The following is a 230686-nucleotide window of genomic DNA, read 5'->3' as shown; positions in this document are numbered from 1 at the left end:
TCAATTGAGAGGCTTTTTCGTATCTGTCACCTAGATAACTACACCGACACGCAGTTAACAAAAAAGCGGAACAGTTGCCTGCTCCGCTTTTCTATAATCTCGCTTTCTAACAGCGACTGCCGTTAATCAAGTAGCTTGCGCGCCGCTTCCACAACCACGCGAATAGAACGAGTCTCTGCTTGTTTCAACGTATCGTGATCCGGTGTCTCTTTTTGCGTACGGTTGATGATAACGCCCGCAACACAGCCAGCTCGTAGACCAGAACTTGCACACATGGTTAGTAGCGTGGCAGATTCCATTTCAAAGTTAAGCACACCCATTTGTTGCCACTCTTCCATAGAACCTTGGAAACGACGTACTACACGACCCGAGAACGTATCGTAGCGCTCTTGACCTGGGTAGAAAGTATCGCTCGATGCTGTCACGCCAGTATGTACAGTTGAACCCGCTTCAATAGCCGCTTCTTTCATTGCCGTTGCTACATCGAAGTCTGCGACCGCTGGGAACTCCATTGGCGCGAAGTGTAGGCTTGCACCATCAAGGCGAACCGAGCCTGTGGTCACAATCATATCGCCCACATTCACATGTGATTGAATCGCACCTGTAGTACCAACGCGCAAGAAGGTGCGCACACCAAGTTGTGCCAGCTCTTCTACCGCGATAGACGTTGATGGACCACCGATACCAGTCGAACAAACCACCACTGGCTTGCCGTCTAGTTTTGCACGGTACACAGTGTACTCACGTTGGCTTGCCAAAAACTCTGGCTCATCCATCAACTCAGCGATCTTCTGAACTCGAGCTGGGTCACCTGGAATAATGGCAATTGTCGCGCCTTGTAGATCTTCTTTATTTACTCCGAGATGGAAAACAGCTTGGGACATGGGGGACTCCTTTTGTCTCTTGGGTATGGGTTTAAGCTTATAAGATAGCGAGAGCAATAAACGTACTCAGATCACACTTTATTAATGCAACAAAATCTAACTTTCAAATAAAAACGGTTTGCATCACACTTTTCTGTCGGATCAGCGGTGTTTTTGCACAGATTTAGTTTTTACGCTCACAAAAAAGCCGCCCTTCGCAGTTTATGCACAAGAGCGGCTTTGTTCACATCAATGCTTGTTTAATCTAGTGAAGATTTGTGGCGTAATAATCTAAGCGCATTCAAGGTTACTATCGCGGTCGCGCCACTGTCAGCGAGCACTGCAACCCAAAGCCCGGTGATACCCAGTAAACTTGTCACCAAGAATACCCCTTTCAGTCCAAGGGCAAGGGCGACGTTCTGCTTAATATTGTTAAGCGTCGCGCGTGACAGCTCTATCATCGCAGGCAACTCGGTTAGGCGATTGTGCGTTAGCGCGGCATCCGCTGTTTCCAACGCCACATCCGTGCCTCCACCCATTGCAACGCCAATGTTCGCCGCTTTCATAGCAGGCGCGTCATTAATGCCATCTCCGACCATCGCCACTCGATGTTGACTTGCTAACTCATTAACAAAGGTTACCTTGTCGGCTGGCAATAAGCGCGCTTTGTAATCCATACCCAACAGGACCGCGATAGAAGCCGCGCTGCGCTCATTATCCCCCGTTAGCATGATGGTGCGAACGCCGAGTTTAGATAGCTTAGCAACCGCTTCAGCAGTATCGGGACGCATTTCATCTTGCCATGCAATCAAGCCTTCCAGCTTTAGACCATCATTCGACGCGCGCAATGCAACGACGACCGTTTTGCCTTGACTCTCGAGTAACTCAATCTGCTTACTTACTTCAGCTGGGATTGCCATGTCTAATTTAGACGGTGCTGACAGTACCCATTTTACGTCACCAATTAGCCCTTCAACACCAACGCCCACAAGTGCTCTCTGCTCGTCAGCACACGGGATAGTAAGCCCTAAGCGTTCAACATGACGCACTAGAGAGGTCGCAAGCGGATGATTAGAGCCTTGTTCAATCGAGGCGGTGGCAGCTAACAGCTCTTGCTCCGTTAAAGCACCAGATACAATCACGTCGGTAACCTGAGGCTTACCTAATGTGAGTGTCCCTGTTTTATCAAAGGCCACTGACTCTATATTGCCAAGTTGTTCTAGTGCAGCACCACCCTTAATCAGTGCTCCGCGTCGGGTAGCCGCCGCGAGTCCCGATGTAATCGCAGCAGGAGTGGAAATAACCAAAGCGCAAGGACAGGCAATCAACAACAGTGCAAGTCCGCGATAGACCCAGGTTTCCCATGGCTGAGCAAACAGCAGTGGTGGTGTGATAATCACTAACAGCGATACCACCATCATTAGTGGCGTGTACCAGCGGCTGAACTTATCGAGAAAACGTTCAATTGGCGCTTTGCGAGATTCGGCTTCTTCGATCAGATGCAAAATTCGATCAATCGCGTTCTCACCTTGCTTCGACGTGACTTTTAAGCGCACGACTTTATCCGCCAATACCGCTCCCGCCATAACCGTATCGCCTACCATACGTTCAACTGGGACGGACTCACCCGTTAAAGCACTTTCATCAAAACTGGCATTCGAGCTGACTAACTCACCATCTGCAGGCATTCGATCACCTGGAGCGACTTCGATGATGTCACCTGGTACCAGTGCCGATGCACTTTTGGATTGGCGTTCATTGTTAACAATCACAGTGGCTTCTTCAGGTACCAAAGACATTAATGCCTGTACCCCACTTCTTGCTCGAGAGGCAGCAAAGGCTTCTAAACGCTCACCAATCAAGAACAGCAACAACACCATTGCGGCTTCGACGGTTTCACCGAGATACAGTGCACCAATAGCGGCGACACTCATCAGTGTTTCAATCGCAAATGGAGTACCCGATTTGGCTAACTTAATAGCTTTAGTACCAATAGGGATAAGACCGAGAACACAGGTCAGGGTGAATAGCCATTCACTCATCGCAGGGTAAGAGCCTTTAAAAGCAGCGGCGATAGCCATACCAGTGGATATCGCTAGGATATGAAAGTTGTCTTTAAAGGTCTTTTGCCAGCCGGATGACTGAGCTTGTTCGTTAGTATTATTCGAGCTGCCATCGAGGGCATGGACGGTAAAGCCTGCATCGATAACCGCCGCTTCGACTTGTGAAAACAACGCGGGTTCATCAACTCGCACGACGAGTTTCTCCGTCGCGAACATCACTTTCGAGCTCACCACACCGCTAATTCGATTGGTCGCTGCCTCCACCTTGCGTGCACAAGCTGGGCAATCCATACCGACGACTTTCCAAGATTTGAGCAAACCAGTATCGTTTGGGGTTAAAGCTTCTGGTCTTAACCCACTGGAAGCCGAGGGTTCTTCAGGCTCAGCACTACAGCAATCGCTGCCTGACGAACATCCTTCAGATGCTGCTTGTGATGAAACCGTTGTCATTTTTGCAATTTTTGGTGCATCGCATGCTTCCCCCACAGGGCGGATGACATTGATTTTTTGCGAGCTGCAACCTGTATGCTTAGTACACATGGGACTCTCCTTTTCATAACCTACGCCCCAAGTGTAAACCTTGGAGTTACCTCCAAGGTCAAGAAAAAGTTAGCCAGAAAGTGTCGGCGACTCCAACTGTTTATCTATCTTCGACACCTCTTCAATCATTACAGGGTCATGGGTACAAAACGGCTGTGAGTTGACGCTAACAATACTTGGGTCTTCTGCTTGCGTACATTCTCCAGTTTTGTGCAAATCAGCAATGTGAAAACGCAACACAATGTAACCTAAGACGCCAAATACGATGTTCCCGACCGCTTGGCCATACAAAACCCCTAGCGCGCCAAACCAAAGAGACCCAAAGTAAACAAACGGAAGCGTACCTGCTGTTGCCTTACCAAGATTTAGGACTGTTGAGTACAAAGGCTTGCCGAGATTATTAAACGAGGTATTGGCAACGAACAAGACGCCATTGAAGACAAAGGTGATTGCCACATAGGTTGCAAACGCCGCGACAATAAGCGAGGCATCACCGGTTAGTGAAAATACTGCAATGAGCTGGTCTTGCACCAAATAGAGTAAGAGACATACCACCACTGTGTAGAGCGTTGTTACGATTAGCGAGTTTTTGAGTGTCTCCTCCACCCTATCTATTTTTGCCGCACCAAAGTTCTGCCCAATTATCGGTCCCACCGCCCCAGAGAGTGCAAAAATAAACGCAAAACAAACCGGGGTAATTCGACCAATGACCGCAAAGCCAGCCACAAAATCTTCGCCGTATTGCGCTATTGCTGTTGTTACAATGGCATTGCCAATCGGTGTGGCGGTATTGGTAATAATGGCGGGAATCGCAATGGCTAACATGACTTTAGTATCGCGACGAACGCTATCAATACTGGGTCTTGAAAGCAGTTTGTGTACTTTAACTAAAGGAACGAACGAGAAATAGAACACGGCAAATCTCGCCACGACAGACGCCGCTGCCGCTCCCTCGACGTTCCAGTTAAAACCAAAAATAAACAAAGGGTCGAGTATGGCGTTAACGATACCACCAGCTAACGTCGCCCACATTGAGCGCTTGGCATCACCCGCAGCTCGAAGGCCTGCACCACTCGCCATCCCAAGCGCAATAAGTGGCGTGCTCGGCAGTAAGATCCACAGATAGGCTTCAGCACGCTCATGCGCTTTGCCTTCTGCGCCAATCGCGGTGAGAAGTTCGGGTATATACGCGCACATCACGGCGGTTACGATGGCGCTGATAAGAAATGAAATAACTAAAACGCTGCTACCAATTTCACGGGCATAGCTAAGATTCTTGGCACCAATTGCTTTGGACATCAGCGCCCCCATCGCAATAGAGGTACCGATACTCACTGAAGTGGCAAAGAACGTCAAAGTCCCAGCAAAGCCAACCGCTGCTGCAAGCTCAGCTTGTCCCAGCATACTAATGAATAGCATATCGAGCAGATCAACAATAAAGATCGCCATAATGCCCACGGTAGACGTGCCGGACATCACCAAAATGTGGCGCATGGTTGAGCCTTCAACAAACTTGGCAGATTGTTCAGCCATCGAATTCCCTTTCTCTCTGCAAACAACTTATCTCTACATACAACAAAGGGCGCCGCAGCGCCCATTTAGATCATCATAACCGTTATACTGGATGTTTGAAGCACGCTTCAATCGTTTTACCAATCGCTCGAAGCACATCGCGTCGAGTAATGATACCGACTAAACGTCCATTATCGATAACTGGGTACATCTTAGGTTTGCCCACTTTCATCATATCGGCAAGCTCAATAATCGATGTGTGCGGCGATACAGACAAAACTTCTCGGTACATACAGTCACCGACCGTGTGAGTGTCTTGACAGTGATAACTCACCTTTACCAACTTCTCGAGCAAATCCTGCTCCGAAATAAAGCCGATGACCTGCTCTTTATCATCAATCACAGGTCCGCCTAAGTGAGTCGACTGCATAACTTTGTCTAGTGCAGCGCTAAGCGACATGTCTTCGGTAAACGTGACTGTTCTTTGCGTCATATAATCTTTTACTTTTAGCGACTCCATAGCACTCTCCTTTTCGTCCCTTGCTAATAAACTTCTACGTCCATTGTTGGCGAAACTGCCAAAAGGTCTAAGTGGGAATTACCGATACTATCGATAGTGAATTCCTATCGCAGTGTTTTACTGCTTGATATTTCTAAGAGTAAGACGGTTTTTTCTGTTTTGCCTATCTTATGGATAAGATTTTTGTAACAATCAGGTCTTCACTCAGTCACAAAATGTCACCAGTACTTTCTTCACCATGTTTAAAAAACTACTCAACACCTTGTCAGACGCTATCGAATTTCGCTCGCGAATTTGGGTTGTGCATGTGTCTGAATCGTTCTTGAAAGATCAGTCTTTCGTCGTCAATGAGGACCAGTTTTCGAGCCCACTTTCGTGGATGAAAAACAAAGGTTACGATGAGAGTATGTTGGAGAAAGTTGAGTTGATGAAGCCGTCCCAAATAGTAGTAGTGGAACTAGGCGGCGCGACTCACCAACTCATGAGAGTTAAATAGCGCCACCAATGATGACGCTATTGGATTAAGGTTTTAGGCTGACATCACCCAAACTTCTTCGCCGCGTATTTCAACAAGCCATGTTTTCACCGAGACGTCAGGGTCTTCGATACACTCACCTGAGGTTAAGTCGAAGTGTTGCTTGTACAGTGGAGAGGCGACACAATCGCGTCCACCAATGTCGCCCACGATCCCGCGACTTAACACGAATGCCTCACCAATTGGATCCCAGTTATCAATGGCATACACCGCTTGCTCGGTCTCTGGTAGATAGAACAACGCAAGCTGAGCCTCTCCGACCAATGCACCACGCCCTTGATATGGCGTCAAATCGGCAACATCACAAATCTTATTCCACATGATTAATCCTCCAACTGCGGGTCAACGATGGTGACAGGAATTCTCTGACCTCGAACGCGCTGATAGCCAAGGTCGGCACTTTGTTGGTCACTGTTAATAAACGGCATAAACTTGGCGCGTTTCTCTTCCGATTCAACCGCGGTTTTCCATTCACATTGGTAGGTGTCGACAATGTGCTGCATCTGTTTTTCAAGCTGCGCATTGATACCGAGTGAGTCTTCAATGACGACTTGCTTAAGGTAATCCAAACCGCCTTCTAGGTTTTCCATCCAAACCGAGGTTCGCTGCAATCGCTCACCGGTTTTCACATAGAACATCAGCACTCGGTCAATCAGAGCCACGAGCTCGTCTGTCGTTAGGTCAGACGCTAATAGATCAGCATGGCGTGGGCGCATACCACCATTACCACATACGTACAAGTTCCAACCATTTTCGGTGGCGATCACACCAATATCTTTACTTTGCGCCTCGGCACACTCTCGTGTACACCCAGAAACCGCAAACTTAATTTTGTGCGGAGCGCGCAATCCTTTGTAGCGGTTCTCTAGGTCGATGGCGAGACCAACCGAGTCATCAACACCATAGCGACACCAAGTCGAACCGACACAAGATTTCACCGTACGCAGTGACTTACCGTAAGCATGTCCGGTCTCAAAACCCGCTGAAATCAATGTATCCCAGATCTCGGGAAGCTGCTCCACTTGAGCACCGAATAAGTCGACACGTTGACCACCGGTGATCTTGGTGTAGAGATCGAACTTCTTCGCTACTTCACCGAGTACAATCAACTTCTCTGGCGTAATCTCACCGCCTGGTACGCGAGGTACAACAGAATAAGAGCCATCTTTTTGAAGGTTAGCGAGGAAAAGGTCATTGGAATCTTGCAGACCACGATGCGAGCCCTCTAGTACGTGCTCATTCCAAAGTGAAGCAAATACAGACGCGGCAGTCGGCTTACAGATATCACAACCCTTGCCCTTACCGTGCTTATCAATCAGCTCGTCAAAGCTCTTTATCGACTCGACTTGGCAGATATGGAACAGCTCTTGTCGTGAAAACTCAAAGTGCTCACAAAGGTGGTTGTTGACCTCTTGCCCCATGGCGACGAGCTCTTCATCTAGGACGCTCTTGACCATATTGGCACAGCCACCACAACCGGTACCGGCTTTGGTTTCATCTTTTAATGTCGCAAGATCGTGTGCTCCAGCATGAATCGCTTCAACCAAATCACCACGTGTCACGTTGTGACAGGAACAGATCATGGTCGATGCACTTGCACCGCCAGAGAGTGAGCTAGTGTCAAACAACAGCTCAGCAGGATGCTCTGGTAAGGTTTTTTCATTCAGATAAGCTTGCAACAACAAATCGTAATCAGAGGTATCACCGACAAGGATCGCCCCGATAAGTTTGCTGCTGGTTTCGTCGACAATCAGTTTTTTGTAAGTACCTTGCGCCGTATCTTGCAGCACCATCTCTTTGGCACCCGGAGTCTGCATCTGCGCATCACCGATAGAAGCTACATCAACACCGAGCAGCTTAAGCTTGGTACTCATGTCTGCGCCTTCAAACGTCGCCACCTTACCCATAAGCTGGTCTGCAACGGCTCTCGCCATTGCGTAACCTGGGGCAACCAGTCCAAAGATTCGATTTTGCCAAAGCGCACACTCACCGATAGCATAAATAGCGTCATCGCTGGTTTGACAGTTATCGTTGATGACGATGCCACCACGCTCGCCGATCTCTAGACCCGCAGTTCTAGCTAGTGCATCTTGCGGTCGAATACCTGCTGAGAACACGACTACATCAACATCTAACGGGTCAGCATCTTTGAACACCATGCGGTGATAAGCGGTTTCGCCGTCGCAGATTTTATCGGTACCCGTAGAGGTGTGAACCGTGAGTCCGAGATCTTCGATCTTATCTTTCAAAAGACCACCAGCGCCATCATCAAGCTGCACGGGCATAAGACGTGGTGCAAACTCGATAACATGGGTTTCTAGACCAAGAAGTTTAAGTGCGTTGGCCGCCTCAAGACCTAATAGACCACCACCAATGACCGCCCCTGTTTTCGCTCCCTCACACGCTTTGCGAATCGCTGAAAGGTCGTCCAATGTGCGATAAACAAATACATTGTCTCGATCTTTACCCTCAATGGGTGGCACAAATGGATATGAGCCCGTTGCCAATACCAAATGGTCATAACCGAGAATGTCTTCACCGTCGAGTGTGATGCGTTTCGCTTGCTTATCGATGTCTGTCACTCGGCTGCCAAGTACAAGCTCTACGCCATACTTTTTGTACCACTCTTCATCGCCTAGCATAAGTGAATCATGTGAATTCCCAGAGAACAGTGATGAAAGTTGTACACGGTCATAGGCAGCGTAGCGCTCTTCACCAATCACCGTGATTCGATAATTTAAATGTCCTTGTTGGCTAATGAGATGAGCAATAAAGTGATGCCCAACCATGCCGTTTCCAACTACGACTAGATGCTCCATATCTGCTGCTCCCTATGCGCTTTTTTTTGCGTCTTTCTGTTTGCTGATTTCGACCGATCCTGACAGCTCGTTTTTCGCCTGTTTCTCATATAGGAAGGTCAATACGGCTTGGCGGTATTTTTGATACTGCGGGTTGTCTGCCATTGCCACGCGGTTACGTGGGCGTTCTAGATTAATATCCAACACCTCGCCGATGGTCGCTGCTGGTCCATTGGTCATCATGACAATCTTGTCGGATAACAGTACGGCCTCATCCACATCGTGGGTAATCATAATCACGGTGTTGTTGAGCTCAGCTTGAATCGCCATTAGGGCATCTTGAAGCTTGGCACGCGTCAATGCATCCAAAGCACCAAACGGTTCGTCCATTAACAGTACTTTTGGCTTAAGTGCTAGGGCACGAGCAATACCTACGCGCTGCTTCATACCACCAGAGATTTCATCTGGTTTTTTATCCGCTGCGTGATCCATTTCCACAAGATCAAGATAATGATGAACTTGCTCTTTCACCCATGCTTTGTCTTTGCCCTTCGCTACCTGCTTAACGGCAAGTTCAATGTTCTCGTATACCGTTAGCCAAGGCAGAAGCGAATGGTTTTGAAACACCACAGCACGCTCAGGCCCAGGACCATCGACTTCGCGACCATCAACGATAACGCCACCATCGGTTGGGAAGTGAAGCCCAGCCACCAAGTTCAGCACGGTAGACTTACCGCAGCCAGAGTGACCAATCAGTGAGATAAACTCGCCTTTTTGAATCTGTAGATTGACGTTTTTCAGTGCCACAAACTCCCCTTGTGGCGTAGGGAACCGCATTCCAAGCTGGGTCAGGTCAAGTAAAGGTTTCGACATCAGTAACTTCCTTATTCCATTCGTCTAGGTATCACTCGTTTGAACGGTGACTACCTAATTAGCGGAGCGATTGTTGTTTGTTCCAAGAAAAGTGTTTTTGTAGTAGCAACATGCCACGGTCTAGCAACAGTCCAATAAAGCCGATAGCAAATACCGCGACCATGATTCGGCCTAGTGATGCTGAGCTGCCGTTCTGGAACTCATCCCAAACAAACTTGCCAAGACCTGGGTTCTGCGCCAGCATTTCTGCTGCAATTAGTACCATCCATGCGATACCGAGTGATAAGCGAAGACCGGTAAAGATCATTGGGATCGCAGACGGTAGAACGATGGTACGAATGTGTTGCCACCAAGAGAGCTTAAGCACCTTACTCACGTTGAGAAGATCCTTGTCTACACTCGTTACACCCACCGCGGTATTAATCAAGGTTGGCCACAAGCTACACAGCGCAACGGTAATCAGTGAGTTGACGAATGACTTAGCAAACAGTGGGTCGTCACTGACATAAGTCGCACTCACTACCATGGTCACAATCGGCAGCCATGCCAACGGTGACACTGGCTTAAGCAGTTGAATAATCGGGTTAAATGCCTGATAAACACCTTGATTTAAGCCAAGGACGATACCGAGTGGAATCGCGATTACCGAGGCGAGGATGAAACCACCTGCCACGGTAATCAATGACGTACCAATCTGGTCAAAAAAGGTGGGCTTACCCGTGTATGGGCGGATCTTCACTTTCGCATCTGGGTTTTTCGCCAGTTTTGCTGCGTTGCGTTTTTCCTGACGCTCAACGAAAGCTTCCGCTTTCTCGCGCTCCTCTACATGCTCCGCAGCTAGGTTTTTAAATTGTTCAAACGTTTGAACGGGACCTGGAAGGGTACCCAGTGACGTTTCAACCTGTCTCGCCGCCAAATGCCACATCATTAGGAAACAAAGAATCCCGATGAGGGGGAACAGCAGCACTCGGCTGCGGTTCACCACCATTTCACGGCTTGGCTTCAGTGATATTACGTTCGTTGCCATCGCCTTTACTCCTTAGCTATTACTGCAATCATTCCGTTGACCTAATGCTTAAACCTTGTCTTTGCCTTTCAGACCGATTGAGAATTTCTCAAGGTAAGCGTTAGGTTTAGTGCCGTCGTAGACGATGTTGTCGATAAAGTGTTTCTGAGGGGCACGGAAGCCATCTTCAGATTTAAAATCAGGGAAGTCTTTCGACGTTAGTACGCCATCTTCTACCAAGGCTTCAGCCGCTTGTTGATAGATGTCAGGACGGTATACTTCCTTCGCGATGTTCATGTACCACTCATCATCCTGTGAATCAGCAATCTGACCCCAACGACGCATCTGTGTTAGGTACCAAATCGCGTCACTGTAGTATGGGTATGTCGCGTTGTGGCGGAAGAACACGTTAAAGTCAGGTACATCACGCTTATCGCCTTTCTCGTATTCGAACGTACCTGTCATGCTGTTAGCGATAACTTCAGCATCCGCACCTACATAAGCACTCTTCGCAAGGATCTTCACGGCCTCTTCACGGTTTGCGTTGTTATTCTCATCCAACCAATGCGCAGCACGGATAAGCGCTTTTACAACACGGATATGAGTATTTGGGTTTTCTTCAGCCCAAGACTTCGATACACCAAATACCTTCTCTGGGTTGTTTTTCCAGATCTCGTAGTCGGTCACGACTGGTACACCAATACCCTTAAATACCGCTTGTTGGTTCCACGGTTCGCCTACGCAGTAGCCTTCAATCGTGCCCGCTTCCATGGTCGCTGGCATTTGCGGTGGTGGCGTCACGCTAAGCAGAACATCGGCATTCACTTGACCGCTGTTATCACCGGATTTTGGTGCATAGTAACCAGGGTGAATACCACCAGCTGCGAGCCAGTAGCGCAGTTCATAGTTATGTGTGGAGACTGGGAACACCATACCCATATTGAACGGCTTACCTTCATCTAGGTAACTCTCAACCACAGGCTTTAGCGCGTCTGCTTTGATAGGGTGAACCGGTTTGCCATCCGCTTGCATCTCAAGGTGTGGCTTCATTGCTGACCAAGTCTTGTTGGAAACCGTAATCGCATTACCGTTTAAGTCCATGCTAAATGCGGTGATGACTTCCGCCTTAGTACCAACACCTATAGTTGCGCCTAGCGGCTGACCTGCCAGCATGTGTGCGCCATCAAGTTCGCCATCAATCACACGGTCTAGCAGTACCTTCCAGTTCGCTTGCGCTTCTAGCGTCACGTAAAGACCTTCGTCCTCAAAGAAGCCTTTCTCGTATGCGACGGCAAGCGGCGCCATATCGGTCAGCTTGATGAAGCCAAACTTCAGCTCTTCGATTTCTGGCTCGCCCAATTCAGCCCATGCTGATGTGCCAACAAGTAGCGTTGCTGTCGCGATTGTTGCGGTGCTGACGCGATGAAACGTCTTACCGATTTGAGTTCCTAGTTGAGTCCATTTCTTCATAACACTCTCTCCGTGTGATGCTTAAAAATTTTTTCCAAAAAAAAGGCGCTACTGCTATCAATAAGCAATAGAGCCTATGTATAAGCAGTAACGCCGTCGCCAACCTTCACTTCACCGCCGTTGATGATTTCAGGAGCTGCCCACTAAGGGGCGGGGGTATTGTGTTTGATATTAGTCTTTCAATATACGTGCCAAAATTCATTTATTTATATTTATCAGCACTTTAGTTAAATTTGGTTACTTTATTGGTTAAATTTTGCTTCGCCAGTGTGCACCGTGCACCAATTGAATGAATTATCACTAACCCCAAAGTGGTAGCTAAAGGCTGATAGACTCTAGGGTGTGGATGAGGTTCTTCGAGACTTGAGCAAGCGATAAGCTCGACTGCATGGACGATTTTCGAAGTGCCGAGAAGGCGGTCTGCTCATCGAGATGATGATGCTTCATCAACAAACCTTTGGCTTTTTCAATAAGCTTACGCTCTTCTAGCTTTAGGTTAAGCGCTTCAAGTTTCTGGTCGTCTTGAATCGATTTCTCACGTACCTGTCTTGCATGAACGACCCATGCGCTGAGTTCAAACTGCGAATCATGAGGCAGCAATACGTAATCATTTCCAACAGGTAAGCGATTGATATCATTCTCATTTAGTTGTTTTAGAATAACAAGAAGGGGGCGCTGTCTCTGCTTTGCGGCATCCATGATAAGCGAGAGTTCGGCACAAGGTTGCTGCCACGAAATAACCAGCGTGGCAGAGGGTTCTTTTTCAAGCATGGACTCCAGCTGAGATAGCTGGCAGCCCATGATTTTGTCGAAGTCTTTGGCAAGCCTTGCGCTAATATGCGCCTGTTCTGCAATAGAGTCGCAGCAAACTAAGACGGGTGTTTTTGGCATACGATTTTCCTAACATAGTGTTCCTTCACTCGTTAGACCATCGCAATATGTGTGCCAAAGTGTTTTTGCTTTTGATTCGGCGCTGTCCCAGTCGCCAGAAAGTGTAAATAGCGCTATCGTCAGCGTACTGATGATGGTGTTCGCCATCATGTCTTGCTCATCTTCACCGGTTCCCAGTGGACAAGGAATCACGGGCTGAGTGGTCATCGTCTCTTCTACGTAGTGAGAGTTCACCTTGCCGTCTTCCGCCCACCAGATGGTTTGGCTAACCTTAGGGTTGTACTCCGTCTCACCAGATTGACCTTTAAACGATACTGTTCGCTGAGTCTGCTCCGACTGTAAGTGAACTAACGATTCAACCTTGGCATGCAGCTCTTGAAACCCTGGGTGGAAGCTACCTCGTAATGCAAACGGTGCATTTGCTGGGTTGAGAGCCCTTGCAACGGTATTGATCGGCGTTCTAAGACCGTAGCGATGCTTCCAATCGAGCATCACTTTAACCTGAGGCAGGAAGTTATCTAAGGGTAGATACGCGATGTTAAACTGCTCAAGCAGGGTTTTCGCCTCATCTAAGTTAGCTGCGGTATTGATATTAAGATGACGAAGAAAATCACGGGCATGCAGACGATTGTGCATCTTGTCTAAGTCACCGTGCAGTAATATCTTCACTCCACTGTCTGCCAGAATTTTGGCTGCGACTAGGTGCCACGGTAAGCCTGAGGTTTGTCCTGTGCGTTTGCCTGCATAAAGCGGCCAGTCAAGGTCGGCAAACTGCTGTTGGGTACTCTTAAGAGCTTGCACGAAGCCCGCGATCTCTTCTGGCGTCTCATCGCGAACACGGATGAGCATCATCAGCATCGCCATTTGATCATCGCCAACCTCACCAGCCAGATAGGCTTGCATCACCTCTCTAGCTTGAGTTTGTGTGAGTGGACCTCGTCCTCGAGAACCGCGACCCACGGTACGTATACATTCTTGAATTAACGACACATCCTCTCCTACTTCTTGTGTCTGACCGCTACTGTGCGCTGCTTGTAACGACTATGCTCTGCTTATAATGACTATGCTCTACTTATAATGAAAAAGCTAAGCAACGGCATACTCCTGCGCAACGTCGAGAAGCTCCTGACGAATCGATACGACTTCACCGATGATCATCAAAGCAGGGCTTAAGCCGCGAAGCTGGTCAGCTATCTGATTTAACTGTGATAATTCGAAAGTATATACTTCCTGCTCTGGGCTACAACCTTTACCAATAATCGCTACCGGCGTAGTTGGGCTTAAACCTGAGTCTAGCAATCCTGTTTGTATCTCTCGGCTTTTTTCGAGCCCCATATAGCACACTAAGGTCTGCCCTTGAGCAATTAACGATGACCAAGCAGGGAGCGCACCAGAGACGACATTCCCAGTGACTAAGGTGACGCTTCGTGCCACCTTGCGGTGGGTAAGCGGTATCAAAGCACTAGAAGAGCAGCCAAGCGCTGCGGTAATGCCAGGAATGACTTCAAACGGGATGTTGGCCGACTTCAGCGCTAGTGCTTCTTCGCCACCACGACCGAACACAAACGGGTCGCCCCCTTTCAGTCTCACGGCACGATAGCCTTTTTGACCGCAGTCTTTGAGGATCTCATTGATTGACTCTTGATTAAGGCTTGGCATCCCACAACGTTTACCTACGTAGAAACGCAGTGTCGATGCTGGGATAAGATCCAATATCGACTGGCTGACTAAGCGATCATAAACCACAATATCAGCGCTTTTAATTCGCTTATGCGCGGCCATAGTCAATAAGTCAGGGTCACCCGGCCCTGCACCAACAATGGACACAAACCCTTTGCCACCCTTGTGCGGCAGTTCATCAATAAACCCTACATCTTGCTGTTGATGAGGACGATATGCTTGCTCATTCCTTTGAGTGTTCATCCTGCGTCTCCTTACTTCACAACGACATCAATTTGTTCTGACTGTTGGTGATGCTGATTCACCAACTTCTCTACTTCTGGCAGGCACGAACCACAGTTACTTCCGCATTTAAGCTGCCCTTGCAACTGGGCGACAGTGGTGTGGTTTTGCGTTTGCAACGCATCGACAATCTGCTTTTCTGTGACTCGAAAACAGCTGCAAACGAGCTTACTCGGTGCTTCGTTCTGAATCGCTTTCAGGGTTTTAGAAAGCGAAAACGGCTGACCAATAAGTTGAGTAATTTGCGCTACATCAGCGTCAAACGCCTTATCCTCTACTTGAACAAAGCTTTTTACCGTGAGAGCGGCGTCATTGGCACAGCTTAGCGTTACCCAGCCATGCTCCGTATCCATCACAAGCAGCTTGCCATTTAACGCAGCGTCCGTCGCCTGAGTCCATGTTTGTTTGCTCAACACCGATTTTGAAGCGTAGCGCAAAAGATTGCGGCTTTGCCCCTCACCTTCAGTAATCTGCATCGAAGAAAAGTCCGCGATATCACCCAGCTTGTCAGCGTTCTCGCCAATCGCGACGAAGTAACTACCGATGGCAAAGGGTTCGATCTCAACGACCGACGATTTGAACGCCGGTTGGCCTGAGAATGGGTCGACCACAGAATCAGTGACATGGTTGACGCCGCTGCCTGCACCAAACTCTCCCGCCCAGTGCATAGAGAGGTAAACACTATGCAATCCTAAGCCATCGTCTTCTTTAACACGAACCACAATCTCTGCACGGCTTTCTGGAGCGACAAGTCGAGCCAATTGCCCCGTTTTAAGCGCTGCACGTTCTATCGAAAGCGGGTTTAGATATACCGTTGGCTCTGTTTCTTTTTGCGTCAGAGCAGGCACGAAGCCGGTGCGTGTCATGGTATGCCACTGGTCTCTATCTCGGCCCGTGTTGAGCACAAACTGATGCTGACCTCGAGTGGCTAGGCTCAATGAGTCTGCGGGGACGATAAGATTCGCGCGGCCATTTGGCGTTGCGAATTGCCCATCTGAGAACGGACGCTTACCATCGAGCGGCCATTGCTTAGGCTGCCATTGGGCATAATCGACTGCCGACAATGCACTTAGTTCACTTAGATCAAACAGTTGTGGACTGTCACTATTGATAGAGGAGAGCTCAACATGCTCTTTGAAAATGTCATACTCACTCTCGTAGTCAAATCCATCTTCCACCTTCATTAGCTCACACAGCGCTTGACCCACTTTAGACACCGCCCACCAATCGGGCTTGCTTTCACCACGCAGTGGCAAGAAGGCTCGCTGTCTCGACATCATGCGTTCAGAGTTGGTAACCATGCCTTGTTTCTCACCCCAGCCTGCTGCTGGCAAGATAATATCTGCGTACTGAGCAATATCGGAATCCACACAGATATCGGAGACAATCACAAGCTCACATTTCTTAAGAGCGCGCTTAATTTTGTGGCTTTGTGGCAGTGACACCACTGGGTTGGTTGCCATGATCCAAACCGCTTTCACCCCGCCTTTTTCGATGGCATCAAACAAGTCGACCGCCTTGAGGCCAGGTTTAGTCGCCATATTAGGCGCACGCCAAATGGCTTTTACTGCATCAATGGACGCTTGATCAAATCCTCGGTGAACCGCGAGTTGGTTCGCTAAGCCACCAACTTCACGCCCTCCCATGGCGTTCGGCTGCCCGGTAATAGAAAACGGGCCACAACCTTCTCTGCCAATTTTTCCAGTCAGCAGATGGGCATTAATGATAACGTTGCCCTTGTCTGTCCCGTTCTCGGCTTGGTTAACGCCCTGACAATAGAGGGTGATGACTCTCTTTTTAGTGGCGAACCAATGATAAAACTGCTTCAGGCGTGTTCTATCTACTTGAGTTTTTTCCGCGACCGACTCCAACGAGCATGTCACTTGCTTCGCAGCGTCAAGCAGGGCTTCACTACCTTGGGTATGTTCAGCGATATAGTCGCTATCCAAAGCGCCAGTATCCAAACAATACCTTGCCAGCCCCATAAATAGGTCAACATCACTGTCAGACTCCAAAGGAAGGTGGAGGTCTGCTTGTTCAGCACTCATGGTTTTACGCGGATCGATCACCACCAGCTTAAGGTTTGGGTTCGACTCACGCGCCTGCTGGATACGACGAAATACAATCGGGTGTGTCCACGCCGCATTTGAACCCACCAAAACAATCATCTCGGCAAGTTCGAGATCAGCATAATTAACGGGAACGACATCCTCACCAAAGGCACGCACATGGGAAGCAACGGCAGAGGACATACATAACCTTGAGTTGGTATCAATATTCGCTGTACCGACATAACCCTTCATGAGTTTGTTTGCTACATAGTAATCCTCCGTCAGTAACTGACCTGAGACGTACATAGACAAGGCGTCGGCGCCATACTGCTGCTTAATATCGTGAAATCGTGTCGCAATCGTGTCGATCGCTTCTTGCCACGAGGCTTGTTTGCCATTGATCTTTGGATAAAGAAGCCTAGCGGGTCCGGTGTGGCTATCATCGAGCGATGAGCCTTTTACACACAAGGCTCCCGTATTCGCTGGATGGTTAAGATCCCCTTTAGTCGAAGCATCTTTTGGATTACTGACACATTTTGCGACGAGGCCGCAACCGACACCACAATATGGACATGTTGTATTGACACTTCTCGGCTTCATAACGTCTCCTTTAGCCAGGCTATATCAACAAAAAGGCGCCTCTCCTTGTTACAAGAAGAGGCGCCTTTGCCATTGACGAGTTAGATTTTTGTTCACTTCAGTACGGTGATAACCATTGAGTTATCCGCTGAGCTTTTGTTAAACAAGTCAATGCAAATTTGAGTCCAACAAATAGAAATTATATTTTTCAATAACTTAATGAGAGACACACTCTCTACCTCACTGTTATCGCGCTTTCTAAAGCACCAAAGTGGTGCATGCTATTGTGCAAATTCTCACATACTAGACACCCGTTACATTGAGCTTTCCGTTTACACACCTAAACTGTCTAGGTTACTCGTCAAAAGGAATTGAGACATGGTTAAGCCACTTACTTATTTGGCAGCGGGTTTGATGACGCCAGCCATTGCAATGGGAGCCAGTTTTAGTGACCCTCTCACCGAACTCGACAATCAAACTTGGTTTCTCGCCGACGGCTGGGAGAATGGCTTTCCGTTTTTGAACCGCTGGACTAAAGAGCAAGCGCTATTCAGCAACGAAGGCTTGACCCTAACGCTAAAAAACATCATCGATGATCACGGCTACAAGGATGTCGTTTCAGGGGAAATAAGAAGCTATGGCTATTATGGTAACGGCTGTTTCGAAGTCGAAATGAAACCGGTTAAAGCCGATGGTGTCGTGAGCGCTTTCTTTCTGTTTGCAGGCCCCTACGACCAGCCTGAAGGTGGAAACGGAATTCACAATGAGATAGACATTGAGTTTTTGGGTATGAACACCAATCTGGTTCAACTGAACTTTTGGACCAACGATGACAACTACGAACAGCACAACGAGTACATCCATTATCTGGACTTTGATGCCTCAGAAGATTTTCACACTTATGCTATCGAATGGAATAAAAACACCATCAAGTGGTTTATTGATGGTGAGCTCGTCTATCGCGTTAGGAATACCGACGACCAACCCATCCCGATGAAATCAGATAGCAGGCTTAGAATTATGATGAATGTGTGGGCTACTAATCCACAGATTTCTAACTGGGCAGGCACTTACGATGAAACCACTGGGCTCGAGCATTCCGCGTACTTTCGAAACTTCAAATACACAAGGTCTAGATGTAAGAATAATGAATAAGACACCGTAATTTACTGCCTGCAACTTTGAATTTGAGTATACTCCTGTCCTTGTTCACTCAAACACCATACATAGCGACCTATGACCGACACTATTAAGTTCATCGCCACCGACATGGATGGCACATTGCTAGACGAAAACAGCAATTTGCCACCTGCATTCCCAGAGTTTTTCCAACGACTAAAGAATGAAAACATTCTATTCGCAGCTGCCTCTGGTCGTCAGTACTACAGCCTTTACGACACCTTTGAAGGCTATCAAGACGAGATGTTGTTCATCGCGGAAAACGGCACGCTGGTGATGCATCAAGGCAAAGAACTTTATAGCTGCACACTCGATAGTGATTCAGTACCATCGATCATCAACAAAGCTCGAAGCATTAATGATGCATTCATCGTTTTATGCGGCAAGAAAGGGGCTTATATTGAGACTCAGGATCCAACTGCACTCGAAGAAATTAGCAAGTATTACCATCGCTGCGAGTACGTTGAGGATTTGCTTACCGTTGACGACGAGTTCATCAAGATCGCAGTGCTTAACTTCAATGGCTCAGCGGAACAGATTGAGCCAATAATCCGACCTGCATTCGGTGATAACTTCCAAGTTGTGGTGAGTGCGAAAATTTGGCTTGATGTTATGAACAAGGTCGCCTCTAAGGGTGCGGCGATACGTCACCTGCAGCAGACGATGGGGTTCACGTATGAACAAACCATGAGTTTTGGTGATTACTTTAATGATGCAGAAATGCTTAAAGAGAGCTATTACTCGTACGCAATGGAAAATGCACACCCAGGTGTCAAAGAAATTGCGCGCTTTTCAGCACCAAGTAACACTGAGTTTGGCGTAATTAGCGCGGTATACGACTTTTTAGATAACCAGCAGTAAGGTTATCGAAGTCGCCAACTGAACAATTAACAGGGGTTCGAGATTAGCGTGAGCCCCTTTTTAATCAAAGCTAAAACGAGCCTTTCCCCTTCCCTTTCAGTTTTTCTCGCTTCCTGCCCAATTTTCAATTGTCTGATGATATAGTACCGACTCGGAACAATATCGAAGGAAAAGAAAAATGGAAAAGTTTCTAGAGTTGCTGGCAACACAACCGAATGACGTCATGTTTGAACAGACGATGCAGGTTATTGACGAGCATTTTGAGTTCAGCCCAGTCAGCTTTACTAACGGCGAAACCCAGAACCAAGCAGGCCAAAACAATGGCTCTTGTAAGATTTTTGCTTTTGCGAAAATCAAGGAACTGGATGAGCAATCCACGCTAGCGTGTTTTGGTCAGTACTACCGTGATGATGTACTTAAAAACCCTACCGGCAATGACCACGCAAACATCCGTAACTTTATCAAACACGGCTGGGCTGGTATTCGCTTTGATGGCGTTGCTTTGACTGCTAAATAGAATTTTAGTTGGTTTGTATTGAAGGTATGAACCGATAAAAGTAAGGGAGTAAGTTCACACTTACTCCCTTTTTCGTTTGCCGATAAATATCGTTTTGCTACTTCTGCCAGCGCTCAGCAGCCTGTGCATCAGAGTCCCGAGACTCCACCCAGCGAGTTGACTCTGTCGTGCGCTCTTTCTTCCAGAATGGTGCTTTGGTTTTCAGATAGTCCATAATGAACTCACACGCCTCAAAAGCACTGCCACGGTGGGCACTGGAGACACCAACAAATACAATCTGGTCGCCAGCATCAAGGTCACCAACGCGGTGGATAACGCGAATTCCATTTAGCATCCAGCGTGATTCCGCTTCATCGCAGATCTTTTCCAAAGAACGCTCTGTCATTCCTGGATAGTGTTCAAGTGACATGCCAACCACGTTATCACCCAAGTTCATGTCGCGCACTTTGCCTGTGAAAGTCACAATAGCGCCTGAGGCTGTACCCTGCGCCAATGCTTCATACTCGTCACCGACAGAGAAATCTTCACGTTGAACAGATACTCGAATAGTCATATTAACCCCCAGTGACGGGAGGGAAGAAAGCGACTTCATCGCCGTCTTTCACAGCAGAATCGAGAGGCATGATATCTTGGTTGACGGCAGCAAGCAGCTTGCCTTGCTCAAGAGCCAGATCCCACTTACCTTCTTGTGTCGCCAAGTGGGCACGAATGTCTTCAACCGTAGCAAAATCCATGTCTAGGTCGACACTGTCTACGCCCACTAGCTCTCGAGTTTGTGCAAAAAAGAGTACTTTAATCATGATTCGACCTTAAAGTGTCCTGACTTACCGCCAGTTTTTTCCAACAATCGAACGCTGTCGATGACCATGTCTTTTTGAACCGCTTTGCACATGTCGTAAATCGTCAGAGCGGCAACAGATGCTGCGGTTAGTGCTTCCATCTCAACACCTGTCTTGCCTGCTAGTTTACAGACGGATTCGATGCGCACTTTGTTCTCATCTTCAAGCGCTTCAAGCTGCACTTCTACTTTAGACAGCAACAACGGGTGACACAGGGGGATCAAATCCCATGTTTTCTTTGCCGCTTGAATACCAGCAATGCGCGCTGTCGCGAACACATCACCCTTGTGATGATTACCAGAGGTGATCATTTTCAGCGTTTCTGGTGCCATATGGACGAAAGCTTCCGCTCGCGCTTCTCGAACCGTCTCTGCTTTTGCCGAGACGTCGACCATGTTGGCCTCGCCCGATGCATTAATATGAGTAAATTCCGACATGGTTTACCTCAACAATTACTTAGTTAGGTGAGGCATAAAGTTACATGGACGATGGCTCGCATCTAGCTGCTGCTTAATGATCTTCGTCCAACCAGTGCGACACGCGCCGGTAGAACCTGGCATAGCAAAAATTACCGTGTGATTCGCAAAGCCTGCAATCGCTCGCGATTGAATGGTAGAGGTGCCGATCTCTTCATACGAAACCGCACGGAATAGCTCACCAAAACCTTCTACTTGCTTATCGAACAGAGGAACCAACGCTTCTGGTGTACTATCGCGAGAGGTGAAGCCAGTACCGCCAGTAATCATCACCGCTTGCACGCTTTCATCCGCAATCCACTGTGAGACTACAGCGCGAATTTGGTAGATGTCATCAATAACGATTTTCTTGTCCGCAAGCGTGTGACCCGCTTCCTGTAAGTTCTCTACGAGGTAACGACCCGACGTATCGTTCTCTTCAGTACGTGTGTCTGAAACGGTTAGCACTGCGATATTCGCAGGCACAAATTTGCTCTCTGCGTGACCCATGATTTTTCACCCTATAAAAACTGTAAACGTAACGTCAACGGCTAGAATTAGCCGCCGATAGATGCCAAGTGAGGCGTCATTCCCGAATTACCATCATGTAGGAAGTGACTGACCGACTTGGTCTGTAATTGTGCTTGGATGCGCTCGATCAGCGCTTGCTCTTGAGCGTCTTCTTGCAGCAAGTCGCGTAGCTCAACACCATGTTCGCCAAACAAGCAAAGATGCAGCTTGCCCATGGCGGAAACACGTAAGCGATTACAACTTTCACAGAAGTTCTTCTCATACGGCATGATCAACCCAATTTCGCCTTTGTAATCGGCATGAACAAATACCTGTGCAGGACCGTCGTTTTTCTGACGCGCCTTGAGTATCCAGCCGTTAGCGATAAGTTGGTTGCGGATATCGACACCCGAAACATGGTGGTTTTGGAACAATTCGTCCATTTCACCCGTCTGCATGAGTTCGATAAACCGAAGTTGAATAGGACGGTCTTTGATCCAGTTGAGGAACGAAGGCAGCTCTTTTGCATTGAGATCTTTCATCAATACAACGTTCACCTTGACCTGCTCGTACCCAATCTCAAACGCACGGTCGATACCAGCCATCACCTCGGTAAACTTATTTTCACCAGTGATCTGATGGAACATGCGTGGATCTAAGCTGTCGACACTGACGTTAATGTGTGTCAAACCCGCTTGCTGCCAAGTATCCACTTGCTTCGCCATGCGATAGCCATTCGTCGTCGTTGCGACTTTAGTGATACCCGGAGTATTAGCGACCGTTTCAATGATCTGAGGAAAGTCCTTCCTGAGGCTCGGCTCACCACCAGTAATACGCACCTTCGACGTACCACAATCTGCAAACGCAGTTACGACACGCTTAATTTCAGGTAGCGTCAAAAATGCCGGTCTTTTTTGACCAGGTGGTTTGTAGCCATCAGGGAGGCAGTATGTACATCGGAAATTACAGACATCTGTAACCGACAAGCGCAAGTAATAAAACTTGCGATGGAATTTATCTTCGAATTGTTGCGCCACGGAACACCTTTCCAAACACGGGAGGCGTGATCATTTCCAATCAAGCCCTTGTGACCAATCTGTCACTGGCTCAACACGCTTATCTTGAATGATTTCATCATAAGACTTAGCGTCGTGAGCTCGGAGTTATGGCAATTAACGCTCTTGGAGCATTAACAGCGTGCGATTAAAATACTTAATAACGACGGGGTTTTCCAGTTCTCTAATCAAAAAACCTTACTTATTCGTCATTTTTATTATAGTTGAGTATCGTAAATGAACAATTTACCCTATGTTACGACAACTCGATAACATAAAAGAAGAATAAGATGAGCATATATTCATCAAAAAAAGTCGTGGCGATTGGCGGGGGCCACGGACTTGGCAGAATGTTGGCTGCACTCAAAGATTTTGGCTCCAATGCTACCGGCATTGTGGCCACTACAGACAATGGTGGTTCGACTGGTCGCATTCGTGAGTGCCAAGGTGGCATTGCATGGGGAGACACGCGCAACTGTATCAACCAGCTCATTACCGACCCATCCATTGGTTCAATGATGTTTGAGTACCGCTTTAAAGGAACTGGAGATCTAAACGGTCACAATCTTGGCAACCTTATGCTGACGGCGCTCGACAACTTATCCGTTCGACCTCTGGAAGCCATTGAGCTTATCCGTGACCTTTTGAAAGTGGACGTCAATATAATCCCCATGTCGGAGCATCCTTCAGACTTAAAAGCACTGTCGGTGGATGGTAAATGGGTGACGGGCGAAACGTCAGTTGATGAGATGGAACAAGACTTACAGCGCCTTGATCTAGAACCTTTTGTTCCCGCGACAAAGGAAGCAGTAGACGCCGTTGCACAGGCCGATTGCATTGTTCTCGGTCCCGGTAGCTTCCTGACCAGCATCATGCCTCCACTACTTTTAGCGGACTTAAGCTATGCCATAGCCAAGAACACCGATGCAAAGGTGGTATTTGTGGAGAACCTATCGCCTGAATATGGTCCTGCGGGTCGCATGACGCTAGAGCAAAAACTGAAATGGTGTGAGCGTGCCCTACAAGGTAGAAAGCTCGACGTTATCCTGGGAGAAGAAGCGCATCCTGACATTTATTCAGAATGGAATTGCGTCACTTTGCCGCTTGCATCACCAAATAGAGATTGGCGTCACGACCGTTCAAAACTCAAAGCCGCGATAGAATCACTGTTGCAATAATCGAAGTGAGCATCGAAAAAGGGCTGTGTAAACACAGCCCTTTGTTATGATTCCAGCTCAGCTAAAAACGATACGTAAGTAGAGTGCGTTCTGTCGAGTAACACCAGTACTTTGTCGATTAATGCTTGGTCATGAGGCAGAGTATTCTGCTTGGATAAGGTGTCGACCTCGATAGCTAACTGACATAGCGGTTCCGCTCCAAAACTTGCCGCGCTGCTTTTAAGCGCATGACAAATTTCCGCCAGCTGGGTTAGCTTATCTTCTAGCGCACCTGAAGAAAGCTGCTCTTGATACGTCACTAATTCGCCGGTAAAAATTCCCAAAAGAATTGGAATATTGTCAGGTCCAATTTCCTTAGTAAGCTGATCGACTCGCTCTCGATTCATAAGTGTCATACGTTGTTCTCACTCGCATTCCATGCTTGGATTTTTCTGTAGATAGTCGATGGACTAACATCTAAGTACTTAGCAGCTTGAGGAATATTTCCATCACACGCTTCAATCGCCTGCTCGATGGTACGGCGCTCAGTTTGCCACAACGGCTGTATATCTTGAGGACCAAATGACGACGTAATAGTAGCTGCGGGCTTACTTACGACGACGGGTATATTCAATGGTGGAGGTAGCATGTCCAAGGTAATTTCCTTGCCATGGTTCAGCACCACCACATTTCGAAGCACATTCTGCAACTGACGTACGTTACCTGGCCATTCATATTGAATAAATCGCTCAATCACGTCTTGCGAAAAACGAACGAAGCTTTTGCCTTCTTCATGGGACATAAAGCCCAAAAGAGAATAGGCAATCTCGATTACATCCTCTTCACGGTCGCGAAGTGGTGGCAAGTGCAGTGGGATAACGTACAAGCGATAGTACAAATCTTCCCTAAAGCGCCCTTCTTGTACCTCTTTCCAGGGATCTCGGTTGGTTGCACACACGAAGCGCACATCCACTTTCTTCATTCGAGAAGAACCAACCTTCTGGAACGTACCTGTTTGGATAAATCGCAATAACTTGGTTTGTAGGTCAAGATCCATCTCACACAGCTCATCGAGGAATAGGGTTCCTCCATCGGCGAGCTCTGCCGCACCTTGTCTGTCTACCGCCGCGCCGGTAAAAGCGCCTTTCACGTGACCAAACAGTTCACTCTCAATCAAATCTTTAGGAATTGCAGCACAGTTAATGGCGATGAACGGCTTATCACCACGCTTACTCGCCGCGTGAATGGCTTCTGCGCATACCTCTTTACCGGTACCACTTTCGCCTGTGATAAAAATACTGGCTTTACTGGATGCGGCAGAATCGATGGTACGGTAAACGGCTTGCATTGGTTGGCTACTACCGATAAAACCTTGATAACTCGGGCTGCCGGTATCATTGATCTCATCACGCAGCTTAGAGGCTTTGCGGATGGCGTTGGTGACCGTGACGCGCAGACGGTCTGCCTCACAGGGTTTGATCAAGAAGTCTTGCGCCCCGTGTTGCATCGCGTCTACCGCAATATCGATAGAACCGTGCGCCGTCATAAAGATGATCGGCACATCGGGATTGAATTTTTTTACTGCGTCCAACACATCCATACCTGTCATGTCGGGAAGACGCAGGTCGAGAAGTATTAGATCAGGCGTCCGATGCTCTAAGCTTTGAATCGCGTCGCGGCCATTGCCAACGATATTGATATCGATCCCCAAAGGAGAAAGGTACGAGCGATACAACGCAGCAACGGAGGCAGTATCTTCTACCATTAATAGGTAGCGAGACTTCGGCTCGTCGATTAAAGGTTGCATAAATCCTAGCTAACTGTTGTTTTGTTATGTTTGCTTTATAAGCATATTCGCATTTTGCAATTATTGGCTGGTAAAAACCATTTTTATTTTGCAGTTTAAAACCTGAGCAGCCTAGCAGACTGCTCCTAGCTTGTTAACTGTTTGCAATAAAGTGCTGTCTAAGTTTCTCTATTTCATCACGTTTTTCGGCTGCCAACTCAAACTCAAGGTTCTGAGCATGTTGGTACATCTCGCCTTCGAGCTTGAGTATTTGCTTCTCAAGATCTTGAGAAGATAGCGCCACATAAGCCTGCGACGGCTCGGCCACCTTCGACAGTGGTACCTGTTTGCCTTTTTTAGGCTTACCACTTTTCACTGCGCCGCCTATCTCCATAATATCTTTGATATTACGTTTTAGCGCAGTCGGCACTTTACCGTGCTCTTCATTATAAGCATGCTGTTTTTCACGGCGACGATTGGTTTCATCAATAGCTTTCTTCATTGATTTGGTGATGGTGTCACCATAAAGAATTGCCTTGCCTTTGAGGTTACGGGCCGCACGACCGATAGTCTGGATCAAAGAGCGCTCTGAGCGCAGAAAGCCTTCTTTATCGGCATCGAGAATCGCCACCAGCGAAACCTCTGGCATATCTAGACCCTCTCGAAGTAAGTTGATCCCTACCAAGACATCAAACTCACCCAACCTCAAATCACGAATAATCTCGGTTCGCTCCACGGTATCGATATCTGAGTGCAGATAGCGAACTTTCACGCCATGCTCATTGAGATATTCCGTCAGATCTTCCGCCATGCGTTTAGTCAGCGTTGTGACCAAAACACGCTCATCAATCGCAGCTCGCGCTTTTGCTTCTGACAGCAAATCATCAACCTGAGTCGCCACCGGGCGCACTTCAATTTCGGGGTCTAACAGACCTGTAGGTCGCACTACTTGGTCCGCTACATCGCCGTTGGATTTTTCCAGCTCGTAAGCACTTGGCGTTGCCGAAACAAAGATGGTTTGCGGCGCAATCATCTCAAATTCTTCGAACTTCATAGGACGGTTATCCAATGCTGAAGGTAAACGGAAACCAAACTCCACCAGCGTCTCTTTTCGAGAGCGGTCACCCTTGTACATGGCCCCGATCTGTGGAACCGTCACGTGGGATTCGTCGATGATCAACAAACCGTCTTTTGGTAAGTAATCAAATAGCGTCGGAGGCGGCTCACCCTCTTTACGACCACTTAAGTAACGAGAATAGTTTTCGATGCCAGAGCAGAAACCAAGCTCGTTCATCATCTCAATATCGAACTGGGTACGCTGCGAAATCCGTTGCTCTTCGAGCAGTTTATTGTTCTCTTTTAAGTAATCTTGTCGGATAACGAGTTCTTTCTTGATCTCTTCAATAGCATCAAGAATGCGTTCTCTTGGTGTTACGTAGTGTGTCTTCGGATAGATGGTGTAACGCGCAATATCTCTTTGAGTGATCACACCAGTAAGAGGGTCGAACAGGCTGATGCAGTCGATCTCATCGTCAAACATCTCCAAACGCACCGCTTCTTGATCCGATTCAGCCGGGAATATGTCGATGACTTCACCGCGAACCCTGAACTGTCCACGTTCAAACGCTACATCGTTTCGTGAATATTGGAGCTCAGCTAAGCGAAGTAAAATGTCTCGCTGGTCGATGACCGCGCCACGAGTCACGTGAAGCATCATCTTCAAATAGGAGTCTGGATCACCCAGACCATAGATCGCGGATACAGATGCGACGATGATGGCGTCTTTACGCTCAAGCAGCGCTTTGGTTGCTGATAATCGCATTTGCTCAATATGAGCGTTTACTGATGCGTCTTTTTCGATGAAAGTATCGGTGGTCGGAACGTACGCTTCTGGTTGGTAGTAGTCGTAGTATGAGACGAAATACTCGACAGCATTATTCGGAAAGAAAGCCTTCATCTCACCATACAACTGTGCCGCGAGTGTCTTGTTAGGCGCTAGCAAAATAGCAGGGCGCTGAGCCTGTGCAATCACATTAGCAAGCGTGAAGGTTTTACCTGAACCTGTCACACCGAGCAAAGTCTGGTGTGCCAAACCTGAATCAAGCCCATCTACGAGTTGAGCGATAGCGGTAGGCTGATCGCCAGATGGTTGGTAATCGGAAACCAAATCAAAGTGTTTTGCCATGTGTTTCTATCCCTTATCTGCAACCCTAGTATTTCAACGCTAGTCGCCTAATTTTGCAACTAAAATGCTCGCTTTTATCAACCATATTTGCTATCGTAATCGCCCCGCCAAGCTCTAGCTCCAAACGTTAATCGCAAATTCATCCACGGTTTTTCCCCAATCAACCAATTATACGCTGTGAACATCCTCATTCTCACTTTTGATACTTTTCTCAAGAGCATTCGTAAATAACTGTTTATTATCAACTTAATTGACTTAAGAATCAGTTATTCACAAGCTGATAAGTGAGTAATTACTCAAATTCTGAATTGACCCCGTACAATTAACACATTTATCCACAAATTTGGTGGATAAGTAAAACAAGCTCAACACCCACAAGGCTCTCAGAAAAGTAAAGCAATTTTTGGATCTTTTTTTCTAGTGATTTTTCAAAAAAACCGTTGACTCAAACATCTAGGATAGCTAAGATTCGCCCCGCTTTAAGCAATTCCCCCTTAGTTCAGTTGGTAGAACGGCGGACTGTTAATCCGTATGTCGCAGGTTCGAGTCCCGCAGGGGGAGCCAAATTCAGAATAAGCCGTGTCGTAAGACGCGGCTTTTTCGTATCTGCTAAACAGAAATCTCCTTCAAAAGCTGTGTCAAACGACATGGCTTTTTTCGTTTTTAGCCCGAACGCTTATACTTTTCGTACAAACAAGCAAAACCATAGATTTCGCAGGTTGTTATTCACCGCTCAAAACAGGATAATATTGGGATCGGAGCTCTTTACACTTATTATTATGACCGAATATCTCTTGTTGTTGGTGGGTACGGTACTCGTCAACAATTTCGTACTGGTAAAATTCCTTGGGTTGTGCCCGTTTATGGGCGTGTCGAAAAAACTCGAGACAGCAATTGGCATGGGCCTAGCGACGACATTCGTACTGACGCTAGCCTCTGTGTGCGCCTATTTGGTGGAAACCTATGTTCTGGTTCCGCTCGGCATTCAATATCTCAGAACCATGAGTTTTATCCTGGTGATTGCCGTGGTGGTTCAGTTCACAGAAATGGTCGTGCACAAGACGAGTCCTACACTCTATCGTCTACTCGGTATTTTCCTACCGCTGATCACGACCAACTGTGCGGTTCTCGGTGTTGCACTTCTTAACATCAATGAAAACCACAACTTTATTGAATCTATCATCTATGGATTCGGCGCGGCTGTCGGTTTTTCTTTGGTGCTCATTCTGTTCGCTTCTATGCGCGAGCGTATTGCAGCGGCCGACGTCCCTGCACCGTTTAAAGGTGCATCGATTGCCATGATTACCGCAGGTCTCATGTCACTGGCGTTCATGGGCTTTACAGGGTTGGTGAAATTGTAATGACTACCATCCTTATCGCTATCATTGCCGTCGTCATTCTCGCAGGCCTTTTTGGTGCTGTGCTGGGTTTCGCCTCTATCAAATTTAAGGTAGAAGCCGATCCTATCGTTGACCAAATCGACAGTATTCTTCCGCAAACGCAATGTGGTCAATGTGGATACCCAGGTTGCCGCCCTTACGCGGAAGCTATCGCCAACGGTGATGCTATTAACAAGTGTCCTCCGGGTGGGCAACCTACTATCGAAAAACTGGCAGACTTAATGGGCGTTGAAGTCGAGGACTCTGCTCACGATGCTGAAAAATCGATTAAGAAAGTGGCGTTTATTCATGAGGACATGTGTATTGGGTGCACTAAATGCATTCAAGCCTGCCCTGTAGATGCCATTGTGGGGGGCACGAAAGCCCTGCATACCGTTATCAAGGATGAGTGTACGGGTTGCGATCTTTGTGTTGCACCTTGTCCAACTGATTGTATTGAAATGATCCCCGTTGAAACCACAGCTGATACATGGAAATGGCAAATGGATGCTATCCCTGTCGTCAATATTACCGAACCAACTACAGAACTAAACGGTAAATAGGGAGCACTATGTTATCACTCATCGAACAGATTAAAACTGGCTCTCTTTGGGATTTCCCAGGTGGCGTGCACCCACAAGAAAATAAGAAGCAGTCTAATCAGAGCGAAATTGTTAAAGCGTCAGTTCCAAACGAATTAGTCATTCCCCTTAAACAGCATATTGGTAAACCAGGCGATATCTTGGTCAGCGTTGGCGACCGAGTGCTTAAGGGACAACCGCTTAGCCAAGTGAATGCGGCATTTATGTTGCCTGTTCATGCACCAACCTCGGGGACTATCACAGCAATTGAGCCTCGCACTATTGCGCACCCGTCTGGTCTTAGCGATCTATGCATTGTTATTGAATCAGACCAACAAGACCAATGGATTGCGCTCGATCCAGTTGCCGATTTTACCGAACTCGAACCCGACGCCATTATCGAGAAGATTCGCTTGGCGGGTATCTCTGGCATGGGTGGTGCCGGTTTCCCGACGGCCAAAAAGATCCAGTCTGGCTTGCAGCGTACCGAGATCCTGATCCTCAATGCCGCCGAGTGTGAACCGTATATCACGGCTGACGATCGTTTAATGCAAGACTTTGCGCAAGAGGTGATTGAAGGGATCAATATCCTTAAGCATGTCCTAAAGCCAAAGCTCACTATCATAGGTATCGAAGACAATAAACCAGAAGCGATCAAAGCGCTGGAAATGGCAGCAGTTGACGAAGATATCGTTATTCGAGTCATTCCAACGAAGTATCCTTCTGGTGGTGAAAAGCAGCTCATTAAGATCCTAACCAACCTGGAGGTACCTGTTGGTGGCATTCCGGCTGATATTGGCTTGATGGTGCAAAATATTGGTTCGGCTTACGCGATTAAACGTGCTGTTTGCGACGGCGAGCCACTTGTTGAACGTGTGGTGACTCTTACGGGTAAAACCTTCAAGAAACCACGCAATGTTTGGGCATTGATTGGCACGCCAGTGCAGGCCCTGCTCGATGAATTTGGCTACAAAGCAGATAAGAAATCTCAGCGCCTAATCATGGGTGGCCCTATGATGGGCTTCACCTTGCCGCATGCGAATGTACCGATCACCAAAACCGCTAACTGCATTTTGGCGCCGACGTTTAGAGAAATAGACCCTCGCTCTCATGAGATAGCCTGTATCCGCTGTAGTCAGTGTGCAGAAGCCTGCCCTGCATCTTTGTTGCCACAGCAACTGCAATGGTATGCCAAATCGCAAGAATACGATAAATGTGAAGAGCTCAACCTTAAAGACTGCATTGAGTGCGGTGCGTGCGCGTTTGTCTGCCCAAGCGAAATTCCACTAGTTCAGTACTATCGTCAAGCAAAAGCAGAGATACGCACACGTAAAGCAGAGTCAGAAGCAGCAGAGCGTGCCAAGGTTCGTTTTGAAGAGAAAAAAGCACGTCTAGAGCGTGATAAAGCTGAGCGCGAGAACCGCTTCAAGAAAGCAGCAGACGATCGCCGCAAGCAAATGAAATCTAGCGGTGGTGACGACGCCATTGCCGCAGCAATAGAGCGAGTTAAAGCACAGAAAGCAGGCGCTGATACAACTAGCGAAGTCAAACCGGCTGTCGCTGCAGCGATTGCTCGTGCGAAAGCAAAACAAGCAGAAGCGGCGAAACAAGGTCAGGCTGAACCTGATAACTCCGAAATGGCAAAACTGCGCGAAGAGCGCAAACGTCAAGCACGAGAGCGCAAAGCGCAAAAAACCACGGACTCAAACGCTGTTGAGAATGACGCTGGTAATACTGAGCAAGATCCTAAGAAAGCCGCAATAGCCGCAGCGCTGGCAAGAGCCAAAGCGAAAAAAGCGGCTCAGCAACAAGCTGCGGAATCAGCAGGCGATGTTGAGTCGAATGAGCAAAGTGCGAAAAAAGATGCGGTTGCCGCGGCGATAGCGCGGGCGAAAGCACGAAAAGAAGCGTCGCAAGCTGAAACCTCAAGCTCAGAGAGTGAATCACCTGCAGCCGAAACGGGCGATGCAAAGAAAGCGGCCGTTGCCGCAGCAATTGCTCGTGCCAAAGCTCGTAAGCAAGCGACACAAGCTGAAGCAACAGAAGTAGACAGTGAAACAGCTGCACCTGAATCGGATGACCCGAAAAAAGCGGCTGTGGCTGCTGCAATTGCCCGAGCAAAAGCTCGCAAACAAGCAGCGCAAGCTGAAACACCGGAAGCAGACGGTGAAACCGCTGCGCCTGAATCGGATGACCCGAAAAAAGCGGCCGTTGCTGCTGCAGTTGCGCGTGCTAAAGCCCGCAAACAAGCAGCGCAAGCTGACACACCGGAAGCAGATAGTAAAACAGCTGCACCTGAATCAGAAGATCCGAAGAAAGCGGCTGTGGCCGCTGCCATTGCTCGTGCAAAAGCTCGCAAGCAAGCAGCGCAAGCTGACACGCCGGATGTAGAAAGTGAAACAGCTGAGCCTGAATCGGACGATCCGAAGAAAGCGGCTGTGGCTGCTGCAATTGCCCGAGCAAAAGCTCGCAAGCAAGCAGCACAAGCTGCAGCGCCAGAGGTAGACAGTCAAACTACAGCCTCTGATTCGAATTCTCCTGAGACGGAAGATCCAAAGAAAGCCGCGGTCGCCGCAGCGATTGCGCGAGCTAAAGCACGAAAACTCGAACAAGAAAAAAATAAGGAGAACAACTAGTGTCGTTCTTTATAGCTAGCTCTCCACATGCACATAGCCGCAAACGTACACCAGACTTAATGAAAGGTGTAGCGCTGTGCGCTTTGCCTGGTTTGGTTGCTCAAACCTACTTCTTCGGTTGGGGAACGCTAATTCAACTTGCATTCGCTATTGTTGTTGGACTTGGTTTAGAAGCGGCAATTATGCTTCTTCGTAAGCGCTCGCCATCACTAGCGCTTCGTGATTACAGTGCACTAGTCACTGCATGGCTGTTGGCGATTGCCATCCCTCCACTGTCACCATGGTGGATTGTGGCCATTGGTCTGGTCTTCGCTATCGTTATCGCCAAGCACCTTTATGGTGGCTTAGGACAAAACCCGTTTAATCCGGCTATGGTGGCGTACGTAGTCTTGCTTATCTCTTTCCCTGTGGAAATGACAAGCTGGATTGCACCAAACGCTATCTCTAGTGAGCCAGTGAGTTTTGCAGATGCATTTTCACTGATTTTTGGTGGTTTTGATGCGGATGGCTACTCGCTTCAGCAGATCAGAACCGGCATTGATGGCATCACGATGGCGACGCCGCTTGATGCGTTCAAAACCGGTATTAGCAACGGCAATACGTCAACTGAAGTCTTCGAGCAACCTATTTTCGGCAGCCTTGCTGGCGTTGGCTGGGAGTGGGTAAACCTTGCCTACCTTCTTGGTGGATTGGTTCTACTAAAACTGCGCATCATCCAATGGCACATCCCAGTCGCGATGCTTGTGTCTTTGACTGTCGTCAGCGGGTTCTTTGCTTTGGTTCTGCCGGGTGAAACAGGTTCACCACTACTGCACCTACTTTCCGGTGCGACTATGTTGGGCGCATTTTTCATTGCAACTGACCCTGTTTCCGCGTCAACGACAGTGAAAGGTCGACTTATATTTGGTGCCTTTATCGGTTTGATGGTCTTTGTGATCCGAACTTGGGGTGGCTTCCCTGATGGTGTGGCGTTTGGCGTTCTTCTTGCCAACATGTGTGTGCCACTGATCGATTACTACACTAAACCAAGAACCTACGGACATTGATACCATGTTGAACGCAATCAGAAAAAACGGCTTGACGCTTGCTATCTTTGCCTGTGCTTCAACAGGTTTAGTCGCGGTTACCCAGTACTTAACCAAAGACCAAATCGTTCGCCAAGAGCGAGCACAGCTTCAAGCCACGCTCAATGAGGTGATTCCTCATGATCTGCACGATAATGAACTGTATGCCGCTTGTACCCTAGTAAGTAACCCAGCACTGGGCACCAATCAGGCACAACCTGTCTACATTGCAACCGTCAACAATGAACCGACGGCACTGGCCATCGAGACTATTGCACCAGAGGGCTACAACGGTGCAATAAAGCTGATTATCGGCCTAGACACTGCTGGTACTATTCTTGGTACACGAGTATTAGCCCATCAAGAAACGCCGGGGCTGGGTGATAAAATCGACCTTAGAATTACCGATTGGATTCTTGGTTTTGCTGGTAAGCAAGTCACTGAAGACAATCTAGGGGATTGGGCAGTTCGCAAAGATGGCGGACAGTTTGATTCCTTTACCGGTGCAACCATCACGCCGCGTGCCGTGGTTAAAGCCGTAAAAAACACCGTGGAATACGTGAACACCAATCGCGATTCCATTCTAAGCCAACCGCTTAATTGTGGAGGTGAATAATGGCAACGTCTAAAGAACTGCTAAAAAACGGAATGTGGGATAACAACCCTGCCCTCGTCCAGCTGCTGGGTCTGTGCCCACTGCTAGCCGTATCATCAACCGTGACCAACGCGCTTGGTTTGGGCTTGGCGACGCTTTTGGTACTGGTTGGTTCAAACGTTACTGTTTCGTTGGTGCGAGACTATGTGCCAAAAGAAGTCCGTATTCCAGTCTTTGTGATGATTATTGCAGCGCTGGTAACCTGCGTTCAGCTACTAATGAATGCTTACGCTTACGGCCTCTACTTGTCGCTGGGTATCTTCATTCCCCTAATCGTAACCAACTGTATAATTATTGGTCGTGCCGAAGCCTTTGCTTCCAAGAACGCGGTTGGTCCAGCGGCACTGGATGGTTTCTGGATGGGTATGGGCATGACCTCTGCTCTGGTCGTTCTTGGCGCAATGCGTGAGCTGATTGGTAACGGGACGTTATTTGATGGTGCCGACCTCTTGCTTGGTGACTGGGCAGCAGCGCTTCGAATTGAAGTATTCCAATTTGATAGCCAGTTCCTGTTGGCACTATTGCCACCAGGCGCGTTTATCGGCGTCGGCTTCTTAATTGCGCTTAAGAACGTTATCGATAAACAAATCGAGCAGCGCCAACCAAAACAAGAAAAACCAGAGATTGAACGCGTACGCGTCACCAACTAAAGCTTTTCATGCCCGATGTTTTCGGGCATTTTTATAATAAAAACATACTGGATACTCAGACACTGAGTACAAGCAATCAGCGGAAGAATTAGTCAGCAAATGAACAACACTAAAAGAAAAGAGATTCTAGAGCGGCTTCGCGAGAACAATCCCAATCCAGAGACAGAGCTTAACTGGAGCTCACCATTTGAACTGCTCATCGCCGTTCTCCTCTCTGCGCAGGCAACCGACGTCAGTGTGAACAAAGCTACAGATAAACTCTATCCGGTCGCGAATACACCAGAAGATATTCTTGCGCTCGGCGTTGATGGCGTCAAAGAGTACATCAAGACTATTGGCCTGTTTAATTCAAAAGCCGAAAACGTCATCAAGACCTGCAAGATCCTTATTGAAAAACACGATAGTGAAGTTCCAGAAAACCGCGAAGCGTTAGAAGCCCTACCCGGCGTAGGACGCAAAACCGCCAACGTAGTACTCAACACCGCCTTTGGCTGGCCAACTATCGCCGTAGACACCCACATCTACCGCGTCTCAAACCGCACTAAGTTCGCGATGGGTAAAACCGTCGACGATGTGGAAGAGAAACTACTCAAAGTCGTTCCAAAAGAATTTAAACTCGATGTGCACCACTGGTTGATCCTTCACGGACGCTATACCTGTGTCGCCCGCAAACCGCGCTGCGGCAGCTGCATTATTGAAGATTTATGTGAGTTCAAAGATAAAGTCTATCCAGACAATTAATATTAAGGGAGCAATGTTATGTCTAACGGTCGTATCCTTCACACTATGCTACGCGTAGGTGATTTAGATAAGTCTATCTCGTTTTATACCGACGTCATTGGTATGAAATTGCTGCGTAAAAATGAAAATACCGAATACAAATACACCCTAGCCTTTCTGGGCTTTGGTGACGAGTCTGAAGGTGCAGTCATTGAGCTGACCTACAACTGGGGCGTCACTGAATATGACTTGGGCAGTGCTTATGGTCATATCGCTATCGGCGTAGATGACATCTACACCACATGTGATGCAATTAAAGCGGCTGGCGGTAACGTCACTCGCGAGCCTGGTCCTGTAAAAGGTGGCACCACTCAAATCGCCTTCGTTAAAGATCCAGACGGCTATATGATTGAGCTAATTCAAAACAAAGAAGCCAGTGCTGGTCTCGAAGGTTAAGTGCTGATTTCATAAAGCTCAAACGACAAAGCCAGTGGAAATAACCACTGGCTTTTTACTCTCTCTACCCTAGCATCCCTAACTGTTTATGACTTGCCGTCAAACCAATGCTGTTCTGAGACCACCTTGTTGTTCTTCACTGTAACCTCATAAGCTTTTTGACCGTCCATTGAGTACTGTGTAATGGTGCCGTTGTTGATCGCGCCATCTTCATAATTAGCTTGGTAGGCCTTGTTACCATTGGAGTAATATTGAATAGCAGGTCCATCTTTTTGCCCACCATCATAAGTGGCTTCCGTTCGCGGCTGACCGTTTTCATACCAAGTCGACACCTGACCTTGCAGTTTACCTTTGTCGTAATTGGCATCGACTACCTTTTGACCATTGTAAGCCCATTCAGTGTAGTGCCCACTGCGCTTGCCATTCTGGTAGTGTGAATCCGTTTTTAGCTGACCGTTATCATACCATTGCTTCCATTCACCGGTAGCGACACCTTCTCGGTAGTTAATGCTGGACGCGACTTGTCCATTGGGATACCACGTAGTTTCTGAACCAACGGCTTTACCATTGGCAAACTTCACTTGCAGCGCGTTTTGGCCAGTATCATATTTTCTGGTCAGTCTGCCAGTGAATGGCGTTGTCTCATTAACCTGATAGGCAACGCCATTTCGAACTTGAACATAATCTACCGTATTACCGGTGTCTTCAACCGTCGTTTCTGTAGCGTAAGCTCCGATGGAAGCACAGGTTAGAACACCTGCAATAATTGCAATCGAACTCTTCATGTTGTTACCTCAAATACATAACTTATGTCGGCACAGTCAGAATAGTATTGAGAAAATCATTAACAAAGAGGTAATCATGATTAGTATTGTTGCAAAAATAAAAAGGAACCTTTGATGTGTATAAGAGACTAACTTAGCTTTGGTAATGAGCCTGAAGGCACAGAGGTTGAGTTGATTCAAAACTATAAAGCTAGTGCTGGCCTTAAAGGTTAATAGCTAAAATCACCTCACTGAGCCAAGAAAACAGTGGGCTTTAACGACCAACTTTTTACTGCCACCACCCAAGTATCCCTAACTCTCAAGTTTTCACAGACTCCCCAACGCAAAAGACTGTTCTCCCCCTTAATACCATAGCCCATTGCCTTGCTGACCAACGCAACATAGGGGGAGTTAGAGGGGGTATTGATCTTCAGTGTTCAAGTGGTTTTCTAGATATCAATACAAAACTGCCTACATTGAGAAAACTCATTTTTGCCCCATTATAAGTTGGCAGCCAATATGTCAGCGATTAGAAAAAATAATGGATTCTATGTTACTTAGTGACGAATATTTTCAGTTCGATACTCTGAAGGCGTCATACCAACTTTATTTTTGAACAACCTAGAAAAGTATTGCGGGTATTCAAAACCAAGCGAGTAAGCAATGGTTGCCACCGAATCCTTGCTTGAAAGTAAGCGATCTTTTGATTTCTCAATCAGCGCATAATGAATCCAATCTTTGGTTGTTTTACCTGTTTCCGCTTTTAAGGCGTCACTTAGATAGCGACTGGTCATATTCATGCCTTGCGCTAACACTTCCACCTCTGGGATTGACGCAGATTCTTGAATTACAGCGTCTAACCGTGCTTCTAGAAGTACTGCAAATCGGTCATATACTGAGGTGTCAGCTTCTTTACGCATTAAAAATTGGCGGTGATAGTAACGGTTGACATACATTAGCAAGGTACTAATTTGCGATAGGATAAGATCCTTACTGAATGCATCTAAACTGTTGTTGTTTTCAGCCTCAAGCGCATCAAACATCGCGACCATATGTTGCTCTTCTTTTGGTGAAAGGTGTAAAGCCTCGTTCACCGAATAATTGAAAAATTGATATTGCTTAAGTTCGTCTTGCAGCTTGTGACCACGGATATAATCGGGGTGAAAGCAGATGGTGCGAGCAACTGAGTCAATAATTATACGGCTGGCAGTGAGCTTTTGGCCGGGAGCAATAAACAGCATTGTTCCACTTGAACAGTCGTATTGGGTGCGACCGTACATGACCTCGCCTGATGAGATGTGTTTGAACGATATCGCGTAGAAACTAGTGGTAAGTGACATGCTCTCACCGCTAAGTAATTGATTGTCATCACTGTTGGGATTTAGTTTCATTACATCAACTAAAGGGTGCTCTGGTGGGCGTATACCGAGAACAGCATTGAGTTGTTTAATGGTATCAAAATGGAAGTTTTTCATTGTTTAACCTCATCGTGCAACCTTTAGCGGTATCTACCTCGCTCTGATTCATATTATGGTTTAGTTGAGTAAAAAGTTCAGTGCACAAATTGACGTGAAGTGTATACAAAACTTCGGGGCGGTTCGATTCGTTATTTCGTATACAACTCTTGCAGTTTTGTGCACTGCTATTTTTGGCCATGTCTCTTAAGATCGCTCTATCGATTATGAAGCCTTCGAATTTAACCGCATTGTGTTAAAGGCATTGTTTCGAAATAGCTAAACCATCATAAAATATGAGGAATAAAGTTCATGGCAAATAAACCTTGGAGTGCTGACGACATACCTACTCAAAAAGGAAGGATTTCAGTTGTGACTGGATCAACCAGCGGGATCGGCAAGGAAACTGCGAGGGTGCTAGCGCAAAAACAATCAACTGTGATACTTGCCGTAAGAAATGTATCAAAAGGTGAGAAGGTAGCAGCGGAAATTCGAGCGGACTATCCAGATGCCGATGTTTCGGTTATGCAATTAGACCTTTCCAGTCTTCACTCAATTCAAGCGTTTAGTTCACAGTTTTTAGCAACTTTCGATAGGCTTGATTTACTGATCAACAACGCAGGAGTAGCGTGCCCGTATGCCAAGACTGATGATGGATTTGAAATTCTAATGGGAACGAATCATCTAGGTCACTTTGCATTGGTCGGCCATTTACTCGAGACTCTCAAGAAAACACCAAACTCCCGTGTGGTGGTCGTTTCTGCTGGCGCACATAAGTCCTCAAAGATCGATTTGGATGACTTGAACTGGGAGAAGCGAAAATACAGTAATTTTACTGCGTACGCAGATAGCAAACTGGCGAATCTCTACTTTGCCTATGATCTGAAAAGACGTCTTAAATCAGAAGGTGACAACCCGATGGTTACAGCCGCTCACCCGGGCTGGACGACATCGGAACTCCAGCGAGGTGTAGTGAAATTCTTAAATATCTTTTTCGGCCAGAGTAAAGAAATGGGAGCACTACCAACATTACGAGCTGCAATAGACGAAAGTGCATCTTCGGGTGATTTCTTCGGCCCGCAGGATTTCTTCGAACTACATGGCGCACCCATAAAGGTCGAATCAAGCAAGCAGTCACATGATGTCGATGCTGCGCGAAAGCTTTGGACGCTATCTGAAGAATTAACAGGAATAAAATACTAAACGACGATACAGGAGTATTGCGCTAAGTACGTTTGAGGATATTTATGGACAGTAAAATAGTTTTACAGGTGGTGGGTGTTATCATTTTATTACTAGGGGCGATACTCAGCTATAACCCCGAGTTAGTGAGTAATAAATCCATCCCTGAGGATGCCTTCCAAGCTGTTGAAAGAAGAGTCCGTTGGGGCTTTCTGATGGGGGCTGGCATGCTGCTCATTTTTCATCATCAAATTACCCCTTATTTGTTTACTGTTGCTGCACTTGGTATGACATTAACATTTGGGGCATTGATTTCGCGGGTAATGGGTATCTTCCTTGATGGTTCCGTACCAAGACATTGGATGTGGGTTGCTGTTGAGCTAGTAATGGTCATTGGCTTTGGCATTTGGTATGCGAAGCAACACGTATAATCCGTTGATTTTCCATACCTAAACTAATTAATTGATCTATAAACTAGCAATATCACTGACACAGAACTGTCTAAATGTAATTTAAACATAAATAAGCAACTAGCAACGTCCCTTTTAACTTTCAGCACGCGCTTTAGGTAGATTCCGCATCAAGTGCGGAATGACGACTAATTTGAAACCTGCATTAACGAATCCGCCGAGCCAATCACCGCTTTAACCCACTCAAAAAAAATAAAAAAACCAGCAGCCTCACAACTACTGGTTTCCAAAACTCCAACGCCAAACAGACCCTAAACCTCAGTCCGCCCAAACGAGATCACCACCCTCTGGTTTTTCGCTTTTCCAATCGGGGATTCATTGCTCGCAATCGGTCTGCGTTTACCGTAGCCCTGCACCTGAATTCGATCTTTTGGTAATCCTAGTGAGTGGAAATAATCTTGAAGGATCACTGCGCGCTTTTCTGAAAGCTGCTGACTCTCACTTTTTGTTTCACCCGAATCGGTGTAAGTGGACACCAACACCAAGTCGATATCTTGATTATATCTCACATACTCAGCGATCTGTTGCAGTCGATGCTGAGAGGTTTTATTCAGCTGCTCGCTGTTACGGTCATAGTGAAGAATGGTGAACGAGATGTCTTCAAAGCTATATGGCAGAAGATTAGCCACACAATCACTAAATACATTGTATTTACCTTGGAACAATACCGACGAGAGTGACACCTCGATACGCTCATCACGGCTCTGCCAGTCTTGATAGCTAAAGGTCGGATAACGTCCCTTTTCGAGCTCGCTCAAGATACTCCATGCAGCTTGTCCGCCGACATAACCATTAAACTGTTTGAAAAACTGTAGGTTACTGATGCGGTCTGCACTATCGCCTGGACGCCAAGGTGGTGGCATGGATACTAGGCTAACATTGCGTGTTTCGCCCATTGCGCGGCGCATTTTCAGTTCAAAGTCGAGGTTAATCTTTTTGCTCGCACGTGCAATAAACTCCGCATCCCCAAAATTTGGGATCGGATGAACAAGGCGGCACTCCAACGGTGTATTACTTACCATTTCCCATTGAGACTGGGTTGGTGTTGCCACGTAGCGCTTCTCAATTGCCGCATTGGCAACAGGAGCGATTAACGCAGGCAACAAGAACGTGGCAAGTAAAGTGTTTAATTTCATATAGATAGATAACTCGATAGCAATAACATCAGCGGCATATCCTTGCCGCTAATGCATTTAGATGGATCTCCATCTTGTACATTGCAAATATCCCGCCAACATCAACGTCTGTTTTTGACTAACTTGTCATGAAGAATGAGATACAAACGATTACCTGTATCTATGGTTGAGGTATTAAGCCCGAAATTAAATGCGTTGTTTGGTTTTTTATGCTGAAAGAATCTGCAATAATGCCCGCTTCGTCACATTAAAAAACTCTAACATGTCTGTAGAAAACGAAGCTCTTACACTAAAAAAGCGATTCCGTGGTTATTTTCCCGTTGTTGTCGACGTGGAAACGGCAGGTTTTAATGCTAGCACTGACGCGTTACTGGAAATCTGTGCCATCACTTTAAAGATGGACGAAGAAGGTAACCTACAACCTGCCACTGTGATGCACTATCACATCGAACCGTTCGAAGGCGCTAACCTAGAAAAGGAAGCGTTGGAGTTTAACGGTATTCGAGACCCGTTTAGCCCACTGCGTGGAGCGGTTTCTGAACAAGAGGCACTGAAAGAGATCTACAAAGTGATTCGAAAGGAGCAAAAGCAACACGATTGTAATCGCGCAATCATGGTGGCACATAATGCGAATTTTGATCATAGCTTTGTTAGTGCGGCGAATGAGCGTGCCAAACTTAAGCGCGTACCTTTCCACCCGTTTGCTACCTTCGATACCGCGACATTAAGTGGTCTTGCCTTTGGTCAAACGGTATTGGCAAAAGCTTGTAAAGTCGCAGGCATGGAGTTCGATAACAAGGAAGCCCACTCGGCTCTTTACGACACCCAAAAGACGGCTGAGCTGTTTTGCCGAATCGTCAACAAATGGAAAGCACTTGGTGGCTGGCCTGTCGTTGACGAGAACCAAGAATAAACAAACACAACTTTTAGAGATTATTATGAATCCTGTCGTTATTTCTGTTTGCATCATGCTGGTTCTGGCATTGATGCGCGTTAACGTTGTCGTTGCGTTAACATTTAGTGCCATCGTTGGTGGCGTTGTCTCTGGTATGTCACTGACCGATGCTGTTAGCGCCTTTGAAGGTGGGCTTGGTGGCGGTGCTACTATCGCACTGAGCTACGCGATGCTAGGTACCTTCGCGGTTGCCATTTCCAAGTCTGGTATTACTGACCTACTTGCACAAAGCGTGATTAAGCGAATTCATGGCAAAGAGAGCTCTGCGGGCTCAACTGGTCTTAAGTATGCGGTTCTTGTCGCGCTGATTCTTGTGACTATGTCGTCTCAGAACGTGATTCCTGTGCATATCGCCTTTATCCCAATTTTGATTCCACCTTTGCTAGGCGTATTTGCGAAACTCAAGCTTGATCGTCGTTTGGTTGCTTGTGTGTTGACCTTTGGTCTTGTTACGCCATACATGGTTCTGCCTGTAGGTTTTGGTGGCATCTTCCTAAACAATATCTTGCTTAAGAACCTACACGACAACGGTTTAGAGTCGGTAACTGCATCTCAAGTCCCTATGGCGATGCTACTTCCTGCGCTAGGCATGATCACAGGTCTACTTCTCGCTATCTTCTTTAGCTACCGTAAGCCGCGTGAGTATGCTGCAACAGAGATGACACAAATCGATGAAGAACCTTCTCACATCAACAAGAAGAACATCTTTATTGCTATCGCTGGTATCGTAGCGGCACTAGCCGTTCAGTTGACTTCAGGTTCAATGATTATCGGTGCACTTGCAGGCTTCATGGTCTTTACCTTTGGCGGCGTGATTGCATGGAAAGAGACGCAAGATGTGTTCACTAAAGGTGTTCACATGATGGCGATGATCGGCTTTATTATGATTTCTGCAGCGGGCTTTGCTGCGGTAATGAAGCAAACTGGTGGTGTTGAATCTCTTGTAGAAGCTCTATCTACCAGCATTGGTGACAACAAGCCGCTAGCGGCATTACTAATGCTAGTCGTTGGTCTTTTGGTCACTATGGGTATCGGTTCTTCTTTCTCTACGATTCCAATCATTGCAACTATCTATGTACCGCTTGCTATCGCTTTCGGTTTCTCACCAATGGCAACCGTTGCCCTTGTCGGTACTGCTGCTGCGCTGGGTGATGCGGGTTCACCAGCCTCTGACTCAACGTTGGGTCCAACTTCAGGCCTGAACGCAGACGGTCAACACGAGCACATTTGGGAGACGGTGGTTCCTACCTTTATCCACTACAACATTCCACTTATCGTGTTTGGTTGGATTGCAGCGATGGTGCTGTAGTCGTTCGAAGACTCGTAGTCTCGTGCTAAAATACGTAGAAAGCAAAAAGGCTTGGTCACTGACCAAGCCTTTTTCGTATCTGATAACAAGCGCTTACTTCTTCGCTTGTCTCGCTTCGAACGCGGCAAGCTGTTCAGGTGTTGCCTTTGGTTGGTGGTTCGTTTTCCACTCATCGTAAGTCATACCATAGACACGTTCACGAGCGTCATCGATATCTAAATCTAGACCTTGGGTTTCCGCTTCTGCTTTGTACCATTTACTAAAGCAGTTACGACAAAAGCCAGCCAGAATCATAAGGTCGATGTTTTGAACGTCCTTATTGCTATCTAAGTGCGCAAGAAGGCGGCGAAATACAGCTGCGTCTAGCTTATCTTGTTGGTCTTGCGGGAGATCTTTGTATTTGAAGTCAGCCACTCTACTTTCCTTTATTGTTGGTTTTTCTATCTCCATCCTAACCAACAAACAAAAAAATGCCCAGTCGAAACTGGGCATTTGTTATCTACGTTTTGTTTAGCTAGACATCGCTCAACTCACCATGACTGCTACGTGCTTTCACATCATGACTGAGTGCTTTGTTAAGTTCTGCCTCTACATGCCCTGGCGATTGTGTTCTCGCTGAAATCAGACGATACATCGCTGGAATCACAAACAGCGTAACCAGAGTAGCAAACGCCATTCCGAAGAAGATGACTGTACCCACCGCGACGCGGCTTTCATAGCCAGCCCCTGTCGACAGAATCAAAGGAATCGCACCGGCAAGTGTGGTAAACGCGGTCATCATAATCGGACGAAGACGGCGAGCTGAGGCATCAATGATGGCTTTCTCAAATTCAATGCCCTTATCACGGAGTTGGTTGGCGAACTCGACGATCAAGATACCGTTTTTGGTTACCATACCGATCAACATGATCATACCAATTTGGCTATAGATGTTCAGACCTTGCTGCATGATCACCAAGCCAAGGAAGCCACCAAATACCCCCATAGGTACCGTAAACATTACTACCAGTGGGTTTACAAAGCTTTCGAACTGGGCCGCCAGTACTAGATAAGCCACCAGCAGAGCCAAACCAAACACCACTAAGATACTTGATTGGTTCTCTTTAAAGTCTTTCGACTCGCCGGCGTAGCTTACAGAAATATCTCCAGGTAGCATCTCTATCGCTTGTTGGTCAAGGAAGTCCAACGCCTCACCCAAGGTATAGCCATCAGATAAGTTCGCCTTAATAGTGATAGCCTTTTGCTTGTTGTAGTGAGACAGGCGAATAGACGAAGCCACTTCCTCAATTGAGGTCACCGCATCCAAAGTCACCAGCTCACCCGATTGAGTTCTCATGTAGATTTGACTGAGGTCAGCTGCATTGTTAAAGCTGTTCTCGTCGCCACGAATATACACATCGTACTCTTCACCGCGCTCAACGTAGGTTGTCTCACTCTTACCGCCTAACATGATTTCTAGGGTGTCTGAGATGTCAGCAACACTAATACCCAGCTCAGCAGCTCGTTCGCGATCAATGGTAACCACAAGTTCCGGCGTTTTCTCTGAATAGTTAGTGCTCGCCCCTTCCATAAACGGCGATTCTTCTGCGGCTTGCTCTAGCTTATCTGCCCAAGTTTGAAGTTCTGAGTAGTCTGAGCCACCGATAACAAACTGGACTGGTTCACTGGAGCCGCCTCTGAAACCTGGCATAAACGGATACACTCGAACATCGGCGATACCCGCCAACGCTTTACGAGCTTCTCCCAATGCTTCCGACGCGGTAACGTCACGATCGTTCCAGTCTTCCAAAATCATGATGACAAAGCCAGTTTGGTCACCCGCGTTACCGCCAAATGCCGGAGATTGGATACTGAATGACTTCAAGAATCCTTGACCAAGCAAAGGCATCAGACGATCTTCGACGATGTCCATATTGGCCGCCATGCGGTTGTAACTGGTCGCGTCCGCACCACGGACAAAGGCAAAGATAACACCTCGGTCTTCTGATGGCGTGAGCTGCGCTGGCACGTGCTGCATTAACTGAAAGCTGCCGCCGACACACGCGATAATAACAATTGGGGCAACCCATCTCAGCTTAAGGGCTTTAGCAAGCGCCGCCTTATAGCCACGCTCTAGCTTTCTAAAACCGCGGTCTATCGCTTGAGTAAAGCGGTTTGGTTTTACATTCGCTCTCAAGATAGTACTGCCAAGTACTGGCGTTAGGGTCAGCGCTATCAAGGACGAGAAGATGACCGACATAGCAAGCAGAACTGAGAACTCGGTGAACAGTAGTCCAATCATACCGTCCATAAAGGAGATCGGTAGGAACACCATGACGAGTACTAGCGTGGTTGCGATAACGGCGAAGCCGACTTCTCTTGTCCCTTTATAGGCAGCTAGTAGCGGTGACTCGCCACGCTCGATGTGGTGGAAGATGTTCTCCACAACCACAATGGCGTCATCAACCACCAAGCCAATTGACAAGATAAGTGCCATTAGCGTGATGAGGTTAATGGAGAAGCCAAAGAAATACGCTGCAATAAACGATGAAATCAGAGATACAGGTACTGTAACAGCGGGGATAAGCGTCGCTCGCGCTTGACCAATAAAGATGTAGAGCACCAGGATGACCAATCCACCTGTGATAAACAGGGTGTTGTATACCTCAGAAATCGAGCGATCGATGAAAACGGTAGAATCGTAGTCGATCGCCAAGCGAGTCCCGTCAGGAAGGAACTGCTGCATGCGCTCAACTTCTTTGTGGACTAGGTCTGCAACTTCCAGTGGGTTGGCATCAGATTGTGGCACGATACCCATACTCACGTTAACGACACCATCGCTTTTGAACGTTGAGTTTTCGTTTTCGGCACCCACATAGACGTCAGCTACGTCTTTAAGATAGATAGGCGTATTATCGCTTGCTCGCTTAACCACGAGATACTCAAAGTCAACAGGAGTGCTATAAGCACGCGCAGTACGTACCGACATAACGGTTGCATCGTTACGAACTTCACCACCCGGACTCTCAATGTTCTCACTTCTCAGTGCTGCAGTGATATCAGACGTTGTCACTCCACGGCCCGCCATGAAGGCTGGTTTAAGTTTGACGTACATAACCTGATACAGGCCGCCGGAGATATCAACCGAGCTCACTCCGGATATCAAACTAAAGCGGTCCACCAGCACACGATTGATATAATCGGTTAACTGAGTGCGGTCCATTTCTGAAGAACTGAGGTTGATGTAAAGCGATGCCTCGCCACTACCGTTGTTCTTAAACACCAGTGGATCATCAGCTTCATCTGGCAGTGAGCGCTGAGCTCTTGCTACCGCATCACGAACATCACTGACGCCGGTATTCAAGTCATAGCCAAGCTCAAACGTCACAGTAATTCGAGACATGCTATTACGTGTTGTCGACTCGATCTCGTCGATACCGCTTATGCCTGATAACTGGTCTTCGATAACCGACGTTATCTGGCTCTCGATAATAGTGGCTGACGCCCCTTCATAACGAGTAGAGATAGAGACAACAGGATTCTCGATATCCGGCATCTCACGCACGGCGAGCTTGCTAAACGACACGATACCGAATACACAGAGCAGCAAGCTCAGAACGATAGCCGCTACCGGACGTTTAACGGAAACATCAGATAACAACATTAGCTGGCTTCCTTATCCGTTGGCTTTTTGTCGCCTTGCATGCGAGCAGCACTTGGCTCTCCATTCGCGTTGACTTCGGAGACTGACACCCCATCGCGCATGTTAACAATGCCCTGCACCACAATACGCTGGCCAATCTCGATACCTTTCTCAATCACAACCTGGTTACCTACGCGAGCACCGAGGAAGACTTCTGTACGATGGGCTTTATTGTTGTCGTCGACAACATACACGTAGCGCTTGGTGCCTGAATATTCCAATGCTTGAACAGGGATAATTGGCGCTTCAATTGGTGGAAATTCCATGCGAGCTTGTGCGAGCATGCCTGGCTTTAAGCGACGGTCTTCGTTTTCAAAATGAATACGAACACGCAGGTTGAGGGTTTCTTGATTCACGCGAGTATCTATAGCTACGACCTTACCTGAGAATACTCGGGAGCCCCATGCCGCAGTAAGCGCGGTAACATCCATGCCCCTTTCGAGCATTGGAAGATAACTTTCAGGGACTTGCAGATCGAGCTGCATCGTTGATAGATCATCGAGTGTCAGCAATTCAGTACCTACACTCACTAGCTTACCGCGACTGAAATCAATAAGACCCACAGTGCCAGCAAAAGGGGCTTCTATATATAAGTCGTTAAGGTTGGCATTAGCTGCATCTAGACGTGCGTTACCAATATCAACAGCAGCCTTTTGAGCATCGATTTCTGTTTTGGTAATCGCGTTGCGATCAACTAGGCGTTGAAACTCTGCGAGGATACGTTTTTGGTCGCGGACGTAAGCTTTTGCTTCTGCAACCGCCGCCAGCGCTTTGTCGTCGTTCAATTGGACCAGGAGCTGTCCCTTTTCAACGGTTTGGTTTGCCGTAACTTGAATGCGGTCGACAATGCCATTGACTTCAGAAGAGATAATCACGGATTCGTCAGCTTCTAATTTGCCAACAAGAGACAGTGACTGGGAAACTTGATGAATGGCGACTTGCTCAGTCACGACTGAAACCGCCCTCGCGCCAGCCTTTCCTTTGGCTAGGGTTGCTGGTGAAACACAGAGAATAGACAGTGCCAGCAAACCCATTATGGTTTTATTTTTCATTGTGTGTGTCTTTTAGTGTAAAAACTATGGTTATTCTAGCGAGTTATACGCCCTATAACGTCAAGAAGTGTAAATCTTAACGCCCTAATCTATTTACAATTGTGGCTAATCTTTTGTACCCGTGTTGGCGTAGAACCAATATAACTCGCTGCTGTATAAATAATAATGACTAAAAACACGCTTTTTAGCCGTCTCTGCCCAAAAAGGCACCATTCAGTTCAAAATCAGCAAAAAAGGGTTTACAGCCATACGCAGTTTGTTATGATGCGCTCCGAACTTGAGTGATGCGTTGGGAAAACATCAAACAAGTATAAAACCCTGGGGGGGTTCCCGAGTGGCCAAAGGGAGCAGACTGTAAATCTGCCGGCACTGCCTTCGATGGTTCGAATCCGTCCCCCCCCACCACATTTTGTTAGTTGATGATGTCAGCTAACCAACTTGAATCGACGCGTTGGGAAAACATCGACCAAGTATAAAAACCCCTGGGGGGGTTCCCGAGTGGCCAAAGGGAGCAGACTGTAAATCTGCCGGCACTGCCTTCGATGGTTCGAATCCGTCCCCCCCCACCACATTTTGTTAGTTGACGATTTCAGCTAGCTAACTTGAATCGACGCGTTGGGAAAACATCGACCAAGTATAAAACCCCTGGGGGGGTTCCCGAGTGGCCAAAGGGAGCAGACTGTAAATCTGCCGGCACTGCCTTCGATGGTTCGAATCCGTCCCCCCCCACCACATTTTGTTAGTTGATGATGTCAGCTAACCAACTTGAATCGACGCGTTGGGAAAACATCGACCAAGTATAAAAACCCCTGGGGGGGTTCCCGAGTGGCCAAAGGGAGCAGACTGTAAATCTGCCGGCACTGCCTTCGATGGTTCGAATCCGTCCCCCCCCACCACATTTTGTTAGTTGGTGATATCAGCTAGCCAACTTGAATCGACGCGTTGGGAAAACATCGACCAAGTATAAAAACCCCTGGGGGGGTTCCCGAGTGGCCAAAGGGAGCAGACTGTAAATCTGCCGGCACTGCCTTCGATGGTTCGAATCCGTCCCCCCCCACCATACAAAAGAAAAACCGACTCATCCGAGTCGGTTTTTTCGTTTCTGGCCATCTGTCGCTAGTTACTGTCTCTCATGATGGTCTCTCAATCACTTCTCAGCCACCAATCGATTCACGTCCGTGAGGTGAATCAAGGTCAAGTTCAGGTCCTAATGGCACGACTTGTGTTGGATTTATACCCGTATGGCTGAAGTAGTAGTGTCTCTTGATGTGATAAAGATCCGTCGTTGCGCTAACACCTTCTACTTGATACAGCTCCTTCAGATACCCTTGAATATTTGGGTAATCGGCAATGCGCTTTTTATTGCATTTGAAATGCCCTACGTAAACCGCATCAAATCTCACTAGCGTGGTAAACAAGCGCCAATCAGCCTCTGTTAGAGTATCACCCACTAGATAGCGCGATGTAGCTAGGTGTGCCTCGACCTTGTCCAAGGCGTCAAACAAACCGTGGAACGCGTCTTCATAGGCTTCTTGTGTGGTAGCAAAGCCGCAGCGATAGACACCATTGTTAATGTTTGGATAAACGAACTCATTCCACTGATCAATTCCCGCGCGAAGTGAGTCTGGATAATAGTCGTCATGATTTCCAGTAAGGTCATTGAACGCCGTGTTAAACATGCGAATGATTTCAGACGATTCGTTGCTAACAATCGTATTGGTTTTCTTATCCCAAAGCACCGGAACAGTCACACGGCCGGTGTAGTCCGATTTAGCTTGAGTGTAAATCTGGTGAAGCTTGGTAAAGCCAAAAAGCGGCTCTGGCAAACCAAAAGTCCAACCTTCAGATAGCATATCTGGGCATACGACAGTCACATCGATGTGTTCCTCCAATCCTTTTAGAGATCGGAATATCAAGGTTCTGTGTGCCCAAGGGCAAGCGAGGGATACATATAGGTGGTAACGGCCCGACTCTGGTTGGAACTCCGCGTCTGCTCGGTTCTCAACCCAGTTGCGAAATCCTGCGTCTTCGCGCACGAACTTGCCACCAGAGGATTTGGTGTCATACCAAACATCATGCCAAACACCATCCACTAATTTACCCATGACTTTCTTCCTCGTTATGATTTTGATGAAAAAAGTATAGAGCGGAAAGGTTACAAACTTCAGTGGGTGCCTTTAACTATGTCGTTCAAAATCTTTGAATAACAGGCAGCGTGACAAGAAAATAAATAACTTGCGGGATGACAGATACAAAAAAAGCGCGACTAAACTTACTCGTCGCGCTTAGGCCCGTCACAGGCTGAAAATAGCGGCCCTAACAGCTCACACATACCGTTAGGGCTTTCCTTGCTATTCGATTACTGGGATACACTAAACGCTAACGTTTAGGCACGACACTGCGTGTACGTCCGTTCCCTGTATTGTTGGTTTTTGTTGTGCGCACTGCTCTGTCGCTTGTGGACAGCGCGTGCGGAACACACAACCCGATGGTGGGTTAATTGGTGAAGGCAAATCACCCTCAAGCATTTGAATCGTCTTTGAGCGCTCAATCTTTGGATCTGGGATTGGTACTGCAGACATCAACGCTCGTGTATACGGGTGTTTCGGGTCAGCAAACAGTGCCTCGGCTTCACCAAGTTCAACGGCGTTACCTAGGTACATAACCAATACCCGATCAGAGATGTGTTTTACTACCGACAAATCGTGGGCAATGAAAACCAAGCTCAAACCTAACTCTTTTTGTAGCTCTTTAAGAAGGTTAACAACCTGAGCCTGAATCGATACGTCTAGTGCTGATACTGGTTCATCACAGATGATCATCTTAGGCTTTAGGATAAGTGCACGAGCAATACCGATACGCTGACACTGACCACCCGAGAATTCGTGAGGGTAACGGTTGATAACGTTTGGTAATAGACCTACCTTAGCCATCATTTCCTTAACGCGATCCTTTACTTCTTGCTTAGAGAGTTCTGGATAGAAGGTCTCTAGAGGCTCTGCGATGATGTCGCCCACTGTCATACGCGGGTTAAGCGACGCCAAAGGATCCTGGAAAATCATTTGGATTTCTTTACGCGTATTACGACGCTGAACCGCTTGCATCTTAGTCAGATCTTGACCAAGCCACATTACTTCGCCGTCCGTCGCTTCTACAAGGCCAATGATGGCACGAGCAAACGTAGATTTACCACAACCAGACTCACCTACAACGCCCAGTGTCTCGCCTTCGTATAAACGTACGTTAACACCGTCGACAGCTTTTAGGTTAGAAGGCTTGCTCCAAGGCCATGCGGACTTAGAAGCAATGCTAAAGTGAACCTTAAGGTCTTTAACGTCTAAAAGAAGTTCTTTGTTATTTGTCATTGCATTCATTTGGCCCAAGCCTCCCAATCAGAAAAACACGCACGTTGACGACCTTGACCAAAGTTCTCTAGCTTTGGTGCTTCCACGCTGCACTGAGGTGTTGCACGGTGGCAACGCTCTTGGTAAGGACAGCCTGGTGGCAGACGTAGCAAGTTAGGTGGGTTGCCTGGAATCGTAGGCAGGATTTCACCTTCGGTATCCAAACGAGGGATTGCCTTTAGCAGACCCTCTGCATACGGGTGACTTGGGTTGTAGAAGATCTCGTCAACGGTACCGTACTCCATAGTACGACCAGCATACATCACAAGTACTTTGTCACAAGAACCAGCCACCACGCCCAAATCGTGGGTAATCATAATGATTGCTGTATTGAACTCGGTTTTTAGTTCGTTCAGAAGATCCATGATCTGTGCCTGAACGGTTACGTCGAGTGCCGTTGTCGGCTCATCGGCAATCAGAAGTTTTGGACGACAAAGTAGTGCCATCGCAATCATTACACGCTGACGCATACCGCCTGAAAACTCATGCGGATACATGGTAATACGCTTACGTGCTTCAGGAATCTTAACCGCTTCTAGCATGCGAACAGATTCTTCGAATGCTTCCGCTTTGCCCATGCCTTTGTGCAGCATGAGTACTTCCATTAGCTGATCACTCACCTTCATGTAAGGGTTAAGTGAGGTCATTGGATCCTGGAAGATCATCGCAATCTGCTCAGCACGAACTTTGTTCAGCTCTTTCTCAGGTAGGTTAAGGATCTCACGACCTTCAAACTGAGCGCTGCCCGATACAATACCGTTTTTCGCTAGCAAACCCATGATTGAGAATACAGTCTGAGATTTACCTGAACCTGACTCACCTACGATACCTAGCGTTTCGCCTTGGTTCAGTGAAAAGTTTAGGTCGTTAACTGCGGTTACAATACCGTCCTGCGTTTTAAATTCGACACGCAGATCTTTTACATCTAATAAGCTCATTGTACTTCCTTAATCGTTATTATCTGTCTTTTGGATCCAACGCGTCACGAAGACCGTCGCCCACATAGTTAAAGCAGAATAGCGTTACCACCATGAAGATTGCTGGGTAAGTTAGCTGCCAAATGGCTACTTCCATCGTTTGTGAGCCTTCTTGAAGAAGCGCACCCCAGCTCGTCATTGGCTCTTGAACACCAAGACCAAGGAATGACAAGAATGATTCCGTTAGGATCATGCTTGGAATAAGAAGCGTCGAGTAAACCGCTACGATACCGAGTACGTTAGGAACAATGTGACGCGTAATAATTCGCCATGTGCTTACACCCGATACGTGTGCCGCTTCAATAAACTCTTTGCTGCGCAAGCTAAGCGTTTGACCACGTACAATACGCGCCATGTCCAGCCATGCAATCGCACCGATAGCGACAAAGATAAGTACAATGTTACGACCAAAGAAGGTTACTAGTACGATGACTAGGAACATGAATGGTACTGCGTATAGGATCTCTAGGATACGCATCATAATGCGGTCAACTTTACCGCCAATAAAGCCAGATGCTGCGCCGTAAAGCGTACCAATCAGTACTGCAACAAAGGCACCAAGTACACCAACCATTAGCGAGATTCGACCACCGATAAGGGTACGAACATATAGGTCACGCCCGAGACTATCAGTACCGAACCAGTGCTCAGCACTTGGCGCGGCATGCATCGCGTACCAATCCGTGTCATCGTACGTGTATGGTGCGATCATTGGCAGAAAGATAACTGCCATCGTCATAACAAACAGGATAAACAAACTGACCATCGCAGCTTTGTTGCGCATAAAGCGGATGCGCGCGTCTTGCCACAAACTACGACCTTCAATTTCTAGGTTCTCTGAAAACTTCTCTACCGCTTCTAAGTTTTCTTTTTTCGTTAGCATCATTACCACTCTCCCTTAGTAACGAATTTTCGGGTCGATCATCGCAAGTAGAATATCTACGATGGCGTTAAATAGAATGAATAGGAAACCAATAAGAATGGTCACACCCATTACTAACGAATAGTCACGGTTAAATGCCGCATTCACGAACAGCTTACCGATACCCGGTAGACCGAAGATAGTTTCAACAACCACCGAACCAGTAATGATACCAACGAACGCTGGCCCCATGTATGAAACAACCGGCAGCAAAGCAGGCTTCAACGCGTGTTTAAGAACAATGTATCTGTAGCTCAAGCCTTTCGCTCGAGCAGTACGGATAAAGTTACTGTTCAATGTTTCAATCATGCTACCGCGAGTGATACGCGCAAACGTTGCGACATACAGCAATGACATAGCAATTACTGGCAACACGATGTATTGGAAGCCGCCGTCATGCCAACCACCAGCAGGGAAAAGATTCCAGTGCAAAGAGAATAGATAAATTAGAGCTGGTGCCAGTACAAACGAGGGCATAACGACCCCGAGCATGGCGGTCGACATAATCGTATAGTCGAGCCATGTATTCTGCCTTAAGGCGGCAATCGTACCGACCGTGACACCCATAATGACGGTAAAGATAAAGGCGATCAGACCTACTTTAGCTGATACCGGTAATGCTACAGAAATAAGCTCGTTTACCGTGTAATCTTGATATTTAAATGAAGGCCCGAAGTCGCCTTGAATGATGTTTGTGAGGTACGTGGTGTACTGCTCAAACACTGGCTTATCTAAGCCATATTTTGCTTCGATGTTCGCCATAACTTCCGGTGGAAGTGGGCGCTCACTTGAAAAAGGGTTACCTGGTGCGAAACGCATCAAGAAAAATGAGACAGTAATCAATACCAACAGTGTCGGTATTGCTTCAAATATCCGTTTAAGTATGAATTTAATCATAAACTCATCCATCCAGTCTGTGACAATTAATAATAAGAAGACGCTGCGTGTGCTAAATGCACACACAGTGTCTTAGTTCGTTATTTTTTTTATATAGAATTACTTAGCTTTGATGTAGAGATCTTTTGAGTAGATCTTATCTTCTGCGTTACCTTCTGGGTAACCACCAAGCTGTGGAGATACAAGACGTGTTGTAACGTACTGATAGATAGGCGCGATTGGCATATCTTTCGCTAGGATTTTCTCAGCTTCGATGTAAAGTGCTGTACGCTCTTCTTCTGAAGTAGAGTGCAGTGCTTTATCGATAACTTTGTCGTACTCAGCGCTCTTGTAGTGCTGACCCGCAGTCGTGTTCTGACTTACCATCAATGTTAGGAATGAAGACGCTTCGTTGTAGTCACCACACCAGCCAGCACGTGCAACGTCAAAATCGCCGCTGTCTTTGCTGTCTAGGTAAGATTTCCACTCTTGGTTTTCAAGCTTCGCATTGATGCCTAGCTCTTTCTTCCACATAGACGCGATTGCTACAGCAATCTTCTTGTGGTTTTCAGATGTGTTGTAAAGTAGGTCGAATTCTAGAGGGTTGCTCTTCGTGTAACCAGCTTCTTCAAGAAGACGTTTCGCTTCAGCAATACGCTCTTTTTGAGACATTTGACCGTACTCTGGAGTTACAGGGTCGAAGCCTGCAGTGATCTCTGGAGTTAGGAAGTAAGCTGGCTTCTGGCCTTGGCCTAGAATCGCTTTAGTTACGATATCGCGGTCCATTGCGTAAGACATTGCTTTACGAACGCGAACATCGTTGAAAGGTGCTTTCTGTGCGTTGAACTGGTAGTAGTACGTACACAGGTTACCCTTGATGTTTACATCTTCAGCGTAATCTTTCTGTAGACGACGGAAGTGCTCGTTAGGAACTTCGTATGTGAAGTCTAGCTCGCCAGAAAGGAAACGGTTCATTTCTGCAACTTGGTTCTCGATAGGTAGGAAAGTTACCTTGTTAAGAACTGTTGAGTCGTTATCCCAGTAGTTTGCGTTACGAACTAGCTCTAGACGCTCGTTCACTACCCACTTGTTAGGAACGAATGCACCGTTACCAACGAAGTTTTCTGGTTTAGTCCACTGATCACCGAACTTCTCTACCGTCGCTTTGTGAACAGGCTTCACAGTTGTGTGGCCCATCATCATTACGAAGTAAGGAACCGCTGTGTCTAGTGTTACTTCTAGTGTGTAGTCGTCAACCGCTTTAACACCTAGCTCGCTCTTGTCTTTTTTACCAGCAACGATGTCTTTTGCGTTCGCCATCTTGGTGTATTCCATGTACCAAGCGTATGGAGAAGCTGTCGCTGGATCAACCGCGCGCTGGAAGCTGTAAACGAAGTCGTTTGCAGTTACAGGGTCGCCGTTAGACCATTTTGCGTCTTTGCGTAGGTGGAAAGTAAAGGTTTGGTTGTCTTCGGTTTCCCAAGAAGTCGCAACACCAGGGATGGTTTTGCCGTTTGCATCTTGGTTTACTAGGCCTTCAAGAAGATCACGAATTACGTGAGACTCAGGAACACCTTGAGATTTGTGCGGATCGAGTGTTGCTACCTCGGTACCGTTACCACGAACAAGCTCTTGTTTTTCTGCTAGTTTCGTGCCAGCTGGAACATCTGCGGCAAGAGTAGAAAAAGAAGTGGCAGCCACTGCCATGCCAGCACCTAGAAGAAGGGCTTGCGTGATCTTATTCTTGTACATGTATTTAACTCCAAGTTTTATTATTGCATCCATGACTTCTTTGTAGGATTGCTAGAACGGCCAGCATTTTAGAATTATTTAGCTCAAAAAATGAGCACAAAATTCTAAATCCATACAAAGATTGCGGACCACATTACCAATCTTCAAAGGAATTTGCCATATTTTTGTAGCAAAAATGGCATAATTCTCCTGTGCCTAATAAAAATTAGGTAAAAGCTCTGCAACATAGTCCAATGGCAATATTTTCCTTCTATTTAGAAAATTATCACCAGAAATATATATTGATAGTTCTAAAATCAAATCATTAAACAGCACAATCCTCCATAAAAGGAACGACATATTTAACAATTCGTTTTCATTTTACCGACCCGCCAGAATTATCAAACACCACAAAAAATCCAAACGTGAACAAAGTCACATTCGAACTGACACGTTGAGTTCATCCTAGGATTGAGATCACAAAAAAAAACCCGATCTCTGACTACCAAGAGATCGGGTAAACTGATGGCGCCACGCGGCTCAAGCGTGCGCTCAGATAAGGAGATGTGTCACTAGCAAGCGCTGTTCGAAGGCGGTTACTGGTTCCAACACCCACTATGTTAAATATATTTAACATTTAACCCAATAACCCTTATAGGGGACGATTCACTAGTGAACGCTCTTACCACCAAAGTAAACCGTAAGTGGATCGATATTGCTATCTGCAGGCACCGTTGATGCCGCCTCTAAGAACAGCGAAAACAGCTCTGATTGGGAAGATATTTTTAACTTATTGTGAATACGCTTTCGATACACCTTGACCGTCTCAGTGCTCACCTCTAATAGAGGCGCAATAGCCTTGGTAGAGTATCCTTGCAACACCAGTTGCGTTACCTGACACTCCCTCTCGCTCAAGAAGTCTTTACCAAAGTTACTAAAAATATCATTCAATTGATGCCCAATGGTGCGCTGTTCAGGGTGCCCAACCTCAAAGTGCTTGCAGATGGCACACTGAATCAAACGATAAAAGGTGTTCAAACGTTTGAGCTCATCGACTTCAACATCGGCTTTATTGCGCAGCCCAATCGAGAGCACCAAACAAAACTCATCGTTACAACTAGAGATAATCCCTATTTCTTTTTGCAAGCCCGTCTGTTTGTAGATCTTGTTGTAGTAGTCACTGCTGTAAAACTCATCGGGAGCAATATCTTCTAAACGAAATATCCCTTGACGGACTCCCCTTCTAATTAACTGATAGAAAGGATCGAGAACCATCGCTCCCATAAAATCTTTATCGATGACTTGGTCTTTGAAGTAGCTCGAGTCGTTATGAAGCACCACAGGTGCCTTGTCGGTACTGAAGCTCATCACCACCAAGCTATCGTAGTCGACGAGTGCGGTAGCAAGTTCAGATAAACGGTCTAGAAAATCGCTCTCTCCAATAGAGGCTATCAAGGGAGGATAATATTGATTGAACTCCGACCAAGCCTCTACGCTCTCGGACTGTGTTTTGGTCTCAGACATAGACACTCCTTATCTTAGCTTCACATGCCTATTCAATTACCATGCTTCTCAATGTCAGCTCAAGTGAGCGCTCCTTGACCCTCCAGAGGATTAAACGCGTCAGCATTAGATCTATTCGAATCATCGATTGGAATGCATAATTGAGTATATTATTTCTAACATCCTGACAAAAATAGTTGCTGATAAAAAGTAAATTACCTCCGATTTAAACGGATACCTTCAAGTTTCTCGTCACAATGTGCTCACGGCTTCAAATATTCGATCAGCCTGTAACCCGAATGGGTGACACGCTAAAGCAGCGAACTTTTGCTCATCATCACAAGGCTTTTGACATGAAACACAACAATTACATAAATTAACATTTCTGTAACCCAAATGGGTACTTCAGTCATTGCTAAAAAACGCTCACTATTAACATATCTATAACAAAGCTGTTCTAGGATGGATAGGAGCTTAGTATGCTAAAAAACCTTGTTAGCCCAACACGGACGATCGACTCAAAGGCGCTCATCATCGCCGCCATGATGCTGGTGATGTTTGCCCCCAACGCGTTTAACTTTTTACCCTTTATGCTCGGTGGCGCCGCTGAAGCCATGGCACTAGATGATGCTCAGATAGAAAGCATCGCCATGTATGAACTCCTCGCCACTGCACTCTCTTCTCTACTCTTCTCTTTACTTCTTATTCGTCGCGTAAATTGGCGATACATCGGTTATCTCGCGGCCATCGCACTTATTGCCGGTAACTACATGAGCATGACCGCACAAGATTTCGATAGCTTTATCGCAAGTCGCCTACTTGCAGGTAGTGGACAAGGCATCGGCTACTCACTCGGTCTTGTTGGTATGAGTGTTACCAAACATCCTGGTCGCAATTTTGGCTACATGATTGCCGCGCTGAACGTTTGGCTCATCACTTGGTTCATTCTTATTCCAGAGTTGATGGCAGAGTTCGGTCTTAATGCGCTGTACCAATTCTTTATGTTTGCGTCAGCACTTTGCTTGGTGGCCTTTTGGTTTTACCCAGACAACGGACGTGTCGAGAAAGACAAGCAGATTTCGACCACACATGGCGACACAGTCGACAAGAAGAAGTACGTTGTACCTATGATTTGGGTTGGCGGTGCATTCTTGGTGTATAGCTTAAGCCTTGGCATCATCTACCCTTACATCGAAATTATCGGTGCAGACATGCAAGCTTCCACAGAAGATGTTGGTCTAGTGTTGGCGGTGGGTTCAGTAATGGCTGTCATTGGTGGCATCCTAACGGCTGTCGTGGATAAAAAATACAGCCATACCACCATTATTGTATCTCTGAGTGTAATTAATGCCGCTGTCTGTTTTGGAATGGCAAGCACAAACGACACCACCTCGTTTTTAGGCTTCTCCGCCTTCTACATTATGCTTTGGAACATGATGTACGCGCGTTACTACACCGCGCTAGCAACCACCGATAAATCGGGCTACTTCAGCTCTTACGGCCCAGAGATCGGTACCGTTGGTCTTGCAGCCGGTCCGATTGTGGCACAAGCAGCGACGGCAACGGGTGATTTCCAAGGACAAGTAAGCGTGGGTGCCGTATGTATCGTAGTGGCGACCGTGATGGTGTTTATCGGATTGGGTAAGTCGAAGATTATTGACAACGGCGTGGCAGCACGAGACCGCTCAGGACATCAGAAAGCTTAGCTCTGACGTTAATCAAGCAAAGAGTCGGACCCACTGCCCGACTCTTTGCTTTTTTTATTCGCTGTCCGCAGGAAACACAACGCCAGTCTGACGGCGAACTTCGGTAATAATTTTAGCTATGGTGAGTGAGCGCTGTGTTGCGTCAGCATCCATTTCACCCTTTTCCACTGCTGCAGCAAAAGCTAAAGCCTCATACATCATGCTGTTATCAACTTGCTCAACACTGACTGATTGACGCTCACCATTTCGCACTTGCAGTTCAAAGCCATTACATTCTGAGAAATCTGGCAGTATCAGACTCCCCTCTTCACCTTGTACTTCACTCGTTGAGTAACTGTTGCTTACTTTAGAGTGGCTTAATGTCACATCAAAATCAGGGTAACGTAGAAGAACGCTACCGTGGGCATCGACACCGGACTCTAACAAATGCGCACTGGCTTGCACCTGGCTTGGCGCTCCAAACAACTCCACCGCTGCAGCCACCGAGTAGAAACCGATATCCATGATTGATCCGTTCGAGAACTCTGGATTAAAGGTATTTGGATTCTCACCATCTAAGTACTTTTGATAGCGAGAGGAGTATTGGCAGTAGGTTAAGTGCGCTTTATGCAGCTTACCCAAACTCAGTAACGATTTCTTGGCTTCAATAAAGTTAGGTAGATAAGCGGTTTTAAACGCCTCCATCAACACCACATTGTTTGCTTTGGCTACCTCAAACATTCGCTCAACCTCGGCGAGGTTTGATGCCATCGGCTTTTCACAAATAATGTGTTTACCGGCTGACATTAACTCAATCGCTTGGGCGCAGTGAAAACTGTTTGGCGATGCAATGTAGACTGCGTCAATCTCTTCACTTTGTCCTAGCGCTTGTATTGAATCGAAGAACACGTTTGCGCCCAAAGGGGCACCAAACTCTTGCGCTTTAGCTAGGGAACGTGAATAGACACCGCGGATAACGTATTTTTCCGATTGTAAGGCAGCCTGAGCAAACTTTTCACTTATCCAGTTTGTGCCGATAATTGCTAGCTGGAGCATAGATATTCCTTTGTTTATCATTCTATTTTTTGCTCTGGCTAGAGTACTCTCTGAATTTAGGAATGCCAATATCGAGCGCAAATCTTCTCACAGAGTTTTGATGCGGAGTCAATTGAAGGGCTTAACCTAAAACAAAGGCGCCCATTGAGGCGCCTTTGTTTCAATTACTATTACAGCTGTTTTATCGCTGACTCTATCTTGTCTATCAGTACGCTGTCGATTAGTTTGCCTGCTTCTAGGTCGAACACATCATAAAAGCTTGGTACAGAAACACTCGCTTTAACATTGCCACCAAAATACGGGGCAGAATTCGTCGCTGCCGCAAGAACATTCGACGCGCCACCTGGTCCTGGTGATGTCGCAAGATACACTGCAGGAATTCCTTTGAACACCTCGCGGTCGATTCGAGTCGCCCAGTCGAACAAGTTCTTGTAGGCCGCTGGATGATGACCGTTATGCTCAGCGAAAGAAATCACCAAGGCATCTGCTTGTTGAATCGCTTCTAGAAATGCCTTCGCACCCTCTGCTTGACCAATCTCTTTCTCTTTGTCTTCCGAAAAAAGTGGCACGTCAAACTGAGCAAGGTCGAGCACCTCGACGTCAGCGCCTTCAATTAATCCGGCAGCGTACGTTGCCAGAGCTTTGTTGATAGAAGTGCTGCTGGTGCTTGCGCCAAATGCGATAACTTTCATAACAAATTCCTTTTTCATCACAACGCGTTATGCGTTTCGTATTGATGCTTAAAGGTTAATCTATCTCCACATTACAACAAGAGCGGCGATCTAATCTAGTTCATCAAATTTTTCGAACAAGCACTGGTTAAAGCGATATAAAACGACTAGATAGCTGACTGCAATTCTGTCCAAAGATCATTAACAATGATTCGGTCAGCTGGTGTCAGTTCAGATTTAGCGTCATCAAGACTTGCTTGGATACGTGTTTTAAATTCACCGAGATCTGATACACCTTCTTCTTCACAAGACGCGGCTGACAGTGAAATGTGCCCGCGTAAATAGCCACCAGCAAACAGTTCGTCGTCGGATGCGTCCTGGATGCGAGAATCGATGGTTTCAAGTAGTTTTTCTTCGTATTCAATAATCATGTTGAGGCTCAGATTTGTTTTTTGATTTAAGTAATCCGCCGTTAGCGAACCACGAATGTATTGTGAGAAAGCTCTGGTGTCTTGTAAAAGGCTCGTAACGCCTCAGATAGCATTTTCACGCGAAGCGGAATACCGGCTTCTAAAATGCTCAGTACTTCAGCGTGCACTTTTTGCATGAAGCCAACGCGGTCGGGTTCAAAATCACCACTTAAGTTATCGCAGCTCACCGTAAACGGAAAGCCAGCACTCGCTGAGAGTATCCACTCATAAGCTTGAGGACGAATTTCAACCTTCTCAAACTCGCTTTGGACCTCTTGGGTACGACCATCAGGATGATACCAATAGCCAAAGTCTTCTAGAAGTCTTCTCTCCGGTCCCGCGACACACCAATGAGCAATTTCATGTAGCGCTGACGCATAGAAGCCTCTAGCAAAAATAATGCGATGAAAGTCCACCTTATCATCAGCTGGCAGATAAATAGGCTCATCACCACCGAGCTCCAACTTGGTTCGGTAGTCATCAAAAAAGGTGTGATTAAAAATGGAAATCAGGTCTTGGTACTGGTGGTGCATATCAGTGTTGAGTCAATAACGATTGCCGATATTGTGTATGGATTCGACCTTAAGGTAAAGCGCAAACTACTGGAGTGTTAAAAAAGCCAATCTCGAGGAAATCCTACTGTTATGATCTCACTAAAAACATTAGTTAAACTAATCCTAAAAACGTTTGCGCTACAAAACATTTCATTCGTCAAAACTAGACCTAATCACTACACTGTCGCATCTTAAATTTTCGAGTATTGTGTTATGTTGCTTACCGTCTTATACATCATTGGCATCACAGCAGAAGCGATGACAGGCGCCCTAAGTGCTGGTCGCCGCAATATGGATTGGTTTGGGGTTATGCTTGTTGCGAGTGCAACAGCGATTGGTGGCGGTACCGTTCGTGATATTTTGTTGGGTCACTATCCCCTTGGTTGGGTCAAACATCCAGAGTTTCTTGCCATCACTTGCCTAGCAGGTGTACTCACCACTGGGCTTGCTAAATGGATTATAAAATTTAAAGGTGTGTTCGTAAGACTGGATGCCTTGGGTTTGATTGTGTTCACCATTATCGGTACCAATGTTGGTCTGAGCATGGGACTACACCCTTTCATTTGTGTCGTTTCAGGCTTAGTCACGGGCGTGTTTGGTGGTCTGCTACGTGATTTGATCTGTCGTCAAACACCTTTAGTTCTGCATCAAGAGCTATACGCTTCGATCTCCGTTGTCGCTGCCTGCTTGTATTTAGGGCTTCTGGAATATGGCTTGTCAACGCTGTCTACAACCATCATCACCCTGGTTGTCGGATACAGTTTACGTATGGCAGCGGTGCGCTTTAAGTGGCGTTTGCCTTCTTTCCAGCTGGACAGTGAAGAAGCGTTACACTAATTCTATTCTCAAGCTGATATTTATAACTTAAATATCAGCTTTCTTGCCTCCCCTATCGTTCTATATTTCTCCTGTGGTTATAGTGTTTGTCATCCAAGGCAATCACAACAAAGCGCTCAAATCACTAAGCGCACTAACATACAGGTAAAGAACATGCTTTCATCAAAACTGTTTACATCGAAAACACTTAAAGCGTTTGCCCTAGTTATGGCACTGTTCGCAACAGGATGTGCATCGAATAAAGCCACGGATGATGAAACAGCAAACCGTAACGAAGCTCGTAACCGTGGTGCCATTGGTGGCGCTCTCATTGGTGTGACCGCAGGTGTCCTAACCGGCAGCCCGGAGGTTGCGGTTAAAGCGGGTACCGCAGGTGCCGTTGCGGGTGGTGTATCAGGCTCAATGAAAGACACGGCCGAAGCACGTGAAACAGAACGAACTGAGATCTTGGCGGAAAGCCTACAGAAAGATACTCGTTCAGACTCAGAAAAACGTGTCGCTGAATTAGAAGCAGAAATTCGAGTGAAAGAGCTAGAGAAGCAGATCGCAGAGATGGAAAAGCAAGAAGCTGAGATGGAAAAACAAGAGACAAACTCTACAACGACATCAACCTCAGCACCTCAGTCTGAAGAAGATAACAAGTCCTAACACGTCCATGGCTAGTATAAAACAGAGGCGGAAAAGACTTAGCCCCAACTCACTATGAGTTGGGGCTAACTTTATCAGTCTTGTGCCTCACAAACACGGCTCTGAATAGTTGGTGGTGCAGGCTCATAATGACTCAACGTCATACTGAAACGCCCTTCTCCACCGGTTAGCGCTTTGAGTCTGCGAGAATAATCTTGCAGTTCATTGATGGGTGACTTAGCCACCAGTATGGTGCTTCCATAGGTTCCTTGCTCACTTCCCACAATCAAACCACGGTTGGCAGATAAGTCTCCTGAAACATCACCAACACACTGAGTTGGGATCTCAAGTGACAGGTCAACAATAGGCTCAAGCACGATAGGTCCCGCCGCCTCTACGGCTTGCAAGAAGGCTTTTTTACCCGCGATAACAAACGCGATTTCTTTAGAATCGACCGAGTGATACTTACCATCAAATACCGTGACTTCAATATCCTTGATTGGGTTACCCGATATCGCCCCTTCTTCCAACGCCTGAATGATCCCTTTCTCGACCGCCGGAATTAATGCGGTTGGAATCGCACCGCCTACAACTTTGTTCACGAACTTAAAGCCAGCTCCCCTTTCTAATGGACGCACTTTAAGCTGCACTTCACCAAACTGCCCTGCGCCACCACTCTGTTTTTTGTGGCGGTATTGAGCTTCAGCTGGCTTAGTAATGGTTTCAAAGTACTCAACACTAGGCTGACTGGTTTCGACATCAAGCTTGAACACTTGCTGCATCTTCTCTAAGGCAATCTTAAGATGGAATTCACCCTGTCCGCTCAGCACCGTCTCATTAGTGCGCGTGCGGTGTTCGATTTTAAGCGATGGGTCTTCTGCGGCAATCTTAGTCAATACATCTGACAGTTTTTGCTCGTCACCCCGTTTTTTGGGTTTTAGAGTAAGACTGTACATAGATTCTGGGAAATTAAGCGTTTTAAACTCAACACCATCTTCATCATGGGAGTCATGAATGACCGAATCAAACGCCAAGTCATCCACCTTAACCAACACACACAGATCACCTGCTTTTGCACTATTGATTTCTTGACGTTTCTTACCTTGCAGGTTGTATAGGTGTCCAACCTTAAAGGCTTTGCTGCTGTCACCAATGAACAGCTGACTGCCTGCGGTGATCTCGCCTTGGAACACGCGGACATAAGCCAATTTGCCCATATACGGGTCGACATTGACCTTGTAAACATGCGCAACAGTATGGTCACGTTTATCACAGTCGATAGAGACCAGCTCACCGTTTTTCTCAAGCATCGGAGGGTTACCCTCATCGGGCATTGGCATGATTTCAGCTAACGTACGAAGCAATAGCTCGCAGCCTGCGCCTGTATCTGAAGAGACAAAACACACCGGTACCACATGACCTGTGCGTAATGCTTTTTCAAACGGATCGTGCAGCTGCTCTGGAGTCAGTTCAGAGCCTTGCTCTAAGTACAGCTCCATCAAAGATTCATCCATTTCTACAACTTGGTCGACAAGTAACTCATGAGCCTCATCGACACCACTGAACAGGGTACTTTGCTCTGGATTAGGCTCGAAATAACAGTCGACAACGTCTGCTGGCTTGTCCGACGGCAGGTTGATAGGAAGACATTGTGCGCCAAACCTTTGTTCGATCTCTTCTAGTAGCGCTAAGATTTTATCTGGATTTTGATCGATCTTGTTGACGATCACCATCTGGCATTTTTTCTGCTGCTGGGCGAACTGAAACAAGCGTTCCGACACTTGGTTGATTGCTAGTCCTGCATCGAGCACCAATGCTGTCGCTTCAACCGCAGGGAATATACTCAAGGTTCGCCCAAGCAGCTCAGCTTGCCCCGGAGTATCGATGATGTTCATCTGGTGCTTATGCCAAGAAAGGGTAACGGGGGTCGCTTCAACGCTATGTTGATAGTGAATAGACTGGTCATCAAAGTCGGTAATGGTATCGCCATCTTCGACGTGACCTAAGTTGTTAATCGCGTGGGACTCGTAAAGCAGACGTTCAATCAAGCTGGTTTTGCCAGTTCCTGTTTGACCGACAAAGGCAATATTTCTAATTTCATGTTGAGACATAAAGAGCTCCTTAAATGATTGGAAACAAGCACAGTTACATTGAGTCGGCGGTTACCCGCCTACTCGTCTTCCAAGTCATTTTTCGGATCCTTCTGTCCAAATAAATGCACTCCCCAGCAATGGTTGAGTGTTTAGTTTGAACCTATACCCATACAAATATTGTGACTAATTTCATAACGTCTGGATTTTGGGGTATTTATTGCTCAAGACGTGATTTGGGACAAAAAAAGCCCTGCTGTTAGTGAGCAGGGCTTCAGGTAGTTTTTATTTGAAACAGCTGTCATTTTATTAACATCAATACTCTAGAACAGCGTCATTCCTGTGCAGACAGGAATCTACTCGAGGCTTGGAGCTCACTTTGAGAAGACCCTTGCCTGCGCAGGGGTGACAATGAACTCACTACTACGGACTCGTCATTCCACTGGCCGTGCGCCTGCGTAGGCAGGAATCTACTTGAGGCTTGGATCTCGCTTTGAGAAGACCCCTGCCTGCGCAGGGGTGACGATATATATGGTCCGTGGAGGAAACAATGCATAGGATAACGACAAACTCTAAAACACCGTCATTCCACTGGCCGTGCCCTGCGTAGGCAGGAATCTACTTGAGGCTTTGTGCTCGCTTGAAGAAGACCCCTGCCTGCACAGGGGTGACGGTATATTTAGTATGGTATGTTGAGCTGTTAAATCACTGGCGTTTCTGTCTGCACGCCGTGGTTCTGACCACGATGACGCAACAGATGATCAAGCAGTACAATCGCCAGCATAGCTTCTGCAATTGGCACTGCGCGAATGCCTACACATGGGTCATGGCGACCCTTGGTGATCAATTGCGTTGGCTCGCCAGTTTTAGTGATTGTCTCACCCGGTACCGTGATGCTCGACGTCGGTTTTAGCGCGATATTGGCAACAATATCTTGACCGGTTGAGATACCACCTAAAATACCACCAGCGTGATTGCTCGTGAAACCTTCAGGCGTCAGTGGGTCACGGTGTTCGCTGCCCTTTTGATTAACAACATCAAAGCCATCACCAATCTCAACACCTTTTACCGCGTTGATACTCATTAGTGCGTGAGCAATGTCTGCATCTAGGCGGTCGAAGATTGGCTCGCCAAGACCAACAGGTACGTTGGTAGCGACAACTTGCAGCTTAGCGCCGATTGAATCGCCTTGCTTCTTAAGATCACGAATAAGCTGGTCAAATGCTTCTACTTTGTCGACATCTGGACAGAAAAATGCGTTATTTTCGATTTCATCCCAATCTACCTTGTCGATAATTACATCACCCATTTGTGATAGGTAAGCGCGGATTTCAACACCGAACTCTTGCTTAAGGTACTTCTTAGCAATCGCACCTGCAGCAACACGCATCGCCGTTTCGCGTGCCGATGAACGGCCGCCACCGCGATAGTCACGAACACCGTACTTCTGATGGTAGGTGTAATCCGCATGACCCGGACGGAACTTATCTTTGATCTCTGAGTAGTCTTTTGAACGTTGGTCAGTGTTCTCAATCAACAGGCCAATGGATGTACCTGTCGTTTGTCCTTCAAACACACCAGAAAGAATCTTCACTTCATCTGGTTCACGTCGCTGAGTCGTGTATTTCGATGTACCTGGACGACGACGATCTAAGTCAACTTGCAGATCGGCTTCCGTGATTTCCAACCCAGGAGGACAGCCGTCCACCACACAACCTAGTGCGATGCCGTGACTCTCACCAAATGTGGTTACACGAAAATGTTGTCCGATGCTATTTCCTGCCATTACTTCCTCTGTCTGTCCGAACAAGCGCGATGTCTATTGCGAATCTCTCAACAAATTATGCTAAGTGAAGCAAAGATTGAGTGTGAGCGCTTGTCCTTTGCTTGTCTATTCTTCGTGGATTCATAGTGACGACAAAGGCAGGCGATGTAAACCCCCAAACAAAAAAACGCTGCAATTCTCATTGCAGCGTTTTTCAATCTCAGAGTCATCTCAGTATTAGTCTTTGTAAATCGAAAACTCTTCTGCATGCTCAACAAGCTGTTCACGGGTCAACATAAACACACCGTGACCGCCGTTTGCGAACTCAATCCAAGTGAATGGGATATGCGGATACTGTTCCATCATATGCACCATCGAGTTACCCACTTCACAGATAAGAATACCGTCATCTGTTAGATAGTCAGGAGCGTTAGAGAGGATACGGCGTACCAGCTTAAGACCGTCAGTACCTGCTGCAAGGCCCAATTCTGGCTCGTGCGTGAACTCTTCTGGGAGTGAGTTCATGTCTTCTTCGTCAACGTAAGGTGGGTTAGAAACAATCAGGTTGTATTTTTCTTTCGGCAGATCGCGGAAGAGATCAGAGCGAATCGGGAACACTTGCTGCTCTAGACCGTGGTCTTGAACGTTCTGTTCAGCAACTTCTAGGGCATCGGTTGAAATGTCAATCGCATCAACTTCAGCGTCAGGGAAGGCATGCGCGCAAGCAATTGCAATACAGCCACTGCCCGTACATAGGTCCATAATGCGAACTGGCTCTTCAGCCAACCAAGGTTGGAACTGAGCTTCGATCAGTTCACCGATTGGTGAGCGTGGCACCAATACGCGCTCATCGACGAAGAACTCAAGACCACAGAACCATGCTTTGTTAGTTAGGTAAGCCGTTGGAGTGCGATCGTTGATACGTTTAATTACACGCTCAACAACACGCAAACGCTCGCTGCTGGTCAAGCGCGAGTTTAAAACATGTGGTGGCACGTCAATCGGTAAGTACAGCGTTGGCAGGATGAGCTGAACCGCTTCATCCCAAGCATTATCAGTGCCGTGGCCGTAAAAAAGACCTGCTGCATTGAATCGACTAACGGTCCAACGAATCAAGTCTTGAAGTGTGTGAAGCTCAGAAACGGCTTCTTCCACAAAAATCTTATCCAAAATTGCCTCCAAAAAGCGCTACAATACTGCCAATCTAGATGTTTATTGAGTTGTCCCAGTCTATGAGCAAAAAAGACACCAACGCTGATGACGATTTCGCCCTATTTAGGGATGCAGTACAAGGCGTAAAAAAGTTGCAACAGGATACCATAGTCCAGCAGCCAAACAGAAATAAGAAACAAAAAGAACAGAAAAGAACCAACCGAGAAGCCAAAGATGCAGAGTTTTACTTCTCGGATGAGTTTGTTCCGCATCTAAGCGACGAGGGGCCAACCCGATACGCTCGCGATGACGTGTCGACTTATGAAGTGAAGCGCTTGCGTCGTGGTGTTTATGTACCGGACGTGTTTTTAGATATGCACGGGATGACGCAGCAAGAAGCGAAGCGTGAACTAGGCGCTATGATCGCGCACTGCGTAAAGGAAAACATTCACTGTGCCTGCGTCATGCACGGCATCGGCAAGCACATACTTAAGCAGAAAGCGCCTCTCTGGCTAGCACAGCACCCAGACGTCATGGCGTTTCACCAAGCTCCGCTGGAATTCGGTGGCGATGGCGCTCTCTTGGTCTTGCTATCCATTCCAGAAAAATAATCAGCACCTAGGGCGACACCAGCAAAGGGCGTCGCCTTATTTAGTGCGCTGAGTACACCAAGCTACACAGAAAAATCAGATTATGGGTGAATGTGCCAAAGCACTTCGCCTTGTCTTCTTTCCACGTCATAGTCAATGCAGACCATGCCTGACGTCGGGAACATTGGTGCACTGATGTCACCCACAAACTCAGCTGTCAAATAGCCGACTAAAGGTAAGTGAGAGACAAGCAAGATTGATTCTAGGTTTTCAACCTCAGCGATTGCAGAGACAAACTCCACCACGTTTTCTGCTTGTCCGTACGGCGTTATGTCATCGGATGTGACCACATCATCACTGCTAAATTCGCTGCTAATGGCAGCCCACGTTTGTTGAGCGCGTAGGTAAGGGCTAACTAATACTTTATCAAAACGACCATAGCCTTGCTGTTTGCAAGCTCTCGCGACCACGACTGAGTTCTCTTTGCCGTGAGACGTTAATGCCCGTTGTTCGTCTGTTGGAGCGTAATGAACCGCTTCCCCGTGACGCATTATAAACACTTTCATATGAATACCCGCCTGTACGATGGCATTTCTGAGCCGCCATCTCTAGCGTTACGACCCTATTGTTTATACGCAAATTATCTGATGAAGGTAACCTGCCTTAATTATTAACTAGGGTATATACTTATTTAAAAAAATTAATTATATCAATTCACTTGCTAAAGGCTTCGACTTTCTTAACAATTTACAATGTCACACTAAAAAAGTTTGTAACTTAGTTTGCCAGTCTCTTATTGAATGATTGTAATTAAGTATTGGTGCATTCTGTTAGTACCAATAGTGAGACATCGCCTTAGTAGCCAGACGCTTGGTTAAGCAGTCCAAACCATCGCTTAATCTGGACAAGCCATCGCTTATTCTGGAGAAGATACGTGCATATAAGTCCAAATGATAATCGCTCATATCGCTACCTCACGCTAAACAATGAGTTACGCGTGCTGCTCATTCAAGATGAGCAAGCCCAAAAGTCCGCGGCTGCGCTCGCCGTTAACGTTGGCCATTTCGACGATCCCTCTGATCGAGAAGGCCTAGCGCATTACCTAGAACACATGTTGTTTTTGGGCACAGAAAAATACCCAAAAGTTGGCGAGTTTCAGTCTTTTATCAGCCAACATGGTGGCAGCAATAACGCTTGGACAGGTACCGAGCACACCTGCTATTTCTTTGATATCTACCCGAATGCTTTTGAAAAAGGGCTCGATCGTTTCAGTCAGTTTTTCACCGCGCCCCTGTTTAATGAAGAAGCTCTAGACAAAGAGCGCCAAGCCGTAGACTCCGAGTACAAACTCAAACTAAATGAAGATGGTCGCAGACTCTATCAAGTGCAAAAAGAGACCATCAATCCTGCGCACCCTTTTTCTAAGTTCTCGGTAGGGAATGTAGAAACCCTCGCCGACCGTAATGGTAAAACCATTCGCGACGAGATCCTCACCTTTCACCGCGATCAGTATTCAGCCGATATTATGACATTGGCTATGATTGGACCGCATGAGCTCGATGAGTTGGAACAGTGGGCTCAGGACAAATTCTCCGACATCACTAACAATTACCGCATTACTAAGTCGGTCGACGTTCCTTTTGTCACCGAAGAACATACCAAAGTCATGGTGCGCGTTGAGCCTGTTAAAGAGATCCGCAAGCTTATCTTGTCGTTCCCCTTCCCGGCAACGCATCAGCATTACCATCAAAAGCCGCTCTCCTATTTTGCCAACCTACTCGGTTATGAAGGCAAAGGAAGCTTAATGCTCTACCTCAAAGAACTGGGTTGGATTACATCCCTCTCGGCAGGTGGCGGAGCGTCTGGCAGTAACTACCGCGAATTCAGTATCAGCATGACTCTAACGCCTGTTGGGCTTGAACATGTTGATGAAATGATTCAGTCGGTATTTCAGTACATAGAGCTCATTAAAACTCATGGAATGCAGGAGTGGCGTTATCTTGAGAAACGAGCAGTGATGGAATCTGCCTTCCAGTTCCAAGAGCCAGCAAGACAACTCGAGATGGTTAGTCACTTAGTGATGAACATGCAGCACTATGAAGCGGATGATGTCATCTATGGCGACTACAAAATGGCAGGCTTCGATGAAGCGATGCTTGCCGAGTACGGCAGTTTCTTTAGCACTGACAATCTAAAAGTTACCCTAGTGGCGAAAGATCAAGCGTATGATCGTGAAGCAAACTGGTACTTTACGCCCTACTCTGTCACCAAGTTTACCGAGCAAGAGATTGCGTTTTTCAACCAGCAGCCCGATAACGGCGAACTACCTTTTGAGCTGCCTGAGAAAAACCCATTCATCAACTATGACCTGTCGACCTATCCTTTAGAGGGCAGTGAAGAGCATCCGCAGCTTATCGAAGACCTCGATGGATTTAGGCTATGGCACCTTCAAGATAGCCAATTCAAGGTACCAAAAGGCGTTGTGTTTATTGCTATCGATAGCCCACATTCCGTTGCTTCGCCTCGCAATATCGTCATGACTCGCTTGTGTGTTGAGATGTTCCTCGACTCATTGTCTGAAGAGACCTATCCGGCTGAAGTCGCGGGTCTAAGCTACGATATGTACGCCCACCAAGGTGGCGTTACCTTATCAATCTCTGGATTTAGTAAGAAGCAGCCTCAATTGCTTGAGATGATTCTTAAACGATTTGCTTCGCGTGAATTTAACCCTGCGCGCTTTGAAAGCATCAAAGCTCAGATGATGAGAGGCTGGCGAAACTCAACAAAAGATCGTCCGATTTCTCAGCTCTTTAACGCGATGACGGGCATTCTGCAGCCTAATAATCCACCAAACCCTGTGTTACTTGATGCACTAGAAACCATATCGGTCGACGAGCTGCCGAGTTTCGTCCAGGCGATTCTGTCCGAGCTACACATAGATATGTTTGTCTATGGAGATTGGCACAAACAAGGTGCGCATGATATCGCCACTACGCTTAAGGATGCCCTTCGTATTCACAATCAAAAATACGAAGAGAGTCTAAGACCTCTCGTGATGCTTGGGCGCAGTGGTAGCTTCCAGAAAGAAGTGGATTGCGACCAAGACGATTCGGCGATTGTGGTTTACTACCAGTGTGAAGACATCAACCCGAGAAGTATCGCCTTGTATTCACTCGCCAACCATTTGATGTCAGCGACCTTCTTCCACGAGATCCGTACCAAACAACAGCTTGGCTACATGGTCGGGACCGGCAACATGCCCCTCAACCGTCACCCGGGTATTGTACTCTATGTGCAATCACCTAAAGCAGCACCCGCTGATCTGATTCGCTCCATAGATGAGTTTTTAAATGCGGTGTATATGGTCTTGCTTGAACTCAACGATTATCAATGGCACAGCAGCAAAAAAGGACTGTGGAACCAAATTTCCACCCCTGACACGACACTGCGAGGGCGTGCTCAACGCTTATGGGTAGCAATAGGCAATAAGGACACCAGCTTTAGCCAGCGTGAGAAAGTGCTTGAAGAGCTTAAGTCACTGACGCGTGCCGATATGATCCGCTTCGTTGTCAACGAGCTCAAACCTCGCACGGCAAACCGACTCATTATGCACAGCCAAGGCAAAGCGCATGTGGATGCCGCTAAGCTCGAACTAGGACGCGAGATTGGCTCTATCGAAGAGTTTCAGCTCCGACCGAAAGATACTGACCTAGGATAAAAAAACACCCCCTCTTTCGAGGGGGTGAATGTTTGTAGACCCTAAATTTATTATAAGTTACTTGTAGAAGCTTTCGTCTAAGCCCGCTCGAGTAACCAGCCCATCACATGGTGCAAATCGGTCACCGTACTTCTGAGCGTGTTCATTCATCAACTCAACGACTTTCTTGATGCCTAATGAGTCCATGTAGCGGAATGGGCCACCTAGGAATGGTGGGAAGCCAATACCGAAAATCGCTCCAATGTCACCGTCTCTTGGACTACGAATAATACCTTCATCCAAACAGCGAACCGCCTCGTTGAGCATTGGCAGTACGCAGCGAATCGCAATCTCTTTTTCCGCCATAGAGGCTTCAGGTTTTAGACCTAACACGCTATAGACTGAGCTATCAACCGTCTTCTTCTTACCCTTGTAGGTGTAGAAGCCTTTGCCCGATTTACGGCCTTTACGCCCATCGTTTAGAAGCTTGTCGAACACGTCAGGTCCTTGGAATCGCTCACCGAGCTCATTAACCAAGATAGGCATGATCTTCGCGCCGATATCCACACCGACTTCATCAAGCAGTGTGATTGGACCGACCGGGAATCCGAAATCAAGTAACGCTCTGTCCAGTGACTCAATCGGCTCGTTAGCCAGCAGCACGTTTGCTGACTCATTCATGTACGGCGCAAGAATACGGTTTACATAGAAACCTGCCTGGTCTTTTACCACAATCGGCGTCTTACCCTGCTTTCTGGCAAACTGTACCATAGTCGCGATGGTCTCTTCGGACGTCGTCTCGTGTGGAATAACCTCAACGAGTGGCATCTTGTCCGCTGGGCTGAAGTAATGCAGGCCGACAACATTTTCTGGTCGCTCTGCCTTTTCAGCAATTTGTGCAATTGGGATCGATGATGTGTTAGTGGCAAAAATGGTTGTTGGCTTAGCATGAGTCTCTACATCATTGACCATTTGCTGCTTAAGACCCAAATCTTCAAATACCGCTTCGACCACCACGTCTGATTTATTGAAACCGGTAAAGTCGGTACCACCTGCCATTTGAAGCATCTGAGCCTGAAGATCAGCTTTAGAGATGATGCGGCGTTTGCGCTTCTTCTCTAGCAATTTGAAGTTGTAACCAAGCGCGTTGACGATACCATCATTAGAGACATCTTTAATGCGCACAGGTACTTTCGCTTTGCTCACGGTAACGTGGGTAATCCCCGCTCCCATTAAGCCACCACCCAGAACAACCGCATTACTCACAGTATTTGGCTGAGCATCACTACCAAACTCTTTCTTCATCTCTGTGGTAGCGAAGAAGATAGAGCGCAGTGCTTTAGACTCTGAGGTCATGACAAGCTCACCAAAGCGCTTGGCTTCATTCTCTAGTCCTTTCTTCATGCCCTTTTCAAGACCAAAGCGAATCACGTCTAGAATGGCATCGGCAGCCGGATAGTTGCCACGAGTCTTCTCGTTAGTCTTTTTCGCTGCTTGGTCAAAAATGACTTTTCGACCTAGCCCAGTACCTGACATAAGTACTTCTTTTTTGGTTAGCTTCTTAGCTTTGCGCTTTTTGCCTTTCTCCAAAAACTGCTTTGCTACATCAAGTAGAATCGTCTTTGGAACACTGGCATCAACCACACCTAGCTTCTTGGCTTTTTTAGCGCGAAGCTGTTTGCCAGTTAGGATAAGATCCAATGATGGCAGCAAACCAATCAATCTAGGCAAACGCTGAGTACCACCAGAGCCAGGCAGCAGACCAAGCTGAACTTCAGGTAGACCTAGTTTAGTAATGTCCGCATCACTACATACACGATAGTCACATGCTAGCGCGAGCTCTAGACCGCCGCCCAAACAAGGGCCATGAATCGCAGAAACCACAGGGAAAGGCAAATCTGAGAGCTGCTGGAACATCTCTTGGCCCTTGGCCGCTAGTGCTTGTGCTTCTTCTGCTGAAGTACACGCATCTAACATTCTTACGTCTGCGCCAGCGATAAAATTATCAGGCTTAAGTGAATGAACAATTAACCCTTTAAGGTCGGATTTTTTTTCTTCTAGTTCTGCAAACAGCTGCGACATTTCTTCTGCAAAAGCCGCTTGCAGGGTATTCATTTTCTCGCCCGGTACATCAATACCAAGCCAAGCGATGTTCTGTTCATCAACCGAAAGATGAAAGGCTTTTTGTTCACTCATTATTCTACCTCCAGAACCATTGCGGCACCCAGACCACCTGCTGCACACGCCGTGTTGAGGGCTAGCCCACCGCCGCGTCGTTTCAGCTCATTCAATGTTTGTGTAATCATTCGCGCACCTGTTGCAGCAAATGGGTGGCCGTAGGCAAGCGAGCCACCTAACACGTTGAACTTGTCCATGTCGATTTCACCGATAGCTTGCGAGCGACCCAGTTTTTCTTTCGCGAACTTCTCACTCGCAAACATCTTCACGTTCGACAGCGCTTGAGCGGCAAACGCCTCATGCATATCAATTAGAGTTAAATCGGATAGAGAGATACCTGCGCGATCCAATGCCATCGGCGTCGCATAAGAAGGCCCCATCAGCATGTCTTCACGTACACCGATTGCTGAAAACGCATATGAGCGGATGTAGCCTTTGATTTCTAATCCCAACTCTTTAGCACGGCCTTCTCGCATAAGCATAATCGCGGCAGCACCATCGGTGAGTGGCGTACTGTTGGCAGCAGTCACACTGCCGTATTGTCTATCGAACGCTGGACGCAGCTTGCTATAGCTTGATAGCTCTGAGTCGTGGCGGATGTTGTTATCTTCATCCAAGCTCTTTTTGTATGGCTCAGGAAATGCCGACATCACCTCATCACGCACTTTACCTTCCTTCCACGCTTGAGACGCAAGAGTGTGTGAGCGGTGCGCCAGTTCGTCTTGTTCTAAGCGACTGATACCGTGAGACTTCGCCATCTGCTCAGCGGTCTGTCCCATAGACAGACCCGTTGAATACTCAGCCACCGCTGGCGGTACTGGCATTAGATCTTTAAATGATAGCTTTTTAAGAATGTTGAGCTTTTGACCTACAGTTTTTGTTTTACTTAGCGCAAGTAGGTTCGCAGCAAGTTTTTTAGAGACGCCAATTGGCAGTACTGAAGAAGAATCTGCACCACCAGCGATACCCGCATCGATAGTGCCAGCCATAATGCTTTCGCAAACATTGGCCGCAGCTTGGAAGCTGGTTGCACAAGCGCGCGTCACACTGTAAGCATCAGTATGGATGTTCATACCCGTTCCAAGCACGATTTCACGAGCAATGTTTGGCGCTTCAGGCATCTGTACTACCTGACCAAATACCACTTGGTCGATCAACTTAGGATCGATGTCGGTGCGTGCCATCATTTCGGCCACAACCATTTTTCCTAAATCTACTGCTGGTACTTGACTAAACTCGGTACTTTGACGGGCAAAAGGGGTACGAAGCCCCGCCACAACAGCAATTCGCTCACCGTTTCGAGTGGTGAGATCGATTTTCCCCACTTCCTTACTGCTCATAGTTTCTCCTTCCTAAAGAGGTCTGACCACGCGCATTGTAACGAGATTGTTAATGATTTAAAACAACCGTTTGATAAATATTGGTGGTTTTATTGAATAACGTGATAGGGTCGACCAAAATGGAATATGAGATTTGCGTAAAGTCGGCAACAATATGGTGTGAGAAAACAAGAAGATATCGGTAGGATTTCACGCAAAAAAAAACCACACAGATAATTGTGTGGTTGGAATCTCTAAAGCAATTAACTTGCGCCAATTGAAAATAATCAGTTTCCTGATTAGGAGAAAGTAAAGTCAGCCTTCAAAAGGAAGTGTCATCTTGCTCAACATGTTAGTCCCGAAAGACCAACGAGATGACAGGGTCTAATATAACTTCTCCACAGGTCGGAATTTTGAACTAGATCAATTTTGTGTGACTTTACTGACACCGCGGAACAAAAAATAGAGTTCACAGAGCGAAAACGGGGGCTCCTGTGTCATTAATTAAAAATTTTGGAAATAAATTCTCCAAACGTCCGGTCAACTCGGATATGGACAAACAAAGAAAGTACGAAGCACTGGTACGTGCTTATCATCGCGACCTATATCGGTACGCCTATTGGCTGTGTAAAGACAAGCCAGTGGCTGAGGATTTGGTTCAAGAAACTTGCCTTCGTGCATGGAAGTCGTTAGACAGCCTGCAAGACGAAAAGGCAGCGAAGTCGTGGCTCATCACTATCCTTCGCAGAGAAAACGCGAGACGCTTTGAGCGCAAGCAGTTTGATCTGGTGGATATTGATGACTACGGCAACGATGCCAAGGTTTCTGATGATCCGCACCACCAACAGGAATGGCTTCAAGCACAAATTATGAAACTCGATGTCGAGTATCGAGAACCACTTTTCTTACAAGTCGTTGGTGGATTTAGTGGTGAAGAGATCGGTAATATACTCGACTTAAACAAGAATACCGTTATGACTCGATTATTTAGAGCTCGAAACCAGCTTAAAGAGATGCTTGAGTCTGAGGATGCACATAGGGGGCAGCAAAATGGATGAGTTAGAATTCCGTCGTCGCGTTATGTCCGATCCTAAGGCAAGAGATCCTGAGCTGTTGGAGGCGACCAAAAACAGTGAGGCTAACGCTAAATACTTAGAAGAAATTCTGGGGTTAGATGCGCGTATCGAACAGGCAATGAAAGTTGACGTGCCTGATGATCTTGCCGATCGTATTTTGTTCAACCAACCGCCGGAAAACAATGTAGTCAAGGTAAGCTTTAGTAAAAGAGCGCTATCACTGGCTGCCTCTGTGGCGTTTGCGTTTGGTTTGCTTGTCGGTCAAGTTAACTGGGGTAATGTTGTTGTGTCTGACGCACAAGCATCACTCCCAGAGATGGCCATGGAGCATTTCAACGCTGAGAAAAGCTTTATTGAATTTTTAGATGAGAACCCGTCTAAAGAACAGATCAATGCTAAGCTTTTGCCGTTTGCCTACCAGTTGGGACAAAGCTTTCCGTACCACGTTTTCTACATCAATCACTGTGGATTTGGTGACTCAAATGCGATGCACATTGTATTTGAAGGCGAGAAAGGCAAAGTCACTATGTTTTTGACAAGAATTCCTACCGAGCAAGTGGAGAACTTCGACAAGGATGGAATGTCAGGCATGGTTAAGCCAATGGGAGATGCCAGCTTTGTCCTAGTGGGTGAAGAAGGTGAAAACCTAGATAAGATCGGCGAAAAGATTAATAAGATCCTTAATCCTGCATAAAAAACTATAACAAAAGGGCCAACTCCCGCGAGCTGGCCCTTTTTTGTTTCCCTAAGCACTTTTTAGAGTAACCACTCTAAATATACGCATAATCGATGCTTTTACTGTCAGTTAGTCGGCATTTATATACTTTTTGCGTCATTTTGATTACTGGTCTGATTTCTAATGTCTATACTAGCGATTAGGATCAGCCCCAAAATTGAGTTTTAACTCAATTTTAACCAATTAACGCCCATAAGAGGCGATGACAAAAAAAGGATGTATACTAAATGACTACTTCGCGTCTGTATAAAAAAACACTATTAGCAGTGGCAGTTTCGTCACTCACATTAGCCTCCACTCAAGCAACAGCAGCCGGTTTCCAGCTCAACTCTCAATCAGCAACAGGCCTAGGTCGTGCATTTGCTGGTGATGCGGTTATTGCAGATAACGCGTCTGTAATGGCACGTAATGCGGCAGCGATGACACTGTTTGATTCGCACCAGTTTTCAGGTGGTGTGAATGTAATTAGTTCTGAAATAAAAGTCTCTGACTTTGGTGGTGCAGGCACAGGCGAACCTGATGCGACTAATACTGCAAACTCTCCAGTTCCTAATATCTACTACATCCATCGCCTAAATGACAAATGGGCTCTGGGCGCAGGTATCTACTCTAACTTTGGTACTACAAACAACTTCGACGACTCTTTCGGCAATAACAACTTTGCCAAAGTTTATGGTGGTACCACTGAAATCTCTAGCATTAACTACACTCTTAATATGGCTTACCGTATTAATGAGCAATGGAGCATTGGTGGTGGTTTAGATATCGTTGATGGTTCAGGTAAATTAAAGCGTGAAACCTCTCCACTTACTCCATCTCCTGGCACAGGCCTTGACCCGATTGGTCAGCAAGCTGTCGTAGACATTGATGCATCGGGTATTGGCTATGGCTTTAATCTAGGTACTGTCTTCGAACTCAATGAAAATAACCGATTTGGTTTGGCATACCACTATAGCCCTGCCGTTGAAGCAAGCGGTACAGTAAAATTTGGTCCTAACATCACTGCTGGCGGTGGTTTAGTTCCAATTGCATCACAACAATCGTATGACCATGTAACACTTCCACTACCAAGTATGGTTGAGTTCTCTGGTTACCATAAACTTGAGGACACGAAGTTCGCCGTACACTATAGCCTGCAGTGGATTGGTTGGAGCGTCTTCGACAAAATCGAAACTAACGACAACACTCTAATTAAAGAATACAACTGGAAAGATGGTTACCACGTAGCACTGGGTGGTACATACTACCTAAACGACGCATGGACACTACGTGCAGGTTATATGTATGACACAGCAGCGCAAGATCAGCTAACATCGATCTCTGTACCAGATTCTGACCGTCACTGGTTCTCATTTGGTGCGGGCTATCACTTCAAAAAACACCACACTGTTGACTTCGGTTTCACTTACCTAATGGGTCAAGATGTATCTGTTACAGAAGAGAACCCTCTAGCACCGGACCTAACAGCAACTACACATGCTAACGCTATCCTAGCTGGTATCCAATACAGCTACAGCTTCTAAGCTGATTAGTGAATCATAACTTAAGGGTCGATTTATCGACCCTTTTTGTTACCCCCATAATACCAACTGGTCCAACCTTACCCTTCCAAACCTTTACATCTGTACGCTGAGATTTCACAACATCCTGATAACAACCAGCATATTCACCCATCAAATGAACTCTGCCCATATATAATTTCAAAAATACACTTTTTGTCACAAATTAGTTTTAAAGTCTTTACTCTAAAAATAGAATCTTTGCTCTAAACGCAAATAATTTGAGCGAACAATAATGATAAATTCAAAATACTCTCCCCTTGCTATTGCAGTGGTAATGGGCACCTTAGCGTCTGCAAAAGCGTCTGCAGCAGGCTTTCAACTCGCTGAATACTCAGCGACCGGTCTAGGTCGTGCGTACGCTGGTGAAGCAGCGATGGCTGATAATGCAGGTGCACAGTGGCGTAACCCTGCGATGCTGACTTATTTGGAAGGTACACAAATTTCTGGTGGTGTGCTTTATGTTGAGCCGAATATTGATGTTAAAGGTACTTCAAGCACGCTTGGTTACACTGAAGCGAAAGACATCGCTAACAGCGCACCAGTACCGAATCTCTATGTATCACATCAGATCAACGACAAGTGGTTTGCTGGTTTAGCACTTGGCTCCAACTACGGCATGGAAACCAACCTTGGTAGTGATTTCAAAGCAACCCAATATGGTAATGAAGCAAAGATCATGACCGTAGAAGCCGTTGCTAGCGTTGGCTATCAAATCAATGATGCTGTTAGCGTTGGTGGTGGTGTTCGCTATGTTACTGGCGAAGGTAAAATTGGTGCGACAGCCCCATTTAGCACGCCAGACGGATCAATTTCTCAGGGCGATTACCTTAAGTACGTAGAAGGTACTGATTCATCATGGGGCTATGTACTCGGTGCAGCTTGGCAAGTTAATGAAGACCACCGTCTTGGTTTCGCATACAAATCTGAAGTCATGATGGATTTCGAAGGTCACGGTGAAGGCATTGGATTTGGCTTTGCTGGTAAAAAAGATGGCAAACTTAGCGTTGCCCTCCCAGCAACGGCAGAGCTATCTTCGTTCCACCAACTAACCCAGCAATGGGCAATGCACGCGAGCATCAACTGGACACAATGGAGCAGCTTCGACAAGCTAGAAGCAGAATTCGTTGATGGTCAGGTATCACCAATCAAAACGGAAAACTGGAAAGACAGCTACCGCTTAGCACTTGGTACTACCTATCAGCTGAATAAAGAGATCACACTGCGTGGCGGTATCGCTTATGACATGTCTGCTGTTGATGATAAATACCGTACAACGACCATTCCAGAGACAGATCGTACTTGGCTAAGTGCTGGTCTTACTTACGCCTTTACTAAGCAATTTACGCTTGATGGTGGTCTAACGTACATCATGGCTCGAGATGCTTCTATTACGGAACCAAGAGATGAACTTGACGAAAAAGTTGAAGCATTTGGTACCTTCGTTGGCGAAATCTCTGGTGATGTATGGATCGCTGGCATCCAAGCGAACTACCGCTTCTAAATCCCTAAAAACTGTCAATTACCGTCATCCCCTTGAAAAAGGGGATCTTCCACGTTGCGTTGTAGAGTTAATTTGGGACAGTTCATCAATCACTTTTAGTTTACTACGCGCTTTGGGAGATCTTCACTTCCGTGAAGATGACGAGATGTGTGATTTCAATTGTTTTGAAATCATCACTTAGAAGCTACTCATCAAAACTATCCAAATAGTCATCAATATAAGCTTCTTGCTCTTCATCCACTGTGTCATCGACGATTTCTGCATTGTAGTTTTGACGTTGAATATAGATATCACGAGTCAGTGCGTATGGATCTGGAGACTGCTCTAATGTCGCTTCTTGAGATACGACCAGCGCCCTCTTCTCCATGCCCTCTAGCGCCCATTTACCGAAGCTTGCCCAGAAGTTAAGTAGCGATGCCGGCGGATATAAACCGTCGACAACGTCCGCACCCTCACGCAGGATAATCGGACCGTAACCAGGCACCATGATGTACGGTCCCTCGCCTACGCCGTAATGGCCTATCGCATCACCGAATTCTTTCTTATCGTGTTTTTCAATACCGGCTGCAGAGGCGATGTCGATAAAACCCAGAAGACCAAAAGTACTGTTAATCCAGAATCGGTTGAAATGATCGAGCGCCTTACCGCCGTTACCCATCACAACGTTGTTCACGGCACTAAAGGGTTCATCGAGGTTAGCGAGGAAGTTACGAACACCGGAGCGAACAGGCACCGGCGTGTAATTGACATAAGCGAGCGAGACAGGCCTGACGAAATAAGGGTCAAGGTAGTCGTAGTTGAGTGCCCACATGGCACGGTTGAAGCCTTCAAATGGGTCGTAGACATCAGCACCCACACTGGCACTGGCTTCAAGCTCCGTTGCTGCAGAACCATCAGAAGTAACATCGCTCGACTCGGAAGCCGCATTTGCGTCAGGCACGCTTTCTTCAGGCGCTGATGCCAGCGGCTCCGATTGACTCGATACTGATTGCTGAGTCTCTACCGCCTGCTCTTTATCTGGGGCTGATGCACAGCCAAACAGAAATACGCTAGAAACAAAAACGGCAAAAAGCGTGTGCTTCTTGCCGGTTAATGCTGATTGCATAACCTCATCCATAAGCCAGTACATTCTGCGTTTGGTTTTTTATGGCTCCCTATTTGTCTGATAAATAAGGAATAAACGTCAGACTGTATTAATAACCACTATGGATGAGTATAGCGGCATGCGCGCAGTCAAGCTAGCTAAAGCAACAAGTTGGCTACATTTAAATTAATCGCATGCCTTCAGGTTTTGATTAGTATTGTTGGTCAATAACCAACTCTACTGTGTCGCCAAGCTCGGCTGGTTGACTCTCACCATACCAGTCGCCATCGCGAGTCGCTACGTTACCGTCGCTATCAACACGTGCTCGAACAATCAAACCTTCAAGGCTTGAAAGCTTACGTCCTTCCATCATGCTGTTGTTGTCATCGAGGACAACAGTACGTGGGAAAGTACCGAGTGGGTATCGAGCTGCAGCGACAGGCATTGGCGAACCATCTGCCGGATGCACAGAGACGATTAAGGCCGCATCCTGTGGTAGACGTGCATTTGGCGATACGCTGATATTCACCGCAACTGACTTACCTTGAACGATAGGCTCACCCATCTTAGCTTGTGCATTTTCAATACTGCGAGTTAGCATCTCATAGCGGCTATCTTCAGGACCGATCATTCGCTGCATCACAGACCAGTAACGCACCGCGGCTGGATAGTCTTGACGCTCAAACGCATCAAACGCCAGTAGTGATAGCACTCGAAGGTCAACGTACTCAGACTTAAGTAGACTGTTTAGCAATCCACGTGCACGGTTCTGGTCCATCTCATCTTGAGACATCATCAGCGCCTGCGCGTAGCCAAGCTTCACATCAGCGTCTTCAGGCTCAAGGCGATAGGCGTTTTCCATCGCATCTGTCGCTGTGGTGACATCACGATTAGCTAGTGCGATTCGACCCAGTAGCAACCAACCTGTAGAGTCGTTGCTCTGATAGTGAAGACGGGTACGAAGTGCTAGCGTCAAATCTTGCATTTCGTCTTCAGTCATTGGTTCAGCCGATCCTGCCATCAACTTTTTAGACAGCTCAGGTAGACGACCTGACACTTCTTGCCAGTCTTTCACCTTAGACGCACCACCAAAATGCATATACATGCCGTATGTCATCACCACAATCAGAGCAACTGACGGGATCAATACGGTCATTGGAGACAGTGAGGTTTTTTCTACCTTGTCCTGATGTGGAATATCATCAAGGAGTGATTGTTTTAGGTCATCAATCAGGTCCTCTTGGTTCTCTACCAAACCTTCATTGGCTTCTTCTTCCAGCTCTGTTAAACGGTCCTTGTAGAACGCTTTATTGAGCTCATCACGAAGCTGCTCGTCTTTGTTCACTTTCTTACTGTTAAGCGTCATCGCCAACAACACGACAGCGACAATGACCAATCCGACTGTGGATATCCAAAATAGTGTCATTACTGCTTATCTCCAGTCTCTTTTTCTTCTTCGAGCAAAGCTTTAAGTTTGGCTTCTTTTTCATCACTCCACGTTTCTGCCTCAACCACTTTTTTCGCGCGGTTGTTGCGACTACGGACAATGATTAGACCGAAACCAAGTACAATCACAAACAGCGGACCAAGCCACAGAATAGAGGTCGCCAGCGTAAGTGGTGGATTGTAAGTAACGAAGTTACCATAGCGAGCAATCATGTAATCGACGATCTCGTCTTTAGATTTGCCCTCTTTAGTCATCTCATACACTTTTTGGCGAAGGTCCTGCGCAAGCTCTGCGTTAGAATCGCCAATGGTGTTGTTCTGACACTTCGGACAGCGAAGCGTATGACTCAGCTCTTTGAATTGGTTCTCTTGCTCTAAGTTGTCAAACTCATGGATCTCAATCGTCGCGTTTACAGAAAACGCCAACATCAAGCTTGATGCCAGTGCGATTAGCCACTTTTTCATTGTGTCGCCTCCTCTAGCATCTGTTGATACATAGGCTGAAGCTTCTCAGTCCAGTTTCGTGCATTCACATCACCTACATGGCGGTAGCGAATCACACCGTTAGCATCAATAAGGAAGGTCTCAGGCGCACCATACACACCAAGGTCCAAACCTAACATGCCATTACCATCAAACAGGCTGATTAGATAAGGGTTACCAAGCTCGTTTAGCCACTGTACCGCTTTGTTGCGCTCATCTTTATAATTAAGACCGATGATCTTCACACCATCAGCAGCCAGTTCGTTTAGATACTGGTGCTCGGCGTAACATGTTGGACACCATGTCGCCCATACGTTGAGCAGTAGCGGTTCACCCTTGAAAATCGCTTGATCGTATATTTTGCCCGGCTCTGCAAGGTCCTCTAAGTGAAACTCAGGGACTTCTTTGCCGACCAATACAGACTCTAGCTTAGTTGGGTCGTCACCAGCTTGGTTGCGACCAAGCTGGATAGCGAACACAGTGACTAGAATGAGAAACGCAACCAACGGGATAAATAGAATCTTCTTATTCATTACGCCTCTCCCTCTGCTTTGCTACCTTTCCTGAAACGGTAACGTTTATCGCTGATAGCTAGACCACCACCAATCGACATCAGAATCGCACCAAGCCAGATCCAACGTACAAATGGTTTATGGTAGATACGAACTGCCCACGATTTACCATCGTCCAGGCGCTCACCCATTGCAATGTAAAGGTCTCGAGTCACGCCGCGATCAATCGCTGCTTCTGTCATCATAGACTTAGCAGTGCGATAGAAGCGTTTTTCTGCGTGTAGTGTATTGATGTACTTACCATCTTTCGTTATTTCAAAGTCGGCAATGTAACCATCGTAGTTCGGACCGTCTTTGTCACGTACGCCTTTGAAATAGAAGTCATAGTCGTAGACTTGGTAGTGTTCACCTGGCGCTAGACGAACATCGCGCTCGATGCTGTAAATCTGAACCATGGCAATACCAATGATGCTTACCGCTAGACCTAAGTGACCAAAGATCATTGCCCAGTGACTGCGCGGTAGCTTCTTCACACCTTCAGCAAAGGTATGACGGTGCGTAGCACGTTGGTATAGTTCAAAGCCGTGCATCGTGATGATCCAAGATGCCATCAACCAACCTAGGAACGCCATTCCAGTAAAGTACTCCGCAAGCACCACCATCATTAGCGCAGAGAACGCCACTGAGATAATGCCCGAGATCAGCATTGGCTTAGCAAGCGTCGATAGCTTGTCTCGCTTCCAACGGATCAGAGGACCAATACCTAGTAGGAAAGAGAATGGAATCATCAACCACGCAAATAGCATATCGAAGAATGGTGCACCGATAGAGACAGAGCCCAAACCGATTTGCTTGTGAACTAGCGGCAACAAGGTACCAACCAGAACAACCACGAGTGCTGCCATAAGGAGAACGTTGTTACCAAGTAACGCGTTCTCACGAGATAGAAGGTCAAAGTTGCCGCGGGCACGTACTGACGCACCTTTTAGTGCAAACAATAGTAGCGAGCCACCGATAACAAACACGAGGAAGCCTAAGATAAACATACCGCGTGATGGGTCAGAGGCAAACGCGTGCACTGATACCAAAATACCTGAACGGACTAAGAAGGTACCGAGCAAACTTAGTGAGAATGCTGAGATTGCTAATAGTACTGTCCACGCTTTGAATGTTCCGCGCTTCTCAGTTACCGCAAGCGAGTGCATCAGAGCGGTACCTGCGAGCCAAGGCATAAACGATGCATTTTCTACTGGATCCCAGAACCACCAGCCACCCCAGCCAAGTTCGTAGTATGCCCACCAAGAGCCTAGTGCGATACCTAGCGTAAGGAAAACCCACGCCGCCGTAGTCCAAGGACGAGACCAGCGTGCCCATGCCGTATCCAGACGACCTGACATCAGTGATGCTATCGCGAAAGAGAAGGCAACAGAGAAACCTACGTAACCCATATAAAGCATCGGCGGGTGAATGATTAAGCCCGGGTCTTGCAATAGTGGGTTAAGGTCACGGCCATCGACAGGGAAGAAGGGCAGTGTCCGCAAGAATGGGTTAGAAGTTACGATGATGAACAGCAAGAAGCCGACCGTGATCATGCCCATGACTGCGAGAACGCGAGCCACAGATTCTTGAGGCATACCGCGACTGAACATCGCAACCGCAACAGTCCATGCAGCTTGGATCAATACCCATAACAGCAGTGACCCTTCGTGCGCACCCCATACCGCAGTTAAGCGATAGTACCAAGGCAGTTGGGTATTCGAGTTGTTTGCGACGTACTGGATAGTAAAGTCGTTGACATAAAACGCCCATTCCAAAATAAGAAATGAGATCAATAACATGATGAACATACCCCAAGACAAAGGTCTTGCTGTGTTCATCAACATTGTATTATTTCGTGACGCGCCAAAGAGCGGCAAAATACTCAGAAGCACTGATAAACTCAGTGAGAGTATCAGCGCAAAGTGACCAATTTCAGCAATCATTGACCGCTTCCTTGTTTTTGTTCTGCAGAGTACTGAAGCGGTTCATGTGTTTTCTTCATCGCTTCAGCAATTTCAGGTGGCATGTATTCTTCGTCGTGCTTAGCAAGTACTTCGAATGCCTCGATTTTGGTTGGTTCAACGAGAACACCCTGAGCCACGATACCTTGTCCCTCACGGAACAAATCAGGCAGGATGCCATTGTAGACCACTGTCACTTTAGGACCGACATCCGCAAGATCAAAGCTCACGCGAAGTGACTCTGAATCGCGGCTGACCGAGCCTTCGACAACCATGCCGCCAATACGCAAACGCTGACCGATCTCAGGCTTTTCGCCGTTCTTCTTACCGTTTACTAACTCCGTTGGCGTATAAAACAAGTCCATATTTTGATTAAGTGCATAGAGAATCAAACCCACAGTGGCGCTGATACCAATGAAAATGGCCAAAATGATGCCGAGCCTTTTCTTACGTCTTGGGGTCATAGTGTGTTCTCCATATTCTTAGCCGCGTCGATACGAGCTTGACGATCAACCTTGGCTTGTACGTCTTTAAGAAGTTTTTTACCACGTGACACGCTGGTCACCAGAAGAATAATCATTGCTAAAAAGGTGATGCCAAACGCGCTCCAAACATAGGAGGCGTAACCACCCATCGCGAAAAAGTCACTCAAGGATTCAAAATGCATAGTGATTACCCCTTCTGATTCGATCGCGTTGCTAACGCAATCACCCAAGGCCTGTGGCCTTCTTTACTAATAATTTCGTTACGCAGACGAATGAGCGTCAGAGCACCGAAGAAAAATGCGAAACCAAAAATGTTGAGCAGAAGTGGCCACAACATGTCATTTGAGATAGAAGGCTTCGCAAACTTAGTGATGGTCGCGCCTTGGTGAAGCGTGTTCCACCACTCTACTGAGAAGTGAATGATTGGCAGGTTGATAACACCAACAATGGCTAGAATGCCGGCCGCCTTGGCTGCCGTTTTTTGGTCATCGAATGCGTGGTAAAGCGCGATAACGCCAAGGTAAAGGAATAGCAAGATCAATTCTGAAGTCAGACGAGCATCCCATACCCACCATGCGCCCCACATAGGTTTACCCCATACGGCACCAGTTAAAAGAGCGATAAAGGTGAACACTGCACCGATCGGAGCCATAGCCAATGCGGCCATACTTGAAAGCTTCACTTGCCACACCAAGCCAACTAAAGCAGCGATGGCCATCGACATGTAAACACCCATCGACCAAATGGCAGATGGCACGTGTATGTAGATGATTCTGAAACTATCACCTTGTTGGTAATCGGCAGGCGCATAAGCTAGCCCCCACACAGTACCAATCGATAGACAGGCTAATGCAAGCGTAGCAAACCACGGAAGTAGCGTGCCACACAGGTTGTAAGTGGTTTCGGGTTTGGCATAGGGATGAAGCCATTTCCACATAGTGTTTCTCACTCTTTGACGACATTCTTCACATTGCGTTGGCAATGATATTAGCGCTATTGTTTTAGTTTACGCTGACTCTTAGGGCTGCGCTGATGGCAAACGGGGTTAGAGTCATTGCACCCGCAAGCATCGCAGCCAATAAAGCTAACTGACCATTATACGCAACCCCCAAGGAAGCAGCATCAATAGCAGAAGTAGCAAATATTAGAATTGGGATATAGAGCGGCAGAACAAGCAAACTCAGTAGTACGCCGCCTTTTTGTAACCCCACCGTTAGCGCGACACCAATCGCACCAATAAAACTTAACGTAGGTGTACCGACCAACAGGGTCAGTACAACCGCAATCCATGTATTGCTATCCAGCGACAGCAAGATAGCCAACAGCGGGCTAATAATAATCAGTGGCAAACCAGTCAGTAGCCAATGCGCTATGATTTTTGCCATCACCACAAGCTGAAGCGGTATTGGCATCAGCATCATCTGCTCAAGTGAACCGTCTTGAAAGTCGTCTTTAAATAGACGCTCCAACGATAACAGCGCCGAAAGCAATGCCGCTACCCAGACGATGCCCGCTGAAATACGAGCAAGCAAATTTGGCTCTGGACCAATGCTCAATGGAAACAGCGTGATAACGATAATAAAGAACCAAAGTGGATTAAAAATATCCGCTTGGCGACGAAATGCGATCAATAGTTCACGACGGATGATTTTCATCATGGAATTAAGCATCATCGATCACACTCCTAACACAATTTTTCTTAGTTTAGGGTTATCGCTAAACATATCTTGGTGAGTCGTCAGTAACACAATCCCACCTTTGTTAGCGTGCTCTAAGAACAAGTTCTCCAGCACTTTGACGCCTTGCTTATCAATCGCAGTGAGCGGCTCATCAAGGATCCATAGCATCTGTTCGCTTAACCAAAGGCGCGCCAAGGCAACGCGTCGTTGCTGGCCTGCAGACAGCTGAGCAACCGGTACATCTTCACGGCCCGCTAAACCTACTTGAGTTAGCGCGGCAAAAATTTGTTCATCGGTAGTGTGAGGAGCATGGATAGATTGGTAGAACCTAAGATTTTCTAGAGCAGTAAGATCGCGCTTAACACCAGTTTGATGTCCGAGAAATAACAGTGCATGGTGAAAATCTTCTCGATTCGATTCGATGGTTTCACCATTCCACTTGATCTCCCCTTCTTCTTTATCACCCAGTCCGGCAACGATACGCATCAGCGTCGTTTTGCCTGTTCCATTGCGACCTTCAATCTGTACGAGATCACCGGATTGTAACGAAAATGATAAATTCTCGAAGAGTACGCGCTCATCACGAATCGCGGTTAAATTTGTTACTTCTAACATTCAATTAAACACTGGTTCGACTGGGCGTCCATCTTACCATAGCTACCCTAGCGTGAAACGATTATGATCAAATACGCTTCACGAAACTTAGTAAGAAACAATAAATTACTGTTCTTTAACTGAAATATCTAACCATAAAGTGGTACATGCTGACATAATCCTTCACATTTCGATGCGACATAGAATACCAAACTGCATTCGTTGGGCGAATTAGAAAGCGTAAAAGATTGTTACGACTGTTATTTTGATATGTACAGGACATCAATAATTCATTAATGCCCTGTAAAGTTAGCGAGATCGTTTTTGAGGAGAATATTGCGACGCAGGTCGACGCTGAGGTTGAGTTCGGTCTTTATGGAGAGGCGGAACCTTCTCCTTACCTGCGATTTTCTTTTGCAAAGAGAGCATCAATTCAGCTTCCGCTTTTGGCAGTTCACACTCTTCAATAAGCTCGTTGATATCGGCACCCAAACGAACCATTTTATTGGCACGAGTATAAAGGCGGCCGTCATTGTCGACATTTTCTAGTTCGATGATGCGCTCGGTTAGATGAACGATGATCTCTTCTTGCTCAGAGACCTTCTGTCCAAGGCCAACCAAAACGGAACGTACTTCAAGCAGTTGCTTGTTGCACTTCTCCACTTCTTTCTCGAGTGCACGCTTTTGCTGACGTGCGCGTATCTTGTGCATGTTTAACCCACGATGCACTTTCACCAACCAAACGAAAAGGACAACGACAACCGCCACCCCTCCCCAAAGAAGAGGTGACGTCAAAGACACAGCATCAAGCATTATAGGTAAGCCATCTCATCCCACTCATCTTCAGAGAGTAGTTTATTTAGGTCAACAAGGATAAGAAGTTTGCCATCACGGTTGCTAACACCCTGGATAAACTTGGCACTTTCATCAGTGCCCACACTTGGTGTCGTGTCGATTTCTGAAGAGCGTAGGTAAACGACTTCTGCAACGCTATCAACCAAGATACCAATCACTTGGCGCTCTGATTCAATCACGATGATGCGAGTGTTGTCAGTGATTTCGCCCTGCATAAGACCGAAGCGTGAACGGGTATCAATAACAGTAACCACGTTACCACGCAGGTTGATAATACCCAGTACATAATCTGGAGCACCTGGTACGGGTGCAATTTCGGTGTAACGCAGAACTTCACGTACCTGCATTACGTTGATGCCGTAAGTTTCCTCTTCTAGTTGAAAAGTCACCCATTGAAGAACTTCATCGTTCGATTGTTCTTTTCTTAGTTCAACATCCATCGTTTGAGACATAGTCTTCCTCTCAATTTCATCTTCAACACCGACATCATGAGCATCGGGTGTTTAGCATCAATATTGTTAATTACTGTACTGATTTAACATCTAAACCAGCATTAAGCATATCTATTAGTTCAGACACATGAACCAGCGCACACATTTGCTGTTTAACCATGCCAGCAAGCCAAGGACGCTTACCTGCTTTCTCACGCCAGCGAACCGCTTCAGGCGCCAGCTGTTCGGTACCCTTTAGTTCTGTGGCTGCAAGTCCCCAGTTGCTCTCGCCCAACATCACAATGTATTGGTAGTCTTCTTTGTGGCTATCATCTTGTAACACATCAGACATTACCCACATTGCGGTGTCGACGACATCGAGCTTATTCTCACGGCTGGACTGCAGGCCGAGATACCAAGCTGGGCGACCAATTAGGTGACTGAGTTCTGCAATTTGATGTATCCCACCTAGTTCATCTAGGGGGACAGCAAACGTCATGCCGTTCACATCAAAGTAGAGAACCTGAAATCCTTCAGTACGTTCGCCGTTTTGCCAAACAACCTCGGCCCCACCACCATTGCTAGAGTCTAAATAACTTGCGGTTGCTTCAATACTATCGGCAGCTTGCTCCAGCTCTTGAGCATCCATTGAAATCTGTACTGGTTCGAACGACTCCGCAGCGGTTTCTATTTCACTTACAGGATGCTCTGACTCAATACTCGTGACGTCCCAGCTCTGAATTTCTTCTTCAACGGGCACTTCCACTTCAGGTACAACGATTTCTGGTTGAACCTCTGTTTTTACTTCGATTTCGGTATCGACTTCGATATCGACTTGCTGCTGCAAGCCACTAAACAGCTTTTCGAGATTTTTCAGATCGGGTTCTTCAGCAAACTCGTCAAACGCCCGGTCATAATCATTGACCGTGACACGTTGAGTTGCCGCCTGCATGCTCGGCTGATATGGCTCTGGCTCTGGCTCTGGCTCTGGCTCTGGCTCTGGCTCTGGCTCTGGCTCTGGCTCTGGCTCTGGCTCTGGCTCTGGCTCTGGCTCTGGCTCTGGCTTTACAGAGATTTCCTGCAATGGTTCACCAAAGTCAACCATGAGTTCTTCGTCTTGCTCGAGACCAAGCAGTGCAGAAAAATAATCATCCAGCGCTTGTTCACTTGAGAGTGGCGCAGTATCAGCTTTCATCTTGCGCGAGCCTCTCCAAGTAAATCAGTAGTTGTTTGTATGCAAACACACCGCGACTGCCAGCTGCAAAATGAGAAGCCGGCATATGCTTTAAGCTCGCATCACGAAACTTAGTATCAATCGGCACCGCCGAACTCCATACCTGAGATGGGTAATCGTGTTTCAACTGAGTCAAGGTCTGCAAAGATGCACGCGTGCGCTTATCATACATGGTTGGCACAATCGTCACCTTGAACGGACGCTGACGTGACTTCTGCATAATCGCCAAAGTACGAACCATGCGCTCAAGGCCTTTCATCGCCAAAAACTCAGTCTGAACAGGAATGAGGATTCGGTCACTTGCCGCTAGCGCATTGACCATCATCACACCAAGAATCGGTGGACAATCGATAAGGACATAATCGTATTCGTCACGAATAGCCATCAAAGCACGCTTTAAGATAAGCCCCATTCCACTGCGGTTGCCCATTACGCGATCAAGCGTCGCCAGCGACATATGCGCTGGCATGATATCGATATTATCGATATGGGTATTGTGGATGAGCGGCTTCACTCGGCTATCACTAAACTCCTTTAGCTGAAACAGATCGAACAAGCTGTGCGACAGCTGATCTGAATCCATCCCAAGATATGTGGTAAGTGAAGCATGAGGGTCGGTATCGATCAGAAGAACACGGTGCCCTTTTTGACTCAGCAATCCCGCTAATGTCACTGTGGTCGTGGTTTTACCCACGCCCCCTTTTTGGTTAGCAACGCTCCATACGATCATATTACTGTCTCTTTAGCTCGACCAAAATGCGCTCAGCAATTCGGTCTAGCGGCAAATCTTCAGTTGAGATACCGGCTTTGGCTACCGCTTGCGGCATACCATAAACCACGCAAGATTCTTCATCTTGAGCCCAAACAGTGGAGCCTGCACTCTTAAGCATCCGAGCACCTTCGCGACCATCTGCACCCATACCGGTCAGCACCATTGAAAGCACCTTGTCTTGGTAGATTTTTGCTGCAGAGCCAAATGTCACGTCGACACATGGTTTGTAATTCATGCGCTCGCCACCGTCCAAGATGCGGATCTTCGCACTTCCCGCACGCCCCTCCAGCATCATCTGCATGCCACCAGGCGCCAAATAGGCAACGCCAGGCTGGAGCACATCGCCGTCGGCCGCTTCTTTCACCGTGATTTGACACAGTGAGTTCAAGCGCGCTGCAAAAGCGGCGGTAAACGTCGCTGGCATATGCTGAATCAGCAGAATAGGATGTGGGTAGTTCGATGGCAGCTTAGTCAGTATCTTCTGTAGCGCAACTGGACCACCGGTTGAGGTACCAATTGCGGTTAGCTGGTAGCTCTTGCCACTACTTCTAAATCGAGATGCAGGTGCTGCGATAGCTGGTCTACCAACCGAAGGAGCAGATTCCGTCGCACGTGTCGTTGATACGCGCGCCGCCGTTGGTGTAACTGGGCGACGAACAGCCGTACGTCTCATTAACGCACGACGACTTGCGATCTGCTGAACTCGCTGTTGCAACAAGTTCACCGCTTCGTCTTTATTACGAGCGATGTCTTCAAATTTCTTCGGTAGAAAATCTAATGCACCAGCCTCTAACGCATCAAGAGTCGCCTTTGCGCCTTCATGCGTTAGCGAAGAGAACATCAAGATAGGTGTTGGCTGAGCACTCATGATCTCACGGACCGCTGAGATGCCATCCATAACGGGCATCTCAATATCCATAGTGATCACATCAGGCTTTAGTGCCAACGCTTTTTCGACCGCTTCTTTACCGTTGACCGCCACATCAATCACTTCCAGACGTGGCGCCGCATTGATAATGTCACTGACTCGGCGACGGAAGAAGCTCGAGTCATCGACAACTAAAACTTTTAACGACATAACCTTCCTTATCAGATACGCGATGCTGCTGCGTACTGCTTAAGTAAGTCAGGCACGTCAAGAATCAAAGCAATATGACCATCACTGGTGATAGTTGCGCCCGCCATACCTGGCGTACCTTGCAACAAACTATCCAGAGGTTTGATAACCACCTCTTCTTGACCAATCAAGGTATCGACCACAAAGCCAACACGTTGGCTGCCAATCTGAACGATCACTACGTGTCCATGACCAGTACGCTGCTGCGCTCGAGCCGTGTGAGGTGCGAGCCAATCTTGCAGATAGAACAGCGGAATGGATTTATCTCGAACAATAATCGTTAACTGACCATCAACCACATTGGTACGGCTCAGATCAAGATGGAAGATCTCATTCACGCTCGCAAGCGGCAATGCGAATGGGTTCTTACCTACGCCAACCATCAATGTCGGCAGAATCGCTAGCGTCAGCGGTACCTTGATAGTGATCTTAGTGCCTTTATCCAGCTCTGAATCAATATCAATCGAGCCATTCAAGGTGTTGATCGCCGTTTTGACCACATCCATACCTACACCACGACCGGAAATATCCGAGATCTTCTCTTTACTTGAGAAGCCAGGCATAAAGATGAGGTTGAAACACTCTTTATCTGTAAGACGTGAAGCGGCATCTTCATCCATCATGCCACGCTTCACGGCAATGCCGCGAAGCTTATCTGGGTCCATACCACCACCATCATCAATGATAGCGAGCTCGATATGGTCACCTTCTTGAGAAGCAGACAGAGTGATCTTACCCGTGCGAGACTTACCTGACTCTTCACGAGCGTCAGGCATCTCGATACCGTGGTCGACCGAGTTGCGCACCAAGTGAATCAATGGATCCGCTAGCGCTTCAACGAGGTTTTTATCAAGATCGGTATCTTCACCCTGCATTTCTAGCACGATGTCTTTATTCAGGCTGCGCGCCAAGTCACGAACCACGCGCGGGAAACGACCGAAGACTTTCTTGATTGGCTGCATGCGGGTTTTCATTACCGCACCCTGAAGGTCAGCAGTGACCACATCTAGATTAGAAACGGCCTTGGACATTTCTTCGTCATTGCTGTTTAAACCTAAGCTAACCAAACGGTTACGAACCAATACAAGTTCACCGACCATGTTCATAATGGTATCAAGCGTCGAGGTATCAACACGCACGCTGGCTTCTGCTTGCGGTTTTTTCGGCGCGACAGCAGTGGCTTTTTTCTCAGCAGGTAGCGATTTTTCGCTGTTTGCTAGCGGTGCCGCTGGAGCCGCCGCAGGTGCTGGAACAGGAGCCTCAACAACGGGTGCTGGCTCAACTGGCGCTGGCGCCGCGTTCATTGATACTGGCTTGGTTGCTGCCTCTAGCTCATCAGGAGAAGGACCTTTGCCTACACCATGCAGCTCATCAAGCAGCTTTTCGAACTCTTCATCCGTCATCAAGTCACCACCTTCATTGACAGAAGGTGCTGCGCTTGCCGCTGGTTTCACAGGTTCAGCTGGAGCCACAGGTGCAGGTTGAACATCACCTGCAGACGGCCCTTTGCCCACGCCATGAAGCTCATCAAGCAGTTTTTCGAATTCGTCATCAGTGATATCAGATGAAGCCAAATCGCTTGCTGTGGTTGCAGGCGTCTCTACGACTGTCATTTTTGGAGCTGAACTGGCTTTAGTTGGACTACCGCCCTTACCGTGCAACTCATCTAACAGACGCTCAAACTCATCTTGGGTAATATCGTCGATAGAACCACCGGCGGACACTTCTGACGTTGTCGCAGGTGTTTCTAATACTGGCGCTGGTGCTTCAGCTACAGGCTCTGGAATATCTACAACTGGAGGTGGTGTTGGCGCAGCGGCTACTGGTACAGACTCATCTGCTGACTCAGGACTGCTAAGGCGATGCAGTTCATCCAACAAAGCAGGGTCAGCCGGTTCTATGGATTCCATGTTTTGAACGGATTGGAACTGGTGGTTAACCGTGTCCAACGCTTTAAGCATGGTGTCCATCAAGCTCGCATTGACTGAGCGCTGGCCATTACGCAGAATGTCAAAGACGTTTTCTGCACCGTGACAGGTGTCTACAAGTTCAGTTAACGCTAGGAAACCTGCGCCACCTTTAACCGTGTGGAAACCTCTAAATATTGCATTTAAGAGTTCTTTGTCTTCTGGATTGTTCTCAAGCTCAACAAGTTGCTCTGAAAGCAGCTCTAGAATTTCACCCGCTTCCACAAGGAAGTCCTGAAGGATCTCTTCATCTAATTCGTAGCTCATAGTCACCCCTAAAACCCAAGACTGGAGAGTAAGTCATCCACTTCATCTTGCGAAGCAACGGCATCATCACGCTCATGAGGATTGATGATTGGTCCTTCAACGCCAGAGATCGTTTGCTTTGGTTTTGTAGTTGTTGGTTGTTGTTCGTCACTGAACACTTTCAAGATTTCCACAAGTCTCGTTTCCACTTCGCTTACCAAGGTGATAACGCGACGAATGATTTGTCCAGTAAGGTCTTGAAAGTCCTGTGCCATAAGGATATTGGTGAGCTGAGTGCGCAGTTCGGTACTGTCGCCTTCCACCTGACTTAGCAAGTCATCAATGCGATGACACAGGTCTTTAAATTGCTGTAGCTCGAGCCTGCCATGCATCAACTCATTCCACTGTGGGCGCACTTGAGTAAGGCACTCATGCAGGCTGTCTGCCATAGGCAAACAGCGTTCTACCGCATCCATAGTGGTATTCGCTGATACTTCGGTTTTGTTGATGACATACTCAAGGCGGTCACGTGCTTCTGGGATTTCGTCGTTCGCAATCTCGTTAAGACGCGTGTCGTAGCTAAATTCCGTTAAAGCATCATGGAGGTCTCGTGTTAACGCACCGACCTCTTGCAGCACTTTACTCTCGCTGCCACCTTGGATCATCATGACTAGCTCATTTGCTTCCTGCTGCTTGTCTTGTTCCAACAAGTCAACAAGCTGCTTAGCTTGTTCCAATGAAATCATTCTGATATAGCCGTCTGCTATTTATGGCGTCTTATAAACGCTCAAAAATTTTATCTAGTTTTTCTTTTAATGTTGCAGCGGTAAATGGCTTAACGATATAACCGTTTACACCAGCTTGCGCTGCTTCGATGATCTGCTCACGCTTTGCTTCAGCAGTGATCATCAGCACTGGAAGGTGCTTGAGCTCTTCATCCGCACGAATATGGCGCAGAAGGTCGATACCTTGCATACCTGGCATGTTCCAGTCAGTTACTACAAAGTCAAAATCGCCTTTCTTGAGCATAGGTAGTGCCGTCAAACCATCATCGGCTTCCAGCGTGTTGCTAAAGCCCAAGTCGCGCAATAGGTTTTTGACGATACGTCGCATTGTTGAAAAATCGTCAACAATCAAGATTTTCATGTTTTTATTCAAAATTGCCTCCACTGAAAGCAAGATCAGTGTTTATTAATTATTATCTGTCCAAGCGCTAAGCTTGGTTCGAAGACGCTGCATAGATTGACTCAGAATTTGGCTAACGCGCGATTCGCTGACGCCCAAAACTTCACCTATCTCCTTCAAATTTAACTCTTCGTCATAATACAGGGATAACGTTAATGCTTCACGCTCTGGGAGCGATTTTATTGATTCTATTAACGCTTCGCGGAACGCATCATCTGCGACACCCTGAAATGGCGAATTGTCCTCTTCATCTGCTACAGATACAGAGTCTTCAGAAACGCCAAGGTCTTCAATACCAACCAGTCTAGAGCAGTTAATGTCTGCAAGTGCTTTGTGGTATTGAGCTAACCCCATTCCCAAATGGTTGGCTACTTCTACATCAGTAGGGTCTCGATTGAGTTCTACTTCTAACGCCGAAATAGCCTGCGAAATATCACGACTGTGTTTGTGTACCGAACGAGGTACCCAGTCGCCGCGACGAATATCATCCAGCATTGCACCTCGGATGCGAATGCCGGCATAGGTCTCAAAGCTTGCACCTTTGCTACCGTCATAATTTTTTTGAGCCTCTATCAAGCCGATCATTCCAGCTTGAATTAGGTCTTCAACCAACACGTTAGGTGGCAAACGCCCAATTAAATGGTGAGCGATACGTTTCACCAATACTGAGTATTTCTCCAAGAAAGCTTGCTGACCACTCAAATTGGCATGCTGGTCATAGGTCAAAGCTTTATTCACCAAACGGTTCCTCTAGTGCTTCTGTTCTGTTGAGAAGTCTCTCGACGAAGAATTCCAAGTGACCACTCGGCACTTTTGGAATCGGCCACATCAGGGCTTTATTCGCCAATGAACTTAGTGCCAGTGCCGCTGGAGAGCGTGGGAATGCATCAACCACAATCTTCTGTCTTTTCACTGCTTGTCGCACTTTATCATCTAATGGAATGCAAGCGACTAACTCAAGACTCACATTCAAGAATCGTTCTGTGACTAATGTCAATTTTGTAAACAATTCTCGACCTTCGCGATAGCTGCGTACCATGTTTGCAACGACTTTAAAGCGTTGAACTTGGTGCTCACGGCTCAAGAGTTTAATCAATGCATAGGCATCAGTAATCGACGTTGGTTCATCACACACCACCACAACAACATCTTGCGCGGCGCGAGAAAAACTCACCACCATGTCAGAAATGCCCGCTGCGGTATCAACCAACAGAACGTCCATCTCTTCTTCAAGGCTGCCAAAGGCGCGAATGAGTCCCATGTGCTGGGCATGACTCAGTTCAGTCATGCTTTGAGTACCAGAGGTTGCCGGGATGATCTTAATACCATGAGGACCTTCCACAATGGCGTCTTTAAGCTCACACTCTCCAGCTAGGACATGGCCTAGGTTTTTCTTCGGTCGAATACCGAGCATAACGTCAACGTTAGCAAGACCAAGGTCAGCATCAAGTACCATGACTTTTTTACCTTGGCGAGCCATACAAATTGCGAGACCAAGCGTAACATTGGATTTACCAACACCGCCCTTACCACCAGTGACAGAAATGACTTTAGTCAAAGTAGGTTTAGTCAAACGTCTAAGGCCACTGGCCTGATCATGTATCATGTTATTTGTCATTTTCGCTTGCATCTAAACCCCCTCCATATCACTGTTCCAGAAGTGAGGTTCATTCTCTGTCGACTTCTCTAATAATTCGTTGGCTTTCGCGACCATATATTTTGGCTGCGCGATCACTATGTCTTCCGGTACACGCTGACCATTTGCGATGTAGGTAACCGGCAATGCATTTTGTACAACGACGCTAATAAACTCACCTAGGCTGAGCGACTCATCCAACTTGGTCATTATGCAACCCGATAGCGGTATACGTCTGAAATGATCCAAGGTTTCTTGCAGTACCTGTCTCTGAGCCGTAGCTGGGAGAACAAGATAACTATGGATAATTTCGCCGCTTTCCTGCATAAGAGTATCAAGCTGTTCTGAAAGACGGACATCACGCTGTCCCATGCCGGCTGTATCGATCAAAACCAAACGTCGATTTCTCAACTGATATAGTACATCGGCAAGTTCTTCAGAATCTTTAGCCACTCTTACAGGGCAGCCCATAATTCGTCCATAAATCGATAGTTGCTCATGAGCACCTATACGATAGGTGTCGGTAGTGACCAGTGCGACGTTATCAGAGCCATACTCCATTGCCGCACGAGCCGCTAATTTAGCGACTGTCGTGGTTTTGCCCACACCAGTCGGGCCAAGCAGAGCAACGATGCCCCCTTGACGCAAAATATCTTGCTTACTAATAACGATTTGGTCAGAGACCAGAGATAGCAGTGCTTTCCACGCCTTTTGTGGCGGTGTGTCCTCTGGAATATAGCAGGCCAGCTGATCTGAAAGCTCTGGTGAAATACCCATTCGTTCGAGGCGCTTAATCAACATGGCACGGAGCGGCTCACGGCGTTCAACTTCTTGCCACATGAGCCCAGAGACTTGGTGCTCCAACAAACGACGAATTGAGGACATATCCTCTTTCATCGCTTCTAACTCTTCGCCAAACTTACCTTCACGCTGACCAGAGGGGCGACGTACCTCCCTCGCATTATCAACGTAAGACTCTTCTGAGCGATAAGATGGGCGTCCATTGTCTTGGCGATCGCGAAACGGCTGCTCGGTTCTATTCTGCTGAGAGTATTGCAAGCGATCGCTGTTTTGATAACCATCGCTCACCGATTTAGCACGTTCAGACTGACGCTCCAAAAGCGCAGAAAGTGAATCCGGTGGGGTTGCTTTAGGCTTGCCTTGCTCCGCGGGTTCATTGCCACGATAGTTCTTCAGCATATTGGCAAAACGATCGGTCATCGAAGGTGTTGAGCCTGCACTTTTCTGCTGCAGGTTTACCACGTCTTCTTTGAGATCGCGACCATAACCCGACGTAGCTGTGCGACTTGGCGCCGCCAATGCATTGCTGCCCATTTGACGATGTTCTGGCTGCGCAGTATCACCATCAATAGCAGCAACGATTTCTACGCCGCCCGCCACTTTTTTGTTCGACATAATCACCGCATCTGCGCCAAGTTCTTCTTTAACTTGGAGCAGAGCTTGCCTCATGTCTCTGGCGAAAAATCGTTTAATTTTCAAGTGTTACATCCATTCAATGTACAAACGTTATAGTGGCAACCTTAGTTGTTAGTTGCCCACCGCCTGTACGATTCTAATCTGTTTCTCATCAGGTATTTCTTGGTAAGACAAGACTCGCAAGTTCGGAATGGTGTTTTTCACAAACTTAGCCAGTGTCGAACGCAACACTCCTGATGTTAGCAGCACGGCTGCCTCTCCTTTTAGCTCTTGCTCTTGAGTCGCTTGAGTCAGCGAAGCTTGAAGTCGTTCGGCTAATCCAGGTTCAATACCAGCGGATTCACCGCCAGATGCTTGCATTGTTTGATGCAATATTTGTTCCAATTCAGGTATCAAAGTAATCACCGGAAGCTCTGGCTCTATGCCGTTGATTTCCTGAACAATCAAGCGTTTCAGCGCAATTCGAACCGCTGCCGTTAATACGTCAGGTTCTTGACTCTTGCCTGAGTATTCCGCCAAAGTTTGGACGATAGTACGCACATCACGGATCGGAATTGCCTCATGCAGCAAGTTCTGCAGCACTTTCACAACCGTACCCAATGGCAACTGCTCTGGGACAAAATCTTCCACCAGCTTCGGAGCGCTGCGTCCCAGCATTTCCAGAAGGTTCTGGACTTCTTCGTGTCCTAGTAGCTGCGCAGCGTTGTTGGTCAGCAATTGGCTTAAATGTGTCGCTAGTACAGTTGATGAGTCTACTACGGTATACCCGAGGGCTTGAGCGTGCTCGCGTTGTGCTTCTTGAATCCATACCGCCTCGAGTCCGAATGCAGGGTCAATGGTTTGCTCCCCGTCTATCAAACCGTAGACTTGGCCAGGGTTAATCGCTAGCTCTTGATCCGGACGTATCTCAGCCTCGCCCACGGCAACTCCCATCAAGGTGATGCGGTAGGAATTAGGCGTAAGCTCAAGGTTATCGCGAATATGGACTGCTGGGATAAGGAAACCAAAGTCCTGAGACAGTTTCTTACGTACGCCTTTAACACGCTCTAGTAGTTCGCCACCTTGGTCTTTGTCGACCAGCGGGATCAGCCGATAGCCAACTTCTAAGCCAATTACGTCAACAGGATGTACATCATCCCAAGATAACTCTTTCGGTGGTGCAGCCGGGTCATTACTGTTGCCGCCAGCTTCAGCCGGTAAGTTCTTGGTTTCTTCTTTAACTTTCTGCTTGCGGTGCATCCAGTAAGCACCGCCTCCTGCAAGCGCAGCCAGTAATAAGAAAGCGAAATGTGGCATGCCAGGGACAATACCCATGACAAATAGGATACCTGCAGTGATGGTGAGCGCTTTAGGGTTGTCAAAGAGCTGGAATACAACCTGCTGCCCCATATCCTCGTCAGTATTTTGACGGGTTACCATAATCGCTGCTGCGATAGAAAGCAGTAGCGATGGAATTTGAGCAACCAGACCATCACCAATGGTCAATAGCGTGTAGATTTGTAGCGCTTCAGAAAAGCCTAATCCGTATTGCATCATACCAATGCTTAATCCGCCCACGATGTTGAGGAACAGGATTAGGATACCGGCAATGGCATCGCCCTTTACGAACTTAGAAGCACCATCCATAGAACCGTAGAAGTCCGCTTCTTTGGTTACTTCAAAACGGCGCAACCTTGCTTGGTCTTGGTCAATCAAACCGGCGTTCAAATCGGCATCAATCGCCATTTGTTTGCCCGGCAATGCGTCTAGGGTAAAGCGAGCACTAACTTCGGAAATACGCCCCGCACCTTTGGTTACGACCATGAAGTTAATGATCATCAAGATCATAAACACCACCAGACCGACCGCATAATTGCCACCAATCACAACGTTACCAAATGCTGCGATCACGTTACCTGCCGCATTGTCTCCCTCATGCCCGTAGAGTAAAACGACACGAGTAGACGCCACGTTTAACGCAAGACGCAATAGTGTTGCGATAAGGAGTACCGTCGGGAATGCAGCAAAGTCGAGTGGACGACGTGTGTAGACAGACACCAGCAGTACCACCATCGCTAACGCGATGTTAAAGGTAAAGAATAGGTCAAGTAGAATCGCTGGGATCGGCAAGACGATCATCGCAAGCGCGGCAAGAACCATGACTGGTGCGCCGATAGCAGGCAAGGCACGACGAGGAATTGTCGGCAACTTATCGGCAAAAGGTAACGTCAATTTCATTACTACTACATCACTGCTGGTCTCGGTCAATCCTTCGAGACGCGGGTTATTTCTCTAATAGACACATACTGCAAGATTTACGCCATCAAAACATGCCAATTTTTTGACACCACTAGTAACGCATATCTTTCGGGATAGTGATCTGCTCGTTTTGCAGTGTTGGCCTTTGACCACCCTTTTTACGATATTGCTTGAGCTGGAACACATACGCCAGAATCTGTGCCACGGCGGCAAACAGACCGTCTGGGATCTCTTGTTCAAGCTCAGTCGTGTGGTATAGCGAACGAGCAAGCGGCGGCGAAGGAATGACATAGATGTTGTGTTCACGCGCTACTTCTCGGATTTTCAGCGCCATATGGTCGACACCTTTAGCAACCACGACCGGTGCTTTGTCCTGTCCTTGTTTATATCGGAGTGCTACGGAGAAATGCTCTGGGTTGGTAATAATAACGTCAGCTTGCGGTACCTCTGCCATCATTCGGCGCTGTGCTGCCTCGCGCTGCAACATACGAATACGGCCTTTCACCTCGGGCTTACCCTCGGTGTCTTTAAACTCGTCTTTGACCTCTTGCTTGGTCATTTTTAGCTGGTTGGCGTGCTGCCAGATCTGAAATGGAATATCGATGGCCACTACAATGAGTAGAGTAGTGCTGATAAGCAGTATGAAGTTCAACAAGATATCGAGTGCGTGGAAGATATTCTGAGGGAACACCTCCATACTCAATTGGAATAGGTCCGCTCTTGAGGCATTCACCAAATAAAAAGCCATGCCTGCTACTAACGCAACCTTGAGTATCGACTTAATCAGCTCAACCCAGCTTTGCATGCCGAGCATACGCTTTAAGCCACTGAGCGGATTCATCTTAGACATCTTTGGCATCGCCGCTTCAGCAGAAAAACTGATACCACCAACACCAGCGGCACCGATAAGAGCGGCCACGAATAGCACAAACAAAATAATAGCGAGTGGCAGCAGTAAGCTCGATAGTGCTCCTAGCACGACATCAAACAACTTGGTGGGATCATAGATTTCTTCCCGGGTCAGCGTAAACAAGCGAGACATGGAGCCGAAAAGCGCACGAGCAAGCCCCTCACCAAACATCATGAGTGACAATGCTCCGACAATCAGTACCGATACGGAAGCCAGTTCTTTAGAGCGCGCCACCTGCCCCTTTTCGCGAGCTTGTTTAAGCCGCTGGGGGGTGGCGTCTTCGGTACGTTCTTGGCCGTCTGATTCTGCCATCGTCAGACCTCCCTTAACACACTAGGTCGATCAAGCGACACACCTGACCTTCCACTTCTAGCCAATACAACTGGTAATGACTGTATAGACCCGCAATGATGTACCAACAGATCATCAAACCAATAAGCAGTGCAAACGCGAAACCGAGCGAGAAGATATTAAGCTGAGGCGCCGCACGCGTCATCACACCAAACGATAGGTTAACGGTTAGCAGCGCAATGATTCCTGCCAATGCCATACTAAGCGCGGTTTGGAACATGATTCCTAGCCAGCCGGCCATCTCTCGAAAGTCCGTCGCTGATAGATGCCCAGTGCCAATGGGCAAGGTTTTGAAGCTCATCACCACCAGCTGAATCATCTTTAAATGGCCATCCGTCGCCAAAAAGAACATGGTCGTAAGAAACAAAAATAACTGACCGAGTACCGGTGTGTTTTGTCCATTAGCTGGGTCTACCATGGACGCAAAACCCAAACTCGACTGCATACCCAAGATCTGACCGAGCATAACAAAAGTCTGAACCATGAAAACGGTCACCATACCCATCGCCGTGCCAATCAAGATTTGCTCAGCAACCGTCAGAAAGCCTTCGAAAGAGAGAAGCTCGATAGTTTGTGGGATAGCAGGAATAGAAGGTGATACTGCAAGGGTGAGTGCGAGCCCCAAGAACAAACGAATTCTTGGTGAAACAAAGTTAGCCCCAGTGACTGACATCACCATGAGCATGGCGGAGATACGCACGTACGGCCAAAAGAAGTTGGCTAGCCAATCGAGTACATCACTCGCTGGATATTCCATGCTCGTTACCAGAGCACCTGAGGAAGCCTTTCGATGATCTCATAGAAAAATTCCATCATCATCTGAGTTCCCCAATGGGCAAAAGCCATCAATGCCAAAATAGTGACAATCAGCCTAGGTAAGAAGCTTAATGTCTGCTCGTTGATCGATGTTGCCGCTTGGAATACCGCTACGATTAAGCCGACAAGTAGACTTGGCACTACGATGGCACAAACCAAAAGCAGTACCATCCATAACGCGTCCCTAAACAGCTCGACGAACATCTCTGGAGTCATAACGCTTCTCCAGCTACAAGGCGAAACTGCCGGCCAGCGTGGACAAAATCAAGTTCCATCCATCAACTAACACGAACAGCATAAGTTTAAACGGCAGCGATACGATCATCGGTGAAAGCATCATCATACCCATGGCCATCAATATCGACGCGACGACCAAGTCGATAATCAAAAACGGCAAGAACAGCATAAAGCCGATCTGGAATGCGGTTTTCAACTCTGACGTGATAAACGCAGGGATCAACACCGCCATCGATACATCTTCAGGATTCTGAGCCGTCGAACCCGACATCTCGACAAAGGTTTCGAGATCTTTGACGCGAGTTTGTTTCAGCATGAAGTCTTTCATCGGCCCTTGGGCTTGATCAAACGCTTGCTTCGCACTGATCTGCTCATTCAGATAGGGCTGAATCGCTTGCTCATTCACCTGATTGAGAACTGGAGACATAATAAAAAAGGTCAAGAAGATAGCAATACCAATGATCACCTGATTAGAAGGTGTCTGCTGCAGACCCATTGCCTGACGCAAAATCGACATCACCACCACGATACGAGTGAACGACGTCATTAAAATAACCATTGCGGGCAAAAAGCCCAGCATAGTCATTAACGCAAGAATCTGCAGGTTGACCGAATAATCTTCACTACCATCAGGGTTGGTCGTCATAGTAAACGCAGGAATACCCGGACCAGTGCCAAAAGCACTTGATGTACTGACGCCAGCGGTACCCTGGTCATTGCGCATTTCAGACACAGTAACGCTACTGCTTGGCGCAGCATTGGTCGGAACTGAACTAGAGAGTTCTTCTTCTGCAGCGCTGCTCAGCGGCGCAACCACCATGAATAGGCAGACCAGTAACAGTCGAATCCAGTTAGTCATTTTGTTGCTTCTTCATGATTTTAGATAGTTGGCTCGCGAACGCTGGCTGCGAAACCTCATTTTCGTCAAGAGGCTGTTCTAGTTTCGAAATCAGTTGAATCGACTGCGCTGTAATGCCGACTAAAAACTGCTCTTCACCGGCTTGAACAATCGCAATACGCTCTTTGGTGCCCACTGGAATTTGGCGAACAATCTTAAGCCCTTGCTGGTTAACCAAAGATGGCACCTTCATGCGTTTCAATACCCAGGCTAAGCCAAGGATAATAACAATCACCAACACCAAAGAACCTAGTGTCGCGGCAAGATCGAAAGGAGACCCACCCTGCGGCGTAACTTCTGCCGCAGCGTAGACCGCGCTTGGTATTGCGTAGAGAGCAGCCGCCATCACGAGCGGCAAACATCGATTCAGTTTCATGCTTGTATTCTATTAACGAAGTTTTTTAATACGTTCAGTCTGGCTAATCACGTCGGTGAGACGAATACCAAACTTATCGTTGACCACAACCACTTCGCCGTGCGCAATCAAGGTACCGTTGACCATCACATCAAGAGATTCACCTGCGATACGATCAAGCTCAACAACAGAGCCTTGGTTAAGCTGTAGCAGGTTACGAATACTAATCTGCGAGCGACCTACTTCCATAGAAATGGTCACTGGGATATCCATGATGGTATCCAGTTTACGTCGCTCATCGTCGGTGATTGGTGCTGGCGAATCTTCTAGCTCATCAAGAGGTGCCGCAAGCACTTCGTCGACATCAATCTCTGGAGCCATTGGGTCTTCACCCAGTGCTGCTGCCCATTCGTCCGCTAGTTTTTGGTCATCACTGATAGTCATTGCTTATCTCTACTTCTGTTATTCTTCGTCGACTTCTTCCACATGCTCTAGCTCCGCCATAATGTCCTTCCCTAAGAAGGCCAGGTCGGTTTTCACTACATCTGGACGTCTAATTTTTTCTGATACTTGTACTGCCATCTTCTCGCCTGAACGTCCCATCTTCACTCGGAAGGTAGGAAGGTCTTCAACGAACATAGTGGCATTCTCTGGCATTTCGATAGGAATGATGTCGCCCGCTTGCAGCTCCATCAAATCACGCAGTGACACGTCTTTTTCAAGTAAGTTGACGCGAAAGTTAACCGGCACGTCCATGATCTCTTCGCGAAGCGCACTACTCCAACGAACGTCAGTTTCCATCTTGTCCGATTGAACACCCGCATCAAGAAGCTCACGAATAGGTTCGACCATGGAGTACGGCATCACAACGTGGAAGTCACCACCACCGCCATCCACTTCGATATGGAATGAGCTCACTACGATCACTTCTGTTGGGCTAACAATGTTTGCCATGCTTGGGTTAACTTCTGAATCTAGATACTCGAATTCAACCCCCATCACTGGAGACCAGGCTTCTTTGTAGTCTTCAAACACCGTCTTCATCAGTAGCTGAATGATACGTCGCTCTGTTGGCGTAAACTCGCGGCCCTCAATCTTGGCATGAAAACGTCCGTCACCACCGAAGAAGTTTTCCACTAAGATAAACACCAAGCGCGCTTCCATAGTGATGAGCGCCGTCCCTTTCAATGGACGAAACCTCACCATGTTGAGACTTGTTGGCACGTACAAAGTGTTTTGGTATTCACCAAACTTCATCATCTGAACGCCGTTGATCGATACTTCGGCGGTTTTTCTCAGCATGTTGAACAGGCTGATACGCATGTGACGGGCAAAACGCTCGTTGATAAGTTCGAGCGTTGGCATACGACCACGGACGATGCGGTCTTGTGACGAAAAGTCAAAATGGACCACATCTGCGGGATCTTGATCCAGTTCGTCCTCTACCTCATCGACGTCATCGACCCCATGCAGTAGCGCATCAATCTCGTCTTGGCTTAATAAATCAGTCACAATGCACCTACTGGATTACAAAATCGGTAAACAGCACACGCTCAATCACAGGCTTACCCACCACTTGGCTTAGGCTCGCTTGCACATCTTGGGTGGCTTGATCACGTAACTCTACGCGACCATTGGTACTACGAAGCTGCTCTACCGTTGCTGAAGCGAACGTCGACAGCAGAGTACTTTCAATCAGCGGCGAGTGATAGCGAGCTTGGCTCTCACTATCAAGACCTCTCACCATCAGCTGTACTTTGATCTGGACCATACGATCGCGTTGATTGCCCGCCGCATTGAACACAAACGGCTGCGCTAAATTAACGTATGAAATAGGATCGACTGGCACCGCCGGAGCTGCACTACCGCTCGTGGTCATAGGTTGCGTGTCGACACTGTCATCCGAACTTAAAAACCAATACGCACCGCCACCAGCAGCTAGCAATACGACAATTGCAGCAACGATGATAATTAGCAGCTTTTTGCTGTTGGTTTTAGCGGGTTCTAAGCTTTCTTCTGCCATATTTTTTCAACTACTGAGTTATCTAGATTTAGGCATAGTAACTGATGCCATCTTTATTTTTATTCACGGCAACATCGACTGTGACGCCACCCTCAACATTCGCGTCAGAATCTGCTGAACCATTGGTGCCACCGGAAGATGGACCACCGTTGCCGGAGCCATGAGACGCATGACGTTGCTGCTGACCTTGCTGCTGAACAGAGGTATCCGCTAACTGAATGCCTTGTTGCGACAACATCTCTCTCAGCCTAGGCATGGCTTGATCCACCATGTCTCGGGTTTGTTGGTTTTGCACGGTAAAGTGCACCGTCGCGGAATCGTTATTTAGGCTCATTCGAATCTGCATACGACCCAAGTCAGGCGGATCAAGGCGTATATCCACGTGCTTAAGGTTCTTCGACATCATCATTTGAACCCGTTCGGCCACTTGCTCACCAGCGTTTTCTTTCGTCAGCATAAGTGGTGATTGCACCGCCCCAGTTGCTTGAGCTGATTGCTCACCGCGTACTTGGGTAGCCGTCAGCGCTCCAGCACCAGCGGCTTGCAACGCACTTTCAGAACCCACACCAGGCTGGTTCAGGGCTTTGTTTGTGCCTTTGGCTGCGCCAACTTGAAGTCCAGAAGCCTGAGTACTGAGTGGCGCGCTACTTTTTGCTTGACCACTCGCCATCATTGCACTCATAGACGCAGCGGCGGCCATATCTCCGATCGGCTGACCTTGGCTAGCCCCTGCAACCGCTGCACTTGGGTTAGCGCTATTCTGTGCCGCCAGAGCTTGTGGAGTTTGCCCCTGCATGATCTGCGATTGAGTCAGTGCAGTCTTATCTGTCGTCACAGCCATACCCGCAAGCGCTGCTTTCGCGTCTGGCTTTACTGAGGGATCTGCATCAGATTTGCTCCACGCGATATTATTTGTCGCCGCCTTTGCATCTGATTCGTTTGCAGGTGTCAATTTACCGTCACTGCCTTGAATGACAGCAGCACCACCGGTTGCTGCTGGCAACTGGCCTTTATTTGACGCAGCAGCGGAGTCACCGGATACCGCGGAGTTAGTACTCATGGCTACGGGTTCACCATTAGGCTTGGTAGCGACTTGAGTTGAGCCAGCAGCCATCATCGTCGATGCAGCCATCGCCTCATCTTGGCTAAGATTGCCCTTCGACACTTTCTGCTCACCGCTAGCGACATCCGCACCTTGGGATTTGATCTCTGATGACGCTTCAGCGTCTTGAGCCGCGACAGCCGCTACGCCAGCTCCCGCTTGAGTTTGCAGCGCTTTATTTGAGTTATCTAATCGAGACAGCAACTCAGCATTTTCTGAGACCGTTTGCTTCGCATCAGGCTGAGCATTGACGCTAGATTTCGCTGTATCTTCTATACTTTGAGCTTTGCTAGCACCAGCTTCTGCAGCCACACTGCTCGCTGTCATTTTTTTGACAGCCTGCTCTGACTCGTCTGAATCAGCAGAACCGACTGCCGCTGATTTATCCTTGCCTGTTACTTTCGAATCAGCTACAGCAGTGCCATCTTCGCCTTCCACTTGAGCAGACTTAGATGCAGCTTCAGCGTCTTTTTTAGCTACAGCGTTAGTTTCCTCTGTCTCCGAGTCGGCCTCAGAAACCGATGATTTCACATCATCAAGCATGGCATCTGTCGATTTAGACTTACTGCCTGCCGAGGTAGATGCACCATCAACCTTTTGATCAGATTCAGACTTTTCAGAAGACAACGCGTCTTTGAACTTATCCCAAAAGCCTGAATTTTCGCCAGTCTCGCCCTCAGTGACAGAAGATTTTCCGTCGCCTTTAGGCAGTACTGTATTCGATACATTGTTATTTGAAATCGACAGACTCATTCCATTTAGGCCCGTTTGATAGAAGGTTACGTATTCGGCGGGATCTTGCCGCCTATATTATCTAGGCATGTTCGATGCAATTTTTGTACCGATAACGATTTAGCTCTAAGGTAGGAAACTAGCGAGTTTGACGACGGCGGGAAAACAACAAGTTAGAGAATTCATCCATCTGCTTCTGGTCTCGCTTAGCTTCAAGTTGCGCTTTCTCTTTCGCTTTTTTCTCGATGAGCCACTCATACGACTGACGCTGTTTTCTCGTATTGTGCCAGAACTCTTCGCAGTCACCGACTTGTTGTTGGAAGTGGCTTTCAGCAGATTTTTGTTTGGTTAGCGTCTCATCTAACTGTGTCAAAAATCGATTTAAGTGACCGTATTGGCTTGCCGTAAGACCTGCCTGCCCTCGCGATACCAGTTGATTGCAGTAATCTAAGCGGTACTGTTCGATCTGCCTAACCTGATGGTAGTAATCCTCGAGTTCGGCACGAGCCTTGTTTAGGGCGAGCACCGCCTGCTGCTCGTTATCCTTAGCTTGTTCCAGCAAGAACTCTAACGCGTTATCCATGGCGCTACGATTCTACTTGCAACAGCTGTTTTAACATGCCAAGACACATGTCGTATGGCACCGTTTCTTTCATGCTCTGCTGCAGGTATTGATCCAGTTTTGGCTTAAGGGTAAACGCACTATCAATTGCAGGATCCGTTCCTGGCTTATAAGCGCCGATCGATACCAAATCTTGGTTTTTACGACATACTGATAGAATTTGTCGAACTGCTTTGGACATCAGAACATGCTGATCATCGGTTATTTGTGGCATGACACGGCTGACCGATTTCTCCACGTCTATCGCTGGATAGTGACCAGCATCAGCCATCTCACGCGAGAGTACGATGTGGCCATCCAAGATTGCACGGGCAGCATCTGCGATAGGGTCTTGCAAGTCATCACCTTCGGTAAGCACCGTGAAGAACGCCGTTATCGACCCTTGGTTTACGTCGCCGTTACCAGCACGCTCCACCAAAGCGGGCAGCTTAGCAAACACGGATGGTGGATAGCCTTTCGTTGCCGGCGGTTCACCAACGGATAGCGCGATTTCACGCTGAGCTTGTGCAAAGCGCGTCAATGAGTCCATCAATAGCAAGACATCTAACCCTTGATCGCGGAAGTATTCAGCGATGGTTAATGCCGTTTGACAACCTTTAAGTCTCATTAAGGGTGAAGCATCGGCTGGAGCTGCGACCACCACAGAGCGCTCGCGCCCCGCAGTGCCGAGAATTTCTTCAATAAATTCCTTAACTTCGCGACCACGCTCACCAATAAGGCCAACCACAACGACTTGCGCGGTGGTACCTCTAGTCATCATCCCAAGTGTCACCGACTTACCCACACCCGAACCAGCAAAGAGACCAATACGCTGTCCCTTGCCGACCGTTAATAAGCCATTGATGGCTTTAAGGCCAACATCGAGAGGCTCAGTAATAGGTTTTCTCGCCAGTGGGTTAATAGGCTCGGCGTTAAAGGAGGCACGCTTGTCTGTATAGATATCGCCTAGCCCGTCTAGAGGATTACCTACACCGTCAATAACACGGCCAAGTAACTCCATACCAACAGGTAAACCGGTCTCTGAGGCCATAGGGGTGACTTTCGCACCGGGAAGTACACCCGTGATTTGCTCACTGGGCATAAGATAAAGATGTTCGCCAGAGAATCCGACAACTTCAGCGTCCATATCGCCGTGCATAGTTTCAACTTTACACAAGCTACCGATAGGTGCTTTACAGCCAATCGCTTCTAGCGTTAGCCCTACCACACGCACTAGCTTGCCGGATGCCGTTGCTCTGGATTTATGGCCTTCTACTTTGTAGTTTGCCAGTCGCTGCGCCAGCGATTGCATTACTCGCCCCCTTGATGGCGGTTCGTGCCGCAAAAGCTCTGTAATACGTTTTTGACTCTGTCTTCTAGCTTGTAACTCACGCTGGAGTCACCCGCTTCAATATACACATCACCTCGGTTGAGTGACGGCTCTACCGCTAAGGTCCAGTTTCGGATGTTCAGCTCTTCGTCGCCATAGGCTGCTCGAATGATGTCGATATCAATCGGGTTGAGCTTGAGGGTAATGGCATGACCTACAATCGGCAGCGCCTCTACCGATTGTTTTACTGTATCGAGAATAATTTGTGGATTGGTTTGCACTTCGACATGAACCACTTCTTTCGTCAAAGCTAAGACCATGTCCACCAGCTGTTTCTCCACTTGGCTAGTCATTAGCTCAAGCGGATTAGAAAATTGATTGGCAAGGTTCATGAAGGTGTCTACTTGCTGCTTGATGTACTCTTCACCAGCAGCCACACCCTCGGTTTTACCTAGGTCTAACCCTTCTTGATGACCTGCAGCTAAGCCCTCTTCTTTGCCTTTATCATAGCCTTGCTTGAAGCCTGCTTCTTGACCTTGAAACAAGCCCTCTTGATAAGCGCCTTGTTTGATCTGTTCAATCTGCTCTTCGGTCAGCATCAGCGGCTCTTCTTCCGCTGGCGTTTCTTCGCGTGGCGTCCAACTCGGGTCGTAATTGAATGCCGTCTCGCGCGCTTCTTGGCTTACTTGCGAGGTGTAGTCAGGCAGTCCCCACGAGTGGGCTTCTTCAACGGTATTGTCTTCTGAAGGGCGTAAAAAGCCGCGTTTTCTATCATTAGACATTAAGTTAATCTTCCTTCAAGCTTCGCTTACAAGAATTCGTCCGCGCCACCAGAGAGCATTAGCTCTCCGTTATCCGCCATGCGACGAGCAATCGTCAGAACTTCTTTCTGAGCTGCTTCTACATCAGCAACGCGCACAGGTGGCATTGCTTCAATATCTTCGCGCATCATATCGGCAGCACGTTTAGACATGTTGTTGAAGATCTTCTCTTTAAGTCCTTCGTCAGCACCTTTAAGCGCACGTTGAAGTACATCCTGCGGTACGTCTCTAAGCAGCTTCTGAATACCTTGGTCGTCGACCTCGATAAGGTTCTCGAATACAAACATAAGGTCTTGAATTTGCGTCGCCATATCTTCGTCTTGGTCGCGAATTTGATCCATGAGTAGACCTTCGACATTGTTGTCTAGGTAGTTCATGATCTCCGCTGCTGCCTTCAGGCCGCCAATCTTGGCCGCTTGTGCACCCGCTTGACCAGCGAACTGCTTCTCCATGATTTCGTTAAGCTCTGCGAGCGCAGAAGGCTGAACCTCTTCTAGGTTGGCAATACGCATCATCAAATCAAGACGAACACGTTCTGGGAACTGCGACAAGATTTCTGCCGACTGATCGGCCTCGAGGTATGACAATACGATAGTTTGGATCTGAGGGTGCTCGTTGATGATGATGCTCGCTACTTGACGAGGGTCCATCCATTTCAATGAATCGAGACCTTTCGAGCCAGTACCCAACAGGATCTGGTCAACAAGGTTATTCGCCTTATCTTCACCAAGTGCAGCCACAAGCGCATTACGCATGAAATCTTCGCTGCCCATACCAATATTGGTGTACTTCTGAATATCTTCTAAGAAGGCACGGTGTACCGCTCCGACTTTGTCCTGGCTAAGGTCACTGGCCTTTGCCATCGCACTACCGACGCGTTGCACTTGCTTAGGCTCTAAATGACGAATAATACTCGCCGCATCCGATTCATTAAGACTTAACAACAAGATCGCCGCTTTGTCTTCGCCGCTAATTGTTGCAATGTCTACGCTAGTTTCCGCTAGTTGACCGCCGTTGGCCGCTACAATTTCATTCGCCATTAGTTTTCAGCCATCCAATTCTTCACAACTTGCGCCGCAAGTTCAGGTTCATTCGCAACAAGAGCTCGTACTGCTTTCAGCACATCTTCATCTTTATGTAGGTTCGGCAAATCAATACCAGAGCTAAATTCGAATAGCTCACTACCATCTATATCAGTACCAATTAGGCTGGTTTCGCCATCCGCACCCAACGGCAAGCCGTCTGGTCCGTATAGTTGCTCATCTTCATCCTGAGCGGCAGGATTAAGCAGTTTCTTCATCGCAGGGCGAATCAATACAAGTATGACTACGATGATAACGAGTGCACTTGCAAACCAACGAATCCAATCGTTAAAGTTTGGATGCTCCCAAATAGGCACATCTGGTAATAGCTCAGCGGCCGGCTCTTCGAACGTCATGCTAAGAACATTCAGAAGGTCACCGCGGTTTTCATTAAAGCCAACAGCACCGACTAATATCTGACGCAAAGCCGCGAGTTCACTCTCTGAGCGTGGCTCATAGGTCACTTCGCCCGTATCTGGATTCACTTTCGCGCGGTTTTTGATAGCCACGGCAACGGTTTGACGATTCACTACGCCCGTCTGCTTACGCTCATGACTAATGGTGGTATCAAGCTCAAAGTTGCGAGTCGCCTCTTTGTGCACTGACCCTTGTCCCATCACCGAGCCATCTTTCATCTGCGCTACATCTGTCGGGATAGAGGCATCCGCCGGAGGTTGGTTACTCAGCGCACCAGGAACGCCAGCAACTACGCTGCCGTTATTGTAATCCTCAAGTGTGTATTCACTTCGTGTCGCCGGGGTATTTGGGTCGAAGCGCTTGCGCGTTTGCTCAACAGCGCTAAAGTCCAACTCGATATCAACCTGAGCGGTATAGTTGCCAAGACCTAAGATTGGAATCAGTACCGAGTCAATTTTCTCGCGAAGTGCTTGCTCTTGGTTACGCTCTAACTCCTGCTCTTTGCGTCTCGCCATAGACGTCGCGTCTTGTGAGCCAGAGTTGAGCAGACGACCGTGTTGGTCGGTAACAGTAATGCGCGACGGTTTCATACCTGGAACAGCACTTGCCACCATATCGACCACGGAATCGATCTCTTGCTGTCTAAGCAGCGAGCCCGTCGCCAATGTTAAAAATACCGATGCGGATGCTTCTTGATTGTGGCGAACAAACACACTTTGCTTTGGCAGTGCTAATAAGATACGAGCAGAACGTACCTGCTTCATTTGTTCTATAGCTTTGGCAAGCTGTCTTTCACGGCTTAGCTTGAGACGTTCTTGCTCAAGGCGTTGAGACACGCCAAAGCCCATATCTTGCATTAAGATATCATCGCCCGCGTTCGACTGACGGTTCAGGCCCGCACGAACCATATCAAGCTTCAGATTGTTGTATTCACTAGCAGGAACGCTTAAAGCGTTACCTTCGAGCTTGTAGGCAACTTTTTTCTGGTCTAGGTAATCCAGAACGGGAATAAGCTCTTCGGTTTCATAAACGCCAAGCGGGCGCATTTCAGGTTCTTTCACCCAGAAGAACAGCATCACAATCAAAGCGACACAGATAGAGATCGACAGCACCAGTACAATCTGTCTTAGCAGATCGAGATCACCGACTGCCAGATCAAACTTAGAACTGCTTTTTTCATTGATGTCAGGGTTTTGACTGTCGGACGCTATGTCTGAGCTCGCTACCATTGCAGTATCGGTACCACTGTCCATTAGCGCGACATCCGTCGACTGATTTTCTTGAGCCACTTTATACTACCTAGATTACACGGGCATGTTCATGAGTTCTTTATAGGCTTCGACGAGCTTATTTCTCACTTGTATGGTTGCTTCAAACGCGACGCTTGATTTGTTACGAGCAATCATCACGTCAGATAACGACACATCGGCATCGCCACGGTCAAAACGCATCTGCAAATCGCCCGATGTTTTTTGTAGGCCATTTACGTTATTTACTGCTTGGGAAAGCATGTCTCCAAAATTCGCCCCTACTTGATGGGCATTGGCTGCAGGCTTAGTGTTTGACGCTTCAAACATCATCGCTTGCATTTCACTGTGTAATCCGTCAACTTTCATGCTTTACCATCCACTGCCAATAAATTGACAGTTTCCTTTCACAATTCTGATATTGGGCGTTAATTGATAATATTCAGCAAAAATTATGCCACGCCTACCCCGATACTGACTAGCATCGGGGCAAATTAATTTGTGACGATTAGCTAGGGATCTCAATTCCAGCATCGCGCATTTTGGCAAGCTTATAGCGCAGCGTTCTTGGGCTGATACCTAACTTCTCTGCCATTTCTTTTCGGCGACCCTCGCACTCTTTAAGCGTCTCCAAAATGATGGCAAACTCTTGGTCACGCAGCTCACCACCAAGACCTTCACTGGTTGCTACTGGACGAGCCAGTTCAGACACAGCTTCAGCAACAGGCGCAACCGTTGGTACTGCCACCGATTGTGGTTCTGCTACCGCCATTTGCAGGCTGGATGCGTCTTGCCAATCCACGCCTTCCAACAAAATATGTTCGGCTGAGACTCGGTTTTTCTCGCACAGGATCAGGGCTCGCTGAACCACGTTATCAAGTTCACGAACGTTACCTGGCCACGGATAGGATTGAAGTTTGGCTAGTGCTTGCTCAGTAAACTCCGGCATAGGCATACCCAATTTCTTACAGTGACGCTCAGTCAGGTGACGTGCTAGCGGCGCAATATCGCCGGTACGCTCACGAAGCGCTGGCCAAGCGATTGGAAACACATTGAGTCGGTAATACAAGTCTTCTCGGAAGTTACCCTCTTGCACATATTGCTTAAGGTCGCGGTTACTGGTCGCAAGTACACGAACATCCAATGAGATACTCTTACGGCTACCAAGACGCTCAACCTCACGTTCTTGCAATACACGCAGCAATTTTGCTTGAAGGTTTAGATCCATCTCGCTGATTTCATCCAGCAAAATGGTCCCGCCTTGAGCTTGTTCAAACTTACCAGGACATGCCTGAATCGCGCCGGTAAATGCGCCTTTCTCGTAGCCAAACAACGTCGCTTCGAGCATGTTATCTGGAATCGCCGCACAGTTAATGGCTACAAAAGGGCCGTCAGCACGCAGTGATTTGTTATGAATGTAGCGCGACATGACTTCTTTACCAGAGCCACTTGGACCAAGAACCATAACACTCGCATCGGTCTTAGCGACCTTCTCTGCAAGCGCAAGGAGCTGAATACTCTTCGGATCAGCAACAACCGCATCACCATTATCGTCCGACTTCACTGGCGCATAGCGACTTACCATATTGAGCAAGACTTCAGGCGCAAAAGGCTTCGCCATATAATCAATGGCGCCCTCTTTCATCGCCGCCACAGCGTCTTCAATATTGGCGTAAGCCGTCATTAGCAGAACAGGTAAGTTCGGCCAGTGCTGCTTGATGTTACGTAGCAGGGCTAGACCGCCCATGCCTGCCATCTGAACATCAGAGACCACAATATCTACGGGTTGAGTTTTCAGCTTCACCAGCGCGTCTTCTGCACAGTCCGCTTCGACCCACTCGTAACCTGCAAGCGCAAGAGTATCGACTAATGCTTCGCGTAGACCTTCATCATCCTCTACGATCAGTACTTTGCTCTGAGCCATCAGTTTAATCCTTCATCTGTTACTTCTTGATTCGATGTGGTTTCTGCTAGTGGCAGACACATGGTAAAGCATGCGCCATCATCGTCTTCTGATATTAATTCCAATCGTCCCTCGTGGGCACGACATACCATTTGCACTACCGCAAGACCAAGGCCCGTGCCTTGTGAACGTGTAGTGAAAAATGGCTCCATGATTTTTTGTTGTAACTCTTTTGGAACACCCGGTCCGCTGTCTTGAACCGAGATCTTGAGTTCATTATTTACGGGTCTAAAGAACACATCGACCTGTGAGCCCTTACCCGCAATTTGGACTGCATTGAGCACGAGGTTACTTAGCGCTGACGCCAACGCATTGGCGTTGCCAAGGAGCTGAGTTTCATCTTGCTCCACTTCTAAGCAGTAATCAATTTGATTGCTCTTCAGCGTGGTCTCTACCATAGGTTGATATTCTGCGACTAAATCAGCGATGGTAAACGGCTTAATCACCTTGTTATCACCGCCTTTGGCAAACAGCAGCATATCATTCACCTGCTTTTCTAGGTCATGCAGTCGATCGACAAGCTTGACTTGAAAACGCTCACGTGTCGCTTGCGGCAAATTTGGCGCTCCAAGGTTCGACGCGTAGAGCATTGCACTCGACAATGGCGTTCTCACTTGGTGTGCCAATGACGCCACCATACGTCCTAATGATGACAATCGTTGCAGGTCGCTGACGCGAGACTGGAGCAAACGTGTTTCGGTAAGGTCGGTAATTAGAATCAGCTGACCGGTTTTTGACGCTGAAATAGCAAGACGTACCTTACGCCCATTACGCAGCGATACCTCATGGCCGTCATCTTCTCTTGGGTCAAACACGACTTGGATAAGGTGGAACCATTTTTGACCAACAAGTGGGATCTCTAAGATTCGATGCGCTTCAGGGTTAGCTTCTCTTACAACGCCTTGGGAATCCAATAGGATAACGCCCGCAGGCATGGCTTCGATAACCTGTTGGTAGCGTTCAACTTGCGCCTCTAGAGAGTCAAGATGTGAGCTCGACTCTGGTTCAGGTTGCGATGTTTCATTGACCATCTGATTCATTTACGAGGCTTTCCTTTCTCTCATTACCGCTCGTAGAAATACGTAAGCCCAAAAAAGACTATAGCCCGACAATGCAAAAGGCATGCCGAGCTATACTTGTTTAAAATCAGACACTTGGTAGTGTCAATTTTTTGTCGTCAATTTTTTATCGTGACCAGAGTCAAATTTTAGTCGAAGGAGTAGTCTAGCGATTGATGCTGTACTTACGCATCTTTTCCACCAAAGTGGTTCGACGCATCCCAAGCATATCGGCTGCACGTGCTACAATACCGTCTTGAGCATCAAGCGCTTGGTTGATCATGTTCACCTCAAGATCCGCCAACATCTCTTTAAGGTTCACCCCTTCCGGTGGTAGTGACTGAGGAGAGAGTTGCTCGTCAAACTCTGGCTCATCGCTAAACGAGAAGTCATCAGAGAAGATGCTGTCTAGCGCATCACGCTCTTGCTCTTCAATGGTTTTGAACGCATTCATTTCGGGTTGGAACTCTGGAATATCACTGTAGCGGTATTTAACCGGTAGGTGATTCACATCCACCAAGCTATTTGGGTACAGGATAACCATACGCTCAACCAGGTTCGCGAGTTCACGCACATTCCCTGGCCAGTCATGCTCCATCAAAGAATTAATAGAACGTGGTGCGAAACAGATCGGTTGGCCACCCTCTGCTTCCATACGAGCCAAGAGTTCTTGCAATAGCAGAGGTATATCTTCTTTGCGCTCTCGAAGCGAAGGCATCTCGATAGGGAACACGTTCAGACGATAGAATAGGTCTTCACGGAACTGCCCTTGAGAGATCATCGACTCAAGGTTGCGGTGCGTCGCAGCGACAATACGAACATTAGCCTTAATGACGGCCGTACCACCCACGCGCTCAAATACTCGCTCTTGCAGCACGCGAAGCAGTTTCACCTGCATTGGCATTGGCATATCACCAATTTCATCCAAAAACAGAGTGCCGCCTTCTGCTAGTTCGAAACGACCTTTACGCGCCGTAATAGCGCCAGTAAATGCCCCTTTCTCGTGACCGAACAGTTCACTTTCTAGCAAATCTGGAGGGATCGCGCCGCAGTTAACCGGTACAAAAGGGCCTTTACGACGAGTTGAATGGTAGTGGATATTTCGCGCTACCACTTCTTTGCCCGTGCCCGACTCACCTAAGATCAGTACATTGGCCTCAGAGCCTGATACCTGCTCTATTAAATGTCGAACCTCTTGAATACCAGGACTTTGCCCAACTAGGCTGCGAAATAAAGTGTTTTTGCGTGCCGCAGAAGGCACTTGGACGCCTTTGCGGCCAAGGAACTCGCCACAGTGACGTAATGCATCGCTAAGCTGGCGGTAGTTTAGAGGGAATTCGAGTTCACCGACAAAGTTTGTCAGCGACTCTACCGCACCAGTAAACTCGCTTGTAACGAGTAAAGGGATATGATTTGACACAGAAAGCTGCGACAGCAACGCTTTGGAAAGCGTCGCGCTTTGCAATGCACCAACGATGCACCCAGACCAAGTCCGAGTCCAATCAATCTGATTGATGTCGTTTGATGAGATTGCGACGCAGTGCTCACCTACAAACTCAAGAATGGTTTGTAGGTTATTTCGCACCTGCGAGTCATCAGCGATAACAAGAAGTTTAGCTAAGTCTTGCATGTGTCAGGAATAATGCCTTGATAAGTCAACCATATGTGGCTTCTCTTTAGGTGATGAAGCTCACACAACAACTAGTCTTTATAAAATCACCATGTATTTTATAAAACAATTGGTTAGGTACAAAAAAAGCGCCATTGGCTAAGGATGGCGTCTATTCTATTGGCATTATTTTCATAAGGCAACTGACTCACAGTCACTTTAAGAGGTTTATTCCGCTTAAATACCTACTTCTTGAGCAGTTAGGTTGTGATAGTCAGTTGGAATTTGATCCCAAGCAGATTTTATCTCGCGGATAATTTCTATTACATCATCAATTGGTTGCGGATTGTTTTCATGGTTAGCCGCTGAAATTTGCGTGATCATGAACTCATAAAGTTGGTCTAGATTCTTCGCAATATCACCGCCATCGTCCATCGATAGGCAGCTACGCAGAGCGATAATGATGTCCAGCGCTTTACCGATACGCTCACCCTTCACTGGAATATTGCCTTGTTCCATCGCCGCTTTTGCTTGGATCAAACGCTCTATCGCTCCACCCATCAGCATTTGGATAACTTTGTGCGGCGAGGCAGCCGTCAATTGGCTGTCTACTGAAACTTTCTTATATGCTTGCAATGAACCACGCATCACTATCCTCTCAAATATAATTTTTGTACTGCTGTAAGGAACGTTTACCATGTCGGTATTTTCTTAACGACTGTCCCAGCTGTTCCGTTTTCGATTCCATAAGTACCGTGATATGGCGCGTCGACTCGACGACTTGTTTCCATTGGGCACTTTGCTGCAGGTTCGGATTCCTTTTGCAGACATCAATGATGGTTTTGACTATTTGTTCTCTTTTATCGACCAGTTGATGAATTTCTTCAGTCTCTGGGTCAATATTTTCTATCAATGATAATAAACGGTGATCCAAATCACTTAACTCATTGAAAATATGCATTTAAATGCCCTTCCCCAGCACGATTACGACAGTGCATTCATCATGCCTGCTAATTGAGCTTGCATCTTACCCGTGGCGTCTTGCATCGCCGCGAACTTGTCTTGAGTTCGCTTCTCAATACCTTGCATGCGCCGATCGAGCGCGACCTGGTCATCGTTAAGTCGATAGTTCTGTTCTGTGAGACTCTTTTCACGGGTACGAATTGAACCTGTCATGCCCGTCATACTGTGGATCGCATCTTCGACCTTTTTAGCAAAGCCGTTATTGCCACCAAAGAAGTCTTCTAGCTTATTGAAGTTGTTGTTGAGCTGCTTATCCAAAAGCTGATAATTGATTTCGAGATTACCCGCACGAGTGGTGGTGATACCGAACTCTGTCAGTGTCTTCAGATCCTCAGGTGCATTCTCAATGCTGGCCGAAAACACACTTTTTAAACGAGAGTCTGCGCTGCGAACGATGCTATCACCGGCAAGTGGCCCTGCCATTCCTGTAGCGGGATCAACTTTGGCTAGATCCTGTGACACTTGGAAAAATTGGTTATAGGCGGCAACAAACTGCTCGATGTCGGCACGCACACTTTCTCTATCGTACTCGACACCAATTTCTGCAGCGCGCTCGCCCGGTTTGGTGGTGCCTTTGAGCGTCAGATCGACACCTTCAATCGCGTCCTCAATCACATTGTTGTGACTGGAAAGCTCAGCGACTCCATCAAGTAACACGACAGAATCTTGGGCAGATTGAACTTCAGACATCCCCATATAAACCTGCATTGAGCGCTGCGCTTCAGCTAGTTCAGCTTGAATTGCTTCCACTTTCTCTAAACGCTCTCGCTCTTCTGGAGAGAGCTTTTCACGCTCAAGCTTTTTCGCTTCCTCTTCCGTCATATCACCATCGGCAACGGCTTTGGCGATGGCCGCTTTCTCAGCCGCGAGTTCTTCTTCTAGCTTGGCTTGGGCTTCTGCTGGCGTGACATAAGAATCCGTCAGCGTGCCTGATGCGGTGTTAGACCAACCCGGCACATCTTTTGATTTTTCGATGGCTTTCTCATCAAGCTCAGGCTTCGGCGCTTGGTAAGAATCCATAAGGGTTCCCGACGCGGTTTCCGTCCAGCCAGGAATTGTGTCTTCAGGGCGGCCAGACTTTGCCTCTTGAGTCTGTGCGGCGTTTTCTTCGCCTTCTATGACAGCCTCTTCTACCTTGGTTTGCTCAGCAGAATTTAATTCTTCATCCGTTTTTTCTGATTCGCCGACTTTCGCCGCTTCTTCTGGGCTAAGCTCACCGTCTACCGCGTCTTCGCGCGTTGGCATACCTAGCACGCTTAAGGCTTCAGCTTGAGCTTTTTCTAGATCGCGAACTCGCTGCTCAATCGTTTTATATTCAAATCGATAGAGATCGTTACCAACTTCTGCATCGACATTGATGCTGATGGCTTTTTCAGCGCCAGATTGGTTGGAGGCAACGATAAGTCTCGGTCCATTACGATCTTTAATAATGGAGGCTCGAACACCGGGGTTGTCGCTGGCACCGTTAATCGCTCTCACGACATCGGTGAGTTTGGAATTCTTGCGGAGGGAAAAGTCGAACTGCTCGTCGCCAAGAGAAATTTGCAGCTTACCTGGGCCAAATCGTGTGTCTTCTGGAATAACATCAGAAGCGATTTTATGGCTCTGTGCAAGCTGCAATACATCGACAGCATATTTGCCAGCGATCGCATCAGTCGTCGCTGTTGCTGTGACAACACTTTCTTCAGTGGTGTTCACACTGCGAAGTGCAAACGCCTTTTCCTGGCGAAAGTTTGCCATCAGATTTTTCATCGTATCGAGTGACTCTCTGAGTCGTCCATAGGCACTGATACTGGTATCAATTTTTGTGCGCTCGAAGTCGATACGTTGCTGCTTTGGAATACGCTCAGCATCGACTATCTTGCTCACCATGGAATTGATATCCATGCCAGATGACATCCCTATCGGACCCATTACTCACCAAACTACTGCAAATCTATACCAACCTGACCCAATCAGGTCAGACATTAAACCAGCATGTCTATGGTTAACGAGCCATGCTGCTCAATGCGCTTTAAAACTTCGAGTAGTTCTTCATCAGGAAACTGGCGAATGACGTCACCACTTTCTTTCGCATACACTGTGACAATATTGCGACCTGTATCTTCATCAACACGAAACGACAAACCCGTATTCATGTCACTTAAGAACTTATCCAGTCGCTCTACCATCTTTTCGCGCTCAGCATCATTCAGTTGCTGTCGTTCATTGGCGATGCGTTGAATCATCTCCGTCGCCTTCTTATTAGAAAGCTCCGGCGTCTCAGTTTTTTTGACCCCTTCAACCGACTGAGATTTCTCTTTTTTCTCTGTCGTTACCTGTTGAGAGGCGGCATTGTTAGTATTCTTTGAAGCAAGTTCTGTGCCATTCGATGAGGCAAAAGGCTGAATGTTCGATGCGTAGGATGAAATGTCCATTCTCGCTCTCCCTGTTCTAACCTTGTATTGTCCAACTCCAACTGAGGTACTTCTCGTTGAGCAATAACATTGAAATTGGGAGTTGGCGGTAAAGGGACGTTACCGCCAACCAACCTTGCCTAAGGTCTACGACGAAATTAGCCTAGTAGGCTAAGCGCCGCCGATGGAGACTGTTTCGCTTGAGCAAGAATCGAAGTACTTGCTTGTTGCAAGATCTGATTCTTAGTCATCTCAGTTGTCTCTTTAGCATAGTCTGTATCTTTGATACGGCTATTTGATGCATTAACGTTTTCGTTAATATTGCTTAGGTTGTTGATAGCGTGGTTGAAACGGTTTTGGAATGCACCCAGCTCTGCACGTTGAGAGTCAACGCTCTTCAATGCGCCATCAAGAATAGCAACCGCTTCTTGAGCACCCGCTACTGACGTTACATCTACGTCTTTAACAGTTACGTCTTTCGCGTCACCTAGGTCGAGTTCAGAAGCTAGAGCGCCACCAAACGTTACTTCGCCGTCTACTTTTTGAGTAGAAGCGAACAGCTGAATTTTGCCGTCTTCACCAACCGATGCTTTAACGTCATCGCTCTGACCGTTGATGTAAGTCGCTAGCTGTTCGATATCATCGCCTTGTTTAGCGTTGATAGTAAGATTAACGTCATCACCTTGCTTGTTGGTGTAGCTCATAGTGATTTCAGTATCAGTACCAACAGTCCAGTTAGCGTCTTTACCTGTGTTCGCTGCGTAGCTCTTACCACCCATGTCTGCTGTATCAGAACGTAGGTTACCCATAGTAAGCATTACTGCTTCACCAGAGTCAGCACCGATTTGGAAAGACTGAGTACCGTAAGTACCGTTTAGAAGACGGTTACCACCGAATGACGTTGTTTCTGCGATACGGTTAAGTTCGTCGTTAAGCGCCGTCACTTCTTCTTGAATCGCAACACGCTCGTCTCTTGAGTTAGAACCGTTTGCAGATTGTAGTGATAGGTCACGCATACGTTGCAGAATGTTAGTGGTCTCGTTCATTGCACCTTCAGCGGTTTGTGCAATAGAGATACCGTCGTTTGCGTTTTTCACCGCCATATCAAGACCGCGGCTTTGCGCGTTCAAGCGGTTAGAAATCTGTAGACCCGCAGCGTCATCTTTCGCGCTGTTGATTTTATAGCCCGAAGACAAACGCTCCATTGATTTTTGTGTACCTTCCGCAGCGTTGTTCAGGTAACGCTGGGCGGTCATTGCAGACACGTTAGTGTTTACATTAATTGCCATATTGATCTCCTTAGGCATTTAGGGGTAGATGGCCTCTGTGTCTCTCACCTCACGTTGGCACATCTGATTTCATTTCTCTCAATCCCTGTAACGGCGATTCATTTAGAAGCTTTAGAAAAAAAAGTGATTTTTTTTGGAGTAAATTCAATTGATTGAATAAATGTGAGCTTGATCTAAATAAATAGGCTGGATGAAGGTAAGAAATTCCTGATTGGAAAGGAGCAATCATTTAATGCAAAAAACCAGAGCCGAGGCTCTGGTTTTGTCGTTCTTGAACGCTTAAATTAGCGCGAGTGATTAGCCTAGTAGGCTTAGTGCCGCGTTTGGCGCTTGTTTCGCTTGTGCCAAGATTGAGCTTGATGCTTGCGATAGGATCTGGTTCTTCGTCATCGCTGTCGTCTCTTTCGCAAAGTCGGTATCTTTGATACGGCTCTTCGACGCATTCACGTTTTCGTTGATGTTATCCAAGTTGTTGATTGCGTGGTTGAAACGGTTTTGGAATGCACCCAGCTCCGCACGGTGGCTATCTACATACTTCAACGCTGAATCTAGAATCGCGACTGACTCTTGAGCGCCGCCTACTGTAGTTACATCGATAGTATCAACCGTAACTGCTTGCGCATCTTGCATACCAAGCTCACCCGCTAGGCTGCCACCAAAGCTCACGTCACCGTCTACTTTGTTGTTACCTGCAAATACCTGTAGCTGACCATCTTCGTTTACGGACGCTTTCACTAGGTCTGTTTGACCGTTGATGTATGTCGCTAGCTGCTCGATGTCATCGCCTGCTTTCGCATTGATGGTCAGTGCTTGGTCTTGACCAAAGCTGTCTTTTAGCGTGATGGTTAGCTCGTTTGCATCCGCCGCTACGCTCCAGTCTTTGTCTTTCGCGTTTGCTGCTTGGTAGCTTGAACCACCCATCATTTCGTTGTCTGAACGCATGTCGCGTAGGCTTAGCATTACAGCTTCACCATTGTCAGCACCAATTTGGAATGACTGAGTGCCGTACGTGCCGTTTAGAAGACGGTTACCACCAAATGATGTGGTTTCTGCAATACGGTTTAGCTCGTTGTTCAGTGCCGTCACTTCTTCTTGAATCGCTACACGCTCTGCTTTTGAGTTTGAGCCGTTTGAGGATTGAAGCGATAGGTCACGCATACGTTGTAGGATGTTCGTTGTCTCGTTCATCGCACCTTCTGCTGTTTGTGCGATTGAGATACCGTCGTTGGCGTTACGTACTGCGACGTCTAGACCACGGCTTTGTACGTTCAAACGGTTAGAGATTTGAAGACCCGCTGCGTCGTCTTTTGCGCTGTTAATTTTGTGACCAGAAGACAAACGCTCCATTGACGTTTGTTGAGCCTGGTTTGCGTTGTTTAGGTAACGCTGCGCAGTCATCGCTGATACGTTTGTGTTTACATTCACTGCCATGTTGTTTCTCCAATTGATTTTCCGGTGTAGCGGTTTCCGACGTCTCGGAAAACCAAGTAGTTCTCTCAAAGTTAATCTTTTAACGACACGGCAAATAAAACCTTTAGGAAAAAACTAGAAAAAATTCGATAAAACATCCGTTTGGTTAGGAATTGAGCAAACGACAACAAAATAACAAAAAAGCGCTAAAGATCCGTTTAGCAGTGCCGAAACAATCAGATTTTCGTTTGTATTTGCCGTTGAAAAGCGAGCAGCTGAAGGTAAAAGTTGGGGGCTAAAAAAGAAAAAGCCCCTATTCCTTTGAGAGAACTGGGGCTGGATGGAAGCCATGGCCTGTGTGGAGATCAAGAGAAATGAACACAATCTGGCTATCCGACATACCTAATGGCCGTATCAGGGCAGGTTGAGAGAGAGAGCCCCAACACTTTCACTAAGTATGCTTGCCAAGCAGTTGGGTAGATACGCCACGTCTGGCTAGGTACCCTCTGCTTTGTCTGGATGTCCTTACTATTGTAGTAGAGACATCGCAGAGTTCGGCAACTGTTTCGCTTGAGCAAGAATCGAGGTACCCGCTTGCTGCAGGATCTGGTTCTTGGTCATTGCGGTTGTTTCCTTGGCGAAATCGGTATCCTTAATACGGCTGTTCGACGCATCAACGTTTTCTTGGACGTTCGCTAGGTTATTAATACTATGGCTCAAACGGTTTTGTTTGGCACCCAAATCAGCGCGCTGTGAGTCCACATACTTAAGCGCAGAGTCGATAACCGAGATGGCATTCTGAGAGCCCGCAACGGTGGTCATATCGATGTCTTGAACCGTCGTCAGCGTGCCTTCACTCGATAAACCAAGCTCTGATGCTAGGTTTCCAGAGATGGTCATGTCACCTTCAAGCGCAGGCTCTGCTACAAAAATCTGTAACTCACCGTTATCACCAACGGATGCGCTCACAAGGTCTGACTGACCGTTAATGTAAGTCGCTAGCTGCTCAATATCGTCGCCCGCTTTTGCAAACAGGTCGATAGACACTTCTTCACCCGCTTTGGTGGTAAACTCGAACTTAAGGTTGTTGGCATCCGGGGCTACTGACCAGTTCGCGTCTTTAGCGTTCTCCGCCGTAAAGGTAGTACCACCCATACGGAAGTCGTCAGCACGAACACTCGTCAAACCCATAATCATCGCTTCACCTGAGTTTGCGCCAATTTGGAATGACGCATCGCCAAATGATCCATTCAACAGACGGCGACCACCAAATGATGTCGTCTCTGCAATACGGTTAAGCTCCGCTTGCAGTGCCATTGATTCTTCGTTGATTGCTTGGCGCTCTGACGGGGAGTTTGTGCCGTTCGATGACTGAATCGCAAGGTCACGCATGCGCTGTAGAATGTTGGTCGACTCGTTCATCGCACCTTCAGCGGTTTGGGCAATCGAAATACCGTCGTTTGCGTTTCTCATCGCAACATCAAGACCACGAGACTGCGCCGTAAGACGGTTGGAGATTTGCAAACCCGCCGCGTCATCTTTTGCGCTGTTGATCTTGTGACCCGAAGACAAACGTTCCATCGACGTATTAAGGTCGTTCGAGGACTTGTTGAGATAACGCTGTGCGGTCATCGCCGAAACGTTAGTACTTACTGTAATTGCCATGTTGCTCTCCTAAATGAGTTCGCAAGCGTTTCAAGTTGGATTGCGATTAAACCACCAGTCTTTGGCTAAAACCGGCCGTCTACATCCACCTGATACCCCGTATCAGATGGAGTATCTAATCATTTTCACGTAACCAAGCTTTGCTAAAACGGCAAAGTCTTGGTTGTTCAAATCTTATTAATACAAATCACGTGCCAAGTTTTAAAGTTAATCGTAAATTATATTTATAATGTTTTATTTCAATAACTTAACTAAATAACATTTGATCAGCAAATGAATTAAGTACTATCTATTGATACAAGTGGCAAGGCTATAGTCTACTAGCTTGCCGCTTCGTCGTTTCAGCTTTACCGCTGTCGTTTCAACACTACCGCTTTCGTTATCTGCACCTAAGGCTGAGCTCATAGGGCAACCGATAACCAGAGAGGTGATCAATCTTATAGATAGTTAAACAGTGTTAAGTCCTTGGTTTTACCAAAGGCAAGCTGTGACGCCTGCAAAGCTCTTGAGTTCTCTTCAAATTCGATAACCGCTTTTGAATAATCAAGATCTTCAAAATTACTTTTTGAGCGAGCCAGCGAGATCTTAAAGTCTTCATGCTGCTGCTCTTGAATATCTAGGGTGTTTAGCCTCGCACCTACGTCCGTTCTGGACTTTGTTAGATGCAGAAACGCAGCGTTAAACTCTTCTGTCACCTGGTGAAGCTGCGCATTAGAGCTCGCATCCGATACGTCGTAGTCCATCCAATAGATAGCATCTCTAAAGCTATCAAATACGCTAAAGGTTTGGCGAGGCTCTAGCTCTATCGCATCACCAGGCGTAATTTGACCTTTAATGCGAATGTTCAAGCCTTCGTATTCGACCCCCGTTTTAGGGTCGAAGTCGCCAGCTTTGACCACTGAGCCATTCTGCTCAAGCTGGTAACCAAAACGATCGTTACCCATATCGACAAACGTCACTTTATAGCGATTGTTGTCATTCGAGTTGGTGTTCGTCGCTTTATCGAGCAGCAGCTCAGAAGCGTTTTGTAGCTGGTATTTCGCCGCATAGTCACCAAACGGATTGTCGACTTCCATGAACAACTTACTGCCAGGATCACTTGTCGGGATTTCCATACTGTTTGAGATGCGCATCTTGCGTTGATAATCATCACCTGCGTACGACATTTTGCCGTTGCTATCGACAAAGAACGGCTGTGTCTTTGGCTTAGTACCCGCAAAGGTATAATTGCCTGACTCGTCTTGATTGTTGGCCAGCGCTAAAAAGTTGGCAGCAAGCTCTTCAATTTGACGCGCTTTCGCTTCTCTATCTTGTGGTGATAACGCGCCGTTGATTGACTCCATCGTCAAACGCTTGGCGTGATCGGTGAACTGCTCTGTCTCACGTAGCATCACCTCTTGATGCTCTAGACGGTTACGAGACAAAACAATAGAATCTGTGTGCTGCTTAAGCTGCTCGGTTTGCTGACCGACTTTCTGCAGATAGTGAATCGCCAGCGGATCGTCTGCCGGCTTTTGCAACTGTTTGCCAGACGCTAGCTGCGCCTGGTTGTGGTGAATCTTGTTCTCTTGCCTGCGCAAATCATTTTGAACTGTCTGATAGCTGTGAAAGCTAGAAATACGATTCATCATGTTCCATCACCTCCTATCGCAGTGCCAAAATGGTATCGAAGGTTTCATTCGCGGCTTGCATCACTCGCGAAGAGGCCATGTAAGCTTGCTGAAACTTCATCATGTTTGCCGCTTCTTCATCCAGGTTGACCCCAGATATCGATGCAATACGGCTTTTTGCTGATTCATGCTCTAGATTTGCCACTTCTTGTAAGCGTGTCGCCGTCGAGGCTTTAAGACCAACGTCTGTGTTCAGGTTGTGGTAAACATCGATTAGCGTCGATTCACCACCATTCATGGTCTTATTGGTTTGAATGTTCAGCATTTTACGCAGGTTGCCGTTGTCACCTTCAGCAGGGTTTAGGTTCGCGGTGAACTTGTCGCCTGGCAGTGCGCCGTCGGTAAGTTCAAACGTCGTCCCCAAAACAGTGACAGGTTCTGTTGGCGGATAAAGCTGCGGCGTTAATAGCACGTTGCCTTTGGTATCGGTAACAGCAAACTCTTTGCCTGTCGGCGATACATGAACCTCGAACTCACGAAGTTGCCCTGCGCCAGTAATCGTAAACTTCGCGCTACCTTGTGCATGAGTCGTTGAAGCCTCGAAGCTGTGAGCGGCAATGGTTTTCGGATCTGTGGTTGCCATTTGCAACGTAGCAGCGCCATTTCGGGTTGGGCGAAGCAATAGCTTCTCACCAGACTCTGGTGCATTTTTGATGTTAACCACCATGCCATCTAGATAGAAAGCACTCGCGCCCGCATTAAGCTCAACGATTTGATTCTCACCATTAGGTTTAGTCACCACATAGTTAGCACCATCGTATTTAAGCGCGTATTCGCCGCCTTGTAGCTCACTGGTGTCAGCGATATATACCGCTACATCCGATTTCGAATTCGGAGACGCCACCACTCGCGACTTGGCTATTACCTCGGTATTTACGTCCACAAAGATGTCCGCACCGACTTGACCATTAAGGTCTAGACCCTGCCCCTGCAGCTTGTTCACTTCAAAGGCAAAGGCGGTAGATAAACGCCCAAGTTCATCCATGATGTATGGAATTTCTTTGTCGCGTAGGTCGAGCATGCCTTCAATTTTGCCGCCAATATCATCGGATTTAATGGCTTTTATTCCTTTGCCCTCGACCATTGCCAAGCGTCGTTGGTGAACGTCGGGCACGCCGTCGATCATCTTCAACTGGCTGGCTTCAGTACCAGAAACTAGGGTATGACCATTACCGATATGAACGTTAAAACCTTCAGCATTTGCACGAGGAGTCACGGTCACTTTGGTGTATTCTGATAACTCTTTGACTAACAGCTCATGCTTATCCATGAGATCGTTATGAGGCCCTGGCGTTCGCATCATCAAACGGTGAATATCTCGAATTTCAACCGCAAGCTGGTTAACACGCTCAATGCCCATGTCGAGCTTTTTGTTCGCTGTGTCCGCTTGTTGGCGAACAGACTCGTGAAAGTTGTTCATGGTTTGGCGAATCAGATCTGCTTTCTCAAGCACCACTTTACGAGCACCCACATCATTTGGGGTGTCGGCGAGTGTCTTAACAGAATCGAACCAGTCGTTGAGGTTTTCTGGGATTTTCTTGGATGCCACAGAAGACAACATACCCGAGAGCAAATCTAGGTTTGCCAGATTCTCGTTGCGATAGTTCATCTGTGTGGTTGCCATGTTTAGCTCTTTAACGGCAAACTGATCCCACGAGCGGCGAACATTTTCCACATGCACGCCCATACCGTAGGTTTGCCCCCCAAACTGCCTAGGGTCGTTGGTACCCTGGATGACAGATTGACGGCTGTAACCCTCTGTATTTGCATTAGAAATGTTATGACCAGTCGTAGTTAACTGTCTCTGAGCTGTGAGCACACTTTGTGTACCTACATTCAGAAGATCTGACGCCATATCGCCCCCAAAAACCTCAAAATCGGGCAAAAATCAGTATGATTTGCCCGTGCTTATTTTAGTAAATGCAAAGTACATGCCACATGATGTAAGTAATTATAAATACGCGGTTTTTAAGAAGAAAAGCGACAGAATCTAGCGCTGTTAGATGGATTAGGTGACGTTAAAAACAAACTCGCTCGACATAGGAGCCGAGCGAGAAGAAGTATAAATAGAACGGAAGCTACATCGACATGTCATCAATCTGCTTCTTCACTCTTAATACCTTATCAGCGTAACTTGGGTCTGTTGCATAGCCCGCCTTGTGAATGTCACGAATAAACGACTCAGAGCCTTGGTTACGAGTCAGTGCGGTTTGGTATCTCGGGTTTTCATTCAAGAACTTCACATAGTCATTGAAGCTGTCTTCATAGCTACGATAAGAGCGGAATGCTGCGCGCTCTTGAACAGGTACGTTTTGATGATACTCAAGGGTTTGCGTTGCCACTTTATCGCCATGCCAACTGCGATCAGCCTTGATATTAAATAGGTTGTTACTACTACCCTGGCTATTGTTGACCACTTTCTGCCCCCACCCTGTTTCGAGAGCGACTTGCGCCAATAGCAAAGAAGAATCAACGCCAAGGGAGCGCGCTGCGCGATCCGCATAAGGTTTAAGCGAAGACACAAAGTTCTCTGGTGTATCAAAATCCACTGCCTTGGCTTTCGTTCTTGGTCCATCAAGTCCCAGTGCTGCAGCCGTTTGGCGTGCTTTCGCTTCATCGTATGGCTGGCGCTCCGGCAAATCGAAGGCTTGACTGCGAACTCTTAGCTCAGTGTTTGCCGCTGCCTGCGCTTCAGGAGCACGAGCGCTACCAAGCTGCGCTACGATCATGTCAGCAAGACCAAGCGAACCTGAGGAGCTCAGTTCGCTCGCCATCTGGTCATCGAGCATTTGACGATAGAATTGACCGTTGCCGGTATTGGTTAAGTCCGACTCAAAATGCGTATTGGCATCACGCATGGATTTCAGCATCATCGAGGTAAAAATCGATTCAAACTGACGAGCCGCCGCATTCAATGCCGCTTCGTCGTCACCCTCTTTACCGCTAACCGCTTTCTGACGAAGTGAGTCAAGGCTAGCGATATCGTGAATGAAACCAATGTCGTTCGGGTTTTTCATCATGTTGCTGGCACCTTAGATAACGATCAGCTGACCTTCGATGGCACCAGCATGCTTGAGTGCCTGAAGTATGGCCATAAGGTCAGAAGGTGCCGCACCCACTTCGTTGACTGCTCGAACCAAATCATCGAGTGTCAGACCTGGCTGGAAGTTAAACATCTTGCCTGAGCCTTCAGATACTTGAATGTCAGAGTTAGGAACCACCACCGTATCACCTTCACTAAAGGCATTCGGTTGGCTCACACGCAAGTTTTCTTTGATTGCGACTGTCATGCCACCGTGCGTAACAGCAGCGGGCTTCAGCTTCACGTGTTTGCCGACAACAATGGTACCGGTGCGCGAGTTAACAATGATTTTTGCGCCGCTATCCGCGGTATCAAACTCAACGTTTTCAACTGCAGAAAGGAAAGCAACACGTTGGCTTAAGTCACGAGGCGCACGCACGCGAACCGAGGTCGCATCCAATGCATTCGCCATTTGTGGACCTAGGAAGTCGTTGATGGCATTCGCCATGTTTTGTGCAGTGGTAAAATCAGACTCTAGCAGGTTAAACGTGATGTAGTCTCCGCGAGAGAACGGACTTGGTACTTCACGCTCTACTGTCGCGCCACTAGAAATCATGCCCACAACCGGGTTATTGCCCACGATCTTAGAGCCATCTAGACCTTCGGCACTGAAGCCACTGACCACTAGGTTACCTTGAGCAACGGCATACACCTCACCATCAAGACCTTGTAAGAAGGTTTGCATCAGTGTGCCGCCACGGAGGCTTTTTGCCGCACCGATGGAAGACACGGTAACATCAATTTTTTGACCCGGTTTAGAGAAGGCAGGCAGGTCAGCCGTCACGATAACTGCCGCAACGTTTTTAAATTTTGGCTTGAAGCCAATTGGCATTTGAATACCAAACTTCTCCAGCATTGAGCGGAAGCTCTGCTCAGTAAATGGCGTCTTCTCACCTGTACCAGGTAGACCTGTTACCAAGCCATAGCCCACCAATTGGTTGCTACGAACACCGGCAACCTCTGACACATCCTTGATGCGTGCCGCTTGCACACTTGCCGCGGCAAAACACAAACCTAACAGTAAAAACGTAAACTTTTTCATGATGTTACCTTAAAAACAAACAAACCCTCTTAGGAGAGGGTTTGCCGCTTACGATTCGATTAATCCTATCCTATAGGGATACATTAAAAAATCGTGCCAAGAATCCAGGTTCTTGCATATCTTGTTGGTTTCCAGTGCCAGAATATTGAATTCGCGCGTTAGAGATACGGTTTGAGGCAATCGTGTTATCAAACTCAATATCATCTGGGCGGATAGTACCACTCAAGCGAATATACTCATCACCCGTGTTGAGCGTTAGCCACTTCTCACCACGGATCACTAGGTTACCATTTGCCAATACTTCAATGACCTCGACGGTAATCGAGCCAGAAAGGCTGTTGCTCTGGTTCGCAGATGCATTCCCTTTAAAGCTGTTGTCATTTTTTAGCTCATACGAAAAGTCATAGTTATTAACCGTGACTGGTCGTCCGCCAACAAACAATGGGTCCATGGATGAATCGTTAGCTTTAGACAAATCTGCATCGGCACTTTTTGCCGCTTTAGTCGCTTCATTCAATTCAACGGTAATAATGTCACCGAGGCCGCGCGGTTTAGAATCGTCGTACCAATCACGAGCATAGTGGGTGTTAAACAACGAACCCGTTGCCGCTGCGTAATGCTCAGGCTTGTTTTTTGGGTGAATTGGTGCCCATGCAGGGTCGTCCGCAATTGGGTCCGTGCGACCACGCAACGTATCAACAATACCCGAAGATTGGTTTAGATCCCCCTCAACCGCATCAACGGCTGTGGTGCTATCTGCCACTTCATTTACTGATTCTTCTTGCCCAAACTGTGCACAGCCAGATAAAACAGCCAACAATGAAACGCAAAGTAGTTTTCTCATCTGTCATCTCTCCCGTTATAGCTGCTGGTTCGCGAAGCTCATCATCTTGTCGACAGATGAGATCACTTTCGAGTTCATTTCATACACACGCTGTGCTTCAATCATGTTGACCAACTCTTCTGTCACGTTAACGTTGGAGCTTTCAAGCGTCGACTGACGAATCTGACCAAAGCCATCCAATCCAGGTACACCCTCGTTTGGATCGCCGCTCGCACCTGTTGGTAGATAGAGGTTTTGACCAATTGGCTCTAGACCACCTGGGTTAATAAAATCAACCGTCGTAATGTTACCCACTACCTGGTTATCTTGCTGACCACGAACACGTACTGAGACTTCACCGTCGGTACCTATGGTGATTGAAATTGCATCTTCTGGGATGGCAATCTCTGGCTCTAACGCATAGCCCGCACCAGACGTCACGATGATGCCTTCATCGTTAAGGGTAAACTGACCATTGCGGCTATAACCGATGTTGCCATCTGGCATTAGCACTTGGAAGAAACCATCGCCTTCAATCATCATATCTAGGCTGTTGGTGGTGGTTTGAGCGTTGCCCGGTGTGTGGATTTTTTGTGTAGCCACCACCTTTGAACCTGCACCTAGCATCAAGCCACTCGGAAGCTCCGTGTTCTGAGATGACTGACCACCAGGCTGGTTAATGTTCTGATAAAACAGATCTTCAAAGACAGCGCGGCTCTTTTTGTAGCCGACCGTCGATGCGTTCGCCAAGTTGTTTGAGATTGTTGAAATATTGGTTTGCTGAGCGTCTAAGCCAGTCTTACTTACCCAAAGTGCCGGATGCATATTCTTCCCCTATGTCCTTATTAACCCATGCGAAGCAGTGAATTAGACGCTTTGTCCATGTCTTCTGCTGTGCTCATGAGTTTCACCTGCATCTCAAACTGACGCTGCAGATCAATTAAACTTGTCATTTCACCAACGGCATTCACGTTACTTCCTTCGACAGCACCTGTCATAAGCTGAACGTTCGCGGAAGCCTCAAAACCCAGCTCAGGGTCTTTGCTGCGAAATAAACCGTTGGTGTCTTTGAATAGTGAGCGGTTGTCGGTGTTCGTAAGCTTGATACGATCGACGATTTCCATTTCATCCGCTGGAGCATCTTGAGGAATGACCGACACAGTACCATCGCGGCCAATTTCAATTTTTCTCAATGGAATAGGCACAGTGATCGGCGTGCCTTGCTCACCTAAGACTAGGTGACCGTTGCTGTTCGACAGCAGACCGTTTTGGTCAACGCGTAGTGCACCGTTTCGAGTTAGACCTTCTTTACCCGTTTTATCCAGTACAGAGATCCAGCCTTGCCCCTCGATAGTGACATCTAAATCACGACCAGTCGTCACGACACTGCCTTGCTCAAAGTTGTGCCCAGGACGCTCTGTCATGCTGAAAACACGACTTGGCATACCTTCCCCATACGCTTGCATTGAGCGCGCTTGGGCAAGGTCGGCACGAAAGCCTGGTGTGCTTGCGTTAGCAAGGTTGTTAGCTCTTAACTGCAAAGCGTGCATATTTTGCTTTGCACCGCTCATCGCGAGATACAGGGCACGATCCATTGATAGCTCCAATATTCAAAGTACGAGAGCTATAAAGCAATCTCTGTGCCAAATAATTTATTCTTTATTTATCAGTAGCATATGAGTTAAATGGACTATTTCTAGCGATCATGGCAAACGTGGCAGGTGCGGCAATGGCAATGAAAAACGGCAAGGAGGCAAGGTAAGCGGCAAGGTCGAATGAAAAAAGAAACAACCCGTGCGGTAGATTCACATCTAGCACACGGGATAGAGTCGTCTTGATGACAGCGCTAAGGTTAGCGGATCTGTAGGATGTTTTGTTGCAGTTGGTTATGAACGTCCAGCGCTCGAGAGTTCGCTTGGAAGTTACGCTGCGCCGAAATAAGGTCCACCAGCTCTTGAGTCATGTCGATGTTCGACTGCTCCAGAGTACCGTTGTTGATGGTACCAAACGAACCTTTGTTCGATTCACCCCAGATTTTCGCACCTGAAGCTGTGGTTGAATCCCACTGAGTACCACCTTTCTTATCTAGACCCTGCTCGTTCGCAACACGAACCATAGCAACGCGACCTAGAGTGACGTTTTCACCGTTTGAGTAAGTACCAAGTACGTTACCTTGCTCATCGAAGTCAACTTTGGTCAAGAAGCCTGTTGTTGCACCGTCTTCTTGGAACTTAGTTAGCTCAAATGGAGCAGCGAACTGAGTCGCGCTGTCTAGAGAGAAAGAAAGCGTCTGTGCTGGATCAGCACCGTTCATTTCAACGCCGTTTTCACCCAGTGGTGTCGTCACAATCGGCTGACCACTGTTCAAGCTAGCTAGAGTACCGTCATTGTTAAAACGCATAGTATGACCAACGTGGCCCGTCGGGCTCGTTGCGTCACCACCCGCGATATTCACCGGACGCTCACCGCCACCATCAGTCACCGTATAGTAACTCTGCCACGTGTTTGGCTGAGTTTGATCTTTGACATAGTAAGTCGTCATCTTGTAAGACTGACCCATTGAGTCATACATAGTCGAAGAAGTCGAACGGTTGTACGTTTCTGGATCGGTGTGATCAAACAGCGCAGGGTCTTTTAGGTCACCATTCGCTGGAAGGTTCACACCAATCTCGATGTTTGCAGTTTGCTTTGGCTTACCAAACTCTGGCGGGATGTTGATAGGCTTAGGTTCATAAGAAACCACTTCATTGGTATCTTTGTTCACCTCGTAACCAAGCAAGAACTCATCGTTAGACGTTACCATGTAGCTGTCTTTGTTTAGGTGGAAAGCACCGTTACGAGTCAGCTCATTTTGCTGTGGAATTAGGCGATCTTTAGATACAGCAAAGAAGCCTGTACCACTGATGCGCAAGTCCATTGGGTTATTGGTTGAGATGCTCGAGCCTTCGTGGAATTGCTGAGCAATTTTGCTCGCTTGAGCACCGCCACCCGGAGTGGTCTTTGCATTCGTAAACAATGAGGTAGAGTACACATCGCCAAACTCGGCACGAGACTCTTTAAAGCCATACGTGTTGGCGTTGGCAATGTTGTTACTGGTGGTGTTCAGATCTAGCTGTGCCGCAGATAGACCGCTTAAAGATACATATGACATTCCTAATCTCCTAATCTAACCAGCGGTTATGCTTTGCCGACTTCCAGTACTTCTGCGAGTCGAACTGGATTCTCAAAACCAGCTAGATTGAGCAGTACATTTCCATCGCCTTTGCCAAGAAGAACGCTGTTGACGTTAGCGTACGTCGACACTTCAAACTCTCGGCTTTCCCCTTCTAGTAAGCCAGATGCTTTCACATTGTATTTACCAGCAGGCATTGGATTACCTTGATCATCTTTACCGTCCCATTCAACGCGAGCGTCGCCACCTGGCTGAGCTCCCACATCAAAGGTACGGACTAATTGACCCATTTCATTTTCTACACGAACAAACAGGTTATCCATGGACTGTGGTAATTTCACCATCGCCGCCATGCCCGCATCCGCTTGCTTAATACCAGCAGCGCCTGGTACCAACACATCGCGACCTACTAACGAGGACGCTTGAAGCGCTTGGTTAGACGTCATAGATGAATTCAGGTTTTCAAACTGAGTATTCATCTTGCCGATACCATCAACTGTGGCAAACGACGCCATTTGAGCGATCATTTGGTCATTGCTGACAGGCTTGAACGGGTCCTGCTGAGACAACTGTTTAGTAAGAAGTGATAGGAAATCTTCTTGCTTAAGATCCTGCTTACCTGTGGTCTCTGCCGTTTTGTTCTGTTCTTGCAGATTTTTTAGTTGGTCAAGGTAGGATAAACTGCCTTGACCAACATTGTTGATTCCAGCCATTTGCTATCTCCTATCTCTATTGACCCATGCGCAAAGTGCTTAACAGCATCTGCTTGCTCGAGTCCGCTACCTGAACATTTGTCTGGTAAGAACGCGACGCTGAGATCATGTTTGCCATCTCTTCCATCACGTTAACGTTCGGCTTATAGATAAAACCTTCGTCGTTCGCGAGTGGATGATCTGGGTTGTACTCTGCGTTTAGGGGCTTGTCGCTCTCTACAATGCCCATCACTTTGACTGGCACAGTATGATCACGGTTGTATTTCGCTTTGCTAAGCTCAGCACCAAATACGGCATGGCGCGCCTTATAGGTGTCTTTGGCTGAGCTACTAATACTGTCGGCATTAGCGAGGTTACTTGAGGTCGTATTAAGACGAACCGATTCTGCACTCATGGCGCTGCCTGTTACATTGAAGACATTAAATAAGCTCATCTAGATTACTCCCCTTTGATCGCTTTGGTCATATTTTTGAATTTGCTACCTAAGAAATCGACAGATGCCTGATGTCTTAGTTGGTTTTGCATGAACAAGTTACGTTCTAGATCCACATCGACGGTATTGCCGTCTCCTGTATCTGGCTGAGTTGGAGTGCGGTAAAGCACCTCGCCAGAAACATTCGTAGAGGCAGAAATATGCCGTCCATCTGTGCGGCTAAGACCAATACTTGCCCCTGAGGTTGCCGCTCTTAACGCACGATCGAAGTCCATACCCTTAGCCTTATATCCAGGCGTATTTGCCTGTGCGATATTGGTAGAGATGACTTCAGCATTCTTCTCGCGTACCCCAACGGTATGCTGATGAATGCCTAGTGCATTGTTAAAAGAAATGGCCATTGAAACCTCATCGTTCAAAAATACGTGCCTGTGTAATATACAAAGCAATATCCGCGCCAAAAGTTACAAGACGACAAAAAAAGTAAATTTGTCGACTCAGGCGCACTCGATTCTCATCTGATTTACGCTATCGCAACCCTGGCGGAGAACAGTTTTGCAAAAAGCAGACCAAACAAGATGGTGGATGTCATTAGGAATGTCGTGACAAAAGTCATCCAAGCTTTTGCCTACCATCAGAATAGCAAACAAAAAAGCCTTGGCGAAGACCAAGGCTTTTAGAGATAAATGTTTGAGATGTGCCGTACTATGATTTCAGCTTGTAGATGATACCCGGATTGCAGCGCACCATCTCAAATTGGTCAGTCAAACCTGTCAACGATTCGGATGCACCAAGCAATAGATAACCACCAGGGTTTAGACTTCGTGCCATCTGGTTGAGTACCTTAGCTTTCATGTCAGGCGAGAAGTAAATCAACACGTTGCGACAAAAAATAATGTCAAACTTTCCGAGGAGCGCGTAAGAGTCCATTAGGTTTTGTGGTCTAAAGTTCACTAAACGCTTAACGTTGTCTTTCACCTTCATCTTGCCATTGCCGGAATCTTCGAAGAAGACACGACGACGCTCCGGCGACAAACCACGACCTAGAGCAAGGTTGTCATACTCCCCTACTCGGCACATATCCAACATAGTGCTAGAGATGTCCGTCGCAGTGATCGATACGCTCGGCAACATACCCGGTTTCTTGGTTTGTGTCTCAAGAACCGTCATTGCCATCGAGTAAGGCTCTTGACCAGAAGAGCTCGCCGCTGACCAGATCTTGATCGGACGCTTATTCGCCGCCATCTCTGGCAACAGTTTGTCCGCTAAAACCGTAAACGGGTAGCCATCACGAAACCAAAGGGTCTCATTGGTCGTCATCGCATCAACAGCAGCAATACGCAGCTCACGATTACGTCCGGTCACGACATCTTTAAGCAACTGGGACAACGAGCCAAGGCCAAACTTAGACACAAGTGGGCTTAATCGGCTTCTTACCAAATACTGCTTGCTATCGCCAAGCACAATGCCGCATTGGGATTCCAAAAAGCGGCTAAAATCGCGATACTCTTGATCGCTAATGGTTATCGCTGTCATTCAATTCTCTATACTACTTTACTAAGGCTTGCTTTCTACCGACGAAGCGGTGACAAGCTCTCATTCTTATTCATTTATTTAGTCAGCGATGACTGCGGCTTTAACAGCGCCCCCTAATTCTTCAGGGTTGAACTTAGCAATAAACTCGTTAGCACCAACTCGCTCAACCATCGCTTGGTTAAAGACACCACTTAGAGAGGTGTGCAGAATAATATGAAGATCTTTTAGATCTGGATGGCGGCGAACCTCTGCCGTTAGCGTATATCCATCCATCTCTGGCATCTCGATATCCGAGATGAGCAGTGAAATCTGGTCGTGAATATTACCCTCACCAGCCATTTCTACAAGCTTGTTGTAAGCATCTTTGCCATCTTTCACCAAAATCGACTCAAAGCCAATAGATTCAATAGCTCGTTGGACCTGTTTTCTTGCTACCGCTGAGTCGTCAGCAATCATAATGCGCTTAACAACTTGCTTTTGTTTTTTCTGCTCAGCTTCGGCAATCTCTGTCGCAATGTTGCTGTCCATGGTCTCAACCACTGGCGAGATTTCGGCCAAGATCTTCTCAACGTCGAGGATCTCAACCAATTCGTTGTCGATATTAGTTACCGCTGTCAGGTAGTTGGCTTTACCTGCACCTTCTGGTGGCGGCAAGATGGATTCCCAGTGCATGTTGATAATGCGCTCTACAGAGCTAACCAAGAAACCTTGAACACTGCGGTTGAATTCTGAAATGACCACAAAGCAGTTTTCAATATCGGTCGTTGGGCGTCCACCCACCGCTAGGCTCAGGTCGATGACAGAAATAGTCTGTCCACGAATGTGCGCCACGCCCTTCACTAAGTGGTGAAGGTTAGGCATGCGCGTTAGTTTTGGGCATTGAAGCACTTCTTTAACTTTGAACACGTTAATGCCGTAGCGCTGGCGGCCCATCAAACGAAAAGTCAACAATTCTAGTCGGTTTTGACCTACTAGCTGCGTTCGTTGATTCACCGAATCCAAGATACCGGTCATAAGTTCATCTCCATCTCAAACTTTAAAGCTAAAAAAGTGATAGTCTATCTGGGCTTCTTAGAACCCGAGAAACAGAATGCTGTATTTTAAGACATCTTTTTTGCATACATCCAGTCACAAAATGAGGCAAGGGTGTAACTGGCTTTGCCTCTATATCGTCTGGCACGCGATATTCTTTAGCGTATTAACGCACGCAGCAACGCCTGAGCAAATAGAAAACATTCAAAAGGCTGCCCAAGCTCATGTTTTAGATACGATTGAGCAACCTCCGGGTGGAGAAATTATTGCAAACCCAGGTAATATCGACTCTCGCATCCATGCAACAGATTGCCCTGCACCGCTGCAGACGTCTTCCTCGACGACACGTAATACCAGCAGTAATGTCACGGTGTTAGTCGAGTGTCCAGAAGACAACTGGCGAGTCTATGTACCGGTAAGAATGTCTATCTCATTGCCTATGGTGACGGCGACCAGACCGCTTGCACGTGGCAGCCTCATCGAAGCACAAGATGTCACCATGACCATGGTCGATAGAAATCGAGCAAGACGACAGGGGTTTAGCGACATGACACACGTTGTTGGTGCCAAGCTCAAGCGTAACGTCAAACTTGGCGATGTCGTTGAACGTAACGATGTTTGTGTGGTCTGTAGAAATGAAAAAGTCGTGATTCGCGCGGTGAAAAACGAAATGGTTATCTCCACGCGAGGTACGGCACTCTCTGATGGTTCCAACGGCGATCAAGTAAGAGTGAAAAATGACAAGTCTCAGCGTATAATTGAGGGAATAGTCACCGGCGTTGCAGAAATCACTGTTAATTTTTGATTTTTTTCTAAAGGTTTTCAGTTGCCCGTCGATATGGACGGTATACATGCATATTATGTGTGACACTCATGACCGAATTCCGGTGCATGAAAACGCAATATTGAGCAACTATAAGGCGAAACTATGGCAGGCATTGATAACATTCGATCTGGACAGACGCTAACGACCACGAGTCGCGCTCCTGCTCGTTCGGACGCCAGCAAAGAGAGCGCATCAACTCCAGTTGGTCAATCTTCAACAAAGCAAGATGCGGTGACGCTGAGCCAAGGCGGTAAAGCCATTGGTCAAATGCACCAGCAGATGGCAAGTCAGCCAAGCTTTGACTCTGCTAAAGTAGCGGCAATTAAAGACGCTATTGCTAACGGTTCGTACACCGTAGACGCAGAGAAGCTGGCGGACAACATGATGAAGTTTGAAGACGAACTTGGCGGACTACGATAACCGCGTTCATTTAAGATTTAGGTAAAGGTAATGGCAGCACTTGTCGATTTGATTGACTATCAACTCAAAAACGCAAAAGCACTGTCTCTTCTGCTAACGGAGGAGACGAAAGCCATTGCTGGGCGAGAATCGTCCGATATCGAGCGCATCGCCAAAGAAAAGATGACGCTCATCGGACAGCTGCAGCAAACAGACAAGCGCTTAAGCGAACACCAAGATGTCCATCGTCTGACCGATGAGGCACCTTTGGCACAAAAGGTCGCCGACGTTAAATCCATTATTCTTGATTGCCAGCAGCTGAACGAGATTAACGGACAGAGCTTACAGCGTGCACAATTGAGCTTTAACAAGCTGAATAACCTGATGCAGCAAAGCCACGGAAAAATTGGCATGACCTATAACGCGGGCGGACAAACGCACACGCTATCGACTCTAGGCACCAACCTAAAAGCTTAAACTGTCTTTACACACCCAATACAAAAAAGCGGCAATGTGTCACCACATTGCCGCTTTTTTAATGACGTTCGTTTCTAGAACAGAGTCTCACGCTTCTTCTCTGGCACGCGGCGAATCTCACCGTAGTCGCGAAGTCTGTCCATCTTTTCAATGTCTAGTACCAGCTCAGTAACGTAGCTGTCGCCCACTTTATAGCTTCGAACCACCTCTGCACCGCGAATAACACCGTCTACCGCCCCTGTGGTCGACTCCACGCCTAGTCGCTGGTCTTGTAGATCCGCTCTTGCAGACACACGCAGGCCATAAACCTGTTCAGCGAGTTCACGGTAGGCATCAATCTTCGACGCACGCATAGCACGAACTTGCTTCTCTTCATCGTTTCGACCAGTCTGCTCACTAATGCTGGCATAGCCTACAGCGGTAAGTGTGTTCTGATCCATAGCGCCAATTGGTGTACAACCAATCATTACCATGGCAAGCAAGGCGGCAAATATTACTCTCATCTTCATTTCCTATGGGCGTAAAATCACGGTCGTTGGTGTTGTCATTGTTGGGTCTGAACGAATCAGCACACCATCTTCGGTACGAATATGGTTTAACGTATCTAGGTCGCGACCAATACGGTCAGCCGGCAAGAAGCCTTGCGCCGATGCGACAACAATACGTGACTGCATACCAACCACACGTGCATTCACTAGCACACCACCTTCTTGGCGTAACATAGTGCCAGTGAGAACAAATTGAATCTGTTGCTCTTGAGCGAGATCTTTCCAATCACGGCTGAGTGCGAAATCGCCTTGACGGGTCACCTGAATCGAACCGGTCGTTTTAAAGTCCACGACCTTAAAACCACGACGCTGCAATTGGTGGATAAAGCCTTCCGAAACCGAGTTACCGAGCCAGTTCGTTGCGTCCATGTTCTGCAGATCCACAAAAGATGCCACAGCAATAGGGGTGCGCGAAGACACGCTTGTGTTCGAGTTCACTAGCTCTTCGGTAAGACTTTCTACAAAGTAATCCATGGTATGACGCGGACTCTCCATCAGCATAAATTTGCTGCCAGAGTACGACTCTTTACCGTTATAGATTGGTGAGTAGGCACAAGCGGTCAGCGTTAACACTGATGCCATCAGTAGCCACTTTTTCATTACACACTCTCCAAAAGTTATTAATTGGGTCGATTGCAACACCCTCTTACAAAGGTTGGAACAATCTTTGCTATTCTCATTCTGTCCTAAATAAGAAAGCCCGCTCCAATATTCGCTGAGAATTACTAAGCAAATATTGTTCCGCATTTGGAAAGGTAGTATGAAAAAAATTGTTTCTTCTTTAATTTCAACGGCATTAATGACAATGACTGCCAGCAGTGCCTATGCAGAATGGTACGAAGTGACGGGCACCTCAACCATTGTCTCCTCTGAGAAGGCGGCAAGGATCTACGCGCTAGAAGACGCTGTTTATAAGGCGGTAGACTTCTCTGGCGCCGACATCGGTGGGCTCGCAACACTAGCACCAATGCTAGAAGACGACAGAGATCAATACCAATTCATCGATTCCGAAGTGCGCCACATCGTCATTGACGACAAGTACGTAAGCGGCAACCAGATGGTGGTAAAAGCTCGCATCGACATCTACCCAACGGCAAAGGCTTGCCATAAAGAGCAGTATAAAAAGACCATTGGCGTCGCCATGTTTGACATTGTTGATCCCCAGCAAGCAGTAATGGGTCAGATCTACAAGCTAGGTGAAGACTACAGCTCGGTAATCGACAAACAGCTCGGTGTGCGTTCATACAGCTTCGTTTCCGTCGGCACTACTCGCTATGAAATTAACAAACGTCAGCCAGAGCGCATTAAAATGATCGCCGACGATCTCGGGGCCCAGTACCTAGTCACCGGCGAGATTAAAGATCTTACTGCCACCATTGAGCAAGGTGGTCTGCTAAGAGACGACAAGATTAACCGCCAGTTTGCTATGGACATGGCAATCTTCGACGGCAAGACAGGTCATGAAATCTTCCAGCATACGTATCGTGAAATCGCCGAGTGGCCGTTTGCGAAAACCAGTAAAGTGGATACCAAGAGTGCGCGTTTCTGGACCTCGCCTTATGGAGAGATGATGCAGCGCGTTAGCCGTAACATTATGCTCGACCTTGAGTCTGAGATTTCCTGCAAGATGACACTGCCCGAGGTTGTGGCCTCATACGGCAACAAGGTGACCATCGACCTCGGTCGCGTCCACGGCGTTCAAGCTGGCGACAAACTGCGACTATGGCACACTGGCTCGTTCATCGACCAAAACGGTTTACCACGTAACAAAGTCAGCCGCAGCGACATTACCCTAACTGTTTCTCGTGTCTACGAACGTGATGCAGAAGCCACCGTCGATCAACCCGCTCTCGCCAACAGCATCCAGATTGGCGACGTAATGCACAAACAGAACTAAATCTGCCGCCACGGGCTTAACTTATTCATATAATTGAGTAATATAAGTCTTAAGCTCCCGTGGCACAGCTGGATAGCGCGGCCCCCTCCTAAGGGGCAGGTCACAGGTTCGAATCCTGTCGGGAGCGCCATATTAAAAGGGCTAGCAAGTTAGTGAATGCTAGCCCTTTGTTGTTTTTGGCTTTATGTATAGCAAATATGTAGCAGATTAGATTTTGCTACCTAAGCAGCGTTGATCTTGTAGGAACAATTATTTTCAATGTTCCTACGATAAGTCGAACACCCCCAAAACGCGCCATACTTACCGCGCCTCAATTTCATCTCACTACCGCAGTTTAAACACACTGGACGCTCATGTTCACAACTAGAGTTAATGCAAACTTGATAGCCTTCTTTGATGTCGTGAGTCATAGGACTACCGCACTTATCGCACGGAGTTTCCTTGTGCTTACAACGTGGGAACAGCGTACAAGACATGAACTTACCGTATTGACCGACGCGAGGCTTAAGGACTCCCACTTTACAAGAGTGGCAAACAGTTTTGTCAGCCTTAAGTTGCGTTAGGGAAACATCAAACTCATTCGTCTCAACTGGATAGTCGCCTTTGATTAGCTCAGTAATAAAGTCGCTTGCATCAGTCATGTCCGCGAGAAGATATGCTCTGTGTTTAGCGCGGGTCAGAGCTACATAGAATAATCGACGTTCCTCTGCATGTTCAAACGTGTCGCCTTGAGGTAACAACGCATTAATAAGCGTAGGAGTTTGCTTCTCAGAGGGGAAACCATGTTTGCCTGTCGTCAACCCCATAACCACAACGTAGTCCGCTTCTTTACCTTTGGATGCGTGGAACGACTGGTTCTCAATGTCTAACATGTGATAACGCTGTCTTAGCCACTGCAGATAATTGGCGTCTGGCATTTGATACCAAAACCTTGCCAGCAAATAGACTTTGTTTTTGTTTGGCGAACTAGATTCAACAACGCTGTTAGCAATGGACGTTAACGCTTTATCCAGTGGTGTCATCCCTTGCTCTTCAGCTCCTTGTCTAATGATGCTTACAGCTGGCTTGCTAACCTGTACCAGAGACTTTATCTCTTTTTTGAGCTGAACCGGGTTCTGCGTAACAAAGCGCGTTGCCACGTCTCCAATAGAACTATTAAACCTGAACGTCATATCAAGCGTCGTTTTAGACGTTGCACCGAAGTATTTTTCAAAGTCTGTCGTTAGACGAACATCTGCGCCACTAAAACGATAGATTGCCTGCCAATCATCACCCACACAGAACAGCGAAGAATTTTCTTTATTGTCTCGAAGAGCCTTAACAAGCCTCGCCCGAGGCTCTGAGATATCTTGGAACTCATCGACAAGTATGTAACTCCAAGGGGATTGGAACTGGCCTGTTTCAACATACGATAAAGCTTTTGAAATCATATCATTGAAATCAATCACTCTCTCTTCCATCAGATAATCTTGGTAGCGCTGATACAGCGGCATCAACAGTTCCAAAGCCTTGGCAGTCTGCTTTGGATCAAGAGAGTTTTTTATGATTTTTTGAATACCTGCATCATCAAGACAAGCTGCTTTATAAAGATCAACTAGCGACCCTAAAAGACGCGCTAGCTCCGTGACTTGTCCAGTTTGCTCTAAGTTATCTAATAACTCATTATCAGGCAGCGGATTCGTATTTACTTCGCGAGCTACCAACTCACGCTCCAACACTCCCAACATCGAGCGATTGCGGTGTTGATGGTAATACAGCTCGACATACCCTGTACCATGCTTGGCATGCGTCTTTCTCTTCCACTCTATGCCCTGTTGGTATCTTTCTTTATCAATATATGGAGGAGGATTTCCGTCCTCATCTGTGCCGTAATACTCAATGTAGATATCATAATCTGGCAGATAGAAGTCAGGTTCGTATTGTCGGTACTGCTCTGTTGCAACATCGATTCGATATTTAGCTTCATACTGGTAGTTGATGCCTTTTCTATAAAGCCAGTTAGCAATCACCATCTCACCAAAGCTCTTTACCTGCTCACCTTTCAGCGTGCGGATATCGTTATCGTTGAGATATTTTAAGTACTCGCCTTGGGTTTTGAATTCAAACGGATCTTTGTCTACGAAATAGTACGCACTAAAATAGTCGAGTAACGCTTTCTTGTAGCCGGTATTTTGCATCAAAGAGGCAATAGCCTCATTCATCCACTTAACTTTTGCCCGTACGTCACCTTCTAGGGGGGATAAGCTTGGAGCTTTACCTTCAACTTGTGAAATTATCTTCACGCCAAGGCTATGAAATGTGCTCGCTTTAACATCTTCAAATCCAAGTTTTTCCTTAATGCGCTCGTCCATCTCTTCCGCAGCGATTCTGCCATACGCTAGCATCAATATATCGTTTGGTCGCGCCTGCCCACTTTTCACTAAATAGCCAGTTTTGCCAACCATAACGCTGGTTTTTCCCGTACCAGCTCCCGCTAAAAGAAGGTTATTGTCGTTGTCAGTGATGCACGCAACTCTTTGTTTAGCAGTCAGCGGGTTAGATTCCACGTTGCTAAAGAATGAATCAAAGGCGTTAAGCTCACGCTCTACATACTCACGTCTGATATTCTCAATATCGGCTTGTTTCCAACTAGCAATTCGACTTAGCTGCGATGCTGTGTTTTTTGCCAAGTCGGATAGTCCCAAAGCCTTGTTCCACCCTCGCCAACGCTTGTATTCTGTTTTGGCATAGCTCTGGATGTCCCGTATGGATGAATCACGAAAAAATCTGGATTGGCATTTATTTTCAACCGAACCTAAGAACTCAGCTAAATGCTGTGCATTCTGGTTAGCCCATTGAGGAAAGAAACGGTGCGGATACTTGAAGGGGAGGAAATAGCTCAGCGTGGAAAAGCGATATGGCTTACCTTTTACGCTAAAACTCAAGCAACCACCAGTGATTGAAGTTTTTAGACTTGGGGCACTATCCAAATCTTCCCATTTGAAGAAACTCACCTCTCCATCTGAATCAGCTCGTATACCTGCTTCGCTGATCTCAACGACAAGCCGATTGTTGAAAACTCGACCGAAAGAGTTTGTGGTAAGTGTCCACTGCGTCATCGTACGCCACCGCCTAAAGTGTGATATGCCTCGTAAAGAGGCATAGTTTACCTTAGTGGCTAGGTACTAGTACTTGAGCGTCGCTAACTTTTACATTTAATCGATTAAGAACTCAATGATGACGAAATAGAACCGAACAAGAATATCGATACTTGGGTAACCAGCTAAGATCAAGTTGATGGAACCTTATTAATACATAGCTTAAGGCTAAACGTAATATGCTCTTGCTCATAAACCGTAATCCATTCCCCTAACAAGCAAACAACACTCACTGCAACTCCACACAACTCCAAATACTTCTGACCCCATCCTCTCTTTGTGATAGCATGCCCCGCTATTTTATGACGCAAGTCACATTTTGACCTATATAACTGCGTTTCAATCCACAGCGTTTGCTAAAGAGCAGCGCCACGTGAACAGTGATTAATTAATGCCAAATTCCAATTCTGTTGAGGTTTGCTCAGCAGCTTCTGCTTCATCTTATGACGCCATTCACCCGCCCGAGCGACTTAAACACTTCGCAAATAAACTAGAGCTTAATAACCCCGTTTTTTGGCTAAGTGCCTCTTTCTTAACTTTGTTTGTTCTGCTTGCCCTGTCTCATCCTGTCGCACTTTCTTCCGCCGTTAATTCTGGATTTAACCTTGCTACGCGTTTCTTTGGTGCCTTTTGGCAATTGATGCTAGTGGCCAACTTTTTGATTGGGCTAGCGCTGTGTTTCGGAAGAACTGGGGATGTCAGATTAGGAGGAAAGTCTCAGCCTGAAATTGAGAACTTCAAGTGGATATCCATCATCTTATGCACGCTCCTTGCCGGCGGAGGGGTTTTTTGGGCCGCGGCTGAACCTATTGCACATTATCTGTCACCACCTCCGCTATTTGGTTCTTCTTCTCCTCAGAACAATGCTATCAACGCGCTTTCCCAATCTTTTGTGCATTGGGGATTCCTTGCTTGGGCGGTACTCGGTGGTCTATCTTCTATCGTTCTAATGCATTTACATTATGATAAGAGCCTTCCTTTGAAGCCTCGGACTTTGCTTTACCCATTACTTGGAAAGCGCGCAGTAGAAGGTTGGATAGGCAATATAACCGACGCCCTTAGCATTATCGCAGTAGCAGCAGGAACCATTGGTCCAATTGGATTTTTAGGTTTACAGATAAGCTATGCAATGCAAGAGCTGTTTTCTATTCCCGATACCTTTGCAACACAAGCAACCGTAGTGGTGTTGGCAGTGCTGTTTTATACCCTATCTGCACTTACAGGTGTAAACCGAGGCATTCAATTAGTCAGTCGCTACAATGTACTGCTTGCTGCAGCACTTATTTTGTTCATTCTAATTGCCGGACCAACCGAGTTCATTATCGACAGCTATGTACAAGGGTTAGGCACTATGGTTGATCAGTTCATTCCTATGGCTATGTACCGTGGCGACCCTCAATGGTTAGGTTGGTGGACTGTATTCTTCTGGGGGTGGTTTATCGGCTATGCTCCGATGATGGCGATCTTTATTGCACGTATCTCTCGCGGACGCTCGATTCGTCAGTTGATTCTGTCTGTTAGTATTGCGGCACCGCTCGTCACTTGTTTTTGGTTCACGATTGTTGGTGGTTCTGGGCTGGCCTTTGAACTTGAAACACCTGGAATAATTCAAGCTGGGTTTGAAGGATTTAACATGCCGGGCGCGCTTTTGGCCATTACCATGCAGCTGCCTTTCCCTGTTCTAATTTCGATATTATTCTTAATACTAACCACAACTTTCATTGTGACAACAGGAGACTCCATGACTTACACCATCACCATGGTGATCACAGGAGACAATGAGCCCAACGCACTCATTCGCGCCTTTTGGGGACTAATCATGGGAGCAGTGGCGATTGTGTTGATATCAATGGGAAGCGGCGGTGTCTCAGCACTACAGTCATTTATTGTTATTACCGCGGTACCAGCATCCCTCATTATTGCTCCGAGTCTTTGGTTCGCTCCAAAAATCGCCAATCAAATGGCGAGGGAACAAAACATACAACTCAACCACTAATGCCCAACTAGTTAGGTTGTTGGCTGGTTAAATAAAAATCACGGTTAGTGTAATGACACAAGAAACCGCTACACTAATCCGTGATTGCTTTTCTCCTCAATTCCTTCACCATTAACACCAATCTCTCCCCACGAAAAAAGAATCAATGAAATCATTGCCATGGAATGCCTGGTTGCTGGCTGCAGTGCAACCTTTTGTTTTGTCTGTCGGAGCGCTGAATGTGTTTCTGGGCGGTATTGTCGGAGCTCAGCTTCATTCGGATCCGACACTGGCTACCCTGCCCGTTACCGCACTCATTGTCGGTGTATCGTTGAACATCTTCCCTGCGGCGAAAATTCAAAAAGCGCTAGGTAGAAAGCAGGCGTTTGTTTTAGCGGCACTGGTCAGCAGCGTGAGTGCTTTTGGTGCGGCTTGGGCGATTGATAGTGGCAGCTTTTGGGGATTCTGTTTTTGTGCTTTTCTACTTGGCAGTCAGCTTGCTTATGTTGGGCAGTACCGTTTTGCCGCCATTGAAAGCTGCAAGAGTGCCGCTCAACACCCACAGGTTATTAGCTTAGTGTTGGTGGGCGGAATTGCCGCGGCTTGGGTTGGTCCAGAGCTACTCAATATGGGCCAGGCGATTTCATGGTTTGATTCTGAGTATGCTAGAGCGTATGCGGCGCTTGGCTTTCTTGAGCTCATAGGCGCGGCTGTGTTGGCGGTTGCGATGAAGCCTCTGACGGTGCAAGAAAACGACACTGACGATGGTGAAGCGAGAGATCTATCCATTTTGTTTAAGCAGCCTATGCTGTGGCTCGCCATTGGTTCAGGCTTAACGGCGTATGCAGTGATGGCTTTTCTCATGACAGCAACGCCGCTGGCAATGTCTGGGCACGGACACGATATTCAAAGCGCTAAATGGGTCATTCAAAGCCATGTGATGGCGATGTACCTGCCCTCTCTCATTACGCCTATGATCATAAAGCGTATTGGTATTTACAAGCTCATCACTCTTGGCTGCGTGATATTCCTCATTTGTATTGCTGTCGCATTGCTTGGGCATTCTGTACATCACTACTGGTGGGCGTTAGTCGCACTTGGAGTAGGATGGAACTTCCTATTCGTTGGTGGGACATCGCTGCTGCCTCAGACGTATAGACCAAGCGAGCGCTTTAAGGTTCAAGCGGTCAATGATTTTTCAATTACGGCTTTCCAGGCGTCGGGGTCACTGGGTGCTGGAATCGTATTGTTTACCCAAGGCTGGACCTGGATGTTAGTTGCTTCGCTTTTCCCGATTGCGCTATTGCTTATGCTCAATTGGGTAGTGAAGAAGTAGTGGTGAAGAAATAGTGGCGAAGAGACAGCAAGGACATGTTACCCCATGAGGCGTTGAGTACGTGTCCCTTCTCTAGGCTGCAGCTGTGATTGTCAAAACTGGCGAAGTAGCCCTGACTGATAGTTCGATATATCAAGCTGCAAATTGTACTCTTCGGTCAATCCATCCAGCTTTGACTGCGCTGCATTTAGGCTCGTCATTACAATTGTATTATCATCAAGTTGCCACAGCTGACGCGATCCTTCGTAGCTAAACTGAAGCGCTAACATGGCATCGGCGTTACCTTGTTCTGCCGCAGCCAGCAACTTTCTATTCTTTCGGTAAATGAGGTTAAGTTCTTTCTTTAGCTGCCACACATAGACGACTTCTTTCATTTTCGGGTGATTCTTAAGTTTTAGCAGGGTAATACCTAGACCTAATGCACTCACCACGACACCAAGAAGATTCCAATGAAAATGTGAGCCCGTTTCTGATGGGAAAACGAATATCAAACTTTGAGATATCGCTAAGCTAGAGACACTTAAGCTGACAATACATGCAACGATGACGATGTTTAGATGTGAGCGATATAACTGCTTGTCGATAGATTGTAATTGCATTCTAAATCCAATGGCTAATAGAGTGGTTACGCTTTTCTAGCCTTTAGAAGGACCGCTCCTATAAAGGCTAGAAAGTCAGTAGCTAGGGCAAACATTACCAAGCAACTGGCAATGTATCCACAGTTGCTACGACAAATAGCGATAAACATTGAGATCACTGGATTCAATCGTCGTGTCACCCTTGCTGACCACTTCAGATAAGATCTTCCCCGAGCCACACGCCATCGTCCAGCCGAGCGTACCATGCCCCGTGTTGGTAAACAGGTTTGTAATCGGTGTCTTACCAATAATTGGCGTCCCATCTGGCGTCATGGGCCTTAGCCCAGTCCAATACTCCGCTTTAGAGAAATCGCCTCCAAACGGAAACAAATCTTTTATGACCATGTCTATGGTGGCTTTTCGTTTTTCTGGAATTAGGGTGTTGAAGCCAGCAAGTTCCGCTGTACCAGCAACGCGGATGCGATCATCAAAACGGGTCATGGCAACCTTGTAGGTCTCGTCCATTACCGTTGACGTAGGCGCTTTATCTGTATTAATAATCGGTACTGTCAGCGAGTATCCTTTAACGGGATAAACAGGTAGCGACAGCTCAACTTGTTTGAGCAACGCCCTTGAGTAACTGCCGCAGGCAACCACGTAAGCGTCAGCTTTGAAATCACCCTTGCTGGTACTAATACTGGTTAGTGCGCCGTTGTTTTGATTAAGGCTATGCACCTCGGTATCAAAGACAAAGTTCACACCCAATTGTCGTGCTTTTTCAGTGAGTGCGACGCAGAACTGATAGCAATCTCCAGTTTCGTCACCTGGCAGATAAAGCCCCCCCACCAGCTTGTCTCTAACATCCGCAAGTCCCGCTTCGACTTCTAGACATTGCTCTACGTTTAGCAAGCTATGCGCAATGCCACTCTCTTTCAGAAGCATCATGTCTTTTTGAACAGCGTCTAACTGCTTTTCATCTCTGAATATCTGCAGCGTGCCTTTTTGTCGTCCTTCATAAGCGAGGTTTTCGCTTTCTCTCAAATGAGTCAAACAGTCGCGGCTAAAGTTCGCTATTCGCAACATGCGGGACTTGTTCTGGGCGTACCTCTCTTCGTTGCAGTTGGCGAGCATTTTTGTCGCCCATGAAACCAGCTCAGGGGATAGTGACGGCTTCACCTTTAGAGGAGCATGCTCTTGTGTCAGCCATTTCATCGCCTTGAGAGGGATCCCTGGTGCAGCCCAGGGTGAGGAGTAACCATAAGAAATCTGCCCTGCATTCGCAAAGCTGGTCTCTTTGCCGCTCGAGCTTTGGCGCTCTATCACAGTGACAGAGTGCCCCTCTTTTGCTAAATACCATGCGCTGGTTAAACCAATGACACCACTACCAATTACGATAACGTCCACAATACATCCTTATATCCGCACTAAACCCTACCAAACTAAACATAATTAGAAGAGTCCACCAATATGAACTATGAAAATTGTTTAAAAAATCTTCGTCCTGAAAAGGTGATATTAAGCATCTGAGAAGCGTAACGCAGTGATCAATGCTTCGAAATCGCATTTAAGTATGGAAAATGAAAAGCAGCAGGTACTACGAATATACGAAACCGCCTTGGCCGAAACCGACCAAGGCAGATCTACAATTACTACCGATAGATAGAGATTAGACAGCTATCTATGCTAGTTACTTTTTGATAAACAGTGATTTAACATCAACATGTGCCCAATCACTCTCAACACCTAAAGCTGGTAGTTTGACCCACAGTTGAAGCTCATTTAGGTCTGCTACGATTTGGTAGTTGGTAAGGTCCACATCTTGGTTAGTTGGTTTGGTTACACCACCGTTTTCTTTAAAGCTTCCGTCTTCGTTGTATAACGTTAGGTCGAAGATATCGCGCATTTGTTGTGTATCCAGTTGACCTGCCTTTTCATCGTGACGCGCATTGAGGTTATCAAAACGCTTTAGCGAGAAGCTTTGTGTTTCACGTTGACCTAGACCCCAATCCGGATTCAAGAAAGTGTTCACTGTCACGAACGAGCTTGCATCTTTGTCTGCAGAGCGCAGGCGGTTCTCTTGAATGGAATTCTCATAAGCACACGCTTTGCCTTGCTGATCAGCAAGCATCCAGATAGCGGCTACATCGGTACGCGCGGCTTGGAAACGAGCGCTTAAGGCTTCAATTGAATCAGACTCAGCCATATAGTCGAACACAGAGTTCAAGAATGAAGGTTTTTCGATAGAGACAATGTTACCGCCCATTGACGTACCATCATGCAGGTCAGTGTAAACGCCTTTGTCATTGAAACCTGTTACTAGCCACTGCCAACCAGGCCAGCTCACGTTCACAATGCCGTTAGAGCCATCTGTTGGGTTATAAACTGTCGTGTAGATTGGGAAATCCAAGAATAGCTCAGCCCAGTCCATATTGCGTCCGACAAGAGCATGGCCATCTTTGGTGTTTTCACCCCAAGTCGCCAACGATGAACAACCTGAGAAAGAGTGCAGTTTACCCAAGTAGATCGCCATTGGACCGCTTTGGTCTAGCACGACCACTTTCTCAACTGGCCAGCCAGCACCGTCGGCTACACCTTGGAAATATTGCTTACGACGCAGTGACAGTGCGTTAAAGATGCGAGTACCAAACAGCTCAAATGCGTCAGCTTGCGTGATCAAGCCATGATTGATTTCTGGTTGAACGATTTTTTGGTACATCGCCTCCATGTGATCTTTCGCCAGTGCGCCATATTGACGGCCCATCTCAAACCAACTGCCTTGCAGTTGAAGGACGTAAAGCATCTCTTCGTTGGTTTCAAAAATTTTGCCGTCTTCAAATTGATTAAGCAGTGTCAGTGTTGAAGTTGTCATCGTTAGTTACCTCGATAGAACAGTATTGTGAAGTCGAGGCAGATTGTATGAATCTTGTGCAAAACTAACCAATGCACAGCGATGGATTGAGTCCTCCAATCCAATGGTTTAGTTAGCACTATAGGAGTACACCACTGGCAATCGCTGCGACCTTGTCTTAATGTGTAATGTATGACCCTTTCAAAGGTTCCCTTCGAATTGGATCTTTACGTCATGATGTTAGAGGTAATTTTTGAGCAACTTGATCGAACAATGTAACCGAGAACTCAACAAGGTAATTCGGCATTTCCCAGAGGACCAAAGGGCGAGTATCGATTGCTTACTGGCTCAGCTATTGTGTTGTGAAGTGTTCCTTATTCAAGACCCTATCCTCAATTATTTTAGGGGCAAAAGCTCGCCTTGGTACCACGTTCAGAACATACGCCGAACCTTACTCTCTAAAGGAAGAGAAGGCAGCATCAATTGTTATGAAGAACCCATCTTTCAAGGCTGGTCTATGGCAACGATTGATGATGCTCGCGTGTATGAAAAGCCGATACCAGAAAAAGTTCGCAAAGCCTATCTGGACTATCAGTTTTTCCTTGAGCAATACAAAAAAGGCGCGTACAACTAAGCCCCACCTACTCATAACGCGAAGACGCTCGGCACAATGACATAATAATGCCAAAGCACACGCCTTGCGTGATCATCGCGGTGCCACCATAGCTGAAAAATGGCAATGGACTTCCCATGACTGGCAGCAACCCGCTAACCATCCCTGTGTTGATAAAGGCATATAGAAAGAAACTCAGTGCCAATGAACCACACACCAGTCGGCTATAGGCATGATGACAATGACAGGCGAGCCAAAGTGCTCTTAAGGTGATAAATAGATAGAGCGACAGCAGCAATACACAACCAAGAAACCCCCACTCTTCCGCATAAGCAGAAAAGATAAAATCAGTATGGCTCTCTGGAATAAAGCCGAGCGAACTTTGCGTGGCATTCATCCAACCTTTCCCTGTCACGCCCCCAGAGCCAATCGCGATATGCGATTGAATGATCTGATAACCAGAGCCCAGCGGGTCACTTTGCGGGTTAAGAAACTGCACAATACGCTTCTTCTGGTAAGCCTCAATCACAAAAAACCACAGCAGCGGTATCGAGGTGGCAACAAGGGCAACAAAGCCACCAATGATCTTCCAACTCATGCCTGCGAAATAGAGCACAAATAGCATGTATATGATGCCGAAGATTGCTCCATCGAGATCAGGCTGAACAAATATCAAGCCCGCTGGTATGGCGGTCATCAAAATAGCGACGAGTAGCCTAATCCCGGTTGGTCGCGTCCCTTCATGCTGTATAAACCACGCCACCATCATGGGAATGGCCAGTTTCACCAACTCTGATGGTTGAAAGCGAAAACCTGCAATACTCAGCCAGCGCTGAGAGCCGTTACTACTATCTCCAACAAGGACAACACCAATCAAAAGTAGAATGGTAAGCAGATAAAGATAAGGAGACACGCGGCGATACTGCCTTGCCGGAATCGACGCCATGATCACAACACACAAGATGGATATCCCACAGCGCCTGAGATGGTTGGTCATGGTGGCTTCGCTATAACCGCTGGCACTCCAGATAGTAAGTGAACCAAGCAACATGATTGAGACGATCGCCAACAAGATGAGGACGTCGATTTTTGGAGTATTAAGAGCTTTCAGCATACGAATCTAGCGAGCAACGCCATTAAGACGTTGCTCATCTCTACAAATATCATGGGTAAATAGCGCCGAAAGGCGCATCTGATTAGGATTTTTTCAGGCTATTTCGATAGCCTGAAAGAACGCGGCGCAGACGCCAAGTAACAAAGGTGATGATCGCGGCGCACAGGGTCACAATAGGTGCTGCCATCAGTACCATCGTCGCGACTCTACTCACGGTATCTGGCAATGAAGGTAAGACGAATCCTACGCCCGCTAACAATGCAATCCATAGCGTTGCACTACACCAAGCGAAGTAGTGAAAACGCTGAACTTGGTGCTGACGAATCCCCATTACCATAGGCACAAGTGAGCGGACTCCCGGGACAAACCTGGCAACGAATAGCGCAATTAGCCCATGGCGACCCAAAAGGTTATCGACCAGGCGCACATTGCTCTCAGGCACTTTCGTCAGCCAGCCTTGAACAACGGGAAGTTTGTTAAGCCAACGTCCCTGCAAATAGGCAAGCCAACTGCCGACGGAGGCAGCGATGATGAGCAGCGCGAATGCGAGAAATGGGTTAAGAACCCCTACGGCAGATAAGGTTCCCACCAACACAACGACACTGTCACAAGGCAATGGCGCAGCTGGTAAAAAACTGCTTTCAAGACCAATAAATATGGTCACTAAGATATAAATCAGCACCGCGCTACCAGGCGACAGCAACGCGTCAAAGTCTTGATTCCAAATGGCAATCAAGACGTCTTGGGTCGCATCAAGCATAGTTACTCCCAACATAGTTACTAAAAAACGAAACGAGATGAATCGATGAAACGTTTAGGTTGAGAACTATCGAGAGTGAATAAAGCGAAACTGAAGGTTGGACTCGTGCCAGCCACCGAGTCGAGGGTGAGCGAAAGCCAGGTAACTTCTTGGGATCGCCCTTCTTGAAAGCGCAAACACAAACCATGAGCTCAAGGAGAGCACCAATATCAGCCAAGGCAGAGGATCTTGAGGTCGAGATTGAAGTTTTTGTGGTGGCAATCGCCAGGTTGACAGACGCAGTAGTTGATTGTCATTGGCAAGGTCAGGAACCCGCTCTGGATTCACCACCGAAGGTTGGTAAAAGTGTGTAGTCTCACCAATAGACTCTGCGACGCCGCTCAATAGCAGCATCGTTAGCAAAGTCAGCAGGAATGGGACGAGCTTTATCGGTCGCTTCACACACAAAGCCTAGTAGTGGGATCTGCCTATATGTACTGCCAAGCGCCTAAAAAAGCAATGAGAATTTAACGGCTCTAAATCCGATTAGAACTCACGATTCATCTTCGACAGACATGAGATAAGTAAAGCTTCTTGCCCCTCATCAAAATGGCGAGTGATGTCTTTAACTAAGTCGAGGTGTAATTGGTTGTGGTGACGGTGAATTGCTTGCCCCGCCTCTGTCAACCCAACCACAATTGCACGGCGATCGTTCGGATGAGGGAAACGTTCCATCAATTTTGCAGCCACTAGCTTATCGACCTGCACCGTCAGGGTACCGGTGGTGATCCCCAGTTTATCGGCGAGCTCTTTCATTCGCATGGCTCCATGGACACCCAAAACCTCTATAGTGTGCACTTGAGCCAATGAATAGCCGGTCTCTTTGACGACAGACTGCTCCCAAGACGACATCTTGTCGTAAAACTCGGTCAGTAACTGGTTTAACGTTTCTAGATTCTGCATTAAGTCGAACGTACTTCTAATGTGAGATGACTTATCTTATCAAACTTACTCAGCTTTTGTTTGTACGCCAGCAAAGAAAGCGAGTCCTTAGACACCAAGGTAATTGCCGCCGCATAGTGATGACCACTCACTCTCCAGATATGCAAATCAGCTACTTCAGCAAAGGGCTCAAGCTCTTCACGAATTTCTTCTCGATATGTTTCTTCAATGCTCTCGTCGAGCAAAATAGGGCTGGTTTGTTTTAGGAGATTTAGCGTCCATTTACCAATAACCAGGGCGCCAACGATCCCCATAAAGGCATCTAGCCAATTCCATCCATAGAGCTTACCCAGAATCAAGGCGCCAATAGCGAGCACAGAGGTCAACGCGTCCGCTAAAACGTGCAGGTAAGCAGCTCTTAGATTGTGGTCGTGATGTTGGTGTGCATGTCCGTGATCATGTGAATGCCCATGGTCATGATGATGGTGGTCGTGATGATCCCCCAGCAAAAACATACTCGCGACATTCACGGCCAAACCAATAAAGGCGACGATAATAGCTTCATTGAAATGAATCGGCTGTGGATTGAACAATCGGTGCACCGATTCGACGATCATCATAAGCGCCACAATACCCAGCGCAATCGCACTGGTATAGCCCCCAAGTACGCTAACCTTGCCCGTGCCAAAGGAGAATCTATCATTTTTCTCATGCTTCTTCGCATAGCGATAAGCAAACAAGGTGATACAAAAAGCGGCAGCGTGTGTGCCCATGTGCCAACCATCAGCCAACAGTGCCATGGAGCCGTAGATCGTTCCCGCCACGATCTCGACCACCATAGTGGTGACAGTGAGTAGTAGCACATAAAAAGTTCGTTTCTCACCTTGATGATTATGGCTAGAAAAATTGTGTGAGTGAGGCGCAGATTCAAAAGACATGGGGCACACTTTGTTTGATAATCAAAATACTTGATTATCAATTTAGTTTGACTATCAAACAAAGTCAACCGTAAGTACCTAACACCCAATAAGATTTATTGGTTGTCGTACGCCTCGCGAGAGCGATTAATCTCATCTTGATGACTTTCTGCCCACTGAACCAGGTTGTAGAGTGGCTTGACGAGATCTCTGCCTAAATCTGTCAAAGCGTACTCAACGCGCACCGGCACCTCTGGGTATACCGTTCGATTCACATACCCTTCTCGCTCTAAATCACGCAATGTCTGAGTCAACATGCGTTGTGAGATCCCTTCGATTCTCGACTTCAATGCATTAAATCGATCAGACCCATCCACCAGCGCAAATAAGATCAGCAATGACCATTTATCGCCTATCTGTGCAACAACATTTCTCACTGGGCAGTCGCTGTTGTTGTAAAACACTCGTCTCTCTGTATTCGCCATTTCGACTTTCAACCTCTATCCATTCGTTTGCCTGTTTTGCTCCAACAGTTACCAAAAGGTAACCAGCGCAGCTTTAGGTGCCTTCTTGTAGTGTAGGTTACTATTAATTACTATGGTTATCAATCTATACCAAACAAGCAACATTAGAAAGGGAGATCACCATGATTAAACGACTTACTTCACTTATGCTTCTCGTCGCAACAACCACCGTTTTTGCACAGTCAAATGACTCTGTTACGATAGATCTTGCGTCATTGAAGAAGGAAAACTGGACTGAGCAAGAAGCCAACAATGCTGCTCTGATCACTGACTTTGTACAGCACCTGATGAACGACCATGACTTTGATTATGTGATAAAGCATTACAACGACAGCGCGTATGTGCAGCACAATCGAAACCTACCAGATAAAGTGACAGGTCTCGTTGGGTTTCTAACTGAGTTTGTCGAGGAATATCCAGACTACAGCTATGATGTTAAGCACATCTATGTCGACGGCGACTATGTGATTTTTCATTCCCACGCGACATTAAATAAAGAAGACCGAGGGAATGATGAAAAAGGGATGAACATCATCGATACTTGGCGCATCGAAGATGGTCGCATTGTCGAGCATTGGGACTCCATTCAAGCACTCGACTTTTCGATGAGAGTCTACTCCCTAATCAGTGGTGGCGATATTGCCAACGAGAACGGCGTGTTCTAATAGCCGACCACTACTAAACAAGCACTCGCCTACTCACGACATTACGACGACTGCCCCCAATCCGCGCAACGCTATGGGGGCAGCATTTGCCACTCACTCTACTCTTGATCCTCAAAGCTATTCATAACTCAATATCAATAGGAATTAACTATCAAAATAATAGGGGTAAATTACTTCTGTTACTGATAATAATTATCAATAATATTCACATCAACACAGATTAGCGTTCAATGAGGGTAACGTCATGATCAAGACTATAACTTTTGCAGGCATCCACTTCACAATTGCCACCATGGTAGCTTTTGCTCTTACTGGTGACTTTTTGCTAGGTAGTCTTGTCGCCATGATTGAACCAACCATCAACACAGGTGCTTTCTACCTACATGAAAAAGCGTGGCAAAAAGTCGCCCTTTTAAAACGTCGACAGTCTATGACTCAAGTGAAGACCGCTAGCTTTGCCGTTATTCACTTCAGCGTTGCCTTCACGGTGACTTACTTGTTAACTGGGGATGCATTTATCGGTGGCTTGATGGCAACAATCGAACCAGCCATTAACTCAGTCGCCTACTTCTTCCATGAGAAAGTATGGCAGCGTAAATCTCACGAGAGCATCGATGTTAACTTCAACAAACCGGTTGCCGCATAACGGCCATCAGCGCAATACATTCAGAATAATCTATTCGAAAACCCAGGGGCATGTCATCGACATGCCCCTTTTTACATCGATCCATTAGGAAGGCAGTAAATTCAAACTCCGAAATAGTAATAGTTAACAACCTCCTATGAATAGTGCTGACATATTAGTCAATGAATCACATCAAAAACCTAATAGGGGCCAAGTCTTGCGTTTTGCCTTTCTATCTGATTCCTCTATAGTAAGACCTACCTCCAACCATGACGATGACCGATACCGCAATGAGCAGACCACTACGAATCGAATACCCTGGCGCCTTGTATTATGTCACTTGCAAAGGCAACGACGGACAACCTATTTTCCAAGATAGGGGCGATTTTGAACTGTTCTTACAGGTACTCGAGCATACTGCCCTGCGATACAATTGGCAGGTCCATAGCTACTGTTTAATGTCGAATCAATATCATGTGATGTTAGAAACACCGGATGGCAATCTGAGTATTGGTATGCGCCAGCTCAATGGTGTGTACACGCAAAGGATAAATCACAAACGAGGTCGCAGCGGACACCTTTTCCAAGGTCGTTTCAAATCGATCTTGATAGACCGAGAGGCTTACTTCTTATCTGTTAGCCGAGATATTTTGTTAAACCCAGTACATGCAAAAATGGTCGTCGATCCCGAAAGCTACCCATGGAGCAGTTGGTGCTATCTAAACGGTAGCAAACCATCACCAACCTGGTTTGATAGTAAAACTACGTTAAAGTCATTCGATAGCAGTCCATCTGCCGCGCTAACGAAGTACAAAAAGTATGTTTTGGATGGCAAAGATGAGAATCCATGGCAAAACGTGAAACGACAGATTTTCTTAGGTGATGAAACGTTTATCCGGCGCCATCTTTCTAACCTAGATGGTAGCGATATTGATCTCAGTGATATCCCCACGCCACAACGACGCTCAGCCCCTTTGACTCTAGAGGCATACGAACAGCAAGCACAAAGCCGCGACGAAGCGATTTGTTTGGCATTTCGAAGTGGCGGTTACACGCAAAAGCAAATTGGTGCACATTTTGGTCTGCACTACTCACGAGTTAGTCGTATTGTTTCTAAGTCCACGCTCTAATTGAGTATCTCTTTTGTTCGCCTCAGCGTTTGAACTGAGGCGAACAGACTAATAGCCTCTATTTCGCCTCTCCTCCTTTCTGACGGCAAGCCGTCATTGGCATTCGTGTCACTGTCCCATTGATGTTGCAATCAACCACGTAACCTAGTCTGCCACCACTTTGACTGGCGAAGGTTGTACCTGACATCAAGATCAATGCGCTTACGCAAGATAAGATAATCAATTTCATAACGACGTCTCCTTGTTGTAAAAAGACATCAGTAAGTATGAGTCAGATTCCCGCTTACACCACCTTCCATGCGAGCATCGCTAGTGCTATGCCGAGTTACTCCAACCGTTAACTGTGCGTTATCACTCACTTACTGCTTTTAACTCTATGAATGATTAGACATTTTGTTACGAATTTATAAAAGAGTGCGGTAGAATCGCCAATCCACTATTAAGAGTGTTAGCGCCAAGACTAACCCACATGTGGCATATCAGAGTAACAATAGCAGTAAGGTAATCAGATGAATCGAATTGTTCATGTACCCGCTCAGTTTTGCGAGGTGGGCAAGCATGAGACTGTCGACTATAGTGATTCGCCCGTTTGGCGAAAAGCAGGGTATTCGAAATCCGTAGTTGATAGTGTCCGTTTGGCAGAAGATCTGCAAAAAGCCGTGGAAACACTCAACCACGATGGCTATGAAGTCGTGGCCATCACACCAATTACTAGTGGTGACTATGATTACAAGGCGTTATTAGAGGCAGGTGGTCGTGGTGAGAATGGCTATGGTGGATACGGTTATGGCTATGGTTTTAGCTATACACAAGGCCTTATTGTAACAGCAAAGCGGATTCGTACTTCTTAATCGTCTCAGTGTATTTCAATCGAGAAGATTGCATACCGATTTTTACATTTTGCCACGCTCTAGTCATAGCGCTTCTGTTGATGCATGGTAGGATCATCTCAATCCAATAATCTCCTTTTTTACATCCTATTTATTGGTAATAAGGCCTACCGGTATCAGCACCCAGTAGGCCTTGTTTGTTGCTAAGGCAGAAAAGCCATTACGATGCAGCGGCGTACTGCTCCAGTTCTTGATGCGTTGCGGTCGTGATGTACTGACCATCTAGATAGAAATCAACTGATTCCTCACCACTTACGCCTACCAAGGTACGAGCTTTACCTTCCTCGTCGATAAACTCCATTTGCATGGTGTTGTTATCAAGCTTTGAAAGCTTCACTGGTGCGGTAGAGAACTGCTTACCAACTTTGTGGTTTACTTTGATGTACGCCTCAGCTGGCGTATCTGCGACGGCCTTTTTCTTGGTGATCGGGTTAGTGCCCGTCCAAAACTCGATAGAGTTAACCACAAACAAATCAGCCGCAGCCGTGATCGCGTATACCGGTGACATCAGAGTGTAAAGACCAGCACGGGCGTAACGGTTGTCGACCCCTTTTAGGTTTACTTCATACATAAGTGCACCCGTTGTTGCCATTTGACCGATACAGCCTGTCAACATTGTCGACATTAGTGCTGCAGTAATCGTTGTTTTGATCAGTTTCATTGCTTAAAAACCTCTCACTCACACTGCCAACACAGCGCAAGCAAGTTGATTGAAATTATTAGAAAAAACCAGCAATCAGTGCTGGTTTTTCATTCCCGCCACCAATAAAGGGCGCGGGATTATAACTCCAATCAAAATCGGCTCTAGGCGCATTTTTGCTGCGCTACCTGCGCATTAACATCCAAGATCCACTTTTTCAATAACCACTCACAACAAAGCAATTAAAATGTTTTAATTCAGAACGTTATACTTGGTTTCTTTATCGTTCAACTGTTCACATCGCCACGAAAAAATCACAAAATTTCAACCTGTGACAGCCATATCCTACAACAGCACCAAACTTGCCGTTCCTAAGAAGGCGAAGAAACCCACCACGTCTGTCACTGTGGTCAAGATAACCGAGCCAGCGAGTGCAGGATCGAGTTTTAGCTTATCGAGTATTAGTGGGATAAGTACCCCAAACAGCGCCGCAGTAATGATATTAACGATGATAGCCAATGCAATAGTGCCGCCAAGTAAAGGAGACTGGAACCACAGCCCGGCAACTGCGCCAATGATTGCCGCCCACAACAAACCATTGATAGCACCGATCCCTAACTCATTTTTGATCAAGGCGAATCGGTTACCTGACGTGATCTGATTTAAAGCCATAGAGCGAACCATCAACGTTAGGGTTTGGCTACCGGCAATCCCTCCCATAGAAGCCACGATCGGCATGAGAACCGCGAGTGCGACAACTTGGGCGATAACATCCTCAAACAAACCAATCGTCACTGAAGCAAGAATGGCAGTTAATAGGTTGATACCCAGCCACACACCACGCTTCTGTGAGCTTTTAAGAATGGGAGCGAATAGATCATCGCCTTCATCCATACCCGTACCAGCCATAAGGCGCGTTTCATAGATTTCACGCTGGGTACTTAATGCAAACTTCCAATCGATTTCTCCGACCAGACGTTTACGTTCATCGAGTACTGGCAACGCGGCAAATGCTGAGCGTTCCATTGCGTCTACCGCTTCGGTTAACGCCATATTGGCACTTAAAGTGTTCACATGTTCAAGCACTAACTGTTTGATACGCGCCTGTGGGTCAGCGCTTAGTAAATCGATGTAGTCCACCATGCCTCGAAAGCGTTGCTGCTTGTCGATAAGGTAGATGTGGCTTGCCGATTCGACATTGTATTTAGCAACTAAAACTCGAGCACGCTCTACGGATATGTTGAATGGGATAGCGATAACCTTACGCTCCGCCCAGCGACCTAGCTCTTCTTCTTCGTATTCGTTGGCTTGGTCATAGAGCTCGAGTTCACCTGGTTCAAGCAGCGATATCGCTTCTTCAATGATGTCGTCAGGCAGAGAGTCTGCCCATTCGATAAGTGATAGGTTGTCCAGCTTAGCGAGCGTGAGTCTCAGCTCTGTCTCTGACAAAGCATCAAGAATCGACACCCTCACTTCGCCGCGCGACTCGGTCAATACCTCGATATGACTCTCAAGAGGCAGTTCACGCCATAGCCGTACCCTTTGTTCAATTGGGAAGGCTTCAAGGATCAGAGCAATCGACGATGCGTCGAGACCTTGCTCTATAAAGCGATTGAGAATGTGCGGCTGCTGTGCCTCTTCTGCCTGTGAGATTTGCTCAATTTGAACTGACAGATCTTGGAATTCGCTCACTGCGGGCTCCCTGTAACCGTGCGCGTAATTAGAATACCTTCTATCATAGCGAATAGGTCACCAAGCCACATTCAGAATATTGATAAAGCTGAATAAATTTTAATCGTTTAGCGTCGCTTAGACTTCAATTTTCCGCGTAACTAAACACGATCTCTCCTTGAAGCATGGTCATGACCACACGAGCTTTCGCAATGCCTTCCGGAGCAAGTTTACGAATATCTTCATCTAGCAAGACCAAGTCCGCTGATCTCCCTATCGCGATGGTGCCTGTTATGTGGTCGATACCTAAGCTTTTAGCAGCATTGATGGTGTAGGCATCAATCGCAGCTTCCAATGTTGGCAATCCGCTGCTTTCCATTATCAAGCTGTTGGCGATACCCACTAACGGATTGATGTCATGCACATTCCAATCGCTGCTTAACGTGATATTAGCGCCTGTATCAAATATCGCCTTAAGGTTCATCAATCGGTGAGCTCGCATTGCTCCTATAAAAGCTTCTGCCCATGCATGATCGTTATAGGCAACGTAGTCTGAACCCACTTGGAAGTCTGCGGTAACTCCGAGTTTGTTGAACCGAGACTCATCGTTTTTATCGACGAGCTCAACATGGGTCAGAGTGTACGGCTTGTTACTTCCTTGCTGGCGAACCTGCTCAATAGCATCCAAAGATTCTCGAACAGCGCCATCACCAATTGCGTGTATGTGGGCACTATAGCCGATATTATTCAATGCCTTGAGCCAGTTGCTCACCTCTTTGGGCGGAATATAGTTGATGCCATAGGGCTTATTCGTTAAGTAAGTATCGAGATAGGGTGCCAACAGCTTAGCCGTACCATTAATGATGATGCCGTCGCTATACATCTTCACTTGGTTGATAATAAGGCGATCATGCATTGTCGGATCGCTCGAATAGATAGATTCAAGATACTTTAGCTGCGCCGTCATTTCTTCGTTTGGGTATACCCAAGGTCGAAGCGCAACGCGCGCGGTTAATGTCTGCTGGTCCTCAGCATGACGCCATACCTCATACCAGCCTCGCTTCCAATACAGCCGTCCATCACCAATGGTTGTAATACCGTACTCTGCTGCTGTTTCAAGCCCTACAAGCAAGCCCTGATAACTCTGTTCAAATTGATTATTTAGACTGTTCCAAGCAACCTCCATAACAGCATCCCCAGCGCTATCAAGCAATATGCCATTAAGCTTGCCAGAGGTTTCATCACGCAGAATGACACCGCCTTGAGGGTTAGGTGTGTCTTCAGAAATCTGAGCTAACTCTAGGGCAGTTGAGTTCACCCACATGGAATGAGAAGTTTGCTCCATTAAGATCACAGGACGATCAGGGAATATGCTGTCCAACATATCGAGCGGTGACTGGCCAGTGTCATGCGCTAAAAGCATCTCAAGTGAAAAGCCATAGCCCATTAACCAGCCTTTCGATTGTGATTGCTGTTGGCAATACCCAAGATAAGGCTTCAGTTCTAATAGCGTCACCGAAGCGCTCAACTCACAGTTACCTCCTGCCTCAGACGCAGCTTCGAGCACATGGTTATGATTGTCGATAAAGCCCGGCATCAACAGCTGTCCATTCAGGTCTATCACTTGTGTCTTATCATCAATCGATGCAAGCAGCTCCTCTGACCCGCCAATCGCAGTTATTACACCGTTTTGAATGGCCAACGCACGTGCATCTTCACTGTTATAGATCGAGCCATTGACTAAAACGATGTCTGGTGCAGCAACAGCTAATAAGGGGGTAAAGAAGCCTGACAGAACCATCGCAAAAAGCATCGATTTTTTGAACATAGCGTGGAATATATGGGTCACCATTTTGATAAAAGCCTCAAAATCCATCAATTAGACGCATGATATATAAATGCGATATTGATTCGTAAAATCAATTAGTTATATACACCGAATTGATATCAATAAAAGTACATAAGACTATTCACTTCTATGTATATAAGTGTAATGATATGTACCGGCTTATAAAAATTGAACCAATATCACAAAATAACAACGTTTGGGAATCATTCATGTGCAAGTGTAAACATGCAGTATCACTAGTTAGAGTCCGACGCAGCGTCTGGCAGAAACTCTCTGGCATCAAAGAGGTTTATCGATGCCGAGAGTGTGGAGAGAAAACCATCGTTCGCTAACGATACTGACTTACCAATAACGCTGCCTAGGTTGAAACTTAGGTGGCGTTTTTTTTCTTAGTGCGCTTTGCATTCGACCGAAGTTTCGACCCAGCATAATGCGTATTTGACTGTAGGTTTCATAGGCGAGTAGCTTCCACGCTGGTGCAGTCCAGTATCTGGTGTACATATGCTTCATGGCAGCATTCACATCAGGCGACATTTTCGTGATTTCGGAAGCAAGTGATAACGCTTCCTCTATTGGCTGATCACTGACCTTTGTCACTAGTCCATACTCGAGCGCTTGTTGCGCAGTAAGCTCAGTCCCACAAATAGAGACTAACAAGGCTTTGTCTTTTGGCATCACTTCTCTAAGTGCTATCGAGCCTGCCATATCCGAAGTTAACCCCATCTTAGATTCCATGATCGACAAGTTGGCTTCTGGTGAGCAAATACGAAAGTCGGCACCTAGCGCGATCTGCATGCCCGCTCCCCAGCAATAACCATCAATCGCTGCAATCACAGGAACAGAGAGTTTGCGCCAATTACTACTGACTTGTTGAGCACGATTAGATTGGCCGGGAAGCCATTTGAAAAGCAGCCTCACGGCATTGCTCTTTTGCGTCATCATAGATTTGAAATCTAAACCCGAACTAAAGTTGCCTCCAGATCCTGTCAAAATCACTGCTCGTAGTTGACGATCTCTTCTGAGCAAACGACTGACATCAATTAACTCATCAAACATGGCCATATCGACGCCATTAAACTTGTCTGGTCGATTGAGTGTTACGGTCACAATATCGTCTGAACGACTTACTTCAATCCTTTGATACGTCATCTTTATGATTTCCCTATAGTTGTTTTCTGACTGTAGTTATTTTTTGAAGTTATATGCTGACTTTTTAATCAGTTTAGTGAGAGTTCACGTCAACGTTAGAATATTTACTCAATAATGAGAGGTCTCACCTATTTACAGTAGGGTTACGCATTGTGTGAGATGCTGCTGATCAAGTAGCGACTTCACTACTAATTTTAAGAGGTCGGTTACGTTCTAAAGTTATAGTGCTTGTTTTATATCATTTGAGTGTTTGAATGGAGGAGCTCCATTGGATGAATAGGAAGTACAATCCATGATTACGGAAAATCAAAACTCGCAAGTGTCAAACAATGACACTCAACCCACACCTGATGCCCATCAGAGTACCGATTCAATACATGTCATCGAATATAAACCTCAGGATCCTTGGTGGTTTAATGCGATTATGGCCACGTTTACCTACCTGTTGCTGGTCTTCGTTTTACCGACTCAGTTAGCTGGTGCTGACCGTGATACATTAGCGCTAATCGACTCGATTAGCCGATTAGCTATACCCATCTCGTTGATATGGTTTACGCCTACAATACTCAACAAGCTAAAACAGTTTCGTCAAACTAAAGTGACACCAGCGTAGCCGTTGAGTGATCATTTATGGGCATCAGCAAGATGCTTGTCGGTAAAACTTTATTTTTCTAGCTTCACTTCAGAACTTTATTGATTTACAGACAGTTAGCTCTAGCACACTTCTGCCCCACTAAAAATGTGAGTGAGATCACCTTGATCGTACATTTTCATAGTGTTATCGTGGTTTGGATGACGAAAATGTGACCACAAGGAGTGTGCTTTGCCGAATATTCAAGTGAGTCGTTGGCGTGTTGAATCTTGTCCTGAAGCTTTAGAGCAAAAGATCATCTCAGCCGTCGCCTACAAGGAAATGAAGGGAACTATTTCTGATTTTGAGTTGTGTCAGATATTCGGAGAAACCGTTTGGAAGAGCGGCGATGATTACCATACTCATGCAGTATCCGTGCTTATTAACGAAGCAGAAAAGTGCTGCAGAGTCATACCAAGACAGTTAGCCTAATAGCTTTCAGTTTGCTAATAGTTTTCAGTTTGTATCAAAACTGTCTTAGTCTCATTAAAAAGGTCTACCCTCGGGTAGACCTTTTTTGTGTCACTTTACGAGACCTAATCTCACAAATAACTAGCCTTGTGAATAGATACCTTCGAGTGTTTCGTCTTTGCGCTTCCATACATCGTTTAGCCAGTGATGGAAACGGCGCTTAAATACTTTGTCGTTGAAATAGTCGCCGGTCAGGTTCTCATCCATTTCATACACGTCTATCTTCACCACTACTTTGGTGAGTTTTCCTTTTAGCATATCTTCAAACGGCTTTTCACGATTCTCTGGGTACGCCAAGGTGACGTCAACGACACCATCGAGCAAGTGATTCATCGCATTCAACGTAAAGGCTACGCCGCCTGTTTTCGGCTTAAGGAGATGGCGATAAGGTGTCTTTACCGTCGCTAGCTTGTCTGAGCTAGCTCGAGTACCCTCAACAAAGCTGATCATTGTGGTCGGGACGTGTTCAAACTTACGGCACGCTTTACGTATTGCATTGAAGTCATCATTACGACGCTCAGGGTGTTTGACCAAATAGGCTTGAGAATGACGCTTCATAAACGGCATATCTAACCCCCAGCACGCTAACCCTACAAACGGTACGTAAAGCAGGCTTTGCTTCAAAAGAAACTTACACATCGGGATTTTGTTTTTCATCACCGAGGTAATGATCACGATGTCCGTCCAACTCAGGTGATTAGACAGCAGCATATACCACTGCTCTGGAGATAACTCTTCCCCACCCTCAACTTGCCAATCAATATTATTGTTGATGTTGAGAAGCCAAAGGTTGAGCGTCGCCCATAACCACATCTGTTTGTTAGACAAACTCGTCATCAAAGTTTGGATTCGCTTCAAAGGTAAGACAAGTTTGATAATGGAAAATGTACACACAACAACCGCAGTCACCGCTGTGTTGAGGATTACCAAAAGAGAGGAAATGACCAGTCGTAGATTACCAAGCATACATTTAGTTACATCTGAAAAAGGGAGGGCAATAATAGCAACTTTTTGTCAAACGTATAGTAATGCTTTGTCACTTGCGTGGAGCTTGGACAAGCTCCACGAATAATTCATTTTATAACAGTAAGTTACTAAATCCAGCCCGCGAGATGTCCGACCAGGTAGAGCGCAATTGCAGCCATCACACCCGCTACAATGTCATCGATCATAATACCGAGACCACCATGAACGCGCTTATCTAACCACCCTATCGGCCACGGTTTTACCATGTCAAAAAAGCGGAATAATACGAAGCCAGTAACCAGCCATTTCCAATCATCGACAGGCAGCTTTAGTGCAGGGACGATTGCCATGGTAATCCAAAAGCCAGCAAACTCATCCCACACGATGGAGCCGTGATCATGCACGCCCATATCTTGAGATGTCACATCGCAGATCTTGATACCTATGATGCATGCCAGTACGACCGCAATGAGATAAACACTAAGAGGCAGTTGAACTAGCAGCAAATACAGCGGAATCGCGGCAAGGGTTCCCATGGTGCCTGGAATAATTGGTGACAAACCACTGCCAAAGCCAGTTGCCAGCAAGTGCCATGGATTTTTAAGTGAGATTAGGTCGAGAGGATTACTCATTGATTTCCCTTAAAATGATCGAAGCCATCAAGTTGCCAGCTCACTGGCGCGTCATTGTTATGCAGTTCTAACTGACCAGTCCCAGTGATCTGCCCAATACAGGTGAATGGCGTGGTACTCAGCGCGACTTCTAACTGCCCACGGTTTGCTTCAGGCACTGTAAAGCATAGCTCGTACTCTTCACCGCTGGTTAATGCGTACTGCTGCGCTTCTTCCGTTCCGCCGACGAATCGCACCAATTCATCAGAAAACGGCAGTTCAGCAACATTCAATCTTGCGCCGACATTTGAACGCTTAAGGATATGCCCCAAGTCAGAAACAAGGCCATCTGAAATGTCGATAGCGGATGAGGCAATATCGCGCAGCGCGAGACCCGCGAGCACACGAGGTGTCGCTTCAAAATGGCGTCTTTGCAGTTCGCTATTAAGCTCTCGGTCACCGCTGATGTTCTTCTCTAGAATCACATCCAGACCCGCTTTCGCATCGCCAAGCTTTCCGGTTACGTATATCCAATCACCAGACTCGGCACCGTGCCTCGTTAGTGCTTTACCTTCTGGCACTAGCCCTTGGACTGTCAGTGTAATCGTCAATGGTCCTCTCGTGGTATCCCCGCCGATTAATTGAATTCCGTAGTAATCCGCAAGCTTGAAGAAGGCAGAAGAGAAACGCTCTAGCCAAGACGCGTTCATCTCAGGAAGCGAGATGCCCATGGATACCCAAGCCGGAGAAGCGCCCATTGCGACAAGGTCGCTAATATTAGAAGCAAGCGCTTTATGGGCGATATGTGCAGGATCCGCGTCGGCTAGGAAGTGAGTACCCGAAACTAGAGTATCAGTGCTAATGGCAATGTGAGAGCCGTTTGAGGGTGCAACGATGGCGCAATCGTCGCCTTGAGCCAGGACTACGTCCTTTCGGCTTTGCTGTTTATGAGCAAAGTACTTGTCGATTAAGCTAAATTCACCAGACATCGTGTCGATTTCGTACTGAAAAGGTGGAAAGAGTATATAAAAAAGGCCAGCAAATTGCTGACCTTTTTACGAATAGACAAACTTTGTTTCGTTACTTCTTACGAACGTGCGGTGCGGCTTTATCTAGCACACCGTTAACGAATTTGTGGCTGTCTTCAGCTGCGAATACTTTTGCAAGTTCGATAGCTTCGTTAATAACCACTTTGTAAGGTACGTCTTCACGGCTTGTCATCTCGTACATCGCTAGGCGAAGTAACGCAAGTTCCATCATATCTAGATCTTGCATTGGACGAGAAACAAATGGACGTAGCTTGCTGTCTAGTTCCGTGTGATTCAACGCGACACCCGTGAGTAGGTCACGGAAATATACAACGTCAGTCTCTGGCGCAGTCAACGCAGGCTCAGCAGCATGATGCTCTTCTTCATCATACTTACCACCTGATAAGAACTGTTCTTCAACAGTGGCAACATTTTCTTTAGTAATTTGCCAAGAATAAATTGCTTGCAGAGCAAATTGACGTGCATTACGACGTGCGGCTGGTTTCACACTGGCCCCCATTAGGAATCGATTTCAGAAAGAACGTTGATCATTTCAAGCGCGCTTAGTGCAGCCTCTGCACCTTTATTACCAGCCTTGGTTCCTGCACGCTCGATAGCTTGATCGATGGTATCAACAGTCAATACACCAAAGGCTACTGGTAGGCTATATTCCAGAGACACTTGTGCAAGACCTTTATTACACTCACTACAAACATAGTCGAAATGTGGTGTACCGCCACGAATGACTGTACCTAGCGATACGATTGCATCAAACTTGCCAGTTTTTGCAACACGTTGAGCAACAAGAGGTAGCTCAACTGCACCTGGGCAGCGTACAACCGTGATGTTGTCTTCGCTCACTTGACCGTGACGTTTCAAAGTATCGATAGCACCCGATAATAGGCTTTCATTGATAAAACTATTGAAACGAGAAATAACAATAGCAATCTTTGCGTTCGGTGCTGGGAAGCCACCCTCGATAACTTTCATATGCTTTCCTTATAAACTATGTTCATCGCGCGAGAATCGACGGATTCTAGCACAAGTCATTTATTAATATCTACCGCTAACTTTGCTCAAACAAGGCTTTAGCAAAGCGTTTAAAAACGAGGTGCGGACTCAATGAGAAAAAGCCTTTGCTTATCAGAAGCAAAGGCTTAATAAATTACTCGGTTACGTATTCCGTTACTGTCAGACCGAAGCCACCCAATGCGTGGTATTTTTTATCAGCCGACGACAATAGCTTCATTTCGTGGACGCCAAGATCAGCCAGAATTTGCGAACCAACCCCTACGCGACGTGATGTGCCCTGCTTTTTCGCCATTGTTGGCGCAGTGCCACTGTCTTGTTGCTCAAACATCTTGATTTTATGAACCAGGAGCTCGGTACTCTCTTCGTTACCAAGAATGACCAACACACCACCTTCATCACCAATACGCTTCATCGCTTTATCTAGCGTCCAACTGCGGTCGGAGTTACGATTTGAACGCAGAATATCAGTGAATGTGTCTTGCAAGTGAACACGTACTAACGGCGTTTTCGCTGTCAAATCTCCTGCACACATCGCATAGTGGATTTGGTTGTCGATCGTATCGCGATAAGTAACAAGCTCGAACTCGCCAAATTCAGTTGGCAAATGACATGCTGCAACGCGCTCAATGGTGGTCTCGTTGTTGTTACGGTATTCGATTAGATCAGCAATCGTGCCAAGCTTGATGTCATGTTTTTCAGCAAATACTTCAAGGTCTGGGCGACGTGCCATGGTGCCATCGTCGTTTAGGATCTCAACGATTACCGACGCTGGCTCAAAGCCCGCAAGCTTAGCAAGGTCACAACCCGCTTCAGTGTGACCTGCACGGGTCAGAACGCCACCATCTTGCGCAGCAAGTGGGAAGATATGGCCTGGCTGAACAAGGTCTGCAGCCTTTGCATCTTTGGCAACAGCAGCTTGCACGGTGCGAGCACGGTCTGCGGCAGAGATACCTGTCGTCACGCCCTCGGCTGCCTCAATAGACACAGTGAAGTTAGTAGTGTATTGAGCGTTGTTGTCTTGCACCATAGGTGACAGACCCAGTGATTCACAACGCGCTTTGGTCATAGTTAAACAGATGAGACCACGACCGTGTGTCGCCATAAAGTTAATGGCTTCAGGGGTAATCTGCTCAGCGGCCATAATAAGGTCGCCTTCGTTTTCACGGTCTTCATCATCCATAAGGATGACCATTTTTCCTAAACGAATATCTTCGATGATTTCTTGCGGCGTACTAATTGGCATTTCACGTTCCTGTTGTTGCGCTCGTTGTTATATTGGTTTGGCAATATTACGCAAAACCGTTTTGTTGTAAGAATTCCATAGTGAGTCGAGACTCAGGCTCATTTTGCGCCTGAGCATTGAGTAAACGCTCCATATAGCGCGCTAGAACGTCGACCTCTAGATTGACTTTTCTTCCTACCTGGAAGTGGTCGATCGTCGTCTCTTCAGTGGTGTGCGGCACTATGGTTAGCTTAAAAGCATCTTTGCGCAAATCGTTCACGGTCAGGCTAATACCATCGACAGTAATGGAGCCTTTTTCCGCAACATATTTACTCAGCTCAGAAGGCATTTGAACCCAAAACTCAATAGCGCGGCCTACGTGTTGTCTATCGACAATCTCGCCGACACCATCGACGTGTCCCGATACAATATGACCACCAAATCGAGTTGTTGGCAGCATCGCCTTCTCAAGGTTTACTTTATCGCCCACGCGATAGTCAGCAAAACCGGTTTTATTGAGTGTTTCTACCGACAAATCAGCTTGATAACTCGTCTCTGAGTAGTCAGTAACCGTCAGGCAAACGCCATTAGTGGCAATACTATCGCCGAGCTTTACATCGCCCATGTCCAGCTTGCCGACTTCGACTGTCACGCTGATATCTTCACCCTTCGGTGTAATGGCTTTTAACGTGCCAACGGCTTCTATAATTCCTGTAAACATCTTCTAATTCTTTGTTAGCTGTGGCGTGGCAACGATTCGGATATCTTTGCCCACCATACGAATATCTTTAATATTGAGGTCGATAACGTCTTGCATCTCTTCAAGACCGAGCGCACCGATCAGTCCTCGACTATCTGCACCCATAAGCTTAGGCGCTAAATAAACAATAAGCTCGTCGACAAGTTGCGCTTGCATCATTGAGCTCGCCAGCGTTGCGCCCGCTTCGACCCAAACATGATTAATCTGGTGCTCCGCTGCCAAGGCGTCTAGCGTTTTAGCGAGATCAAGCTGCTCATCGCTAGTCAGTGAGATATCAAGATCACCCCCCTGATTAGCGACTCGGATGATAGGACCTGTCGATTGAAACAGTTTCAGTTCTTCGGTTAGCTGATGATGTCGGTCCAAAATCACACGCGTTGGTTGGCGAAGCTCCTCTCGCTCTATCGTCTCTTTTACCTGACTTGGTAGCTCGTCCCAGCGCACGTTTAACGACGCATTATCGTCGATGACGGTTTTGCTCGTTGATAGGATTGCGCCAGCTTGCGCTCGATATGCTTGCACATCTTTTCTTGCTTCTGGTCCAGTAATCCACTGACTTTTGCCATTCGCAAGTGCAGTCTGACCATCTAGGCTGGCTGCCATTTTTAGCTGAACGAAGGGACGCTGGATTTCCATCTTCTTGAGAAAACCCGGATTAAGCGCTCGTGCATCTTGCTCAAGCAAGCCAACATGCACCTCTATACCTGCTTCTTTAAGCATGGCAAAACCGCGCCCCGCAACTTGCGGGTTAGGATCAGACATAGCGCACACCACTTTCGCAACGCCCGCTTTAATCAAACCTTCGGCACAAGGTGGAGTGCGACCATAGTGTGAGCAAGGCTCTAACGTTACATAAGCCGTTGCACCTTTGGCTTTGTCACCAGCCATACGCATCGCATGCACTTCGGCATGTGGCTCACCGGCTTTTTTATGGTAGCCGTGACCGACAATCTCATCGCCGAGCGTAATCACGCAGCCCACGTTAGGGTTTGGCGCTGTGGTAAAGCGTCCTTTTTTCGCAAGGTCTATCGCTAAACTCATCATTTGATGGTCGATAGCGCTAAACTGACTCATAGTGATCCATACCTATCGTTGAGTGGGGTAAACCGTTAATCTTCTAAGCGAGCGATCTCTTCACCGAACTCGCGAATGTCTTCAAAACTACGGTATACGGATGCAAAGCGAATATAGGCTACCTTGTCTAACTCTTTCAGTTGAGTCATCACCAAGTTACCAATCATCTCACTCGGCACTTCGCGCTCACCGGTGGCACGAAGCTGAGATTCAATGTGACTGATGGCTAGTTCAATAGAGTCGGCGCTCACGGGGCGCTTCTCTAGAGCACGCTGAATGCCACCTACCATTTTATCTTTGTTAAAAGGCTCTCGGTTACCATTGGATTTGATCACTTTTGGCATCACGAGTTCAGCACTCTCAAAGGTGGTGAAACGTTCATTACACGCCAAGCATTGGCGGCGACGACGCACCTGATGGCCATCAGCGACCAGTCTGGAATCGATGACCTTTGTGTCATTTTCAGAACAAAATGGACAATGCATAACACCTCCTATGGTTTAGACCACAGTTTAGCGAAATTTAACCTATTAAGAAATCTACTATTTGACCAGTCAAGTAACGCAATTAGGTGTAATCTTGGATGGCGTCACACTCTTGCCAATCAAATTCGCGAACCAAGCTGCGCCACACGGAATCGAAACTCGCTTTGATGACTACTGGTTCCTGCGTAATTGGGTGTTCGAACTCAAGACAAGACGCGTGCAAGAGTAATCGACGCGCATCATAGTGGTCACGGAACAAACGATTGTGTCTGCCATCACCATGAGTAGTGTCACCGATAATCGGATGACTCAAGTGGTGCATATGGCGACGTAGCTGGTGCTTTCGACCTGTTTTTGGCTTCATCTCCATTAGACAGTAGCGACTGGTTGGGAAGCGCCCTGTTGAGTGAGGAACCTCAACCTTGGCAAGCGGCGCATAAGCGGTGACGGCTGGCTGCGCTTCTTTGTCTTTATCAGCAAATTTATCGGCGATCTTATCCAGCTCAACCTTAAGCGCGTAATCCAACACATCCCCTTCTTCAATCCAGCCGCGGACAATCGCATGATAGGTCTTCTGGATATTGTGCTCAGCAAACATTGGCATCGCTTTTGAGGCGATTTCACTTGATAAAGCGAATAGCAACACGCCTGAAGTTGGCCTATCTAAACGGTGCAAAGGAAAAACGTGCTGCCCTATCTGATCGCGCAAGGTTTGCATCACAAATCGAGTTTCATTCTTATCGAGCCATGAGCGATGCACTAACATACCAGCAGGCTTATTGACGGCAATCAGATAGTCATCGCGATACACGATTTCAAGAGGCTCGATTTGAGTTTCTTCTTGAACCGATTCAATAGATTCACTCATTTCGCTGCCTCATCTATCTGCTTTAACACTAATAAGATCTCATTCAGTTCACTGCGCTGCTTCCAAACTTCTTCGAAGTAAGGGGTGATCTCAAAACCTTTGGGCAAGTCACTTCCCGATTGGAGTAGCACTTCCATTCGTTCAATAAAAATCCATTGCAACCACTCGTGAGGCTCCAATGTGTCTACGGCAAACGGTTGTTGACTGCCAAGTGCTGTCACATCTGGAGATTGCTGTTGCCACAGTGAGTGCTTTTTAAGCAGCTGTTTCAGCTCAATAAGTAATAACTTCATAATTCTATGGGGATCGAGACGAACAGATTCACGACTTTCACTCATCGATATTGAAAATGCTCGTTAATGACTTGAAAATTGGCGATAGAATACCATTTATTGTTCTATACCCAAACCGTACTAGGAACCCCTCCATGGAAACCATTCATACTTTGACGGATCTGTTGCTCAACAGTGGCTGCCAATATCATATTTACGATATCTCTCGACGCGTACAACTGATTGATAATGAACAGTTCGCCGCCGTTGAGCGAGCCAATCAGCCCTACCCGTATCCGATTCAAAGGCAAGCTCAGTTTGCTATTGCTTACTGGAATGAAGAGAAACAGCCTTGGATTTGGTTCCTTAAATTCCAGCTTGATGAGCGTGGTTTGCTAAGCCAAGGCGATGTCGGCCAGTTTCTAAAGTACGTTCTGGAAGCAATGGGGACACGTCTTGGTAAAGAGATGAGCGAAGAGCAACAACAAAAGCTCTCAAACAACCCATTTACGTTTAAGCCAACAGACGACAAGTTAGCTGTCTTCCATAGCCTATTGAGAGCAGAATTGGATCTGACCACCAGCCAATACTATCAGCATGCACGTGACTACTTCCGTGGCGACCTTGGCTGGGATAACTGGCAAACGGTTGGACTGCAAGGCATCACGGATATGGCAGCGAGGCTTGGGCAAGAAGAAAATGGCCGCTTGATCCGCACTAGTTTACGTCACCTTGCCAGCGAGCCCCGCTATGCTCTACTTGGCGCACTTGAACATGTGGCGTTGCCAGAAAAGCTCTCTACAACGCTGCGCGAACTTGCTCAATTTGAATGTGAGTCCGATGAACCGGATCTGTTCTTATTAGCGGCCTATGCCCGCGCGCTATCGGGTGGCAAGCCTGAACAGCTAGAGTCTTTAGTGTCAGAAATTTTGGCCAGTGCGCGTTTGAGTCATCAAGAAGTGCTGATAGCCATTGCAGGCCGTGCATGGCAGCCTCTGACTACTCCAGCCTTAGCCGAGAAGTTCTTGGTACGTTTAGCTCAAACGGGTAACCAAGGCTTGTTTAATCAGTTATTTGCCGATCTGGTGATGATGCCGAGCCTGCGTTTGGTGCTTTTGCCATTGCTGCACTCTAGCCCATCACCAGAGCTGGCAACAGCATTGGTCGCACTGCAACAGGCGGCAACACAAGGAAAAACTCACTAGGAAGGTGAAATGATAGATAATCTTTTGATGATATTGGCGCTGAGCATGTTCTGCTTTGTATTTTGGCAGCAGCGGCGTCAATCTGAGATTGCTAAAGCGGCGGTGACACGTCGCTGTAAAGAGTTAGATCTACAAATGCTGAGCGTTTCGTTTGGCGCGCACAGGCTAAGAGATGCCAACGGCCGATTCGGTTGGCATACTATTTATGAGTTTGAGTTTTCAGCGCTTGGTGACGACTATTATCAAGGTAAGCTGGTGATGAAAGGCTTCCATGTGCTGAATTTTCACTTTCCGGCACACCGAATGTAGATTGGAACTGATAGTACGGACCATGCTCATCTTCCGCTTGTCCGTACTGCTCAAACCCGAGTTTACTCAGCAATCGAATCGAAGAAGCGTGGTCAGTATCGACGTTCGCTTCAAGCCTCTTAAGTCCTAATGTATGAACAGCATCGGGAATAAACGCTCTTAATACCTCTGTTGCAATCCCTTTGTTCCAGTATTGCTTATCAAAGATATAGCCTATCTCTCCTTCACCTTCTGCTCCACGCTCAATGAAAATATGCCCCATATAATCGCGCGTACGCAGATCCAGTGCCGCCATCGCATAGAACTTTGAATCGCTCAGTATGGATTGAAACAATCGGCGCGCAGTGGCTAGGGTATGAGGACCATTCATGTGTTTACGATTTTTCGCGCACACGTTAAGCATCAGAAAATCCGACTCTAAATAGTCGGTATAGGGGACGAGAATGGTTCTGCGAGTAACTATTGTCATTGACTTCCTTTTCGTAACTAAATACCCAAGTAACCTGATATAGGCTTTAGACTCTGTGTTCTTTAGATTAAGTGCGACACTTGCATGAGAAGTATGAAAGTTAGGGTTTATAAATAAGAAAAGCCCCAACACTTGCGTATTGGGGCTATAGTCTTACTCGCAGCAGTCCGGCTACTAAAAATGCTCCATGCATCATCCGTAATAGTGGCTGAATCCTTCAGCTATATCCATTCGTCGCCGTCCTAGCGGTGTCCATCTCATCCAATGACGCTAACCATCCCAGTCAGCTCGCTTCACTTGTTCCTTGAGCGGTGTCCTTGACCATCATCCTGATGGGGTTCCTACACTCTTCCTGAGCGTGTCCATTTCCTTAAAAATCACCGTCCTGATGATTGTTCGCTTCCCGCGCTATCCTAACTTCCTTGCTGGTTACGTTTCCCTTGGTAACCAAATCTTCTTCCTGAAGATGACCTTCCAATGTCATTCCTGTTCCGTGTCAGCATCCTTCCGACAGGTTCTAATTTACCCTAATGGCGATTCTGGACAATCTACCCAATACAATTTTTTTTGCATCGACACTGTTAAAATAAGGTTAATTATCTTATTAAACATATGCTTAAGTATTTTTTCTTCCAAATTTCTGGCGATCTTTTCTCTTTATCTCACAGCTCGTGTGAGAGATCTCGCACAGTGCGTTTCCAAATTGGCTAATGTCTTAGATTTACTCGCTTAAAGTGACTGGTGATGCTCGTCACATAAGCTCCGCCTGTACCTCCCTTAGATTCGAAGGTACTATTAACGGAAAGCCTATTTAACGGAATAACCACCATGATTACCAAAGATGTCTCTGCTGAGATTGAAGCTGCAATCAGCTCATTGCACGCCGAGGGAAAAGAGCCGACCGTCGCCCTAGTAAAAGCGCGTTTGAAGACAAAAGTACCTATGCCTGCGCTGATCACTGTGATCAAATCTTGGAAGAGCAGTCAGCACGTACCTAAAGTAGAAATCGCAGCTGAAAAGGCCGAGCAACCTCTCGAGCTAAGAGTGAAAGAATTAGAACAGCAAGTTGCCGCGCTAACTCAGCGATTAGCTGCATTGGAGCAATCTCGTGACTGAGCCGTTAAAACAAGCTGTTAAGATTTGGGTCGATGCCGATGCGTGCCCAAAAGTGATTCGAGAAACACTGTGCCGCGCAGCCGAGCGTACTGGCTTAACCTGCACCTTTGTGGCTAACCACAGTGTGCCCGTACCGAAACGAGACAATATCCACTCACTGACCGTACCTGCTGGGTTTGACATTGCGGACAATGAAATCGTGAAAAGAGTCAACGCCGGTGACTTGGTTATTACCTCTGATATTCCTTTGGCAGATGAAGTCATCACAAAAAACGCTGTGGCGCTCAGCCCACGCGGTGAGCTTTACACCAAAGATACGATTAAGGCACGCCTCAATATTCGTGACTTTATGGATACCATGCGCTCGAGTGGCGTTCAAACTGGCGGTCCTGCGCCACTTGGGCAAACAGAGCGCCGCGAGTTTGCTAATCATTTGGATAGGTTCCTGGCAAGAGCTACTCGCTAGGTTGAGTTTGCTATCTCCAGACAAAAAAAGAGTCAGTCGATATTCGACTGACTCTTTTAGTATTCAACCTAATTTAAGCTTAAGGACGCGGTAAGTAATCCGCTTTACCCACCCACTTGTAGCTAGTCAGCTCTTCTAAGCCCATAGGGCCGCGAGCGTGCAGTTTCTGCGTCGATACCGCAACCTCGGCACCAAGGCCAAATTGAGCACCATCAGTAAAGCGTGTGGAGGCATTCACGTACACAGCGGCTGAGCCAACAGAGTTAATGAACTTCTCTGAGTTAACCAGGCTATTGGTCATGATAGCGTCTGAGTGGCTAGCGTTATGAACGCGCATGTGATCAATGGCTTCTTCAACATCTGCCACGACTTTCACACCTAAGGTGAAACTTAGCCATTCGGTATCGAAGTCACCTTCGCCCGCATCGCGCAGATCCTCAGCGCCTGCCAAGATAGCTTTCGCCTTTGGCTCTGCAACTAATGATACCTTGCCTTTAAGACGCTCAGCGATCATAGGTAAGAATTCACCCGCAACTTTCTCGTGCACCAATAGAGTGTCTAAAGAGTTACATGCCGATGGACGCTGTACTTTTGAGTTCTCAACCACATCCAAAGAGCGAGCGAGGTCAGCGCTGTCATCCACGAAGATATGACTGATACCAAAGCCACCGATGATAACTGGGATGTTGCTGTTCTCTTTACACATTTTGTGTAGACCAGCACCACCACGCGGGATGATCATATCCACGTAGTCATCCAGTTTAAGCAGCTGCGAGACAAGTTCACGGTCCGGTTTTTCGATGTACTGTACCGATGCTGCAGGCAGACCCGCTTTATCAAGCGCCGACTGAATCACTTTAACCAGTTCCATGTTGGAGAAGAAGGTCTCTTTACCACCACGTAGGATGCTAGCATTACCTGTTTTTAAACATAGCGCTGCAATGTCGATAGTCACGTTTGGACGCGCTTCATAAATCACGCCAACCACACCAAGTGGTACACGGCGACGTGAAAGGCTCATGCCATTCTCAAGCACTTTACTATCAATCTCACTGCCTACAGGATCAGACAGGGTGATAACGTTACGAACGTCATCAGCGATACCTTTTAATCGCTGTTCGTTCAGCAGTAGGCGGTCAAGTAGTGCCTCTGTCAGACCGGCTTCACGGCCTAGGTCGATATCTTTCGCGTTAGCTGCCAAAATGACGTCTGCATTCGCTTCAAGTTCATCGGCGATGATTTGCAGTGCGCGATTCTTTTGCGCCGTTGACGCAGTCGCCAAAGCAAAGCTAGCTTGCTTCGCGTTTTGGCCTAGTTTAATCATATCCATAACGGTTCCCTTTATTCTTAATCTTGAATGACGACCATATCGTCGCGATGAATCACTTCTGCACCATAATCATAGCCGAGCGTATCCGCGATTTCTTTACTGTGCTTGCCCGCTATTTTGGACAAGTCTGCGTCGGAGTAGCCACAAATTCCTTTTGCCACTAAAGCTCCGTCATTGGTCGTCACACGTACCACTTCACCACGAGCGAAGCGGCCTGAAACTTTTATTACCCCTTTGGCAAGTAGGCTACTGCCTTTGCCAATCACTGCATTCACCGCACCTGAGTCGATAACAATGTTACCGGTTGCGGCAGGACCTGCGAGTATCCAACGTTTACGATTTTCCAATGCCTCTGGCAAGGGTAAGAAACGAGTACCTTGAGGCTCATCGGATAGCGAATCAAATACCACGTTTTCTGCGCTACCCGCTGCAATGATAACTTCGATACCTGCGCGGCGCGCAATATCTGCCGCTTGCAGCTTCGTCGCCATTCCACCTGTACCAAGTGTCGTACCGCTACCACCTGCTATTTTACGAAGCGTCTCATCAATAGTCGTCACTTCGCGAATCAGTTCAGCATTCGGGTCTTTACGCGGATCGGCAGTAAACAAACCACGCTGGTCAGTAAGCAACAACAGCTTATCTGCACCACACAAGATGCCGACCAATGCCGATAGATTATCGTTATCGCCAACCTTGATCTCACTCGTCGCTACCGCATCGTTTTCGTTGACGACAGGGATGATGTCATTTTCAACCAAAGCGTTGATCGTATCGCGTGCATTAAGAAATCGCTCACGGTCCTCTAGATCGGCGCGCGTTAGCAGCATTTGCCCGATTTTAAGCCCGTAGATAGCAAACAAAGACTCCCAAACCTGAATAAGTTGGCTTTGACCAACGGCTGCTAATAGCTGTTTGCTCGCCATCGTTTTGGGAAGTTCGGGGTAACCTAGGTGCTCGCGACCAGCCGCAATAGCACCTGACGATACCATCACTACTGAGTGGCCAAGCTTTTTAAGCTCAGCACATTGTCTGACGAGTTCAACCATATGCGCTTTGTTAAGCGCTAGGGAACCACCTGTTAGGACACTGGTACCTAACTTCACCACTACCGTTTTTTTGTCGGTAGATTGACGAGTATTATCCGTTGTCATCTCTGCTTGTTTGACGTGAAAAGTTTAATAGGGAGTGATGTTTTAGCAATCAAACATCATTTGTACAAGTAAAAAAGCGGTAGGAAGGGAAAAGAGGCGCAAAAAAGGTCTCAATGCTGATTTGATAGGCATTGAGACCGGATTTCTAGTACTAAACGAACTCTACTGAATCATCGTGAATTGACACGCTCAGCTCGAACTTCTCACTGAGTGTCTTCACCAATTTTTCATGAAACACTTCTTGCGTTCGATTTATCTCACTAACTGCCGATTTTGGTGCAGATTCTAAAATCCATTCACCCGTCTGATTGTAACGGCCGATCTGGTACGTCGCTTCAAACTGGTCTTCAACTAAGGTTAAGTCTAACCACCAGCCCCAAAACTCTCGATCTTCTGGAGACTTGGTGTCATCAACGCACACAGACAGGCAATCAAAATGATATGCACCGTCTTTACATAAGGTTTCTCTCAAATATGGTCCGATAGCTTTTAAGGCTGCAACTAAGCGATAATGAGTAGGGTTTTTAGCCGCTTCTGACATAGTGAAACTCCGTTTCTATATGAAAATAGTTGTAAAGATGAAATAGCGATAATTCTTATAGGATAATTATAGTTTTATCATATGCTTGATTACATACTGATTTCATATTTAACTAATTCCACACAAATGTCACCTTAAAAGTTCGTCCTCCAACCACTTAATCGCCATTTCGAGGGATTGCGCATACCCTTTTGCAATGCCCTTCGACGGAATCTGTTTCGACTTTCCATACTGGCTAAACATAGCAAGCAGGCGGTTGTCTGATATCGGCGAGACAATATCGCCTTCCATACTCATCGCCAAGATAGGCACTTTAGTGCGACGTGACGACAAGAACCCTTGCACTTTAAGTGACCAGGCCGTGAGTTGCCCTGCCAGACTATTAATATCCACTGCATCTTTACCAATGCGAGATGCCAACATATCTAGGTACATCTTTGGCATAGATTGGATGATTTGCGGAGAAGCCAAGCAGTGATGGATTGGCGCTCCAAGTGTTACGCAGGCTTTGATTTTTTCTGGCTCTAGAAATGAGAGGCGAGCCATAGCATTACCACCGAATCGGAAACCCAGCACCCCTACTTTGAAATGGTCGACCCAAGGAATATTAGGAAGCTCATTTAACACAGCCTGGTGCAGACATGACGTATCCTCGGTCAGCGGCCAATGAGAGCTGTGCCCTATTGATGGCATATCGACAGTCAGCATAGCGATACCCGCCGGCGCTAGATAATCTCGGAACAAACGCCACATATCTGTTTGCAGAGAATCAAGGCCTGCACTCACGATCACAACAGGTTGGGGTTTTTCAGTGCTCACCAAGTGGAGGTTGGCGGTAATCCGCTTATTTTTATATGGGACCTCTACCTGCTTGATAATATGACTGGTGTGTTTGGCCGCTTCGTTGTAAGCGTTATTCGCCAACACTTGAGCCTGCAAGGCTAGGTTGTCATTTTTCAGGTGTGGGTAGCCAGCGATACTAAAGCTCAATGAGGCCTTAAACAGCTCTTCTGCTGCAGCATCACCTGTAAGGTCGTTGGCTCGCTTTTGGTGAAGCATCCCAAGCTTGGTCCACTCATAGTTCCAGTTACCGCCGTGGTAGCCCATAACCGTATCGAGCCACTCATCTATTGTTCTTGAGTGATCAGAAGACGCAATTTTGGCAAGTGTCTCTTCCAACTCGATAGGGTCAATACCTTGCCATGCCCATTGCAGACGCAACAGGTTCCGGTACCAAGAACTCGGGTTCTCAGCGCGGCGGCGCTCAAGAATTTCCATGCTACTTGGCATATATCGAATGAGATGGGAGGTTTCCTTTGCTTGTTTGTTCTTTTCAAACAAGGTTTCGGAGATATTTTTACTGACTTCTTCAGACATACGCGCACCAACTATTACGATTACAGCATCAATATAATCGAATAATCATCATTATTCAGGGGTTTTATCGACATTTTAACGTGGTTCTATCGCTGTTAGTGACTTGGTTTGTTAAATATCTGAAATCCATGTTTCAGGGTTGACGACGGTTGATTGCAAATATGCTGGATTTCGAGCAAAAAAAAACCGCAACTTGGAAAAGTTGCGGTTTTTTTAAACATCACTGTTTACTTTTGCTTACGGTTAATTGGCTCAACGTAAGACAGTGCCATATCCCATGGCTGCTCGATCCAACAATCTTGGTCGATATCAACAATGTACTCGTCAACTAGCTCTACACCAGCTGGCTTAGCGCACACGGTTACTAGCTTAGCTTTCGGGTACATCTCACGGATTTTGCGTGCTGTGTCGCCGCTGTCCACAAGATCATCAACGATTAGGTAACCTTCACCGTCGTGCTCTGGAGCTTTAAGTACAGTCATATCACGTTGGTGATCGTGGTCGTAACTTGAGATACATACTGTATCTACATAACGAATACCTAGCTCACGAGCTAGAATCGCTGCTGGCACTAGACCGCCACGACTTACACCGATAATGCCTTTCCACTGTTCCGCTGGCATTTGACGCTCAGCGAGTTGACGGCAATATGCGTGCATATTGTCCCAAGTGATGATGAATTTGTTAGCCATAATAATAACCTAATTAAACCGTATTCGAGACTTAAGCAGCCACAATGTACTTGATGACAAAGATTGCAGACATTACCCAAACACTCATGGATACGTCGCGACCTTTACCACTCAGTGCTTTAATAGCAGCATAAGCGATGAAGCCAAGTGAGATACCTTCTGCAATTGAGAATGTGAAAGGCATCAGCAAACAAGTCACAACAACCGGCGCCGCTTCAGTAATGTCTCTCCAGTCAATACCGACTAGACCTGACATCATTAGAATTGCTACATAGAATAGCGCACCCGCAGTTGCGTAAGCTGGGATCATACCCGCCAAAGGCGAGAAGAATAATGCAAGTACAAACAAAATGCCAACAACTACTGCAGTCAGACCAGTACGACCACCTGCTGCAACACCAGCAGTACTTTCTACATAAGAAGTGGTGTTTGATGTACCTAGTAGCGCACCTACTGATGTTGCTGTTGAGTCAGCCAGTAGTGCTTTATTTAGACGTGGGATTTTGCCGTCTTTACCGATAAGGTCAGCTTTTTGCGCTACACCAACTAGCGTGCCCGCCGTGTCGAACAAGTCAACAAATAGGAAAGCAAACACAACAGAAATCATACCTATCTCGAACACAGCCGAGAAATCAAGCTGCATGAAGGTTGGCGCGATGCTTGGTGGTGTAGACATGATGCCGCCCCACTGAACGTCACCAAAAATCAGACCAAGACCTGTTACGGCTAGAATCGCAATCATTACCGCACCTTTCACGCCACGGTGAACAAGAGCAATAGTAATGAAGAAGCCAACAGCCGCTAGCGTTGCTGGAAGAGAAGTGATGTGACCTAGAGACACAAGTGTCGCTGGGTTATCAACCACAATACCTGCGTTTTTCAGCGCGATAAGCGCCAGGAACAAACCAATACCTGCAGAGATACCTGTTCGAAGCGACATTGGAATCGAGTTAATGATCCACTCACGGATCTTAAACACGCTCAAAAGAATGAACAAGATACCAGAGCAGAATACTGCTGCCAGTGCCACTTGCCATGTGTAACCCATACCCAGTACGACTGCGTAGGTAAAGAAAGCATTCAGGCCCATGCCTGGTGCTTGTGCGATTGGGTAGTTTGCTACAAAACCCATAATGAAACAGCCGATAGCAGCTGCCAAACAGGTTGCAACAAATACTGCGCCGCGATCCATGCCTGCGTCAGCAAGAATTGCTGGGTTAACAAAAATAATGTAAGCCATCGTCAGGAACGTAGTGATACCTGCGATAATCTCAGTGCGCACTGTTGTGCCGTTTTCACTGAGCTTGAACAGCCTTTCGAGCATAATCGAATCCCTAAAAGTGTAAAAAGTAAACGGTTGCGTAAACGATTGGCGCGAATTATAAGGTTATCAAAACGCAAATTCCAGCTAGAATTTTCACTCTAAACAGCGAATTATCCTCTTGATATGAAACTCATATGGTAACGATCACTAACAATTTGAAATAGTTACCGAGAAAGCGCCCTTTTCCATCATAGCGACTAACCAAGACAACTGCGCAAAAAGTAGCCACACTTTTTGAGATAAAGGCGGCATTTCACGGAAAAAAGGCAAAAAAAACGCCACTCATATGAGTGGCGGTAGAATAATTTGGTCATCAATTGGGGTATGTAACCAACTATAAATTCTTCAAAATAGGGGGAAAACGTATCGCTTATCTACCGTAGTAGACGTTGTACGCGAAGTCTTTTGTGTATACGTTTTGATTCGTCCAAAACATCGCGCTTGCTAAACCTTTCATAACATCACCTTCTAACAAAACAAATAGTGGAAAAACGTTGCTTTGAGTCTCGGTTCCTTGGAGGCGATAAATCGGGCTCTGTCCGTGAGCATTGTGTTGATTCTCTCAACTGGTGAAAAGAATACCATATCGGATTAAAATTACAACCACAAAGATGATCAAAGTCACAAATATTTCATTTAACCTATCAAAAACCACAAATTCTGTAATTTTATTACGGATATTAATGTCATTAGTATGCATTGGCGCACACTATGCCAGTCACGAAAGTTGACATGACCCATTACATTATCTCTTCGGTTTCACTACTAGATGTTTACAACTAGTGGTATCCTTTGCTTTGTCTTTAATAAGCTAGAAATCCAGATGTTCACACCGTGAATTTAAACATCTGACGAAGAACAACCTAGCAAAGCCCGAATAAAGGAGAGTTCTGTGTCTGAATTCCACTCTGAAATCAGTAAGTTGTCACCAGCCCCAGTATGGCAATTTTTTGACAAAATCTGCTCAATCCCTCATCCATCAAAACATGAAGAAGCACTAGCACAGTACATTATTGGCTGGGCAAAAGAGCAAGGTCTTGATGTTAAACGTGACACAACGGGTAACGTATTCATCAAAAAGCCGGCAACAGTTGGTATGGAAAACAAGAAAGGTGTGGTTCTACAGGCACACATTGATATGGTTCCTCAGAAAAACGAAGATACCGATCACGACTTCACTGTTGATGCTATCCAACCATACATTGATGGCGAGTGGGTAACCGCGAAAGGCACGACTTTGGGTGCCGATAACGGTATCGGCATGGCTACGTGCCTAGCCGTTCTTGCGTCTAACGATATCAAACACGGCCCTCTGGAAGTGCTGCTAACCATCGACGAAGAAGCTGGCATGACGGGTGCGTTCGGTCTTGAGGCGGGTTGGCTTGAAGGCGATATCCTTTTAAACACTGACTCAGAGCAAGAAGGCGAAGTCTACATGGGCTGTGCTGGCGGTATCGACGCAGCGCTTACCTTTGACATCGCACGTGAATCTGCACCACAGGGTTATGTTGCTCGCCAACTAACACTAAAAGGTCTAAAAGGCGGTCACTCTGGCTGTGATATCCACACCGGTCGCGGTAACGCAAACAAACTACTAGGTCGCTTCCTAGCGGGTCATGCGAAAGAGCTTGACGCTCGTCTTATCGAGTTCCGCGGCGGCAGCCTTCGCAACGCAATCCCGCGCGAAGGTTTCGTTACTCTGGCGCTACCAGAAGAGAACCTAGCTAAGCTAGATGAACTATACAGCTTCTACACTGAGCTATTAAAATCTGAGCTTGGTGCTATTGAGACTGACATCGTGTCATTCAACGAAGCTGCGGATCTCGCTGATGTGTTTGCCTCTGAATCTCAAACGCGCTTCATCGCAGCACTTAACGCATGTCCAAATGGTGTTATCCGCATGAGCGATGACATCGAAGGTGTTGTAGAAACGTCTCTTAATGTTGGCGTCATCACGACCCAAACAGACAAAGTTGAAGTACTTTGCTTGATCCGTTCACTTATCGACTCTGGTCGCTCTCAAGTTGAAGGCATGCTGGCGTCTGTCGCTGAGCTTGCAGGTGCGACGATTGAGTGCTCTGGTGCTTACCCAGGCTGGAAACCTGATCCTGAGTCAGAGATCATGGCTATCTTCCGCGATATGTACGAAGGTATCTACGGTCATAAACCAAACATCATGGTGATCCACGCTGGTCTAGAATGTGGTCTGTTTAAAGAACCTTATCCAAACATGGACATGGTATCTTTCGGTCCAACTATCAAGTTCCCACACTCTCCTGACGAGAAGGTGAAGATTGATACGGTTGAGCTATTCTGGAACCAAATGGTTGCACTGCTTGAAGCGATTCCAGCTAAAGCGTAATCCAACCAGTTAAGCCAATAAAAAGCCGATGTTTAACCAAAACATCGGCTTTTTTGTTTCATATCAAACGCCAGTTTTGTGTTTCGAATACAGCCTGTGTATATTGAGACCAGTTATCATTTATAGAGAAAGACACTATGCAAGTTTACGGTTGTTGCGAATTGGTTCGTGAAATTTATGCTCAGATTGGCAGTGGCGATCAGGCTTACATCCCTCAGGCGATCTCTTGCGCGGTTCGTGCGCTTAATGATGTCGCAGCAGATGAAAATCTACCGAAAGACGTTCGTGAAAAAGCCGCTTTTGCTGCCGCTAACCTTCTGATTTCAGATTTCGAAGACAAATAGAGACCTCACCATGAATCTAGCCAATTTTGAAACGATGGATCCGGTTATGCTGATGAGCATCGTCAACATGAAGTTGAGAGATGACTTTGGTGGCGATTTGGATAAGCTGGTGAATTACTTCGATATCAGTAAGTCAGCGTTGGTAGAGAAGCTGGCGAGCGCTGGTTTTGATTTCTTACCAGAAGCGGGTCAGTTCCGCTAGAGCTCCTAATTCATAGAATACAAAAACCGCCAAGTTATACTTGGCGGTTTTTCTTTTGGTTTAAGGGTTCATTAGCGTCTAGCCAAACGATGCCCAAATAACGGTTACCACTAATACCGGACAGATAAATTTTACGTAGAAGGGCCAAACCTTTCCAAACCAACCTAACTGAAAGTCTGGACAACCTTGCTCTAGCTCTTTGACTTTGCCAGCTCGGCTCCAAACCCAACCGCCAAATAAGCAGAACAACAATGCCGCTATTGGCTGCAGGTACTGTGTCGCAATCATTGCAACCAAACCAAATAGGTCGCCGAAATTAAACACGATATAAATACTAAACAGCGCAATAGCAGCGCCTAACACCCAACTGGTCTTCTTACGTCCTGTGTTAAAGCGCTCATCTACCAGTGCCACTGGGCACTCAAGCATAGAAATAGAAGACGTAAGCGCCGCGATCGTTAGAAGAAGAAAAAACACCACCGAGAATACAAGACCAAGTAGGCCCAAGGACTCAAACATTAAAGGTAATACCGTAAACACGAGCGTATCTGAGCTCAGTAAAGCACCATCTTCAGCATAAATCTGAACGCCTTTTTGCATCGCCACAAACATCGCAGGCATAACAACAAGTCCGGCAATAAAGGCGACAGAAGTATCTACCAGGGTCACATTCATCGCCATCTTCGGAAGATTCTCTTTCTTAGATAAGTAAGACCCGTAGATAAGCATCGAGCAGCCACCGATTGTCAGTGAAAAGAAGCCCTGCCCCATCGCTGCTAGGATTAGCTTTCTATCCCATACCTTCTCAAAATCAGGGATAAGATAGTGTTTTAAACCTTCCATCGCACCTTGCTGCATCATGATGTAGACGAACAGCAAAGCGAAAAGAATGAATAGCGATGGCATTAAGCGAGTCGACCACTTTTCAATGCCCTGTTTCACACCACCTTGGACAATCAATACCGTCAGAAGATAGAAAAGGACAGTACCAAATACATTACGCTCGACGCTAAAGCCTTTGAACCAATCCGCAAGTCCATTCGCACCAACGATTTCAGCCAGCGCACCGAAGAGAAAGCAAATTAACCAACCGCCAACGATTGAGTAGAATGCTAGTACCGCGCAAGGCACCATCAAGCCAATCCAACCGACTAAACCACCCAGTCGCTTGCCTAGCGGGTGATTGGTCAGTGATTTCATACTGTCTACTGGGTTCGCTTGACCATGACGACCAATCGCCATTTCGACCACCAGCATTGGAAATGCAACCACCAATATCATGACTAAGTAGACAAGCAGGAATGCCCCGCCGCCATTGCTCGCTGCCTGGGTTGGAAATCCCCAAATATTGCCTAAACCAACCGCTGCACCCGCAGCAGCCAGAATAAAGCCTAATCGAGATCCAAAATGCTCTCTTGGAGCTGTCGTTGAGTTTGAAATATCCACTGCAATTTATTCTTACGTACTAGTTTGCTGGTACGTTAAGATAAAAGTCGGGATTTGGCAATTTATTTGGTTAGATCGGCCAATGTTGATGAGTTTTGCGACCGTAAGTATTAATTTACGAGCATTAGTCAGGACAAGTCCGATTCGTTGGTTGTTGCTATCTTTTTTGGGGTCACACTGTTACCTATGTGGCCGGTTTAAAGTGTTACCTATGTGACTACAGTGCACAGCTCCTGTAATTCCTGTGCTTACAGGAATCTATTTGAGACTAGGAGATCGCTTTGAGAAGACCCCTGCGTGCGCAGGCGCACGGCTAGTGGGGTGACGGCAGTTTTTGGAGTGACGGCCATTTTGAGTGCATTCATTCTAGAGATTCGTCATTCCTGCGCAGGCAGGAATCTACTCAAGGCTTGATGCAGACTTAAAGGCTAGATAGTAAACACCTGATAATCCTTCAACTCAGGAATCTTTTTGTGAAGCTGTTGCTCTTCCTCAGCAACATCATTAAGCGAGTCGCAATAGTCCTTAGCTTGTTTTTGAAGTGACTCTGATTGTTGCTCTAGCGTGCCCGACATACGCTCTTTGAGTTCATTATACTGCTTAGACAGTTCTGTCAGATTTAGGCTACCTTCTTGCTGCATCTTTTCTTGAAGTGCAGTGAATGCGCTACTCATAAATTCTTTGTTGAACACTTCTTTTGCTTTCGCTAAGTCCTGCTCCCAGTTATCCATAAATGAGCTAAACGCATCTGACTGTAAAACAAACTCATCACCTTGCTGGTAACGAGATTGAACATCGGCAAAAAACTCAGCGAGTGCGGTCTTAACATTATTGAACGCTTCGGAGTCATCAAAACTTGCGGCAACATCATCGATAAGATCGTTGGTAATAGCTAAACCACTTGCCGCTAGCTCTTTTGCTTTAGGTACATAGGTATTCATGTTCTCTCGATAGCTATCGAGCGCTTTTTGCTGAGCTGAATCTAGGGTAACTTGCTCACCATTGATAAACAGGTTGTTGTTTTCATCAATCAGCACGCGAGACGAGGCAGCATCGTTAACCACTTCGACTTGTTCACCATTTAAATGAACTTCATTCTTTATATCGACTCCACACTGCCCTAACGCATAGGCATTGGGAACGGTGAAAAATAAACTCGTAGCAACAATACCAAAACGGGTTTTAATGTTCATTTGATGTCCCTTCCCTACTAGCAAACTGAGATAATATCATAGACGCGGCGCTGATCTCCGATGGGGACACTAACCTCATCGTCTACAACACCACCTTTAAGCGCTTTCCCCAAAGGTGAGTGCGGTGTCACTACCACCACGCTTTCGTTAGCTAGCTTAGCACCACCTGCCGTAGGCAACAGAAAATAGTAGCTGTGTTCTTCATTGACGTCTTCTAACTCGACCAATGCCCCCAAGGATATTGCACTATCACTGGCTAAATCATTCAACGTAAACGACTTCAACATTGTGATGTCGCGCCTGATTTCTTCTAATCGCATCGCTTGTCCGTGGGCAAGATAAGACGCCTCTAATGCTAGCGTGTCGTATTTATGCTCAGGCACCGTTTCTTCGTTCGTCGCCGCATCTACTGTCTGCTCCATCGCAGAATTTAAGGTGGTGATTTGCTGTTCGAGCTGTTCAATGAGTTCGTCAATGAGTACCTGCTTATCCATGTTTCTCCTACTCGGCATATCGAGACAAATTAAACTCGCTCACTATATCGAGCCGTGGGTTGCCACGCAAACAATCGATGGTTAGTCACTGGAATTTACTCAAACATCGTCAATTGGCGTGCATTTTCGAGAGGCTCTAACATGACGCTTAACCCCAAAAGGCGAATTTCACGCCCATTTTGCCGTTCAAGAACTTCACGCAATAGATCTTTAAAGTATTCGAGATCGAGCTGATTATGGACATGCTCAATGGTGGTCAGTTTGAAGTCAGCGAACTTCACTTTGATGCCTTGTTTAATTACGTTACGTTTCGGCTGTGCTCTCTCTAGACGCTGTTTCAGCTCTGGGAAAAGCTTGTTTTCAATCACTTGCCAGCATTCATCGTAGTGGCTGATGTTTTGAGAAAAGGTTCTTTCGACACCTATCGATTTACGCTCTCGCTCTACTACAACCTCGCGCTCGTCTATTCCGTGGCTTTTTTTCCACAGCGAGGCCCCCATACGACCAAACTTCATGATTAACTCTCGATAATCACTGGTACGTACATCGTAGCAGGTAAAAAGCCCAGCGTTATTAAGCTTCTCTAGGCTCACTTTTCCCACACCAGGTATCTTGCCGAGATCAAGACCATCGACAACCTCTTGTACCTTGTCAGGAGGAATAACGCACTGACCATTTGGCTTATTCAAATCCGATGCGATTTTGGCGAGAAACTTAAGCGGTGCTACACCCGCGGAAGCTGTTAGCTGGAGTTCATTCCAAATATCATTGCGAATACTCTGTGCGATACGTGTTGCTGAATTTTGGCAGTGTGGAGACTCGGTGACATCCAAGTAGGCTTCATCAAGGGAAAGCGGTTCAATAAGCGAAGTATAACGAGAGAAGATCTCTCGAATGTGTTTGGAGGTCTCTTTGTAAACCTCCATTCTTCCTGGAACCAACAGCAAGTTCGGACACAGTTTGAGTGCTTGCGCTGTCGGCATCGCAGAGCGAACGCCAAATTTGCGCGCTTCGTAATTGCAGGTGCTGATCACGCCTCGCTGACGTTCACTGCCGCCTACAGCCAGTGGTTTGCCACGATAATGTGGATTGTCACGCATCTCTACGGCTGCGGAGTAAAACTAGCTGGTACAACTTGTAAGTATATGGATAAGGTTCACAATAAACACAATAAAAGCAGAGAGTTAAATCATAGTTTCCACTTACAATTCCCACTTACATAGATATTTTGAAGAACGAAGAGTGAAATCTGATTTCCAGTTTGTGCTTTTACAACTCAAGCGTCATCTGCGTACTAGCTTGCCCCTCTTTGGGCTCTAGCCCAACAGTTAAACCAATTAAGCGAATGCCACGACCCTTCGCTCGTGATAGCGCTTCTTGTAATAACGCTAGAAAAAATGCTTTATCTAGACTAATTTGCTTATGTTCCACAGTAGTTTGCTGAAAATCATCGAACTTCAACTTAACTCCCTGCCTGACTATCCTTTTATCATCACCAATTTTAGCAAAACGTCTTACTAGTTCATCATAAAGCGTTTCAACCGCATCGGCACACTCTTGTTCGGTTTTAATATCTTTGGCAAACGTCCGCTCTACACCTAGGGACTTTCTAACGCGTGTTGGTGTTACTTCTCGCCGATCAATCGCATGACTACGCTCCCAGAGAGAAGTACCGAACTTTCCAAACTGCTTAATCAGCATATGCTGATCATAGTTTTTTACATCAATTCCTTTGTACAAACCAAGCTTGTTAAGTTTCTCTAGTGTCACCTTTCCTACACCAGGAATCTTACCTAAGTCTAAATTATCTACAAATTCTTCAACTTCATTCGGCGGGACAACACAAATGCCATTTGGCTTATTAATATCAGAGGCTACCTTTGCAACAAACTTTATGGGAGCAACACCAGCACTAGCCGTAAGCCCAAGTTCTATTTCGATGGCTCTGCGAATATCCTCGGCTATCAATGTAGCTGACCCTTTGAATAGCTTTGATTCAGTTACATCAAGATAGGCTTCGTCAAGTGATAGTGGTTCAATCATGTCAGTGTAACGAGCAAAAATCTTATGAATTTGCTTGGATACAGCTTTGTACTTTTCCATGTTTCCGCCTATGACCGTCAAGCTTGGGCATAACTTCAGTGCATGAGCGGTCGCCATTGCTGAACGAACACCAAATTTTCGAGCAATGTAATTACAGGTAGAAATAACACCGCGCCGATTTTGAGAACCACCAATCGCTAGAGGTATGTCTCTTAGCTCTGGGTTATCTCGCATTTCAACTGCGGCATAATAACAATCGAGATCTATGTGGATAATTTTTCGGGTCATAGTATGCGGTGCGGTGAAACTGAAAACCTAAGAAGAGAAGATACGTATGTTTATCCGTGTCAGGGACATGTCTGAAAATTATAACCCAACCTGAAGCACTGTACAAACAAACAGTAATATTTATCTAAAACCCGATTCCCGTCTATCTGTCCGAAAATAGAAAAAACGGCCTGTTGAGGCTAATGCCAGTCAGTTAAGCTGACTGGCTTTCTTTTTATTAGGGTATTTCTTTGCTTTAGGTTTTATAGCTCTTGGGTACACTCTGTCTTCATGCTTAATAGGGAGAACATGGTGGGGAGCTTCTTCAAGCAAGTGGGTTATTCGTTTCGGTATCGTCCCAGCAGATTCAAGCCAGAAGCTATGAATTAAGTGGATAATTGCATTTGCACTTGTCGTGAAGCTCAGCTGATTGGGATGTAGCCCCGGAATTTGTTTCGCCATATTAATCATCTGATACCGGATGATATTGTAACTCAGCAGCAGTCCCCATAACTCTTGGCGTATCATTTCGGGCGGTTTTGTCGCAAAGTTTAATTTTATAGGTTCGGGTTTGGCCAATTTCGACTCAATCCCTTAATTATAATGTTTAAAGGCTGCCACTTTCCCTCTGAAGTTATTCTCGAAACCGTTCGCTATTACCTCGCTTACAAACTCAGTTATCGCGAGATTGAAGAAATCCAGAGGGAACGTGGTGTGTGTGGAACATGCAACTATTAATCGTTGGGTTATCAAATTTACACCTGTTTTAGAACATAAAGCGAGATCAAAGAAAAAGCCTGTCTCTACTTCGTGGCGCATGGATGAGACCTACATCAAAGTGAAAGGAGAAGGGCTTTACTACTATCGAGCGGTCGATAAGTTTGGAAACGTCATTGATTATTATCTTCGCTCCAATCGCGATGAAGCTGCTGCCAAGGCCTTTCTGAATAAGGCGATAGCTCAACATAGCCTCCCCGAGAAAGTGGTCATTGATGGGAGTAAAAGCAACTACGCGGCTATCGATGCAATGAATATTCAACTCTGGTTAACGGGTTTCTTTATGTTGTCACTGATTGAGATATTGGATATCAAATATCTCAATCATATCGTGGAGCAAAGTCACCGTTGGGTAAAACAGAAGACGTGCCAAGCCCTTGGGTGGAAGTCATTAAGGGGAGCAACAGCGAGCCTTCACGGCCGAGAGTTGTGGACGATGTTGAAGCGTGGTCAGATAGAGATAGTTGGAGAAACCGCCTACGAACAATTTTATGCACTTGCAGGATGATTGCGTCTAGAGAGTGGCTCTGCCACGTCTTTATCAGAATTTGCGACAGAACCCGTATTGTTCGTGTAGTGGAACCACGTTCGTTTGAGCTTAGTGCTCTGCGACTTGGGATACTAGATTCGCCTCTAGCTCTTCGGTGTATATCATGTTGCTACCTTGTTCTAGTTGTCTTTTCCGCACGGTATAGCAGCTACCAATCTCCGTTGGTTTGGACTGCCATTCTAGCTAGGTAAGCTGAAGAGTGACAACATTTACGGATTACAAGACAAAAATAAGACCACCCAAATTAGATGATCAAAACAACGCCTTTTGGCTTAATGCCATGCTGTCTAGCAGACAACTAACTAAGGTATGTCTTCGTGGGACAAATCAAGTATGTATTGACAATATACGAGATGGATAATGATAAATCAGTACGCCATGATTTTATTCGTTGCAGGTAACAGAACCAAGGCGCGAACTGGGAAAGATTTTGGTTATTTGAACTCCTTAACAAGTGCTTGCTTCAGTTCTGTCATTGCCATCTGGTTGTTGATGATTGACTCTGCTGTGAGTCGTTCTGCATGCTTCAAGAACACAGTGCGGTCGATGTCTTCAACCTTGATGTTGATGTTGCTTACGATTGCAGAACCAAGCACTGGGTTGTAGCCGTTGATGTAACCTGAAATCGTTACTTCTCCAAGGCGCTTACGACCAAACGCATTCGTCAATGAGATATCCATGTGAGTCTTAATTGGTGTGAATCCATCTTTGTCTTCGATCTCGGTAGTGCTGCCGATTGGCTTGATGTTCAAGATAGAATCACCAACGAACGCTACTATCGCATCAGCTGCTTTTGGGAAGGCCACATTAGCAATGGTTTTGTTGCTTTGCCGCTTTTTAGCTGAGTAGTCATTCATCATTTGTTGTGTGCCTTCGTCGAGCTTATCGAAGTAAGTCACGGCTAATTGGTTTTTAATGGCCTGCTGCTCCGCAATGTCTAGGTCGAACTTGCAAGCCAATGCACTGACTTCTTTCTCAACCATAGAATCAACTTTGTCTTGAGCTGCCATTGCGAGCGCTTCGTACTCATATGCACGTTGTTGCCTAATTGAGTCGCGAGTCAGGTCAGGGTTTGCCTTGCGGAACTCGATTTGTTGTTTGGCTTCTTTGGCAAACTTTGCATAAGCAGAAGACTTGCTTGAATACTTGCTGTAATAGTCATAATTCTTTTGAAGCTGTTCGTCAGTGTCATAGCCAAACTGATCAAGTTGGTTGCTCAACTCTTCGTACTTATCGCTAGTGCCAATCAGTACGTCTTTGGCTTCAATAACTCGCTTGATGAACGCCGAGCTATCGAACGTTGTGCGAACTTGTTCAATTAGTTGCCCTGGCGTCTCTGTACTTGCACCATCAACACCACAAAAAGATGTAACACCGCTGTTCACTTCAATGCTTGGGTTAACTGTTTGTTGGTAGTAAGTCTCTCTGATCATGTCTTGGTTCACGACTGCAGTTGTTGCTACTAGGGTGATTGCTGTTGCTGCTACTAATTTTTTCATGGTTGTTACTCTTCGTTATCGATGTGGCGTTCAGCGCGGTCGAAAAATTTGGTTGTTTTGGTTAGTGCAAAAAGCACGAAAGGCGCGATCAAAGCTAAGTTGAAAAGGTAGTAACCCGCTTTAGCCAATCCAGACCAGTCACTAAAGAACTGGTGTTGGTTAATGAACGCCACGGGGTTGATTAAGTCTGCAATGCTGCCAGCAGCGTAAGCCACTGCTAACAACATCACCCAACGAACCACGTTTACTATCTTTTCACCCTTGCTTTCCATCTCAGTATCCTGTTGTGTCTATGTGTTTGCCGATGTTCTTTTGTTCGCGCTTGGTAAGCTTGTTCCAAGCTATCAGCGCTCTTTCGTGTGCCAGATGGCACGTTAACGTCTCGTCTTTCCCCATGCTAATGAACCATTTATAACGTTCGTTCTGGGAGACAAAGCGGTTAACAACCGCTTGCCACTTACTTGGGTTAATTGCCTCAATTTTCACAGAAGAGTTCCTTCTTTTAGAGAGTAGTAGCGCTCTCTACCACCTGTTAATGTAATCTGCAGCTCATCAAGCTCTGGGGAAACGTAGTAAAGGTGTTCACATGCAATTGCTGTTGTCATTTTCTCTGTAATGAAGTTCATCGCATCACTTTTCTCAGCGAAGTGGTACTTGTTAACATCCCGAACCTCATCATCAAGAACGCTCTTCACTTCAACAATCCAAAGCTCTGGCTTCTCAAGCATCTCTATCACATTTAGCAATGCGCGAGCATAGCCTTGGCTATAGTTAGCACGGAGGTCTTGACCTTCCTTTTGATGCTTCTCTGCCATTTCGTTGCGCGCTTCGTAAATCTTCTCTAGCTGTGCGTGACGGTTTGTGTTTAGTACTTTTATTATTTCTTCTCCCCTTTAATTAGTGACCAGATGTAAGAGCCTGCAATAACTGCAACGATTAGTGGCAGATTGGCTCCAAAGTTTTGGATCATGGAAAGGAAGCCATCAACGCTAGTTAGGCCATTAAATAGATCGAGTGAATCGCCAAAGATGTAGTTGTTTAGAAAGTTCATTGCATTGCCTCGCATAGTTAAATCAAAAACGCTGCACCGTAGTGCAGCGGATGAGTTAGACTATACGCATTTATTTGCGTTTTAAACACTTTTTGCAAAATATTTTTGCATTTTATTATTACCACTCGTAACCAACACCAACATATTCAGTTGTTGAGCTAGCCACAGTCTCGTAACCTAGGCCTGCTTTGATGGTTAACTGCTCTGTTACTCGATAGCCAATACCTGCAGCGATTGCAGACTCAGAACCAGAATGACCAAGCGCCACTGTAGTGTTGATGTGACCAACACCATAAGGTTGTACCAAACCAGCGAACGCGCCTGCTTGTGCTTTAACGCCGTTCATCTCGTCGGCCATCTTCTCGAAGTCTTGGCGCAAGCTTGCGATGTCCTGTGAGTTCTTAGCGATTGCCTGCGAGTTGTGGTTGATAGCAGTACGGTTGCTAGACACGTGTTGGCTGTTGCTACGAATAGATGTGATGTTGTCTTCGATGGCATTCCAGTTCTTATCGATTACCGCGATGTTCTCTTCAACTGCATCCCAGTTCTCTCTAGCCATCTTGTTGTTGTCCTTAACACGGCTAGCTAGCTTCTTAACTTCAGATGCACTTCTAGCAGCTTGCACTGATGCACGGTTCTCAAGGTTAGCGATTCGCTGAGCGTTCTGGCGTGTAACAGTCGCTTGGTGAGTAGACTTCTTACCTTGCGCTTTTTGAGTCTTGATAGCTTCACGACCACCAACAACCATCTGGCGCATTACTTCACCTTGGAACTCCACCTGTTCATTTACTAGCTCTATTCCTTGAGCATTTTGATCAACACCGCTAGCCAATGCCATGTCACGTACCAAACCGCCTTGCTGTGTCGCTTGAGCTGCCTGCTGCGCTTGGCGAATAGCAGTGCCTTGGTGTGTCACTTTCTTGCTTTGGCGTTCTACTCGCTTGATGTTGCGGTACGTAGCTTCTGCAGTCGCGTCTTGGGCATGGGCATTGTCTTCGATAGCCTGCTGATTAGTTTGCGCCAAGAACTTAGCGTCTTCAGCTGCTGCATGTGCGATACCCGCTTCAGACAGAGCTGTGTTGGCGGTCATGTGCGCCTCTTCTACCAGTTGGCTTTGCTCGCCTGCGCGTTCTTGCATGCCTGCAATGCGCTTGGCTTGCTTTGCGTTCTGGTTTGCTACCTTGGCGATCACATCTGCGTTACCTTCACTCTGTGCTTGCACATCGTTGATTAACTGAAGCTGACTAGCCGCCGTTTGCTGAGTGTCTGCAATAGCTTCAGCATTGGCGATAATCGCTTGGTCTTGGCTAGCGGTTACACCCGCTTGGTGATCAACTTTCTTAGCTGCTTTAGCTTGCTGCTTCTCGATCATTCGAGTGGTACTAGCTACTGCATCAACATCACCACGAACTGTTTGAATCTCGGTGCGAACGCGACCAATTTCTTGGCTGTTGCCATCAGCTTTGTTTTGCGCCTCTGTGATGCGGCTCTGGGTACGACCGTTCGCTTGTTGCATGTTGTTTAGAACTGCAGTGTGCTGCGATAGAACCTGCTCAGTGGTAGTAACGCGAGCGCCAACAGCTGTAAGGTCACTGCCTTGCTGTGCGATGGCTTCTTTGTTTGCCTGTGCGCTACCACGAACATCTGACAAAGCTTCATTGATTGATGGAAGCGTTTGACGCTGGAAGCGCTCGTTCACTGCTTCGTGGTTCAATACCATCTCTTGGATAACATCATCTGGAAGAGAAGCTGTACGGTGACCGTGGGTATTCATTTGACCGGCATTCTGGTTCGCTACGATGTTGTAAACTGGACCTGAAGTTTGGTGCTCACGAATATCGCGGATTTCTTTCTGAACGTGACGGTCAAGAACAACCGCTTTAGACTCTTGTGGCGCTGGCTCGCCAAGTGGACGAATTTGACCGAAGTGGCTAGAGATGTCTGACGCCATTGCTGAAGCTGCAAAAGTTGAAGCGATTGCGGTTGCTAGAATTACTTTTTTCATTTGGTTAGTCTCGTTTGGTTAAATTTAAATTGTTGCGCCAGCTTCCACTGCCGATGTTTGTTGTTAGCCTTCACACTCTGAAACGTGAAGGTCGCAATAGTTGTCTTCTGCTTTGGTGTCCACTTGGGCTACCCAATCCATTAGTTGTTCAATTGTCGCGTCTGTGTCTGATTTTAGCTAACCGTGCTCCCCCTGAAGTTGGTCCAACTTGTGCACCAGAATCAATGTGGATTCTTTCAAAGCGCTAACTTCTCTGTGTAGCTGTGCTGTTTGGTAACCACTGAACGCGATTAGTACTAATGCCACTAGGCCGAAAATAATCTGTTTCATTTGGTAACCTGACTAATAATTCCCAAAACCTGCGTAAAATCTTCAAGCGGTACGTAAAGGCGCTTGCGAAATGTTGACTGACTATCTAGCTCAGCTCGTACGGCGAGCTTTTCAATTTCCTGCTGGAAGCGCATAAACTTTCCACTCAAGAACAGATGAACCGTTCCATCTTGGCGATGACCAATCCAAACGCTGTCACGGCATTTGGTTCCACCTTCTGACCATTCAGGGATAGCGCGCCAATATCTTTTTTCTGGCTGAACGTCCACCTTGACGCCGTGAGTCATGCGTACCAACGACTGTAGTACGCCATCTGCTGCTTCGTTACTCATGCTCATTGTGATACCTCTACCTTTTGCCAAATGCCATCTGTGTATGGTGCTTTCCAGTGACTATCTTGGGGAGCCAATCCCCACTCTAGGTAAACTAGCGCGACAATCAGTAATACAATTCTTAAACCTGTCATAAGTACCTCAACAGTTGCTAAACACGTGTCCGTCATGCTCTGTGAAATCGCCGCAGAACAGGTCACTGGCATATTGCTCATAATCAAAGTAACGCACCACTTCGCTTGGTACATCGTCAAGCAAACCAGAGTCTTCAACATACTGCATTGCGAAAGCTTCTTCGTTTTCGTACTGACCTCGGTAAGCATCGCTGGCGCTCTCGATACTGATTCCGCAAGAACAGCCGCCTGAACTACATCAAAATCAACGTTGGCGTTTTAAACAGCTTCCTACTTCGACCAATCAAAGCTGAAGATTGTTGAACAGAAGTCTGCTTTTTCGCCGCTGGTATCCACCAATTCCCAATCGTGAGCGAGAATAAAATCAATCTCTTCCTCGTCCAGGTCAACGTAGTCTTCTAGGAACTCGTGCATGTCGCTTCCGTAAAACCTCCAGCAAAGCGCCTCTTCCGTTGTTGTGATGTTTCATTCTTTCTGAGCGAACTTTGTTACGATTTCAAAAGCGTTCATAACTTCAGTCCTAACCTCTATCGTTGTCCCCCTGTGCAGCGGATGAGCTGAACTATAAGTTGATTGATTTCGTTGTAGTTTTTCTTTTCTTCAGTAAAAAGACAAATATTTTGTCATTTACTTGGTTTGTAGCAATAAAAAAAGACCGCTAGCTTGCGGCCTTTCCTGGGCTCAATCAGCTAGTCAGCTTGAATATTAAGAGTGTTGATCACATCAAGGTTTTGAACCTGCTTGTAACCGAGCACCATAGCGATAAAAGCTTTTGGGTTGTTCGCGTGTTTGTCGCGCAGGTTCTGGGTTGTTACTTGGTAAAAACCTGCAACCTCATTTAGCGAGGCGCAACCAAGTGTCTTGGCTAGTGTTGCTGTCTTCATTGTCCGATCCTATAAGTGCGCTTTAGGTTTTCTGGTAAGTTGGCTTCCATAAGCTTAACTCTGTTAGCTCGTTCCCTTCCTTTATCAGCCCACGGTGGTGAATGGGGAGATGCGCCGTAAGCTGGACTGATTAATCAATGTCTTTGTTTGGGTGCTTCTCTTGGCACATTTTCACGCGATACAACAACTCTTCATCAGTTAGCATCGTGGTAAGTGTTAAACCAGCCAACTGCGTGAGCAGAACCCAATTGCTTTTATTGATCTGCTTCTCCGGGTTGCTGTCGTTCATCCAGATATTCAGCGTTCTATTGTTCTTTGTTTGTAGGCCAAGCGCGTAACAAATATCTGACTTGCTAAAACCGCGATCGGTTATCGAAGCAACAACCCGGCGCACCATTTCTTTATCTGGTAGTTCAAAATCAACGTGCGAAGGAGGCAAGAAGCAAGGCAGGTTTAAATTGAAACCGTGCCGAACATAAGCAATATGACCACGATGAACACGAAACCGCGTGTTTAAATCAATTAGCCTAGCCGTTGTTTCTGACATGCGCTCTTCGAACTCTTCAAGCGAAACCATCTCGCCAGATGTCTTTTTCATATGTCTATTTCCAGTAGTTCCTCAATTGAAGAAACCGCATCAAAATCCCCCCGCCACGTGGCGTAATCCAAAAAGGAAGCTAGCGCCAGTTTATCCTTTCCGGTGATTTCCAACTTCAAACACTTACTTTCCATCAGTTCTTGGGTGAATACCTTATCTACAAGATTGAAATAGATGTCAGCGTTCTCAGTTGTTTCTTTAAGTCTGTTGTGCAGTTTCATTTAAGTGACCTTTATAGCCCGACTTAGCAGTGATTGCGAGTTTTCTTGGTGAGCCTCAAATTTACTACCGGGAACTAACCAAATAAACAGGTTATGTCACTATTGGTGACATATTTGATAGTTTTACGTCATTTATAATGACGAAAAATACTTGTAATAGAGTAATTACTCAGTTAAGTTCGTCCTCATTGTAAGCAATGGCGCTTACTTTGGAAGTGCATAATTCTGCACACTTTGATTTCAATTAGGTATTCATGAGCGCTATGGAAGAGGGGCGGGATTTTAAAATGCTCCTGTTAAATGCCAGGCACGGACGGGGAAATGTTCTTATTGACAGTCAGTTAGTGACAGCAAAGAAGCTTCTTAAGGAAGGTGCAAATCCAAAGGCGCTAACAATTGTTTTTGGCTGTACCTACAAGGAACTAAAGACAGCATAGAACCATGGACAACAATGACGAACTACAAACTCAATTGCAGAACGCTGACTTCATGATGAAGTTGTTTGATAGTGCCGAAGTAACACCAGAGCACCTAGGTCGCGTGAAAACCGTAATAACCAACTCAGTTGACGGCTACCAGCAGCAAAAGCGCAATGACAAGATGAATGCAATTCTTGAGCAGATGCGTGACTACAACATCACTGAAGATGAGTTGTTTAGTTTCATGACCAAGCCACGCAAGCGCACTTACGCCAAACGTTCAGCTTCTTATGTGTTCGCCGTTGTTGATGGTCACGAAGTAAAGAACCAAGGCGCATTACCAAAAGCTGTTCGTGCATTGGGATTCAATTCTAAAGATGACGTCCCAGAACTTTACTGGACCAAAGAGCGCTTCGACAAGGTGAAGGAAGATGATTGATCTGCTTTGGTCAATTGGTCGCAGCATCATTTATTTGCTGCTTGGACGTTTATTTACTGGAGTAGCAATTGGGTTTGTTGCTGCCGTTGGCTAGAACTAAGAAACCGTTATGCGTGGTGAAGTTGTTTATCTAATGGCGAACGAATTTGGGATGGTAAAGATTGGTGTTTCGGTGCATCCAGAAAAGCGCGTCAGACAGTTAACCAATGCTTCAGGGAAAGTGTTTCGCTTTCCCCATGTTGGTTCTACTGCGCGTCAGGTGGAACAAGATATGCACTATCTACTGGGCGGAATGCGCACCTGTGGTGAGTGGTTCCACTGTGATGCTAACTTTGCCTTGAATGTTTATGAAGAGCACTTATTAGGAGTAACACCCGAATGAAAAAAGTAATTGCACTTGCGCTAGCTACTAGCGCGCTGGTTGGGTGCTCAACCTTGCCAGCTAATGACCAGTATCAACCGCAGGAGATGACATCAACTATCGCAGCTCGACACGCTCAGAACGTTCGTGACCGCGAGTTGGGTAATGAGGTAGCAGCTATCACCATGATCCGCTTTGATACTGAATTTGATGGCTGGAAGTACCAAGAGCAAGCTTACTTTCTCATTGGTAAGAACAAGAAGGCTATCAATGGCTGGCAAGAGTGGGCAGATGACACAGCAGCTAGTCAGTGCGAGAACCTGACACGCGAGTTCGCGCGCCAGTTCACGAACGTTCATCAAGTTGAGTCTGTTGTTACTGCTTATATCGAAGGAGTGGATAGACCTGTCTTTGGCTCATCACAATGCAAGTTACACCGATGAAAAAATTTTTCCTATCAATTAGTGCAATTAATCTAAGTGGTTCAGCTTTGGCGCATACGCAGTCACCTCCGAACCCGCAGGTAACCACGTTCAATGAAGTGGCTAGCGGTCGAATCAAGATACACAACGGTCGCCAGTTTGACGGCTTATTCACAATCGATATTGATGAAAAGGTTTTAGGTGCAGTGTTCTTCACCAACGCTATTAATGACAGTAGCGTACTAGCACTGCAGCGTAACGCCACAAAAGACAACTATGTTAAGTTCAAAATCTCGTCAAGCGCAACTAACCACCCAACAATTCAGAGCAGCAGCATGACCACGAATGGCGGTCTTTCAGACCAAGTTACCGATGATAACAACACAAAAGCTTACTTTGGCAAAGTCGGAGGTGACGCTGGTGCTATTGTTTCATCATCAGCCCGGCCGATATCAACATAACAAACCCAGATAAAGTTTACCAAATGGCTCTGTTTACCACGCTGACACAGCCAACGCATGCAGGCGACCACGGTGTTGATCTTACAGTAATGGCAACTTGCGATGCTGGCGCATAACTAATAAGGAAATTCAATGTTTATGCTAACTCTGATTAGCACTCTCGTTCTACAAACCTAGTCCAGATTGTAGCAGCGGTCTGGACTAACCCAACGATTAACACCCCTTTCTAACACCTTTTTTGTTAATCAAAGAGAAAACCATGAGCAGAGAACTTATCCGTTGCTCGATGTGTGGCAGATACAGCCACTTACCAGAAGCCGCAGAGAACGAACCGCCAAGCCTTGCAAAGGTATGCGCCAATTGCAGAACGGTTGATTTAGTAAGGCGAGCCAACTTTAAACCAAGCAAAACTCTGGAACAGCTGGCTAAGCGACCGAAGAGAAAGCGGAAGCCGATAACTACTCCACCACAAAAACAGAAGTACTCAGAAAAGTCGGAGAATAAAGTGAACATCCAAGAAATGAGCGACAGTCAAATCACCGATACGTTCGCAGCAACTTTGCAGCGACCGAACCGCCAGAACGCAGCATTCAACAAGCGCCAGATTTATTTGATCATCAACAAAGAGCTTGGGCTAGCGAAGGTTGGAATCAGCAATCGTCCTGACCTTCGCCTTGATCAACTTTGTCAGACAACGCCGTTCCCGTTGAACATGGTATGGAGTGTGCCACTGAACAACCGTGTTAATACCGAGATTATTGAGAACATCATTCACAACGAACTGAAGAAGTACCGCGTGTTCTTTACGGTCAGTGACAACAAGACAAGCTTCAGCAGAGAAGTACTGGCAGCTCACGAACGCATCTTAAAATCGAAGCACCTTATTGGTAACTACCTTGATCGCTCTGGATGCACGATCCGCTTTGGTGGGTACACCGAGTGGTTTGCTATCGAAGCTATTAACGGTAAGCACAGCAATTTCCTGAACGGAGTCATCAAGTCGAACGATCTTCTAACCGAGTACTAAGCAATGAAACGAGCAGCAATTTTAATTTCACTACTGGCAGCTGGCGCGGCTCAAGCCGATAACCGCGCTTCTTTTGGCGTTGAGCTTTCCCCTAGCGACTTCTGGGGATTGAACTACAGCTATTACCGTCCAGATAACTTTGGACTCGGTTTAGCTCTTGGTAATAACACGGAAGCTGCGCCTGATGTGTGGGACACGTATCCTTCTTCATACTTCTGGCACTACGCAAAGCCAGAGAACGACATCACGCAAGGATCATACTATTCGGTTGGTAGTAACTACACGTGGGAAGTAGACCAGAACATCCGTGTTGCTCTGGACTTTGGCGGAACTCTATTTCAAAAGAGACTCTATCGCGGAATGCACACGCCCACTGGCATCTGGGGGCATGAAGGTGATTACTGGAAGGAGCCAGAAAGAACGAGCGAGTATGGCGTATATATTGGCACCACATACATGTACAAGTATTTAAGTGTTGGTACTAAGTATGACTCAGCACTTGGCGCTGTGTTTGGTTCTGTTGGGTTTAACTGGTGATTGGTATGTTCAGATTCTTCAGAAAGTTTCGCCTAATCAACGGCGCTACAAATGCCCTTCTTCAACTTGGGATAGACGCTTCAGAACGTAAGCAGATCATGGAAGCCGCAAGAGCAAGTAGCGCTATCGACGATATGGTTGATTTGCCTTTCCCGATGAATAACAGCCTTCGCTCGGTAGCTATCGCAGCCAAGGGAACCATGATCATGTTCGTCATAACTGAAGATGAGTACTTGGCGAATCTCTTTGGTGTGCTGCTTGAAGCAATGATGGCGCAAATAGAACTTGAGGCAGATTCTAGCTTAGCATCCAGCATCATTGATGCGTTCGTAGCTGACGCTTGGCCTGTGGGTGAAGAGCTTAAGGAGATGGCAGCCTAATGATCGAATATAGAGAATGCACCAAGTGCGCCAAGCTGCGTCATAAGTCTGAGTTTGAGTTTTGGGAGTGGCGTGGAAGCCGCCCCAAGTGCCTGCACTGCAAGCTGGAATCTGGCACGGTTCGCAAGCTCTCAGCTCAGCACATTCGAATAGCCAACCGATTAATGAAGGTGAAAAATGCGCAAAACTAAAGGTGACTTAGCACCAACTCAAGAGCAAATTGATAAGAACATTGAGCGCTTCAGCAATCACAAGGTGAATAAAGCTACTCTGTACAAGTTTCTCAAACTACAGAAGGTTCTGGAGAAGGCAGAAAATCACAACCCAGTGATCATCATGAAGAAGATTTACGGTTCTGTCGCAAATTCTGATAAAGACGTGGCAGAGCCACTCTCTAGACGCAATCATCCTGCAAGTGCATAAAATTGTTCGTAGGCGGTTTCTCCAACTATCTCTATCTGACCACGCTTCAACATCGTCCACAACTCTCGGCCGTGAAGGCTCGCTGTTGCTCCCCTTAATGACTTCCACCCAAGGGCTTGGCACGTCTTCTGTTTTACCCAACGGTGACTTTGCTCCACGATATGATTGAGATATTTGATATCCAATATCTCAATCAGTGACAACATAAAGAAACCCGTTAACCAGAGTTGAATATTCATTGCATCGATAGCCGCGTAGTTGCTTTTACTCCCATCAATGACCACTTTCTCGGGGAGGCTATGTTGAGCTATCGCCTTATTCAGAAAGGCCTTGGCAGCAGCTTCATCGCGATTGGAGCGAAGATAATAATCAATGACGTTTCCAAACTTATCGACCGCTCGATAGTAGTAAAGCCCTTCTCCTTTCACTTTGATGTAGGTCTCATCCATGCGCCACGAAGTAGAGACAGGCTTTTTCTTTGATCTCGCTTTATGTTCTAAAACAGGTGTAAATTTGATAACCCAACGATTAATAGTTGCATGTTCCACACACACCACGTTCCCTCTGGATTTCTTCAATCTCGCGATAACTGAGTTTGTAAGCGAGGTAATAGCGAACGGTTTCGAGAATAACTTCAGAGGGAAAGTGGCAGCCTTTAAACATTATAATTCAGGTATTGAGTCGAAATTGGCCAAATCCTAACCTATAAAATTAAACTTTGCGACAAAACCCCAAGAGGCTACCCAAATGGCAATGACAGGAACAGAACGCGCAAACAAATCTCGCAGAACTAGACGAGCAAAGCAGTACTTGGCCTACAGCTTCAAAGAGAAAGAGATTCCAGCACGCGTCGATCCATATATCTACATCCAATCATTCGAGCACTTTCTTTCAGATGAGCACAACATCAAGAAGCAAGAGATGTCAGAAGAATGGCGCAAAGCGTTCCTTGCTCGCGTTCGTGCTATGTGTATGAACCGCACCAACTACGTGAAGCTCATAACTTTGTTGATGAGCAACTTAAGCAATAATCTATATCCAATTGATTTATACGGTGTTACGTTTTGAAACATCTTAACGCCGTGATCCAGCCCCAAAACTTCCCCTTCCTTACAGACTAAACCGTATTGCCAACGCTAATATCCCGCACAGAAAAGTGAACCAAGAATCACAACAATAACAGTGACATACGTCTTATAAACAAGAAAAAGCAGTGGTATTAGAATGAAGAAATTAGCAGTGGCAGCAATATTAGCTGCAGGTATTTCAGCACCAACTTTGGCGCAGGATGGTAAAGGTTTTCGAGCAGAGATTGGTTTCAGCTCAAACTGGTATGACGAATTTGGTTATGAATCGGATAGTGAATCTGGTTTTGTTCTTCGTGGTGGGTACGATTTTAACAAGATCGTCGGCGTATCGTTGAGCTATGAGAAAGTTGGCCCTTGGAGTGAGAACTATGGTTCGTCTACTTCAGAGATTGAGGTTAGTCGTTTTGGTGCGCAGGTTGAAGTTGGTTATGACTTCCAGAACGCCGGGTTTGCAATCAAGCCATATATTGGCTTTGGACTTGCGAACACCAAAGCTGAAGGTACGTTTACTGATGTCTACTGCGTCAACTGGAACTGCTACAGAAGTGAATATACAGCAAAGAACAGCGAGACAAGCGCAACTGGTGCATTTGGCGTTCGCATGACGTTCAATGAGATCATGACGTTTGGCTACGAAGCAAAGGCGCAAGAGTTCTCAGATGTTGATTTATACACTCACCAACTACTAGTTGGCCTTAAGTTCTAGGGGGAAGTAATGACTAAGTTTAAAAAGACCTCACTTGCAGTTGTCATTCTGGCGACTGTTTCAATGACTGGCTGTCAAACTACCCAATCATCACGCAATAGCTTAGATAGCTCTGTTGTTGATGTTAGCGACCGTGTTGTTTCTATGAAGCGCGGCGTTCTTCTGATGGCTGACCATGTTCAGGTTACGAACAAGCAACTTGAAGACCAACAAAAGAGCCTAGCGGGTGGTGTTATGGGTGCTGGCGCTGCTACAGCCGCTTATGGTGGTCTTAGTGGTAATCGTAACGCTGCGGCAATTGGTGGTGCTGTAGCTCTGGTTGGTCTAGTTGGAATGGCTGCACAGTCAATGTCAGACAGCAAGAAAATTGACGCTATTCGCTACACCGTTGAGTACCAAAACGGCGGTATGATCGAAGCATTCCAAATCGATGACAACCCGATCATGGTTGGCTCTCCAGTGTTCGTGCGCCAGTTCCGTTCTGGCAAACTCAACATCAGTCTAGACACGACAGCTGGCGTTCAGTTCCAGCGCGCACAGAAGACTAACTATGCAGGTGATGCCGAGAAGCAGGCCAAGGCCGATGCTGAAGCAGCTCGAATCGCAGCTGAAAAAGAAGAAGATCGCCAGTTCGCGCGTGAACATGCTCGCCGCAGAATCGAAGCAAATACTTCAACTCAAGAAACCATTGCAGACAAAGTTGGTGACACAATCGATGCTAGAAACGAAGCAGTTCGCGGTAGCAATGAGCGCACAATTAACATCAATGCGACTGGTCTGTAGACAAAGCACCACAATGTAATACATAGATGGCTGTCAATGTGCAGCCATGGTTTTATCGCTCACCAGAAAACAAATGATCATATTTATAGTAGTGACTCAATCCTAAAGCATTCCGATCTCTGCAGACCAATCGGTATTACTAACGGTATTGCCGCTTGCAGGATCATGGCAAAGAATCACAACACCACCAGTAAGTTAGGTTTGACCAGAAATAAAACAGCAGTGGCATAAGCATGAAAAAAATAGCACCTCTTATAGCGTTGGCATCGTGCCCAGCAGTATCAGACACCGTAAGGGAAGACTTTAATAATTGGACAGCGCTACTTAACCAAGTGACCGATGACCACAGAGCGGCAACGGTGATAGGTTTCGATAATAACCACAACCAAGCTTTGTCGTGGGAGTGTTCAGTAAGGAACGATGGTTTTGCGCGAGAAGCGTTCAAGGTAAAGGTTCCAAACAGAGACTTATCTTATGGCGTGAATTTTAATACCGATGTTGGCTCTGGAAGCTTCTACATGCCAAATCAAGGAACTGATTCATGGAATTGGTCAGAGGTAAGTAACCTAAGCTTCATCAAATCCATGCGTGATTCGATGTTGGCTCGACTAGAGTTCAAAGGATACGAGCGTAGCGAAAATGGTTCAATCGACCGTGGAATAACGCGAGTTGCTATAGATATGACAAGCTCGGACAAAGCAATAGAGCGAGCTAGAGCGTTCTGCAACAACACTAGATTCTTTGACGTTAGCTATTCGGACAATGAGATACTGGTTGATGGCAAGCCGATAAGCAAGTTCTGCTACGAACCATTAGCTGGAACAATGTCGGGCGACGCTTTTATCAAGCAAATCTTTATCACTAGACCTAGTGAATTTTCAAGAAGCTGCTCAGATGCAAATCAAGAAGCACGATGGCGCGAGCATGAGGTTACTCACATTGGGGGTAACAGGTTCGAGATTGCCGTGATTGATGGTAGGTCAACAATCACGTACAGAGCCAAGCTTAACAATGTTCGAATGTATGATCATGACTCCGTGATAATGGAGCGAATCAGCAATGTTGAATAGACTGACCGTGCTGGCTGGGCTGGTTTCGCTTCCTTTCGTAGCCTCTGCCAGCCTTCTGTATCTTGACTGGGACACCAGACTACCTAACGGAACAGCGACTCGAATCAATGCAGATTCAGGCACAATTGAGCACTACATGGCTCAAATCAAGCACTTACCAAACGGAGGCAGGACAATTCAGTTTACGCATATGTCGAGCATCTTTGACATTTGCTCTGATCGAGAGTTTGTTGTTGATGAACCATACGATGAGTTATTTACGATTAACGGCATTCGAATCCAGATGGCTGCAGTTTGCAGAGATAAAACTAAGTCTGGACGCCGTGATTTGGTGTACATGACAGCAACACCCAAGAACGAAGAAGATCTAGAACTCGTAGTTAATGCATTCACAAAGGGTAAGAACGTTCTTGTTCTATTCCCAATTGACACAACCAACGGTTCTGTGGACTTCAATGCTATGGGGTTCTCTGCAGCTTGGAATAAATAGAAAAATCAGAATGAAAAAATTAACAGTGGCAATCGCAGTAGCTGCTTTGGCGGGTTGCAATAGCAGCGACGAAGAAATAGAAGCAACACCAGATTCACCAACCGACACACTTGGCGCGTGTGTGGGTAAATATACTGCTTACGTTCAACCAGACGGCATGAGCTATCACCTTGTAGGTGCAATCTCCAAGCGAGAAAATCCTGCTCTTCCTTATAACTGGGACTCAGAGTACGATGGGAAAGTTAACCTAACAGTCGAGTACGATGAATCGTACTGCAGTGACTTTGACGTAGATACGGCGATTTACATCTCAAAGAATTCTGACAGCGATTACTTTGCTTTTGAAAGACAAACGGATGTCAGCGCTGCTCAGGCGAATCTAGAAATGGCATTGATGGCTCCGCATCAGCACTTGGTTGTTGATAGCGATATAGCCGTTAAGGTGATACGAGTTGTTGGCGTTCAAAAGGTGTTTGAGTGGAATAGCGACACCCAAGAAGAACACTATCGAATTGAAGACACCCACAGCTACACAGCGGATTATGGCGATGATTTTGTATTTGCTACTTTAAAATACGCTCGGTTCCAGCTGGATGAGAATGCTATGGAGTTCTCGACCAGATCCCAACTTGAAGGTCTTATTGGCGACTGCGCAAACGTTGGTTCTGAATGTTGGGCTGGCTATTTCCATCGAACGTTTGATGCATCCCAGCCCCAAGTATACTTTGCCAAGAAGTTTAAGATTGATCCAGATTACGCGAAGGCGATAGTTGATATGTACTTTGACAGTGTTGAGGTTCCACCAATTCCAATGCCAGTGGAGTAAGCATGCGTAGAGTTCTAGTTTTCATCCTTAAGTGGGTAGCATCAATGATCGGCGTGGCGTTCTTTGCTGGTTATTGTGCAACGATTTGGAAAAGCGAATCAGGCCAATTGCTTGTGCTGTGGATTTGGGTTTCTATGTCGCTTGGCATTACTTGGAAGATGTTCAAGAACCACTGATGCAAAGATGGCTGCCAATGTGCAGCCATTGTTTTACTTGATATCCACGCAGTCGTGACCTTTCTGCATGCTTTTCCTATATCGATTAATTGCCAAGTCCAGTTGGTGAACGCTGGTTAGCTTCTGCTTTCTGATGAATCCTCAGCAAGCTTTGGGTATCTCATTATTTTCCCAATATCGATTGTGAGTAATAAATATTGTCAATTAGAAGCTTTAAATCTTGTGAGTGTTGTTCGAGGTTAGTGAAGCGCATCGCTTCAGATACTAGCGGAACGGTAAGTCATTAACCTTCCAACTTAGTCGAGCACTTAGTTGTGTTATCCGTTCAATCTGATGTCTTCACCTAACCCTTCTCATGAATGAATACTCAATTAAACGTTAGGTGCGATTACTGATTCAGTTACAGAAATTAGATAAAGAATGAAACTCTTATCTCAAGCAGTTATGTCCCAAACATTCATACTTCACATGTAGCTCAGTGATCTGCTTTTGCTAGCCCGAAATTTATTGGAGGTCACAGTTCATCAATCAAATCCCATACTTGTCGATATACGAAAGTCGCTACTCTAGTTGTATGAACACAAAGACCTTTCTTCTAGCCCAAATACATCGAGCAAGACTAGACTGTGACAAATGCTTAATCGAACTTCTTGATATGATGAGCCTAGCCGTGATGCGAAACAGTTCAGTAGAAATCGATAGGCATTTAATGAACGACATGTTCGAGGGTGACATACTTCTAATCATTGCACTGACCGACACAAACTTATCGATCAACTTTAACGAATTTGTACTAATAGAGTCGGTGCAATATGTTATGAAGTTTGGCCGCGCATTACCAAGTTAATGCACAAGCTTGGGCTGCTTTGCTCCTTAACCATGCCGCTAATATGCAATAACCATAGTGGCATGGTTTTCACCTTATTTGCGGACATGCTTGTTTGTTACGTAAGCACCTTTTTAACGTCCTTTCCGCGTCAAATCACAACATCACCTTAAACTTTACGCTTTACGTCATACTGAATTGTAAAAGTGTAAAGTGAGCGATGAGATATGGATGTTAAAGTTCAGAACGACAATCAAATGGCGATTTTCGCTGCATGTGAGGTAGTCAAATCAGATAAGATCACCTCCAGAAAGGTCTCAGAAAGAGTTGGATGGTCACACGCCACCTGTGCACAATATGTAGTGGATTGGAGTAGCCAGAGGGCAAAGAAAGAACGCGATGCTGCGAAGAAGACTCAAATGAGCAGTAAATTTGTCAGAGCTTTGCATGATGAGGTTGATGACATAATTGGTCGCCTCAGAACTGTTGATGCAATAGGGAGTCGTTCATCCTGAAATCAAAGTAGTTCTCTGCCTAAATGACGTAACTCGCATCTGGAAAAACCTTTTAGAACAATTACTTAAATTAGAAAGATGCTGATAACTTTAAGAATGGGGAAAGTCGCTTAGTGAAGCGTCCAAATTTGCGGGTGCGCATCACTTCGTGCTGCTACTAGGTTGAACTTGTTAAAAGCTTAAAATATCTAAAAAGGGTAGCTGTAAGTGTGTTGTCCGTAAGCAAATCTGAAATATTGGAAATGTTCCATTTCCTGCTCTCTATCTAACTTTCTGATTCTCCTGTCAGTTCATAAATTCAACAAATCAAACTAAGTTTGCACCTACATTAGAGTAAGCGCTCTAATGTAATGTGCGCTTCATCACATTTAACAAGGTATCAAACTATGAACACCCTAAAACTATCTGCTGTGACCGTAATGATTGTTGCAGGTTCACTAACAGGTTGTGCTCAACGTCCACTAGCAACAATTCCTACTGATACTACAGTTATGATTCAAACTAATACCGCTCCCGAAGCGATCTATGAAGCTGCTGTTCAATGCGTTTTGGATAATGTTAATCCACCATCATCAGGTCAACTATTCACTTATCAGAGTGAGAAGAATAGTCAGCTAGCTTTTGTTTACCATGATCGTGCTGCCTATATGCTTCTGGGTAATCCTCAATCAAACGAGTTTAAAGCAACAATCCGCATCAATGGGAAGAAAGGTGAGATCAAATCTCAAGGCATCCAGTGGTTTCAAACTCCATCTCAATATGTAACAGGTGGTTGGCAAGATCCTCATATGCTACACAATCAAGAGTACGTAGATAATATGTATAGTGCTGTTAATGATATGAAGAATAAGCTCAATACGTGTATCACTCAATACGCTTCAAGTTAATAGAGGTTAAGTTGTGAAAAAGTTAATTGCATTTTCAGTGTTAGCCGCATCTATTCTATCGGGTTGTGGTGGAGATGGTGGCACTGATGCACCATCTTCAGTAAAGGTCGATATGTCAACTCAAGAGTACCTTATTAATAACACCCCCGTATTTACCCATGCAGAGAGCGTAATACTTCCTAAAACTCACGATTACTATGGTGTTGATCAATCTAGTCAGATTAGAGTGGATATAGATTTATATTTCACTGGTGAATATCGACTGCGTACTTATCCATTCAATGACAATATACAAGAGTTTGAGAATACCCCTTCGTTTGAACACTTTTTCGATCCAGAGGTAACTTGCAAAGATCAGCTTGTTGACTCCCTTAGTGGAGAACGTAGTGGATTCATTACACCTTCAGGTGGTGCTTGTCGTGTAACATTGATTAATATGGTAATCAAAGATACAAAAGCACCAGTAAATGTATGGTTTACGTTAAAGAATGGTACACCAATATCAGCAGGTTCAAGAGATCCGGATTCTGACGAGGTTATTTTAGGTTTTGGCGAATAGATAATTGTGAAACGTATAGAACTAGCTTTAGCTTTCATGGCTCTCTTGCAAAGGCAAGTTACAGTTTGACCATGAGCTAGCCACTCAAGCAACTAGAAGATGGACAGAAACGCACTACATTCCTTTATCTCTCACATGCCCCATATAGCCGTCATCCTCGCGAAAATGAGGATCTCATACCACGTGTAGGTATATAAAAATATTCGATTAAGTCACGTAGTTTAACTTTTCAACGCGCTGAATGAGATCCCCTTTTTCAAGGGGATGACGGTGAATTTGGTATGGTTTGAGACGCCGATAGGGGTAAATGCATATTACAGATTTTGCTAAATTAGTAAATAATGAATTAATTTTTGTATCAAGAACCACTAAAATTATCCGGACCACAGTAAACACTATACCCAACGATGGAATGAAAAATGCCAAGCGTTGATAATTACTCTTAAATGCTTGTTAGCTTTTGTATGTAATAGTTGGCAGTTCATAAGCTCGATTGTGTTTCTTTGCAACCAAATACTGATGCACTTGATAGTAAACCGCACTGATTTCGATATCACTAAAACCTGCTATTTTTTTAGATAACTCAAAACTATTTATTTGAAACAACTCTCCATCACCTAAGTCCTCTAACGAAATTACTAATTCTCGTCTCATATAAGCCAATGAACTAGTAAGCCTATATGGTGTACTTTTGGAAACAAACGCTTCCGCTATTAACAACCATTCAGACTCATATAAATCAGGTGTATTTTTCTTCATAAGTTCATCAAATAAGATGAATACTGCTGAAATCGTTGGCTCAAACACATCATCAGAGCCGGTTGCCAACCCTTTCTGTTGTTTTTTATCAACAAGATTAAAGAGGATTTCTCTTGATGAATCATTAAAAAAGAAATCTATTAGATCATCTTTTTTCATTGTATTCTCCTTGAAAACTAACGCTTTATGTACAGTAACAAGCCGCCTTTCCCACTCTCATCTTGCCGCCAAACAATAAGACAAACATATCAAGGATATCGGCAAAATGTATAGCATAGCAGCTGTGCGTGATTTAATTCTCGTAAGCTGATTCGCAAAACCATCTCAAGCCAACTGTACTCATAATCAGTAGGTTCTACGCCTCTTAGTATCTCGCTCGCACTTGATTTGCAGATTGAAGACCCGGCGTTCAAATAGTTCGTGCTAAAACCTAGCGCCTTCATTTGTCGCTTAATCTTTGCGTTCAGTGGCCGGGAAAGAGTAGACATAGTTGCATCCTATAGACGTAAAAAAAACGCCCTGAAGACTAGGCGGTCTAATACCTTGCTGCATCTTCAAGGCGAGACAAGTATCGCTTTTATGCCATGCGTGGGCAAATCAGCGCAGGGCATACCTTTCTGCACACGTTCTTCCATTAAATGCGCGTCTTGGCTCCAAGTGGAAAGCTGCATTGGGAATACTAGACTGAGCGTTGATCGCATCCCGGGACATCGCAATTTGCTCCTTGATCCGTGACTTCATCTTGGCTCTGTTCGACCAACCAAACGCATGACTGATAAAGTAATCGCCAGCCTTCTCAAACTGAGACTCATTAGTAATCTCCAACATCATAAACGCATTCATCGCGCATTCTGTGTTCGCTACCCTCAAGTCATCGTTCGCCACTGCAGGAAGAGAAAATAGCGCCACTGCTAACGCTGTTGTTCTTAGTTTCATTATTGTTCGCCTCTTATTTGGGAGGAGGATTCTAGCAGCAGGTAGAAGGGAGGATGTTGATCTGACACCAATCAATAAAATTAATGTCAATTTGACTCGAATATTTATTAAAGAGTCATTTTGATCCAAAAGAAAACATGTCATTTAGACACAAAAACAAACAACGTAGAGCAAGTTAATTCATCAATAACAGCAAGTTACAAACTTGGCATACGCCATGCAAAGTAGATGGCGTTCATCATAAAAATTTGAAAAAGCTAAAACGGTATGAGTATCCAAGTTAAAAACAATGTTAAATGGGTTGGTGTGAAGGACACTGTAACTAGCCACTTCCACGGCACTGAATACAAGATGGGGCGCGGTACAACTTACAACAGCTACTTAATCCAAGAAGAGAAAACGGTCCTTATCGATACAGTGGATCACAAATTCGATGAGCAGTTCCTTGCAAACCTTGAGCAAGAGATTGACCTAAATCAAATCGACTACATTATCACTCAACACGCAGAGCACGACCACGCTGGCGCACTATCTGCACTAATGGCTAAGATTCCAGACACGCCAATCTACTGCACAGAAGCAGGTGTTAAGAGCATCATTGGTCATCACCACATCCCGAACTGGAACTTCCGCACTATCAAGACAGGCGACACCCTAGATATTGGTAACGGCAAAGCGTTGGTGTTTGTCGAAATGCGAATGCTTCACTGGCCTGACTCAATGGCAACATACATGACAGGCGATAATATCCTGTTCTCTAATGACGCATTTGGTCAGCACTATTGTGACGGCAATCTCTTCAACGATGAGATGAACCAAGACGAACTCTACGAAGAATGTCAGCGCTACTTCTCAAACATCCTGACACCATTCGCGCCATTGGTTAAAACGAAAATTGAAGAGGTTCTTTCTCTTGGTGTGCCTATCGATATGATCGCCACATCACACGGGTGCATCTGGCGCACCAACGCAACTCAGATTGTTGAGAAGTACTATGAGTGGTCACAATCATACAAAGAAGACCGCATAACTATCGCCTACGACACAATGAGTGGCAACACTCAGATGATGGCACAGGCCATTGCTGAAGGCATCAAGCAGGAAAGCCCAAGCACAACAATCAACGTCTACAACATTTCACATAGCGACAAGAACGTAGTGCTAGCAAATATGTTCCGTTCTAAAGGTGTTCTGTTCGGCTCATCAACTATGAACAACGTCATGATGCCAAAAGTTGCAGGAATGATAGAAGAAGTCCATGGTTTGCGACTAGCAGAGAAAACAGCGGCGGCATTCGGCTCTTCTGGCTGGACAGGCGGAGCAGTAACTCGCATTGACCAACGCTTGAGGGAAGCTGGCTTAGATACATCAGCACCAATGCACCTTCATTGGAAGCCAGACACAGACGGTATTGCTGAATGTATCGAGTACGGCAAAGCACTGGCAAAAGAATGGAACCAGAAGCACGAAGGCGTGATTGCGCCAGCTCAAGATGAAGAACCTGAAGTCGAGCATTCTGCCGACTGCACTTGCTACAAATGCACAGTTTGTAACTGGATTTACGATCCAAAAGAAGGCGAGCCAAATCAAGGTATCGAACCCGGCGTAGCATTCGATGACTTGCCAGATTGGTTCCTATGCCCTGAATGCCAAATCGGTAAAGAAGTTTTCGTGGAGATCAAATAATGAGTAGACCAATAGTAATTATTGGAAGCGGCTTTGCCGCTCTCCAAGTCGTCAAAATGCTGCACCGTTCTGGCTGTACAACTCCAATCAAAGTCATTACATCTAGTGACGGCAGTGAGTACAATAAGCCAGACCTTAGCCACGTATTCAGCAAACAGCAAAAACCTGAAGAGCTAGTGCTGAAAACAGCCAGCGAGCTTTCAAGCGAGTACGGTGTTAAGTTCACCACGAACACACGTGTTAAGACTATTAATCCAGACCTCCACGTTGTTGAGACTGACGAAGGTTTCTATAGCTACTCAAAGCTTGTTCTGGCTACTGGTGCTAATACCTTCGTGCCAACAATCAAAGGCATCGATTCAAAACACATTGCTACGCTAAACAGCTTGGAAGAGTACTCTGCAAACAAAGACAAGATCGAAGCAGCCAATAGAATCACAATAGTGGGCGGTGGACTTATCGGTGTGGAGCTTGCCGTTGACCTAGCAAAACTCGGCAAAGAGGTCTCTATCATCGAGCCTGCAGCCACTTTACTTAGCAACTTAATCCCTGAATTTGTGGAGAACGAGCTGGTTCATCACCTCGAAGAGCGCGACATCGACATTTACACAGACAGCGCTTTAGTCTCTGTAAATGCTAACCCTACAGGTCTAGCCGCAATCACTAGCCACGGAAAGATGATTGCAACAGATATAATCCTTTCTGCGGCTGGTATCAAACCAAACACCGAACTCGCAAAACAAGCAGGCATCGAAGTGAATCGCGGCATCGTAGTAAGCGACAAGCTAGAAACAAGCGCGCCTGATGTTTTTGCTATTGGGGATTGCGCGGAAATTAACGGTCGCGTAATGGCCTTCTTGCAGCCTGCGGTAATGTCAGCCACAGTTCTGGCAAAACAACTTTTGGGTTATGATGGCTCGCTAAACCTCCCAAACATGCTAGTAAAAGTCAAAACGCCAGAGTACCCAATACAACTGGCAGGCGTTGCAGCTCATATGGTCTATCGCTGGCAGGCGGATATCAAAGGCACCGGAATCATGGCTCGGGGGTATGACGAAAAAGACAAGTTGATTGGATTTGTCTGCACAGGGGAACAAGCAAAACTCGCCTTCCCCATGCTGCGTGAACTGAACGTTAACTAAAAAAAGAGGCATAAAGCCTAATGCCAGTCAGTTAAGCTGACTGGCTTTCTTTTTATTAGGGTATTTCTTTGCTTTAGGTTTTATAGCTCTTGGGTACACTCTGTCCTCATGCTTAATAGGGAGAACATGGTGGGGCACGCCCCAAAGCTCCCGCCGAATGCGAAAGCCACTGACTCACCCCTAAGTAGGAATATCCAACCTAGCATAATAACTACCGATTTCAAGAAGGCAGTGCTATTAACTTGATCACGGCAAGTTAAGGCTAATTTACTAAAAAGGCTGAAATAACTCGCTTATTGAATGCTCCTAAATGAAGTTCATCCGCAAGTTTTACTGAGTCTCGCATTGTAAGCTCGCTTGTCGAATTGACACCCCAACTCACGTTTTGTTGAGTGTGTTCTGGATCACATATAGAGCTCACCCGAACTATAGGACTTTGCCCCCCAAGGACTTCTGAGTCTGGAGCAACAATCTCCTTTACAAACAAACATGTCTCGGGAATATCTTGCTCAATACGTTCAGCAAACTCGATTAAACTGTGTTCAGCGAACGTAAACAACCACGCTTGCTGACTTATGCCATTGTTTACTCGGAGTATGCGTCCTAGCACTTGTCTAAAATATAACTCCGTCTTAACCGAGCTCATATGACAACAAACTTGAAGTCTCGGAATATCAGTACCTTCACTGATCATACCGACACTAACTATCCATTGAGTATCATTCTTGCGGTAACGTTCAATAGTGGCCAAAGGCTCGTCATGGCGGTAGGTCACAATAGATACACTTTGTTGGTACTTTTGGAAAAGAACTTCTTTGATCAGTTGTGCGTGCTTAACAGAAGACGCGACTACTAACCCACCGGCAAAAGGGTTTTGAACTCGAATCTCTGCTAGTTTTTTACAACCGAGTCCAAGCAAGTATTCCATTGCCTTTTGATTATTTATCACACTCTGATAAGAAATTTTGGTTTCCTTAAGCATCTCGAAAATTGAAGGAAACGATTCAATTCTCTGATCGTTTGTTACCGACAGCTTCTCATTATCAACTAGCACAATCTTTGGTGCTCGACACACGCTTTCGACAATAGCTTGCTTTAAAGTGTATTGATAATCGACTAACAGCTTTCCGTCTGGGTCACTGTAATGAGCCATTGCAATAGGAAGTGCATCTGACCGCCAAGGCGTTCCAGACAGCGCCAAAGTATAGGTAGCTAAGCCTTGAATCTTAGTCAGGATTTGCTGTCCCCAAACGTTCCCGTTGCCCAGCTCGGAACCAGAGCAGTGATGTATCTCATCGAATACTACAAACACTCGATGGTTCCGTAAGGTTTGCCAAAACTCTTCATTGAGAAATTGAATAGATTGGTATGTTAGCGACTGACCAATAGAACCTAAACCACCATTAAAGGAGCAACCGAGAACTTTTGAAAAGGTTCTTTTTATACCATTTGAGACTGTTAAAGATGGAGAGAAACACAAAATAAGATCCACCATGTCATCCTCTATTAGCCTTAAAGCAACACTTGCAGCTAAAAACGTTTTACCTGCCCCAGGTGTTGCCTGGCAAAAAAAATGGCCTTGTCTGCCTTTGTACTTTTGTAACGCTTTATCAGCGCACTCTTGTTGCCAGCGCCTCAACATTTTCTATTATCCGGCATAAGAGTTTTGAGTACTTTTGTAAGTACGTTAACTTTTCCAAGCAACTGCGCAGAATGCTCCCTAGCTTGTTCCAATAGAGGCCTCAACTTCTTTTCCAGCTCAGGAAAACGACCTAAGAGTGATTGATACTCATCAATCTCACCCAAAACAATCTCTAGCTCACCTTTGTATTGATTTCGTTCATGAACTAAAACTGAGTAGTCACTTACAATCTTTGTGGCTAGCTCTGCACTTTCAGATCTCGGTGTCACATAGAGAGAATGAAACAAATCTGTTTGAAAGTATCGTCTCTGTCGCCCTTCACCTTTGCACCCAAGCCAGTTGTTCTTCATGAACCGGAGAATCTGTCGATAGACCTTTCTTCTTGCCTCATCGGGATCCACTTTGCATTCACTTGTCGAGAGATAAGCGTCGCGTAGTTCAATAACCGAAAAATCATCCATACCTTTTTCAATCAATAAGTTATGCATAATCGCATTGATTTTTGTCGATTGTTTCATTGTAAACTCGTTCCGAACAGAAAACTAAGGATTGCTTAGTATACAAAAATCAACAAAACTAAGAAAATCTTAGTTAATGAAGGTTTCGAACAATGAAACGAAAATGTCATTTATCAGCCCAATCCCGTTGCGGCTCAAAGAAGCACGCAAAAAAGCCAAACTCTCCCAAAAAGCCTTGGGAGTGAGAATCGGTATGGATGAAGGTTCAGCAAGCGCGAGAATGAATCAGTATGAAAAGGGTAAGCATAGTCCGGACATTCAGACTCTTAAATTGATTGCAAATGAGCTAGGAGTCCCGTTGAACTACTTTTTTTGCGAAGAGGAAAGCACTGCTCAGTTAGCTTGCATAATCGCAAGCTTGAGTGAGGAAGAACGGCAAAAACTTATCAATACGCTGACAGGAACCGAGCGCAGCTAGTACTGTTCAAATGCACGAGAAACACCTCAATATGAACAACAAGCTTATTTCTACAATTAAGGCGACACTTATAATAATTACAAACCTAATTTTAGCCTCAGATCCAGAGGCATCTTATCGATAGCCAAATCCAGTACCTGTTTGGTCGTTTTTGCTTTGAGATCCCTTAATTCAACTTTCATATCTTGTTGAATCTTTACGATTGCATCTTTCTTCTTAGTCCTGATACCAGTGTTTATCTGTCTTCGTACTTGCCTTGTCTGTTCTTTCTGATGCAAGTCTGACAACATTGCGTTGGTTTCGTCAAAAAAATCAAGAATACTCGCACTGAACTTAGAAGCTCTAAAGATGCTTTGAGCGCTGATATTTACGTCTCTCGCCACTTCAGCTTTTGTCATCTCAAACAATGCTTTGGGGGTTTTACGGCTCGCTACCTTCCCATAATTTTGGATGTTCTTCTTCTTAGTTTCCGTTAACGCCAAAATCGATTGCCACACCCGATATGTCGTGTGTGTGATATCCGGAACCACCCAGTTCGGAGGAGAAGAAACATCACTAATAGGACTATCACACTCTAGACTATTCAAAAAGTCATCACTCATTAGTTCATCTAAGCTACTATTATCATTAATCATATCGATACATCTCCTCTTCTAACTTTTGCTCGATAGCATTTATAGAACAAAAAATCTTACTCAATATCTGATCTACGGATTCGGGGGTTGGGGACGAGGACCGCAAATCCTTGATCCTCTTATATGCTGAACGTAACGTCGGAAGGTGATCCTGAACCATAAAACCCAATGTCTTATCATCTAAGGCTTCTTTTACCATGGGTAAAATTGTGACCCATATTCCTCGAATATTGCCCTTCGTAACAATAGCGTGCGTGCAGTTTAAACAAAACTCAGGCTTAGCGTCATGAGGGTTTATTCTTTCAAACGTTGCGCACTTTGCCTTATTTTCTGCACCTTCTCTTGGTATACAGGTGGCAAAAATGTTAGTCTGCAAATCGATTATTCGTCCATTAATGCTCTCTCTAAGCGCTAGCGCTTCATTTTCAGTTAATGGTTTCGTCAATTCTTTAGCCTTTTGAACATAACGAGTAAAGCCACCAACATAGTCTTCGCCGATCTTGTCAGATTCCACTAACAACGTATCTACGATAGCGTTCAAATATCGTTGCTTCGCTCCTCTAATTAGGCTGCTAGCTTCCTTGTCACGGAGATATGACATGAAAAAAGAAGCGTCAAGATGACAAAACTGATGTCTGATCACAGTCCCAATATCGCCTTGATAACGCGTCAAAACAGCTTCAGCCCATATATGGCGGAACGCATGAGGGGTAGGGTAGCGAACACCTTGTAAGATTTCGTTTGATATATCATTCATCGTTTTTCGATCTAAAACTATAGTCCTAGCACGAAGCAGAGCCTTCGACTTTTCCGACAAATGAGTCTCTATCACCTTCATGTGTATAGGATCACTGACCTCCCCTTTCGCCATAAATTCCTTAAGGGATGACTTAAAACTCCTTTGAGCGAGAGCACCATTAAAAGATGTACAATTCAGTCTTAACCAATCACCTTTTATTTCATTGGCTGTTTCTACAATGATTTTATACTTTCGACTGGTGACATCATATTTTGCCGAAAGTCTCTTCAACTCGATACGTTCAACATCAGAGAGTAAGTTTATGTCTTTCAATAAAAACGACTCAAGTTTTAGACATTCATTGAATGGTTGATAGTCATAGACAAACCTATGCCAGTTTGCTTTAACGCGCTTTTCAATAAATGTAGCTGACTGCTCGAGGTTCTTAATACGACCACTAGTATCTTGGTATAAACAGGGCTCGCCTTCGTTTGCATTGAATAAGTCGTTGAGTTGAAGAGAAATTTGAAAACACTGAGATGTTATCTCTCTATCTATTTTTGTGCGACCGTTTGTTTTCGGAACATACCACTTTAATTTAAAACGAAAAGGGACATGCGAGCTATCCAGTATATCATTATTGTTCTCGATTATTATAGCATTAAGTGGAAAACCAAACTCTGTTTTCCTGTATCCTAACCACGCGACAATTAGTGTACTCATTGCATGCGCTTGAGCATTTAATTCAACCATAAAAGATTGGTAGGTTGAATCCGAAGCATTGTCTATTAACTGCCCTACAAAACTTCTTAGCTCTAACAATTGTTCTTTCTGATCTAACTTTTTAGCCAGAATAACCTTTTCCATTATATCGTAAACATCTGATGCAGTGATAGTTTCTAACTTGTTGTTAAAAATAAAAGTTCTATCTAGAGATGCTAGATAACCTTCCCAAACTTGTTCTGGCGTCTTATTACAATCAAAAGAATAGAACTTTTGTAGCATCAAAATTCGAACTACTTCAACGGCATCAAACCTCATCCCTAGCCCCAAAATTAACACTACTTTTTCTATGTAAAACTCGTTTAACGACATTGCATGATTGTAGTTACTTTCATATTGATAATAAACCGTTTGCTTTACGCTTTGAAAGAGTTCAAGGTGATTTACTCCACTACTATTATTTCCTTCCACATCTAAATTCTCTCCTCTCAACCCACACATCACTACCTTGAGTAGTCTATTATTTACCATGCTATCAAATGAACCGATGCTATATCTGTCCCTAATATCATCGATTGTTTTTTTACATACAACCAAATTGAGATAATTCTGTTGATATAGATTTCTTAAGTAATCGACATAAAACTGACCTAACTCAAGTCCTAGTGCGTTAAAACTACCTCCCTTCTTATACTCTTGTAGTGACATGCCAATTTGAGACTTGCACACGGCAGAAAGTGCATTGTCACAATTATTCTTATTGATATACTTGCTAAACACACCCTCTACACCAATTGCCTGTAGCTTATTTCGGATCGCTGGGAGTCTAAAAGGATGTATCGAACCGCAGTAACTAGGTGGAGATATGCGATTGCGAAAAGACCCTTCCTTATCCAGAGTTCTCAAAATAAATGAACACCAGAAGTCTTCTAAGTTATTCAGACTTACCTCGCTATCCCCTATTTCTTTGATAAACGCGATGACATGCGCAATGATAGTATAGGCTTGATATACATTATGGGCTGTAGTAGCGGATATTGCTACCGAGAAAAATAACTTGGCATAAGATTTAGATGATAATGTGTATTCAAATCCATCTATCGTTAAGGTCGCGATATCCCTACATAATAAAGAAGGTTTATCGAACAATGAGAAATCGATTTCAGTGAGTCCACAATTGAAATGATAAAAGTATATTTTATCATCTTGAATTAAGCCGCGACTTTTGACAAAACCCGGATGAGACATCAAGATTTTATTCTGATCCTCCCAAAAAAGATCATATAGAGTGTTTGATGCTTTATTTTTCATTAATAAACCTTGTTATAATAAGTTGAAAACACTCACTGTTACACCTTCTTTTTGCGATTTTAAAAACATTCTTCGGCCCTCCTTCACATTTTCTTTACCAAGCATATTTAATGCATACTCTGTCCATTCAACTGTAGGAATTACCGTTCTATAGAAATTCTTAGGATTTAGTGACAGTAACTTCCTATAGTTTTTCTTGAATTCGTATAAATAATTATAGAACTTCCAAGCTGTTATTGGGCTATCTTTGATATATATCGGTTCAAAGAAAGAAGATTGATTCAACTGAGTTCGGATATTTACTCCTACTTGTTGTAACTTCCCCTTATCTTTACCTGTAGCCAATTTAATTCTCGAAACAAACTCGCCCGTCCTGTAGGATATTTCATCAGAAACAGCTAGGAATTCACTGTTAAAGCGTTTTACAGAATCAGTTTCCTCCGTTGAAGCTAAGTTTTCAAAACATAAGGAAAACACATTGTTAATAAGGTCAATCATAACCTCTCTTGTGATACGACCTGAAGAGTTCAGCCACTCTTCGTTGTCGCTGTTTAAATAGTGCTTCCTCTCTGTTTTATTTGAATGAGAGTTTCTATTGACGAGATAAGTGTAGGTAAATGGGTCACTAAATGCGTGAACTGAGCTATTTTTAATAGCTTGCAAACCAAATAGACACTTTTGACATGCGGTTCCAGATTCAATTACGAGAGCTCTTCTCTGACTGATAGATAAGTGAGAACAATTTCTACCTGCAAGATTGTGGGCATTCAGACCGTTTTTAAACAACGCAACAAGTGCACTTGGTATAACATAGGGTAAATCTCCTCGTTTTTTATGAACCAACAACAGTTCATCGCGAATTGATGTCATATTTAGCAAGGCATTAATTGCGCCACTTTTAGATCTAACTCCTTTAAGAATTTCCACATCTACAAAGCCACTAACTAATTTTTCATGTGGATCTCGCGTTGAAAGCATAAGTAATATCGCTTTACCTTCAGGAGAGTCACCAGACACAGAGTTCGTTGTGTGAAATAACTTTGAGCGTCCTTTAAAATATTCCGTCTCAATATGTTTTATCCTGTCGCCTTTTTTCAAGAATCGAAAAGATCTGTTTGTAAGCTTACTTATATCACTAGGTTGAACTGCTAATGATGCCATTAACCAGGAAAACATTAATTCCTCAATCTTAGTTACAGCACAATTTGGGCCTCCATCAGACAAAAGCCTCAACACGCTAAAGTCAAACAGAGCCGAGTTGCTTCCAGCTGTGAAGTTAAGCTGTAGGAAACGCGTGTTGATCTGCGTACGGTCTCTCTTAGGGTTTAAAAAAATCCTCTGACATTTCTCTTTTGAATCAAACGCTTTAAAAATCAAATCAATACAATTATCGTTGCTAACATTTGAAATTATTATTAATTTTAGCGCAGTTAACAAAGCGTCACTTTTATTTTCAATGTCGTGATAGTGGTTTATAATCTTGTATATTGTCTCACCAACAAACTGCTTCTTTTTGTGACAAGAGTCCTCAACTGGCAATTCTAGTATGTGTTTATCCATACCGGAACCATTGAAAAAATCCACTATTTCTTGTTTAGACTTATTTATTTCATTAATTAAGACAGAAGCCGTTACCTTAAGTGAGTTGACTGTTATTCTTGGTGACGCCAGCGCTACATACAACTCATTGCCAATCCCCACATCATCGCGCCGCAACCAATCTAACTTTCCAAAATAGCTAAATAATGAAATTTGCTTCTTATTAAGGTTTGGGCTTATCGGTGTAGCCCTTAATTGTTGAAGATATAAAATCTCTTTTTTATCAAGCTCAATTTGCAATTGGACTGAGTAATCTAAGGCATATGTAAATAGTAATTTTAGATCACTTAGTACACTTCTCCCCCCATGGTTATTCAGCATGTCGAAACGATATGATTCATATTCTTTAAGTAACTCATATTCATTATCTATTTCTTTCGAATCAAGCCATTCAATAAACGTATGGGCATGTGCTGAGCATTTTTCTTTTGCAGTTATAGATGCACCTTTATCAAAAAATGCGTAATTGCAAGCAGCTATTACGACTTTAAACAGAGTTATTTTAAAAGGAGAATCTGCATTATTTAATACAATTTTACGTTCTGGAAAGCTACTAGAGCCATTTATTGGCGGTAAGAGTATGCTCTTAGCATTCATAGGAAATTGCATTTCCACAATTGAGCGACTATCGTCAAACTCATTCTGTAGCTTTTTCTGGTAGTCTTCCGAGTTCTCAACCGTCATATCATCCCCCACGTGACTGAGTATTCGCAGCTTCAACACTCATTGACTCACACATCAAACGATCTCGGTGACCACACGAGTGAATATAGGTCTTCGTGACTTGGTTGACGTATCTACCATCAACTTTATGCCCCATACGCCTGGCCGTTTCCAGAAAAACTACAGATTCAGTACTTATCGATTCGTAGTCCTTTCCTCTTGCCTCACACTCTCCATAGAAAACATCTGTTCCGAAAGAATGTCTCAGGTGATGGTAAACACTATCCAAGGTAATATTCTGGAAGTTTCCGTATATCTCTTCGTTT

The 230686-nt window shown here is 46.3% G+C and carries 234 protein-coding genes, 7 tRNA genes, 5 pseudogenes and 1 riboswitch (1 of these 247 cut by a window edge); of the genes and pseudogenes, 78 read left to right on the top strand and 168 right to left on the bottom strand.

Going from position 1 to position 230686, the window contains the following annotated elements:
• Positions 1 to 122 precede the first annotated feature (122 nt).
• The 4 genes from udp to J4N45_RS12455 all read right to left on the bottom strand — a co-directional run bounded on the left by udp (position 123) and on the right by J4N45_RS12455 (position 5498).
• Entirely contained in the window at positions 123 to 884 is a 762-nt protein-coding gene (udp, locus tag J4N45_RS12470; RefSeq protein WP_252011635.1) for a uridine phosphorylase, read from the bottom strand.
• 239 nt (positions 885 to 1123) lie between these two features.
• Positions 1124 to 3466, bottom strand: a complete 2343-nt coding sequence (locus J4N45_RS12465) for a zinc/cadmium/mercury/lead-transporting ATPase (protein ID WP_252011634.1) — start codon at positions 3464 to 3466, stop codon at positions 1124 to 1126.
• A 69-nt stretch (positions 3467 to 3535) separates the two neighbouring features.
• Entirely contained in the window at positions 3536 to 4999 is a 1464-nt protein-coding gene (locus J4N45_RS12460; RefSeq protein ID WP_252011633.1) for an MATE family efflux transporter, read from the bottom strand.
• An 82-nt stretch (positions 5000 to 5081) separates the two neighbouring features.
• Complete coding sequence (locus tag J4N45_RS12455; RefSeq protein WP_234495502.1) at positions 5082 to 5498, bottom strand: CBS domain-containing protein; 417 nt, start codon at positions 5496 to 5498, stop codon at positions 5082 to 5084.
• 238 nt (positions 5499 to 5736) lie between these two features.
• Here J4N45_RS12455 and J4N45_RS12450 point away from each other — a divergent pair, with 238 nt between their 5' ends.
• Positions 5737 to 5994 carry a hypothetical protein gene (locus J4N45_RS12450; RefSeq protein ID WP_252011632.1) on the top strand — a complete coding sequence of 86 codons (258 nt, stop codon included), beginning with the start codon at positions 5737 to 5739 and terminating at the stop codon, positions 5992 to 5994.
• A gap of 33 nt (positions 5995 to 6027) precedes the next feature.
• On the opposite strand, the gene nirD is transcribed toward J4N45_RS12450, so the two are convergent.
• The 9 genes from nirD to J4N45_RS12405 all read right to left on the bottom strand — a co-directional run bounded on the left by nirD (position 6028) and on the right by J4N45_RS12405 (position 17684).
• Positions 6028 to 6354: a nitrite reductase small subunit NirD gene (nirD, locus tag J4N45_RS12445; protein WP_042476678.1), complete on the bottom strand. Its 327-nt coding sequence runs from the start codon at positions 6352 to 6354 to the stop codon at positions 6028 to 6030.
• Between the two features lie 2 nt (positions 6355 to 6356).
• Positions 6357 to 8852: a nitrite reductase large subunit NirB gene (gene nirB, locus J4N45_RS12440; protein ID WP_252011631.1), complete on the bottom strand. Its 2496-nt coding sequence runs from the start codon at positions 8850 to 8852 to the stop codon at positions 6357 to 6359.
• A 12-nt stretch (positions 8853 to 8864) separates the two neighbouring features.
• The gene (locus J4N45_RS12435; RefSeq protein ID WP_042476675.1) at positions 8865 to 9704 is read right to left on the bottom strand and encodes an ABC transporter ATP-binding protein; all 840 of its coding nucleotides are present in this window, start codon (positions 9702 to 9704) and stop codon (positions 8865 to 8867) included.
• 58 nt (positions 9705 to 9762) lie between these two features.
• The gene (locus tag J4N45_RS12430; RefSeq protein WP_252011630.1) at positions 9763 to 10731 is read right to left on the bottom strand and encodes an ABC transporter permease; all 969 of its coding nucleotides are present in this window, start codon (positions 10729 to 10731) and stop codon (positions 9763 to 9765) included.
• 48 nt (positions 10732 to 10779) lie between these two features.
• A complete protein-coding gene (locus tag J4N45_RS12425; RefSeq protein ID WP_252011629.1) occupies positions 10780 to 12180 on the bottom strand; it encodes a CmpA/NrtA family ABC transporter substrate-binding protein in 1401 nt (466 codons plus the stop codon).
• A gap of 318 nt (positions 12181 to 12498) precedes the next feature.
• Positions 12499 to 13071: an ANTAR domain-containing response regulator gene (locus J4N45_RS12420; RefSeq protein ID WP_252011628.1), complete on the bottom strand. Its 573-nt coding sequence runs from the start codon at positions 13069 to 13071 to the stop codon at positions 12499 to 12501.
• Between the two features lie 9 nt (positions 13072 to 13080).
• Positions 13081 to 14061 (bottom strand): glycosyl transferase family protein, encoded by a 981-nt coding sequence (locus J4N45_RS12415; RefSeq protein WP_252011627.1) that lies wholly within the window; start codon positions 14059 to 14061, stop codon positions 13081 to 13083.
• Between the two features lie 96 nt (positions 14062 to 14157).
• Complete coding sequence (cobA, locus tag J4N45_RS12410; protein WP_252011626.1) at positions 14158 to 14994, bottom strand: uroporphyrinogen-III C-methyltransferase; 837 nt, start codon at positions 14992 to 14994, stop codon at positions 14158 to 14160.
• An 11-nt stretch (positions 14995 to 15005) separates the two neighbouring features.
• The gene (locus tag J4N45_RS12405; RefSeq protein ID WP_252011625.1) at positions 15006 to 17684 is read right to left on the bottom strand and encodes a nitrate reductase; all 2679 of its coding nucleotides are present in this window, start codon (positions 17682 to 17684) and stop codon (positions 15006 to 15008) included.
• A 357-nt stretch (positions 17685 to 18041) separates the two neighbouring features.
• Here J4N45_RS12405 and J4N45_RS12400 point away from each other — a divergent pair, with 357 nt between their 5' ends.
• From J4N45_RS12400 to J4N45_RS12390, 3 genes are all read left to right on the top strand, one after another.
• The gene (locus J4N45_RS12400) at positions 18042 to 18818 is read left to right on the top strand and encodes a family 16 glycosylhydrolase (protein WP_252011624.1); all 777 of its coding nucleotides are present in this window, start codon (positions 18042 to 18044) and stop codon (positions 18816 to 18818) included.
• An 81-nt stretch (positions 18819 to 18899) separates the two neighbouring features.
• Complete coding sequence (locus tag J4N45_RS12395; RefSeq protein WP_252011623.1) at positions 18900 to 19703, top strand: Cof-type HAD-IIB family hydrolase; 804 nt, start codon at positions 18900 to 18902, stop codon at positions 19701 to 19703.
• Between the two features lie 178 nt (positions 19704 to 19881).
• The gene (locus J4N45_RS12390; protein WP_252011622.1) at positions 19882 to 20220 is read left to right on the top strand and encodes a HopJ type III effector protein; all 339 of its coding nucleotides are present in this window, start codon (positions 19882 to 19884) and stop codon (positions 20218 to 20220) included.
• A 97-nt stretch (positions 20221 to 20317) separates the two neighbouring features.
• Here J4N45_RS12390 and moaE read toward each other — a convergent pair whose 3' ends face one another.
• From moaE to moaA, 5 genes are all read right to left on the bottom strand, one after another.
• Positions 20318 to 20773: a molybdopterin synthase catalytic subunit MoaE gene (moaE, locus tag J4N45_RS12385; protein WP_252011621.1), complete on the bottom strand. Its 456-nt coding sequence runs from the start codon at positions 20771 to 20773 to the stop codon at positions 20318 to 20320.
• 1 nt (position 20774) lies between these two features.
• On the bottom strand, positions 20775 to 21020 hold the full coding sequence (gene moaD / locus J4N45_RS12380) for a molybdopterin synthase sulfur carrier subunit (RefSeq protein WP_252011620.1): 246 nt from the start codon (positions 21018 to 21020) through the stop codon (positions 20775 to 20777).
• Positions 21017 to 21496 carry a cyclic pyranopterin monophosphate synthase MoaC gene (gene moaC / locus J4N45_RS12375; protein WP_128648620.1) on the bottom strand — a complete coding sequence of 160 codons (480 nt, stop codon included), beginning with the start codon at positions 21494 to 21496 and terminating at the stop codon, positions 21017 to 21019. The genes moaD and moaC overlap by 4 nt, the downstream gene beginning before the upstream one ends.
• 15 nt (positions 21497 to 21511) lie before the next feature.
• Complete coding sequence (moaB, locus tag J4N45_RS12370) at positions 21512 to 22024, bottom strand: molybdenum cofactor biosynthesis protein B (protein ID WP_042476651.1); 513 nt, start codon at positions 22022 to 22024, stop codon at positions 21512 to 21514.
• 47 nt (positions 22025 to 22071) lie between these two features.
• Positions 22072 to 23061, bottom strand: coding sequence for a GTP 3',8-cyclase MoaA (moaA, locus tag J4N45_RS12365; RefSeq protein WP_252011619.1), 990 nt, complete (start codon positions 23059 to 23061; stop codon positions 22072 to 22074).
• A riboswitch (molybdenum cofactor riboswitch) is annotated at positions 23050 to 23199 on the bottom strand. Its footprint overlaps the gene before it by 12 nt.
• A gap of 170 nt (positions 23200 to 23369) precedes the next feature.
• Between moaA and J4N45_RS12360 the strand changes: the two genes are divergently transcribed.
• Positions 23370 to 24257 (top strand): YvcK family protein, encoded by an 888-nt coding sequence (locus tag J4N45_RS12360; protein ID WP_252011618.1) that lies wholly within the window; start codon positions 23370 to 23372, stop codon positions 24255 to 24257.
• Between the two features lie 44 nt (positions 24258 to 24301).
• Here the strand turns inward: J4N45_RS12360 and J4N45_RS12355 are convergent, their stop codons facing one another.
• The 3 genes from J4N45_RS12355 to uvrB all read right to left on the bottom strand — a co-directional run bounded on the left by J4N45_RS12355 (position 24302) and on the right by uvrB (position 28207).
• The gene (locus J4N45_RS12355; RefSeq protein ID WP_252011617.1) at positions 24302 to 24652 is read right to left on the bottom strand and encodes an Hpt domain-containing protein; all 351 of its coding nucleotides are present in this window, start codon (positions 24650 to 24652) and stop codon (positions 24302 to 24304) included.
• On the bottom strand, positions 24649 to 26043 hold the full coding sequence (luxO, locus tag J4N45_RS12350) for a quorum-sensing sigma-54 dependent transcriptional regulator LuxO (protein WP_252011616.1): 1395 nt from the start codon (positions 26041 to 26043) through the stop codon (positions 24649 to 24651). Before luxO ends, J4N45_RS12355 begins: the two co-directional genes overlap by 4 nt.
• 133 nt (positions 26044 to 26176) lie before the next feature.
• Positions 26177 to 28207 (bottom strand): excinuclease ABC subunit UvrB, encoded by a 2031-nt coding sequence (gene uvrB / locus J4N45_RS12345; protein WP_252011615.1) that lies wholly within the window; start codon positions 28205 to 28207, stop codon positions 26177 to 26179.
• A gap of 488 nt (positions 28208 to 28695) precedes the next feature.
• Here uvrB and J4N45_RS12340 point away from each other — a divergent pair.
• The 9 genes from J4N45_RS12340 to gloA all read left to right on the top strand — a co-directional run bounded on the left by J4N45_RS12340 (position 28696) and on the right by gloA (position 36348).
• Positions 28696 to 28771 (top strand) — tRNA-Asn (locus J4N45_RS12340).
• Positions 28772 to 28986: 215 nt separating this feature from the next.
• Positions 28987 to 29568 (top strand): electron transport complex subunit RsxA, encoded by a 582-nt coding sequence (rsxA, locus tag J4N45_RS12335; RefSeq protein ID WP_042476631.1) that lies wholly within the window; start codon positions 28987 to 28989, stop codon positions 29566 to 29568.
• On the top strand, positions 29568 to 30149 hold the full coding sequence (gene rsxB / locus J4N45_RS12330) for an electron transport complex subunit RsxB (protein WP_128648622.1): 582 nt from the start codon (positions 29568 to 29570) through the stop codon (positions 30147 to 30149). Before rsxA ends, rsxB begins: the two co-directional genes overlap by 1 nt.
• Positions 30150 to 30157: 8 nt before the next feature.
• Positions 30158 to 32803, top strand: a complete 2646-nt coding sequence (gene rsxC, locus J4N45_RS12325) for an electron transport complex subunit RsxC (protein ID WP_252011614.1) — start codon at positions 30158 to 30160, stop codon at positions 32801 to 32803.
• Positions 32803 to 33849, top strand: a complete 1047-nt coding sequence (rsxD, locus tag J4N45_RS12320) for an electron transport complex subunit RsxD (RefSeq protein ID WP_252011613.1) — start codon at positions 32803 to 32805, stop codon at positions 33847 to 33849. The genes rsxC and rsxD overlap by 1 nt, the downstream gene beginning before the upstream one ends.
• A gap of 4 nt (positions 33850 to 33853) precedes the next feature.
• Entirely contained in the window at positions 33854 to 34483 is a 630-nt protein-coding gene (rsxG, locus tag J4N45_RS12315; protein WP_252011612.1) for an electron transport complex subunit RsxG, read from the top strand.
• The gene (locus J4N45_RS12310) at positions 34483 to 35172 is read left to right on the top strand and encodes an electron transport complex subunit E (protein ID WP_252011611.1); all 690 of its coding nucleotides are present in this window, start codon (positions 34483 to 34485) and stop codon (positions 35170 to 35172) included. The genes rsxG and J4N45_RS12310 overlap by 1 nt, the downstream gene beginning before the upstream one ends.
• A gap of 99 nt (positions 35173 to 35271) precedes the next feature.
• Entirely contained in the window at positions 35272 to 35913 is a 642-nt protein-coding gene (nth, locus tag J4N45_RS12305) for an endonuclease III (protein WP_252011610.1), read from the top strand.
• A gap of 18 nt (positions 35914 to 35931) precedes the next feature.
• The gene (gloA, locus tag J4N45_RS12300; protein ID WP_042476622.1) at positions 35932 to 36348 is read left to right on the top strand and encodes a lactoylglutathione lyase; all 417 of its coding nucleotides are present in this window, start codon (positions 35932 to 35934) and stop codon (positions 36346 to 36348) included.
• A gap of 86 nt (positions 36349 to 36434) precedes the next feature.
• Here gloA and J4N45_RS12295 read toward each other — a convergent pair whose 3' ends face one another.
• The gene (locus J4N45_RS12295; protein WP_234495468.1) at positions 36435 to 37133 is read right to left on the bottom strand and encodes a toxin-antitoxin system YwqK family antitoxin; all 699 of its coding nucleotides are present in this window, start codon (positions 37131 to 37133) and stop codon (positions 36435 to 36437) included.
• A gap of 536 nt (positions 37134 to 37669) precedes the next feature.
• On the bottom strand, positions 37670 to 38587 hold the full coding sequence (locus J4N45_RS12290) for a helix-turn-helix domain-containing protein (protein ID WP_252011609.1): 918 nt from the start codon (positions 38585 to 38587) through the stop codon (positions 37670 to 37672).
• Positions 38588 to 38878: 291 nt separating this feature from the next.
• Here J4N45_RS12290 and J4N45_RS12285 point away from each other — a divergent pair, with 291 nt between their 5' ends.
• A complete protein-coding gene (locus J4N45_RS12285) occupies positions 38879 to 39769 on the top strand; it encodes an oxidoreductase (RefSeq protein ID WP_252011608.1) in 891 nt (296 codons plus the stop codon).
• 44 nt (positions 39770 to 39813) lie between these two features.
• Positions 39814 to 40179 (top strand): DUF4345 family protein, encoded by a 366-nt coding sequence (locus tag J4N45_RS12280; RefSeq protein WP_252011607.1) that lies wholly within the window; start codon positions 39814 to 39816, stop codon positions 40177 to 40179.
• Positions 40180 to 40469: 290 nt separating this feature from the next.
• On the opposite strand, the gene motY is transcribed toward J4N45_RS12280, so the two are convergent.
• On the bottom strand, positions 40470 to 41354 hold the full coding sequence (gene motY / locus J4N45_RS12275) for a flagellar protein MotY (protein WP_042476599.1): 885 nt from the start codon (positions 41352 to 41354) through the stop codon (positions 40470 to 40472).
• A 262-nt stretch (positions 41355 to 41616) separates the two neighbouring features.
• Here motY and rnt point away from each other — a divergent pair, with 262 nt between their 5' ends.
• Together rnt and J4N45_RS12265 are read left to right on the top strand one after the other, a co-directional pair.
• Positions 41617 to 42267: a ribonuclease T gene (gene rnt / locus J4N45_RS12270; RefSeq protein WP_128648628.1), complete on the top strand. Its 651-nt coding sequence runs from the start codon at positions 41617 to 41619 to the stop codon at positions 42265 to 42267.
• A gap of 25 nt (positions 42268 to 42292) precedes the next feature.
• A complete protein-coding gene (locus tag J4N45_RS12265; RefSeq protein WP_234495464.1) occupies positions 42293 to 43618 on the top strand; it encodes a Na+/H+ antiporter family protein in 1326 nt (441 codons plus the stop codon).
• 93 nt (positions 43619 to 43711) lie between these two features.
• On the opposite strand, the gene J4N45_RS12260 is transcribed toward J4N45_RS12265, so the two are convergent.
• The 3 genes from J4N45_RS12260 to J4N45_RS12250 form a co-directional block, all read right to left on the bottom strand.
• Complete coding sequence (locus J4N45_RS12260; protein WP_042476594.1) at positions 43712 to 44032, bottom strand: DUF1244 domain-containing protein; 321 nt, start codon at positions 44030 to 44032, stop codon at positions 43712 to 43714.
• Between the two features lie 100 nt (positions 44033 to 44132).
• Positions 44133 to 47261, bottom strand: coding sequence for a vibriobactin export RND transporter permease subunit VexH (gene vexH, locus J4N45_RS12255; protein WP_252011606.1), 3129 nt, complete (start codon positions 47259 to 47261; stop codon positions 44133 to 44135).
• Positions 47261 to 48352, bottom strand: a complete 1092-nt coding sequence (locus tag J4N45_RS12250) for an efflux RND transporter periplasmic adaptor subunit (RefSeq protein WP_252011605.1) — start codon at positions 48350 to 48352, stop codon at positions 47261 to 47263. Before J4N45_RS12250 ends, vexH begins: the two co-directional genes overlap by 1 nt.
• 320 nt (positions 48353 to 48672) lie before the next feature.
• Between J4N45_RS12250 and J4N45_RS12245 the strand changes: the two genes are divergently transcribed.
• From J4N45_RS12245 to J4N45_RS12225, 5 genes are all read left to right on the top strand, one after another.
• Positions 48673 to 48757: transfer RNA gene (locus J4N45_RS12245), tRNA-Tyr, on the top strand.
• Between the two features lie 79 nt (positions 48758 to 48836).
• Positions 48837 to 48921 (top strand) — tRNA-Tyr (locus J4N45_RS12240).
• A gap of 78 nt (positions 48922 to 48999) precedes the next feature.
• Positions 49000 to 49084, top strand: a tRNA-Tyr gene (locus J4N45_RS12235).
• Positions 49085 to 49163: 79 nt separating this feature from the next.
• Positions 49164 to 49248: transfer RNA gene (locus J4N45_RS12230), tRNA-Tyr, on the top strand.
• 79 nt (positions 49249 to 49327) lie between these two features.
• Positions 49328 to 49412: transfer RNA gene (locus J4N45_RS12225), tRNA-Tyr, on the top strand.
• A gap of 94 nt (positions 49413 to 49506) precedes the next feature.
• On the opposite strand, the gene J4N45_RS12220 is transcribed toward J4N45_RS12225, so the two are convergent.
• The 7 genes from J4N45_RS12220 to J4N45_RS12190 form a co-directional block, all read right to left on the bottom strand.
• Positions 49507 to 50457, bottom strand: coding sequence for a glutathione S-transferase family protein (locus J4N45_RS12220; RefSeq protein ID WP_234495461.1), 951 nt, complete (start codon positions 50455 to 50457; stop codon positions 49507 to 49509).
• A 267-nt stretch (positions 50458 to 50724) separates the two neighbouring features.
• Complete coding sequence (gene oppF, locus J4N45_RS12215; protein WP_042478566.1) at positions 50725 to 51717, bottom strand: murein tripeptide/oligopeptide ABC transporter ATP binding protein OppF; 993 nt, start codon at positions 51715 to 51717, stop codon at positions 50725 to 50727.
• 5 nt (positions 51718 to 51722) lie between these two features.
• The gene (locus J4N45_RS12210; protein WP_042478544.1) at positions 51723 to 52694 is read right to left on the bottom strand and encodes an ABC transporter ATP-binding protein; all 972 of its coding nucleotides are present in this window, start codon (positions 52692 to 52694) and stop codon (positions 51723 to 51725) included.
• A 19-nt stretch (positions 52695 to 52713) separates the two neighbouring features.
• On the bottom strand, positions 52714 to 53616 hold the full coding sequence (gene oppC, locus J4N45_RS12205; RefSeq protein ID WP_042478564.1) for an oligopeptide ABC transporter permease OppC: 903 nt from the start codon (positions 53614 to 53616) through the stop codon (positions 52714 to 52716).
• A 15-nt stretch (positions 53617 to 53631) separates the two neighbouring features.
• The gene (gene oppB / locus J4N45_RS12200; RefSeq protein ID WP_042478541.1) at positions 53632 to 54552 is read right to left on the bottom strand and encodes an oligopeptide ABC transporter permease OppB; all 921 of its coding nucleotides are present in this window, start codon (positions 54550 to 54552) and stop codon (positions 53632 to 53634) included.
• Positions 54553 to 54651: 99 nt separating this feature from the next.
• Entirely contained in the window at positions 54652 to 56283 is a 1632-nt protein-coding gene (locus tag J4N45_RS12195) for an ABC transporter substrate-binding protein (RefSeq protein ID WP_252011604.1), read from the bottom strand.
• 648 nt (positions 56284 to 56931) lie between these two features.
• The gene (locus J4N45_RS12190; protein ID WP_234495459.1) at positions 56932 to 57786 is read right to left on the bottom strand and encodes a helix-turn-helix transcriptional regulator; all 855 of its coding nucleotides are present in this window, start codon (positions 57784 to 57786) and stop codon (positions 56932 to 56934) included.
• Between the two features lie 458 nt (positions 57787 to 58244).
• Between J4N45_RS12190 and J4N45_RS12185 the strand changes: the two genes are divergently transcribed.
• On the top strand, positions 58245 to 59471 hold the full coding sequence (locus tag J4N45_RS12185; RefSeq protein WP_252011603.1) for an MFS transporter: 1227 nt from the start codon (positions 58245 to 58247) through the stop codon (positions 59469 to 59471).
• Positions 59472 to 59525: 54 nt separating this feature from the next.
• Here the strand turns inward: J4N45_RS12185 and J4N45_RS12180 are convergent, their stop codons facing one another.
• The 4 genes from J4N45_RS12180 to J4N45_RS12165 all read right to left on the bottom strand — a co-directional run bounded on the left by J4N45_RS12180 (position 59526) and on the right by J4N45_RS12165 (position 62180).
• The gene (locus tag J4N45_RS12180) at positions 59526 to 60506 is read right to left on the bottom strand and encodes a Gfo/Idh/MocA family protein (protein WP_252011602.1); all 981 of its coding nucleotides are present in this window, start codon (positions 60504 to 60506) and stop codon (positions 59526 to 59528) included.
• 170 nt (positions 60507 to 60676) lie between these two features.
• Positions 60677 to 61198 carry an NADPH-dependent FMN reductase gene (locus tag J4N45_RS12175; protein WP_252011601.1) on the bottom strand — a complete coding sequence of 174 codons (522 nt, stop codon included), beginning with the start codon at positions 61196 to 61198 and terminating at the stop codon, positions 60677 to 60679.
• A 146-nt stretch (positions 61199 to 61344) separates the two neighbouring features.
• A complete protein-coding gene (locus J4N45_RS12170; RefSeq protein ID WP_234495455.1) occupies positions 61345 to 61608 on the bottom strand; it encodes a YfcL family protein in 264 nt (87 codons plus the stop codon).
• 41 nt (positions 61609 to 61649) lie between these two features.
• Positions 61650 to 62180, bottom strand: a complete 531-nt coding sequence (locus J4N45_RS12165; protein WP_042478523.1) for an elongation factor P hydroxylase — start codon at positions 62178 to 62180, stop codon at positions 61650 to 61652.
• A 234-nt stretch (positions 62181 to 62414) separates the two neighbouring features.
• Between J4N45_RS12165 and J4N45_RS12160 the strand changes: the two genes are divergently transcribed.
• Both J4N45_RS12160 and J4N45_RS12155 read left to right on the top strand, forming a co-directional pair.
• Positions 62415 to 63038 (top strand): trimeric intracellular cation channel family protein, encoded by a 624-nt coding sequence (locus tag J4N45_RS12160; protein WP_234495454.1) that lies wholly within the window; start codon positions 62415 to 62417, stop codon positions 63036 to 63038.
• Between the two features lie 207 nt (positions 63039 to 63245).
• Positions 63246 to 63686 (top strand): glycine zipper family protein, encoded by a 441-nt coding sequence (locus J4N45_RS12155; protein ID WP_252014690.1) that lies wholly within the window; start codon positions 63246 to 63248, stop codon positions 63684 to 63686.
• 74 nt (positions 63687 to 63760) lie between these two features.
• Here the strand turns inward: J4N45_RS12155 and fusA are convergent, their stop codons facing one another.
• The 3 genes from fusA to prmB all read right to left on the bottom strand — a co-directional run bounded on the left by fusA (position 63761) and on the right by prmB (position 68690).
• Positions 63761 to 65776, bottom strand: coding sequence for an elongation factor G (gene fusA, locus J4N45_RS12150; protein WP_252011600.1), 2016 nt, complete (start codon positions 65774 to 65776; stop codon positions 63761 to 63763).
• 679 nt (positions 65777 to 66455) lie between these two features.
• Positions 66456 to 67541 carry a chorismate synthase gene (gene aroC, locus J4N45_RS12145; protein WP_252011599.1) on the bottom strand — a complete coding sequence of 362 codons (1086 nt, stop codon included), beginning with the start codon at positions 67539 to 67541 and terminating at the stop codon, positions 66456 to 66458.
• Positions 67542 to 67757: 216 nt separating this feature from the next.
• The gene (gene prmB / locus J4N45_RS12140) at positions 67758 to 68690 is read right to left on the bottom strand and encodes a 50S ribosomal protein L3 N(5)-glutamine methyltransferase (protein ID WP_128649466.1); all 933 of its coding nucleotides are present in this window, start codon (positions 68688 to 68690) and stop codon (positions 67758 to 67760) included.
• 62 nt (positions 68691 to 68752) lie between these two features.
• Between prmB and smrB the strand changes: the two genes are divergently transcribed.
• Entirely contained in the window at positions 68753 to 69283 is a 531-nt protein-coding gene (smrB, locus tag J4N45_RS12135; protein ID WP_042478558.1) for an endonuclease SmrB, read from the top strand.
• Positions 69284 to 69363: 80 nt separating this feature from the next.
• Here smrB and sixA read toward each other — a convergent pair whose 3' ends face one another.
• Positions 69364 to 69828 carry a phosphohistidine phosphatase SixA gene (gene sixA / locus J4N45_RS12130; RefSeq protein WP_252011598.1) on the bottom strand — a complete coding sequence of 155 codons (465 nt, stop codon included), beginning with the start codon at positions 69826 to 69828 and terminating at the stop codon, positions 69364 to 69366.
• A 368-nt stretch (positions 69829 to 70196) separates the two neighbouring features.
• On the opposite strand from sixA, the gene J4N45_RS12125 reads away from it, so the two are divergent.
• Complete coding sequence (locus tag J4N45_RS12125) at positions 70197 to 72980, top strand: insulinase family protein (RefSeq protein ID WP_252011597.1); 2784 nt, start codon at positions 70197 to 70199, stop codon at positions 72978 to 72980.
• Between the two features lie 57 nt (positions 72981 to 73037).
• Here the strand turns inward: J4N45_RS12125 and fadJ are convergent, their stop codons facing one another.
• Positions 73038 to 75155: a fatty acid oxidation complex subunit alpha FadJ gene (gene fadJ / locus J4N45_RS12120; protein WP_252011596.1), complete on the bottom strand. Its 2118-nt coding sequence runs from the start codon at positions 75153 to 75155 to the stop codon at positions 73038 to 73040.
• Positions 75155 to 76477, bottom strand: a complete 1323-nt coding sequence (gene fadI / locus J4N45_RS12115; protein WP_394150550.1) for an acetyl-CoA C-acyltransferase FadI — start codon at positions 76475 to 76477, stop codon at positions 75155 to 75157. The genes fadJ and fadI overlap by 1 nt, the downstream gene beginning before the upstream one ends.
• A gap of 530 nt (positions 76478 to 77007) precedes the next feature.
• Here fadI and J4N45_RS12110 point away from each other — a divergent pair.
• The 4 genes from J4N45_RS12110 (at position 77008) to J4N45_RS12095 (ending at position 81331) form a co-directional block, all read left to right on the top strand.
• Complete coding sequence (locus J4N45_RS12110; protein ID WP_234495448.1) at positions 77008 to 77514, top strand: sigma-70 family RNA polymerase sigma factor; 507 nt, start codon at positions 77008 to 77010, stop codon at positions 77512 to 77514.
• Positions 77507 to 78226, top strand: a complete 720-nt coding sequence (locus J4N45_RS12105) for a DUF3379 family protein (RefSeq protein WP_252011595.1) — start codon at positions 77507 to 77509, stop codon at positions 78224 to 78226. Before J4N45_RS12110 ends, J4N45_RS12105 begins: the two co-directional genes overlap by 8 nt.
• Before the next feature lie 269 nt (positions 78227 to 78495).
• The gene (locus tag J4N45_RS12100; RefSeq protein ID WP_252011594.1) at positions 78496 to 79791 is read left to right on the top strand and encodes an outer membrane protein transport protein; all 1296 of its coding nucleotides are present in this window, start codon (positions 78496 to 78498) and stop codon (positions 79789 to 79791) included.
• Between the two features lie 274 nt (positions 79792 to 80065).
• Positions 80066 to 81331, top strand: a complete 1266-nt coding sequence (locus J4N45_RS12095; protein ID WP_252014689.1) for an outer membrane protein transport protein — start codon at positions 80066 to 80068, stop codon at positions 81329 to 81331.
• A gap of 184 nt (positions 81332 to 81515) precedes the next feature.
• Here J4N45_RS12095 and J4N45_RS12090 read toward each other — a convergent pair whose 3' ends face one another.
• The 60 genes from J4N45_RS12090 to J4N45_RS11795 form a co-directional block, all read right to left on the bottom strand.
• Complete coding sequence (locus tag J4N45_RS12090) at positions 81516 to 82436, bottom strand: MlaA family lipoprotein (protein ID WP_252011593.1); 921 nt, start codon at positions 82434 to 82436, stop codon at positions 81516 to 81518.
• 190 nt (positions 82437 to 82626) lie between these two features.
• Positions 82627 to 83841, bottom strand: a complete 1215-nt coding sequence (gene ccmI / locus J4N45_RS12085; RefSeq protein ID WP_252011592.1) for a c-type cytochrome biogenesis protein CcmI — start codon at positions 83839 to 83841, stop codon at positions 82627 to 82629.
• A complete protein-coding gene (locus J4N45_RS12080; RefSeq protein ID WP_252011591.1) occupies positions 83841 to 84326 on the bottom strand; it encodes a cytochrome c-type biogenesis protein in 486 nt (161 codons plus the stop codon). The genes ccmI and J4N45_RS12080 overlap by 1 nt, the downstream gene beginning before the upstream one ends.
• Complete coding sequence (locus J4N45_RS12075; protein WP_234495443.1) at positions 84323 to 84877, bottom strand: DsbE family thiol:disulfide interchange protein; 555 nt, start codon at positions 84875 to 84877, stop codon at positions 84323 to 84325. Before J4N45_RS12075 ends, J4N45_RS12080 begins: the two co-directional genes overlap by 4 nt.
• Entirely contained in the window at positions 84877 to 86838 is a 1962-nt protein-coding gene (locus J4N45_RS12070) for a heme lyase CcmF/NrfE family subunit (protein ID WP_252011590.1), read from the bottom strand. Before J4N45_RS12070 ends, J4N45_RS12075 begins: the two co-directional genes overlap by 1 nt.
• Positions 86835 to 87320 carry a cytochrome c maturation protein CcmE gene (gene ccmE / locus J4N45_RS12065; RefSeq protein ID WP_042478494.1) on the bottom strand — a complete coding sequence of 162 codons (486 nt, stop codon included), beginning with the start codon at positions 87318 to 87320 and terminating at the stop codon, positions 86835 to 86837. The genes J4N45_RS12070 and ccmE overlap by 4 nt, the downstream gene beginning before the upstream one ends.
• Positions 87317 to 87523 (bottom strand): heme exporter protein CcmD, encoded by a 207-nt coding sequence (gene ccmD, locus J4N45_RS12060; protein ID WP_042478492.1) that lies wholly within the window; start codon positions 87521 to 87523, stop codon positions 87317 to 87319. Before ccmD ends, ccmE begins: the two co-directional genes overlap by 4 nt.
• A 5-nt stretch (positions 87524 to 87528) precedes the next feature.
• Positions 87529 to 88278 (bottom strand): heme ABC transporter permease, encoded by a 750-nt coding sequence (locus J4N45_RS12055; RefSeq protein WP_252011589.1) that lies wholly within the window; start codon positions 88276 to 88278, stop codon positions 87529 to 87531.
• Between the two features lie 64 nt (positions 88279 to 88342).
• Positions 88343 to 89011 carry a heme exporter protein CcmB gene (gene ccmB, locus J4N45_RS12050; protein ID WP_042478552.1) on the bottom strand — a complete coding sequence of 223 codons (669 nt, stop codon included), beginning with the start codon at positions 89009 to 89011 and terminating at the stop codon, positions 88343 to 88345.
• A 6-nt stretch (positions 89012 to 89017) separates the two neighbouring features.
• The gene (ccmA, locus tag J4N45_RS12045; protein WP_042478490.1) at positions 89018 to 89635 is read right to left on the bottom strand and encodes a cytochrome c biogenesis heme-transporting ATPase CcmA; all 618 of its coding nucleotides are present in this window, start codon (positions 89633 to 89635) and stop codon (positions 89018 to 89020) included.
• 288 nt (positions 89636 to 89923) lie between these two features.
• Positions 89924 to 90427, bottom strand: a complete 504-nt coding sequence (locus tag J4N45_RS12040; protein ID WP_252011588.1) for a DUF2802 domain-containing protein — start codon at positions 90425 to 90427, stop codon at positions 89924 to 89926.
• Positions 90427 to 90921 carry a chemotaxis protein CheW gene (locus J4N45_RS12035; RefSeq protein WP_042478487.1) on the bottom strand — a complete coding sequence of 165 codons (495 nt, stop codon included), beginning with the start codon at positions 90919 to 90921 and terminating at the stop codon, positions 90427 to 90429. Before J4N45_RS12035 ends, J4N45_RS12040 begins: the two co-directional genes overlap by 1 nt.
• A gap of 70 nt (positions 90922 to 90991) precedes the next feature.
• Positions 90992 to 92095 (bottom strand): chemotaxis protein CheW, encoded by a 1104-nt coding sequence (locus tag J4N45_RS12030; protein ID WP_252011587.1) that lies wholly within the window; start codon positions 92093 to 92095, stop codon positions 90992 to 90994.
• Complete coding sequence (locus tag J4N45_RS12025) at positions 92085 to 92864, bottom strand: ParA family protein (protein ID WP_234495438.1); 780 nt, start codon at positions 92862 to 92864, stop codon at positions 92085 to 92087. The genes J4N45_RS12030 and J4N45_RS12025 overlap by 11 nt, the downstream gene beginning before the upstream one ends.
• Position 92865: 1 nt before the next feature.
• Complete coding sequence (locus J4N45_RS12020) at positions 92866 to 93984, bottom strand: protein-glutamate methylesterase/protein-glutamine glutaminase (protein WP_252011586.1); 1119 nt, start codon at positions 93982 to 93984, stop codon at positions 92866 to 92868.
• Positions 93985 to 93995: 11 nt separating this feature from the next.
• Positions 93996 to 96257, bottom strand: coding sequence for a chemotaxis protein CheA (locus tag J4N45_RS12015; RefSeq protein ID WP_252011585.1), 2262 nt, complete (start codon positions 96255 to 96257; stop codon positions 93996 to 93998).
• An 8-nt stretch (positions 96258 to 96265) separates the two neighbouring features.
• A complete protein-coding gene (locus J4N45_RS12010; protein WP_042478481.1) occupies positions 96266 to 96982 on the bottom strand; it encodes a protein phosphatase CheZ in 717 nt (238 codons plus the stop codon).
• A gap of 31 nt (positions 96983 to 97013) precedes the next feature.
• Positions 97014 to 97382 (bottom strand): chemotaxis response regulator CheY, encoded by a 369-nt coding sequence (cheY, locus tag J4N45_RS12005; RefSeq protein WP_006069980.1) that lies wholly within the window; start codon positions 97380 to 97382, stop codon positions 97014 to 97016.
• A 45-nt stretch (positions 97383 to 97427) separates the two neighbouring features.
• Complete coding sequence (locus J4N45_RS12000; protein ID WP_042478478.1) at positions 97428 to 98159, bottom strand: RNA polymerase sigma factor FliA; 732 nt, start codon at positions 98157 to 98159, stop codon at positions 97428 to 97430.
• Complete coding sequence (locus J4N45_RS11995; protein WP_234496053.1) at positions 98152 to 99039, bottom strand: MinD/ParA family protein; 888 nt, start codon at positions 99037 to 99039, stop codon at positions 98152 to 98154. The genes J4N45_RS12000 and J4N45_RS11995 overlap by 8 nt, the downstream gene beginning before the upstream one ends.
• Before the next feature lie 12 nt (positions 99040 to 99051).
• A complete protein-coding gene (flhF, locus tag J4N45_RS11990) occupies positions 99052 to 100527 on the bottom strand; it encodes a flagellar biosynthesis GTPase FlhF (protein WP_503056896.1) in 1476 nt (491 codons plus the stop codon).
• 78 nt (positions 100528 to 100605) lie between these two features.
• A complete protein-coding gene (gene flhA / locus J4N45_RS11985) occupies positions 100606 to 102711 on the bottom strand; it encodes a flagellar biosynthesis protein FlhA (protein WP_252011583.1) in 2106 nt (701 codons plus the stop codon).
• A gap of 112 nt (positions 102712 to 102823) precedes the next feature.
• Positions 102824 to 103954 carry a flagellar biosynthesis protein FlhB gene (gene flhB / locus J4N45_RS11980; protein WP_042478473.1) on the bottom strand — a complete coding sequence of 377 codons (1131 nt, stop codon included), beginning with the start codon at positions 103952 to 103954 and terminating at the stop codon, positions 102824 to 102826.
• A 13-nt stretch (positions 103955 to 103967) separates the two neighbouring features.
• Entirely contained in the window at positions 103968 to 104750 is a 783-nt protein-coding gene (fliR, locus tag J4N45_RS11975) for a flagellar biosynthetic protein FliR (protein ID WP_252011582.1), read from the bottom strand.
• A gap of 5 nt (positions 104751 to 104755) precedes the next feature.
• Positions 104756 to 105025 carry a flagellar biosynthesis protein FliQ gene (gene fliQ, locus J4N45_RS11970; protein WP_042478472.1) on the bottom strand — a complete coding sequence of 90 codons (270 nt, stop codon included), beginning with the start codon at positions 105023 to 105025 and terminating at the stop codon, positions 104756 to 104758.
• Between the two features lie 13 nt (positions 105026 to 105038).
• Positions 105039 to 105866: a flagellar type III secretion system pore protein FliP gene (gene fliP, locus J4N45_RS11965; protein WP_503056894.1), complete on the bottom strand. Its 828-nt coding sequence runs from the start codon at positions 105864 to 105866 to the stop codon at positions 105039 to 105041.
• 31 nt (positions 105867 to 105897) lie between these two features.
• On the bottom strand, positions 105898 to 106320 hold the full coding sequence (fliO, locus tag J4N45_RS11960; RefSeq protein ID WP_252011580.1) for a flagellar biosynthetic protein FliO: 423 nt from the start codon (positions 106318 to 106320) through the stop codon (positions 105898 to 105900).
• A 12-nt stretch (positions 106321 to 106332) separates the two neighbouring features.
• Entirely contained in the window at positions 106333 to 106743 is a 411-nt protein-coding gene (gene fliN, locus J4N45_RS11955; protein ID WP_128650255.1) for a flagellar motor switch protein FliN, read from the bottom strand.
• Positions 106744 to 106761: 18 nt separating this feature from the next.
• On the bottom strand, positions 106762 to 107811 hold the full coding sequence (gene fliM, locus J4N45_RS11950) for a flagellar motor switch protein FliM (protein ID WP_234495430.1): 1050 nt from the start codon (positions 107809 to 107811) through the stop codon (positions 106762 to 106764).
• A 7-nt stretch (positions 107812 to 107818) separates the two neighbouring features.
• A complete protein-coding gene (fliL, locus tag J4N45_RS11945) occupies positions 107819 to 108322 on the bottom strand; it encodes a flagellar basal body-associated protein FliL (RefSeq protein WP_252011579.1) in 504 nt (167 codons plus the stop codon).
• Positions 108323 to 108350: 28 nt separating this feature from the next.
• Positions 108351 to 110177 (bottom strand): flagellar hook-length control protein FliK, encoded by a 1827-nt coding sequence (locus tag J4N45_RS11940; RefSeq protein WP_252011578.1) that lies wholly within the window; start codon positions 110175 to 110177, stop codon positions 108351 to 108353.
• 118 nt (positions 110178 to 110295) lie between these two features.
• Complete coding sequence (gene fliJ / locus J4N45_RS11935) at positions 110296 to 110739, bottom strand: flagellar export protein FliJ (RefSeq protein WP_252011577.1); 444 nt, start codon at positions 110737 to 110739, stop codon at positions 110296 to 110298.
• 4 nt (positions 110740 to 110743) lie between these two features.
• On the bottom strand, positions 110744 to 112069 hold the full coding sequence (gene fliI / locus J4N45_RS11930) for a flagellar protein export ATPase FliI (protein ID WP_252011576.1): 1326 nt from the start codon (positions 112067 to 112069) through the stop codon (positions 110744 to 110746).
• On the bottom strand, positions 112069 to 112869 hold the full coding sequence (gene fliH, locus J4N45_RS11925) for a flagellar assembly protein FliH (RefSeq protein ID WP_252011575.1): 801 nt from the start codon (positions 112867 to 112869) through the stop codon (positions 112069 to 112071). The genes fliI and fliH overlap by 1 nt, the downstream gene beginning before the upstream one ends.
• Before the next feature lie 26 nt (positions 112870 to 112895).
• Positions 112896 to 113948 carry a flagellar motor switch protein FliG gene (fliG, locus tag J4N45_RS11920; protein WP_042478459.1) on the bottom strand — a complete coding sequence of 351 codons (1053 nt, stop codon included), beginning with the start codon at positions 113946 to 113948 and terminating at the stop codon, positions 112896 to 112898.
• Positions 113948 to 115660 carry a flagellar basal-body MS-ring/collar protein FliF gene (fliF, locus tag J4N45_RS11915; protein ID WP_503056893.1) on the bottom strand — a complete coding sequence of 571 codons (1713 nt, stop codon included), beginning with the start codon at positions 115658 to 115660 and terminating at the stop codon, positions 113948 to 113950. Before fliF ends, fliG begins: the two co-directional genes overlap by 1 nt.
• 51 nt (positions 115661 to 115711) lie before the next feature.
• The gene (gene fliE / locus J4N45_RS11910; protein ID WP_042478457.1) at positions 115712 to 116023 is read right to left on the bottom strand and encodes a flagellar hook-basal body complex protein FliE; all 312 of its coding nucleotides are present in this window, start codon (positions 116021 to 116023) and stop codon (positions 115712 to 115714) included.
• A gap of 139 nt (positions 116024 to 116162) precedes the next feature.
• Complete coding sequence (locus J4N45_RS11905) at positions 116163 to 117578, bottom strand: sigma-54-dependent transcriptional regulator (protein WP_234495424.1); 1416 nt, start codon at positions 117576 to 117578, stop codon at positions 116163 to 116165.
• On the bottom strand, positions 117578 to 118648 hold the full coding sequence (locus J4N45_RS11900; protein WP_252014688.1) for a sensor histidine kinase: 1071 nt from the start codon (positions 118646 to 118648) through the stop codon (positions 117578 to 117580). Before J4N45_RS11900 ends, J4N45_RS11905 begins: the two co-directional genes overlap by 1 nt.
• Positions 118649 to 118841: 193 nt before the next feature.
• Positions 118842 to 120305 carry a sigma-54 dependent transcriptional regulator gene (locus J4N45_RS11895; RefSeq protein WP_252011573.1) on the bottom strand — a complete coding sequence of 488 codons (1464 nt, stop codon included), beginning with the start codon at positions 120303 to 120305 and terminating at the stop codon, positions 118842 to 118844.
• Positions 120306 to 120521: 216 nt separating this feature from the next.
• Positions 120522 to 120932, bottom strand: a complete 411-nt coding sequence (gene fliS / locus J4N45_RS11890) for a flagellar export chaperone FliS (protein WP_042478453.1) — start codon at positions 120930 to 120932, stop codon at positions 120522 to 120524.
• A 10-nt stretch (positions 120933 to 120942) separates the two neighbouring features.
• A complete protein-coding gene (locus tag J4N45_RS11885) occupies positions 120943 to 121245 on the bottom strand; it encodes a flagellar protein FliT (protein ID WP_042478451.1) in 303 nt (100 codons plus the stop codon).
• Positions 121246 to 121268: 23 nt separating this feature from the next.
• Positions 121269 to 123221, bottom strand: coding sequence for a flagellar filament capping protein FliD (gene fliD, locus J4N45_RS11880; protein ID WP_252011572.1), 1953 nt, complete (start codon positions 123219 to 123221; stop codon positions 121269 to 121271).
• A 53-nt stretch (positions 123222 to 123274) separates the two neighbouring features.
• Complete coding sequence (locus J4N45_RS11875; protein ID WP_252011571.1) at positions 123275 to 123724, bottom strand: flagellar protein FlaG; 450 nt, start codon at positions 123722 to 123724, stop codon at positions 123275 to 123277.
• Between the two features lie 137 nt (positions 123725 to 123861).
• Positions 123862 to 124992 carry a flagellin gene (locus J4N45_RS11870; protein WP_252011570.1) on the bottom strand — a complete coding sequence of 377 codons (1131 nt, stop codon included), beginning with the start codon at positions 124990 to 124992 and terminating at the stop codon, positions 123862 to 123864.
• A 297-nt stretch (positions 124993 to 125289) separates the two neighbouring features.
• On the bottom strand, positions 125290 to 126423 hold the full coding sequence (locus J4N45_RS11865; RefSeq protein WP_252011569.1) for a flagellin: 1134 nt from the start codon (positions 126421 to 126423) through the stop codon (positions 125290 to 125292).
• Positions 126424 to 126930: 507 nt separating this feature from the next.
• A complete protein-coding gene (locus tag J4N45_RS11860; RefSeq protein WP_042477729.1) occupies positions 126931 to 128067 on the bottom strand; it encodes a flagellin in 1137 nt (378 codons plus the stop codon).
• A gap of 437 nt (positions 128068 to 128504) precedes the next feature.
• Positions 128505 to 129698 carry a flagellar hook-associated protein FlgL gene (gene flgL / locus J4N45_RS11855; protein WP_128650685.1) on the bottom strand — a complete coding sequence of 398 codons (1194 nt, stop codon included), beginning with the start codon at positions 129696 to 129698 and terminating at the stop codon, positions 128505 to 128507.
• Positions 129699 to 129711: 13 nt separating this feature from the next.
• A complete protein-coding gene (gene flgK, locus J4N45_RS11850) occupies positions 129712 to 131592 on the bottom strand; it encodes a flagellar hook-associated protein FlgK (protein WP_252011568.1) in 1881 nt (626 codons plus the stop codon).
• 223 nt (positions 131593 to 131815) lie between these two features.
• A complete protein-coding gene (gene flgJ / locus J4N45_RS11845; protein WP_252011567.1) occupies positions 131816 to 132757 on the bottom strand; it encodes a flagellar assembly peptidoglycan hydrolase FlgJ in 942 nt (313 codons plus the stop codon).
• Positions 132758 to 132769: 12 nt separating this feature from the next.
• The gene (locus tag J4N45_RS11840) at positions 132770 to 133861 is read right to left on the bottom strand and encodes a flagellar basal body P-ring protein FlgI (protein ID WP_234495420.1); all 1092 of its coding nucleotides are present in this window, start codon (positions 133859 to 133861) and stop codon (positions 132770 to 132772) included.
• 70 nt (positions 133862 to 133931) lie between these two features.
• Positions 133932 to 134705 carry a flagellar basal body L-ring protein FlgH gene (gene flgH / locus J4N45_RS11835; protein WP_252011566.1) on the bottom strand — a complete coding sequence of 258 codons (774 nt, stop codon included), beginning with the start codon at positions 134703 to 134705 and terminating at the stop codon, positions 133932 to 133934.
• Between the two features lie 15 nt (positions 134706 to 134720).
• Positions 134721 to 135509, bottom strand: coding sequence for a flagellar basal-body rod protein FlgG (gene flgG / locus J4N45_RS11830; RefSeq protein ID WP_128650731.1), 789 nt, complete (start codon positions 135507 to 135509; stop codon positions 134721 to 134723).
• 20 nt (positions 135510 to 135529) lie between these two features.
• Positions 135530 to 136279, bottom strand: coding sequence for a flagellar basal-body rod protein FlgF (gene flgF / locus J4N45_RS11825; protein WP_128650732.1), 750 nt, complete (start codon positions 136277 to 136279; stop codon positions 135530 to 135532).
• A gap of 257 nt (positions 136280 to 136536) precedes the next feature.
• Positions 136537 to 137835 carry a flagellar hook protein FlgE gene (gene flgE, locus J4N45_RS11820; RefSeq protein WP_252011565.1) on the bottom strand — a complete coding sequence of 433 codons (1299 nt, stop codon included), beginning with the start codon at positions 137833 to 137835 and terminating at the stop codon, positions 136537 to 136539.
• 26 nt (positions 137836 to 137861) lie between these two features.
• Positions 137862 to 138569, bottom strand: coding sequence for a flagellar hook assembly protein FlgD (gene flgD / locus J4N45_RS11815; RefSeq protein ID WP_252011564.1), 708 nt, complete (start codon positions 138567 to 138569; stop codon positions 137862 to 137864).
• Positions 138570 to 138585: 16 nt separating this feature from the next.
• Positions 138586 to 139002, bottom strand: a complete 417-nt coding sequence (gene flgC, locus J4N45_RS11810; protein WP_042477714.1) for a flagellar basal body rod protein FlgC — start codon at positions 139000 to 139002, stop codon at positions 138586 to 138588.
• A 5-nt stretch (positions 139003 to 139007) separates the two neighbouring features.
• On the bottom strand, positions 139008 to 139403 hold the full coding sequence (gene flgB, locus J4N45_RS11805; protein WP_042477711.1) for a flagellar basal body rod protein FlgB: 396 nt from the start codon (positions 139401 to 139403) through the stop codon (positions 139008 to 139010).
• A gap of 304 nt (positions 139404 to 139707) precedes the next feature.
• Complete coding sequence (locus tag J4N45_RS11800) at positions 139708 to 140538, bottom strand: protein-glutamate O-methyltransferase (protein ID WP_252011563.1); 831 nt, start codon at positions 140536 to 140538, stop codon at positions 139708 to 139710.
• Between the two features lie 78 nt (positions 140539 to 140616).
• The gene (locus J4N45_RS11795; protein ID WP_234495416.1) at positions 140617 to 141552 is read right to left on the bottom strand and encodes a chemotaxis protein CheV; all 936 of its coding nucleotides are present in this window, start codon (positions 141550 to 141552) and stop codon (positions 140617 to 140619) included.
• A 76-nt stretch (positions 141553 to 141628) separates the two neighbouring features.
• Here J4N45_RS11795 and flgA point away from each other — a divergent pair, with 76 nt between their 5' ends.
• From flgA to J4N45_RS11780, 3 genes are all read left to right on the top strand, one after another.
• The gene (gene flgA / locus J4N45_RS11790) at positions 141629 to 142375 is read left to right on the top strand and encodes a flagellar basal body P-ring formation chaperone FlgA (RefSeq protein ID WP_042477704.1); all 747 of its coding nucleotides are present in this window, start codon (positions 141629 to 141631) and stop codon (positions 142373 to 142375) included.
• A gap of 123 nt (positions 142376 to 142498) precedes the next feature.
• Positions 142499 to 142816 (top strand): flagellar biosynthesis anti-sigma factor FlgM, encoded by a 318-nt coding sequence (flgM, locus tag J4N45_RS11785; RefSeq protein ID WP_042477702.1) that lies wholly within the window; start codon positions 142499 to 142501, stop codon positions 142814 to 142816.
• 30 nt (positions 142817 to 142846) lie between these two features.
• A complete protein-coding gene (locus J4N45_RS11780) occupies positions 142847 to 143272 on the top strand; it encodes a flagella synthesis protein FlgN (protein ID WP_234495414.1) in 426 nt (141 codons plus the stop codon).
• A 74-nt stretch (positions 143273 to 143346) separates the two neighbouring features.
• Here J4N45_RS11780 and J4N45_RS11775 read toward each other — a convergent pair whose 3' ends face one another.
• Together J4N45_RS11775 and J4N45_RS11770 are read right to left on the bottom strand one after the other, a co-directional pair.
• A complete protein-coding gene (locus J4N45_RS11775; protein ID WP_042477696.1) occupies positions 143347 to 143775 on the bottom strand; it encodes an LPP20 family lipoprotein in 429 nt (142 codons plus the stop codon).
• 9 nt (positions 143776 to 143784) lie between these two features.
• On the bottom strand, positions 143785 to 144420 hold the full coding sequence (locus tag J4N45_RS11770; protein WP_042477693.1) for a FlgO family outer membrane protein: 636 nt from the start codon (positions 144418 to 144420) through the stop codon (positions 143785 to 143787).
• A 160-nt stretch (positions 144421 to 144580) separates the two neighbouring features.
• Between J4N45_RS11770 and J4N45_RS11765 the strand changes: the two genes are divergently transcribed.
• Together J4N45_RS11765 and J4N45_RS11760 are read left to right on the top strand one after the other, a co-directional pair.
• Positions 144581 to 145717 carry a flagellar assembly protein FlgT gene (locus J4N45_RS11765; protein ID WP_252011562.1) on the top strand — a complete coding sequence of 379 codons (1137 nt, stop codon included), beginning with the start codon at positions 144581 to 144583 and terminating at the stop codon, positions 145715 to 145717.
• A 53-nt stretch (positions 145718 to 145770) separates the two neighbouring features.
• A tRNA-Arg gene (locus J4N45_RS11760) sits at positions 145771 to 145847 on the top strand.
• 91 nt (positions 145848 to 145938) lie between these two features.
• Here the strand turns inward: J4N45_RS11760 and J4N45_RS11755 are convergent.
• Positions 145939 to 148815 (bottom strand): UvrD-helicase domain-containing protein, encoded by a 2877-nt coding sequence (locus tag J4N45_RS11755; protein WP_252011561.1) that lies wholly within the window; start codon positions 148813 to 148815, stop codon positions 145939 to 145941.
• A 430-nt stretch (positions 148816 to 149245) separates the two neighbouring features.
• On the opposite strand from J4N45_RS11755, the gene J4N45_RS11750 reads away from it, so the two are divergent.
• Positions 149246 to 150850: a BCCT family transporter gene (locus tag J4N45_RS11750; protein ID WP_252011560.1), complete on the top strand. Its 1605-nt coding sequence runs from the start codon at positions 149246 to 149248 to the stop codon at positions 150848 to 150850.
• Positions 150851 to 150995: 145 nt separating this feature from the next.
• The gene (locus J4N45_RS11745; protein ID WP_252011559.1) at positions 150996 to 152165 is read left to right on the top strand and encodes an MFS transporter; all 1170 of its coding nucleotides are present in this window, start codon (positions 150996 to 150998) and stop codon (positions 152163 to 152165) included.
• A gap of 92 nt (positions 152166 to 152257) precedes the next feature.
• Here the strand turns inward: J4N45_RS11745 and J4N45_RS11740 are convergent, their stop codons facing one another.
• The 3 genes from J4N45_RS11740 to J4N45_RS11730 all read right to left on the bottom strand — a co-directional run bounded on the left by J4N45_RS11740 (position 152258) and on the right by J4N45_RS11730 (position 155612).
• Positions 152258 to 152764: a DUF3087 domain-containing protein gene (locus J4N45_RS11740; protein WP_252011558.1), complete on the bottom strand. Its 507-nt coding sequence runs from the start codon at positions 152762 to 152764 to the stop codon at positions 152258 to 152260.
• Positions 152765 to 152890: 126 nt separating this feature from the next.
• The gene (locus tag J4N45_RS11735) at positions 152891 to 154147 is read right to left on the bottom strand and encodes a D-amino acid dehydrogenase (RefSeq protein WP_252011557.1); all 1257 of its coding nucleotides are present in this window, start codon (positions 154145 to 154147) and stop codon (positions 152891 to 152893) included.
• 283 nt (positions 154148 to 154430) lie between these two features.
• Positions 154431 to 155612, bottom strand: coding sequence for a C45 family autoproteolytic acyltransferase/hydrolase (locus tag J4N45_RS11730; protein WP_252011556.1), 1182 nt, complete (start codon positions 155610 to 155612; stop codon positions 154431 to 154433).
• 232 nt (positions 155613 to 155844) lie between these two features.
• Here J4N45_RS11730 and J4N45_RS11725 point away from each other — a divergent pair, with 232 nt between their 5' ends.
• The gene (locus tag J4N45_RS11725; RefSeq protein ID WP_252011554.1) at positions 155845 to 156225 is read left to right on the top strand and encodes a hypothetical protein; all 381 of its coding nucleotides are present in this window, start codon (positions 155845 to 155847) and stop codon (positions 156223 to 156225) included.
• A gap of 7 nt (positions 156226 to 156232) precedes the next feature.
• Here J4N45_RS11725 and rodA read toward each other — a convergent pair whose 3' ends face one another.
• The 6 genes from rodA to J4N45_RS11695 form a co-directional block, all read right to left on the bottom strand.
• Entirely contained in the window at positions 156233 to 157318 is a 1086-nt protein-coding gene (gene rodA / locus J4N45_RS11720) for a rod shape-determining protein RodA (protein ID WP_252011552.1), read from the bottom strand.
• Positions 157319 to 157400: 82 nt separating this feature from the next.
• Positions 157401 to 158078, bottom strand: a complete 678-nt coding sequence (locus tag J4N45_RS11715; RefSeq protein ID WP_252011550.1) for a DedA family protein — start codon at positions 158076 to 158078, stop codon at positions 157401 to 157403.
• 66 nt (positions 158079 to 158144) lie between these two features.
• The gene (locus tag J4N45_RS11710) at positions 158145 to 158519 is read right to left on the bottom strand and encodes a hypothetical protein (protein WP_252011549.1); all 375 of its coding nucleotides are present in this window, start codon (positions 158517 to 158519) and stop codon (positions 158145 to 158147) included.
• Between the two features lie 84 nt (positions 158520 to 158603).
• Positions 158604 to 159020: a MarR family winged helix-turn-helix transcriptional regulator gene (locus J4N45_RS11705; protein WP_042477654.1), complete on the bottom strand. Its 417-nt coding sequence runs from the start codon at positions 159018 to 159020 to the stop codon at positions 158604 to 158606.
• On the bottom strand, positions 159020 to 159937 hold the full coding sequence (dmeF, locus tag J4N45_RS11700; RefSeq protein ID WP_252011548.1) for a CDF family Co(II)/Ni(II) efflux transporter DmeF: 918 nt from the start codon (positions 159935 to 159937) through the stop codon (positions 159020 to 159022). The genes J4N45_RS11705 and dmeF overlap by 1 nt, the downstream gene beginning before the upstream one ends.
• Before the next feature lie 95 nt (positions 159938 to 160032).
• Positions 160033 to 160401, bottom strand: a complete 369-nt coding sequence (locus tag J4N45_RS11695) for a winged helix-turn-helix transcriptional regulator (RefSeq protein ID WP_128649366.1) — start codon at positions 160399 to 160401, stop codon at positions 160033 to 160035.
• 161 nt (positions 160402 to 160562) lie between these two features.
• Here J4N45_RS11695 and J4N45_RS11690 point away from each other — a divergent pair, with 161 nt between their 5' ends.
• The 3 genes from J4N45_RS11690 (at position 160563) to J4N45_RS11680 (ending at position 162860) form a co-directional block, all read left to right on the top strand.
• Positions 160563 to 161105 (top strand): nuclear transport factor 2 family protein, encoded by a 543-nt coding sequence (locus J4N45_RS11690; protein WP_252011546.1) that lies wholly within the window; start codon positions 160563 to 160565, stop codon positions 161103 to 161105.
• Between the two features lie 244 nt (positions 161106 to 161349).
• The gene (locus J4N45_RS11685; RefSeq protein ID WP_252011531.1) at positions 161350 to 161751 is read left to right on the top strand and encodes a DUF2061 domain-containing protein; all 402 of its coding nucleotides are present in this window, start codon (positions 161350 to 161352) and stop codon (positions 161749 to 161751) included.
• 269 nt (positions 161752 to 162020) lie between these two features.
• A complete protein-coding gene (locus J4N45_RS11680) occupies positions 162021 to 162860 on the top strand; it encodes a transposase (protein ID WP_252011529.1) in 840 nt (279 codons plus the stop codon).
• 58 nt (positions 162861 to 162918) lie between these two features.
• Here the strand turns inward: J4N45_RS11680 and J4N45_RS11675 are convergent, their stop codons facing one another.
• Complete coding sequence (locus J4N45_RS11675; protein WP_252011527.1) at positions 162919 to 163089, bottom strand: hypothetical protein; 171 nt, start codon at positions 163087 to 163089, stop codon at positions 162919 to 162921.
• A 280-nt stretch (positions 163090 to 163369) separates the two neighbouring features.
• Between J4N45_RS11675 and J4N45_RS11670 the strand changes: the two genes are divergently transcribed.
• The gene (locus J4N45_RS11670; RefSeq protein WP_252011526.1) at positions 163370 to 163711 is read left to right on the top strand and encodes a hypothetical protein; all 342 of its coding nucleotides are present in this window, start codon (positions 163370 to 163372) and stop codon (positions 163709 to 163711) included.
• 199 nt (positions 163712 to 163910) lie between these two features.
• Here the strand turns inward: J4N45_RS11670 and J4N45_RS11665 are convergent, their stop codons facing one another.
• The 3 genes from J4N45_RS11665 to J4N45_RS11655 all read right to left on the bottom strand — a co-directional run bounded on the left by J4N45_RS11665 (position 163911) and on the right by J4N45_RS11655 (position 167889).
• Positions 163911 to 164411, bottom strand: coding sequence for a DUF3332 family protein (locus J4N45_RS11665; RefSeq protein WP_042477647.1), 501 nt, complete (start codon positions 164409 to 164411; stop codon positions 163911 to 163913).
• Between the two features lie 324 nt (positions 164412 to 164735).
• On the bottom strand, positions 164736 to 166082 hold the full coding sequence (locus tag J4N45_RS11660) for a magnesium transporter (RefSeq protein ID WP_252011525.1): 1347 nt from the start codon (positions 166080 to 166082) through the stop codon (positions 164736 to 164738).
• 124 nt (positions 166083 to 166206) lie between these two features.
• Entirely contained in the window at positions 166207 to 167889 is a 1683-nt protein-coding gene (locus J4N45_RS11655) for an amidohydrolase (protein ID WP_503056891.1), read from the bottom strand.
• Between the two features lie 230 nt (positions 167890 to 168119).
• Between J4N45_RS11655 and J4N45_RS27215 the strand changes: the two genes are divergently transcribed.
• Positions 168120 to 168242, top strand: a complete 123-nt coding sequence (locus tag J4N45_RS27215) for a hypothetical protein (protein ID WP_286036871.1) — start codon at positions 168120 to 168122, stop codon at positions 168240 to 168242.
• 10 nt (positions 168243 to 168252) lie between these two features.
• On the opposite strand, the gene J4N45_RS11650 is transcribed toward J4N45_RS27215, so the two are convergent.
• The gene (locus J4N45_RS11650; protein WP_252011524.1) at positions 168253 to 169059 is read right to left on the bottom strand and encodes a crotonase/enoyl-CoA hydratase family protein; all 807 of its coding nucleotides are present in this window, start codon (positions 169057 to 169059) and stop codon (positions 168253 to 168255) included.
• A 292-nt stretch (positions 169060 to 169351) separates the two neighbouring features.
• Here J4N45_RS11650 and J4N45_RS11645 point away from each other — a divergent pair, with 292 nt between their 5' ends.
• Both J4N45_RS11645 and J4N45_RS11640 read left to right on the top strand, forming a co-directional pair.
• Positions 169352 to 169672, top strand: coding sequence for a hypothetical protein (locus tag J4N45_RS11645; RefSeq protein WP_252011523.1), 321 nt, complete (start codon positions 169352 to 169354; stop codon positions 169670 to 169672).
• 210 nt (positions 169673 to 169882) lie between these two features.
• Entirely contained in the window at positions 169883 to 170122 is a 240-nt protein-coding gene (locus J4N45_RS11640; RefSeq protein ID WP_042477637.1) for a hypothetical protein, read from the top strand.
• Between the two features lie 120 nt (positions 170123 to 170242).
• On the opposite strand, the gene yihG is transcribed toward J4N45_RS11640, so the two are convergent.
• The 11 genes from yihG to J4N45_RS11585 form a co-directional block, all read right to left on the bottom strand.
• Positions 170243 to 171127, bottom strand: a complete 885-nt coding sequence (gene yihG, locus J4N45_RS11635; RefSeq protein ID WP_252011521.1) for a 1-acylglycerol-3-phosphate O-acyltransferase, YihG family — start codon at positions 171125 to 171127, stop codon at positions 170243 to 170245.
• A 128-nt stretch (positions 171128 to 171255) separates the two neighbouring features.
• Positions 171256 to 171759: a phosphatidylglycerophosphatase A gene (gene pgpA, locus J4N45_RS11630; protein ID WP_252011520.1), complete on the bottom strand. Its 504-nt coding sequence runs from the start codon at positions 171757 to 171759 to the stop codon at positions 171256 to 171258.
• Entirely contained in the window at positions 171756 to 172727 is a 972-nt protein-coding gene (gene thiL, locus J4N45_RS11625; RefSeq protein ID WP_128649371.1) for a thiamine-phosphate kinase, read from the bottom strand. Before thiL ends, pgpA begins: the two co-directional genes overlap by 4 nt.
• Positions 172728 to 172818: 91 nt before the next feature.
• On the bottom strand, positions 172819 to 173286 hold the full coding sequence (gene nusB, locus J4N45_RS11620; RefSeq protein WP_006069876.1) for a transcription antitermination factor NusB: 468 nt from the start codon (positions 173284 to 173286) through the stop codon (positions 172819 to 172821).
• On the bottom strand, positions 173286 to 173756 hold the full coding sequence (gene ribH / locus J4N45_RS11615) for a 6,7-dimethyl-8-ribityllumazine synthase (protein ID WP_004415274.1): 471 nt from the start codon (positions 173754 to 173756) through the stop codon (positions 173286 to 173288). Before ribH ends, nusB begins: the two co-directional genes overlap by 1 nt.
• 175 nt (positions 173757 to 173931) lie before the next feature.
• The gene (gene ribBA / locus J4N45_RS11610; protein WP_252011519.1) at positions 173932 to 175041 is read right to left on the bottom strand and encodes a bifunctional 3,4-dihydroxy-2-butanone-4-phosphate synthase/GTP cyclohydrolase II; all 1110 of its coding nucleotides are present in this window, start codon (positions 175039 to 175041) and stop codon (positions 173932 to 173934) included.
• 46 nt (positions 175042 to 175087) lie between these two features.
• Positions 175088 to 175741, bottom strand: a complete 654-nt coding sequence (locus J4N45_RS11605; RefSeq protein ID WP_252011518.1) for a riboflavin synthase — start codon at positions 175739 to 175741, stop codon at positions 175088 to 175090.
• Positions 175742 to 175744: 3 nt separating this feature from the next.
• A complete protein-coding gene (gene ribD, locus J4N45_RS11600; RefSeq protein WP_252011517.1) occupies positions 175745 to 176854 on the bottom strand; it encodes a bifunctional diaminohydroxyphosphoribosylaminopyrimidine deaminase/5-amino-6-(5-phosphoribosylamino)uracil reductase RibD in 1110 nt (369 codons plus the stop codon).
• A 35-nt stretch (positions 176855 to 176889) separates the two neighbouring features.
• Positions 176890 to 177339 carry a transcriptional regulator NrdR gene (gene nrdR / locus J4N45_RS11595; RefSeq protein ID WP_128649373.1) on the bottom strand — a complete coding sequence of 150 codons (450 nt, stop codon included), beginning with the start codon at positions 177337 to 177339 and terminating at the stop codon, positions 176890 to 176892.
• Positions 177340 to 177421: 82 nt separating this feature from the next.
• The gene (gene truC, locus J4N45_RS11590) at positions 177422 to 178207 is read right to left on the bottom strand and encodes a tRNA pseudouridine(65) synthase TruC (RefSeq protein ID WP_252011516.1); all 786 of its coding nucleotides are present in this window, start codon (positions 178205 to 178207) and stop codon (positions 177422 to 177424) included.
• Positions 178204 to 178500 carry a YqcC family protein gene (locus J4N45_RS11585; RefSeq protein WP_252011515.1) on the bottom strand — a complete coding sequence of 99 codons (297 nt, stop codon included), beginning with the start codon at positions 178498 to 178500 and terminating at the stop codon, positions 178204 to 178206. The genes truC and J4N45_RS11585 overlap by 4 nt, the downstream gene beginning before the upstream one ends.
• A 134-nt stretch (positions 178501 to 178634) precedes the next feature.
• On the opposite strand from J4N45_RS11585, the gene J4N45_RS11580 reads away from it, so the two are divergent.
• Both J4N45_RS11580 and J4N45_RS11575 read left to right on the top strand, forming a co-directional pair.
• Positions 178635 to 179684, top strand: a complete 1050-nt coding sequence (locus tag J4N45_RS11580) for a DUF3549 family protein (RefSeq protein ID WP_252011514.1) — start codon at positions 178635 to 178637, stop codon at positions 179682 to 179684.
• Positions 179685 to 179693: 9 nt separating this feature from the next.
• Positions 179694 to 179993 (top strand): DUF3301 domain-containing protein, encoded by a 300-nt coding sequence (locus J4N45_RS11575; protein ID WP_112462101.1) that lies wholly within the window; start codon positions 179694 to 179696, stop codon positions 179991 to 179993.
• Here J4N45_RS11575 and J4N45_RS11570 read toward each other — a convergent pair.
• Complete coding sequence (locus tag J4N45_RS11570; RefSeq protein WP_128649376.1) at positions 179884 to 180462, bottom strand: GNAT family N-acetyltransferase; 579 nt, start codon at positions 180460 to 180462, stop codon at positions 179884 to 179886. The genes J4N45_RS11575 and J4N45_RS11570 overlap by 110 nt on opposite strands.
• An 828-nt stretch (positions 180463 to 181290) precedes the next feature.
• Between J4N45_RS11570 and J4N45_RS11565 the strand changes: the two genes are divergently transcribed.
• Positions 181291 to 181578, top strand: a complete 288-nt coding sequence (locus J4N45_RS11565) for a hypothetical protein (protein WP_252011513.1) — start codon at positions 181291 to 181293, stop codon at positions 181576 to 181578.
• Entirely contained in the window at positions 181571 to 182044 is a 474-nt protein-coding gene (locus J4N45_RS11560) for a YaiI/YqxD family protein (RefSeq protein WP_042496907.1), read from the top strand. Before J4N45_RS11565 ends, J4N45_RS11560 begins: the two co-directional genes overlap by 8 nt.
• A gap of 79 nt (positions 182045 to 182123) precedes the next feature.
• Here J4N45_RS11560 and J4N45_RS11555 read toward each other — a convergent pair whose 3' ends face one another.
• The 6 genes from J4N45_RS11555 to J4N45_RS11530 all read right to left on the bottom strand — a co-directional run bounded on the left by J4N45_RS11555 (position 182124) and on the right by J4N45_RS11530 (position 188462).
• Positions 182124 to 183374 (bottom strand): glutamate-5-semialdehyde dehydrogenase, encoded by a 1251-nt coding sequence (locus J4N45_RS11555; protein WP_252011512.1) that lies wholly within the window; start codon positions 183372 to 183374, stop codon positions 182124 to 182126.
• Positions 183375 to 183391: 17 nt separating this feature from the next.
• On the bottom strand, positions 183392 to 184528 hold the full coding sequence (gene proB, locus J4N45_RS11550; protein WP_252011511.1) for a glutamate 5-kinase: 1137 nt from the start codon (positions 184526 to 184528) through the stop codon (positions 183392 to 183394).
• Positions 184529 to 184679: 151 nt separating this feature from the next.
• The gene (gene crl, locus J4N45_RS11545) at positions 184680 to 185069 is read right to left on the bottom strand and encodes a sigma factor-binding protein Crl (RefSeq protein WP_234495381.1); all 390 of its coding nucleotides are present in this window, start codon (positions 185067 to 185069) and stop codon (positions 184680 to 184682) included.
• A gap of 129 nt (positions 185070 to 185198) precedes the next feature.
• Positions 185199 to 186446 (bottom strand): esterase FrsA, encoded by a 1248-nt coding sequence (gene frsA, locus J4N45_RS11540; RefSeq protein ID WP_252011510.1) that lies wholly within the window; start codon positions 186444 to 186446, stop codon positions 185199 to 185201.
• Between the two features lie 227 nt (positions 186447 to 186673).
• A complete protein-coding gene (gpt, locus tag J4N45_RS11535; RefSeq protein ID WP_042477599.1) occupies positions 186674 to 187138 on the bottom strand; it encodes a xanthine phosphoribosyltransferase in 465 nt (154 codons plus the stop codon).
• Positions 187139 to 187169: 31 nt separating this feature from the next.
• On the bottom strand, positions 187170 to 188462 hold the full coding sequence (locus tag J4N45_RS11530; protein ID WP_042477594.1) for an NCS2 family permease: 1293 nt from the start codon (positions 188460 to 188462) through the stop codon (positions 187170 to 187172).
• An 892-nt stretch (positions 188463 to 189354) separates the two neighbouring features.
• Between J4N45_RS11530 and J4N45_RS11525 the strand changes: the two genes are divergently transcribed.
• From J4N45_RS11525 to J4N45_RS11515, 3 genes are all read left to right on the top strand, one after another.
• On the top strand, positions 189355 to 190824 hold the full coding sequence (locus tag J4N45_RS11525) for an aminoacyl-histidine dipeptidase (protein WP_252011509.1): 1470 nt from the start codon (positions 189355 to 189357) through the stop codon (positions 190822 to 190824).
• Between the two features lie 137 nt (positions 190825 to 190961).
• The gene (locus J4N45_RS11520) at positions 190962 to 191168 is read left to right on the top strand and encodes a YaeP family protein (protein ID WP_042477592.1); all 207 of its coding nucleotides are present in this window, start codon (positions 190962 to 190964) and stop codon (positions 191166 to 191168) included.
• 10 nt (positions 191169 to 191178) lie between these two features.
• On the top strand, positions 191179 to 191370 hold the full coding sequence (locus J4N45_RS11515; protein WP_042477590.1) for a DUF4250 domain-containing protein: 192 nt from the start codon (positions 191179 to 191181) through the stop codon (positions 191368 to 191370).
• A gap of 78 nt (positions 191371 to 191448) precedes the next feature.
• Here the strand turns inward: J4N45_RS11515 and J4N45_RS11510 are convergent, their stop codons facing one another.
• The 6 genes and pseudogenes from J4N45_RS11510 to J4N45_RS11485 all read right to left on the bottom strand — a co-directional run.
• Complete coding sequence (locus J4N45_RS11510) at positions 191449 to 192810, bottom strand: sodium-dependent transporter (protein WP_252014686.1); 1362 nt, start codon at positions 192808 to 192810, stop codon at positions 191449 to 191451.
• 434 nt (positions 192811 to 193244) lie between these two features.
• Positions 193245 to 194009, bottom strand: a complete 765-nt coding sequence (locus J4N45_RS11505) for a YggN family protein (RefSeq protein WP_234495377.1) — start codon at positions 194007 to 194009, stop codon at positions 193245 to 193247.
• 17 nt (positions 194010 to 194026) lie between these two features.
• Entirely contained in the window at positions 194027 to 194503 is a 477-nt protein-coding gene (locus tag J4N45_RS11500; protein ID WP_252011508.1) for a GreA/GreB family elongation factor, read from the bottom strand.
• A gap of 95 nt (positions 194504 to 194598) precedes the next feature.
• Positions 194599 to 195621: pseudogene (dinB, locus tag J4N45_RS11495) on the bottom strand (DNA polymerase IV); the annotation flags it as partial.
• Between the two features lie 151 nt (positions 195622 to 195772).
• Positions 195773 to 196834 carry a DNA polymerase IV gene (gene dinB, locus J4N45_RS11490; protein ID WP_252011215.1) on the bottom strand — a complete coding sequence of 354 codons (1062 nt, stop codon included), beginning with the start codon at positions 196832 to 196834 and terminating at the stop codon, positions 195773 to 195775.
• 189 nt (positions 196835 to 197023) lie between these two features.
• Positions 197024 to 197356: pseudogene (locus J4N45_RS11485) on the bottom strand (IS4 family transposase); the annotation flags it as partial.
• 60 nt (positions 197357 to 197416) lie between these two features.
• Here J4N45_RS11485 and J4N45_RS11480 point away from each other — a divergent pair.
• Positions 197417 to 198098, top strand: a pseudogene (locus tag J4N45_RS11480) (IS6 family transposase).
• Between the two features lie 476 nt (positions 198099 to 198574).
• Here J4N45_RS11480 and J4N45_RS11475 read toward each other — a convergent pair.
• The 14 genes from J4N45_RS11475 to J4N45_RS11415 form a co-directional block, all read right to left on the bottom strand.
• Positions 198575 to 199639, bottom strand: a complete 1065-nt coding sequence (locus J4N45_RS11475; RefSeq protein ID WP_252011214.1) for a hypothetical protein — start codon at positions 199637 to 199639, stop codon at positions 198575 to 198577.
• A 5-nt stretch (positions 199640 to 199644) separates the two neighbouring features.
• Positions 199645 to 199911: a hypothetical protein gene (locus tag J4N45_RS11470; protein ID WP_252011213.1), complete on the bottom strand. Its 267-nt coding sequence runs from the start codon at positions 199909 to 199911 to the stop codon at positions 199645 to 199647.
• A 1-nt stretch (position 199912) separates the two neighbouring features.
• A complete protein-coding gene (locus J4N45_RS11465) occupies positions 199913 to 200125 on the bottom strand; it encodes a hypothetical protein (protein WP_252011212.1) in 213 nt (70 codons plus the stop codon).
• A complete protein-coding gene (locus J4N45_RS11460) occupies positions 200122 to 200454 on the bottom strand; it encodes a hypothetical protein (protein WP_252011211.1) in 333 nt (110 codons plus the stop codon). Before J4N45_RS11460 ends, J4N45_RS11465 begins: the two co-directional genes overlap by 4 nt.
• A 62-nt stretch (positions 200455 to 200516) precedes the next feature.
• A complete protein-coding gene (locus J4N45_RS11455; RefSeq protein WP_252011210.1) occupies positions 200517 to 200690 on the bottom strand; it encodes a hypothetical protein in 174 nt (57 codons plus the stop codon).
• 118 nt (positions 200691 to 200808) lie between these two features.
• Positions 200809 to 202695: a YadA-like family protein gene (locus J4N45_RS11450; RefSeq protein ID WP_252011209.1), complete on the bottom strand. Its 1887-nt coding sequence runs from the start codon at positions 202693 to 202695 to the stop codon at positions 200809 to 200811.
• Between the two features lie 177 nt (positions 202696 to 202872).
• Positions 202873 to 203025: a hypothetical protein gene (locus J4N45_RS11445; RefSeq protein WP_252011208.1), complete on the bottom strand. Its 153-nt coding sequence runs from the start codon at positions 203023 to 203025 to the stop codon at positions 202873 to 202875.
• Positions 203022 to 203363 (bottom strand): hypothetical protein, encoded by a 342-nt coding sequence (locus tag J4N45_RS11440; RefSeq protein WP_252011207.1) that lies wholly within the window; start codon positions 203361 to 203363, stop codon positions 203022 to 203024. The genes J4N45_RS11445 and J4N45_RS11440 overlap by 4 nt, the downstream gene beginning before the upstream one ends.
• Positions 203360 to 203491, bottom strand: a complete 132-nt coding sequence (locus J4N45_RS27210; protein ID WP_286036861.1) for a hypothetical protein — start codon at positions 203489 to 203491, stop codon at positions 203360 to 203362. Before J4N45_RS27210 ends, J4N45_RS11440 begins: the two co-directional genes overlap by 4 nt.
• Before the next feature lie 7 nt (positions 203492 to 203498).
• Entirely contained in the window at positions 203499 to 203696 is a 198-nt protein-coding gene (locus J4N45_RS11435; protein ID WP_286036904.1) for an antirestriction protein ArdA, read from the bottom strand.
• 65 nt (positions 203697 to 203761) lie between these two features.
• On the bottom strand, positions 203762 to 203905 hold the full coding sequence (locus J4N45_RS11430; protein WP_252011205.1) for a hypothetical protein: 144 nt from the start codon (positions 203903 to 203905) through the stop codon (positions 203762 to 203764).
• 275 nt (positions 203906 to 204180) lie between these two features.
• Positions 204181 to 204375: a hypothetical protein gene (locus tag J4N45_RS11425; protein ID WP_252011204.1), complete on the bottom strand. Its 195-nt coding sequence runs from the start codon at positions 204373 to 204375 to the stop codon at positions 204181 to 204183.
• A gap of 130 nt (positions 204376 to 204505) precedes the next feature.
• Positions 204506 to 204973 (bottom strand): hypothetical protein, encoded by a 468-nt coding sequence (locus tag J4N45_RS11420; RefSeq protein ID WP_252011506.1) that lies wholly within the window; start codon positions 204971 to 204973, stop codon positions 204506 to 204508.
• A complete protein-coding gene (locus tag J4N45_RS11415) occupies positions 204970 to 205194 on the bottom strand; it encodes a hypothetical protein (RefSeq protein ID WP_252011202.1) in 225 nt (74 codons plus the stop codon). Before J4N45_RS11415 ends, J4N45_RS11420 begins: the two co-directional genes overlap by 4 nt.
• 441 nt (positions 205195 to 205635) lie before the next feature.
• Here J4N45_RS11415 and J4N45_RS11410 point away from each other — a divergent pair, with 441 nt between their 5' ends.
• The 9 genes from J4N45_RS11410 (at position 205636) to J4N45_RS11370 (ending at position 209663) form a co-directional block, all read left to right on the top strand.
• The gene (locus J4N45_RS11410) at positions 205636 to 206052 is read left to right on the top strand and encodes a hypothetical protein (RefSeq protein ID WP_252011201.1); all 417 of its coding nucleotides are present in this window, start codon (positions 205636 to 205638) and stop codon (positions 206050 to 206052) included.
• Positions 206053 to 206161: 109 nt separating this feature from the next.
• Positions 206162 to 206434 (top strand): GIY-YIG nuclease family protein, encoded by a 273-nt coding sequence (locus tag J4N45_RS11405; RefSeq protein WP_252011505.1) that lies wholly within the window; start codon positions 206162 to 206164, stop codon positions 206432 to 206434.
• A complete protein-coding gene (locus J4N45_RS11400; protein WP_252011199.1) occupies positions 206431 to 206856 on the top strand; it encodes a hypothetical protein in 426 nt (141 codons plus the stop codon). The genes J4N45_RS11405 and J4N45_RS11400 overlap by 4 nt, the downstream gene beginning before the upstream one ends.
• Positions 206853 to 207296, top strand: a complete 444-nt coding sequence (locus J4N45_RS11395) for a hypothetical protein (protein ID WP_252011504.1) — start codon at positions 206853 to 206855, stop codon at positions 207294 to 207296. The genes J4N45_RS11400 and J4N45_RS11395 overlap by 4 nt, the downstream gene beginning before the upstream one ends.
• A 259-nt stretch (positions 207297 to 207555) precedes the next feature.
• A complete protein-coding gene (locus J4N45_RS11390; RefSeq protein WP_252011197.1) occupies positions 207556 to 208323 on the top strand; it encodes a GIY-YIG nuclease family protein in 768 nt (255 codons plus the stop codon).
• Positions 208324 to 208326: 3 nt separating this feature from the next.
• A complete protein-coding gene (locus tag J4N45_RS11385; protein ID WP_252011196.1) occupies positions 208327 to 208860 on the top strand; it encodes a hypothetical protein in 534 nt (177 codons plus the stop codon).
• A gap of 5 nt (positions 208861 to 208865) precedes the next feature.
• Positions 208866 to 209240, top strand: a complete 375-nt coding sequence (locus J4N45_RS11380) for a hypothetical protein (protein WP_252011195.1) — start codon at positions 208866 to 208868, stop codon at positions 209238 to 209240.
• The gene (locus J4N45_RS11375; RefSeq protein WP_252011194.1) at positions 209240 to 209431 is read left to right on the top strand and encodes a hypothetical protein; all 192 of its coding nucleotides are present in this window, start codon (positions 209240 to 209242) and stop codon (positions 209429 to 209431) included. Before J4N45_RS11380 ends, J4N45_RS11375 begins: the two co-directional genes overlap by 1 nt.
• A complete protein-coding gene (locus tag J4N45_RS11370; RefSeq protein ID WP_252011193.1) occupies positions 209418 to 209663 on the top strand; it encodes a hypothetical protein in 246 nt (81 codons plus the stop codon). Before J4N45_RS11375 ends, J4N45_RS11370 begins: the two co-directional genes overlap by 14 nt.
• Here the strand turns inward: J4N45_RS11370 and J4N45_RS11365 are convergent.
• Positions 209645 to 210326 (bottom strand): annotated as a pseudogene (locus tag J4N45_RS11365) (IS6 family transposase). The gene J4N45_RS11370 and the pseudogene J4N45_RS11365 sit on opposite strands and share 19 nt — an antisense overlap.
• Positions 210327 to 210410: 84 nt before the next feature.
• Here J4N45_RS11365 and J4N45_RS11360 point away from each other — a divergent pair.
• From J4N45_RS11360 to J4N45_RS11310, 11 genes are all read left to right on the top strand, one after another.
• Positions 210411 to 210731 carry a hypothetical protein gene (locus J4N45_RS11360; RefSeq protein ID WP_252011192.1) on the top strand — a complete coding sequence of 107 codons (321 nt, stop codon included), beginning with the start codon at positions 210411 to 210413 and terminating at the stop codon, positions 210729 to 210731.
• A gap of 156 nt (positions 210732 to 210887) precedes the next feature.
• Positions 210888 to 211457, top strand: coding sequence for a porin family protein (locus J4N45_RS11355; RefSeq protein WP_252011191.1), 570 nt, complete (start codon positions 210888 to 210890; stop codon positions 211455 to 211457).
• A gap of 9 nt (positions 211458 to 211466) precedes the next feature.
• A complete protein-coding gene (locus tag J4N45_RS11350) occupies positions 211467 to 212240 on the top strand; it encodes an acetate kinase (RefSeq protein WP_252011190.1) in 774 nt (257 codons plus the stop codon).
• A gap of 233 nt (positions 212241 to 212473) precedes the next feature.
• On the top strand, positions 212474 to 213310 hold the full coding sequence (locus tag J4N45_RS11345) for a hypothetical protein (protein WP_252011189.1): 837 nt from the start codon (positions 212474 to 212476) through the stop codon (positions 213308 to 213310).
• Complete coding sequence (locus J4N45_RS11340; RefSeq protein WP_252011188.1) at positions 213300 to 213800, top strand: hypothetical protein; 501 nt, start codon at positions 213300 to 213302, stop codon at positions 213798 to 213800. The genes J4N45_RS11345 and J4N45_RS11340 overlap by 11 nt, the downstream gene beginning before the upstream one ends.
• A gap of 10 nt (positions 213801 to 213810) precedes the next feature.
• On the top strand, positions 213811 to 214626 hold the full coding sequence (locus tag J4N45_RS11335) for a hypothetical protein (RefSeq protein ID WP_252011187.1): 816 nt from the start codon (positions 213811 to 213813) through the stop codon (positions 214624 to 214626).
• A 2-nt stretch (positions 214627 to 214628) separates the two neighbouring features.
• Positions 214629 to 214802, top strand: a complete 174-nt coding sequence (locus J4N45_RS11330) for a hypothetical protein (protein WP_252011186.1) — start codon at positions 214629 to 214631, stop codon at positions 214800 to 214802.
• Between the two features lie 574 nt (positions 214803 to 215376).
• The gene (locus J4N45_RS11325) at positions 215377 to 215649 is read left to right on the top strand and encodes a hypothetical protein (RefSeq protein ID WP_252011185.1); all 273 of its coding nucleotides are present in this window, start codon (positions 215377 to 215379) and stop codon (positions 215647 to 215649) included.
• 206 nt (positions 215650 to 215855) lie between these two features.
• Positions 215856 to 216143 (top strand): hypothetical protein, encoded by a 288-nt coding sequence (locus J4N45_RS11320; RefSeq protein ID WP_252011184.1) that lies wholly within the window; start codon positions 215856 to 215858, stop codon positions 216141 to 216143.
• Positions 216144 to 216529: 386 nt separating this feature from the next.
• Positions 216530 to 217030: a hypothetical protein gene (locus tag J4N45_RS11315; RefSeq protein WP_252011182.1), complete on the top strand. Its 501-nt coding sequence runs from the start codon at positions 216530 to 216532 to the stop codon at positions 217028 to 217030.
• Between the two features lie 13 nt (positions 217031 to 217043).
• Entirely contained in the window at positions 217044 to 217589 is a 546-nt protein-coding gene (locus J4N45_RS11310; RefSeq protein WP_252011181.1) for a hypothetical protein, read from the top strand.
• A gap of 453 nt (positions 217590 to 218042) precedes the next feature.
• Here the strand turns inward: J4N45_RS11310 and J4N45_RS11305 are convergent, their stop codons facing one another.
• The gene (locus tag J4N45_RS11305) at positions 218043 to 218507 is read right to left on the bottom strand and encodes a hypothetical protein (RefSeq protein ID WP_252011179.1); all 465 of its coding nucleotides are present in this window, start codon (positions 218505 to 218507) and stop codon (positions 218043 to 218045) included.
• A gap of 438 nt (positions 218508 to 218945) precedes the next feature.
• Positions 218946 to 219284: a hypothetical protein gene (locus J4N45_RS11300; RefSeq protein ID WP_252011177.1), complete on the bottom strand. Its 339-nt coding sequence runs from the start codon at positions 219282 to 219284 to the stop codon at positions 218946 to 218948.
• A 267-nt stretch (positions 219285 to 219551) separates the two neighbouring features.
• On the opposite strand from J4N45_RS11300, the gene norV reads away from it, so the two are divergent.
• Positions 219552 to 220970 (top strand): anaerobic nitric oxide reductase flavorubredoxin, encoded by a 1419-nt coding sequence (gene norV / locus J4N45_RS11295; protein WP_252011176.1) that lies wholly within the window; start codon positions 219552 to 219554, stop codon positions 220968 to 220970.
• A complete protein-coding gene (gene norW, locus J4N45_RS11290) occupies positions 220970 to 222112 on the top strand; it encodes an NADH:flavorubredoxin reductase NorW (RefSeq protein ID WP_252011174.1) in 1143 nt (380 codons plus the stop codon). The genes norV and norW overlap by 1 nt, the downstream gene beginning before the upstream one ends.
• Positions 222113 to 222586: 474 nt before the next feature.
• Here the strand turns inward: norW and J4N45_RS11285 are convergent.
• Together J4N45_RS11285 and J4N45_RS11280 are read right to left on the bottom strand one after the other, a co-directional pair.
• Positions 222587 to 223754: pseudogene (locus J4N45_RS11285) on the bottom strand (DEAD/DEAH box helicase); the annotation flags it as partial.
• Positions 223748 to 224272, bottom strand: coding sequence for a VspR family transcription factor (locus J4N45_RS11280; protein ID WP_252011169.1), 525 nt, complete (start codon positions 224270 to 224272; stop codon positions 223748 to 223750). The pseudogene J4N45_RS11285 and the gene J4N45_RS11280, both read right to left, overlap by 7 nt.
• Positions 224273 to 224375: 103 nt before the next feature.
• On the opposite strand from J4N45_RS11280, the gene J4N45_RS11275 reads away from it, so the two are divergent.
• Positions 224376 to 224690 carry a helix-turn-helix domain-containing protein gene (locus tag J4N45_RS11275; protein WP_252011162.1) on the top strand — a complete coding sequence of 105 codons (315 nt, stop codon included), beginning with the start codon at positions 224376 to 224378 and terminating at the stop codon, positions 224688 to 224690.
• A 77-nt stretch (positions 224691 to 224767) separates the two neighbouring features.
• Here J4N45_RS11275 and J4N45_RS11270 read toward each other — a convergent pair whose 3' ends face one another.
• The 4 genes in view from J4N45_RS11270 to J4N45_RS11255 are tightly spaced (at most 12 nt apart) and all read right to left on the bottom strand, a layout consistent with a single transcriptional unit that may run on beyond the window.
• The gene (locus J4N45_RS11270; protein ID WP_252011160.1) at positions 224768 to 225325 is read right to left on the bottom strand and encodes a hypothetical protein; all 558 of its coding nucleotides are present in this window, start codon (positions 225323 to 225325) and stop codon (positions 224768 to 224770) included.
• Entirely contained in the window at positions 225318 to 228098 is a 2781-nt protein-coding gene (locus J4N45_RS11265; protein ID WP_252011158.1) for a hypothetical protein, read from the bottom strand. Before J4N45_RS11265 ends, J4N45_RS11270 begins: the two co-directional genes overlap by 8 nt.
• 12 nt (positions 228099 to 228110) lie before the next feature.
• Positions 228111 to 230381: a hypothetical protein gene (locus J4N45_RS11260; RefSeq protein WP_252011156.1), complete on the bottom strand. Its 2271-nt coding sequence runs from the start codon at positions 230379 to 230381 to the stop codon at positions 228111 to 228113.
• Between the two features lies 1 nt (position 230382).
• Positions 230383 to 230686: the 3' portion of a site-specific integrase gene (locus tag J4N45_RS11255; protein WP_252011154.1), read on the bottom strand. Its footprint extends 953 nt past the window's final position; only the last 304 of its 1257 coding nucleotides appear in the window; its start codon lies beyond the right edge, outside the window; the stop codon is at positions 230383 to 230385.

It is taken from the genome of Vibrio sp. SCSIO 43140 (genome assembly GCF_023716585.1).
GTDB classification, from domain to species: domain Bacteria; phylum Pseudomonadota; class Gammaproteobacteria; order Enterobacterales; family Vibrionaceae; genus Vibrio; species Vibrio maritimus_B.
This window is presented reverse-complemented; position numbering and strand designations above follow the sequence as displayed.

Coding starts and splice junctions, on each gene's coding strand:
- udp (WP_252011635.1), bottom strand. CDS start 884: ATGTCCCAAGCTGTTTTCCATCTCGGAGTAAATAAAGAAGATCTACAA.
- J4N45_RS12465 (WP_252011634.1), bottom strand. CDS start 3,466: ATGTGTACTAAGCATACAGGTTGCAGCTCGCAAAAAATCAATGTCATC.
- J4N45_RS12460 (WP_252011633.1), bottom strand. CDS start 4,999: ATGGCTGAACAATCTGCCAAGTTTGTTGAAGGCTCAACCATGCGCCAC.
- J4N45_RS12455 (WP_234495502.1), bottom strand. CDS start 5,498: ATGGAGTCGCTAAAAGTAAAAGATTATATGACGCAAAGAACAGTCACG.
- J4N45_RS12450 (WP_252011632.1), top strand. CDS start 5,737: ATGTTTAAAAAACTACTCAACACCTTGTCAGACGCTATCGAATTTCGC.
- nirD (WP_042476678.1), bottom strand. CDS start 6,354: ATGTGGAATAAGATTTGTGATGTTGCCGATTTGACGCCATATCAAGGG.
- nirB (WP_252011631.1), bottom strand. CDS start 8,852: ATGGAGCATCTAGTCGTAGTTGGAAACGGCATGGTTGGGCATCACTTT.
- J4N45_RS12435 (WP_042476675.1), bottom strand. CDS start 9,704: ATGTCGAAACCTTTACTTGACCTGACCCAGCTTGGAATGCGGTTCCCT.
- J4N45_RS12430 (WP_252011630.1), bottom strand. CDS start 10,731: ATGGCAACGAACGTAATATCACTGAAGCCAAGCCGTGAAATGGTGGTG.
- J4N45_RS12425 (WP_252011629.1), bottom strand. CDS start 12,180: ATGAAGAAATGGACTCAACTAGGAACTCAAATCGGTAAGACGTTTCAT.
- J4N45_RS12420 (WP_252011628.1), bottom strand. CDS start 13,071: ATGCCAAAAACACCCGTCTTAGTTTGCTGCGACTCTATTGCAGAACAG.
- cobA (WP_252011626.1), bottom strand. CDS start 14,994: ATGAACACTCAAAGGAATGAGCAAGCATATCGTCCTCATCAACAGCAA.
- J4N45_RS12405 (WP_252011625.1), bottom strand. CDS start 17,684: ATGAAGCCGAGAAGTGTCAATACAACATGTCCATATTGTGGTGTCGGT.
- J4N45_RS12400 (WP_252011624.1), top strand. CDS start 18,042: ATGGTTAAGCCACTTACTTATTTGGCAGCGGGTTTGATGACGCCAGCC.
- J4N45_RS12395 (WP_252011623.1), top strand. CDS start 18,900: ATGACCGACACTATTAAGTTCATCGCCACCGACATGGATGGCACATTG.
- J4N45_RS12390 (WP_252011622.1), top strand. CDS start 19,882: ATGGAAAAGTTTCTAGAGTTGCTGGCAACACAACCGAATGACGTCATG.
- moaE (WP_252011621.1), bottom strand. CDS start 20,773: ATGACTATTCGAGTATCTGTTCAACGTGAAGATTTCTCTGTCGGTGAC.
- moaD (WP_252011620.1), bottom strand. CDS start 21,020: ATGATTAAAGTACTCTTTTTTGCACAAACTCGAGAGCTAGTGGGCGTA.
- moaC (WP_128648620.1), bottom strand. CDS start 21,496: ATGTCGGAATTTACTCATATTAATGCATCGGGCGAGGCCAACATGGTC.
- moaB (WP_042476651.1), bottom strand. CDS start 22,024: ATGGGTCACGCAGAGAGCAAATTTGTGCCTGCGAATATCGCAGTGCTA.
- J4N45_RS12360 (WP_252011618.1), top strand. CDS start 23,370: ATGAGCATATATTCATCAAAAAAAGTCGTGGCGATTGGCGGGGGCCAC.
- J4N45_RS12355 (WP_252011617.1), bottom strand. CDS start 24,652: ATGACACTTATGAATCGAGAGCGAGTCGATCAGCTTACTAAGGAAATT.
- luxO (WP_252011616.1), bottom strand. CDS start 26,043: ATGCAACCTTTAATCGACGAGCCGAAGTCTCGCTACCTATTAATGGTA.
- uvrB (WP_252011615.1), bottom strand. CDS start 28,207: ATGGCAAAACACTTTGATTTGGTTTCCGATTACCAACCATCTGGCGAT.
- rsxA (WP_042476631.1), top strand. CDS start 28,987: ATGACCGAATATCTCTTGTTGTTGGTGGGTACGGTACTCGTCAACAAT.
- rsxB (WP_128648622.1), top strand. CDS start 29,568: ATGACTACCATCCTTATCGCTATCATTGCCGTCGTCATTCTCGCAGGC.
- rsxC (WP_252011614.1), top strand. CDS start 30,158: ATGTTATCACTCATCGAACAGATTAAAACTGGCTCTCTTTGGGATTTC.
- rsxG (WP_252011612.1), top strand. CDS start 33,854: ATGTTGAACGCAATCAGAAAAAACGGCTTGACGCTTGCTATCTTTGCC.
- J4N45_RS12310 (WP_252011611.1), top strand. CDS start 34,483: ATGGCAACGTCTAAAGAACTGCTAAAAAACGGAATGTGGGATAACAAC.
- nth (WP_252011610.1), top strand. CDS start 35,272: ATGAACAACACTAAAAGAAAAGAGATTCTAGAGCGGCTTCGCGAGAAC.
- gloA (WP_042476622.1), top strand. CDS start 35,932: ATGTCTAACGGTCGTATCCTTCACACTATGCTACGCGTAGGTGATTTA.
- J4N45_RS12295 (WP_234495468.1), bottom strand. CDS start 37,133: ATGAAGAGTTCGATTGCAATTATTGCAGGTGTTCTAACCTGTGCTTCC.
- J4N45_RS12290 (WP_252011609.1), bottom strand. CDS start 38,587: ATGAAAAACTTCCATTTTGATACCATTAAACAACTCAATGCTGTTCTC.
- J4N45_RS12285 (WP_252011608.1), top strand. CDS start 38,879: ATGGCAAATAAACCTTGGAGTGCTGACGACATACCTACTCAAAAAGGA.
- J4N45_RS12280 (WP_252011607.1), top strand. CDS start 39,814: ATGGACAGTAAAATAGTTTTACAGGTGGTGGGTGTTATCATTTTATTA.
- motY (WP_042476599.1), bottom strand. CDS start 41,354: ATGAAATTAAACACTTTACTTGCCACGTTCTTGTTGCCTGCGTTAATC.
- rnt (WP_128648628.1), top strand. CDS start 41,617: ATGTCTGTAGAAAACGAAGCTCTTACACTAAAAAAGCGATTCCGTGGT.
- J4N45_RS12265 (WP_234495464.1), top strand. CDS start 42,293: ATGAATCCTGTCGTTATTTCTGTTTGCATCATGCTGGTTCTGGCATTG.
- vexH (WP_252011606.1), bottom strand. CDS start 47,261: ATGTTGTTATCTGATGTTTCCGTTAAACGTCCGGTAGCGGCTATCGTT.
- J4N45_RS12250 (WP_252011605.1), bottom strand. CDS start 48,352: ATGAAAAATAAAACCATAATGGGTTTGCTGGCACTGTCTATTCTCTGT.
- J4N45_RS12220 (WP_234495461.1), bottom strand. CDS start 50,457: ATGGGTAAATTAGTGGATGGTGTTTGGCATGATGTTTGGTATGACACC.
- oppF (WP_042478566.1), bottom strand. CDS start 51,717: ATGACAAATAACAAAGAACTTCTTTTAGACGTTAAAGACCTTAAGGTT.
- J4N45_RS12210 (WP_042478544.1), bottom strand. CDS start 52,694: ATGAGCTTATTAGATGTAAAAGATCTGCGTGTCGAATTTAAAACGCAG.
- oppC (WP_042478564.1), bottom strand. CDS start 53,616: ATGCTAACGAAAAAAGAAAACTTAGAAGCGGTAGAGAAGTTTTCAGAG.
- oppB (WP_042478541.1), bottom strand. CDS start 54,552: ATGATTAAATTCATACTTAAACGGATATTTGAAGCAATACCGACACTG.
- J4N45_RS12195 (WP_252011604.1), bottom strand. CDS start 56,283: ATGTACAAGAATAAGATCACGCAAGCCCTTCTTCTAGGTGCTGGCATG.
- J4N45_RS12190 (WP_234495459.1), bottom strand. CDS start 57,786: ATGTCTGAGACCAAAACACAGTCCGAGAGCGTAGAGGCTTGGTCGGAG.
- J4N45_RS12185 (WP_252011603.1), top strand. CDS start 58,245: ATGCTAAAAAACCTTGTTAGCCCAACACGGACGATCGACTCAAAGGCG.
- J4N45_RS12180 (WP_252011602.1), bottom strand. CDS start 60,506: ATGCTCCAGCTAGCAATTATCGGCACAAACTGGATAAGTGAAAAGTTT.
- J4N45_RS12175 (WP_252011601.1), bottom strand. CDS start 61,198: ATGAAAGTTATCGCATTTGGCGCAAGCACCAGCAGCACTTCTATCAAC.
- J4N45_RS12170 (WP_234495455.1), bottom strand. CDS start 61,608: ATGATTATTGAATACGAAGAAAAACTACTTGAAACCATCGATTCTCGC.
- J4N45_RS12165 (WP_042478523.1), bottom strand. CDS start 62,180: ATGCACCACCAGTACCAAGACCTGATTTCCATTTTTAATCACACCTTT.
- J4N45_RS12160 (WP_234495454.1), top strand. CDS start 62,415: ATGTTGCTTACCGTCTTATACATCATTGGCATCACAGCAGAAGCGATG.
- J4N45_RS12155 (WP_252014690.1), top strand. CDS start 63,246: ATGGCACTGTTCGCAACAGGATGTGCATCGAATAAAGCCACGGATGAT.
- fusA (WP_252011600.1), bottom strand. CDS start 65,776: ATGTCTCAACATGAAATTAGAAATATTGCCTTTGTCGGTCAAACAGGA.
- aroC (WP_252011599.1), bottom strand. CDS start 67,541: ATGGCAGGAAATAGCATCGGACAACATTTTCGTGTAACCACATTTGGT.
- smrB (WP_042478558.1), top strand. CDS start 68,753: ATGAGCAAAAAAGACACCAACGCTGATGACGATTTCGCCCTATTTAGG.
- sixA (WP_252011598.1), bottom strand. CDS start 69,828: ATGAAAGTGTTTATAATGCGTCACGGGGAAGCGGTTCATTACGCTCCA.
- fadJ (WP_252011596.1), bottom strand. CDS start 75,155: ATGAGTGAACAAAAAGCCTTTCATCTTTCGGTTGATGAACAGAACATC.
- fadI (WP_394150550.1), bottom strand. CDS start 76,477: ATGAGCAGTAAGGAAGTGGGGAAAATCGATCTCACCACTCGAAACGGT.
- J4N45_RS12110 (WP_234495448.1), top strand. CDS start 77,008: ATGGACAAACAAAGAAAGTACGAAGCACTGGTACGTGCTTATCATCGC.
- J4N45_RS12105 (WP_252011595.1), top strand. CDS start 77,507: ATGGATGAGTTAGAATTCCGTCGTCGCGTTATGTCCGATCCTAAGGCA.
- J4N45_RS12100 (WP_252011594.1), top strand. CDS start 78,496: ATGACTACTTCGCGTCTGTATAAAAAAACACTATTAGCAGTGGCAGTT.
- J4N45_RS12090 (WP_252011593.1), bottom strand. CDS start 82,436: ATGCAATCAGCATTAACCGGCAAGAAGCACACGCTTTTTGCCGTTTTT.
- ccmI (WP_252011592.1), bottom strand. CDS start 83,841: ATGACACTATTTTGGATATCCACAGTCGGATTGGTCATTGTCGCTGTC.
- J4N45_RS12080 (WP_252011591.1), bottom strand. CDS start 84,326: ATGAAAAAGTGGCTAATCGCACTGGCATCAAGCTTGATGTTGGCGTTT.
- J4N45_RS12075 (WP_234495443.1), bottom strand. CDS start 84,877: ATGAATAAGAAGATTCTATTTATCCCGTTGGTTGCGTTTCTCATTCTA.
- J4N45_RS12070 (WP_252011590.1), bottom strand. CDS start 86,838: ATGATTGCTGAAATTGGTCACTTTGCGCTGATACTCTCACTGAGTTTA.
- ccmE (WP_042478494.1), bottom strand. CDS start 87,320: ATGACCCCAAGACGTAAGAAAAGGCTCGGCATCATTTTGGCCATTTTC.
- ccmD (WP_042478492.1), bottom strand. CDS start 87,523: ATGCATTTTGAATCCTTGAGTGACTTTTTCGCGATGGGTGGTTACGCC.
- J4N45_RS12055 (WP_252011589.1), bottom strand. CDS start 88,278: ATGTGGAAATGGCTTCATCCCTATGCCAAACCCGAAACCACTTACAAC.
- ccmB (WP_042478552.1), bottom strand. CDS start 89,011: ATGCTTAATTCCATGATGAAAATCATCCGTCGTGAACTATTGATCGCA.
- ccmA (WP_042478490.1), bottom strand. CDS start 89,635: ATGTTAGAAGTAACAAATTTAACCGCGATTCGTGATGAGCGCGTACTC.
- J4N45_RS12040 (WP_252011588.1), bottom strand. CDS start 90,427: ATGCTTGATGCTGTGTCTTTGACGTCACCTCTTCTTTGGGGAGGGGTG.
- J4N45_RS12035 (WP_042478487.1), bottom strand. CDS start 90,921: ATGTCTCAAACGATGGATGTTGAACTAAGAAAAGAACAATCGAACGAT.
- J4N45_RS12030 (WP_252011587.1), bottom strand. CDS start 92,095: ATGAAAGCTGATACTGCGCCACTCTCAAGTGAACAAGCGCTGGATGAT.
- J4N45_RS12025 (WP_234495438.1), bottom strand. CDS start 92,864: ATGATCGTATGGAGCGTTGCTAACCAAAAAGGGGGCGTGGGTAAAACC.
- J4N45_RS12020 (WP_252011586.1), bottom strand. CDS start 93,984: ATGTCGTTAAAAGTTTTAGTTGTCGATGACTCGAGCTTCTTCCGTCGC.
- J4N45_RS12015 (WP_252011585.1), bottom strand. CDS start 96,257: ATGAGCTACGAATTAGATGAAGAGATCCTTCAGGACTTCCTTGTGGAA.
- J4N45_RS12010 (WP_042478481.1), bottom strand. CDS start 96,982: ATGATTTCATTGGAACAAGCTAAGCAGCTTGTTGACTTGTTGGAACAA.
- cheY (WP_006069980.1), bottom strand. CDS start 97,382: ATGAAAATCTTGATTGTTGACGATTTTTCAACAATGCGACGTATCGTC.
- J4N45_RS11995 (WP_234496053.1), bottom strand. CDS start 99,039: ATGACAAATAACATGATACATGATCAGGCCAGTGGCCTTAGACGTTTG.
- flhF (WP_503056896.1), bottom strand. CDS start 100,527: ATGAGGCAAGCTCTGCTCCAAGTTAAAGAAGAACTTGGCGCAGATGCG.
- flhA (WP_252011583.1), bottom strand. CDS start 102,711: ATGAAATTGACGTTACCTTTTGCCGATAAGTTGCCGACAATTCCTCGT.
- flhB (WP_042478473.1), bottom strand. CDS start 103,954: ATGGCAGAATCAGACGGCCAAGAACGTACCGAAGACGCCACCCCCCAG.
- fliR (WP_252011582.1), bottom strand. CDS start 104,750: ATGGAATATCCAGCGAGTGATGTACTCGATTGGCTAGCCAACTTCTTT.
- fliQ (WP_042478472.1), bottom strand. CDS start 105,025: ATGACTCCAGAGATGTTCGTCGAGCTGTTTAGGGACGCGTTATGGATG.
- fliP (WP_503056894.1), bottom strand. CDS start 105,866: ATGGTGGTTGCGCCGCTGAGCAGCGCTGCAGAAGAAGAACTCTCTAGT.
- fliO (WP_252011580.1), bottom strand. CDS start 106,320: ATGAAACTGAATCGATGTTTGCCGCTCGTGATGGCGGCTGCTCTCTAC.
- fliN (WP_128650255.1), bottom strand. CDS start 106,743: ATGACTATCAGTGATGACCAAAAACTAGCGGACGAATGGGCAGCAGCA.
- fliL (WP_252011579.1), bottom strand. CDS start 108,322: ATGGCAGAAGAAAGCTTAGAACCCGCTAAAACCAACAGCAAAAAGCTG.
- J4N45_RS11940 (WP_252011578.1), bottom strand. CDS start 110,177: ATGAGTCTGTCGATTTCAAATAACAATGTATCGAATACAGTACTGCCT.
- fliJ (WP_252011577.1), bottom strand. CDS start 110,739: ATGGATAACGCGTTAGAGTTCTTGCTGGAACAAGCTAAGGATAACGAG.
- fliI (WP_252011576.1), bottom strand. CDS start 112,069: ATGCAATCGCTGGCGCAGCGACTGGCAAACTACAAAGTAGAAGGCCAT.
- fliH (WP_252011575.1), bottom strand. CDS start 112,869: ATGTCTAATGATAGAAAACGCGGCTTTTTACGCCCTTCAGAAGACAAT.
- fliG (WP_042478459.1), bottom strand. CDS start 113,948: ATGGCGAATGAAATTGTAGCGGCCAACGGCGGTCAACTAGCGGAAACT.
- fliF (WP_503056893.1), bottom strand. CDS start 115,660: ATGGACAGTGGTACCGATACTGCAATGGTAGCGAGCTCAGACATAGCG.
- fliE (WP_042478457.1), bottom strand. CDS start 116,023: ATGAAAGTTGACGGATTACACAGTGAAATGCAAGCGATGATGTTTGAA.
- J4N45_RS11905 (WP_234495424.1), bottom strand. CDS start 117,578: ATGGCTCAGAGCAAAGTACTGATCGTAGAGGATGATGAAGGTCTACGC.
- J4N45_RS11900 (WP_252014688.1), bottom strand. CDS start 118,648: ATGGTCAATGAAACATCGCAACCTGAACCAGAGTCGAGCTCACATCTT.
- J4N45_RS11895 (WP_252011573.1), bottom strand. CDS start 120,305: ATGCAAGACTTAGCTAAACTTCTTGTTATCGCTGATGACTCGCAGGTG.
- fliS (WP_042478453.1), bottom strand. CDS start 120,932: ATGCGTGGTTCATTGCAAGCATATAAGAAAGTTTCAGTAGACAGCCAA.
- J4N45_RS11885 (WP_042478451.1), bottom strand. CDS start 121,245: ATGCATATTTTCAATGAGTTAAGTGATTTGGATCACCGTTTATTATCA.
- fliD (WP_252011572.1), bottom strand. CDS start 123,221: ATGGGTCCGATAGGGATGTCATCTGGCATGGATATCAATTCCATGGTG.
- J4N45_RS11875 (WP_252011571.1), bottom strand. CDS start 123,724: ATGGACATTTCATCCTACGCATCGAACATTCAGCCTTTTGCCTCATCG.
- J4N45_RS11870 (WP_252011570.1), bottom strand. CDS start 124,992: ATGGCAATTAATGTAAACACTAACGTGTCTGCAATGACCGCCCAGCGT.
- J4N45_RS11865 (WP_252011569.1), bottom strand. CDS start 126,423: ATGGCAGTGAATGTAAACACAAACGTATCAGCGATGACTGCGCAGCGT.
- J4N45_RS11860 (WP_042477729.1), bottom strand. CDS start 128,067: ATGGCAATTACAGTAAGTACTAACGTTTCGGCGATGACCGCACAGCGT.
- flgL (WP_128650685.1), bottom strand. CDS start 129,698: ATGATGAATCGTATTTCTAGCTTTCACAGCTATCAGACAGTTCAAAAT.
- flgK (WP_252011568.1), bottom strand. CDS start 131,592: ATGGCGTCAGATCTTCTGAATGTAGGTACACAAAGTGTGCTCACAGCT.
- flgJ (WP_252011567.1), bottom strand. CDS start 132,757: ATGATGAAAAACCCGAACGACATTGGTTTCATTCACGATATCGCTAGC.
- J4N45_RS11840 (WP_234495420.1), bottom strand. CDS start 133,861: ATGAAAAAGTTTACGTTTTTACTGTTAGGTTTGTGTTTTGCCGCGGCA.
- flgH (WP_252011566.1), bottom strand. CDS start 134,705: ATGAGAAAACTACTTTGCGTTTCATTGTTGGCTGTTTTATCTGGCTGT.
- flgG (WP_128650731.1), bottom strand. CDS start 135,509: ATGCATCCGGCACTTTGGGTAAGTAAGACTGGCTTAGACGCTCAGCAA.
- flgF (WP_128650732.1), bottom strand. CDS start 136,279: ATGGATCGTGCCCTGTATCTCGCGATGAGCGGTGCAAAGCAAAATATG.
- flgE (WP_252011565.1), bottom strand. CDS start 137,835: ATGTCATATGTATCTTTAAGCGGTCTATCTGCGGCACAGCTAGATCTG.
- flgD (WP_252011564.1), bottom strand. CDS start 138,569: ATGGCTGGAATCAACAATGTTGGTCAAGGCAGTTTATCCTACCTTGAC.
- flgC (WP_042477714.1), bottom strand. CDS start 139,002: ATGAGCTTATTTAATGTCTTCAATGTAACAGGCAGCGCCATGAGTGCA.
- flgB (WP_042477711.1), bottom strand. CDS start 139,403: ATGGCCATTTCTTTTAACAATGCACTAGGCATTCATCAGCATACCGTT.
- J4N45_RS11800 (WP_252011563.1), bottom strand. CDS start 140,538: ATGACAGCGATAACCATTAGCGATCAAGAGTATCGCGATTTTAGCCGC.
- J4N45_RS11795 (WP_234495416.1), bottom strand. CDS start 141,552: ATGACCGGTATCTTGGATTCGGTGAATCAACGAACGCAGCTAGTAGGT.
- flgA (WP_042477704.1), top strand. CDS start 141,629: ATGCTGTATTTTAAGACATCTTTTTTGCATACATCCAGTCACAAAATG.
- flgM (WP_042477702.1), top strand. CDS start 142,499: ATGGCAGGCATTGATAACATTCGATCTGGACAGACGCTAACGACCACG.
- J4N45_RS11780 (WP_234495414.1), top strand. CDS start 142,847: ATGGCAGCACTTGTCGATTTGATTGACTATCAACTCAAAAACGCAAAA.
- J4N45_RS11775 (WP_042477696.1), bottom strand. CDS start 143,775: ATGAGAGTAATATTTGCCGCCTTGCTTGCCATGGTAATGATTGGTTGT.
- J4N45_RS11770 (WP_042477693.1), bottom strand. CDS start 144,420: ATGAAAAAGTGGCTACTGATGGCATCAGTGTTAACGCTGACCGCTTGT.
- J4N45_RS11765 (WP_252011562.1), top strand. CDS start 144,581: ATGAAAAAAATTGTTTCTTCTTTAATTTCAACGGCATTAATGACAATG.
- J4N45_RS11755 (WP_252011561.1), bottom strand. CDS start 148,815: ATGACGCAGTGGACACTTACCACAAACTCTTTCGGTCGAGTTTTCAAC.
- J4N45_RS11750 (WP_252011560.1), top strand. CDS start 149,246: ATGCCAAATTCCAATTCTGTTGAGGTTTGCTCAGCAGCTTCTGCTTCA.
- J4N45_RS11745 (WP_252011559.1), top strand. CDS start 150,996: ATGAAATCATTGCCATGGAATGCCTGGTTGCTGGCTGCAGTGCAACCT.
- J4N45_RS11740 (WP_252011558.1), bottom strand. CDS start 152,764: ATGCAATTACAATCTATCGACAAGCAGTTATATCGCTCACATCTAAAC.
- J4N45_RS11730 (WP_252011556.1), bottom strand. CDS start 155,612: ATGACAACTTCAACACTGACACTGCTTAATCAATTTGAAGACGGCAAA.
- rodA (WP_252011552.1), bottom strand. CDS start 157,318: ATGCTGAAAGCTCTTAATACTCCAAAAATCGACGTCCTCATCTTGTTG.
- J4N45_RS11715 (WP_252011550.1), bottom strand. CDS start 158,078: ATGCTTGATGCGACCCAAGACGTCTTGATTGCCATTTGGAATCAAGAC.
- J4N45_RS11705 (WP_042477654.1), bottom strand. CDS start 159,020: ATGCAGAATCTAGAAACGTTAAACCAGTTACTGACCGAGTTTTACGAC.
- dmeF (WP_252011548.1), bottom strand. CDS start 159,937: ATGTCTTTTGAATCTGCGCCTCACTCACACAATTTTTCTAGCCATAAT.
- J4N45_RS11695 (WP_128649366.1), bottom strand. CDS start 160,401: ATGGCGAATACAGAGAGACGAGTGTTTTACAACAACAGCGACTGCCCA.
- J4N45_RS11690 (WP_252011546.1), top strand. CDS start 160,563: ATGATTAAACGACTTACTTCACTTATGCTTCTCGTCGCAACAACCACC.
- J4N45_RS11685 (WP_252011531.1), top strand. CDS start 161,350: ATGATCAAGACTATAACTTTTGCAGGCATCCACTTCACAATTGCCACC.
- J4N45_RS11680 (WP_252011529.1), top strand. CDS start 162,021: ATGAGCAGACCACTACGAATCGAATACCCTGGCGCCTTGTATTATGTC.
- J4N45_RS11675 (WP_252011527.1), bottom strand. CDS start 163,089: ATGAAATTGATTATCTTATCTTGCGTAAGCGCATTGATCTTGATGTCA.
- J4N45_RS11670 (WP_252011526.1), top strand. CDS start 163,370: ATGAATCGAATTGTTCATGTACCCGCTCAGTTTTGCGAGGTGGGCAAG.
- J4N45_RS11665 (WP_042477647.1), bottom strand. CDS start 164,411: ATGAAACTGATCAAAACAACGATTACTGCAGCACTAATGTCGACAATG.
- J4N45_RS11655 (WP_503056891.1), bottom strand. CDS start 167,889: ATGTTCAAAAAATCGATGCTTTTTGCGATGGTTCTGTCAGGCTTCTTT.
- J4N45_RS27215 (WP_286036871.1), top strand. CDS start 168,120: ATGTGCAAGTGTAAACATGCAGTATCACTAGTTAGAGTCCGACGCAGC.
- J4N45_RS11650 (WP_252011524.1), bottom strand. CDS start 169,059: ATGACGTATCAAAGGATTGAAGTAAGTCGTTCAGACGATATTGTGACC.
- J4N45_RS11645 (WP_252011523.1), top strand. CDS start 169,352: ATGATTACGGAAAATCAAAACTCGCAAGTGTCAAACAATGACACTCAA.
- yihG (WP_252011521.1), bottom strand. CDS start 171,127: ATGCTTGGTAATCTACGACTGGTCATTTCCTCTCTTTTGGTAATCCTC.
- pgpA (WP_252011520.1), bottom strand. CDS start 171,759: ATGAGTAATCCTCTCGACCTAATCTCACTTAAAAATCCATGGCACTTG.
- thiL (WP_128649371.1), bottom strand. CDS start 172,727: ATGTCTGGTGAATTTAGCTTAATCGACAAGTACTTTGCTCATAAACAG.
- nusB (WP_006069876.1), bottom strand. CDS start 173,286: ATGGGGGCCAGTGTGAAACCAGCCGCACGTCGTAATGCACGTCAATTT.
- ribH (WP_004415274.1), bottom strand. CDS start 173,756: ATGAAAGTTATCGAGGGTGGCTTCCCAGCACCGAACGCAAAGATTGCT.
- ribBA (WP_252011519.1), bottom strand. CDS start 175,041: ATGCCAATTAGTACGCCGCAAGAAATCATCGAAGATATTCGTTTAGGA.
- J4N45_RS11605 (WP_252011518.1), bottom strand. CDS start 175,741: ATGTTTACAGGAATTATAGAAGCCGTTGGCACGTTAAAAGCCATTACA.
- ribD (WP_252011517.1), bottom strand. CDS start 176,854: ATGAGTCAGTTTAGCGCTATCGACCATCAAATGATGAGTTTAGCGATA.
- nrdR (WP_128649373.1), bottom strand. CDS start 177,339: ATGCATTGTCCATTTTGTTCTGAAAATGACACAAAGGTCATCGATTCC.
- truC (WP_252011516.1), bottom strand. CDS start 178,207: ATGAGTGAATCTATTGAATCGGTTCAAGAAGAAACTCAAATCGAGCCT.
- J4N45_RS11585 (WP_252011515.1), bottom strand. CDS start 178,500: ATGAAGTTATTACTTATTGAGCTGAAACAGCTGCTTAAAAAGCACTCA.
- J4N45_RS11580 (WP_252011514.1), top strand. CDS start 178,635: ATGGAAACCATTCATACTTTGACGGATCTGTTGCTCAACAGTGGCTGC.
- J4N45_RS11575 (WP_112462101.1), top strand. CDS start 179,694: ATGATAGATAATCTTTTGATGATATTGGCGCTGAGCATGTTCTGCTTT.
- J4N45_RS11570 (WP_128649376.1), bottom strand. CDS start 180,462: ATGACAATAGTTACTCGCAGAACCATTCTCGTCCCCTATACCGACTAT.
- J4N45_RS11565 (WP_252011513.1), top strand. CDS start 181,291: ATGATTACCAAAGATGTCTCTGCTGAGATTGAAGCTGCAATCAGCTCA.
- J4N45_RS11555 (WP_252011512.1), bottom strand. CDS start 183,374: ATGGATATGATTAAACTAGGCCAAAACGCGAAGCAAGCTAGCTTTGCT.
- proB (WP_252011511.1), bottom strand. CDS start 184,528: ATGACAACGGATAATACTCGTCAATCTACCGACAAAAAAACGGTAGTG.
- crl (WP_234495381.1), bottom strand. CDS start 185,069: ATGTCAGAAGCGGCTAAAAACCCTACTCATTATCGCTTAGTTGCAGCC.
- frsA (WP_252011510.1), bottom strand. CDS start 186,446: ATGTCTGAAGAAGTCAGTAAAAATATCTCCGAAACCTTGTTTGAAAAG.
- gpt (WP_042477599.1), bottom strand. CDS start 187,138: ATGGCTAACAAATTCATCATCACTTGGGACAATATGCACGCATATTGC.
- J4N45_RS11530 (WP_042477594.1), bottom strand. CDS start 188,462: ATGCTCGAAAGGCTGTTCAAGCTCAGTGAAAACGGCACAACAGTGCGC.
- J4N45_RS11520 (WP_042477592.1), top strand. CDS start 190,962: ATGCAAGTTTACGGTTGTTGCGAATTGGTTCGTGAAATTTATGCTCAG.
- J4N45_RS11515 (WP_042477590.1), top strand. CDS start 191,179: ATGAATCTAGCCAATTTTGAAACGATGGATCCGGTTATGCTGATGAGC.
- J4N45_RS11505 (WP_234495377.1), bottom strand. CDS start 194,009: ATGAACATTAAAACCCGTTTTGGTATTGTTGCTACGAGTTTATTTTTC.
- J4N45_RS11500 (WP_252011508.1), bottom strand. CDS start 194,503: ATGGATAAGCAGGTACTCATTGACGAACTCATTGAACAGCTCGAACAG.
- dinB (WP_252011215.1), bottom strand. CDS start 196,834: ATGACCCGAAAAATTATCCACATAGATCTCGATTGTTATTATGCCGCA.
- J4N45_RS11475 (WP_252011214.1), bottom strand. CDS start 199,639: ATGAAAAAATTAGTAGCAGCAACAGCAATCACCCTAGTAGCAACAACT.
- J4N45_RS11470 (WP_252011213.1), bottom strand. CDS start 199,911: ATGGAAAGCAAGGGTGAAAAGATAGTAAACGTGGTTCGTTGGGTGATG.
- J4N45_RS11460 (WP_252011211.1), bottom strand. CDS start 200,454: ATGGCAGAGAAGCATCAAAAGGAAGGTCAAGACCTCCGTGCTAACTAT.
- J4N45_RS11455 (WP_252011210.1), bottom strand. CDS start 200,690: ATGAACTTTCTAAACAACTACATCTTTGGCGATTCACTCGATCTATTT.
- J4N45_RS11450 (WP_252011209.1), bottom strand. CDS start 202,695: ATGAAAAAAGTAATTCTAGCAACCGCAATCGCTTCAACTTTTGCAGCT.
- J4N45_RS11445 (WP_252011208.1), bottom strand. CDS start 203,025: ATGAAACAGATTATTTTCGGCCTAGTGGCATTAGTACTAATCGCGTTC.
- J4N45_RS11440 (WP_252011207.1), bottom strand. CDS start 203,363: ATGAGCATGAGTAACGAAGCAGCAGATGGCGTACTACAGTCGTTGGTA.
- J4N45_RS27210 (WP_286036861.1), bottom strand. CDS start 203,491: ATGACAGGTTTAAGAATTGTATTACTGATTGTCGCGCTAGTTTACCTA.
- J4N45_RS11430 (WP_252011205.1), bottom strand. CDS start 203,905: ATGCACGAGTTCCTAGAAGACTACGTTGACCTGGACGAGGAAGAGATT.
- J4N45_RS11425 (WP_252011204.1), bottom strand. CDS start 204,375: ATGAAGACAGCAACACTAGCCAAGACACTTGGTTGCGCCTCGCTAAAT.
- J4N45_RS11420 (WP_252011506.1), bottom strand. CDS start 204,973: ATGAAAAAGACATCTGGCGAGATGGTTTCGCTTGAAGAGTTCGAAGAG.
- J4N45_RS11415 (WP_252011202.1), bottom strand. CDS start 205,194: ATGAAACTGCACAACAGACTTAAAGAAACAACTGAGAACGCTGACATC.
- J4N45_RS11410 (WP_252011201.1), top strand. CDS start 205,636: ATGGACAACAATGACGAACTACAAACTCAATTGCAGAACGCTGACTTC.
- J4N45_RS11405 (WP_252011505.1), top strand. CDS start 206,162: ATGCGTGGTGAAGTTGTTTATCTAATGGCGAACGAATTTGGGATGGTA.
- J4N45_RS11400 (WP_252011199.1), top strand. CDS start 206,431: ATGAAAAAAGTAATTGCACTTGCGCTAGCTACTAGCGCGCTGGTTGGG.
- J4N45_RS11395 (WP_252011504.1), top strand. CDS start 206,853: ATGAAAAAATTTTTCCTATCAATTAGTGCAATTAATCTAAGTGGTTCA.
- J4N45_RS11390 (WP_252011197.1), top strand. CDS start 207,556: ATGAGCAGAGAACTTATCCGTTGCTCGATGTGTGGCAGATACAGCCAC.
- J4N45_RS11385 (WP_252011196.1), top strand. CDS start 208,327: ATGAAACGAGCAGCAATTTTAATTTCACTACTGGCAGCTGGCGCGGCT.
- J4N45_RS11380 (WP_252011195.1), top strand. CDS start 208,866: ATGTTCAGATTCTTCAGAAAGTTTCGCCTAATCAACGGCGCTACAAAT.
- J4N45_RS11375 (WP_252011194.1), top strand. CDS start 209,240: ATGATCGAATATAGAGAATGCACCAAGTGCGCCAAGCTGCGTCATAAG.
- J4N45_RS11370 (WP_252011193.1), top strand. CDS start 209,418: ATGCGCAAAACTAAAGGTGACTTAGCACCAACTCAAGAGCAAATTGAT.
- J4N45_RS11360 (WP_252011192.1), top strand. CDS start 210,411: ATGGCAATGACAGGAACAGAACGCGCAAACAAATCTCGCAGAACTAGA.
- J4N45_RS11355 (WP_252011191.1), top strand. CDS start 210,888: ATGAAGAAATTAGCAGTGGCAGCAATATTAGCTGCAGGTATTTCAGCA.
- J4N45_RS11350 (WP_252011190.1), top strand. CDS start 211,467: ATGACTAAGTTTAAAAAGACCTCACTTGCAGTTGTCATTCTGGCGACT.
- J4N45_RS11345 (WP_252011189.1), top strand. CDS start 212,474: ATGAAAAAAATAGCACCTCTTATAGCGTTGGCATCGTGCCCAGCAGTA.
- J4N45_RS11340 (WP_252011188.1), top strand. CDS start 213,300: ATGTTGAATAGACTGACCGTGCTGGCTGGGCTGGTTTCGCTTCCTTTC.
- J4N45_RS11335 (WP_252011187.1), top strand. CDS start 213,811: ATGAAAAAATTAACAGTGGCAATCGCAGTAGCTGCTTTGGCGGGTTGC.
- J4N45_RS11330 (WP_252011186.1), top strand. CDS start 214,629: ATGCGTAGAGTTCTAGTTTTCATCCTTAAGTGGGTAGCATCAATGATC.
- J4N45_RS11325 (WP_252011185.1), top strand. CDS start 215,377: ATGAACACAAAGACCTTTCTTCTAGCCCAAATACATCGAGCAAGACTA.
- J4N45_RS11320 (WP_252011184.1), top strand. CDS start 215,856: ATGGATGTTAAAGTTCAGAACGACAATCAAATGGCGATTTTCGCTGCA.
- J4N45_RS11315 (WP_252011182.1), top strand. CDS start 216,530: ATGAACACCCTAAAACTATCTGCTGTGACCGTAATGATTGTTGCAGGT.
- J4N45_RS11305 (WP_252011179.1), bottom strand. CDS start 218,507: ATGAAAAAAGATGATCTAATAGATTTCTTTTTTAATGATTCATCAAGA.
- J4N45_RS11300 (WP_252011177.1), bottom strand. CDS start 219,284: ATGAAACTAAGAACAACAGCGTTAGCAGTGGCGCTATTTTCTCTTCCT.
- norV (WP_252011176.1), top strand. CDS start 219,552: ATGAGTATCCAAGTTAAAAACAATGTTAAATGGGTTGGTGTGAAGGAC.
- norW (WP_252011174.1), top strand. CDS start 220,970: ATGAGTAGACCAATAGTAATTATTGGAAGCGGCTTTGCCGCTCTCCAA.
- J4N45_RS11280 (WP_252011169.1), bottom strand. CDS start 224,272: ATGAAACAATCGACAAAAATCAATGCGATTATGCATAACTTATTGATT.
- J4N45_RS11275 (WP_252011162.1), top strand. CDS start 224,376: ATGTCATTTATCAGCCCAATCCCGTTGCGGCTCAAAGAAGCACGCAAA.
- J4N45_RS11270 (WP_252011160.1), bottom strand. CDS start 225,325: ATGATTAATGATAATAGTAGCTTAGATGAACTAATGAGTGATGACTTT.
- J4N45_RS11265 (WP_252011158.1), bottom strand. CDS start 228,098: ATGAAAAATAAAGCATCAAACACTCTATATGATCTTTTTTGGGAGGAT.
- J4N45_RS11260 (WP_252011156.1), bottom strand. CDS start 230,381: ATGACGGTTGAGAACTCGGAAGACTACCAGAAAAAGCTACAGAATGAG.